Below are 173,763 nucleotides of genomic sequence, written 5' to 3' on the forward strand. Positions count from 1 at the left end.
CGGAGCTTTCCGTGGTCGTGAGCTACAACATCGAGATCATCTCGTCAAATCTACCCAGCGAGGCATGAAGGTCCTAAATTTACGGGCATTCCTCATAGAGCGGTGCCATATCGAGGTCGCCCTCGACCAGCGGTGGGATCGGCTCACCTTCTTCGAGCAGGGCCTCCCGCTCCGGGGTGTCCGCGGGTGAGCGCGGACGGTACCAGGCGCACGCCGGCCGTCGGGAGGTTTCCCGGCCGGGATCCTGCCGGTGGCGTGCTCACGCACCTCGCAGCCGAAATCGTCCAGGGTGGCCGATACCCGCTTGCTCGATTTTCCCCCCCGGCGGTGGCCCGTATGCCGTGGGGCTCGCTTTCGAGGAACGGCGCCGGTCCGGTGTCCTTCTCCGGCGACGGGATCTGCCGCGAGACCGCCGAAGCGGTGCAACCGAGCTCGCGAGCGGCGATCGCGAACGACCGCCTCCGCACACCTTCCGGAGAGTTACGAGGTGCGATGGTTTCAGCGTCCCGGCTCCGTGCCGTCATGAGTGCGCCGGCAGCATAAGAATCGCTGGCTCTGAGAGCCCAAATGTTTCGGTCTTCTGGGGCTTGGTTTCGGTCCGGGTCAACCTTCATCGTGGACAGGGTGACCCGGCCCAACCGTGACCGGTGAGCGAGAAGGAGCGTTCGCGGTGAGATTTCCCCGGCACCGGCAGCACGTGGTCGACATGGTCGCGGCGTGCCGCCGCCTGGGTGCCCCGACCACCTCGCGAGGGACCGGCACCGGCACCTCCGGACAGGCCGTGGGCTCCGGGGTGGTGCCGGACTTCTCCCGCCGGCCGGGAGCCGGTCGAGGAACGTGCCCGCGCCGCCGTGTTCGGCGGGGGCCGGATCCCGCGGGTCACTCGGTCCTCGCGGTGGCCACCCCCGACTCGGAAGGCAGCGCATGACAACGATCCCCCAATGGCGGCTGCGCGCGGCGTTCGCGCAGCGACTGTCGGAGATGTACGGGCGGGAGGTTCCCGCCTACACCACGCTCGTGGAGGTATCCCGCGAGGTCAATCAGGACGTCCTGCGGCAGGCGGGACCGGAGGCGGAGCGGCTGGGATCCATCGGCCGGGTCACCGCCGAGCGGCACGGCGCCATCCGGGTCGGCACCCCCGCCGAGCTGCACCAGGTCGCCCGCATCTTCGGGGCGCTGGGTATGCGCCCGGTCGGGTTCTACGACCTCCGGGAAGCCGCCTCCAGCGCCGTGCCCGTGGTCTCGACGGCTTTCCGTCCCATCGAGGCCGGGGAACTGGCCCGCAATCCGTTCCGGGTCTTCACCTCCATGCTCACCCCGGCCGATCCCCGTTTCTTCACGCCGGACCTGCGGGAACGACTGGAGAGGTTCCTCGCGGCGCGGCAGCTCTTCCCGCCTGAGCTGCTGGAGCTCGCCGATCAAGCCGAACGGCACGGGGAGTTGCCGGAGGCCGCGGCCGAACGCTTCCTCCACCTTGCCGTTCAGGCGTTCGAGCTGTCCACCGAGCCGGTCGACCAGGCCTGGTATGAGGAGCTGGCCCGGGTCTCCGGAGTCGCCGCCGACATCGGCGGCGTGACCAGCACGCACGTCAATCACCTGACACCCCGGGTGCTCGACATCGACGAGCTCTACCGGAGGATGACCGGCCGCGGCATCGCGATGATCGACGCGATTCAGGGGCCGCCACGCTGGTCGGGTCCGGACGTGCTGCTGCGCCAGACGTCGTTTCGGGCGCTCGCCGAACCGCGCGCCCTGCGCCGGCCGGACGGCAGCGTCACCACGGGATCGCTGCGCGTGCGGTTCGGTGAGGTGGAGGCTCGTGGGATCGCGCTCACTCCCGCCGGCCGGGCCGGCTACGACACCCTGCTGGCCAAGACCGACGCCCATCTGGCCGCTCATCCCGACGCCGACCGCGGCGAGGTCGCCCGATCGATCTGGGAACAGGGGTTCCCCGCCACGGAGCGGGATCTCGCGGTCGAGCGGCAGGCGTTCTTCACCTATGAGCCGGTACTCGACCGCCCCCGCGACGGGCGGAAACCGGCGGCCGACCTCGCCACTCTCATCGACCAGGGCTGGGTGCGCGCCGTACCCGTCGTCTACGAGGACTTCCTGCCCCGTTCGGCGGCCGGGATCTTCCAGTCCAACCTGAGCGGGAAGGGTTCGAGGAACGACACTCAAGCAGCGGTCGGCTACGACGCCGACCGGCTTTCCGACGCGATCGGACGCCCGGTGCTCGACCCGTTCGCCCTCTATGCGGAGCAGCAGGGGACATCCCTCGAACACGTCGCCCAGGCGCTCGAACTGACCGAAGCCATCCGGTAGCCGTCCCGCCCCGCCCGCCCGACACCCGACTTCGACGGAGAGACACCGATGAGCCAGCAGGCAACCACGCTTCCCACCACCGAATCCCTGCGCGAGCGCGCGCTCGGCAGCCTGACCCGCCTGGGCGCCGTGTTCGAGGAGGGCGACGGCCTGCGGGCGCGGACGCCGATCACCGGCGAGGACCTGCTGGGTCTTGGCGCCGCGACTCCCACGGACGCCGACAGGGCGATCACCGCCGCGCACGAGGCGTTCCTGTCCTGGCGGACCGTGCCCGCGCCCCGCCGCGGAGAACTGGTCCGCAGGCTCGGGGAGCTTTTGCGCGAGCACAAAGGCACGCTGGCCGATCTCATCACCGTCGAAGTGGGCAAGATCCGCTCCGAGGCGCTCGGCGAGGTGCAGGAGATGATCGACATCTGCGAGTTCGCGGTCGGCCTGTCCCGTCAGCTCTACGGGCGCACCATCGCCTCGGAACGGCCGGGACACCGGTTGACGGAGACCTGGCACCCGCTCGGCGTCGTCGGCGTGATCTCCGCCTTCAACTTCCCGGCGGCCGTATGGGCGTGGAATACCGCCGTTGCGCTGGTCTGCGGCGACACCGTCGTCTGGAAGCCCTCGGAGTTGACCCCGCTGACCGCCTTGGCCTGCGATCGCCTCCTGGCGACGGCGGCCGACGAGGCCGGGGTCCCACGCGACGTGCATCGACTGGTGCTCGGCGATCGCGCCCTCGGCGAGCAACTGGTCGACGACCGGCGGATCGCGCTGGTCAGCGCCACCGGTTCGGTGCGTATGGGCCGTGAGGTCGGCCCGCGCGTCGCGGCCCGCTTCGGTCGCGCCCTGCTGGAGCTGGGCGGGAACAACGCCACCGTCGTCGCCCCGTCGGCCGACCTCGACTTGGCGATGGCCGGGATCGTGTTCGCGGCGGCCGGTACGGCGGGGCAGCGCTGCACGAGCCTGCGGCGGCTCATCGCGCACACCGACATCGCCGACACCCTGGTCGACCGGCTCGCCACCGCCTATCGCAAACTGCCTGTCGGCGACCCGTTCGAGGAGGGCACCCTGGTCGGACCGCTTATCTCCGGGCAGGCCTACGACGCGATGCAGGCGGCGTTGACGGCCGCGCAGGCCGAAGGCGGCAAGATCATCGCCGGTGGACGGCGGCGGCTCGCCGACTCGGCGGCGAACGCGTTCTACGTCGAGCCCGCGATCGTCCGGGTCACCGAGCAGACCGACATCGTGCGCCAGGAGACCTTCGCGCCGATCCTCTACGTGCAGACCTACCGGACACTGGACGAGGCCATCGCCCTGCACAACGACGTGCCCCAGGGGCTGTCCTCCAGCATTTTCACCCGGGACCAGCAGGAAGCCGAACGCTTTCTCGCCGCCGACGGCTCCGACTGCGGCATCGCCAACGTCAACATCGGCACGTCGGGCGCGGAGATCGGCGGCGCGTTCGGAGGCGAGAAGGAGACAGGCGGGGGACGCGAATCCGGCTCCGACTCCTGGCGTGCGTACATGCGCGCGGCGACCAACACCGTCAACTACTCGGGTCGGCTCGCACTCGCGCAGAACGTGAACTTCCTCTGACACCCCGCGGGCGGCCCCGACCAGGTGGATGCCCGCGACGGCGGGCGAGCGGGGACATCCTGACGCGACCGGGCAGCGGCTGTGAAAACGATCTATCCGATTGAGTATTTGTCCAAACGATCGATAGACTAAGTTCATGGTAGATCTTCCGTCGCGGTCGGTTCGTCGCGTTCGCACCGTGCTCGGCGACATCGAGCCCGCCGAGCTCGGGCATACTCAGCCGCACGAACACGTCCTGTGCGACATGTCGGCGATCATCCAGCCGTGGGGTCTCCAGCCGGTGGCCGGCGCGCCGCCGTCGAGCCCGGGGAACCCGGCCGTCGCCCGGGAGTTCCCCGCGTCGGTACGCGCCAAGGTCGCCGAACCGGTGCGGCCGGACAACTACGACTGGATCCGCCGTACCGTCCTGAACCTCGACAACCTGCGGCTGCTCTCCGAGACGGACGCCGTCGAGGAGCTGTCGCTCTACCGGTCCGCCGGAGGCGGCGCGGTGGTGGACTCGTCCTGTGTGGGGATGGGGCGCGATCCGCTCGGGCTGGCCCGGGTGTCACGCGCCACCGGGGTCCACATCGTGATGGGCAGCGGCTACTACTCGCGCGACTACCACCCCGCGGGCCTGGCCGACGTGCCCGTGGACGCCGTTCGCGACGAGATCACGCGGGATGTGGAGGTCGGCGTGGACGACACCGGCATCCGCGCCGGGGTCATCGGAGAGATCGGCCTGAGCTGGCCCGTGCATCCGGTCGAGGAGAAGGTGCTCCGGGCGGCCTGCCGGGCGCAGGTGGCGACCGGGGCACCGCTGCAGATCCATCCCGGCCGCCATCCGGAAGCGCCTTTGCACGCCGTGCGCACCGTCCTGGATGCGGGCGGACAGCCGGAGCGGACGATCGTATCCCATCTCGACCGTACGCTCTGGCGGTCCGGCGACCTGCTCGAACTCGCCCGGACGGGGTGCTACCTGGAGCTCGACCTGTTCGGCCAGGAGTCCAGCTACTACGCCTTCAACCCCGACGCGCGCCGCCCCAACGACCGCACCCGGATCGAATGGCTCCAGATGTTGATCGAAGCGGGATTCGGCGACCGGTTGCTGGTCGCCCAGGACATCTGCCAGAAGGTGTATCTCCGTCGCTACGGTGGCCCCGGATACACCCACATCCTGGAGAGCGCCCTCCCGTTGATGCGGCACATGGGGATGAGCGACACCGAGATCACGATGGTTACGGTGAACAACCCCGCCGCCATCCTCACTGTGGGATAGTCGAAGCGATGGCCACTACCAACCAGAGCGGCGGCAACCGCAGCGCCAGAGGCGGCCGGATCAAGGCCGGCTCCTCGCGCCGGGCCCAGTCCGAGCAGACAGAGTTGCACCTCCTCCGCACCGCTACCTGGCTCTTCTCCGAGCGGGGGTTCCACGGCACGGGAATCCGCGACATCGCGGAGGCCGCAGGCGTCGCCGTCTCGGCGATGTACTACTACGCCTCATCCAAGGACGAGCTCCTGGAAGGGGTCATGCGCCGGACTCTCGACGTCCTGGTCTTCAGCGGCCAGGAGACCCTCCGCGACGTCGTGGATCCGGCTGAGCGCCTGGCCGCGGTCATCGCCTCCCATGTCGCCTTCCACGCCCGCAACCCCCGGGCCGCCAAAGTGGCCGACTACGAGTTCCATGCCTTGACCGGGCAGGTACGGCAGGACGTCCTGCGGCAACGGGACGCCTACGAAACGGTGTGGTCGTCGATCCTGCAGGCCGGGGTCCACGACGGCACCTTCAAGGACCGCGGCACCGTGGCACGGCTCGCGCTGCTGCAGATGACGACCGGCGTGGCCCACTGGTATCGCCCGAAGGGCGAACTGAGCATCCCGCAGCTGTGCGAGCGTTTCGCCGAGATGGGACTCGCCCTGATGGGGGCGAGTCTTGAGGGCGTGAACCTTCCGGACACCCAGCTGCTGCTGCGACGCGCCGAACTGACGATCGAGCCGCGTGAAAGGCCTTCCGGGCTGTAGCCGCCACCCCCGTGCCCACCGGGGCGATCACCGCCTCCGACTGCCACGCATACCGGATCCGTCAGTGCCGGACCAGGTGCACGGCAGCGGCGTTTCCCTGGAGAGCACCCTTGACATCCTCTCTAATTTGAGCGATCGTTCGATTACATTTCGTCCGTCGAGTGATCGCCGACGACCCTTGAACACGGGTGGAGAGATGCAATGCATGCGACAGAAGGCCATCTCGGCGGCGGTGAGCGCGCTGATGACCGAGCCGTGATTTCTCCGGCCGGCGACGACGAGCTTGATCAGGCCGCTCGGACCGCGTACCTGCTCTACGGCCTGCGGGGGCGCCTGGATCGTCTCCCCGGCGAGACGGACCTGAACTTCCGGTTGCGCACCGCCGACGGCGAGCGCTACGTCTTCAAACTCCACGCTCCGGATACCGATCCGGTGGAGCTCGAGTTCCAGGACGCCGTGCTGCTGCACCTGGCGGAGCGGGACAACCCACCCCCGGCCCCGCGCGTGGTTCGGGCGCGGGACGGCCGCTCCGCCGTACGGACGGTATGGGCCGACGGCGTGCGCACGGCGCGGATGCTGACCTGGGTAAGCGGTCATCCCTGGGCCGAGGTGACGCCGACGGCGGAGCGTCTGCGTGACCTCGGCCGTCACGTGGCGATCGTCGACCGCGCGCTGGGGGAGTTCACCCACCCGGCCATGCGGCGCGAACTGCTGTGGAATCTGACCAGCGCGCCCCAGGTCGCGGCCTTCGCGCCGGCGGTCGCCGACACGCTCCGGCCGCTGGTGCTGGAGGTCTTCGATCGCTACCGCGACCACGTCGCACCGCGGATCGCCGCACTGCCTCACCAGGTCATCCACAACGACGCCAACGAACTCAACATCCTGGTGGACGACGCCGGCGACGTCGCGGGACTCATCGACTTCGGCGACGCGGCGTGGAACCCCCGGGTCTGCGGTCTGGCGGTGGCGGGGGCCTATGCCATGCAGGGCCATGCCGATCCACTGAGAGCGGTGTTGCCCCTGGTCGCGGGGTATGACGAGGTCTCACCGCTTCAGCCGGCCGAACTTGAGGTGCTGTTCGACCTCATGCGCACCCGGCTGGCCATGAGCGTGTGCATGTCCGCATACCAGCACGCCAAGGACCCGGCCAACGAGTACCTGCTCGTCAGCCAGCACGGGGTGACATGGGCACTGCGGGCGCTGGCCGGCACCAGCCCCGACCTCGCCCACTTCCGGCTACGCGACGCGGTCGGTTTCGAGGCCGACCCCCGAGCCCGGGTGGTACGGCGGTCTTTCGAGTCCGGTACGGCCGATCCCGCGTCCGTCCTGGGCGAGGACGTCGGCACCGCGCGCGCGATCACGCTCGGCTGGGACGACGCGCCGTTCGACCTCTCCCGTCCCGCGGATCCCGCGACCGCGTCCGCCTGGATGCGCGATCACGTCACCCGCGCGGGTGCCGCCTTCGCCCTGGGCCGCTACGGCGAGAACCGGCGGACCTCCCAGGCACGGCGGTCGGTTCACCTGGGATGCGATCTCTACGCCGACGCGGGAAGCAGCGTGCGCTGCCCGCTGCCCGGCGTCGTGCACGCCGTGGCGGCCGATCCGGCGGGGACGGTCGTGCTGGAACACCGCACCGAGGACGGCGTGCCGTTCTGGACGCTCTACCGGCACCTGGATCCTGTGTCGATCGCCTGGCTCGTCCCCGGCTCCGAAGTGGCGGCGGGCGAAGTGCTGGGAACCCTCGGCGACGAGCAGCACACCGGCGGCCGGCCGCCCCACCTGCATCTTCAGCTGCTGACGCACCTGCTGGGCCTCGGCGCCGCCTTCCCCGGTACGGGGCCGGCCGAGGAGGCGGATCTGTGGATGAGCGTCAGCGCCGACCCCAACCTGCTCCTCCGCCGCAAGGACGGCGTCGCGACCCGCCCGCGACGCGACGCGGCCGGCATCGCCGCGCGGCGCCGCACGAATTTCAGCAGGGCCATGAGCATCTCCTACCGCGAGCCACTACACATCGTCCGCGGCGAGGGCGCCTACCTCTTCGACGCTTCCGGCAGGTCGTGGCTGGACCTGGTCAACAACGTCTGCCACGTGGGCCACTGTCATCCCCGGGTCGTCGAGGCCGCCCATCGGCAGGCGACCCGCCTCAACACCAACACCCGGTACCTGCACGAGTCGGTCGTCGACTACTCCCGCCGGCTGGTCCAGCTCCTGCCGGACCCGCTGCGGGTCTGCTTCTTCGTGAACTCCGGCTCGGAGGCCAACGACCTGGCGCTGCGGCTGGCCACGGCTCACACCGGCGCGGTCGACACCTTGGTCCTCGACCATGCCTACCACGGGCATCTCAGCTCGCAGGTGGCCCTGAGCCCGTACAAGTTCAACCGCGCCGGCGGGCGCGGGCGACCGGACACCACGCACGTCTGCGAACTGCCGGATCCCTACCGCGGGCGGCTGCGCGCCGGGCGGGACGACGACCTCGGCCCCCGGTACGCGGACTCCGTCGCCGAGCGGCTCCTCGCGCTCAACGCGGCGGGGCGGCGCCCGGCCGCGTTCTTCGCCGAATCCCTGCAGAGCTGCGGCGGCCAGGTCGTCTACCCCGGCGGCTACCTCGGCAGCGCGTTCGAACACGTCAGAAAGGCCGGCGGCCTGTGCGTCGCGGACGAGGTGCAGGTGGGCCTCGGACGCGTGGGCCGGCACGTCTGGGGCTTCGAGCTGCAAGGCGTCGTGCCCGACATCGTCACGATGGGAAAGCCGCTCGGCAACGGCCATCCCCTTGCCGCCGTGGTGACGACCCCCGAGGTCGCGCGGTCGTTCGTGACCGGGATGGAGTGGTTCAACACCTTCGGCGGCAATCCGGTCTCCGCCGAGGTGGGACTGGCCGTACTCGACGTCATGCGTGACGAGGGTCTGCAGGCACACGCCCGCCGGCGCGGCGACCAGCTCCTGAACGGCTTGCGCCGCCTTCAGGAACGCCACCCGCTCATCGGGGACGTCCGCGGCGAGGGACTCTTTCTCGGCGTCGAGCTGAGCCTCGAAGACCGGCGACCGGCCACCGCGCAGGCCGCGGCGGTCAAGGAGGCGGCCAAGGCGCGGGGGGTCCTGCTCTCCACCGACGGGCCGGACGACAACGTCCTCAAGATCAAGCCGCCGCTCGTGCTGACGGCGGCCGACTGCGAGCTGTTCCTCGACGTCCTCGCGGACGCGCTCGCCGAAGTCGAGCAGTCTGCCTGACAGCTGTTACTGCTTTTTCCTGACTGTTTTCCCAGCTCTTGACATCAGCTCTTATTTGAGCGATCGTTCGAATACTTTAGGCCCGCTGAGCAATCAGTGGCACCCCTGGCGCGATTGGCAGATCGAAATGCAACATCTGCGGCGGAACAGCATTGCGACGGCAGCGATCGCATTGGCCCTGATCACGGCCGGCTGCTACCAGAGCAACGACGGCAGCGCGAGCGGTGCGGCCCCGACCGACGCATCGAGGCGAGAACTTCTCCCGACGACCCCGGCCGGGGTCGGGGAGGTCGACAAGGTCACCTGGGCGCTCTATCGCGGAACGACCTCGATCGACCCCATCACCACGGGCGACTACCCCGAGATCACCGTGACGAGCCTCATGTGCGAGTCCCTGTTCCGGCAGGCCCCGGACGGGACGGTTGAGCCGGGTCTCGCGACCCGGATGGACTTCCCGGACGACAAGACCGCGGTGCTCACCCTTCGCGAAGGCGTGACCTTCTGGGACGGCTCCCCGATGACCGCCGAGGACGTGGCCTTCGGCATCGAGCGCAATCGCGATCCGAAGGGCGGAGGCTTCTGGGTGCCCGTCCTGAACCGCGTGACCTCGGTACAGGCCACCGGACCGCTCGAAGTCACCCTCAAGCTCAACAAGCCGGACTACTGGCTACAGAACGTCCTTTCCTACATGCCGGGGATGGTGGTCTCCAAGCGCTACGTCGAGAGCAAGGGCAAGGACTACGGGACGGTCGCCGGCGGCGCCATGTGCACCGGATCCTTCAAGCTCGCCGAGTGGCGCACGGGTGAGGTGCTCTCCGTCGTACGCAACGACAGCTACTGGAACCGCGCGGAGCGACCGCTGGTGCGGCAGATCGACTTCAAGGGCATCCCGGACGAGGCCACGCTGACTGCGGCGCTGCTCACCGGACAGGTGGACGGTGCGTACCTGGAGTTGCCGCTGTCGACGATGGACCAGATTCGCGGCAGCGACGCCGTGAAGACCTACCACGGCCCGTCCTACCTCATCGACGCCCTCATCGTCGCCGACACGGGGAGGGGAGTGCTGTCCGACGCGCGCGTCCGCCGCGCCCTGTCGCTCGCCGTCGACCGCGAGGCCTACATCCGTACCCTGTACAAGGGCAGCGCCCAACCCGCCCGCGCCCTGGGAAGCCCCGGCGCGTGGGGCTACGAGCGGCAGGCCTTCCAGGCGGCCTGGGACGCCCTGCCCGACCGGAAAGTCGATCTGGAGACCGCGCGCAAGCTCGTCCAGGAGGCCGGCGCCGTCGGCAAGACCGTCACCTTCGGCATGACCAACGAGCTCAACAAGGTCGCCACGGAGGCCAACCTCTTCAAGGCCGCGGCCGAGAAGATCGGGCTCAAGGCCACGCTGAAGGCGGTGTCCACGGACGCCTACAGCGGGTTCTTCCTGGATCCGAAGGCACGGGCCGACGTCGACGGCTTCTTCACGACGAACTACCCGAACTGGGCCGACCCGGCGGCGCTCTACGCGACGTTCTCCGTACCGGGCGGCCCTCAGGACTACGGCAAGTACCGCAACCCGAAGGTGGCCGAACTCCTGGAGCGGGCGCGCGGCACGGAGAATCCGCAGGAGCGGGCCGAACTGGCCGTGGAGGCACAGAAGATCATCACCGAGGAACTGCCGTGGATTCCGGTCGTGTCCCCGGACACGGTGCTGGTGCTCAACTCCAAGCTCACCGGAGCGACGGTTTCCTCCCAGCACCTGTTCGCCCCCTGGGCCACGAAGCTCGGAGCGGTGAGGTAGGAACATGACCGCCTACCTGTTGCGGCGGTTGGGAATGCTGGTGGCCACGCTCCTGGTGTCGAGCTTCGTGGTGTTCGCCGGACTGTCGCTCGCCCCGGGCAGCCCCCTGGCGACCCTCTCCGGTGGCCGTTCGCTGCCACCGGAGAGCATCGCGGTCCTCGTCGAGCGCTACCACCTCGACGAGCCGTTCCTCTCGCGGTACGCCTCCTGGATCGGCAACGCCGTCCAAGGGGACCTCGGAGTGTCGATCTCGCTGCGCCAGGACGTGTCGGACCTGATAGCGGCCCGCGCCGGGACGACCGCCGGGCTGATCCTCTACGCGGCCCTGATCATGGTGCTCACCGGCGTCGGGCTCGGGCTGCTGGCGGCGCTGCGGCCGGGGATCGTGGACTCGCTCGTCGTGATGTCCACCGCGGTGGTGATCGCCGTTCCGCCCTTCGCCGCGGCGATCCTTCTCATCGGGGTCTTCGCGGTGAACCTGGAGTGGCTGCCGGCGTTCGGCAACGGCTCCGGATTGTGGGACGGGATCCGGCACCTCACGCTTCCGGCCGTCGCCCTGGCCACCGCGGCCACGGCGGCGATCGCCCGGGTCACCCGGACCACGGTACGAAAGGAGATGGACCACGAGCACGTCCAGACGGCCGTCAGCCGGGGCATCCCCTACATGACGGTCGTGCGACGGCACGCGCTGCGCAACGCGGCCGTCCCGATCGCCACGCTGGCCGGGATGACGACGGCGTCGATGATCGCCCTGGCGGCGGTGGTGGAACGGGCCTTCGGCCTCAACGGCCTGGGCGCCTATCTCGTCAACGCCGCGCTCTCCAAGGACTTCGCCGTCGTCCAGGGCATCTCGCTCGTGCTCGTCACGGCCTTCGTCCTCGTCAACACCCTGGTCGACGTGGTCGCGGCGACGCTCGACCCACGGATCAAGCTTGGGAGGCAGACATGAGCTCGGTCGTGACGTCCCAGCGGCTCCCGGCGCGACCTCGAACACACCGGTGGAGACCCGGTCTCGGACCTCTCGGGACGACCGCCGCCGTCACGATCCTCGCCGCGGTCGCCCTTGCGGTGCTCGGACCCGCGCTGACCTCTGCGGATCCGAACACGAGCGACTTCGCCAAGGCGTACGGGGCGCCGGAGGCGGGGCACCCGCTCGGATACGACGGCCAGGGACGCGATCTCCTCGCGCGACTGCTGACGGGGGCGGGGACCTCGCTGCTCGGCCCGCTCTGGGTCGTCGCGCTGAGCATGACCGCGGGAACGGTCGTCGCCGTCACCGCCGCGTGGGTCGGAGGCCGGCTGGACTCCGTCGTGTCGGCGGCCCTCAACGTGGTGTTCGCCTTCCCGGGCGTCCTGCTCGCCATGCTGGTGGCCGCCGTCTTCGGGGCGGGCCTCGGCGCCGCCGTGCTCGCACTCGCCGTCGCCTACGTCCCCTACATCGCCAGGCTGCTGCGGAGCGCGGCCCTGGCCGAGCGCCGCAAGCCGTACATCCGGGCGCTCGAAGTGCAGGGAGCGGGTGCCTGGGCGATCTGCCTGCGACACCTCGTGCCCAACATCCTGCCGCTCATCGCCGCGCAGGCGACGCTCTTCTTCGGCTACGCCATGGTGGACCTCGCCATCATCTCCTTCTTCGGCCTCGGCGTGCAGCCGCCCGACGCGGACTGGGGCGTCATGGTCGCGAGCGGCCAGTCCGGTGTCCTGCAGGGCTTCCCCGCCGAGTCGCTGATGGCCGGCGGCTGCATCGTCGTCCTGGTCGTCGCCTTCAACGTCCTCGGCGAGCGGTTGTGCGGCCCGGCGCGGCCCGGCGTCCGCAGCTCGCCGCGCCGGTGGCGTTTCCGGTTCGGGGCCGCGTCGTGAACGCGCTGCTCACGGTGACCGGCCTGACGGTACGACTCCCGCTCGACGGCGAGCCGAGGAAGGTTCTCAGCGACGTGTCGCTGGGCATCGGCCACGGAGAGGCGGTCGGCCTCGTCGGCGAGTCGGGATCCGGCAAGTCCATGACGGCTCGCTCGATCGCGCGGTTGCTTCCCCAGGGCGCCCAGGTCGAGGGAGAGATCGGCTACGCCGGGACCGACGTCCGGGCGCTGCGCGGGCAGGGGCTGCGCGACTTTCGATCCAAGGTGTCCATGGTCTTCCAGGACCCGCGTGCCCACATCAACCCGGTGCGCACGATCGGCGACTTCCTGACCGAGGCGCTGCGCGTCAACCGGCGGGTCAGCCGGCGGGTGGCCGACGGCCAGGCCGTGCGAGCCCTGGAGGAAGTCGGCGTGGCCGACAGCCGCCGGCGGCTGCGCCAGTTTCCGCACGAGCTGTCGGGAGGGCTGCTGCAGCGGGTGATGATCGCGTCCGCGCTGCTGACCGAACCGCGGCTGCTGCTGGCCGACGAGCCCACCACGGCCCTCGACGTCACGACGCAGGCCGAGGTCATGGCCATCCTCGACGAGCTGCGGCGCGAGCGGGGGCTGGCGCTGCTGTTCATCACGCATGATCTGGAGCTGGCCGCCGCGGTCTGCGACCGGACCATGGTGATGTACGCCGGGCGCATCATGGAGAGCCGGGCCTCGGCGCTGCTGCACGAACGGCCGCTGCACCCCTACACGGCGGCCCTGACCGCGGCCCGGCCCTCGGTGCTCCGTCGAGTCCATCGCCTCACCACCGTCCCGGGACGCCCGGTGTCGGCCTTCGAGGCACCGGGCGGCTGCCCGTTCGCCGGCCGATGCGCCCACGTCGAGGATCGCTGCCGGGAGCGGCGGCCGGACCTGCGCCCCCTGGCGGGCGGGGAGGTCGCCTGCGTCCGCGCCGAGGAGCTGCACCAAGAACCGGCGGTGACCCGTGACTGAGGCGATTCTCCAGGTCGAAGGACTCCGCAAGGTCTTCGGAGCGGCCGTCGCCGTCGAGGACGTGAGCTTCTCGCTGGCACCCGGCGGGTCACTGGCGATCGTCGGCGAGTCGGGGTCGGGCAAGACGACGGTGGCAAACATGATCGTCGGACTGGAACGGCCGACGGCCGGACGCGTCGTCGCCTGCGGCCGTGATCGGTCGCGCCCGCCCCGCTCCGCACGGGAGCGACGCGAACGCGGCCACGAGGTCCAGATCGTCTTCCAGGACCCCTACTCGAGCCTCGACCCTCGGCAGAGCCCCGCCGCCGCGGTGGACGAGGTCCTGCGCCTGCACACCCGGCTCGGTGCTCCGCAGCGCCGCCGGAGGGTGGAGGAACTCGCCGAGCTCGTCGGTCTCGACAAGCGTCAGCTGGCGGCGCTGCCGTCAAGGCTGTCGGGCGGCCAGCGCCAGCGCGTCGCCATCGCCCGGGCACTCGCGGCCGAGCCGCAGGTCCTCATCCTGGACGAGTCCGTCGCCGCACTGGACGTCTCCATCCAGGCACAGGTGCTCAACGTGCTGGCGGATGTGCGCGAGCACACCGGGGTGGCCTACCTCTTCATCAGCCACGACCTGGCCGTCGTGCGCCAGGTGAGCGATGAGGTCGTCGTCATGCAAGGCGGCTCGATCGTCGAACGCGGACCGACCTCGCGGGTGCTGGACGAACCCGAGCATCCCTATACGCGGCTTCTGCGCGCCAGCGTCCCCACCCTCGGCTGGCGTCCCGCCCGCCGTCTTACTCACTTCTCCACGGAGGCACGATGACCGAGACCCACCCCCGACACGCCCTCGCGGAGCCCGTCGGCACCGGTCCCGAGGGCTGGCCGAGCGCCACCGAGCTCGCCGCACGCATCGCGGCCGGCGAGGTCGGTTCGCGTGAGGTCCTCGAAGGTTACCTGGCGCGCATCGCCGCGCTCGATCCCGCGTTGAACGCCTTCTGCCACGTCGCCTCCGAAGAGGCCCGCAAGGCCGCCGACGAGGCGGACGCCGCGGTCGCCGGCGGCCGGACGCCGCCGCCGTTCCTCGGCGTCCCCATCGCGATCAAAGACCTGCACCCGGTCCGCGGCTGGCCCCTGTGCGGTGCGTCGAACGCCGTCGAGCACCACGTCATGGACGAGGACGCCCCGGCGGTGCGCGCCCTGCGCGAGGCCGGCTTCGTGTTCGTCGGCGCGACGACGTCGCCGGAGTTCGGCACCGTGTCGGTCACCGAGTCCGCCGTCCACGGCGTCACACGCAACCCGTGGAATCCCGACTACAGCCCGGGAGGCTCCAGCGGCGGCGCGGCGGCGGCGGTGGCGGCCGGAATGCTGCCGCTGGCCCACGGGTCCGACGGGGCGGGCTCGATCCGCGAGCCGGCCAGCTACTGCGGGCTGGTCGGGCTGAAGCCGAGCCGAGGCCGCGTCCCGACGAGCGCGCACTATCTTGAGGGCTTCACGACGGAAGGGGTGCTGACCTGGACCGTTGAGGACACCGCGGCGATCCTCGATGTCTTCGCCGCGGCTCCCCCGACCGGATGGTACGGCGCGCCCCCGCCCGACGTGCCGTTCCGACGGCAGGCCCAGCGCGACCCGGAACGGCTGCGCATCGGGCTCAACCTTCAGCCGGCCTTCCCCGCGGAGGTCGACCCGGTGGCCGAGGTCGTCCTCCGCCGTGCGGCCGATCTTCTCTCCGACCTCGGGCACGAGGTGGTCGAGCAGTCCATCCCGGGGCTCGACCAGGACTGGTTCAAGTCCCGCTTCGACCTCCTCTACGCGACCGGGTCGGCCGACTGCGTGGTCGTCGACGAGTCCGCCGTCGAGCCGCTCAACCGCACCCTTCGGCAGGCCGCGCGCGACACCGACTCCCTCACCTACGTGACGACCGTGCTGGAGCTTCAGCTGCGCTCGGCCGAGATGTACAAGGCATGGGACGCCGTCGACGTCCTGCTCACCCCGACCAACCCCGTCCTGCCCCCAAGCGAGGGAGCCCTCTGGCAGGGACAGGACGCGGATCCGTGGCTGCCGTTGCGACGGGCGGAGGAGACCGCCTCGCTCACCGTGCTGTCCAACATGCTGGGCCTGCCGGCGATCTCCATTCCCCTCGTCGAGCCGCAGGCCGGCCTGCCGCTCGGCGTCCAGCTCATCGGCGGCCGGTGGTGCGACGGCACGGTCCTCGCCCTCGCCGGCCAGCTGGAGCGCGCCTACCCGTGGCGCCGCCGCACGCCCGCCGGACTCCCGCTATGACTCTGACAACGGAGGAAGAAAACATGTCCCTGCCCCCCGTGGCACCCTCAACGGTGATCGACTTCCGGGTGCGCGTGCCCAGTGCCGCACGGCCGCAGATCTCCGACGCAGGGGACGTGTACACGCAGTACGAGGCGGTTCTCGACATCGGGAGCGGCTGGCACAAGGGCACGGACGAACTCCTCACGGAGATGGACGCGACCGGTGTGTCGCACGCCGTACTGCACGCCGAGTACGAGCACGGGGACTACGCCGACGCCCTCAACGAGGAGGTCGCCGAGCAGGTCACCCGGCGCCCCGATCGCTTCTCGGGCTTTGGGACCGTGACGCTCGAACCGGTGAACATCATGCGGGCGGTGCGTCAGATCGAACGCGTGGCCGCGCTCGGGTTGCACGGGATCAACGTCCAGCCGTCGTTCTTCGGTCATGCGATCGACGACCGGCAGTTGTACCCGATCTACGCCAAGGCGACCGAGCTGGGGCTGGCGATCGCGGTACACACCGGGGTCAACTACTCGCGCCGCCATCCGATCGAGTCCGAGCGTCCCGTCCGCCTGGACCAGGTCGCGTGCGACTTCCCCGAGGCGACGCTCATCGCCTGTCATGGCGCGTGGCCCTGGGTTCCGGAGATCGTGTCCGTCGCGCGCCGCCACCCGAACGTTCTGATCGACTTCGGCGGCCTGGCCCCCAAGTATCTCGGCGTGCCCGGGTCGGGCTGGGAGATGATGCTGCGTTTCATGGACCGGGTGCTCCGCGACCAGGTGCTGTTCGCCACGGACTGGCCCGTGTTCCCCCATCGGCGGGCGCTGGACGAGTGGCGTGAACTGGGCCTTCGCCCCGAGACGCTCGAAGCGCTGTTCTGCGGGAACGCTTCCAGGCTGCTGTCCGCGGGCCGAGAGGCGATCATGGCATGAGCGTGCCCCGTCTGAGCCGGATCACCGACTACGTCGACCACTGGGCCACCCGTCGCCCGACGTCGGAGGCCCTGGTCGGTGATACCGGCCGGTGGACCTACGAGCGGCTGCGCGACGACGTCGACCGGTGCGCGGCCGCGCTGCTCGCCGCCGGCGTGCGGCGGGGCGACCGGGTGGCGCTGCTGGGCCATCCGCAGCCGGAATGCTATGTGGTCTTCCTCGCCACGGCCGCCATCGGCGGCGTGTGGGTGGGCCTGAACCCGAAGTACACCGTCGCCGAGCTCGCCCACGTCGTCGCCGACAGCGAGCCGAAGCTGCTGTTCGGCATGCTCGACGCCGACGACCCGGCGCAGCCCGAGACACTGAGCCGGTTGCGCGACCTCGGGTCGATGCGGGTGGTCACGCGGGACCGCGAGGTGGCCGGTCTGTCGACCGCCTACCAGACGTTCGTCGACGTCACACCCGAGGATCGAGGCGACCGCCTGGCGAGCGCCCGCGCGCAGGTCCGGCCACTGGATCCGGCGGCCATGATCTACACGTCGGGCAGCACCGGCAAGCCGAAGGGCGCCCTCGTGCCGCACACGGGGCTGGCGTACTGCGGTGTCGTGCAGGCCGGGCGATGGTACGGCGACGCACCTCGCAAGTTGTGCGATCTCCCGCTCAACCACATCGGCGGGCTCGGCGACATCTGCACCTCGGTCCTCACGGCCGGCGGCACCGTGGTCTTCATGGAACGTTTCGACGCCGCCGGAGCGCTGCGCACCGTGGAACGGGAGCGTCTGACCCACCTGTACTGCATTCCGACGCAGCTCCTGGCCGCGGTGCGGACACCTGAGTGGTCGCAGTGCGACCTGAGCTCGCTGGAGTACATCCTGTGGGGCGGAGCCGCCGCGCCGCTGAGCCTGCTGTCCACGCTGGCGAAGACGGGCGCGCGGCTGGGCACCAGCTACAGCCTCACCGAATCGACCGGGTCGGTGACCTACACCGACCCGGGCGACCCGCTCGACGTACTGGCCTGGAGTGTCGGACGGGTGGATCCGCACTACGAGGTTGCGCTGCGGCGCTCCGATGGTGCGACCGCCGTTCCGGGCGAGGCCGGGGAGCTTCTCATCCGGGGCGACTTCATCACGCGCGGGTACTTCCGCAACCCGGGGGCGACACGCGAGGCGATCGACGAGGACGGCTGGCTGCACACCGGCGATCTGGCCCAGGAGGAGCCGGGCGGTCATATCCGTCTCGTCGGCCGGCTCAAGGAGATGTTCAAGTCGGGCGGCTACAACGTCTACCCGCGCGAGATCGAGGCCGCGCTCGAAGAGCATCCGGCCGTCGCGCTCGCGGCCGTCGTCGGCGTGCCCGACGAGCGCTGGGGTGAGGTCGGGCACGCCTTCATCGTGTCGAACTCGTCGGTCACCTCGGACGAACTCCAGCGGTTCGCCCGATCACGGTTGGCCAACTACAAGGTGCCGAAGGTGTTCCGGCTGGAGCGGGACCTGCCGAAGCTGCCGATCGGCAAGATCGACAAGGTCGAGCTGCGCCGGCGCGCCGCCGCGGCCGTCTCCCCCGGCGAATCGGCGAGCGAGCGGACCGGCCGGTGAGGAACGGGACATCGTGCCGGAAGACACCGGGTCAGGCGACCGTGACCATGAGCGCGAGCGACGACCCCACAACGTACATGGCGACCAGGAGACAGAGTTGACTGACAAGCGAGTCCTGCGGAACTTCATCGACGGAGAGTTCACCGATCCGCTCAACGGCGAGTCGGCACCCGTGCTCAATCCCGCGACGGGTGAGACGATCGCGCACGCACCGCTATCGAATGCCGAAGACGTCGACCGGGCGGTGGCCGCGGCCAAGGCCGCGTTCCCCGCCTGGGCCGACACGACGCCCGGAGCACGGTCGCTCGCGCTGCTCAAGCTCGCCGACGCGCTCGAGGAGCACGGTGACGAACTCGCCGAGCTGGAGTCCGCCAACGCCGGCAAACCCCTGCATGTGGTGAAGCGCGATGAGATCGGCGGAATGGTCGACAACCTGCGGTTCTTCGCCGGTGCGGCCCGTAACCTGGAGGGCAAGGCCGCCGGCGAGTACGTGGCGGGCTACACCTCGATGATCCGCCGGGAGCCGGTGGGCGTAGTCGGGCAGATCACACCGTGGAACTATCCGATGATGATGGCCGTCTGGAAGCTCGGCCCGGCGCTGGCCGCGGGGTGCACGACGGTGCTCAAGCCCGCGCCGACGACCCCGGTCACCACGGTCATGATCGCCGAACTCGCCGCGGACATCTTCCCCAAGGGGGTCTTCAACGTCGTCGTCGGCGGAAACGAGCCGGGTGCCCGGCTCGTCGAGCACCCCGACGTCGAACTGGTCTCGCTCACCGGGTCCGTCGACACCGGCAAGTGGGTCGCCGAGCACGCGGCTCGGACGCTCAAGCGGGTTCATCTCGAACTCGGCGGGAAGGCGCCGGTCGTGGTCTTCGACGACGCCGACGTCGACGCCGTGATCGAGACGATCTCCGCCTCCGGCTACTACAACGCCGGCCAGGACTGCACCGCGGCCACCCGCGTGCTCGCCTCCTCCAGGGTCTACGACGACCTCGTCGCCGGCTTGGCCGAGAAGGCGAAAGAGCTGGTGATGGGAGACATGCGCTCGCCGGACACGACGCTCGGCCCGGTCAACAGCCTGCGTCAGCGGGAACGGGTCGACGGCTTCGTCGGGCGACGTCCCGGCCACGCGGAGGTCGTCACGGGCGGCCGTACCGTGGACGGCCCGGGTTTCTTCTACGAACCGACCCTCATCGCCGGCCTCCGGCAGGACGACGAGCTGATCCAGACGGAGGTCTTCGGCCCGGTCATCACCGTGCAGCGCTTCGGCGACGAGGACGAGGCGATCACGTGGGCCAACGACACACCCTACGGCCTGGCCTCCTCGGTCTGGACCCGTGACATCGGCCGCGCCCTGCGCCTGTCGAAGGCGCTGCGCTTCGGCTGCGTGTGGATCAACGACCACTTCCCGCTCGCGTCCGAGATGCCGCACGGCGGGTACAAGCAGTCCGGCTACGGCAAGGACCTCTCGGCCTACTCCCTCGAGGACTACACGCACGTCAAGCACGTGATGGCCAACCTGCGTTAAGCACTTCAGCCCGATAGGCGACCCTGTTCGCACGTCGACCGGCAGGCCGGTACCCCCCAGGCGTCGCGCTCAGCCCCCGAGCGCGACACGCCTAAATGCTTTATCGATCGTTTGAAAACTGGTGATTTTCCGATGATGGGAATCAAGTCCGTCGGGTGCGTCCTGCTGACACTGACCTTGCTCGTCGCAGGCTGCGGCGGCGGCGGTGACAAGGGCGGTGGCAGCGGTTCGGCCGAAGGCGAGGTGTCACGCGACACCGGAACGCCGAAACGCGGTGGGAGTCTCACGATCCTGCGCGCGTCCGACATCGACGGCTGGGATCCGGACAAGGCGATCCAGCTCTCGACGTTCGAGACCCTGCCTCAGGTCATGGAGGGCCTCCTGCGCCCCGGGACGGACGGCAAGTCGATCGAGCCGGGTCTCGCGGAGAGCTGGAAACTGGACGCCAAGGCGAAGACCGTCACCTTCACGCTGCGTCCCGGGCTGACCTTCAGCAACGGACAACCTCTGACGTCGGCGGATGCCGCGTTCTCGGTCGATCTCTGGCGTAAGGGCCTCTCCCTCGGCTCCCTTTACGCGGCCATCACCGGCACCGAGACACCGGACCCGCGAACGCTCGTCGTCAAAATGAACAAGGCGAGCACGTTCACGCTCACCTGGCTCAGCAACGGCTCCTCGATCGTCGTGCCGAAGGACTTCGGCGGGATGGACCGCAAGGAGTTCTTCACCAAGCCGATCGGCGCCGGGCCGTTCACGGTGGCCTCGTACAAGCCGGGCCAGCAGCTCGTGCTCGACCGCAACCCGCGCTACTACGATGCCGAACGGCCCTACCTGGACCGCCTCACCTACGACGTGGTGACCGACCCCAACCAGCAGATGCTCCGCTACCAGAGCCGTCAGGCCGACATGATCGAGGGGGTTCCGCTCGATCTCGCCGGTCAGATCCCCCAGGACGAGCGCGTGCCCGTCCATCCGTCCGCGACGATTCACGGGGTCTTCGTCAACGCCGGCAAGGCTCCTGGGAACGACATCCACTTCCGGCGTGCGGTCAGCCTGGCGATCGACCGCGCCCAGTACATTCAGGCGGTCTTCGGCGGGCTGGCCGTCCCCGCCACCGGCGGGCTCCCGCCGCGCGTCCAGGGCTCGGTCGGTTGTGGCTGCGTCTACGACACCGGTGTGGAGAAGGCGAAGGCGGAGCTCGCGAAGTCCTCCTACAAGCCGGGAACGAAGGTCGAACTGGTCGTCGACGCGACGACGCCGTTCTCCACCCGGGCGGGAGAGGTCGTCGCGTCGCAGCTGCGCGCCGTCGGCATCGACGCCGACCTGCAGAAGCTCGAGGTCCAGGTGCTCGTGGACCGGCAGATGAAGGGGAACTACAACCTCTCGCTGGGTGAGGTCAGCAGCGTGTCGCCGACGGTCGGCGACATCTTCGGCCTCATCGTCGCCACCGGCGGGCTGTACTCCGGACTGCCGATGAAGACCATCTCGGATGCCTTCGAGCGCCTGGAGGTGGCACAGACGGACGACGATCGGGCGGAGGCCGTGCGCGTCGCCGAGACCTGGATCCACGACAATCTGCCCTACATCCCGATCGCCTTCCCCGACCGGCTCTTCGCCGTCTCGTCGAAGGTCAAGGGGCTGCAGGTCACGCCGTTCCTGTCCTACCCGGCCCACCTGCTCTGGGCGGGGTGAGCACGCAGTCATGTCCGCCGGACGACTGCGCTTCGTGGTAGGCAGGCTGGCTCAGGTGCTTCCCGTGCTGGCCGCGCTTCTGCTCATCGTCGTGCTGCTCCAGCAGATGATGCCCGGCGATCCCGCACGGGTCATCGCCGGGCCGCGGGCGACCGCCGAGCAGGTGGTGCAGGTTCGCCATGAGCTCGGTCTCGACCGCCCGGTCTTCGAACAGTTCGGAAGACACGTCTGGAATCTGCTGCAGGGCGACCTGGGAACATCGAACCGCACCGGGATCCCGATCACCGCAATCGTGGGTGACCGGATCGGTGTGACGGTGTGGCTGCTCTTCGGCGGCCTCCTCGTCAGCACGTTGCTGGCAACGCCCGCCGCGCTGCTGATGGCGCTCCGCCCCCGATCGCGGAGCGCGCGGATGTGCTCGCGCGCACTCACGATCATCATCAACTGCCCTCCGTTCTGGGTAGGCCTGATGCTGGCATCGGTGCTGGCACTCGGCACGGGATGGCTGCCCGTGGGAGGTTTCGGGGTCGATTTCGGGGACCGGGTCCGCTCGATGATCCTGCCTTCGCTGACGATCGGCCTGGCGGCGATGCCCCTGTTGGCGCGGAGTGCCGCCGCGAGCCTGAGTCAGGTGCTCACCGCGGATCACGTGACGACCGCCCGTTCGCTGGGCGTCTCCGGATGGCCGTTGGTGCGTCGGCATCTGCTGCGCAACGCCCTGCCGCCGGCCATCACCCTCCTGGCGATCCAGGCCGCCGCGCTGCTGTTCGGAGCCGTCATCGTCGAACAGACGTTCGGCCTGCCGGGGCTGGGAGCGGAGATGATCACCGCCGCAAGCCAGCGTGACTTCCCGGTGGTTCAGGCCCTCACGCTGATCTTCGGGTTGGCCATCATCGCGATCAACCTGCTCGCCGACCTGGCGGTCGCACTGCTCGATCCGAGGACGACATGGCGATGACCGTATCCCCCCCGGCCTCCGGCCCCGACGTCGTCGTGAAGCCGCGTGCCTCGCGTGCGAGGCTCTGGACACGCTCGGCGGCCGCGTGGCTGCTGGCTCTCACGATCCTGGCCGCGGTCTTCGCACCGCTGCTCGCGCCGGCCGACCCGGGGCAACTGACGCTCGACCAGCTTCAGCCCCCTGGCGCCGACCACCTCCTCGGCACCGACGCGCTCGGCAGGGACGTCCTGTCACGCCTGCTGTTCGCGCTCCGCACCGACCTGATGCTGATGGTGTTCGCCGCCGGGCTGCCGATGCTGATCGGAACGCTGATCGGCGCCGTGGCCGCCTACTATGGCGGCGTGCTGGACGCGGCGCTGCGCTGGGTGGCCGACATCTTTCAGGCACTTCCCGTCTATGTGCTGCTGATCGCCCTGGTGTTCGTGCTCGGGCCGGGTACGTCGTCGCTGCTCGTCGCGTTCAGCGTGCTCGGCTGGGTGGTGTACGCGCGGCTCATCCGAACGGAGGTCCGCCGGGTACGGGAGCAGGAGTACGTCTCCGCGGGCTACCTGCTCGGCCTGTCACGTACCGCGGTGCTGTTCAAGCACGTGCTGCCGAACTCACTGCGCCAGTCCTTCGTCTATCTCGCCACCGACATGGGGATGGCGCTCCAGGGCATCGCGGTCCTGTCGTTCTTCGGGCTCGGCGTCAAGGCGGGCACGCCGGAGCTCGGCGCGATGGTTTCCGAGGCTCAGCTGTACCTCCGCAGCCACTGGTGGCTGGCGGCCTTCCCCGGCGTCACGATCGTGATCCTCGGCTCAAGCGTCGCGGCGCTCGGCGACCGGTTGAGCGGTCGCGGAGAGGTGGGCAGATGACATCGCATCCGCTTCTGGAAGTGGACGGGCTGCGTGTGGCGATCCGTCGGCAGGACACGGCGCCGACCGTGCTCGACGGCGTCTCCTTCGCGGTCGGAGCCTCCCAGTGCCTCGGCATCGTCGGCGAGTCGGGGTGCGGGAAGTCGCTCACGCTGCGCGCCGTGATGGGGTTGCTGCCCCCGGGGATCGAACGCACCGGCGGGAGGATCCGGTTGAGTCTCCAGCCGGGGGCCGCGCCGTCCGACGTCCAAGCCGATCAGGTCGCCGGCCGTGGGCTGGCGATGGTCTTCCAGGACTCGCACGCGTCGCTCGACCCGACGATGCGCGTGGGGACCTTCATCGCCGAAACGGTACGTCGTCGCGGTGGAACCTCGCGTTCCGACGCGCGACGGCGGGCCGTGGAGCTGCTGGCGTCGGTCGGAGTCCCCGACCCCAAGCTGCGCTTCAACGCCTACCCGCACGAACTGAGCGGCGGCATGCGCCAGCGGGTGGCGATCGCGCTCGCGCTCGCCACCGACCCGCGCGTCCTGCTGTGCGACGAGCCGACCACGGCTTTGGACGTGACGCTGCAGGCGCAGATCCTGCGCCTGCTCGACACCGCTCGCGCCGAGCGGGGACTGGGCATGGTCTTCGTCAGCCATGACATCGCGGTGATACGCCAGATCGCCGACGTGGTCGCGGTCATGTACGCCGGACAGATCATCGAGATAGGCCCGGTGTCGGACGTGCTCGACCGTCCCCGGCACCCGTACGCCCGCGCGCTGATCGACGCGGTCCCGTCGCTCGACGGGCCGGTCGGCCCTTTCCGATCGGTGCCGGGTTCCCCGCCCGCTCCGATCGACTACGGTTCGGCCTGCCGCTTCCTCGACCGCTGCGGGCATCGGGACACGGCGTGTGAGGGCGTCGTCAACGGCATCGACGGCCGCGGGGCCGGACATCGATCGGCCTGTGTCCACAGCGGCACACTCGCGAGCGGTTTGGAGGCCACATGAGCAGGCGGGTCATCGAGGTGGAGGGGCTCGTCGCGGAGTACCCGGTGCGCGTCGGCTTCTTCCGCCGGCGGCGCGTACGCGCGGTCGACGCGGTCGATCTGCACCTGGGTCGCGGCGAGATTCTGGGCCTGGTCGGCGAGAGCGGGTGCGGCAAGTCGACGCTGGCACGCGTCGTCGTCGGCCTCGCCTCGCCGTCCGCCGGACGGGTCCTGCTCGACGGTGTTCCCGTGCCGTCGCGGCGTCCCCCCGAGATGCGCCGCCGCGTTCAGATGATCTACCAGGATCCGGGCTCCTCGCTCAACCCGCGGCGTACCGTGCTGCAGACGCTGGCGGAGCCGCTGCGCAGGCATCGCCTCGTCCCGGCCGAGGGGATCGAGGGCCGGGCGCTGGAGCTGCTGGAGATGGTGGGGCTGGGGAGGCGGCAGCTGCCCGCGCTGCCGCGCGAGCTGTCCGGCGGTCAACGCCAGCGGGTGGCGATCGCACGCGCGCTGGCCGTCGAGCCGGAGGTGCTGGTCGCCGACGAAGCCGTCGCCGCGCTCGACGCGTCGGTGGCGGGTGCCGTGCTCAACCTGTTGCGCGACCTGCGCGACCGGCTCGGGCTGACGGTGCTCTTCATCTCCCACGACCTCGCGGTCGTCCGGGGGCTCTGCGACCGGGTCGCCGTCATGTACCTGGGATCCGTCGTGGAGGAGGGCCCCGTCTCGGAGGTCTTCGCCCAGCCGGGCCACCCGTACACCCGTGTGCTGCTCGACGCGGTTCCGTCGCGTGGCCGGCGGCACCCCGGCGTCGCGGTGCGCGGTGAGCCGCCCAGCCCGCTCCATATCCCGTCCGGCTGCCGCTTCCACCCACGCTGCCCGGAGGCGACGGCGCTGTGCGGTGAATCGAACCCGCCGGAGGCGCGGCGGAACGCGCAGCGGGTCATGTGCCATTTCGCCTGGCGGCCTGAACATGCCGCGGAACCGCACGGGCAGGTCTCCGCTCGCACCTCGCCGACGCGTACGGCGTGAGCGTGGCGCGAACGGCGCCGTACCGTCCCTCGGCGAGCGAGTCGCTCATCGGCTGAAGGCGGGGCCCTGGCTCGTCCGCCGGACCGGTCCACGACCGGCCCCGGGCGGCAGGGCCCCACGGTCGTCCTCAGGGCCTATGAGAAATCCGCGTCCGAGGCCTGAGACCTCCGCACGGCCCACGAAGGACCGTAGTACTTCTCCATCATCTGCTGCATGGAACGGAACACCTCCGGCGGAGCCTTGTCCACCGAACCCGCGTCGTGCGGGGGCTGCGGGTCGTACTCGATTCCCAGTTGCACCGCCTGCGCGTAAGCGGGGCCCTGCAGCCGGTCGCAGACGAGCAACGCCATGTCGATGCCGGAGGACACCCCCGCCGCCGTGATGATCTTGCCGTCCTCGACCACGCGACGAGACGTCGGCTCGGCGCCGAAGCACCGCACGCTCTCGAGCTCGTACCAGTGGCTCGTGGCCCGGCGCCCTCGGAGCAGGCCCGCGGCGCCGAGCAGCAGCGACCCGGTGCACACCGACGTCGTCCACGTGCTCGTCTCATACACCCGGCGCAGCCAGGCCAGCAGCTCCTCGTCGCGCAGATGGTGCTGCGTGGTGCTCCCGCCCGCGACCACCACGACGTCCGGCCGCTCCATGCTCTCCAGCGGCTCGGCCACGAGCCCGAAGCCCGGCTGGTCCGCGGCGGTGAGTCCCGGGGTTGAGGCGACGAAGCGCACCCGGACGTCGGGCAGCCGGCTCAACACCTCGAACGGCCCGGTGGCGTCAAGCGCGGTGAACCCCTCATAGATCACGATGGCGACGTCCACGTTCTGTACCTGCCCTCTCAATCGGCATCCAGGCATTGAGTTTATCGACCGTTCGATTAAACTCAACCCATGCAGAGCACGCATGACGCGATGAACCCGCGAATCCGCGCCGACGTCGCGATCCTCGGTGGCGGAACCGCGGGTGCGGTCGTCGCCGCCCGCCTGGTCGAGACCACCTCGTTGTCGGTGGTCGTCGTCGAGGCGGGACCTGACTACGGGCCGTTCGACGGCGGACGCTGGCCCCCGGAACTCCTCGACAGCGCCACACTGCCCGACACCCACGACTGGGGTTACCAGGACGCCGGCCTTTCCCTCCGGCGCCCGCTGCCGCTGGAGCGGGCCCGCGTCATCGGCGGTTGCTCGTCTCACAACGGCTGCTCGCAGACGGTCGGATACGGAGCCGACTATCACCGGTGGGGTCTGTCGTGGAGCGACGCACAACTCACGTCGCTGATGGCGGACAGTGCGGCCAGGCTTCGTGTCCGGCGGTACACCGACGACGAGCTCACCCCGTTTCAGGCCGCCGCGATGGAGGCCATGATCCTCTCCGAGATCCCGCGCACGGATGACCTGGACGATCTCCACGGAGGCGTCGGCTGTGGCCCCTCGCCGGTCAACAACCCCGACGGCGTCCGCTGGAACAGCGCCTTCGCCTTCCTCGATCCCGTGCGAAGCGAGCCCCGGCTGCGCGTGGTCGACCACGCGCTGGTCGACCGCCTCGAGCTCGACGGCCCGGTGGTCCGGCGCGCGCGGCTACGGCGCGGCGGCGAGCAGGTCATCCTGGAAGCCGACCGCTTCATCCTGTGCGGCGGCGCCTACGGCAGTCCCGAAATGCTGCTGCGCAGCGGCATCGGTCCAGCCGACGATCTCAAGGCTCTGGGCATAGCACCCCGCCTCGACCTACCCGGGGTCGGGCGCAACCTGCACGATCACCCCACCGTCGAACTGCGGTTCGCCGCAGGCGACCGACTTGTCCGGCAGCTCACCGACTACGGGCGCACCCGGGCCGTCCCGGATGAGCAGGTGATCGGCAAAGCACGCTCGGGCAGCGGCAGCGCACCCTACGACCTGCACCTGCTCCCCTGGACCAGCAGCGAGCCCGACGGCTGGACCTGCGTCTTCCCGGTCGCGTGCCTCACCCCTCGGTCACGGGGCGCTCTGCGGCTGGTGTCGGCCGACCCGCAGGCCAAGCCCGTCATCGACCACCGCTATCTGACGGATCCGGAAGGCGCCGACCTGGCGGCGCTCCGGGACGGCGTCGACATCTACCGGCGACTGGTGGCCTCACCGGCACTGGCCCCGCTGCTCGGCCGGCCTCTGGACGAGTTCAGCGCAGGCCCGAGCACAGACGACGCCGGGCTGCGTGCGGCATCCGCCCACTACTGGCACCCGGTGGGCACCTGTGCGATCGGCCCGGACCCGGCCGCGGGTGCCGTCGTCGACACCACAGGGCGGGTTCACGGAAGTGACAACCTCTGGGTCGTCGACGCCTCCGTCATCCCGGTGATCCCGCGAGCCACCACCAACCTGCCGGTCGTCGCCCTCGCGGAACACCTCGTGCGCGTCCTGACCTGAACCGTCCCTGACAATCAACCACCATGTGGAGGCTCCCCCCATGCTTCGTCTGACCCTCGTCCGCCACGCGACACTGCTCATCGAGATCGCCGGCCGAACCCTGCTGGTCGACCCGATGCTCGACGACCTCGAAGCCCAGCCGCCCGTGCCCGGCACGTTCAACCCGCAGCGTTACCCGCTCGTCCCGCTGCCGGAGGACGCGGCCGGCATCGTGAGCCGGGCCGACGCGGCCGTGATCACCCATCGCCACGTCGATCACCTCGACGGCACCGCCATCGACGCCCTCCTGGCACGGGGTGTCACCGTCTTCTGCCAGCCTCTGGACGAGGCCCCGCTCCGCGATCTCGGTTTCAAAGACGTGCGATCCGTCCACGACACCACGGTGTGGGAAGGGATCGAGCTGACCCGGACCGGCGGACGCCACGGCACGGGAGAGCTCGCCGACCTGATGGCACCGGTCTCCGGGTTCGTCCTGCGTGCTGAGGAACACGGCGTCTACGTCGCCGGCGACACGGTCTGGTGCGACGAGGTCCGCCACGTCCTCAACGATCATGTGCCGACGGTCGTGGTGGTCAACGCGGGTGAGGCGCGGATGCTTGAAGGCGACCCGATCACCATGGACGCCGCCGACGTCATCGCCGTCGCCCGCCACGCTTCCGGACGCGTGGTCGCGGTCCACATGGAAGCGCTCAACCACTGCGTGCTGACGCGCAAGGCGCTGGCCGCCGCGGTACGGAGCGCCGGTGTCGACGTCGACATCCCGGCGGACGGTGAGACGATCGTGTTCGACGCGGGGTGATCGCGACGCCCCCCACCTCGGTCGAGAACGGCCACGACGGCCGGTACGGCCTGCTGCGCCCCGGGCGGTGTCGGCGAAGAGGTGGCAGCGGGGCTATGCGTTCCCGTAGATCGTCGGGAACGAGGTCGGGGGGGCGACACGCCGCCGGTCTTCCTTGAGCGGCCCGGCCATCACGCCGTTCGTCGTGAAACGAGCCGTTGGTCGGCCGCGGGTCTCGAACAGCGCGATACGCCGGTCGGCCTACCGGCACGAGGCGGTTCACCCGTGCGAGGCGGCTTTCCCCTGCGCCGAGTCACGCCGTACCGGAGTCGTTCTCACCCGGGTGGCCGACGGGCCACCTGCCCACCACCCGGACCGCTTCGGCCGCCGGCGACGTGCGATCAGGCGAGCCTGTGGTGGCGGTTGGGCACCCGGTTCTTGGCGCAGCGGTTCTTGGCGGGGGCGGGTTCGAGGGGGATGGATCCCGGCCGTTCCCGCCTGCGGGTCGCGGTGAGCCGGGCGACCAGCACCGCGGAGAGGAGCAGCGCGGCGGTGAGCAGGGTGCCGACCAGGTCGTAGGGCTCGGGTTTCCCGCTTTTGACGACGGGGCCGCCGAATTCGGGCAGGTGGTGCGGGACCGGCCAGAGCAGGGGCAGGCGCGGGTTGTGCGGGTCCGCGCGGTCGCCTTCCCGGGGCTCCTCCGGGATCCGCTGCGTCGACCGTGCCGCGCGGACGGGTGGCCGGGGCCGGACGGCGGCCTCGTCGCCCGGGCCGGGGACGTCGTCCGGGGCGAGGTGCCCGAGGATGTCCAGGTCGGCGACGACCTCCGGCCGGTCGCAACGGTCCAACGTGAGGCAGGGGTCGGCCGGGAGCGTCTGCGGTTCCTCGCGGGACGGGCCGTTCCCCCGGGGCGGCGCCGACGGTTCCGGCGGCGCGGTCAGGTCGGCGGCGGTCTCCTCGGCGGTGTCCCGTCCGCTCTCGACGGTTTCGCCGGCGGTCTCGCCGGGGTCTTTTCCGGCCGGCCCGGTCCGGTTGGGGGTGAGGCCCTCGATCGCCCCGGTCACGGCGCCGGTGACCTCGTCCGTCACCTCGCACAGTCCCGAGGTGAGGTCCTCGAGGACACCGAGGATCCCGCCGAGGCCGGTGCACTCGGCCGCGTGCGCGGCGGTCCCCGGGAGAGCGGGTGCCGCCATGGTGATGACGAGCGCGCCCGCTGAGATCGCCAGAACGCGTCGTGGATTGCCGACCATCACAAACCCCCCTGGCCGTCAGTGGTCATCATCCACTTTTATGGTCGTTCTCAGCTTTCAGGGAGAAAGAAGGGTTTCGGTATGGGAGCGTGATACGCGAGTCGGGCTCTCGATTACTCGTCGTCGGTGGAGACGTCGTCGAGCGCCTCCCGGATCTCGTGGGGGAGGGTGAGCTCCTCCGCGCTGAGCGCGTCGGCGAGTTGCGCGGCCGTGCGGGCACCGACGACGGCCGAGGCCACCCCGGGCTGATCCCGGACCCAGGCCAGGGCCACCGAGAGCGGCGATACGCCGAGCCCGTCGGCGGCCGTGGAGACCGACTCCACGATGCGGCGGCACCGGTCGTCCAGATAAGGGCGGACGAACTCCGCGAAGTGCGGCGCGGCCGCCCGCGAGTCGGCCGGGATCCCGTTCCGGTACTTGCCGGTGAGCACGCCCCGGCCCAGCGGGGACCAGGCGATCAGCCCGACGCCCAGGTGCTCGGCCGCGGGGAGCATGTCCCGCTCCACCCCCCGCGCGAGCAGGGAGTACTCGACCTGGCTGCTCACGATCGGCACCCGGCACGCGTCGCCGCGCTGCCAGGTGGACGCGCACGCGAGCTGCCAGGCGGAGTAGTTGCAGACCCCGGCGTAGAGCGCCCGCCCGGAGGCCACGGCCGCGTCGACCGCGGCCAGGGACTCCTCCAGCGGGACGTCCTCGTCCCAGGCGTGCAGCTGCCACAGGTCCACGTAGTCGAGGCCGAGCCGCTCCAGGGAGGCGTCCAGCGCCGCCAGCAGATGTCGCCGGGAGGCGTCGCGGCTCCGGGGACCGTCCGGGTTGAGCGCCGCCTTGGTGGAGACGACCAGGTCGGAACGGGGGACGATCCCGCGGATGAGCCGGCCCAGGAGCCGCTCGCTGTCGCCCGCGGTGTACACGTCGGCGGTGTCGATCAAGGTCCCACCGGCCTCGGTGAAGGCCGTGAGCTGACTCGCGGCCTCCTCGGCGTCGGTGTCGCGGCCCCACGTCATCGTGCCGAGGCCAAGGCGTGAGACGGACAGCCCGCTCCGTCCGAGAAGTCGCTCATGCATGATCGGACCAGGTTACCCGCCGGGTCGGATCCGGTGGAGACTAGGCTGGCCTTCCGTTCGACCGGTCCGTCCCGCGCCCGGCCACCCCGCCCGGCCTCGGCGCGACCGCCGCACGGCGTCGGCCACCGAAGAGAAAGGCGCCCATGACGACGCTCTTCCTCGTCCGCCACGGGCTCACCCCGATGACCGGGCCGCTCCTCGCCGGCCGGACTCCCGGGGTCCACCTGGACGAGCGCGGCGCGGAGCAGGCGCACGCGCTGTCGGTACGGCTGGCGCAGGTCACCCTGGACGCGATCGTCAGCAGCCCGCTCGACCGCTGCCTGGAGACCGTCCGGCCGGTCGCCGCCGGCCGGGAAGGGCTCGACGTCGTCGTGGACGAGCGGTTCCAGGAGTGCGGGTACGGGGAGTGGACGGGGCGCTCGCTGCGGGACCTCGCCGAGGAGCCGCTGTGGCGGGTCGTGCAGGCCCACCCCAGCGCGGCGGTCTTCCCCGGCGGGGAGTCCCTCGCCGGCGTGCAGCACCGCGCGGTCTCCGCCGTACGGGACTGGAACGCGCGGGTGGGCGAACGGGGCGTCTATCTGGTGTGCAGCCACGGTGACGTGGTCAAGGCGATCGTCGCGGACGCGCTCGGCCTCCATCTCGATCAGTTTCAGCGGATCGCGGTCGACCCCGCCTCGATCACGGTGATCCGCTATACACCACTGCGGCCCTTTCTCCTGCGTCTCAACGACACCGGTAGAGGGTTTCCAGGGCGGCCGGATGAAGAAAACAGCCCCGGCGGCGACGCTCCGGTCGGCGGGGGCGGTGGAACTCCCGGGCCCGGGATATAAGGTCGAGACATGCCGGTCTTCGACTACGACCCACCCGAGCGGTTCGTGGCCGGTGCCGTCGGGCAGCCGGGTTCACGCGCCTTCTTTCTCCAGGCGCGTGCGGAGGGTCGGCTCACCACCGTGTCGCTGGAGAAGTTCCAGGTGGCGGTGCTCGCCGACCGGTTGGACGAGCTCCTGGACGAGGTGCTGAGGCGGAGCGGGGGCATCGCGCCCGTGCCCGCCGTCGCCCCGCCCGACCTGGCCGACGAGGCCCCGCTCGACCAGCCGATCATGGAGGATTTCCGGGTCGGCACGATGGCGCTCGCCTGGGATCCGGACAGCGAACTGGTCATCATCGAAGCGCAGGCGATGGGGGAGGAGGAGGCCGGTGGGCTGCTCGGCGCCGGGGTCGAGGACCCGACGGTGCTGCGGGTGCGGATCACCCCCGCGGCGGCCCGCGCGTTCAGCAAGCGCGCGCTGGACCTGGTCTCCTCGGGGCGGCCGGCCTGCCCGCTGTGCAACCTCCCCATCGACCCGGACGGGCACGTGTGTCCCCGGCAGAACGGCAGCCGGGGGGCGTGAGGTGACTGATGACGGCCGGACGGCCCCGCTCGGGGCGATCAGCCGCCGGGGGCGGAGGTGATGTGAGCACCGGAGACTTCTCCGGATCCGAGTCGTACCTCACGGACGGGGACGCGCTGCGCCTGCTGGGCAACGGGCGCTTGGAGGTCGCCGGGCGGCTGGTCGAGGCGTCCAACCTGACCCTCTACTGCACGGTGACCCTGGAGGGGCGCTCGGCCGCCTGCGTCTACAAACCGGTCCGGGGTGAGCGGCCGCTCTGGGATTTCCCCGACGGCACCCTGGCCGCCCGGGAGGTCGCCGCGTACGAGGTGTCGGCGGCCACCGGCTGGCGGATCGTCCCGCCCACCGTCTACCGCGACGGCCCGTACGGCCCCGGCATGTGCCAGCTGTGGGTGGAACCCAACCGGGAGGTGGACCTCGTCGCGCTGGTGCGCAGCCGCAACGACCCCGCGCTGCGGCGCATGGCGGTGTACGACGCCGTCGTCAACAACGCCGACCGCAAGGGCGGGCATCTGCTGCCCCTGCGGGACGGGCACATCTTCGGGGTGGACCACGGGGTCTGCTTCGCCGCGGAGGACAAACTCCGTACCGTCCTGTGGCAGTGGCGGGGCAAGCCGCTGCTGCGGGAGTCGGTCCGGGTCCTGGCCCGGCTGGAGCGCGACCTGGACGACGGTCCGCTGGGCAGGCGCCTCCGCGAGCTGCTGACCTTGCGCGAGGTCACCGCCACGTGGGAGCGGGTACGGCGGCTGCTCGACACCGGGGTGCACCCCGGTCCCTCGGGGGACTGGCCCGCGGTGCCCTGGCCGGCCATCTGACGCGGCGCCCGCCGTATCCGCCGTACACGTTCCCTGCGGTGTCCGCCCTGCTTGCGCCGCACGCGCGAATCGGGCGTCCGCCCGGCAGTTCCGGGAGCCGGACGCGGGACCGGCCGGGGCGAGCGCTCGCCCCGGCCGGTCGCGTTCCGCCTGACCCGAACAGGCGTGCTCAGCGGTTGACGTACTCCTTGTTGTACTCGATGCTCGGCGCCACCTGTCCGGCGAAGTACCGGTTGACCTCGGCGATCTCGGCGGCGTTGGGGTTGGGGTTGGTGCAGGAGGTACCCGCGCTGGAGCCCGACATCAGCTGGGAGCACAGGCCGGTCCGCCGATCGGGCATACCCAGGATGTGGCCGATCTCGTGCGTTCCGATGCGCAGGGCGTTGTGGCCCTGGCCGGTGGCCTGACGGCCCATCCAGATCCGGCCGCGGCCCAGACTCGTCGGCATCGCCCGCGGCCAGCCGTTGTCCACGTAGAACGTGATGTCGGCCGGGGATCCCGCGACGATCTGGACGTTGGTCACGCTGCTGTTCCAGATCTGCACGGCCTGGGCGATGACCGACCGGAACTCACCGGCCTGGCTGCTGTTGTACTTGAGCACCCGTACGGCGCCGCTGCTCGCCGACGCGGGGGACGCCGCGGCTCCGGTGCCCACCAGGAGGGACAGCCCGAGGGCGGCGGTCGCCGCGGTACGAAGGACGCTGCGTGTTCTCAATGGGGCCTCCTCGGCCTTGTGGTGTCGCACGCGCGGTCACCGAGGTCGACGGTCGCCGCGCGCGGGGGGAACGACATGACGGCGAGGAGCTCGGTCGAGCCGCCTCGGCGTCGTCCGGCGGTCGCGGAGCCGGCCGGGGACGCGGGCCTGCGGGTCGGCCCGTCGTCCCGGTCGTCCGTGCGGTCGACCGCCGGGGTGGTGCGCCCGGATCCGTCGCGCGCGGATCCGGGGTGGAGAACGCCGAGGTCTCCCCGGATCCCGGCCGACGGGGTCGCCGAGGCCGGGCCGTTGATCGGTCGCCGGTCGCCGACCCGCCGCCGTCCGATGGTGTGAGTCATTCGGGCCCTCCGTGGGGGGTGGGGACACGCTAACGGCCACGGGGCGCCCGCGGGGATCTCTCACTTCCCCCCTACCGCGGTGATATGGATGACGTCGGCCCCTGGGGTGGGGCCGGGGCCGAGTGCCGATTGGTATGCGAAAGAATCGGGGGAAATGTCCCGCCGCAACGGGGGTGCCGATGTGTACCGTGATCGTGAGTGTCGAGCCCCATGCGGAGGTTCCGGTGCTGCTCGCCGGGGTCCGGGACGAGTTCCTCGGACGACCCTGGGCCGGTCCCGCGCGGCACTGGCCCCGGTGGCCGGGGCTCGTCGGCGGTCTTGACCGGCGGGCCGGGGGCACCTGGCTGGCCGTGGACCCGGGGCGGGACCGGGTGGCGGCCCTCCTCAACGGGCGCGGCGCCGACGCCCCGGCGCAGGGGCGCCGGTCCCGGGGGGACCTGGCCTTGCGGGCCGCCGCGGAGGGTGTCCTCCCGGACGGGGACCTGTCGGCCTACGACCCGTTCCATCTGCTGCTCGCGGACCGGTCGGGGGTACGGCTGTGCAGCTGGGACGGGGCCGGGCTCGCCGCGGCGGAGCTGCCGCCGGGCACCCACATGGTGGTCAACGGCGGCTGGGAACGCGAACCGGGGAACGAACGGGTGGCCTGGTTCCTGCCCCGTTTCGCCGGCGCCCGCCCGACCCCGGCCGTGCGCGGCGTCCCCGCCGACCAGTGGGGGAGATGGCTGACCCTCACCGGGGGCGACGGCCTGCCGCCGACCGACCCGCGTGCGCTGGTCGTCCGGCATGAGCTCGGCGACGGCTCGGTCTGGGGCACCGGCTCGATCAGCCTGGTCGCCCTCACCCCCGGCGGCGTCCGCTATGACTTCTGCCCCGACCCCGCCGACCCCGCCTCCTGGTACCAGGTCGACACCGCCCCCTGACGGCGGTCCGCCGGTGTTCAGCGGGGGCGGATCGCGGCCACGGGGGTGAGCCGGGCCTGGGTGGTGCGGTCGAAGTCGACGACGGTGCCGGAGAGGAGCTCGGCGCGGCGCAGGCGGGCCCCGTGGTCCACCCAGTAGCGGATCGTGCCCAGGGAGGTGGGGGCCGCCACGTGGTACGGGACGGTGGTGGGGGTGTCCGGGATCCGGCCGGGGGCCGCCGGGCCGCGGAAGACGTCGACCTCCACCGGGCCCACCCGGTCGCTGCGGAGCCAGGCGGCGCCGGCCCGCCGCAGCAGGACCGGGTTCTCCGGCCGATCCGCGGCCAGGGAGAGCAGCACCAGGCCGAGCCGCTCCACCGCCTCGGCGAACTGGCCGGGTGCCGGGCTCAGCCGGTGCACCCGCCACCGGTCCTGGGGGGCAGGCAGCGGGGGTGCCCCTTTGACGGCGCCACGCCGTACCGCCACCAGTCCGGGGACCATCTGCATCAGCCGGGGGTCGGCGCCGTCGACGGCGAGGTAGAGCAGGCGCTGCCGCCAGTCCACCCAGCCCCTGACCTCGTCGACGGAGTCTCCGGCGCGGACCTGTGCGAAGACCGCCGCCACCTGGTCGGTCCGGTTGCCGAGGCGCATCGCGGAGAGCCGGGTGATCTCCGCCTCGGTGAGCGGGCGGGGCCGGTCGGCGGCTGCGCAGGCGGTCAAGGGCAGCGACAGGCTCAGGGCGAGCGCGGTCAGGCGACGGGTCAGGGTCTGCACGGCCCCATGGTCCTTCGCCGTCTCCGGCGGTGTCTCGGCGGACGCCGGACCCGGCCGAAGCCTTGACCTTCGCTTGGGGGTGGGGCCCGCGCCCCGGGTGCGGACATGCCGGGACCCGGGCTTGGTTCAAGCCCGGGTCACCTGGGGTACGGCTCACGCGGGGTGGGGCGTGCGCCGCACCCGGGTCCGGTCAGGCCGCCGCGGGGGCGAGGCGGCGCAGGCCGAGGTACTGCATCTCGGCGATGCCCGCGACGAGCAGGGCCTGGGCGACGATGAAGACGACGCCGAACGGGTTGGGGTCGATCCAGCCGGTGAACAGCAGGACGATGCTGTCCACCGCCCAGAGGGCGTTGATCGCGATGATCGCGAGGACTCCGCCGCGCGGGGGTACCCGCCGGGAGGCCAGGTAACCGAGGAACGCGGCGACGGGCAGCAGCACGACCCCGGCCCAGCGGACCAAGGGCACGGGCAGGTTCATCAGGTCACCCACCAGGCCGGCCGCGGCGATGAGCAGGACGCCGAAGGCGGCGCAGAGAAGCATGTCGATCTTGATGACTTTGGCGAGCATCGTTGTCTCCTTCCGACGCCCTCATCGGACCATCGGACCCACTGCCACCTGCAGACATGTCACTGCCATTCACTGCCAATTTCCTGCTTTTCCCGCGTTCGAAGATCGTCGGCGACGAGCTTGGCGGCGGCGTTCTGCCAGTTATAGAGCGTACGTTCGGGAACTTGGGTGACGAACCAGTCGAAGGCCTGACTTTCCACGGCGGTCAAACCGTGCTTGGTGGCCCCCGTCCGGTACGGCCGCAGGCCCGCCACATAGGGGAAGTAGAGGACGTTGTAGTAGCGCCACTCCTCGGAGGTGCCGAACTCGCCCTCCCGCGGCTTCAACCGGACGATGCTCTCCAGGAGCAGCTGCTTCAGTTCGGCCGCCCGGTCCAGCGGTTGCCCCGGGCCCCGGCCGCGCAGCCTCTCCTCGATCACCGGGAGGTTGACCAGCGGGCTGCTGGTCAGCTTGGCCAGGTCGCCGTAGGCGGCCAGCGCGCGCCGCGTCAGCCGTACGAACTCCCGCTCGTCCGCCGGGACGCCGTCCGCCCGGCGGGGCAGTGCGTCGGCCGACTCGCGGAGTTCGGCCCGTTCCTGGCGGATCGCGGCGTTCCCCGGGAAGGCCAGCCGGTCCAGCAGGCGGTGCAGCGGATCGGCGAGCGTCTGCACCGCGACGGCCGCCGCGACCACCCCGAACACCGCGGGGGCGGCCGAGGGGTTCAGCGCCGCCACCGCCAGCACCTGCCCGCCGAAGAGCACCCCGGCCACCACCGCCCCGAGCAGCGAACGGAACAGATCCCGCCAGAGCCGCTCGCCGGAGTCGAAGGCGCCGGACATCGACATGGCCACCCCGAGCAGCAGGATGTCCGGCGCGACCGACAGGCGGACCAGCCATCCCGGCAGTCCACCCGGCAGCAGGAAGAGCACGCCCCCGAGCCCCGCGAACAGCGTCGCCACGGCGAGCAGCCACCACACCCGGGGCGGGCGGGCCCGGAACAGCAGCACCACGACCCCGATGAGCGGGGCGATCAGCAGCAGCGCCAGCGGGACGTACAACGGGTGGGGCTCGCCGAACAGCCCGCCGCTCGCGGTAACCGCGGCGAGCGCCACGACACCGGCGGGGAGGAGCCCGAACCGCCAGATCCGGTCCAGGGTCTCGGTTCCCGGCACCAGCGCCAGACACGCCCCCGTCCACAGCAGCAGCGGGAGCCCGAGCAGCATCGTCTCGGCGTATCCGAACACCGGGGAGGCCCCGGGGAGGTTCAGCCGCAGCCCTTCGGCGGCCAGCGCCAGCGCGTACAGCAGGATGCCCAGACCGGCCCGCGTCGCCGCCCGCTCACCGGCTCCGCGCAGGAGAACGTACAGCCCGAGCCACCAGGTGAATCCGAACATCACAGCGAACGCAGCCACCCGAAGAGCCTAGACGCTCGCCCGTACCGGTCCGGTCCGAGGTCAGGGGGGAGAAACGCCGAGGGTGAGGAATTCGGTGAGCGCGCGGTGGTAGGGGACGATCGTGGTGAGGTCGGCGTACTCGTCGGGCCCGTGCTGGCCGTCGCCGCCGATGCCGAAGATGACCGCGTCCACCCCCCGCCGGTAGTAGAAACGACCGTCGGCGGAGCCGTGCTTGCGGAGGAAGGCGGGGTCGTAGCCCTGGTTCCGGATGGCCTGCTGCAGCCGCAGGACCTCGGGACGCCCCCGGTCGGCGTGGTGCGGCGGGTCGACGTGGTCCACCACGGGGGTCACCCCCGGCTGGCAGAACCCCGCCAGATGCCCTGCGATCTCCTGGACCGACCGGCCGTTCAGGTCGAGGTCCTCGGCGGGGAACCGGATGTCCAGCCACGCCTGCGCCGACTCCGGCACCTGGTTGCGGGCCTGGTTCGGGGTCTCGACCCGGGCGACGTTGACGGTGGTCCGCCACACCTCCTCGGAGGTGACCGGGTAGGCGGCGAGCAGGTCCGCAAGGCTCCGGCCCAATTTGACCAGGGCGTTGTCGCCGAGCCAGGGGTAGGCGCCGTGGGCGCCCCGCCCGGTCGCCCGCAGCGACGCCACCACCATCCCCTTGGAATCGGTCACCACGCGCAGCCCGCTCTGCTCCCCGATGAGGGCGAAGTCGGCGTCCACGCCCTGCTCCAGCTGATGGAGCGTGCCGTTGCGCCCGCCGACCTCCTCGTCGGTGACGAGCTGCAGCGCGATCGGGTACGGCAGGCGCGCCGCCTGCTCGCGGAAGACCTGCGCCAGCACCAGCGCCGAGACCTTCATGTCCTGCGCGCCCCGCGCGTACAGGCGGTCGCCCTCGCGGCGCGGCCGGAACTGGTGGGGAGGGGCGGGTACGACGTCCAGGTGGGCGTTGAAGATCACGGAGAACCGCGCCGGGCGCTCGCCGGGGTAGACCAGCGCGCTCGGCTTCCCGCCCGAGGAGAACCGTTCGACGGCGAAGCCCGGCCCGGCGAAGTCGAGGACCAGCTCAAGCGCGCGGAGCAGGTCGCCGGGCCGTTCCTCGGTCGACGGCACGGCGAGCAGCTCCTCCGCGGCGGCGAGGAGGGGTTCGATGTCCACCTGACCATCCTCCCCCGCCCGCCCCGCCGGCGCCATCGGATGAGCCGCCGGACGCCCGGGACGGACGGCACCACCGCGACCGGGGGAGGACGTCGGCGATCCCGGCGCCGTCCCTTGAGGCCGTTGTTCGCCCACAGGCGCGGGGTTTTGCCACCACCCGATCCCACTCGATGATTGACGCACCGACCTTGGATCCTGCTTTCCGGGCGACCGGTCGCCCGACCAAGCTCCTGGCCGGATGGCCGGTTTCGGGTGGGCCGGTTGGACAGGGGAGGCGTTTTCCCTCATCGCGGGCGCGGATAGGCTCGGAGGCATGCGATCGTGGCCCACCCCCGTGCTTCCCCGCCTGCCCGGCGTGGGAGAGCAGCTCCGACTGTTCGACACCTCCGCAGGTGAGATCCTCGCCACCGAGCCCCGCGACGGGACCGCCCGGATGTACGTCTGCGGAATCACGCCCTACGACGCCACCCACCTCGGCCACGCCAACACCTACGTCGCCTTCGACCTGGTCAACCGGGTGTGGCGCGACGCCGGGCTGGACGTGCACTACGTACAGAACGTGACGGACGTCGACGACCCCCTGCTGGAGCGCGCCACGCAGACCGGGCAGGACTGGCGGGAACTCGCCGACCGGGAGATCGAGCTGTTCCGCACCGACATGACGGCGCTGCGGGTGCTGCCGCCGCGCGACTACATCGGCGCCGTCGAGTCGATCCCCCTCGTCGTCGAACTGATCGAACGGCTCCGGCGGCGGGGCGCCGCCTACGACGTCGACGGCGACGTCTACTTCCCCGTCCACGCCGACCCCGCGTTCGGCGCGGTCTCCCGGCTGGGGCCGGAGCCGATGCTGGAGCTGTTCGCCGAGCGCGGCGGCGACCCCGATCGCCAGGGAAAGAAGCACAAACTGGACTGCCTGCTCTGGCTGGCGCGGCGCCCCGGGGAGCCCGGCTGGGAGTCGCCGTACGGCCCGGGGCGTCCCGGCTGGCACATCGAATGCACCGCGATCTCGCTGCACCACCTCGGCGCGGACGTCGACCTCCTCGGCGGCGGCTCCGACCTCGCCTTCCCCCACCACGAGATGGGCGCGTCCGAGGCGCACGTCGCCACCGGGTCCGCACCGGCGGCCAGGCACTACGTCCACGCCGGGATGGTCGCCCTGGACGGCGAGAAGATGTCCAAGTCCCGGGGGAACCTGGTGTTCGTCTCCCGGCTCCGGGGGCAGGTCGACCCGATGGCGATCCGGCTGGCGCTGCTCGCCCACCACTACCGGTCCGACTGGGAGTGGTTCGAGGACGACCTGACCCGGGCGAAGGCACGGCTCGCGCGCTGGCGCGAGGCGACCTCCCTCGCGCAGGGCCCCGCCGCGGACGCCGTACTCGCGAAGGTCCGGGCCAGGCTCGCCGACGACCTCGACGCCCCCGGTGCCCTCGCGGCGATCGACGAGTGGGCCGACCGGGCCTTGGAACGTTCAGACGAGGGCGACCCGGCCGCACCGGCCCTCGTCAAGGACATCGCCGACGCCCTCCTCGGGGTCGCCCTGTAGGAGTACCGCGGCCGCGCCGGTGCGTTTCACGTGTCATTCGTTGATCGGTAAGACGATCGACGGCTGCCGGTATGAGGGAAGACGCACCGGTACGGCCCTGCGTGGCGTGGTGTTGCCTGGCGGAGAAATCACGGCGGCGGGTAGCCGGTGTCGCGCTCAGTGCCGGTGGAGGGGCGCTTCGCCGGCGATGCGACCGTCTCCGCCTCCGCCGGTTCGGGTGCTTCCCGAGGGCCGGAACGCGGACTTCGACGAGTTGAGGCGCCGGGACGAAGGCTTCCCTCGGAAAACCCACCTGCAACCTATGGTTGCGCATGGTGTAGTCTGACGTGCAATCAATGGTTGCACGTTGGATGGAGGTGGGAACATGGTTCCCGAACGGATCGAGCGGGAGATTCGGATCGACGCACCGGTGGAGCGGGTGTGGACGGTCGTCACCGAACCCGAGCATCTCAACCGGTGGCTCGGCGACACCGCCGAGATCGACCTGCGGCCGGGCGGTGCCGGGCTTCTCGTGTGGGAGAAGTACGGCGCCTCGCGGCTGCGGGTGGAGAGGGTGGAGCCGCCGCACCTGTTCGCCTTCCGCTGGGCCCGCGGCGAGGACCAGCCCGTCCCGGGGAAGGCCACGCTCGTCGAGATGAGTCTGACCGCGGAAGGCGAGGGCACCCTGCTCCGCGTGGTGGAGAGCGGATTCCCGGAGCTCGACCTGCCCGAGGAGGAGAAGGAGCGCTACGTCGCCGAGAACACGGGCGGCTGGCGGAGCGAGCTGGACGAGCTCCGCGAGTACCTCGCGCGGCCGCACGCCGGATGATCCGGCACGACGACGAGTCCGACGAGCTGTGGGCGGCCGTCGCCGACCCGATCCGCAGGAGGCTGCTCGACCTCCTGCTCACCGACGGGGAGGCGACCGCCACCACGCTCGCCGCCGGACTGCCCGTCACCCGCCAGGCCGTCGCCAAACACCTGGCGGTCCTCGAACGGGTACACCTCGTGGAAGGGCGGCGGCACGGCCGGGAGGTCCGGTACGGCGTGCGCCCGGAACGGCTCGACGCCGCCACCCGATCGATGGCGCTGGTGGCGGCCCGCTGGGACGAGCGGCTGGCGACGATCAAACAGCTCGCCGAGGACGTCTCCGGCGAGGCCGGCGAACCCCGGGGGGATTGACCATGCCGCTGTCCGGCAAGATCGCCGTGATTTCCGGAGGAGGGGGCGCGAGCGGAGGGGCCGTGGCCCGTACCTGCCCCGGAGCAGGGGCTTACGTTCACCCCGCGAGCCGTACCCTCGGCGAACTCCGGCGGGTCGCGGCCGGCATCGCCGCCCGGGGCGGGGACGAAACGGCGGAGGTCGATGCCCTCGACGAGCACGCCGACGCGGTGGCGAAGGCCGGGGGCGGTATCGACACCCGACACGGTCGTCCCCGTCGACTGACCGGCACCGGACACCCTGGCGGCGGGCCTGCGGAGGCGCCCGCCGTCAGGGGCCCGATGGGCCGGGCACGCCGCCGTACAACGCTCAGATCATCGTAAGAAATGATGTGCTGCCAAACACGGAGACAGCGAGCACTATGGCGTCATGAGACGGCGAACCCCGTGGGTGTGGCGTGAACAACCCGGCCAGGCGGCCGTACGCGGCGAGCGCACCGGGTCGGCGGGGCGGTGACCGGGGTGGGAGGGGACGGGATCCATCTGGAGGTGAGCGGGTCCGCCGTGCTCCGGGACCTGATCCAGATCGGCAACGTCGCCAGAGACGTGATCATCAACCAGGCCGGGCCGCAGCCCGAGCCGGAACGGATCGTCGAAGGCGACATCCCCGCCCAGCCCCCGGGGTTCCAACCCCGGGAAGACCTCCTCCGACGGCTCCACGATCAGGTGGCCGCCGGGGGAGCGGCGGTGATCTGCGCGCTCACCGGGACGCCGGGGGTCGGCAAAACCACCCTGGCGGCGTCCTACGCCTGGGCCTGCCGGCACGCCGAATGGCCCCTGGTGGCCTGGATCGCCGCGGAGAACGAGAACCAGATCGTCGCCGGGCTCGGCTCCCTCGCCCACCGGCTGGGGATCCGCCTCCCCGACGACGACGCCCACACCGCGGCGACCAAGGCCAGGAACCGGCTGGCCGGGATGGACACCCCGAGCCTGCTCGTCTTCGACAACGCCGCCGACCCCGACGTGATCCGCCGCTGGTGTCCGTCGACCGGTGCAGTCCGGGTGATCGTCACCTCCCGCAACGCGGCCTTCGGCCGCCTCCACCCGCCGGTCCCCGTCGAAGAGTTCACCGACGAGCAGGCCCTGCGGTTCCTGCGGGAACGTACCGGGCTCTCCGACGACGCCGGAGCGCGGCGCCTGGCGGCCGAACTAGGCCGGCTCCCGCTCGCCCTCTCCCAGGCCGCCTCCGTGATCGCCCGTCGAGGCATCGGCTACCCCGAGTACCTGGAGTTGCTCGCGGGCTTCCCGCTGCCGGAGCACCTGTCCCGCCACGACGGCGACGCCTACCCCGACGGCACCGCTCAGGCGATCCTGCTCTCGGTCGGCCAGCTCGAACCCGACGACGAGGACACGCACGAGGTTCTGGACCTCCTCTCGGTCCTTTCCCCGGCCGGGATACCACGGGCGCTGTTCCACGAGGTGATCGACGATCCCGCCGGCCGGGCGACGCTCGGCGAAACCCTCGCCCGGCTCGCCGACGCCTCGCTGATCACCTTCACCGAGAACGGCGGCACCATCCTCATGCATCGCCTCGTCCAGCGTGTGCTGCGCGAACGTGCCCTGCTCGGCCACGACCCGGCCGAGGCGGTCCGCGGCGCCACCGGCCTGCTGACGGTGTTCGCCGAGCTGATTCCCGACGGCGCCAAGACCTGGGGCGCCCGGGTCGCCGTCGACACGGTCCTCGAGCAGTGCGACGCCCTCTACCCGGTCGCGAAGGCAGCCGGCCTGCTCTCCGACGAGTTGATGCTCCTCCGGTTGTGGGGCGTCTCCGCCCTGCTCGGTCTGGCCGCTCCCGACCGGGCCGTTCCCCTGGCACAGGCGACGCTCAACGACTTCGAGGACATCCTGGAGCACGGCCATCCGGACGCACTCCGCGCCCGCGCATTGCTCGCCTTCGCCTATCAGGACCTGGGACGGCCCGCCGAGGCGATCTCACTTCTGCACGTGGTCCTCACCGCCAGGGAACGCATCGACGGGCCCGACCATCCGGACACCCTGACCACGCGCTACAACCTCGCCCTCGCCTACCAGGACGTGGGACGCTTCACCCAGGCGATCGACCTCCATCACGTCGTCCTCACCGCCAGGGAACGGATTCTGGGATCCGACGACCCTGACACGCTCACCAGCCGGGACAACCTCGCCCGTGCCTACCAGCAGGCCGGGCGACCCACCGAGGCCGTCGCGCTCCATCAGGCCGTACTCGCAGACCGCGAACGGGTACTCGGCCCCGACCATCCGCAGACCCTCGGCACGAGCAACAACCTCGCCTTCGCCCATCAGCACGCCGGACACCTCTCCCAGGCCGTCACGCTCTTCGAGAAGACCCTCGCCGACCTGGAACGCGTCCTCGGCCCAGACCATCCGGACACCCTCAACTGCCGCAACAACCTCGCCCTCGCCTACACGGCGGAGGGCAGGCACGACCAAGCCTTCGAGCTGTACCGTGTCACGCTCGCCGACCGGGCGCGCCTCCTCGGGCCCCACCACCCGGACACGCTCCTCAGCCGCAACAACCTCGCCGTCGCCTACCGGAAAGCCGGACAGGTCCCTCAGGCGATCGCACTCTACGAAGAGATCCTCGCGGACTGCGAGCGCGTCCTCAGCCCCGACCATCCCATGACCCACACGGTCCGGGAGAACCTCGAGTTCGCCCGCCGAAGCGCACAGGAGAGCGGCCCGGGCTGGCTCAGGGCAATTCGCAGGATCATCGGGGGCTGACCGAATCCTCGTCGAAATCCACCGCCGGGCGCAGGTTCGGGAAGGAGTATTGGGGTCATGAGGCGGCGAAGCCCCGCGAATCACGATGGGATGTTCGGCAGGGGTGTCGCATCCGGTGGTTCCAGGATTGCAACGGCCCTTCGACCGGGTCGAGGGATTCCGGTTGCCGACATCGACGGCACCACGAGGGAACGACGATGACCGGGGCCGGCCCGGGGCCGGGCGCCGAAAGGCCGGATCCGCATGTGAGCGGGTCCACCGTGTACCGGGACCTGCTGCAGATCGGCAACGTCCAGGGGAACGTGACCATCGCCCAAGGCGGGCCGCCGACCGCGCCGGAGCAGATCGTCGAGGGGGACATCCCCCAGCAGCCACCCGGGTTCCAGCCCCGCGAGGACCTGCTCCGGCGGCTGCACGAGCAGGTGGCCGCGGAGGGCGCCGCAGTGATCTGCGCTCTCACCGGGCTGCCGGGGGTCGGCAAAACCACTCTGGCGGCGTCTTACGCCTGGGCCTGCCAGCACGCCGGATGGCCCCTGATCGCCTGGATCGCCGCCGAGAACGAGAACCAGATCCTCGCCGGGCTCGCCGCCCTCGCCCACCGCCTGGGAATCTGCGGCGCCGACGACGACTCCCACGCCGCCGCCACCCGCGCGAAGCATCGGCTGGCCGGATCCTGGTCCCCGGCGCTGCTGGTGTTCGACAACGCCGTCGACCCCGACTTGGTCCGCCGCTGGTGCCCCGCCACCGGGATGACCCGTGTGATCATCACCTCCCGCAACACCGCTTTCGGCCGCCTCCACACCCCCGTGCACATCGAGGAGTTCACCCCGGAGGAGGCGCTGCTGTTCCTGCGGCGGCGCACCGGGCTCAGCGACGATTCCGCCGCCGCGAACCTCGCCTCCGAACTGGGCCACCTTCCCCTCGCCCTCTCCCAGGCAGCCTCCGTCATCGCCCGACGGCACGTCGGCTACTCCGAATACCTCCACCTGCTCACGGACTTCCCGCTTGAGGAGCATCTGCCCCACCAGGACGGTGATGTCTACCCCCACGGCACCGCCCAGGCGATCCTGCTGTCGGTGACCCAGGCCGAGGCCGGCGACGAGGACACCTGGGAGGCATTGGGCGTGCTCGCGGTCCTGTCTCCCGCCGGGATACCCCGCGCCCTGTTCCGCGACGTCGTTGACGACCCCGCCGACCGGGCAAGGCTCGACGAGATCCTCGCCGGGCTCGCGGACCACTCGTTGATCACTTTCACCGAGGACGGCACCACGATCCTCATGCACCGCCTCATCCAGCGGGTCCTGCGTGAACGCGCTCGCCATGAGGACAATCTCGCAGGGATCCTGGACACCGCCACCCAATTGCTGTCGGCGTTCAACACTCTGATCCCCGAAGGCGCCGAAACCTGGAATGCCCGCGCCGCCGTGGAGGCGCTCCTGGAACAGACCGACGCCCTGTACGCCATCGCCAGGGCTGAGGGCCGGATCTCCGCGGACCTGCTCACCCTGCGTCACTGGAGCGGCCGGTACCTGATCGACCTGGCCGACCCAGGTCGCGCCATCACCCTGTTGGAGGTGACGGTCACCGACTTCCAGAACGTCCTGGGACGCGACCACCCCGATACCCTCATAAACCGCGCCACCCTCGTGCTCGCCTACCTGGAGGCAGGGCTGGTCGACCTTGCCATCACCCTTAACAGGGAGAGCCTCGCCGACCAAGAACGCATTTTGGGGTCTGACCACCCTGAGACCCTGAGAACGCGCAGCAACCTCGCTCTCGCCTATCAGACGGCCGGGCAACTCGACCTTGCCATCGGCCTCCACCAGTCTCTCCTCGCCGACGAGGAACGCATCTTCGGCCCCCACCGCCTTGAGACCCTGAGAACGCGCAACAACCTCGCCGTCGCCTATCAGACGGCCGGCCAACTCGACCTTGCCATCGGCCTCTACCAGTCTCTCCTCGCGGACCAGGAACGCATCTTCGGCCCCCACCACCCCGAAACCCTCAGAACGCGCAACAACCTCGCTCTCGCCTACAACGAGGCTGGGCAATCCACTCAGACCATCGCCCTCTACCAGTCTCTCCTCGCGGACCAGGAACGCATCCTCGGCCCCCACCACCCCGAAACCCTCAGAACGCGCAACAACTTGGCAGGTGCGTACCGGGAGCTAGGGCAATACGCCCAGGCCGTCACCCTCAATCGGGAAAACCTCTCCGAGTGCGAGCGGATACTCGGACCCGATCACCCCCTCACTCTCACCGCACGCAGCAACCTCGCCAACTCCTATCTGGACTCCGGGCGGTTCGATCTCGCCTTCACCCTCCTTCAAACCCTCCTCGCCGACCAAGAACGGATCCTCGGCCCCCACCATCCCGACATCCTCACCACCCGCAACAACCTCGCCACCGCCTACCTCGAGGCCGGGCAAATCGATCTCGCAATCGTCCTGTACGAATCAACCCTGGCGGACTGCGAACAGGTACTCAGCACGGACCATCCGCTGACCGGACTGTTGCGGGAGAACCTCGACCTCTCCCGTGATCGCGCAACACGGGAGAACTCGTGGTGGCTACGCGTCCTCAAGCGGATCCGGCGGCGAACGCACCCCCGGTGAAGCCCTGAGCCGACACCGGCCTGAGCAGGCGCGACAGACTGCCTCGCCGACCGGCGGTTCACCGAACCATAATTGTGCGATCTTGTAAGGCCATCGATGACCGGCGCCGACGAGACGATCAGGCCGGTTCCGGTCGTGTGGGACGCTGTCGGACCAAGCTCGTGTGTTACGCCGCGTGGGCCTCGAACCAGAGGGAACCGAGATCGTGGCCGGAGGTCAAGCGGACGTCGGCGTCGAGAGCCGCAGCCAGGAGCCGGAGCAGCGCCACCGTGGGCGCGGTGCCGCCTTCCTCGATGCACTCGATCTCGTCGTCGGTCATCCCCGCCCGGTGAGCCAGTTCGGCGACGGTCAGACCGAGTTCGGTGCGCCGGTCGTAGAGGGCCTTGCCGAAGGCCAGCGCCTCGCGAATGGCGATTCTCTCGGGATCGTCCACCTGTGCTGGAGTGCGTACCCACCGAGTGTGATAGCCAGCCATTACACGTGCCTCTCGTACGTCCCCGTCGCCGGTCCATAGTGGTCACGTTCACAGATCTTCTGAGCCCGGACCGCCCGGTCGATCTGTCTCTGATCATGTTGCCTGATTTCAGATGGACATCAGGTCGCGTACGGCCCGGGTGGCGGCGTCGCGTATGAGGGTGTGGATTTCGGCGTTGCGGGTGCGGTCGGTTTGGGCTTCGACGATGCGGATTCCCTCGCCGAGGATGGCCTTGGGCAACTCGGTGAGGGACGTGAGTAGCGTGTACGGCGTGCGCGTGGCGGCGGCTACGGCGGCGAGGTCGACGCCGTGCGGGGTGCCGAAGACGCGTTCGAAGGGGCCGGTGAGGGCGGCTTGGGGGAGCAGGGAGAAGATGCCGCCGCCGTCGTTGTTGACCACGACGAGGCACAGGTCGGGCCGGGGTTCGTTGGGGCCGATGATCAGGCCGTTCTGGTCGTGCAGCAGGGTGAGGTCGCCGAGGAGGGCGTAGGCGGGGCCGTCGTGGGCGAGCGCCGCGCCGACGGCGGTGGAGACCACGCCGTCGATGCCGGAGGCGCCGCGGTTGGCCAGGATGCGCGGCCCGCGCCGGGGCCGCATGACCTGGTCCAGGTCGCGGATCGGCATGCTGGGGCCCACGGTCAGCAGGGAGTCGCCGGGCAGCAGTTCGACGAGGTCGCGAGCGAGCCGGGGTTCGGTGATCTCGTCCGCCCGGTCCAGGACGCGGTCGACGGCGGTGCGGGCGGCGAGGTCGGCCGAGCGCCAGTGGTCGAGCCAGTCGGCGGGGCCGGGGACGGCGGGGATCTCGACGGATTGGGCGACCTGGGTGGCGGTCCTGGTCGGGTCGGGCCAGCGGGCGAGGTCGGGGTCGACGACGATGTGCTCGGCGGCCCGGGCGAGCCAGGAGAGCAGGGGCCGGGAGAGCCCGGGACGGCCGAGGACGACGACGACGTCGGGTTGCGCCCGGTCGGCGAACTCGGGGACGCCGAGCAGGTGGTGGTAGGTGGAGACGGCGTGGTCGCCGTACCGGCCGCAGCCGTGCGGTTCGGACAGGACGGGCCAACCGGCCGCCTCGGCGGCGGCCACGTACCGGGGGACGCCTGTGGCGCCTTCGCCGATGACGAGGACGCCGCGCATGCCCGGCGGGACGCGCACGGCGGTGTGCGGGGAGGGCGCCCCGCCGCGTACCCGCGGGTGGCCGGCCGCGCCGTCCAGCGGCTCGCACCAGGTGGTGTCGCCGTCGGGGACGAGCGGTTCCCGGAAGGGGACGTTGAGGTGGACGGGCCCGGGGTCGGGCGCCAGGCTGCGCCGCCAGACCCGGCAGGCCAAAGACCGCCAGTAGGCGACCTGGCCGGGCCGGTTCTCCGGGACGCCCGTCTCGCCGTACCAGCGGACCGTCGACCCGAACAGTTTCACCTGGTCGATGGTCTGGTTGGCGCCGGTGTCGCGGAGTTCGGGGGGCCGGTCGGCGGTGAGCAGGATCAGCGGGACGCGGGCCTCCCCGGCTTCGATCACGGCGGGGTGCAGGTTGGCGACGGCGCTGCCGGAGGTGCAGACGACGGCGACGGGGCGGCCGCTCGTCTTGGCGAGCCCGAGGGCGAGGTACGCCGCGGACCGCTCGTCGATGCGGACGTGCAGCCGGATCCGTTCCTCGGCGCAGAGGGCGAGGGCGAGCGGCGCCGAGCGGGAGCCGGGGGCCAGGACGACGTCGGTGAGGCCACAGCGCACCAGCTCGTCGACGAGCACGGTGGCGAGCGCGGTCGCCGGATTCACGCTGATCCGCCTTTCCCGGGAACCGCTCCGCCGGTGGACCGAGGGAATGCCGTACGGCCTGCGCAGACGCTCCGGGTTCCACGTCCGGCCCGTGCAGGCCGTACCCGACGCCCGGGCAACGGGAGATCTTTCACGGCCCGCCCTCCGCGTGAACCGGAGGCGGCCCGGCCGTCGTACACAACTGGGAAACCCGTCTCACTCGAACTCTCCCGCGGCGGTGAGCCGGTCGAGCCAGGCCGGCGCGTCGATCTCGTACGCCGCCAGCGACTCCGGGTCCACCTCCGGACGCCGTACGGCGATCGCCCCGTCCACCGGGGTCAGCGGGTCGGCGGTGACGTCCCCGGCGAGCAGCGACATCGTGCCGAGGCCGCAGGCGTAGGGCAGCTCGGGCAGCGCGGCGGCGAGGGCCAGCCCGGCGGCGAGGCCGACGGAGGTCTCGACGGCGCTGGAGACGACCACCGGCAGGCCGCAGGCCTCGGCGACGCGCAGGGCGGCGCGGACCCCGCCGAGCGGCTGCACCTTGAGCACCGCGATGTCGGCGGCTTCCGCGGCCCGCACCTTCAGCGGGTCCTCGGCGCGGCGGATCGACTCGTCGGCGGCGATCGGCACGTCCACGGCGCGGCGTACCGCGGCCAGTTCGCCCAGGGTCGCGCACGGCTGCTCGGCGTACTCCAGGCCGAACCGGCCGAGTTCCCGCAGGTTGCGGACGGCCTGCTCGACCGACCAGGCGCCGTTGACGTCGACCCGGACCGCCCCGCCGGGGCCGAGGGCGTCGCGTACCGCCTCGACCCGGGCGAGGTCGTCCCTGAACGCCTGCCCCTTCTCCGCCACCTTCACTTTGGCGGTACGGCAGCCGGACCGCCGTACCAGCTCGTGGGCGCGTTCGGGGACGACCGCGGGGACGGTGACGTTGACCGGGATCACCTCGCGCAGCGGCGCGGGCCAGCCGTCGAACGCGGCTTCCCGTGCGCAGGCCAGCCAGCGGGCGGCCTCGCGCGGGCCGTACTCGGGGAAGGGCGAGAACTCGCCCCATCCGGCGGGCCCGTGGAGGAGCACGCCCTCGCGCCGGGTCTGGCCGCGGAACGGGATCCGCATGGGGATGGCGAAGGCCCGGAGCGTGCCCACCGGTGACAGGGTCGCCATCAGGGACGCTTGGGGAACTTGCCGAAGTCGGGCTTGCGCTTCTCCTTGAACGCGTCCCGCCCCTCCTGGGCCTCCTCACTCATGTAGTAGAGGAGGGTGGCGTCCCCGGCGAACTGCTGCATGCCGGCGGCGCCGTCGGTGACGGCGTTGAGGGCGCCCTTGAGCATGCGCAGGGCGAGCGGGGACTTCTCCAGCAGCTCACGGCACCACTGGACGGTCTCCTCCTCCAGCCGCTCCAGGGGGACGACCTTGTTGACCAGGCCCCAGTCGTAGGCGGTCTGGGCGTCGTAGAAGCGGCAGAGGTACCAGATCTCCCGGGCCCGCTTGAGCCCGACGGTCTCGGCGAGCAGCCAGGAGCCGTATCCGGCGTCGAATGAGCCCACCTTCGGGCCGGTCTGCCCGAACTGGGCGTTCTCGGCGGCGATGGTGAGGTCGCAGACGACGTGCAGGACGTGCCCGCCGCCGACGGCGTACCCGGCGACCATGGCGATGACGGGCTTGGGCAGGCGGCGGATCTGCACCTGCAGGTCGAGCACGTTGAGCCGGCCGATGCCGTCGGGGCCGATGTAGCCGTCGTCGCCGCGGATCTTCTGGTCGCCGCCGGAGCAGAACGCCTCGGTCCCGGCCCCGGTGAAGATGATCACGCCGACCTCGCCGTCGTCGCGGGCCCGGTCGAACGCGTCGCGCAGCTCGAACAGGGTGGTGGGCCGGAAGGCGTTGCGCCGCTCGGGACGGTTGATCGTGATCTTCGCGATGCCCTCGGCGGTCTCGTAGACGATGTCCTCGTACTCACCGGAGCGCTTCCAGGGCAGCGTGCTCACGATCACGTTCGCTTCGTCGTTCGTCTCTGGCGTCATGCTCGCATTCTCCGACAAACCCACATCTTCCCCCAATCCACTGGACCGCCGCCCGGCATTCGAGGCGTGTCACGTGCGGTCGGCGGACCGCGAAACGCCTCCGGCTAACCTTACGACCGTGCTGATGCGTCCCGTGCACGCGGTCGTGCTGCCCCCCGGACCCGAGCTGCGCCACGCGGTGGCGGAGGCGCTCGACGGCGGCCCCGCGGTCCTCCCCCTCAACCCCGGGTCGCCCGCGCCCGCCCTGCGCGGGCTGCTGACCGCGCTGCGTCCGACGCACCTGCGCGACGAGGACGGGGTACGGCCGCTCCGCGGCGGGGCCGGGGTTCCCGCCGAGATCGCCGTCGTCATCGCCACCTCCGGCTCCACCGGGGTTCCCAAAGGGGTCCAGCTGTCGGCGCACGCCCTGCGCGCCTCGGCCGCCGCCTCCCTCGCCCGGCTCGGCGCGACACCGGGGGAGCGCTGGCTGTGCTGCCTGCCGATCTCCCACGTCGCCGGCCTCCAAGTGCTGGTCCGGGCGCTGCTGAGCGGCTCGGAGCCGATCGTCCACGAGGGCTTCGACCCCGGCGCGGTGGCCGCTTCCGGCGCCGACCGGGTCTCCCTCGTGCCGACCCAGCTCCGGCGGATGATCGACCTCGGGTACGACCTCTCGGGGTTCCGTTCGATCCTGCTCGGCGGCGCCCCCGCGCCACCGGGCCTGCTGGCGGAGGCCGCCGGGCGGGGCGCGCGGGTGGTCACGACGTACGGCATGAGCGAGACGTGCGGCGGCTGCGTCTACGACGGACTGCCCCTGGACGGCGTCGACCTCGACCTCGACCCCCTCGGCCGGATCAGGATCGCCGGTGAGGTCCTGTTCTCCGGATATCGCGACCCCGCGGCGCCGTACGGGGCTCCCGGCGAAAGCCCCGGCAAGTGGTTCACCACCTCCGACCTGGGGGTCTTCGAAGGCGGGCGGCTGCGGGTCCTGGGCCGGGCCGACCACGTGATCAACACCGGCGGGGAGAAGGTCGTCGCGGAGACCGTCGCGGCGGTCCTCGGCACGCACCCGGACGTCCGCGACGTGGTCGTGGTCGGCCGGCCGGACCCCGAGTGGGGGGAGCGGGTCGTCGCCGTCGTGGTTCCCCGGGACCCCGCGGCGCCGCCGGTCCTCGCCGCGCTCCGCGAGCACGTCAAGGAGCGGCTCCCGGGCCACGCCGCGCCGCGCGAACTGCGTCTCGTCGACGCCGTCCCGTCGCTTCCGTCGGGAAAACCCGACCTGGAGGCCCTCCGCCGGGCATAGCTCGCTAATCTCCCGTACCGGATATGTCTCTGACGTCTTTGTTGTCTGGGACATCACTTCGGCGAGCTTCCTGGAAGGGAGATCCAATGCCGGTGACCGGGAGGGCCACCCCCGCCCACGGGCGCACCGACGTCGCGCATCCCGGGCCGTCGTCCCCGGAATCGGGGTGGACCCGATGACGGAGGTACGGGAGATCACCTCGTTCCCGGAGCTGATCGAGGCGGTCGGCGGCGACCCCCTGCCCCTCTGGGTCGGCCAGGGGCTGGCGCCGGGGCATCGGGCCTTCGCCCTCGGCGGGGCGCTCGCCGTGAGCGGCGCCGACGTCGCCCGGGCGAACCGGCTCGCGATCGTCGGGCCTCCCGCCGACGCGGCACGCCTCCTCCCCGAGGCACTCGCCCGCACCGGGCACCGGTTTCAGCCGATCGGGGACGCCGCGCTCATCCGGGAGCTCGCCGCCCGGGTGCCCGGGGTCGGACTCCGCGCCGAGTTCGGCTGGATGCAGACGTCGGCGGCCCCCGGCGCGGCCCGTACCCCGACCTGGCTCGGCTCCGCCGCAGACCCGGAGGTGACCCGGTTCCTCGACGAGGTCTACCCCGCCTCCTACGCCCGGCCGGGTATCCCCGGGGTCCGGCGCTGGGCGGGACTGCGCGAGCCGGACGGGAAGCTGATCGCGATCGCGGCCGACGCGTGGAGCGCCCCCACCCTGGGGTTTCTCGCCGGGGTGGCCGTCGCCCCCGGATCGCGGGGGAGCGGCCACGGCGCCCGGATGTGCGCGGGGGTGCTGGCCGAGCTCGTCGAGGCGTACGGCACGGCGGCGCTCGCCGTCGACGAGTGGAACACCGGTGCGATTCGCATGTACCGGCGGCTCGGCCTGGTTTATCGCCCGGTCGCGGTCGCCGAGGCCAACCCGGCCTGATCCGGGGCGATCCCGGCGGTCCGGTGAAACCCGGCGACCGGTGACTCTCCACAAAACCCTGTCAAGGATCGGCCGTCCGCGCCAGAATGATCGCCCGTATGGAACCTGAACCGATAAATGGTGCGTCCAATACTCGAGGGACAACCCAAGGAAGGACGCCTCGATGAACCCACCACGCAAAGTGTGGATCTCCGCGGCTGTAGTGGCGGCCGTCGTCGTCGGGGGAATATCCGTCGCGGCCGCCGCCTCCGCCGTCCGGCTCGACCAGGCCGGGGAGCCCGCCCCGACGTACGCTCCGGGAGAGGCCCCGGGCACCGTACCCGGCCCGGCGGTCCCCAAGGAGGCGGAGAGCACACGCGACCCCAAGGATTTCGTGGTCCGCAAGGACCTGGGCAACGACAACCCCGTGGAGGTCTTCGAGCACTGGAAGGACCGCCTCGACGAGGCGGAGCCCTTCCCGATGCCCGCCGTCACGGTCGTCCCGAAGAAGACCGGGAACTGATCCCGGAACGCGATGGGGCGGTCTCCGCGAGGAGACCGCCCCATGTGCCGTCCGCGGGATCCGGCCGGTCAGTCGTTCGACGCGGGCGGAGCCTCCCCGTCGGCCACGTCCGTGCACTGCCGGCCGGGGACGAACCCCTTCGCGAAATCGGGAAGCCCGTCGGCCACCTCGACCTTCAACGCCGCCGTCGAGGCGATCAGGCTGCCCACCGGTGACTTGGCCTGGCTCTCGTCGGTCACCACGGCACGCTCGCCGAGGAAGCGATAGGTCAGGCGGTCGAAGAGGAGTTCTTCGCTGACCCCCTGGTGGATCTTGGCCACCGCGATCCCCTCGCGTCCGGCCGCGTCCTCGGCCCGGTCGACGAGCTGCACGCCGGGGATGAGCCCGGCGGCGCGGAACAGCGCCGATCGCTGCGCGGGAGGCAGGTAGGTCTCCATCAGCATCTCCCGGGCGCGGTTCCAGGCGGCGTAGTCCCGGTCCGCCCCCTCCTTGCCGTCCTGCCCGCTGTAGAGGTGCTCGCGCATGGCCTCCGGGTCGGTCGGCAGGGAACGCAGGTACACCGCGTCGGTCCGGCTCCAGTCCGGCCCCTTCCGGCCGCAGTCGTCCAGCGGCAGCCGTTCCACCTGCCCCACGTCGTCCTTCGCGTGCGCGGGCAGCGGCCAGCCCGGGTAGGGCCTCGGCTCAAGGTGCTTGATCATCAGTGCGCCGAGCCGGCTCCGGTCCGCGGACAGCCAGATTCGGCGTTCGGTCCGGTAGAGATAGCGTGACTGCCCTCCCGGTCCGGAGGAGGAGTTCGCCTTGGCGTTCTCATCCACCGTCATGGCGAAACTCCCGTACATCGTCTGGGACTCGGTGTAGACGTACTGCTCCGGGCGAGGGTTCAGCTCCTCCTCCCGGCTCGCCGTCTCCGCGGCCAGGTCCAGCACCTGGGCGGCGGAGAGCCGCACCCGGTCGGGGGTGAAGGTCTCGATCGCGGGATCGCCGCCCGTCATGATCAGGGGGACGGTGACCGCGGCCGCGACCCCCGTGGCCAGGGCGACCTTGAGCCCCAGCCCACGCAGGCCGAATCCGAGCGGGTACGGGCGCCGCGGCGCGGTCCGCGGGGGCGCGGCGGCGATCGCGGCGTGGAGGCGGCCCCGCTCGGGGTCCAGCTCCTCCGGCCGCGGCAGCGGCACTTCCTCGCGCAGCCGTTCGAGCCGGCCGATCTCATCCATGGGTGGTTTCCTCTCTCAACGCCGTGGGGTCGGCCCCGCCGAGGGCCGCCCGCATCTTGGTCCGGGCGCGGCTGATCCGGGAGCGCACCGTGCCGATCGGGACGCCGAGCGCGGCGGCGGTCTCCTCGTAGGTGAGCCCGCCCCAGGCCAGCAGGAGCAGCGCGTTCCGGTGCGCCGCGGGGAGCCTGGCGAGCGCGGCCGCCAGGCTCCGGCGGGCCGCCGTCGCGCTGACCCGGGTGTCGCTGCGTTCGGTGAACGACTCCACGACCGGGTCGGCCCCGGTCCGTTCGACCACCCGCAGCAGCCGGATCTCGGTGCGCCGATGGCGGCCGATCAGGTTGGTGGCGATGCCGTAGAGCCAGGGGCGGGCGTCGGAGCGGGCCGGGTCGTAGGAACCCCGCCGCCGGAACGCGACCAGAAAGGTCTCCGCGACGACGTCCTCGGCGTGGTCCGCGCCCAGCCTCCGGATCACATACCTCTTGATCTCCGCGGCGTGCCGCTCGAAGAGTTCCGCGAACGCCTCGGGCTCATCCCGGGATCGGCCCATGACCGCGGCGTCGTCCTCGGGGACGACGACGGCCGGGTGAGGTGGGTTCATGCTTCAAGGCCTTTCGGCGACCGGGACATGACACCTGTACTTGCCCGGCGGGCCGTCGGCGGTTCCCGGAACGCTCACCGGATTTTTCCGCTTTTTAGAGGAATCCATCTGCTGATATACCGGGATATTTCCGCAAAACAAGGGAACCAGGGAGAAGCGCCGGGCGGGAAAGCCGGGCGGCGGTCGGCCCCGAGGGCCCGGGTTTCCCCTGCACACGACGGGGTCCAGGGCTAAAATAGACAGGGAGAAGGTGTTGTACGGCTGATCCTTGCCGGGGTTCGGTGCGCGGCCGTGTGTCCGAGCCCGAGTCGATCACACACCGTGGCTCCCCAAGCGCGTCGAACGTCACATGAAACCGGTCACGGTGCCCTGAGCGGGAACAATCCACGTCTTCCAGCGTTATTGATACTGGTGCCACCCACCCTGACATTCCTTGCAAAGACGACTCCGCGATGATGGAGGAGGTGTCCTCATGCCCCGAACCGCCGTGGCTACCCCGCCCACGAGCGTGACAACCCCGGCAACCCTCGACGACCTGCTTGACCGAGGGCGAGCCCAGGGGCATCTGTCCCTCCCCGAGCTGCGTGCGGCGTTCAAGGCCGCCCGGGTGACACCCGCCGACGGCCGCGCCATCCTGACCGAGCTCACCGAGGCCGGGGTCCGCCTCGACGCGGGCGACGCCGCGGCGCCCGGGCCGGAGCGTGCCGAGGCCGCCGGCGAGTGGGCCGACGCCGAGGACGACGGCGCCGAGGAGGAGGACCTCGACGACCACTCCTCGACCATGGGCGACTCCGTCCACACCTACCTGAAGTCCATCGGCCGCCGGACGCTGCTCACCGCGGCGGAGGAGGTCGAGCTGGCCAAGCGGATCGAGGCCGGGCTCTACGCCGAGCACAAGCTGGAGACCGAGTCGGGCCTGTCCGCCACCCGCCGCGCCGACCTGGAATGGGTGGCCGAGGACGGCCGCCAGGCCAAGGACCACATGCTCGAGGCCAACCTGCGGCTCGTGGTGTCCGTCGCCAAGAAGTACACCGACCGCGGCATGGCCCTGCTCGACGTCGTCCAGGAGGGCAACCTCGGCCTGATCCGCGCCGTGGAGAAGTTCGACTACGCCAAGGGCTACAAGTTCTCCACCTACGCGATGTGGTGGATCCGGCAGGCCATCCAGCGCGGCTTCGCCGACTCGGCCCGGACGATCCGCCTCCCGGTCCACGTGCTGGAGATGCTCAGCAAGCTGAGCCGGATCGAACGCGACATGCACCAGCGGCTGGGCCGCGAACCCACCCCGGAGGAGCTCGCCGTCGAGCTGGACCGCACCCCCGACCAGATCGAGGAGCTGCTCCGCACCAGCCGGCAGCCGATCAGCCTCGACTCCACCATCGGCGAGGACGGCGAGACCCGGATCGGCGACCTGATCGAGGACGTGGACTCCCCGGAGGCCTCCGAGGTCGTCGACCGTCAGCTCCTGGCCGAGCAGCTCCGCTGCGTCCTCGGCAATCTCACGCCGCGGGAGGCCCGGATCATGTCGCTGCGGTTCGGCCTCGCCGACGGCAAGCCGCACACCCTCGACGAGATCGGCAAGCACCTGGGTCTCACCCGGGAGCGGATCCGCCAGCTGGAGAAGGAGTCCCTTTCCAAGCTGCGCCACCCCAGCAACACCCGCCCGCTGCTCGACTGGGCGAGCTGAGGGCCGCGTCCGCCTGTCCCCGGGACAGGCGGATGATCTCCCCCGGACGGCCCGGGGAGCGCTAGCATGCGGCTACCGGCCGTCGTGGTTGATCTCCAAGGATCCTGGGCATCTCCCTGGTGGCCTCCACACCTCCGGGCGTGAGTGATCCGCGCTCACAGACCGGCGAACCGCTGGGCGAGAAGGAGACAAGAGCGCATGGCGGTCCAGCCCATCAGGCTGTTCGGTGATCCCGTCCTCCGCACCACCGCGGAACCCGTCGTCGCCTTCGACCGCGAGCTGCGGTCCCTGGTCAAGGAGATGCAGGCGATCCTGCGGTCCCGTCCCGGGCGCGCCGGGATCGCGGCCCCCCAGATCGGCGTCCCCATCCGGGTCGTCGCCTTCAACTTCGAGGGCCGCGCCGGGCACCTGGTCAATCCGACCCTGGAGACCTCCGGGCGTCGCATCCAGGCCGACGAGTCCTGCCTCTCGACCCCGGGTGCCTCCGGGAACGGCTTCTGGTGGCCGGTCTCCCGCCCGTACGCGGCCATCGCCCGGGGCAAGGACGCCACCGGGAAGTCGGTGACCGTCCGCGGCCTCGGCATGTTCGCCCGCGTGCTCCAGCACGAGGTCGACCACCTCGACGGGGTGCTCTTCTTCGACCATCTCACCCCCGAGGACCAGGAGCAGGCGCTCGCCGAGCTCACCCAGGTCCACTGACCCTTTTCCGCGCCGTACGGGCTCAGCGGTCGATCTCGACGTCGCCGCCCACGTCGCCGACCTGGTGGACCGAGCCGCCGATCCGGGAGTTCTCCACCGTCTGGCCGCCCGGGTCCGGGGGTGCGGAGCGGCCTGCGGTGGTCGTGGCCGTGTCCTGGGCCGGTGGGGGTGGGGGTGTGCCGCCGATTCGGAGGCTGCCTTTGATCTCGCCGACCTGCAGGACGTCGCCGCCCACCGTGGAGTCCGCCACGGTCTGGGTGAGCGTGGGGACGGGGGGCGGAGTCCGCGGTACGGGGTCCGCGTCCTGATCCGCGGGCCCGCCGGGGGAGCGTCGCGCCGATCTCAGCCCGTACACCGAGACGGCGAGCCCCGCCGCGGCGACGAACATGCCGATCACCCCGGCGAGCTGGTCCGCCCGTTCCAGCCCGAGCACCACGAATGCCGCGCCCAGCGCCCCGAGAACCACTCCCACGCCGAGCATCACGCCCCACATCCAGGGGTTATGCCGCCTCATAACGCCATATTGCTTGTGAAACACCGTTAATGCGGTGGATGAGCCCGAACAGATACCCGAATGGAGTTGCCGGGTTAGGAACACGACCACCGACGTCCGGTACGGCGGCCTCGCCTACGTCGTACGGCATCGTGGTTTCGCGGGTCGGAGACCGCTCAGCCGCGCGGTGCATACATGATCACGGCGACGCCGATCAGGCAGACGATCGCGCCGGCGACGTCCCAGCGGTCGGGGCGGAAGCCGTCCACCACGATTCCCCAGGCCAGGGAGCCGGCGACGAAGACCCCGCCGTAGGCGGCGAGGATCCGGCCGAAGTGCGCGTCGGGCTGCAAGGTCGCGACGAATCCGTACAGACCGAGGGCGATGACCCCGGCGCCGATCCACAGGGCGCCCCGGTGCTCGCGCACCCCTTGCCACACCAGCCAGGCCCCGCCGATTTCGGCGAGTGCCGCCAGGGCGAACAGGACCAGGGACCGCAGGATCGTCACAGCACGCCAGGCTAGCCCACACCCGCGCACCGGCGGATGTCCGGTTCGGTCAACGGATATCCGGAACAGGCCGCCGGAACCCGTCGTGGTGAGCAGGCTTGGGGAAGCGGTGTTCGGAACGGAAAGCACTCAAGCGCTGGCGGCGGCTTCCCAGCGGGCGATGATCGCCGCATCGTCGGCGTCGTCAAGCCCGGACCATATCTGATCTTCAGTCTCGGCGTAGGGGAGCCACTCGTGGTAGTCAGGCGAGTCCGGCGAGAGATCACGTGTGCCGTGGACCTTGACGCCCTCCACATCGACAACCGAGGGGACCCGCAGAACACCACCCGGCAGCATGATCACATTCATGTGCCCAGTCCTTTCCCCAGACTCCCGCCTTATATCAATACCATAGCGGTGTATGGACAAGATGGAGAGAAGGACGCTCAACCAAGCCCGTACCGCTCGACCATCCATTGATAGGTCTGTTGTGCCGCTCGTGGGTCACCCAGAAGCCGAATCAAACGGGATGCGCGACGAGTGAGCACACATGCGAAACTCTCGGCGAACAGCTCGGCGACATCCTGCCGGTAGGGCGGCGCCAACCGTGTGCCGTGAAGAGCATGCAGCACCAGCCACCATTGATCCTGTGACGGCTGGTCGTCGAGATCGTCCACGGCATGACCCAACTCGTGACCGCACACACTGACCGAGGGTGAGGGCACAGTGCCCACAGCGATGCGCCGAAGCTTCGCGTCGTAGGCCCCGGCGCTGCGATCCCAGGAGCCCTGCTGGAGTGGCAGTGGCTGTTTGCGCAGGTCCTCGAACCCAGGAAGGTCGGGTACTGCACCGGAGCCCACCACGATCCCACCGGTCAGATGATCGGCCAGCCGCCGGGCCAGCCTGGTGGGAACGGCGGCGAGTGTCATGATTGCCAGCAAGGATTCGGCCGGGGGAAAAGTGCCTGGCTCCCAGGCCCGAGTCAAGCGCTGTTCAAGCGCGCCTACATGGAGCCATCCCGGCCGCCCCCTGCCGTTGTTCACTCCATCGCCCCTGAAGCACCGCGTTCGGCCGTTGCCGTGGCTGACGCTCAATGATGGCGTGTTTCTTCAGCGAGCATGCCGCGTTTGCTTCATTCGGTTGAGTCGGGCCGGTACGGCTCGCACCGCGCGGGCCGTACCGGGGTGGAATCGATCTACGTTGTAAAGGGGGCGGCCACTGGTCGCTGTGGCATCAGTCCGCGATAGGGGCGTCTTGCGTAATCCACCGCGGTGCCGTACCTGCGGAGGGAGGGAGCCGCGGAGCCCGTACCGAGCGAAAAGAAGGGGGTGCGTCTAGCCTTCCAGGGCGTACTGCATGACGCGGAGTTTGGTCTGGGCCTCGGCGAGCTCGTCGGCGGGGTTCGAACCGGCCATGATGCCGCCCCCGGCGAAGAGCCGGGCCCGGTTCCCGGAGATCTGCCCGCAGCGCAGCGCGATGCCCCACTCGCCGTCGCCGCGGGCGTCGATCCAGCCGACCGGTCCGGCGTAGCCGCCGCGATCCATGCCTTCGAGCTCCCGGATGACCTCCAGCGCGACGGGCGTCGGGCTGCCTCCGACGGCCGCGGTGGGGTGCATCGCGGCGACCACGTCCAAGACCGAGGCGCCGTCGGTGAGCCGTCCGCTGACGGGGGAGGCGAGGTGCTGCAGGTTGGGCAGGACCAGCAGTCGCGGCTCGGCGGGGACGTGCAGCTCGTCGCAGAGCGGGGTGAGCGCCTCGCGCACCGACTCGACGGCGTAGGCGTGCTCCGAGCGGTCCTTGGCCGAGGCGAACAGGCCGGCCCCGCGGGCGACGTCCTCGGTGGCGTCGCCGCCCCGGGTCGTGGTCCCGGCGAGCACCAGGGACTCGATGGCCTTGCCCGTACGGCGGATCAGCAGCTCGGGGGTGGCGCCGACCAGGCCGTCGCAGGAGAAGGTGTAGCACTCGGGGTAGCGGGTGCTCAGCCGGTCCAGGAGTATCCGGATGTCGATCTGACGTTCGGCGAGCGCGGTGAGGTCGCGGGCGAGGACGACCTTGGACAGCCGGTCGGCGCGGATGGCCCGCACCGCCTGGGCGACCGCGTGCTCCCACTGCGGCGCGGTGAGCGAGCCGTCGCTGTATCGGATCCGGCCGGGGACGTCGAGCGGCCGGGGACGCGGGGTGTCCTCGAAGGGGCCGTCGACCCGCCCGCCGAGGCCGTCGCTGATCGTGGTGAGCCAGGCCCGGCCGTCGCGGCGGGCGAGCACGGTGCGCGGGACGACCAGCACCGAGCCGGGGGAGGAGGCGTCGAAGGTGAAGCTGCCGAAGGCGACCGGGCCGGTGCCGGGCAGGTCGAGCTCGTCGTCGACGTGGGCGCGGGCGAAGGTGCCCGCCAGCCATTGGCGGGCCCAGCCAAATCGGTCGGGTCCGGCGGGGACCTGGACCCGGGCGGCCTCTCCCCAGCCGACGAGGCCCTCACCGTGATGGATCCACGCGTACGGGGTGGGGGTCGGCAGCGCGGTGATCAAATCGCCCGGGTCGTCGACGGCGACGGTGCGAACCACCAGTGGCCGAGACAGTCCAAGAGCGACACCCACCCGCCAAACTCTATTGGCTCGTCTGACCGTGTTCGACCTGCGGGGGGTCAAAGTGATCGACGTCACGGCCGTCGTCCGATCCGCCCTGGTCGGCGTAGCGGCGGAGCATTTCCCGCGCGGTACGGAGCATGTGCGCGCGGAGGGAGGGCGGGTGGAGCACCTCGGCGTCGTCGCCGAGTCTGCGGAACAGGTCCACGGCGACGTTTTCATGGATCTCCAGGGGGATCACGACCTCGCGCCGGCCCTCCTCGTCGGGCGGACCGGCCGAGGCGGCCACCACCGAGGCGATCTCGGGCCCGATCAGGTGGGGCAGGCGCTCCAGGCCGACGGGGGAGATCCGGGCGACCGCCTCATGGCTGTAGAGCCGGTTGAGGAACTCCCGGGAGTACGTGCGCCACTCGGCCTGGAGGTCGAAGTCGGCGGGGCGCTCGAAGCGTTCGGGCACGGTGTGGAGTCCGAGGACGCGCGAGATCCGGTAGGTCCGGACGCTCTCTCCGCTCCGCGCCATCATGTACCAGTTGCCGGCTTTGAGGACGAGCCCGAGGGGGTCCAGGACGCGTTCGAACTCCTGGCGTCCCCAGCGGCGGTAGCGGACCCGGATCCGCTGCTCCTTCCAGACGGCGTCGGCGATCTGGGCGAGGAACGGGGTCTGCTCGGTCCGGTTGAACCAGCCCGGGGCGTCGAGGTGGAACCGTTCCCGGATCCGGCCGGCCCGCGAGCGCAGCTCCGGGGGGAGGGCAGCGAGGATCTTCAGCTCGGCGGCGGCGACCACGGTGCCCAGCCCGAGCTCGGAGGCGGGTCCGGGGAGCCCGGCGAGGAAGAGGGAGTCCGCCTCCTCGCCGGTGAGCCCGGTGAGGCGGGTCCGGTAGCCGTCGAGGAGCCGGTAGCCGCCCGCCGGACCGCGGTCGGCGTAGACCGGGACCCCCGCCGCGCTCAGCGACTCGACGTCGCGGTAGACCGTGCGAAGGGACACCTCCAGCTCGTCGGCGATCTCCCTGGCGGTGAGCCGCCCGCGCGTCTGTAGCAGGAGCAGGACGGAGAGCAGGCGGGATGCGCGCATGCTGTCCAGTTTGCTCCATAAAACTGACAAGAGATGACAGGATTCGGGGGAAGGATGAGCCCATGACCGTCGACATCGATCGTGCCCAGGTGGTCGCGTACCGGGTGCATGCTCAAGAACTCTCCAGGGCGACGGCGGACGCCGCGGCCTTGGCCGTACACGACCTGGGGGTTCAGGACAGCCCGGCGGGGTCGGCCGCGCTCGCGCTCACCGCGCGGCTGCCCGAACCGCACCGGGGGGAGGGGTTCGCCCGCGCGTGGTCCTTCCGCGGGGCGCCGCACCTGTATCGGAGGGCGGACCTGCCGTTCTTCGCCGCGGCGCAGTGGCCGCTCACCGGCGCGGACGCGACCGCCAGGATGGTGGGGGCCGGGACCGCGCTGCGCAAGGCGGGGATCGGGGGGCTCGAAGCCTTCGGTACGGCCGCCGCGGCGCTGCACGAGGTGGTGACGGGTCCGTGTACCAAGGGTGAGGCGAGCGGCGCGCTCACCCGCGCGCTGCCCGAGGCGTTCGCCTACGACTGCCGTCCCTGCAAGACGCGGCACGTCTACGACTACGTGATCACCCTTCCGTCCCTGCCCGCGGGGATCGAACTGGAGCCAGGGACCAGCCCGCCCACGCTGCTCCCCATGGCCGACTGGCCCGAGCTGCGGCCGGGTCCCGAGGTCGTCGGCGCGCTGATCACGGCGTACCTGCGGCTGCTCGGCCCGGCGGGGCCGGGTGAGGTGGCGGGTTTCATCGGGACCAAGACCGCCGAGGTCAAGAAGTGGTGGCCGGACGGGCTCGCCCGGGTCCGGGTGGAGGGCCGGGCCGCCTGGATCCCGGAGGACCGCCTCGCGGCGCTGCGTCACGCCGAGCCGGTCAGCCTGATCCGGCTTCTTCCGGTGTCCGACCCCTACCTGCAGGCCAGGGACCGTGAGCTGCTCGTCCCGGAGGAGGCCCGGCGCAAGGAGCTGTGGAAGATCATCGGGTCGCCGAACGCGCTGCTCGTCGACGGGGAGGTCGCCGGGGTCTGGCGGGCCCGCAAGGCGGGGCGGGATCGCCTCGACGTCGCGGTCACCGCGTTCGAGAGCCTGGCGCCCGGCCGGCTCGCCGCGATCGAGGAGGAGGCGTCCCGCGTGGGTGTGACCCGAGACCTGCCGGAGGTACGGGTGACTTACACCTGATTTGTCCTACAGCTTGGGCTGGAAGCCAGACATTTATTCGAGTAATAGTTCGATAGTGGAAAAGGTTGGTGGAGACGCGGAAATCTCAAGGTCAAGAAGGGCTAATGATCTTCGCGCCGGGCAAAGAAGTCTCATAGCTTGAGTTTCAGGGAGGCGCTGTATGGCCTTGTCGCAGCGTGAGCAGCGAATCCTGGCTGAGATGGCACATCGCCTGGCCTATGAGGATCCGCGGTTCGCGGGCCGGTTGCACGCGTTCAACGCGCGGATCGACCGACAGGAACGCGGTCGCGCGCCGAGGCGCAAGCGCGCGAGCAGGCCCCGGCGCCGGATCACCCGCGCCACGGTCTTCCTCACGGCGAGCTGGCTGATCGTGGCCACCTTGATCGTCACACTGCTCGTGCTCGCCCTCCGGCACGACGCCGCGGCCGCCGCGCTCACGCTGTAGGCGATCGGCCGCCGACGGGGATCTCCCTCCCGCGGCAGGGGAATATGGCCGCAGGCACTCCCTCAGAGCGTTTGGTTGACTACAGTCAGCTAGATATGCAGAGACGACCGCTCTCCTCGCGCCTCCCCTCCTGGCTGCACCGGGGTCTCAAACGCGTCCCGGGGATCGTCCCCCTCTACCGGGCCGCGCGGATCGTGCACGTGCGGGAGCGGATGGCCCTCCTGCTGCTCGCCGCGTCGGCCGTCCTCATCGGCTTCGCGAGCGTCAGGTTCTCCACCTTCTGGATCTCCCCCAGCATGCTCATCCTCGTCCTGCTGGTCGGCGGCCTCCAGCTCCGGCTGCGCAGCCTCGCCGTGCTGCTCACCCTGGTCGCGGTGGTCCTGGTCGTGCTGTTCGCCGCCGGTGCCGCCGAGCCGGGGCTGATCGTCGCCACCGTGCTCATCGCGGTGATGTCGGTGCTGCTGGCGCGCACCCGCACCAAGACCGGGGTGCGCGGACTCCGCGGCGACGGCATGCTCGTGGAGCTCCGCGACGTGCTGAAGGCGCGGGGCCGCCTCCCTCCACTCCCCAAGGGGTGGGACCAGACCGCCGTGCTCAAGTACGCCGGCGGCTCCACCTTCGGCGGGGACTTCCTCGTCGCGGCCAGGACCGGGGAGACCTGCTACCAGATGACCCTGGTCGACGTCAGCGGGAAGGGCGTCGATGCGGGGACCAGGGCGCTGATGCTCTCCGGGGCGTTCGGCGGGCTGCTCGGCTCGGTGGATTCCGGGGACTTCCTCACCAAATGCAACAACTACCTCAACCGGCAGCACGACCAGGTGGGTCTGGTGACCGCCGCGCATCTCAGCCTCAACTTGGAGAGCGGGGAGTACACGATCACCTCGGCGGGCCATCCGCCGCCGGTCAAGTTCGACTCGGCCACCGGGGTGTGGCAGGTGAGCGCGGCGCGGGGGATCGCGCTCGGGGTCACCGCCGATCTGCGCTGCGAACCCGACACCGGGGTGCTGCGCCGCGGCGACGCCCTCATGCTGTACACCGACGGGATGGTGGAGCGACCCGGCCGGGACATCGACGCCGGCATCGACCGGCTGCTGGGGGAGGCCGAGGGCCTGGTGACCACGACCGGCTTCGCCCAGGGCGCGGCCCGCCTCACCCGCAAGCTGGCCCTCGGCCGTACCGACGACTGCGCCCTCGTGGTGATCTGGCGGGCCTGATCGGAGGCGAAGGCGCCGACGTGCGTTCCGGGGCCGGTGTGCCGAACCGGACGTGCGATGTCGCCTCGCCGTCTCTTCCGACCTGGCGATCCGGTTTCCGGTTCCGGGCGGTATTCGAAAGGCCTGGGGGACCCGGTTTCGGTAGGCTCGCTCTTTGGGTTGTTCGGCGGAACCGGTAGGGCTATAGCCCTTCTCTTCCGTCTTTCGGCATTCGGAGGTCATTCGCGCGATCGGGTGTTGTTCAGGCGTCCAGACTCCCCAGCAGCCAGCTGCCCGCCGAGTCCGGATTGTCGTTGAAATAGTACTCGCGAATGGCTTCCAGAAGATCCTCCGTGGTGATGAATCCATCCCCGTCGACGTCCAGCCGCCGGAAAACCTCCTTGGCGTCCGCCTCGGCCAGATCCATGAGCGCGCCGGTCCACCGCACCTGCTGGTCCTCGGTGATCCGGCCGTCGCCGTCCTCGTCCACCAGGGCCATGATCGCCGTGAGGAACGGCCGGTAGCCGGCGTCGAACGACTCGGACGTCACCAGCAGCCCGGCCGCGAAGGCGGATTTGTACTCCTGCTCGGTGATCCGCCCGTCGGCGTCGGCGTCGGCCACCGACGCCAGGTGCGCCCAGAGGCCCAGGGAGAGCTCGGTCAGGCGCGCCAGCTCCGGGGAGCCGGACCCGTGCCCGAACGCCGCCCCCATCCGGGTGACGGAGAGCTCGAAGTCGTTCCGCGCGATGAATCCGTCGTTGTCGCTGTCGAAGGTCCGGAAACGGCGCGCCAGCTTGCGCTCAAGAAAATGCGTCATTTCCATGAATCCTCCGATTTATCCATTTCTATTGAGGCAGAGACGCTGTGAGCGTAACGCAACTTCGCCCTCCTGCCTAGGCGGATAAACACGGAAAACGTGGCGAAACGCATAGGGAAGAAGTAATTGGTCGGCCGATTCGGGCGGTCATTGCAGCCCATGGAAGTGCTATCGGATCGTTTCCGTCGAGACCGCGGAAATCCGGCCCCGTTTCCCGGGTGGTGTGCTTTCCGGGTCGGATGGGTTCAGGCGCGCAGGTAGGCGAGGACCCGGCGGCGGTCGTCCTCGGCGGGGGCAGGTCGAGTTCGGTGAGGATGGCCGTGATGCGAGACCGCGGCCTCGGTCACGATGGAGCCGTTGAAGCGACCCTTGGGCGATGAGGCCGCCTCAGTCGTACGGATGCATCAGGCCGGCCTCGAAGGCGAGGATCGCCGCCTGGACCCGGTTTCCCACCGCCAGGCGCAGCAGAATCGCGCTGACGTGAGCCTTCACGGTGCCCTCCGAGAGGAACAGCTCACGCGCGATGTCCTGGTTGGTCAGTCCGCGGCCGACGAGCGCGAGGACTTCGCGTTCGCGCGGGGTCAGCGTCTCGATCCGGGCACGCGCCGTGGCGGCGCGGGACAGGTGGCCGCCGGCGAGCCGGGCGATGACCTTCCGGGCGATTCTCGGCGACAGGTAGGCCGCGCCGCCGGCGACCGATCGCAGGCCGAAGATCAGCTCACGCGGGTCCGCGGCCTTCAGCAGAAAACCGCCGACTCCGGCCTCCAGGGCCTTGGCGACGTAGTCGTCCTCGTCGAAGGTGGTCAGCATCACCACCGCGACCTCCGGCATCGCGGCGCGCAGCTCGGCGGCGGCCGACAGGCCGTCGAGGCGCGGCATGCGGATGTCGAGGAGCGCGATGTCGGGCCGGTGGGCGCGCACGAGCTCGACGGCCTCGCGCCCGTCGGCGGCCTCGGCGATCACTTCGATGCCGGGATCGGCGGCGAGGACCGCCTTGATCCCGGCGCGGATCATGGCCTCGTCGTCGGCCAGCACCACGCGGATCACAGTTCCCCCCGTGGAAGCCGGGCCGTCACCGTGAAGTCGCCGCGGTCGGCCCCGGCCTCGAATGTGCCGCCGAGCAGTCGCACCCGTTCCCGTAGCCCGTTCAACCCGTTCCCGTCCGGGGAGATGGGATCACCCGCTCCGAGGGGGTTGCCCACCGTGACGGTCACCGTGTCGCCGCTCTGCTCCACCTCCACCTCCACCTCCGCCCCGGGCGCGTGGCGCGCCGCGTTGGTCAGCGACTCCTGGACCACCCGGTGTACCGCCCGCTCCACCAGCGCCCCCAGGGGGCGGGTGGCGCCCCCATGCCGGAAGGCGATCGCCAGCCCGGCGTTCCGTGCCCGCTCCACCAGGGCCTCGACCGTCTCGTCGGCGGGTTCGACCGGCGCCGCCGAGCCGGGGCGCAGCACGGCTAGGGTACGGCGGAGCCGGTCCGTCGCGGTGACCGCGGAAGCCCGCAGGTCGGCCGCGGCCTCCCGGTTGCGCTCGTTCATGTCGGCCGCGAGTTCCAGGGCCCCGGCGCGCAGCGCGATGAGCGCGAGCTCGTGGCCGAGCGAGTCGTGCATGTCGGAGGCGATGCGGGCGCGTTCCTGGAGTCTGACCCGTTCGGCGAGGAGTTCCTGCTCGCGCTCCATCTGGCGCAGCCGCGCCCGGCCCGACACGACCAGCTCGGCCTGTTGCCGCCGGAACCGGCCCGCGAGCCAGGGCAGCACCGTGAACACGCCGAGGCTCATCACGGCGCCGACGCCGGTGGCGAAGTCGAACACCATGGAGATCACCACGGGAGCGGCGGTGGCCGCGAGGAGCGGCCAGGCCCGTCGCACCGGCAGGTGGCGGCCGTGCAGGTAGCCGGCGACGGCGAGCAGTCCGAAGAGGAACTGCCGCCACAGCGGGATGGCGTCGAGGTGCAACCCGTTGACCAGCGCACCCGTCGCGACCACCACCAGGATCGCACCGTTTCTCACCCGGCCGACCTTACCGACCGCAGCCGGATCAGCCGACTCGCGATCGTTGCGGCGCCCGCCACGGCCGCGATCACCAGGGTGATCGTCAGCGGCGCGGGGAAGTAGGTGAGCTGTGCCCAGGTCACCCTGCGGCCGTTCATCAGGATCGAGATCAGGTCCGGGTAGGCCGCCAGGACGAGCACCGGCACCAGCGCCGGGGCCAGACGCGATGCGATCCGCCAGGCGGGCTTCGCGCCGTGCTTTCCCGACCAGCGGCGTGACCGCAGGACCGCCGCCGTGCCCAGCCCCGCCGCCACCACCGCGATCAAGCCGAGGACCAGCTCGAATCGCTGCCTGCCGCCACCCGGCGAATCGGGTGTCTCCCCGCGGGTCAGAGCGACGAGGCCGCCGAGCACCTCGTAGGTGTCGTCCTGCAGACCGGCACCGTTGGTCATCACCGCGAAGCCGTACCCGGTGCCGGGGGCGATCGCCTGGACGGCGGAGTAGGTGAACAGGTTGCCGCTGTGGGTGAGGAGGGGAGTGCCGCCGAGGTTCTCCTCGCTCCAGCCCATGGCGTAGTCGCGCACGGGGGAGGGGGTGTGCATGGTGCGCAGGCCTTCCCGCGACACGAGGTGCGCGCCGCCTGCCCCGTTCTGACTGATCAGCCATTTGCCCAGGTCCGCCGCCGTGGTGACGACACCGCCGCTGCCGCCGAGGTTGAGGAAGCCGGGCAGTTCGGGCCGCGACCGCCAGACGCCGAACAGCGAGTTGAAGCCGTCGGCGGGTTTGACCTCTCGGTCTCCGATGAAGCTGTCCGTCATACCGAGAGGGCCGAACACGTGCTGCCGCATGTAGTCGTGGAACCGTTGGCCGCTCGCGACCTCGACCAGCCGGGCGGCGAGGTCGAAGTTCACGTTGCAGTACTCGTAGCGGGTGCCGGGCTCGGTGGTGAGGGTGCCGGTGGAGAGCCGCGCCACGTATTCGGTGAGTGAGCCCGCCGTCTGGGTGGCGTCGATGTCGACGGTGGTGTCCGACAGGCCCGAGGTCTGGTTGAGCAGATGCCGCACGGTGATGCGCCGGGCCCGCCCGTCGGCCATCCGGAATCCGGGCAGCTGCTCCGCCACCGGCCGGTCGAGTGCGATCCTGCCGTCTTCGACCAGTGTCATCACCGCCGCGGCGGTGAACGACTTGCTGAGGGACGCGACCCGCATCGGCGTGCGTTCGGTCACCGCCGCCCCGGTGGAATCACGCCCGTGACCCGAAGCGTGGACGACTCTGTCTCCCTGGGTGACGACGACCGAAACCCCGGGTAACCCCGTGGATTCCAGAGCCTTGTCCAGATAGGCGGTGAACTGCGCCGCAGTGGGGGCCGAGTTCGGTACGGCGTGTGCGGGCGTCGCCGAGACGAGGATCGCGGCCTGGCCGATCGCCACGGCCAGGATGAGGAGCAGGCGTTTCATGGGGCGAATCTAGAAACCGGGGCACCTGCCGCGGATCCGACGAGCAGCCACGATCACCCCTGACGAAAGTCGGGGTGCCGAAGACACCGCTGACGGGGCGAAGGAGGAGAGCCCAGGCTGTGTCGATCGGGGGTTTCAGGCGCGCAGGTAGGCGAGGACGGCGAGGACTCTGCGGTGGTCGTCCTCGGCGGGCGGCAGGTCGAGTTTGGTGAGGATGGCGGCGATGTGCTTGGAGACCGCGGCCTCGGTCACCGTGAGCCTGCGGGCGATGGCGGCGTTGGAGCGACCCTCGGCGATGAGGCCGAGCACTTCGCGTTCCCGGGGGGTGAGGCGGGAGATCGGGTCCCGTCGGCGGCTGAGCAGCTGCCGGACCACCTCCGGGTCGATGACCGTGTGCCCGGCGGCGACCCGCTCCAGCGCCTCCACGAAGTCCTTGACGTCGCCGATCCGATCCTTGAGCAGGTAGCCGACACCGGCGCCCGCCCCTTCGTCCAGCAGTTCGGCGGCGTAGGTCTGCTCGACGTACTGGCTGAGCACGAGGACGGGGAAGCCTGGGCGGCGGGCGCGCAGGGTGAGGGCGGCACGGAGACCCTCGTCGGTGAAGCCGGGGGGCATCCGGACGTCCGCCACCACGATGTCGGGCTCGTGTTCGGCGACCGCGGCCAGCAGCGCGTCGGCGTCCCCGACGGCGGCGGCGACCTCGTGCCCGAAACGCTCGAGGAGTCCGACGAGGCCTTCGCGGAGCAGGACCACGTCCTCGGCGAGGACTACGCGGAGACCGGACACGGGATCTCCACCTGAAGCGAGGTCGGGCCGCCCTGGGGACTGGACAGTTTCATGACGCCGTCGACCACGGAGACCCGGTCGGCGAGACCGGCCAGGCCGGTGCCGGGGACGGCACCGCCTCTGCCGTCGTCGTCGATCTCCAGGTGGAGAGCGCCGTCCCGATGCCGGGCGCGGACCGAGCTCCGGCAGGCTCCGCTGTGCCGGGCGACGTTGGTCAGCGCCTCGCAGACCACGTAGTAGGCGACCACCTCGACGGTGACCGGCAGACGCGCGGCCAGATCGATGTCCACCCGGACCGGGACCGGGGACCGCCCGGCCACATCCTGCACCGCTGCGGCCAGGCCCCGGTTGGTCAGCACCTGCGGATGCACGCCGCGGATCAGCTCTCGGAGCTCGGCCAGCGCCTGTTTGGCCTCCTCGTGCGCCTCGGCGATCTGCGCCTCGGCGGGGGAGCCGGGCGCCAGGTCGAGCCGGGCCAGGCCGAGCTTCATGGTCAGGGAGACGAGCCGCTGCTGGGCGCCGTCGTGCAGATCGCGCTCGATCCTGCGGCGTTCGTTCTCGAACGCGTCGACGAGCCGGGCCCGGGAACGGATGATCTCGGCTTCCCCGGGGGCGAACACGGCGCGTGCGATCATGGCTCGTGCTCCCGCCCAGGCGGTCGTCGGGTAGGCGGCCAGCGGAAGCAGGGCGACCCCGAGCAGGGCCAAGGGCAGGCCGCTCCTCGGATCCACGCCGGGCTGGAACGGCCCGGACATCAGGATCAGCGGCACCCAGGCCGAGGTGAGGACCAGGGCCAGGTCCAGGATCCAGAGCGTGAGCATGGAGATGAGGATGAAGCCGTACTCCCGCCAGGTCACCGGATCCCGCAGGCGCGTGGTGAGCGGAGGCCGCGGCCCGGGGCTCGGAACGGGGACCCGGTCGACCAGCCGCAGCCGGGTCCGTTCGAACCTGGCCACCAGCGGGCCTAGGAGCATCGCGGCGACGATCCCGGCCGTCAGGCCGACGACCACGCCGTACCGGTAGGCCGCGGCGAACACACCCAGCGGTATCGCGCCGAGCGGTGCGCCGACGAGCAGGTAGGCCAGAGACCGCCACGGCCACGACGACCGCAGGAAGGCCCACGGCCGTTGCATGAGCGCTTCCAGCGCGGTCCGAGGAGGCACGTCTCGACGTTATCCGACCGGCCCGGTCAGGTCGGTGGAGACAGCTATACCTTCGGTCCTCCACGTGGCGCCAATGTGTTCCGGCGAGTCCGGGACTTGGCTGGAGGGCATGGAATCGAAACAGAGCGTGGAGCTGTGGTCGGTGCGCCGGACGTACCGCGCCGCGGCCCGGGAGATGCGCGCGCTGGACGGGGTGACGACCGGGTTCGAGGCCGGCACGTTCACCGCCGTCATGGGGCCTTCGGGGTCCGGCAAGTCCACCCTGCTGCACTGCGCGGCGGGGCTCGACCGGCCGACCGAAGGGAAGGTGGTGATCGACGGCACGGATCTGGGCACGCTGGACGAGACGGGCCTGACCCTGCTCCGCAGGGAGCGGGTGGGGTTCGTCTTCCAGGCGTTCAACCTGGTCTCGGCGCTCACCGCGGAGCAGAACGTCTTCCTCCCGCTCCGCCTCGCGGGCAAGCCGGTGGCACCTGAGGAGATCCGTACGGCGCTGGCCGAGGTGGGGCTGGCGGACCGGGGTGGACACCGGCCGAGCCGGCTCTCCGGCGGGGAGCAGCAGCGGGTCGCGATCGCCCGGGCGCTGATCACCCGTCCGGCGGTGCTCTTCGCCGACGAGCCGACCGGGGCACTGGACACCAAGACCTCCCGCCATGTCCTCCGGTTGCTGCGCGACCTGGTCGACCGGCGCAGGCAGACAGTGATCATGGTCACCCACGACCCGGTGGCCGCCTCCTACGCCGACCGGGTGCTGTTCCTGGCGGACGGCCGGATCGTGGACGAGCTGGTGGGACGGGCCGGGGCGGAGGAGGTCTCCGCTCGGATGACGAGCCTGGAGGCACGGGCATGCTGAGGGGAGGCGTCGGGCTCTCCTTGGGCCTGGCCACCGTACGGGAACGCTGGACGGCCTTCGCCGGCTCGTTCGCGGCGCTCTTTCTCGGGGCGATCCTGGTGTCGGCGACCTCGACGGCGCTGCTCTCGGCGGGACCCCGGCTGCCGGACCGGCTCGCGGGCGCGCAGGTCCTGGTGACGGTGCCCGCCGTCGAGCGGCCCGAGGGGAACTTCAGCCCGGACCGGCCCTGGTCGCCCGAGCAGGTCGTGGCCCTCCAGGACCGCCTGGCCGCCATCCCCGGTGTGGAGCGGGCCGTCCCCGACCGGTCCCTCTACGCCCAGCCGGTCGTCGACGGCGTACCGGTGGAAGATCACCGGGGGCACGCGTGGTCGTCCGCCGCGCTGGCGCCGTACCGGCTGGTGTCCGGGACCGAACCCCGGCAGGCCGGACAGGTCGCGCTGGACCGGAGCCTGGGGCGGAAGCCCGGGACGCGGGTCACCGTGCTGACCGCCCGCGGCCCCGCCGAGTACACCGTGTCGGGCACGGTCGACGGGCCCGGGGTCTACCTGAGCGACGGGGAGGCCGCCCGGCTCGCCGGCGGAGTGCGCCTCATCGGGCTCCTCCTCGCGCCGGGAACCGACGTCGCCGCGGTCGACTCCGCCGCGCGAACCGCGATCGGTCACGACGGGCGGGTTTTCTCCGGCCGGGCGCGGGTCGCGGCGGAGCCCCTGGAGGACGCGCGGATCCGCTGGGTCGGCATGCAGGCCCTGACCGCCATGTCCATCCTCGCCGCCTCCTCCGCGGTCTTCGTGACGGCCTCGGCGTTCGCGTTCGGGGTGGCCTGGCGGCGGCAGGAGTTCGGGCTGCTGCGGGCCGTCGGTGCCACCCCACGCCAGGTGCGCGCGAGTGTGTACGGCGAAGCGCTGGCGGTCGGGGTGGTGGCCTCCGCGGCGGGGACGGCGCTCGGCGCGGTGCTCGCACCGGTTCTCGGCGACCTGCTGGTGGCGCTGGGGTTCCAGCCGTCCGGCTTCACCGTCCGGGTCCGGGCGTGGTCGCTCGCCGGGTGCTTCCTTGTCGGGATCGCGGTCGCCCTGCTCGGCGCCTGGTCGGCCTCCCGGCGGGCCGGGCGGGTCAGCCCGCTGGAGGCGCTGCGCGAGGCCGCCGCCGACGAACGGCCGATCCCGCTCTCCCGAAAGATCGCCGGAGGGCTGCTCTGCGTCCTCGGTCTGGCCGGTGCCGCGGTCACCGCCACCGCGGGCGGCAACGAGCTGGTCAGCTTCGGCCTGTTCACCGCGGCGGCGCTCATCTGCGGGCTGGCGCTGCTCGCCCCGCTGATCGCGCCGCCGGTCGTCCGGCTGGCCACCTGGCCGCTCGGGCGGCTGCGCGGTGCGACCGGGATGATCGTGCGGGAGAGCGCGCTCGCCTCGGTCCGGCGGACCGCCTCGACCGCGGCCCCGGTCCTGATCACCGTGGGCTTCGCCGTGCTGGTCACCGGGATGACCGCGACCACGGCGGCCTCGTTCGACGCCGCGCGGGCAAGCGTGATCCGGGCCGAGTCCGTGGTCCTCCCGGACGGGGTTGCCGGCCTGTCCGACGCGGCGGCCGGTGTCGGCGGGGCCTGGTCCACGCTGCCCACGGCGCTGTACCGGGTGAACGGCGAAGCCGTCCCAGCCCTGGGGGCTGAACGGGACCACCTGCTCGCCGCCGGATTGAAGCCGTCCCAAGGGTCGTTGGAGGACTTCGGCGGGAACAACATCGTGGTCAAGCCCTGGGTCGCCCAGCAGGGCTGGGGGCTTGGCCAGGTGGTTCCGGTGGGGTTCGAAGACGGGTGCACCGTGTCGCTGAAGGTCGCCGCCGTGGTCGACGACCTGCCGAACTCCGTGCTGGTCCCGCGTGACCTGGTCCGGGCGCACGACCCGTCGGCACTGGCCGAGGAGGCATTCATCCTCGGTAAGGCCCCGGACGCCGTACCGGGCGGACTCGGCACCAGGATCGTCGCCGCCGAGGACTACGCGCGGGTGATGTCCGACGAGGACGACCGGCTGACGTGGATCTTCACGGTGCTGCTCGTGGCGGTGTCGGCCGGGTACACCGGGGTCGCGATCGCCACCACCCTGATGACCGCGGCGGCCGGCCGGGCCCGTGACCTGGTGGTGCTGCGCCTGTCCGGGGCGACCGCCGGGCAGGCGCTCCGGACGGTCGCCGTGGAGTCGGTGCTCGTCGTGGTGCTGGGGACCCTCCTCGGCCTGGCGGTGGCGATCCCCACGCTGCTTGGGATGCGCGCAGGTCTGGCCGAGCAGCTGAGCGCCCCGGTTCCGCTGGTCCTGCCGGTTCCCCTCATCCTGGTGGTGATCGGGTTCTGCCTGCTGCTCGCCGCGGGCGCCGCGGTGTTCACCGCCCGGCGGGCCGTACGATCCCAGACGGATCGGTCCGGGGATTGAGCGGCCTGCAGGACGAACCGGTGATCGCTACCCGTCCACCGTTCGCGAACGAACGCGGCTCCTTTGCCGGCCCCACACCGCCCCCGCAGATCCTGGAGGGTTGGGTCGCTTCTCCACTCTTACACCGACGAGTGCGGTGACAAGGACCAGGTCGGCGAACTCGACGGCGCGTGAGAGGACGCGGTGATCTTGCCACCCCCACGCGCCGGGGATCCGGCCTCCTGGCTCGCGATCATCCGATTCCCGCTTGGAGCCGGGCGACTTCGGTTGCAGGACGCCTGTGGCCGTGGAGCCCTGCGGCTGTTTGAGCGTGTCCGGCGGCGGACGGGTCCGTCCGGCTACTGAGAAGTTCCGAGTGCCTTGAGGAAGCGGGCGGCGATGGGGGCGGCGATCTTGCCTCCGCCGCCTCCGCCCTCGACGATCACCGCGAAGGCCAGGTCGCCCCGGTAGCCGTGGAACCAGGCGTGGGATTCCAGCTTCTCCCCGGTGCCGTACTCGGCGGTTCCGGTCTTGCCCAGGGTGCCCTGCGGGAGCCCCGCCGCCTTGGCGGTCCCCGAGGCCACCACGGCCCGCATCATGGCGCGCAGGCCCGTCGCGACCTCGTCCGGGAGCTCACGCGGCTTGGTCTTCTGCGGGAGGTCGGGGACGAGCGTCGGCGGACGCCAGCTTCCGTCGGCGACGGCCGCCGCCACGCTCGCCATGACGAGCGGGCTGGCGGTGAGCCTGGCCTGCCCGAAGGAGGAGGCGGCGAGCTCGGCGGGACTGGTGGGCTTGGGGAAGCTCGCGGCGGTGGCCGGGATTCCGATCTCGAGCTTGCCGTTGAACCCGAGGAGTTCGGCGGCCTCACGGAGGGCGTCACCCTTCAGATGCTCCTCGGCGAGCGGGGCGAAGGTGGTGTTGCAGGACTGGGCGAAGGAGTTGAGGAAGGAGAGCGAACCGAACTCCGCGTGCTCCGAGTTACGGATCTTCAATCCGCCGACGGTGACGTATTTGGGGCAGGTGACCTGCTGTCCCGGCTCGATCCCGGCCTGCAGGAGGGCGGCCGCGGTCACCGTCTTGAAGGTGGAGCCGGGTGCGTAGCGCCCGTCGAGCGCCCGGTTGAAGCCGGGCCGGTTGTTGACCACCGCGAGGATTTCCCCGGTGGAGGGGCGCAGCGCGACCAGGGAGGCCGGTTCTTTCACGGTCTTTACCACGTTGGCCGCCGCCTGCTGGACCCGCAGGTCGATGCTGGTGCGGACGGACTCGCCCTCGGCCCCTTCGATCGTGCTCAGGGTCTTGACGGCTTTCTTGCCGGAACCCATCAGTTCGATCTTGGTGGTGGGGGTTCCGGCGAGGTGCTTCTCGAACCTCTCCTGCAGGCCGCCCCGGCCGATCGTCTGCCCGGCCCGGTAGGCGGGGCCGAGCTTGGCCACGTCTTTGGCGTTCGCCTTGTCGAGGTACCCGGTGAGCTGGTCAACCGACCCGCCCGCGCCGGTGCCGTCGATCCGCTCGCCTCCGGCGGCCTCCAGCGCCCCCCGGGCCGGCCAGGTGGTGGCGAGCCGGACCGAGCGTCCGGCGGTGAGGTCGGGGTGGACGGCTTGGGGCGTCCAGTCGACCCGCCAGCGCCGGTCGGCGACCGTGAGGGGGATGCTGCCCTGGTAGGTCCACTCCCCGATGTCTTTGAGCGTGAGCACGGCGGTGTAGGAGGCGGTGGCCTTGTCGTCACCCTGTTCCCGGATCCCGGTGAGCCGGACCGTGGTCTTCTCCACGTTCAGCGCCTTGTCCAGCCCGGTGTAGACACCGTCGAACTCGGCGGCGCTCGCCGGCGGGCCACTCGGCTCGGGGGAGTGGCGGGCGGTCTCGGCCCGCATGGCGGCCAGGTCGCCGCGGTTCCACGCGGCGGTGAACCGCTCCGCGCTCTCCTGCGGCGAGCCCTCGGTCCTTAGCAGGTAGAAGGCCCCCCCGGTGGCGGCACCCGCTGTGAGGACGACGGCGGTCGAAACGATCACGATGGTACGGCGGCGCGGCACTCTTTACCCCCTGGTAGACGGTCGCCTTGCCGACCTTACTCGCCGGTGAAGGGGGATATTAACGAAATGCCCCGTGAGCGGTGCTCGCTCACGGGGCGGTAAGTCAAGGCCGATGTGGCAGGTCGCCTCCTCGGCGAGAGGCACAACACGGCTCCAGCCGAACGGTATTCCGTGAAGGCGGTAATTGCGGCCCGGGGGACACTGGCCACATCGGCCTTGAAACTCTAACCGACTCTCCGCACTACTTATTCCATGCGGGGCGGGCGATTCTCCGTCTCGGCCCCGAAAAATTTCTGATCTACGATGTAAAGGCGACGGCTTGGTGCGATCAGGTGCGGCCCGCACGACACCTCGGCCGGGAAAACGGCTCCCGGCCGAGGTCGCGATCGCTCAGGCCCGCTCGCGTCCGCCGCCCCGGATCGTTCGGCCGAGCCGGGCCAGGATGCGCTCCGCCTCGGTGCCGAACGGGTTCTCCTTCACCAGATAGGTCCAGGTCGCGGTGGGCCGGCGTATCCCGCTCGCCTCCAGGTCGACCCCGTTCTCGGTGAACTTGGCCAGGGTGAACGTCTCCGCCGACCGGGTGCGGGTGTCGTTCTCGATCCGCTTGAACGCGGTGACCGCGGCCGCGTTGAACTCGTCCAGCGGATTCTGCCGGCCGAGCACCCGCAGGTGGATTCCCTCGCGAAGGTCGCCGAGATAGGCGAGATGGCCGCTCCAGCACTCGTCCAGATGGTGCAGCATGATCAGCCGGGCCGCTCGGTTCGCCACCTTTTCGCCGACCTCCGTCCGTACCCGCTTGAAGTCCTCGGGGGACTCTCCCGCGATGATCTCCGGGGCGAGGTCTTCGCGCAGCAGCCGGTCGCGATGGGTGAGCACCAGGGAGCGCTGGTACTCGATCAGCTTGTTGTAGCCCCAGGTGCCGCGGTGGATCTCCAGGTTGAGGCCCTCCGCCACCCGCTGGGCGTGGCCGACCGTCCACGTGGAGATCGAGGTGGACTCCGGCACGTGCGCGGTGATCAGGTGGTCCTCCAGGCTGACGAAGAACACCGACGCGCCGGGATCGCCCTGACGCCCCGCCCGTCCCCGGAGCTGGTCGTCCAGCCGGCTCGCCGGGTACCGCCCCGTACCGATCACATAGAGCCCACCGGCCTCGGCGGCGCCCTTGCCCAGCCGGATATCCGTGCCGCGTCCCGCCATCTGCGTCGAGACCGTGATCGCGCCGCACTCCCCGGCCCGGGCGATCACCGCCGCCTCCTCGGCGTCGTTGGCCGCGTTGAGCACCTTGCAGGCGAGGCCCTCCAGCCGCAGCTTCATGGCGAGCCGCTCCGACTCGGCGACGTCGAGCGTGCCGATCAGGATCGGACGGCCCTTCCGATGGGATTCGACGATCTGCGCGACGATCGCGTCCTGCTTCTCCTGCGCCGTGGCGAACAGCCGATCCGGCTCGTCCACCCGGACGCATTCCCGGTTCGGCGGGATCACCGCGACGTCGAGCCGGTAGAACTCGCGCAGCTGACCGGCGACGGCGAGCGCGGTGCCGGTCATCCCGCAGACCGTCGGGTACCGTCCCACCAGGGACTGGATCGTGAGGGAGTCCAGCACCTCGCCGCTCTCGCTGGCGGGCAGGCTCTCCTTGGCCTCCACCGCCGCCTGCAGACCGTCCGGCCAGCGCTGGAGCTTGGCGACCCTGCCCCGGGAACCGTCGATCAGGCCGACCTTGCCGTCCCGGACCAGGTAGTCGACGTCGCGGCGGAGCAGCGCGTGGGCGTGCAGCGCGGTGTTGACCGCGGCGAGCGCCTCGACGTGGCCCTCCCCGTACAGGTTGGTCAGGCCGAGCACCCGCTCCATCGTCGCGGTGCCGCGTTCGGTCAGATGGGCGCTGCGCCGTTCGTCGTCCACCTCGAAGTGGACCCCGGGCAGGAACGTCCGCATCGTCTGGGCGATCACCGGGGCGGCGTGCTCCCCCTGGGCGGCGCCGGCCAGCACCAGGGGCACCCGCGCCTCGTCGACCAGGACCGAGTCCGCCTCGTCGATCAACGCCACCTGCGGCTCCGGCACGATCACCTCGGCCGGGTCGGTCACCAGGCGGTCCCGCAGGACGTCGAATCCGATCTCGCTGACCGGGGCGTACATCACCTTCGCGGCGTAGGCGGCGCGGCGGTCCTCCGACGTGGAGGACTGCCCGATCGAGGCGACCGAGACGCCGAACCGCTCGTAGACGGGCGCCATCCAGGTGGCGTCCCGGCGGGCCAGGTAGTCGTTGACCGACATCACGTGCACCCGCCGCCCCTGCAGGGCGAACCCGGCGGCCGCGATCGCGCCGGCCAGGGTCTTGCCCTCGCCCGTGCCGCTCTCGGAGACATGCCCCGACAGCAGGGCGAGAACCGCCAGGAGCTGGACGTCGTACGGGCGTTCGCCGAGGGCCCGTACGGCCGCCTCCCGGGCCAGGGCGCAGAACTCGATCAGTTCGGCGTCGCGGAACGGGGTGGGCAGCGCCGTCACCGCCGCGCGCAACGCCTCGTCGTCAAGGGCGGCCACCGCCGCCTCGCGTTCACCTGCGGCGCGAACGATCCGCCGGAAGGGCGCCAGGTCGACCGTGCCGGGGCGCTGGAGGAGCCGCCGGACACGCTCGCGCAGCCGATTCACGCGCCACCCAGGAGAAATGAGATCACATCCCGGTCAACGGCCCACACCGCCGCGATGTTCCCCGGGGGAACGGGGAGATCCCTTCAGTCTTTTCAGCGAATTGACAGCTGCTCCCACAGTCGTCACCGGCCCAGGTTGAGGGGTATATCAGATCTCCTGGGGGAATTGTCACGTTCGACGGGCGGCAGCCGCAGGCCGTACCGGAATCGGAGGAACCGCCGACGGGCCGCCGGGGGAAGCGGGACGGCGGACGGGGGTTGCGAGGATGGGGACATGGCGTCGTGGAGAGAGATAGCCGAGCAGGTCCCGGAGCTGGCCGGGACCGTACGGAGGCTGCTCGAAGTCCGGGTCCACCAGACCCTGGCGACCCTGCGTGCCGACGGATCCCCGCGCATCAGCGGGATCGAGACGACCTTCAAGGGCGGCGAGGTGTGGATCGGCACGATGCCGGGCACCCGGATCGCCGCGGACCTGCGCCGGGACCCTCGCCTGGCGATCCACGGCCCCACCGAGAACCCCGACGAGGGTGACTTCGCGGCCTGGCCCGGCGACGCCAAACTCGCCGGTCGCGCCGTCGAGGTGGACGATCCCCGGGTGGCCGCCGGATTCGCCCCGAAGCCGGGACAACCGCTCCGCCTGTTCCGCATCGACGTCGCCGAGATCGTGCACACCAAGGTAGGGGATCCGGTCGACCACCTCGTGGTGGAGAGCTGGCACGAGGGCAGGGGCGCCGAGCGGGTCCTCCGCTACATCTGAGCCGTGCCGTCCAGGCGGGTCATGGCCTGCGTGCGCCGGGACAGCAGGAAGTCCCGGTCCACCCCGGCCTCCACCAGCTCCAGCGCCTTGGTGTATTCCGAGACCGCCTCGGCGTCCCGGCCGAGCCCCCGGAGCAGATCCGCCCGCGCCGCCGGCAGCAGGTGGTGACGAGGCAGCAACCGGTCCAGGCCCTCCAGCAGGGAGAGCGCCGCCTCCGGACCCTCGATCTGGGCGACCGCCACCGCGCGGTTCAGCCGGACCACCGGGGAGCGGGTCAGCTCCTCCAGTTCGGCGTACCGGCGGGCGATCGCCGGCCAGTCGGTGCGGTCGGCCCGGTCCGCCCGGGCGTGTTCGGCGGCGATGGCCGACTGCAGGCCGTACGGGCCCGCCGGCCGCTCGGGGAGGAGGGCGAGACCCTCCTCGATCTCGGCCCGGCGCCACAGCGTGCGGTCCTGATCGGGGAGGAGCACCAGCTTCCCTTCCCGGGTCCGGGCGTTCCGGCGGGAGTTGTGGAGCAGCATGAGGGAGAGCAGCCCGCGCGCCTCCGACTCCCCGGGCATCAGCTCCACCAGGAGCCTCCCCAGCCGGATCGCCTCCCCGGCTAGGCCGCCGGAGTCCGCGTCGGCCTGGGCGTAGCCCTCGGTGAAGATCAGATAGACCACGGCGAGGACGCCGGCCAGGCGTTCGGGCAGCTCCTCCGCCGACGGCACCCGATAGGGGATGCCCGCGGCGGCGATCCGCTTCTTCGCCCGGGTGATCCGCGCGGCCATCGTCGCCTCCGCGACCAGCAGCCGCCGGGCGATCCGCGGGACGGTCATCCCCGCCACACAGCGCAGCGTCAGCCCGATGCGGGCCTGCGGGGAGAGCGCGGGGTGGCAGCAGGTGAACACCAGGCGCAGCCGTTCGTCCGGGATCGCCGGGCTCTCCTCGGGCCCGTCGATCCAGTCGTCGGCGATCAACAGGGGCAGCTTGCGCCGGAGCGTCTCCTCCCGGCGCCGATGGTCGACCGCGCGGCGGCGGGCCGCGGTCAGCAGCCAGGCCGCGGGATTGGCCGGGGGGCAGGCCCGCCACTGCACGACCGCGGCGGCGAACGCCTCCTGCAGGCACTCCTCGGCCAGGTCCAGGTCGCGCAACTCCCCGGTGAGCAGCGCGAGCAGGCGCGCCCAGTGCTCTTGGTGCGCCTGCTCGGCCCCGGTGTGCCGCGTCATTGCGCGGAGGGGTCCACCAACGGGCGTATCTCCACATCGCCCGGGACGGCCTTGGCGAACTCGATCGCCTCGTCCAGGTCCCGCGCTTCGACGATGTAGAAGCCCCCGAGCTGCTCGGAGGTCTCCGCGAACGGGCCGTCGGTGATGACGAAGTCGTCCCCGACCTTGCGGACAGTGGTCGCCGAGGAGGAGTGGGCGAGTTCGCCCCCGCCGCGCTCCGCGCCGCGCTCCTCCAGCAGTTTGCCGAAAGCCTCATGCCGGGCGTACATCTCCTGCCGCTCGGCCTCGTCCGCCTTCGCCCACTGCTCTTCGTCCCCGATCAAAAGCAGCGTGTAGAGCATGGTTGTACTCCTTGGTAGATGAACATCTCATCTGTATGTCGAACGAAGTCCCCGGGAATCGACAGACGGCGAAAAATCCTTCGATGAGGGTTTACAGTCCAGGATATGGCTGAGCGGATGATCTACCATCTTGCCCTCGAACGGGACTGGGAGTCGGCCCGGCAGGCCGGTGAGTACAGCGTCTCCACCCTCGGGCGGACCTTGGAGCAAGTGGGGTTCGTGCACGCCTCGGCCGACCCTCAGCAGCTCCTCCGGGTCGCCAACACGTTCTATCGCGGTGTGGCCGAGCCCCTCGTCGTCCTGACGATCGCCGTGGGGCTGCTGGGACATCCGGTGGCGGATGAGGTGCCGGCAGACTCGGATGAGGCGTTTCCGCACGTCTACGGGCCGATCCCGGTGGCCGCCGTCACCGCGGTGACCCCCTTGCCCATGAATCCCGAGGGCGGTTTCACCGACTTCCGGACCGGATAAGCGGTCCGACCGGGCTCACCGGTTCCGGGTGGGAAACCCGATGTCCCGGGCGAGCCGGCGGAGGTCGGCGCCGAGCCGCCGCATGATCGAGACCGAGGGGTTCGAGCCGTCGGCGAGCAGGCCCCAGAGGAGGCCTTCACCGGTGGCCGGGGCGCCCCGGTCGTACCAGACGGCGACCTCGACCGCCTTTCTCGCCTGACCGGTGAGGCGCAGCGCGGTCCCCGGACCGGTCAGGGTCACCCGGAGGGGGAGCAGCCGCCGGCGACGGAGCCGCCACGGCGCCGTCACGGGCCTTGGGGCCAGGGCCGCCATGCGCAGCCGCACCTCGTCCAGGTCGATCCCGAGCCCGGACAGGAGCACCCGGTCCCGGGCCCGGTGGTCGATCTCGGTTCGTACGGCGTCCGCCTGGACGGTGAAGCTCGGCAGGGGCCGCTCGAACGGCCGGAGCTCCGCGAGCGCGAGGAGGAGCAGTTCGTCGTCGAGAGCGGGGTGTCCGGTCTCCCTGGCGAGCAGGCCGGCGTGGATCACCGCGTGGCGTGCCCGGGGGGTGAACCCGTCGAGCGCGGTCATCGTCGGCCCTCCGCCAGGCGACGGGCGTGCTTGCGATGGGTCGTCTGCTTGGTGACGCCGAGGGCTTCGGCGACCGCCTCCCAGGACCATCCTTGGGCACGGGCGTTCCCGACGTGCAGCTCCTCCAGCTCCTCCAGCAGTCGGCGGAGTGCCGCGACGGTGGCGAGCCCGGTCGCCGGGTCCTGGCGGCAGGCCTCCTCCGCGAGTTCCCTCACTGAGTTCATAGGCGTCAGCATATGCTGACATCCTTGAGATGTCAGCATATGCTGACGAAGAATCGGGGGGTTGTACGGCTTACACGGTCTTGCTTGGCCGTGTAAGCCGTACACCGCTCGGGGCGGTCAGCCGCCCCCGCCCTGCCAGTAGATGTCGACGACGCGGACGATCTTCCCGTTCACCGTGGTGATCAGGGCGGGGCGGACGCCGGTGTCCCCGGCCGCGGCGAGCTTGGCCGCCTCGTTGGCACTGTCGATCAGAAACTGGCGGGGGCAGCTCGCGGTGCCGAGATTGGTGTTCTTGTCGTAGGTGGTGTCGTTGCCGTCGCAGCCGAAGGCGCTGAGGAACTTGACGTTCGCGGCGATCGGCGCGGCGAAACGGGTGACGTCCCCCTCCTCGGGGCCTTCGAAGTGGCCGTCGTTGCCGTCGCTCTGGGTGAACCGGACGGGCTTGTACTCGGCCGTTCCGTCCTGGGCCACCGAGGTGATCCACCCGCGCAGCACGCCCTCGAACGGCTGTGGCTGCCCCTTGCTCCAATCCCGGTCCGGGCCGGTCTGGAAGGCGGTCCCGAACACCTTGGGGGTCGCCGCCGCCTGCGGCTTCTTCGGCGCGCTGGGAGCGTCGCCGTCGGCACGCTTCTCGGATTTGCTGGATTTAGGGGAGTCTGCCGGTTCGTCGAGGGACGCTTCCACGGTCACGGAGCACGCGGTCACGGTCACCAGAGCCAGCGCGGCCACGAGCAGGCCGGGTTGCCGAAGGCGGTTTGCGGATTTCACGGTATGCAGAATAGATCGGGAATGCCGGGAAATCTGGGTTCTTGGCTGTTTACCGAAGGTAGGGAAGCCCAGGTCGGCACGTTCCCGGTCCGGACACCCTCTCGATGGGTGAGCGACCGTCGCGGCCTTGGGGTGACGGTGAATCGGCCCGGTCACACTGCCACGGCTTTCTGGTGAGGACGTCGTTCATCCGGATCGGATCATAGTTTGCCCAGGTCAGAGCGGTTGAGTTATCGCTCCGCGAGCCTGGGGCGGGGGTGCCTGTCGCGTCGGCGCGCGGTTGTTGACGGTTTTTTGGTCGAATCCACTCCGAGGGCCCGGTAGAGTAGAGACACACAACGACGCGGGGTGGAGCAGTTCGGTAGCTCGTCGGGCTCATAATCCGAAGGTCGCAGGTTCAAATCCTGTCCCCGCCACTAATAAGACGTTCCCAGGTTCGCTTGGGAACGGGTATACGGGATCCCGCTGGACCATAAGGCCGAGCGGGATCTCGTCATTTCCGCGCCGGTTCACTTTAATGGCAAGGCCTGCGGCTCACGCGGGCTGGGCCTCGGTGTCCTGCTTGGCGCTCGCCGGAGGTTTGCGGGAGGTGCTCCAGCGGCGCATGATCGGCACCTCCACCGTGCGGTGCAGCACCCAGGCGGCCAGCGTGCCCAGCACGTAGAGACCCACGATGAAGGCGATGGCCACCGGGGTGGAGAACTGGGTGCGCGGATAGTCGAAGGCGTACCCCACCCAGCTCCCCGACAGCAGCGCGTGGACGCCGAAGACCATGGGGATCTGCAGAATGTAGAACGCGTAGGAGAGGTCGCCGAGTTTGACCAGCACGCGGTTGTTGAAGAACGTCCTGCGGCCGTTCCGGTCCGCGGTGACGGCCGCGCCGACCAGCAGCGCCAGGGGGGCGGTGTAGAGCGCGGAGAGGGAGAACGTGGACGGCAGGACGAACACCAGGGCGTAGGCCACGCCGACCAGCGCCAGGGCGGGCAGGATGTGCAGGCGGATCCAGTCACCGTTCTGGACGATGCGTGCCACCAGCATGCCGACGGTGAATTCGATGAGCCGGGTGGGCGGGAAGTAGTACAGGAGCCACATCTGCTCCCACGAGGAGCCCACGAACATCGGGCTGGTGGGCCTCCCGGCGAACAGCGCCGCGCTGATCAGGGGCATCGACAGCGAGAGCAGGCAGAGGCCGCCCAGCCAGTACCACAGGCGCGACGCTTTGATCTTGCGCACCACCACGAAGAGCGCGGGGAAGGCCGCGTAGCAGAACACGTCGCCGGCGAGCGACCAGGTCGGGGCGTTGACCTGGTAGTAGATGAAGGTGGGGTCCGGTATCCAGGTCTGCACCAGGAAGAGGTTGGCCAGCGCCTGGGGCAGGTGGATGGTCTCCCCGGCGATGAGGATGATGGCCGCCATCAGGATGAAGACGGCGATGTGGTTGGGGAAGATGCGGAAGAACCGCCGCCGCCACATGACCGTGGGGCGCTCGCCCACGCGGGCCGTCCAGGTGAGCAGGAACCCGCTCAGGATGAAGAAGTACGACACGCCGAGAAAGGCGGTGGCACCACCGGAGGTGATCCGGAAGTACCCCTCCTGGATGCCCTTGTCGGCGAAGATCCCTAACGCCGTGGTGTGTCCGATGAAGACGCCGAGGATGCCAAGCGCGCGCAACCCGGCCAATGATGGTAGACGCATGGGAATCGCCTCTTCTTGTGTGTCGGAACGGCTTCCGCGAGGGCAGATCAGTGGAATCCGGTGAATCGGTTCGACGAATCGTCGAACCGCGCGACTGCGGCCGTGGAACAGCGCGGGCACGGCCTTGGACACCCACCCGCGCGGTTTTCGCGGGTGGGTCGCGTCGAGCGGGTCAGCGGCGGGGAAGGACGGGCACGCGGCGCAGGCGCCAGTAGGCTAGGGCCAGGTTCACGATCCAGCCCAGCCAGAACCCGCCGAAGACGCCGAGGGAGCCCACCATGTTCTCCCCGCCGGGCACGACGGCCAGCAGGACGAAGAACATCAGGCGTCCGGTGATGGGCGCCATCACGGCGGCGAAGCTGTAGATCATCCACTGCCGGTGGCGTTCCCGCCGGCCGCGCTTGATGGCCAGGGCGCCGAGCAGGGCGGCACCCAGCCCCACGACGGCCCAGAGCGTGGTGCCGATCATGCCGAGCACGTTCAGCGCGCCCATCGGCATGATGATCAAGGCTGCGACGGCCGCGGGGCCGACCCCGCCGAAGATGTAAATCCGTCCCGTCGCGCGGTGGACCGCGCGGTGGCGTCGGCGCAGCCACGGCCAGAGCTGCAGAGCACCGGCGATCATGGCCACGGATCCGAACGCGATGTGCAGGACCAGTAGTGGATACTGGATCCGATAGAGGTCGGGATCGATGGGGATGTTCGCCGTGGCGGGGTCGAAGGTCAGATAGCTCGGCCAGGTGAACAGGAGGAACGCGACGACCAGCAGGGCCAGCAGCCCCACCCACGGTCTGCGTCGGCGAGTGGTCCTGGGTTCCGTCTGAGCAACCTGTTCGACATGGTTGGACACGCGGTTCCTCCTCTGGCCGGTTCAGACGGTGGCCGTGGGTGACCGAGGGGACGCTCTGCCGGCGCCTCCCGGCCGTTCGGGGACGCGCACGCCGACCGACGAGAGCGCGTACGGCGCCCTCGCGACCTCGTCACGCTTCCGCAAAAATGGGGTGTTAGCGAGGAGAGTGATCGTCCGCGTGGTTCATCCGCATCTTCCTAATTGCGCTGACTGTCCGTATCGAACCCTTCGCGGCCTGCATCGATGCGCGAACGAGTGAACGGCGACCGACTTCCTCGTTCCGGTGGAGCGCCTTCTTGACATTCCGGGCAGGCCGTCGGGGCCTGCGTCCCGCCGGTCGGGCCGCATCGATCGTTCGGGGACACCGACCGTGGGCGGCGCTCCCGGGGGTCCGAGACACCCTGAGGGGCATGGTTCGGGGCCGGTCCGGAAACGCCGGTGGCACCTATGCTGGAGATCATGACGGTTGGAGTCCTGTTCTGCGCCGATCCGCTTCGACCACGCCGGGTCGACGGCCATTTCGCGGATCAGGCCCAGGCCGTACGGGATCTGGACGGCGCGGTGGCGTTGATCGATCACGACGCGCTCACCGCGGGCCGGGCCGAGGAGGCGGTGGCACGGGTCCCGGCCGGATTCGGCCCGGCCTGGTACCGGGGCTGGATGGTGGGCGTCGAGCGTTACCGCGCGCTGGAGGAGGCCCTCGGCCGGCGCGGCTGCCGGTTGCTGACCGACGGCGACGCCTACCGGTCGGGCCATGAGCTGCCCGGGTGGATCGACCGCTTCCGCACGCTGACCCCGGAGACGGTCGTGCTGCCGCTGGCGCCGGGGGAGGAACCGTCCGTGGCCGATGCGGTGGCCGAGTTGGGCGAGGGCGGGTACGTGGTGAAGGACTACGTCAAGTCGCGCAAGCACGAATGGCTGGAGGCGTGCCACGCTCCGGATTCCACCGCGTTGCCGCGGGTGGTGGCGAGGTTTGTCGAGCTGGCCGGCGGGGATCTTACGGGCGGCGTGGTCGTCCGCCGGTTCGAGGATTTCGCCGGTGGTGAGACCCGGGTTTGGTGGCTGGACGGGGATGTGGTCTTCGCCGGGCCGCATCCGGACACCCCCGGTGATCCGGCCGCGGTCCCCGACGATCTCATCGAAATACGGGACGCCGTTCGAGCCTTGGATGCCCGGTTCGTCACGACCGACGTGGCCCGGCGATCGGACGGTGTGTGGCGGGTGATCGAGGTCGGGGACGGCCAGGTCAGCGACTGGCCCGCCGGTGCCGACCCGGCGGTGCTGATGAAGGCGCTGCTGGCCGTCCGGGCCTGAGGACGGGCCCGGCCGGGGGCGGCTCAGGAGGCCATGGCGAGGGCGGCGTAGAGGGCGACGCCGCCGGTGAGCGCGGATTCGTCGAGGCGCATCAGCGGGGAGTGGTTGGGGGCGGGCGCGTCGACCCCGGGCGGGCGGGTGCCGAGCTGGAGGAGCGCGCCGGGGACCTTGGCGAGGATGTGGCCGAAGTCCTCGGCGGCGAACGCGGGGCGTTCCAGCGTGTGCACCCGGTCGGCGCCGAACAGCGCGCTCGCGGTCCGGAGCGCGTAGACGGTCTGGCCGGGGTCGTTGTCGGTGGGCGGGGCGGCCTCCGACCAGGTTAGGTCGAGGGTGCAGCCGTGGACCTCCGCGATCCCGGCGGCGACCCGCCGGATTAGGGCCTGGGCGCGTTCGCGGCCGGTCGCGTCCAGGGCCCGGACGCCGCCGGTCAGCACCGCCCGCTCGGCGACGACGTTGGACGCGGTTCCCGCGTGCAGGGTGTTGACCGCGATCTGCCAGGGGTGGGCGGGATCGGCGGCGCGGGTGACGCGGGCGTGCAGGGTCTGGACGAGCGCGGTGGCGGCGCCCAGGACGTCGTCGGTTTCGTGGGGGCGGGAGGCGTGGCCGCCCCGGCCGCCGAGGGTGAGGGTGAAGCCGTCGCTGGAGGCGAGGAGCCGCCCCGGTCGGCTGGCCACGTGGCCGGAGGTCAGGGTCGGCGACTGGTGGAGCGCGAACGCCCGGTCGGGTGCGTCGTCGAGGAGCCCTTCCTCGATCATGGCGAGGCAGCCGCCGTGGCCTTCCTCACCGGGCTGGAAGACGAGGATCGCGGTGCCGGCGAGCAGCTCCCGGTAGCGGACGAGCACGTGGGCCGCGCCGGCCAGCATCGCGGTGTGCGCGTCGTGGCCGCATGCGTGCATGGCACCGGGCACGGCGCTGGCGAAGGACTCGCCGGAGCGTTCGTCGATCGGCAGGGCGTCCATGTCGGCGCGCAGGAGTGTGGTGGGCCCGGGCCGGGCCCCGTCGACCCGGACGACGATCGAGCTGCAGGTGCGCCCGGTGATGGTCGGCAGGTCGAGGGGCGCGAGGGAGCGCAGGACGGCGGCCTGGGTGCGGGGGAGGTGGAGGCCGAGTTCCGGGTCGCGATGGAGGGTACGGCGCAGGCCGACGACGAGTGGGTGGATGTCAGCAACTGCTCCGGTAAGTTTCACTTGGAGCTCATCTATGGACAAAATTCGCCCCTCATGTGTATCTGTATGCATAATCTGATGCATCAGAAGCTTAGATGCATGTATCGAAGTTCCCATCCCCTGATGGCAGTTCGTTAGGAGATGCCCGTGAGGCGTCGACTGTTCCTCACCGGCGTTGTCGGCCTGGCCGCAGCCACCGTTCTCGCTGCCTGCGGATCCGGGGCCGAGTCGGCGGCCCCCGAAGGCGCGGCCGAGAGCCCCGAGATCACGTTCCTCTACTCACCGTACGCCGACTACGGAGCGTTCTTCCTCGCCAAGGAGAAGGGCTACTTCGACAAGCACGGTGTCAAGGTCAAACTGGAGCCCAAGGGCGGCTCCTCCGGCGAGACCTTCCAGCTGGTCAGCGCGGGCAACATCGTCGCGGGCGGGGCGTCCTGGGGCGCCGGCCTGTTCAACGCGGTGAAGACGGGTGCCTCGCTCTCGGTCCTGGGCAGCGTCTCCAAGGTCCCGGCCGAGGGCCGCGACCCCTCGCCGTTCATGGTCTCGGCCACCTCCGGCATCACCAAGGTCGCCGACCTGAAGGGCAAGAAGGTCGGCGTGCCCGGTCCAGGCGGGTTCGGCGCCTACTCGGTCGCCCTGGCCCTGGCCACCGGCGGCCTCACCCTGAAGGACGTCGAGCTCGCCAACGTCAGCCCGCCCGACGTCGGCCCGGCGCTGGCCAACGGGGCCATCGACGCGGCCTGGACGATCGAGCCGCTCTCCACCGGCCTGGAGGACAAGAAGATCGCCACCCGGCTGGTGGAGCACCACGCCGCGGGCACCGAACTCGGCGCGGTCGTCTTCAACACCGACTTCGTCAAGGCGAACGAGGACGCGGTGGTCAAGTTCATGGCCGCCTACCTCCAGGCCGCCGACGAGCTGGCCAAGGGCGGCTGGAAGGACGCGGGGAACAAGGCGATCATCGCCAAGTACACCGACCTGCCCGTCGAGACGCTCGACCGGATCGGCCTCACCGAGAACGACCCGACCGGCGCGATCGACTGGGACTCCGTCGCCAAGCAGGAGGCGTTCTTCCAGCAGCAGGGCGACCTTGAGTACGAGGGCACCGCGGACATCAAGTCCGTCTTCCGCAAGGACCTGCTGGACCGTGCCGCCGCGCTGGCGAAGAGCTGAGTGGCGTGGGCACGTCGGCCATCGAGCTGACCGGGCTGTGGAAGGGGTTCCACGACGCCCGGCGCGATCAGACCGTGATCGCGGTCGAGGACGTCTCCTTCTCCGTCGCCCGGGGTGAGTTCGTCTGCCTTCTCGGCCCTTCGGGGTGCGGGAAGAGCACGCTGCTGCGGATCCTGGCCGGACTGGACGAGCACGACCTCGGCGAGGTCCGGGTGGACGGGCACGCCTCGGTCGTCTTCCAGGAGCACGGGGTGTTCCCGTGGCTGAGTGTGGAGGACAACGTCGCCTACCCGCTGAAGGTACGGGGCGCGGGCCGGGCCGAGCGCAGGCGGCGGGTCGCCCCGCTGCTTGAGCTCACCGGGCTCACCGACTTCCGCGGCGCCTATCCGCATCAGCTCTCCGGCGGGATGCGGCAGCGCACCTCGGTGGCGCGGGCGCTCGCCGACGACGGTGAGGTGTTGCTGATGGACGAGCCGTTCGGCGCGCTGGACGAGCAGACCCGGCTCGTCCTGCAGCAGGAGCTGCTCCGCATCTGGCCGGACAGCGACAAGACGGTCGTTTTCATCACGCACAGCGTCGACGAGGCGCTGACCTTGGCGGACCGGGTGCTGGTCATGTCGGCCAGGCCGGGCCGGATCCTGGCGGACGTCCCCATCCCGTTCGGCCGCCCGCGCGACATCCTGGAGTTGCGCCGGGATCCCCGCTACGGCGAGATCACCTACGAGCTGTGGCGGCTCCTGCGCAAGGAGCCCGCGGAGACGAGGCCGTCGTGACCACCGACGTCAAGCAGGGGAGCGCCGCGGTTCACGAGCAGCTGGTGCAGCGGCTGCGTACCCACCGCTCCGGGCGGATCCCCAAGATCATCGGCCCGTTCACGCCGCTGCTGCTGCTGGTGATCTGGGAGGTGGCGAGCCGGTCGGGCATGCTCGACGCCAGGTTCTTCCCCCCGCCCACCTCGATCGTCGGCACCTTCGCCGATCTCGTGATGGCGGGAACGCTCCAATCCCATGTGCTGGCCACGCTCAGCCGGGTGGGGGTGGGCCTGATCCTCGGCGCGGTGCCCGGGCTGGTCCTCGGGATCGCCCTGGGCGCCGTCCCCTGGCTGCGGGCCCTGTTCGGCCCGGTCTTCGCCAGCCTGCTGCCCATCCCGAAGATCGCGATTCTCCCCCTCCTGCTGCTCATCTTCGGCCTCGGCGAGGCGAGCAAGTGGGTGATCGTCGCGATCGGCGTCTTCTTCTACGTCTTCTACAACACGATGGGCGGCGTGCTGCAGACGCAGCCGATCTACTTCGACGTCGCCCGGAGCAGCGGCGCGAGCCGGTGGCGGACCTGGACCACGGTGGCCCTGCCCGCCGCGCTTCCGAGCATCTTCACCGGACTCAAGCTCGCCGTGGGCGGCGCCTTCGTGATCATCGCGGCCTCGGAGTTCCTCGGCTCCCGTACCGGCATCGGATACCTGATCTGGAGCGCCTGGGGCACCTTCTCCGTGGCCAAGATGTTCGTCGGCATCGTGACGATCTCCCTGCTCGGCTATCTGGCCGGCCTGCTCGTCGCCCGGCTCGAACGCCGCCTGGTCCCGTGGTCCCGTCAGTGAGCCCGGCCGTCACCCCGATCTAAGGAGGGTTTCCCCCCATGTATGCGCGTTACAGCACCCTTGAGTTCGACGCCGACAAGCGCGGCGAGGTGGTCGGCTACTTCGGCGCCGAGGGGACGGCGGGGCCGTCGGGACGGCCCGGCTGGCGTGGCTCCGTCGTGCTGGAGTCCGAGGTCCCCGGCCGGCTGCGCACGGTCACCTTTTGGGACACCGCCCAGCATTTCACCGACTTCCACTCCGGCCAGGCGCACTCCGGGATCAACAACAGCTTCGCCGAACTCGGCGTCCGGGTGACCGAGCGGGAGGGTGCCGACACCGTGCTGCCCCCGGTGATCGCCGGTGGGCACATCCGGGCGGTCACCGTACGGATCGCCGAGGAGCGCACGGACGAGGTGGAGGCGTTCTGGCGGAGCCGCGGCCGGGCGCTGATCCTCGGTCAGCCGGGCGCGGTGCGCGCCGAGGCGTTCTGGACCGGTACGGAGTTCACGCTCCTGATGGAGTGGGTCGACGAGGACGCCGCGCTCACGTTCGTGGCCTCGCAGGACCACGTGGAGTTCGCGAACGGCATGGGCACCGGCCCCGACGACGTGGTGTCGCGTCGGGGGATGAACCGGATCAAGGCTTGACCCGGTGTCCACGGCGCACCCGGGAGGTCCCCGGCCCCGGCGGGCCGGGCCTTCCCCGTGCACGCCGGGCCGCCGGCCTCGGGCGGCGGCGGGGAAACGATCCTCGAACCCCGGCGACGGGGACATCGCGGGACGGCGTGCGGTACCGTGCCCCGTTTCCGCCCCAGGGTCAGAGCCCGGGGTCTCCCCGTTGAAGGAGATTCGATGATCGGTGCCGACAACACGCGCGCTGCGGGGCTTCGCGAGAGCGTTTACGCGAACCTGCGCCGTCGTATCCTCGTCTGCGAACTGCTGCCGGGCCACCCGCTGGACATCGGTGAGCTGGCCGAGGAGTTCGGTACGTCCCGGACCCCCGTCCGGGACGCGCTGCACCGGCTCTCCCACGAGAACCTGGTGGAGATCTCCCCCCGCAGCCAGTCCCGGGTCGCGGCGGTCACCCTGCAGGACTTGATCGATCTGCTCAACCTGCGTGAGGCGATCGGGGCCACGGCTGCCCGGCTGGCGGCGCAGGCGCCCCCGGCCGAGCTGGAGCGGCTCTCCGGCGAGACCGAGCTGGGCTACGGGCTCGCCAACGACTCCTCCTCGGTGCTGTCGGCCTCCCACCTGTTTCACTGCACGATCGCGAAGCTGTCGGGCAACGCCCGGCTGTACCGCATCACCGAGAACCTGTTCGAAGACCTGGAACGGATTCTGCGGCTCTGCTCGGCGCGCCCGCTGGAGCCGGGGGAGCCGCTCAACGACCACCGCCGCCTCATCGACGCCCTCCGCGCCCGGGACGGGAAGCGTGCCGCGGAGATCGAACAGCGCCACATCAAGAAGACGCGCGAGGTGGTCATCCGCCTCGCCCTCGACTCCGGAGTGTTCGCCAACCAGCGGATGCACTCCTGACATCCCATATGTGAAAGGCAAGTAGATGTCCAAGATCGGTGTTGGCCTCCTCGGAGTGGCCGGAAAGACCCCCTTCGCCTACATCGGCCAGCGTGGCCTGGGCCTGTTCGGTGACCACCCGTGGTTCGACGTACGGGCGATCATCGCCGACGACCCCGCCGACGTCGGCCGTACCCTGGGCGAGGCGGTCGCCGACCGCTGGCTGCTCGACGAGCCGCTCCCCGCGGAGTGGGCCGACGTCCGGCTGGTGGGCATCGACGGTCCGGCCCTGCGGGAGGCCGGGGTCAGCCTGGTGCTCTCCGGGCTGCCCGGCCCGCACGCCCGCGAGCTCGACCCGCAGCTCGCGGCGCTCGGCTTCGGTGTGATCAGCGAGTCGGCCGGGCTCCGCCTGGAGGACGACGTCCCGCTGATCGTCCCCGAGATCAACCCGGGCCACCTCGCGCTCGTCGCCCAGCAGAAGATCACCCGCGGCTACGACACGGGCTTCCTGGTCGCCAGCCCGCTCTGCACCGCCGTCATCGTCGGCCTCGCCGCCAAGCCGCTCCTGGACGCGTACGGCATCGACTCCCTGGTGACCACCACGATGCAGGCGCTCTCCGGCGCGGGCAAGAGCGGGGTGGCCGCCCTCCAGGTGATCGACAATCTCCTGCCGTTCATCGGCGACGAGGAGGAGAAGCTCGACTCCGAGCTCGCCAAGATCTTCGGAACCCTTGAGGGTGACCGGATCGTTCCCTGGTCGGCCCCGATGGCCTCGACCTGCACCCGTGTCCCGGTTCGCGACGGACACACCGCCTCCCTCAGCGTCGGCCTCGGCGCCGCGGCCTCGCCCGCGGAGGTCGCCGAGGTGCTCGCGAACTTCGCCGGGCACGCCGCGGAGCACAAGCTGCCCTCCGCCCCCGAGTCGCTGATCGTGGTCCGGAGCGAGCAGGACCGGCCGCAGCCGTTCCTGGACCGGGACGCGGGCGACGGCCGGAGCGTCAGCGTCGGCCGGATCCGCGCCAACAAGGCCTTCGAGTCGGGTGTCTCGCTGGTCGCCGTCGGCCACAATCACGATCGCGGCACGGTCGGCAACGCCCTCCTGCTGACCGAGCTGGTCGCCGCGGCGGGGTTGGTCAACCCCGCGTGACCATGGTCACCGCCGGGCAGGCGCGAGCGCTCCTTGAGCGGGTGCTCGCGCCGTACCCCGACGACCGCACGCAGGTCGCCGCGGCACTGGTCGAGGCGCATCTGCGCGGAAGGCCCGAGTTCGGGCTGCCGTTGCTGGACCGGGAGCTCTCCGGTCCGGGTCACCCGTGCGCCCCGGTGACCGCCGGAGGCGAGGGAGCGGTACGGACGATCGACGCCGCCGGCGTGCCCGGACCGGTGGCGATGGCGGCGGCCGTACGGCATGCGGGCGCGGTCGCCCGCGATCTCGGGCTCGGGCTGTGCGCGGCCCGCTCGGTCACCGGGACCGGCCGGCTGGCCCCGTACGTCGCCGCTCAGGCCACGCGGGGCCGGGTGGCCCTGCTGTTCGCCCATGCGCCGCGGGTGGTCGCGCCGCACGGCGGCCGTACCCCGGTGCTCGGCACCGATCCGGTGGCCTACGCCCTGCCCAGGGCCGGGGGAGTGCTCGCCGCCGACTTCACGACGGCAGCGATCACCCAGGCCGATTTGGCCGCCCACCGCGCGAAGGGGGAGGAGCTGCCCCCGGCCACGGCGATTGACGACGCGGGACGTGCGGTCGTCGACCCGGGTTCCGTCCATGCGCTGCTTCCGGCCGGCGGGCTGCTCGGTACCCTCGTGGGCCTCTTCGTGGAGGCGGTCGCCGGCGCCCTTCTCGACCAGCGCGACAATCCGCGCGGGCGCGGTGTGGTGGCACTCGTCCTGGATCCCGCCTCCCTCGGCGCCGATCAGGGATTGGCCGTGCGGGTGGAGGCGCTCTGCGCCGAGCTTACGGCGGCGGGTGGCCGGGCCCCGGGCGCGGCCGTGCCGGACGAGGGTCTGGTGGAGGTCGACGACGCGGTCTGGCACCGACTTGAGGATCGGCTGCGGGCCGGGTCCTGACGGTGGGGTTCGGCCCGGAACACCTCGCGGAGATCTCCCGAAGAAGCTTCCGGAATGAGGTCTAACTTGGATATTGACGGGCCGTCACCATAACCCTATGTTCCTGATAGGAAAGTTTCCTAAAGGTATGACGTGCTTGGTCGTCCGCGGCGACTGTGCCGAACTTCTCGTACAGCGCGACCTTTCCCGTTCGTTCAGCGCAGTTCCTCCTCCTTACGGCGTGACCAATGGACGTTCCCGCCGCATGACCTCGGTGGCTGTCGGCCGCAACCCCATGTGGACCACCGCGCCTCCGCTTCCACGCTGACAGTGCGTTCTCCCCCGTCGGGCCTCACGTCAGGAGTCATGGATGAGAGCGAGAAGAATCGCGGCCTCGGTTCTGCTGAGCGCCGGTTTGGTGGTCGTTTCGGCCGACGCGGCGTCCGCCGCCCCGACCAACTGCACCGTTCACACCAGCGGGAACCAGGCTTCCAGCCTCTGCACCGCAGGAACGGGGGAGCACCGGATCTATGTGCTCCAGCGGCATTTCATGCCCGGGGTGGGTCCCGTCGGACCGTTCATCGGTCCGTGGCAGCCGGTGGGAACCGCTTCGGTCACCCAGATGGGATACCACGAGATCGTCCGCCTCGAAGTCGAAACGCGCGGCTGATCGCTCCAGCCGCTGCCCCGGACGTGATCAGGCTCCGGTCCAGGGCTCCCGAAGCGATGCCGTCCTTTCAGATTCCTCTGGGCAGGAGCGTGTGATGAGAGTGAGAAAGCTGGCGGCGTCGTTGTCCGCCTCGGTTCTGCTGAGCGCCGGTCTGGTGGCCGTTACGGCCGACGCCGCGTTCGCCACGCCCACCGGGTGCAGCAGCCGGCTCTTCAACGACTCGGAAGGTCGTCCCTACGCCGCGAGCCTGTGTACCGGTGGTTACGGGTATCACCGCGTCTTCGTCTTGCAGCGCCATTTCGACCCCGCCATGGCATTCATGCGGTTTGTCAGCGAATGGGCGCCTGTCGGGACCGAGTCGGTGACCCCGATCGGCTACCTCCAGACCCTCTACCACTACCCGCAGACCTGGAGTGGGTGACGCTTCACCCGCTGATCGGCATCGAGGCCGCCGTCACGTCAGGGCAGCCGTTCGGCTCCGTTCGATCGAGCGGATTCCCGGCTACCGGATTCCCGACCTCCGGCAGATCGTGGAGTAGCGGTCGCCGAGGTCGCTCGATTTCCTGCTCAACCGCTCAGATCAGGAGAATTGATGAAGGTAAGAAGGTGGGCGGCGGTGGTGTCCGCCTCCGTGGTGCTTGCGACGGGGCTGGGGAGCGGGGCCACGGCGGCCACGGCCGCTCTCGCCGACTACTGCTTCCCCACGCAGGTCTACTTCGTAGCCGGCAACAAGACGGTGGCGAGCCTGTGTGTCCACAACGGCGGCTCGGGCACCAGGCACCGAGCGGTGATAACCCTGCAGCACCCCAATCCGGTGATCGGAACGGAGGTCTGGCACAGTCCGTGGCAGCCCATGGGCATCCACTCGATCCAGCGGATCACCAACTTCCCCATCCTCAACATCGGGCAGCAGATCGAGTAGCGCGGCCCTTGTTCTCCCCTTTCAGGAGTGATCATGAAAGTGAGAAAGCTGGCGGCGTCGTTGTCCGCCTCGGTTCTGCTCGGTTCCGGTTTGGTGGCCGCCACGGCTGACGCGGCGCATGCGGTGCCCACCGGATGCACCTACTGGACCTACTATCAGGGCACCTTCCGGTACGCGGCGAGCAACTGCACAGGCGGGACCGGAGAGCACCAGATCTTTGTCGTCCAGCGCGACATCAGTCCGCCCTATGGCCTCATCTGGGCCAATGGGCCGTGGCGTCCGCCCGGTACCCCTTCGACACTTCGGATCGGTTCGCTCCCGATCAAGAAGATCGAGGTCAGGACCCGGTAGGCGCCTGCTGAGGAATCCGGTACGCGTAGGTCTTCGTTCCGCGACGTCGACTCGTACGAGCCGACCTCCCGATCTGCCCGTGAAGTCTCCCTTCTCACCCCTTCGAAGGAGTAGCGGATGAAGACGAGAAGACCGATGGCGTCGTTGTCCGCGTCCGTGCTGCTGGCAGCGGGCCTGGTGGCCGGTACGGCCGGCCCGGCGTTCGCAGTACCGACCGGTTGCAGCCACCGAACCTACTACCAGGGCGTGGACAGGTACGCCGAGAGCACATGCAGCGGCGGGACGGGACAGCACAGGATCCAGGTGATCCAGCAACACCATCTTGCCGGTCCCATCCCATCGCAGGGACCGTGGCAGCCGGTCGGGACGCCGTCGACAACCTGGATTCCCGGGTATCCGATCGTCACCGTCTACGTCGCCACGCAGTAGGTACACCGCGCGGTTCGGCAGCCGGAGTGAACGCCGGATCACGCGCACAGCCGTCTCCCTCAAGTGACGGGTCGCCTATCGCACGTCGCCGGGGGAGGGACAAGCCTCCTCCCCCGGCCGTAGCCCGTATATCCATTCCAGGAGTGAGGAGCCACCGTGAAGGTGAGGAGATGGGCGTCGTTGTCTGCGTCCGTGCTGCTGGCAGCGGGCCTGGTGGTCGGTACGGCCGGCCCCGCGCTGGCCGTACCCACCGGCTGTAGCGTCGGCGGCGGTCCCGACAGGTACTACAGCATTTGTACCGGCGGTACCGGCCTGCACAGTGTCTATGTCATCCAGGCGCATCGGCAGCCGGGCATGACCGAAGCTTTCTCCGGTCCCTGGCAGCCCGTAGGCACGCGCTCCGAAGTGGTGAGGTGGCCTTACCACGGGGTCGTCGTGCACGTGGGTTACGCGACCAACTGACGGGACCCGGGATTCAGCACACGGTTCAGCACCGCATCGGTGGGGGAGAGACGTGCCGTCCTCCCCCGGGCGGTTGCCCGTACACCCACTTCCAGCGGGAGGAACAACTGTGAGAGTGAAGAGATGGGCGGCGTCGTTGTCGGCGTCGGCGCTGCTGGCCGCGGGCCTGGTGGCCGGTACGGCGGGGGCGGCGCACGCCGTGCCGACGGGTTGCGGACCGGGCCTTCACCCCGACGGCTACTACTACAGCAGCTGCAGCGGCGGAACCGGCGAGCATCGGATTGTGATCATCGAGCGTCACCACCTGCCCGGGGTCGGCCCCATCGATCGCTACGGTCCGTGGCAGCCCGTCGGCACGCTGTCGACGATCTCGCCGCGATACAGCGGCGTCACCAACGCCTTCGTGCTGACGCGCTGACGGCGGGTCCCGAATCCAAGGTTCACCCGGGGGTCAGTACCACACCGCCGAGGGAAGGACGAGTCCCCTTCCCTGGGCCGGTGATCCGTACAACCACTTCTGGAAGGAGAAACCACGGTGAGAGTAAGAAGACAGGTGGCGTCGTTGTCGGCGTCCGTGTTGCTGGCCGCAGGGCTTGTGGCCGGTACGGCCGGCCCGGCGCTCGCCGTGCCCACCGGCTGCAGCACCTGGTACTCCGCGGGTACGTACTACAGCGGCTGCACCGGCGGTACCGGTGAGCACCGCATCGCGATCATGGAGCGGCACTGGGCACCTGGGGTAGGCCCGATCCCCAGCTATGGCGCGTGGCAGCCGCCCGGCGCGGTCTCCCAGGTGTGGCCACGATACGGCGAAGTCACCGGCAGCTGGATGGAAAGGCGCTGACGGCCGGTCGGCGAATCCAGGGTTTGTTCCAGGGGGTCAGAACCACGGCACCGGGAGAGGGCGAGACTCTCCCCCGGCCGGTTACCCGTACATCCACTTCCAGCGGGAGGAACAACTGTGAGAGTGAAAAGATGGGCGTCGTTGTCGGCGTCGGTGTTGCTCGCCGTCGGTCTGGTGGCCGGTACGGCAGGGGCGGCGCACGCCGTACCCACCGGCTGCAGTCGCGGAATCAGCGGCAGCCTTTACTACACCAACTGCACCGGCGGTACCGGTGAGCACCGAATTTTCCTCATCGAGGCGCATTGGCTGCCGGGCTCGTCCATGATCACCACTGGACCCTGGCAGCCCCCAGGCACGATCTCCTCGGTGTTGCCGCTAGGCAGGTACGTCGAGAGCGCGTGGATCGACAAGCGCTGACGGCATGTCACACCCCGGCTCGGTTGTCCGGGCGTTTGGTGATCAGGTCCGTTCCGGCCGGGATGAGGGAGCCGGCGAGCAGCCGGCTCCCGCCCGGTAGGGCGGCCAGTCGCATGAGCAGGTCGCGGGCGACGATACGCCGCCGGGTGGACGGCGCCATCCATTCGATGAAGCTCCGTCCGAACCGCTGGGTGTCGGCGACGGCCTTGGCCATTCGCGCGTGATAGCGGAGCAGCGCGCCGGTCGGGTCGTCGCCGGCCCGGCGGAGTTCGTCGGCGAGCACCCAGGCCCCGGCCATGGCGAGGGAGGCGCCATGGCCGGCGAACAGCGACACCGCCTGGCAGGCGTCGCCGACGAGGACCACCCGGCCCCGGCTCCATTCGGTCATCTCGACCTGGTTCACCTGGTCGTGGTAGAGCTGGTCGGCGGGCGGGCAACGCGGGAGCACTTCGGGCAGGATCCAGCCGAGGTGCCCGTATTGCCGGGTCAGTTCGGCGGCGATGTCGGCCGGTGGGCGCGGGTCGGATGCGCGTCGCAGGAACAGCATCGCGAGGCTGTCGTCACGGAGGGCGTAGGCACCGGTCATCAGCCCGGGGACGGTCAGGGTCCGGTACCGGGTGCCGATCTCCCGGCTGAGCCGCTCGTCTCTGAGGGTGTAGACGGTGATCTGGCGTCCCAGGTAGCGCAGGTACCTCTCCTTGGGTCCGAAGGCGAGTTCCCTGACCCGGGAATGGGTGCCGTCCGCGCCGACGAGCAGGTCGACGGTTTCCACGGTGCCGTCGGTGAGCTGTACGGTGACCCCGCTCGCGTTCTGCTCGATCCCGGCGACGCTGGTCTCGTAGACGATGGGGGAGCGGAGGTCGTCGTGGACGGCTTGGGCGAGGTCCTCCCGCATCAGGCTGAAGACCTGCTCGGCGAGTTCGCCGGTGATGCGCACGCCGCTCGTCTTGCGACCGGCGTGGTCGACGTACTCGATCTCGGTGATGGGGTAGCGCATCCGGACGATGCGGGGGCGGAGCCCCATCCGGTCGGCGACCTCCATCCCGGGCCCGTAGAAGTCGATCATGTAGCCGCCCTTCCGGAACCGGGGCGCGCGTTCCACGATCTTCACCTCCCAGCCGTCGCGCTCCAGGTGCCAGGCGAGGGTGAGCCCCGCGATACCGGCCCCGCAGATCAACGCTTTCATTGGATACCTCTCTCGGTCTTGACAAGAAGGCCATGCCGGCAGATCGATATGGCTTGTTCGCCCCAGCGGGCCGGTCCCTCGGCCGACGGCGGGTCGACCCCGGTGGCGTCGGCGAAGTGGTCGCGCGGCAGGACCGCACCACGGCACCGAGGGAGGGGAGGGCCTCCCTCCCTCGGAGGGTTACCCGGACAAGGGGCTACGCTCGGCCGGTCTGATCGATGAGGGGTGCCGAGTGGGGTTTGATCAGGCCCTTCCCCGCCGTGGCCAGCGGGGCGACCATCAGCCGGTTGGCTCCCGGCAGGTTCATCAGGCGCATGAACATGTCCCGGGCCACGATGCGCCCCCTGGTGCCGGGGGCGACCCATTCGAGGGACTGCCGTCCGAAGCGCTGGATCTCCGCGACCGGTCCGGCCATACGCGCGTGGTACCGGGTGAGCGCCCCGGGCACGTGGCGCCCGGCTCCGCGGAGTTCGTCGGCGAGGACCCAGGCCCCGGCCATGGCGAGGGAGGCGCCATAGCCGGCGAACAGCGACACCGCCTGGCAGGCGTCGCCGATGAGGACCACCCGGCCCTTGCTCCACTCGTCCATTTCGACCTGGTTGACCTGGTCGTAGTAGATCTCTGAGGCGGGTGGCCGGAGGGATAGCACCTTGGGCAGGATCCAGCCGAGATGGCCGTAATGCCGGGTGAGTTCGGCGACGATGTCGTCGGGCAGCCGCGGATCGGGTTCCTGCCGGAGGAACAGCACCGCCAGGCCGTCGTCCCGCTGGGAGTAGGCCGCGACCATCAGGCCGGGCACGGTCAGGGACCGGAAACGCATGCCGATCTCCCGGTGCAGCTCCTCGTCCTTGAGGGTGTAGGCCGCGGTCTGCCGCCCGAGGTAGCGAACGAAGTGCTCCTCGGGGCCGAAGGTGAGTTCCCTGACCCGTGAGTGCGCCCCGTCCGCGCCGACGAGCAGGTCGACCTCCTCTCGGGTGCCGTCGGTGAGCCGGACGGCGACGCTGTCGGCGTGCCGCCGGATGCTCTCGATACTGGTGCTGTAGACGATGGGGGAGCGGACCTCGTCGTGAAGGGCCTGCGCCAGGTCTTCCCGCATGACGTTGAGGCCATCGCCGAGAACCCCGGTGAAGGTGACTCCGCTGGTCCTTCTGCCCTCTCCGTTGACATAGTCGACTTCGTCGATCGGGTATTGCGTCGCGAGCAGGCGGGGGCGGATGCCCATCTGCTTGGCGACCTCCATCCCGGGGCCGTAGAAGTCGATCATGTAGCCGCCGTGCCGGAACCGGGGCGCGCGTTCCACGATCTTCACATCCCAGCCGTCGCGCTCCAGGTGCCAGGCGAGGGTGAGTCCCGCGATACCCGCACCGCAGATCAACGCTCTCATTCCGTGCCCTCCTCGTTGTCGACAAGAAAGCCGTGCCGGCAGATCGACAAGGCCTGTTCGCCCCAGCGGGCCAGTCCTTCGGCCGACAGCGGGTCGACCCCGGTGACGTCGGCGAAGTGGTCGCGCAGCAGGATCGTCGCCAGGTCGTCGGCCATGAGGAACACGGTCAGCGCGACCGGGTCGGTGCCCGGGCGGAGCACCCCCGCCTCGTGCATGGCGACGGTGAACCCCAGGCTGAGCTCGTACCACCGCCGGAACAGCCGGTACCCCTCGGGTGCTCCCGAGAGCAGCAGCCGCCGCAGGTAGGCGGGCACCGGGGAGTCCGGCGGGAGGTGGCGGGTGAGGAGCTCGGCGAGGGAGGCGCCGCCCGCCGGTGCGGCCAGCAGCTCCGGGTGTTCGGAGAATTCGGCGAACAGGTCGTCGAAGACCCGGCCGACGTGGTCGTCGACCACCTGTTTCAGCCCGTCCTTGGAGCCGAAGTGGTGGACGACCAGGGGCGCCGACACCCCGGCGGCGTCGGCGATCTGTTTGAGCGTGACACGTTCCGGGCCGTGCTCGGCGAACAGCCGTGTCGCGGCGTCCCTGATCGCCGCGCGGCGCGTCAAATCCACTGAATCCACATTCAGGATACTAAATGCCCGTTCAGTCTTCTGTCCAGAGGCGTGCGGGAACCTTGATCGATGCGATGGGGGGCGTCGGGGACCCCGATGTCGTACGGCCTGCGGTCGCCACAGCGTGAGGTGTCGGTGACCGCCTCGTGGCCGGTGAGCCGGCGCAGCCCGTACCGGACGTCTGTGACCTGGGTGAATCCGCTGTGGTGAAGGAAACACAGGGGTCGGTCTTCCGGGATTGGGAAGGTTAGCCTAACCTAATAGCCGTGACCGAGAAGATCACCCCGATTGCTCCGTCTATGTATGGAGATGGCCTGTTTCTCAGCTATGCCGGAAACACTGTGGTCGAGAACGCCGCCATCACGCTCCACACCGGCCGGGTGACCGCGCTCGTCGGCCCGAACGGCAGTGGGAAGTCCACGGTGCTCCGGACGATGGCGCGGCTGCACCGCCCCGACCGCGGCTCGGTCAGGTTCGGTGACGACTCGTCGGCCCTGGCCCTGTCCGCCAGGGATTTCGCCCGCCGGGTCACCCTGCTCGCGCAGAGCCGCCCCACCCCCGGCGGCGTCCGGGTGAAGGACGTGGTCGGCTACGGCCGGCACCCCCATCGTGGCCGCTGGCGCGGCGACGACGCGGGCGGCCCGGCCGTCGTCGCCCGGGCGATGGACGTGACCGGCGTGGCGGCCATGGCCGACCGCCCCGTCGACGAACTCTCCGGGGGTGAACTTCAGCGGGTCTGGCTGGCCACCTGCCTCGCCCAGGACACCGAGGTGCTGCTGCTGGACGAGCCCACCACCTTTCTCGACCTGCGCTACCAGGTGGAACTGCTGGAACTCGTCCGGGATCTCGCCGAGACCCACGGCGTCGCGATCGGCATCGTCCTGCACGACCTCAACCAGGCCGCCGAGATCGCCGATCGCGTCGTGCTGCTGGAGAAGGGCCGCGTCCGCGCCGACGGCCCGCCCGCCGAGGTGTTCACCGAAGACCTGCTGAGCCGGGTGTACGGCATTCGCATCGAGGTCACCCACGACCCGCTGACGGGGACGGCGCGAACCCGCCCGGTGGGCCGGCACATCCAGAACGTCCGTGTACCACAGTGACAGGAACCGTCATGTCCCCCTTGCGCAGCGCCCTCGTGGTCCTCGCCGCCGTCCTCACCCTCGGTGCCTGCGGCACCACCGAGACCGCGTCCGCACCCGCCGACCCCTCGGCGGGCCCCGGAACCGCCGCGGCCGGTCCGATCACCGTCACCGACGGCCGCGGCAAGCAGATCGCCCTCGACAAGCCGGCCGTCAAGGTCGTCGGGCTCGAATGGGGTGAGGTCGAGATGCTGGCCACCCTCGGCGTCATGCCGGTCGGCGTCGCCGACGTGAAGGGGTACGGCACCTGGGTCACCTCGGTGAAACTCGACCCGTCCGTCAAGGACGTGGGCACCCGCGCCGAGCCGAGCGTGGACTCCATCGTCGCGCTCCAGCCCGACCTCGTGGTCATGACGGCCAAGCGGGACGCCACCCTCGTGAACCAGCTGGAGAAGTTCGTCCCGGTCATCGTGACCGACAACGGCAAGTCGGGCGCCAACATCGACGGGATGCGGACCGACTTCAAGATGATCGCCACTGCGGTGGGCAAGAGCGCCGAGGCCGACCGGGTCCTGGCCGAGTTCGACGCCGCGCTGGCCGACGGGGCGGCCAAACTCGCCGCCGCGGGCAAGGCCGGCAAGCCGTTCGCCATGGCCGACGGCTGGAAGGAAGGCAGCACGATCTCGATCCGGATGTTCGGACAGGGCGCGCTCGTCTCCGAGGTCGTCATCAAACTGGGCCTGCGCAACGTGTGGAACGGCAAGGTCGACGAGGAGTACGGCCTCGGCACCACCGACGTCGAAGGGCTGACCCCGCTGAAGGACCCGGACATCCGCTTCTTCTACAACGCCTCCGACGGGGACGACGTGTTTACCGACGGGCTCGCGGGCAACGCCATCTGGAAGTCGCTGCCGTTCGTGACCAAAGGCCAGGTGACCAAGCTGCCGGACGGGATCTGGACCTTCGGCGGGCCGCTCTCCTGCAAGCAGTACGCCGACGCGATCGTGAAGGCCTACCTCGCTTGAGCACACCCGTGCTGACGCCGGCCGTCCCGGCGACACCGCTGCGGCGGGCCGGGACGGCCGGGGTCTTCGTCCTCGCCCTGGCGGTGACCGTGCTGGTCTCGGCGGTCCACCTCACCCAGGGCACCTCCTCGGTGGGCGCGCTGGACCTGCTCCGGCTCCCCTTCGGCGGGCAGGACGCACGCGCCGAGGAGGCGATCCGCGTCGTGCTCGCCTCCCGGCTGCCCCGGCTGCTCGCCGGAATCGCGGTCGGCGTCGCCCTCGGGGTGGCCGGCGCCCTGCTCCAGTCGCTGGCCCGCAACCCGCTCGCCTCACCGGACACCCTGGCGGTCAACGCGGGCGCCTACCTCGCCGTGGTCGCCGCCGCGGCGTTCGGCCTGAGCCTGCCGGTGCTGCCCGCCGGCGGACTCGCCTTCCTGGGCGGGCTCGCCGCGGCCGGGCTGGTCATGGCGCTCTCCGCGGGCGGCAGGTCGGGCACCACCCGGCTGATCCTCGCCGGGTCGGCCACCGCCCTCGCCCTCGGCGGGCTCACGATCCTCCTGCTCATCCTGCAGGAGCAGCGGACCGTCGGCCTGTTCGCCTGGGGCAGCGGCACCCTCGTGCAGAGCGACCTGCACGCGGTCGGCCAGATGGGCCCGGTGATCCTTATCGCCGTGGCCTGCGCCGTGGCGCTCGGCCCCCGGCTGGACATCCTCGGCCTGGGCGACGACACCGCCACCGTGCTGGGCGTCGGCGTCCGGCGGCTGCGGCTGACGATCACCGTGCTCGCCGTCCTGCTCTCCGCCGCCGCGGTGACCGTCGCCGGTCCGATCGGCTTCGTCGGCCTGTGCGCCCCGGTGATCGTCCGGCTGCTCGCCCGCCGCCTCCCCGAGCTGCACCGGCATCGGATCCTGCTCCCGCTCGCCGCGTTCTCCGGCGTGCTCGTCATCCTCGTCGCCGACATCGCGCTCCGCGCGGTCCTCGGCGGGCAGGGCGGCATCGACGTGCCGACCGGCGTGGTGACGACGCTGTTCGGCGCGGTGGTGCTGGTCTGGCTGGCCCGGCGCCACCGCGACGCCGGGCCGACCCGGCAGCCCCCGGCGGTCCGCGCCGCCGCCCGCCGGTCCCGGGCCGCGGTCGCGGGCCTGATCGGCGGCTGCACGGCCCTGCTGCTCGGCGCGGCGCTGGCGGGGATGCTGCTCGGCGACACCTGGCTGCTCACCGGGGACCTGGTCAACTGGGTGCAGGGGAAGACCGGCCGGGCCCTCACCTTCGTGCTCGACCAGCGGTACCCCCGGGTGCTCGCCGCGATCCTGGCCGGCGCGGCCCTGGCGCTCGCCGGCACCGCGATCCAGGCGGTGTCCCGCAACCCGCTGGCCGAACCCGGGATCCTCGGCGTCACCCAGGGCGCCGGGGTCGGCGCGGTGGCCCTTTTGACCTTCGTGCCGCTCGCCGGGATCTGGCCGATGTCTGCCGTGGCCGGCGGCGGCGCGCTGCTCGCCTTCGCCGTCGTGTACGGGTTGTCCTGGCGTGGCGGGCTGAACTCGGACCGGCTGGTGCTCATCGGCGTCGGCGTCGCCGCCGGATGCGGCGCGCTCACCACGTTCATCATCGTCTCCTCCGACCCGTGGAACACCGCCAAGGCCCTCACCTGGCTGTCGGGGTCCACCTACGGCCGGACCCCGGCCCAGCTCATCCCGGTGGCGATCGCCCTGGTGCTGTTCACCCCGCTCCTGGTGGCGGCCCGCCGGGAGCTGGACCTGCTCACCCTGGACGAGGACACCCCGCGCATCCTGGGGGTCCCGCTGGAACGCGCCCGGCTCGTCCTGCTCGGCGGCGCAGTCCTGCTCACCTCCACCGCGGTCTCGGCCGTCGGGGTCATCGGCTTCGTCGGACTGGTCGCGCCGCACGCGGCCCGGGTCCTGGTCGGCGGCCGCCACGCGCTGGTGCTCCCCGTGGCGGCCCTGCTCGGCGCGATCCTGGTCAGCCTCGCGGACACCCTGGGCCGGACCGTCATCGCCCCGGCGCAGATCCCGGCCGGTCTGGTCACCGCCATGATCGGCACACCGTACTTCATCTGGCTGCTCTGGCGGTCACGCGTGGGAAAGGACTGAACAATGATCGCTCCCTGGCGGGTCTTCCCTGTCGAGGTACGGGCGGCGCGGCGGCTCAGCCCGTCGTTCCTCCGGGTCACCTTCACCGGCGAGGATCTCGACAGCTTCGCCGACAACGGCTTCGACCAGCGGTTCAAGCTGATCCTGCCGTTACCGGGCCGGGGGACGGCGGACTTCCCCACCGGGCCCGACTGGTACGCGCGATGGCGCGAGCTTCCCCCCGAGCGGACCAACCCGATCCGCACCTACACGGTCCGCGCGGTCCGGCACGAGCCGCGCGAGGTCGACGTCGACTTCGTCGTTCACGGGGACGACGGCCCGGGACCCCATCCGGAGGTGCCCCACCACGAGCCGGGACCCGCGCTCAGCTGGGCGGTCGCCGCGCAACCCGGGGAGCGCGCCGCGTTCTTCGGCCCGGACGCGCGGCACGAGGGGTCCCAGGGCGGGCTGGAGTTCCGGCCGCCGGAGGACGCGGGGAGCGTTCTGCTCGCCGGTGACGAGACCGCGGTTCCGGCGATCGTCTCGATTCTCGAACGGCTTCCGGCCGACGTCTTCGGCGCGGCGCTGATGGAGGTCCCCTGCGCGGGCGACGTCCTGCCGGTCAAGGCGCCTGCGGGCGTGCGGGTGCGCTGGCTGCCCCGGGACGGGGCCGAGCACGGGTCACGCCTGATCCCCGCCGTCCAGGCCGAGGTCGCCGGGCTCGCCCCGGCCTCCCCCGCACCCGGGGCGCAGGCCCTCGCGGAGCCGGACGTGGAGGAGGACGGGAAGGCCCTCTGGGAGGTGCCCGACATCGTGGCGTCGCCGTCCCGCTCGCCTTACGTCTGGCTGGCAGGGGAGGCCGGTGTGATCAAGACACTCCGCCGCCTTCTGGTGGGGGAGGTCGGCCTGGACCGGCGTTCGGTGGCCTTCATGGGCTACTGGCGGCTGGGCCGCGGCGCCGACCCCGACTAGCCCGCCGGGCGTGTCGGCGTTCGATACCGAACCCGGGGCGATATGCGTAGAGTGCCGGGATGTACGGGGAACACGGTGGAAACACGCTGAAGGCGGTGGGGCTGCACCCCCAGGAGGAACTCGTCTACCGCACGCTGCTGCGGCTGGCCGAAGCCCGGGCGGAGGAGGTGGCCGAATCCGCGGGGCTCGGGACGCAGGAGGCGGCGCGGCACCTGGCCACCCTGCGGGTGAAGGGGGTGGCGACCGTCGACGTCGCGGACCGGGTCACGTTCCGGCCGGTCTCCCCCGACATCGCGCTGGGGACGGCGCTCGTCCGTGAGCAGGAGTCCCTGGAGTCGGCCCGCCGCGCGGTCGCCACGCTGACCGAGGAGTACCGGGCGAGCGCCCGCCGGCACGACGCGGATCGGCTGGTGGAGGTGATCACCGGGGCCTCGGTGCTCCGGGAAACCCTCCGCGACCTGCAGAACTCGGTCGCCTCGGAGATGATGTGGTTCTGCCGGGCCAACCCCGTGGCGATGTCCAGCGAGGACAACCTCGAGGAGTTCGACGCGCTCGGCCGCGGGGTGCGCTACCGGGTGATCTACGAGCGTGCGCTCCTGGAAGAGCCCGGGATGATGGAGAACGTCGCCGCGGGGATCCGGCTGGGCGAGGAGGCGCGCACCCTGCCCAGCCTGCCGATCCGGCTCGGGATCGTCGACCACGCGATCGCCGTGTGCCCGCTCGTCCCCGGCGCGGGGGCGGGGCTCGGGGAGCCGACCGCCGCGCTGGTCGGCCGGAGCCAGCTCCTGGAGGCGCTCATCGCCCTGTTCGAGAGCTACTGGGCGCAGGCCACGCCCGTACGGCTGCACGGGGAGATCCCCGGCCCCGAGCCCGGCGGCGGGCCGGGGGAGGAGGAGCGCTTCCTGCTCTCCCTCTTCGTCGCCGGGGTACCGGACAAGTCCATCGCCTCACAGCTGGGTGTGAGCCGGAGGACGGTGCAGCGGCGCCTGGGCGAGCTGATGGCCCTGGCCGGGGTCGACACCCGCCCGGGCCTGGCGTTCCAGGCCGCCCGTCTCGGCTGGATCTGACCTCGGGCCGGGTTGGGCGCCCGGGCCGCCTGCCGCCGTACCGCCGCCGCGCCTGTCCTCCGGCCCCGTCGCGACCCGCCGTCCGGTGAGCACGGTCGCCGGGTCGCGGTCACGTCGCCGCCGGCGGGGTCGGTACGGGCCGCGCCTGCTTGCCCAGGCGCAGCCCGTACCGGATTCCTCACGCCGGGGGCGTGGGTCAGCGCAGGCCGTAGGCCCGGACGACCGTCTGGGTGATCTCGTTGTCCCGTGAGTCCTCGGCGTTGATCCGCAGCGACACGCTTTCCGCACCCTCTGCGCGCGGGACGGTCACCCGGTAGCGGGTGCCGTGGCCGCGTACGGTCGTCTCGGTCCAGGTCCGGCCCTCGTCGAACGAGACCTCGACCTCCACCTCGGTGTCCCGGGGGACGTTGAGCCCGGTCTGATGGCGCAGCGTCAGCTCCACGGTGTGCGCGTGCCGCCCGGAGACCCGGCCGTACCGGTCCACGGGGACGTCGTAGTCCACCTGGAGCAGGGGGAGGGGTTCCCTTCGGTCACCCGCGGGCCGGGCGGAACGGAAGCCCCAGGTGGTCTCGGTACGGGTCGCCCAGATCCACTCCGGGTCGTTCCGCTCGGTGGTCAGGGTCAGCCGGTATGCGGCCGGGTCCGGTGTGGTGTCGATGTTCCGCCAGGCGTCGGGCCGCTCGGCTATCGGCGTGCCGTCCCGCCAGAGCCGTAGTTTCGATTCCCCTTCGTCGCCGAAGGCGTAGTGTCCCCGGGCGTCGGTGAACTCCGGGATCCGGACGGCGAGGACGTCCCCGGAACGGGAGGAGACGATTCCCGGCACGTCGGCGGGGATCGCGGGCCGGACCACCGGGGTGATCCAGTCCATCGTGTCCGACCCCTGGGCGTAGGTTCGCGGCGACTCGCGGAAGCCGCCCGAAAGCGGGTTCATCTCATCCCAGGTGTACAGATGGTGGACGCGGTGCTGCCAGAGCGAGTCCCCGGCACTGATCCACTCCTCTCGGGTCGACGGTGTCGCGACGATGCGCTGGAAGTCGTTCCAGGAATACGACTGCCACGGCCGCCAGCCGAACCGCTGCTCCTTGGCCCAGCCGAACCCGCCGTAGTCGGCGTAGCGGGTGGTCCGCCGCATGCTGTTGGCCCGGGTCACCCGATGTGTGATCTCATCGGGCACCCGGTCCCGCTCGACGTGGAAGACGTCGTAGAGGTAGGGGCTGGAGACGGTCAGCGTGAGTTCCAGTCTGGCCCGGCCCGGACGGGCGGCCTCGATCAGCCGCAGGCCGTCGTCGTGCGCGACGACCAGCGCGGGGATCGGCTCCCGGTCGCCCACAGGCCGCCACACGGTCCACGGGGATTCGCTCCTGTCCCGCACGATGAGCGCCGCCGAGGCGCCCGCGGCGGCAGCGGCGGTGACCTGTTCCCGCTCGGTGATCTCGGGGGAGGCGGTCATCACCACCGCGGCGCCGCGGGGTTTCGCCGCGGCGAGTTCGGCGGGCTTTCCGGTTCCCGCGTAGACGAGCCGGAACTCCCGGCGCCCGTCGTAGACCGGTGATTGGTGCAGCAGGTTCGTCCACAACGGGCCGCCGAGGCCGCGGACCTGGGCGACGACCATGGGGGCGACCAGTTGCCAGCGGGAGGAGAACTCGAACTCGCCGCGCCGTACCCGCTCGGTGGGGGTGACGTTGAGCCGTCTTATGTTGCTGAAGTGCATCACCCCGTGGCTGACCGTGCGCTTGTTTCCCATCACGCGGTGCAGGTAGTAGCTGAAGATCTCCCGCTGCTCGGCGGGCTGAGGGGTCAGGATCCGCACGGGGGCGCCTTCCCGCGCGTCCAGGACGATCTCGGTGTCCTTGGTGATCTCGATTTCGGGGTCGGTGATCAGGGTCGCCTGCTCGTCCAGCCGGTCGCCGTCCTCGATGACGCCGTGCAGGATGTAGTCGCCCTCCTCCACCTCGACGGTGCGCGGCTGTCCCGGGCGGAGCCAGGTGCGCACATCCGAGCCGCGGCGCTCGCCGAACAGGGTGACCACGTACGCCCACGTCGGCTCCCCCTTCCGGTCCAGCGCGCGCAGGGTCACCTTCCGGATCGGGCCGGTGAAGGTGGTCCCGACCGAGGTCCGTACGGAGATCCCGTCCGGTCCGGTCGCGGTGATCCAGCCCCCGTGCAGGCCTCGGGCGAGCTTGGCCGCATCCAGGGTCACCCCGACCTCCGCCGACGAGCCGGGAGGTACCGTGACCTGGGCGGACTCCAGCGTGAGCGCATCCGTCCCCGCAGGGCCGCCGTCCAGGTTCCGCAGGTCGGCCTTGAGATCGAGCCGCACCTCCGCAGCGGAGTCGTTGTGGTAGACCAGGCGTTTGACGACCGGTTTGAGGCCGGGGGCGTCGGCGTGCATGCCGAAGTCGATCGCACCGGTGCCCCGCACCCGCTGGGAGACGGCACGGGCCACGTCCACCCGGCCGGAGCCCTGTTCGAAGACGGTCAGCCCGGGGTTGATCCGGGCCGTGCCGGTCAGCGCGTCCTTGAGCCGTGCCGCGCGCCATTGCGGGTTGGCCTGGGCCAGGAGTGCCGCGGCGCCCGCCACGTGCGGGGTCGCCATCGAGGTCCCCGAGGCCGCCGTGTACCGCGCGTCGACCGGGTCACCCATGGCGGTGCCGGCGGCGCGGGCCGCCACGATGCCCACTCCCGGCGCGGTGATCTCCGGTTTGAGCCCGTTGTCGCCGAGCCGCGGCCCCCGGCTGGAGAAGCCGGCGAGCCGCTCGTCCCGTTCGACCGCGCCCACGGTGAGCGCGGCGTCGGCGGCGCCCGGCGAGCCGATGGTGTGCATTCCGCCGACGTTGCCCGCGGCCACGACGAAGAGCGTCCCGGATTGGGCGGTCAGTGTGTTCACCGCCTCGCTCAGCGGGTCCTTCCCGTCGGTGGCTCCGGCGCCGAGGCTCATGTTGACCACCTCGGCGCCCTGCCGGACCGCCCACTCCATCCCCGCGATGACCCAGGAGAACTGTCCGGAGCCGTCGTCGTCGAGGACCTTGCCGATCAGCAGGTTCGCGCCGGGGGCGACGCCCTTGTGCGTGGGGCCGTTCCCGGCCACCGTCGACGCCACGTGGGTGCCGTGCCCGTGCCCGTCGGTGACCGCGGGGTCGTCGGTGAAGTTCTCCGCGGACGTCACCTTGCCGGTGAGGTCGGGGTGGGCGGCGTCGACCCCGGTGTCCAGGACGGCCACGTCGACGCCGGTTCCGTCGTAGCCCGCCCGCCAGGCGTCGGGGGCGCCGATCTGGGCGACGCTGCGGTCCAGTGTGGTCCGGACCCGGGCGTCCAGCCAGATTCGGTCCAGGCCGGCGGCGAGCCGGGGCGACGCGGTGGCCGTGGCGGGGGAGCCGCTGATCGACTTCCAGAAGCCGCTCAGCCCGCCCTTGCCCGCGGACAGGGCGGCGCCGCCGATGCTGGGTAGCGCTGTCGTGGTCGTGGCCCCGGTGAACGTCTGCGCCTGCCCCCGCTTAGGGTCTTGAAATTTCACGATAAGAGGGAGATTTGGGGCGGACCGGTCGTCGTAGCCGTCCGCGATCAGCTGCTTCACGTCGAAAAGCCCGGGGTCGAGGAGGCCGGAGGAGAGGTACGGCACCACGTCCGCCGGGATCACCTGCAGGCCGTCCTCGGTCTCGGTGGTGTGGAAGGTGACCCGCTCCCGGCCGGGCGCGGGGCGTACCGACGCGGCGTACCTGCCCGGGGCGGCTTGAACGAGCTGGACGACGTCACCGGTGATCAGGGTGACCTGATGGCCGGTGGGGTCCACCGGATCCGTCTGAGTTATCAGGCTTTTCGGGGTATGGCCTGTGGCGGGCAGGGCGACGGCGACGGTGATCGCGGTCGCGATCCCGGCGGCCGTGGCGGTCCAGCGTACGAACCGGCCCATCGATGTGCTCCTTCAGGTTGCGCAGGAGATCGCCTGCGTGGCGGGGATGGATCGCAGTCTGAAGCGAACACTTGGGGCCGGTCACCGTCTCCGGGCCGCCGCAGTGGCGACATGTCGCAAGGTGGACACTCGGCGGCGGCCTGCTGCGGCTGGCACGGCCGGCGCCGGACGGATCGGAGGACTCTCGGAAAACCGCTCTCCGATAAATCCGGATTTATGCAACTAATTTCCGTTGCGGCAATACCCGTTTATTGCTTTTTGTTGACACAATTCATTGGCTGAATGAGTCTCGTCTCCATCGGAGTCAGGATCGTCGCATTCCGCGAAGTGAGAAACATGTCTGTTCAATCATGGAGACGTAGATTCACGCTGCTCGTCGCGGCGATGGCGGTCACGTTTCCGCCCGCCCCGGCAAGTACCGCCTCGGCGGCGACCCCGTCGCCTTCGCCTGCCGTGAAACCGGCACCCGAGGGAGACGCCGGGTACATTTCGGAGGCCGACCGGGCCCGTGCCGTGGCGCAGGCGCCGCTGCTCCGGGCGGCGGACCGGATCCGTAAGCTGGTCGAGGCAGGCCAGGACGCCGGTTTCGCCGGGACCGGGATCGGCGCGGACCGGGTCGTGGTCTGGTGGAAGGGTTCGCCGCCGAAGGCCGTTCAGGACGCGATCGTCAAGGCCCGCCGGATCGCCCCGGTCGAGGTGCGGAAAGCCGCCCACTCCCGCGACGAACTGAAGGCCGCCGCCGCGAAGGTGTGGGCGGCGGCCGGGGTGACCTCCGGGGGGCCGGTGCACGCGATCCGGATTCCGTTCGACGGCAGCAAGGTGTCCGCGGCGGTGGAGGAAGGGGCCAAGGCGGCCAAGACCCAGGCCGAGTCCAGAATCCCTCGTGGCCTCGGGGTCCCGGTGGAGGTGCACGCGCGTAACCCGCTCACGGTGACGACCCGGTGCGACGACTACGCCCCGTGGTACGGCGGCGTGGCGATCCGGAACACCGCGTTCACCTTCCCCACCCTCTGCGGCGGAACCGCCGGTCGACAATTCAACTGCACCGCGGGCTTCGCCGTCCGGCTGGGCGGGCTCGCCTACCTGCTCACCGCAGGACACTGCGGCGCCCCCGGCAATGCGTTCTCCGACTCCACCGGCGAGGCCATCGGGAGCGTGACGCATGAACACGTGACGCACGACATCGCCCTCATCCGCACCCCCGGCAACTCCCTCGGCCGCATCTGGGACGGGAAACCCGGGGTCAGCGACTTCACCAAGCCGGTGATCGGCTGGCGCTGGGCCTCCTACGGCCAGCGGCTGTGCGCGTCCGGAACGACCAGCGGCGCCAAGTGCGGCTACCAGGTGGACAGCACCTACACCACGATCTGCGGCCGGGACGTCTACGGCGGCTACGAGTGCTACAACGACCTGCTCTCGGCGCGGAGCCACAGCGGCGTCTCCTCCATCGCCGGAGACAGCGGCGGCCCCGTGTACGAACTGGACGCCGACGTCAACCGGGTCTGGGCCGTCGGCACGGTGACCGGCCGGAACTGGAACACCGCCGGTGACTGGCTCGTCTTCCAGGACTTCGGTACCGCCACCCGCGACTGGCCCGGCCTCACCCTGCCGTAGAGCGGCTCGCGACAAGCACGAGTCCGGTACGGGCTGCGCCTGGTACAAGCCGGGCGCAGCCCGTACCAGACGATCTCAAGGTCGGGAGGCCAGGACCTCAAGTGTTCGATGAAGGTTCGGGCGCGACAAAGATATGCCGAAGGACAGACGCGGGGGCATGACCGATCTCGGCAGCCTGGGTCCATGAAGAAGATCGTCCAACAGGTGGCCGGTGCGGCCACGGTCGTGCTTGTGCTGGGCGGGATGGCGAGCCCGGCTTCGGCCCGTATGGAGCCGAGGGTCCAGGCCGGCTCGGGCCAGCCTCTTTCCTGGCGGGACTGCGGGGACGGGTTGAAATGCGCCGAACTCACGGTGCCCGCCGATTGGGCCCGGCCGAAAGCGGCTCAGATCACCCTCGCCCTCGCGATGCGGCCCGCGCGTAATCAGGCGGGCAAGCAGGGCGCACTCGTCTTCGACATGGGTGGGCCCGGTCCCCAGATTTCCGGATTCCGCTATCTCGGGGACATGGTCGCGGACCTGACCGAATGGTTTGACCTGGTGACTTTTGATCCGCGAGGGTTCGACGGAAGCAGCGGTATCAAATGCCCGATTCCTGCACCGATTCCTGCGGATAAACGGACCTGGGTTTTCGCGGACCGCACCGCTTTCACCCAGCATGTCACGAAAAATCGTGATTTTGGGGAGAGGTGCGGCAAGGCGGCAGGTGTACTGTCCGGGAATCTCACCACCTGGCAGCACGTCCGCGACCTGGAGGCGGTCCGGGTGGCGCTGGGGCAGGAGAAACTCAACTATTACGGCAACTCCTACGGCACCGTCTACGGCACGGCGTACGCGGAATACTTCCCGCACAAAATCGGCAGAATGTACCTGGACAGCGTGTTCGACCACACCACGCGCTCCATCAAAGAGTGGCTGAAGCCGCGGGTGAAGACCGACGAACGGAACCTGCACCGGTTCGCCGAATGGTGTGCGAAGACGGCAAGCTGTGCGCTGCACGGGCGTGACCTGCTCACCGTCTGGAAAGAGGTGATCGCCCGAGCCGGGCGCACGCCGATCCCGGCGCCCCGCGCGGGGGCGGGCGCCACCGTCGGCGCGGCGACCATCGTCTCCATCGCGGCCGTGGGGTTCGAGCCGCTCTGGGCGGATCTGGCGAAGGCACTCAAAGAGGCCCACGCGGGCGACGCCTCGCTCCTCCTGGAGGCTCCGCCCGGTGCCCCCGACCCCGACCTGTCCCGGATCAGGCTCTGCGCCGACTACCGTTACCCCTCCGACTACCGGCGTCTGAAGAGTCTTGAGTCGGACATGCGGAAAGTCGCGCCTCTCCTCGGTTGGCGGAGTGTGTGGGTCATGGCCAACCACTGCGCCGGGCTCCCATCGACCCAGACATTCCTGCCGCATCCCATCAAGCCGCTGGGAGTGCCGCCTATTCTGATCGCCAACGGTGCCTACGACCATGCCACCCCACCGGAGGACGGCCGTCGGCTGGCCGCGCAACTTCCCGGATCCCGGTACCTCCCTGCGCTCGGCGGCCACGCCCTCTACCTGAGCGGCCACCCGTGCGTACGGGAACACGTCAACCGGTACCTGTCCACCGGTGCGCTGCCGCCCGCGGGCGCAAGCTGTGGCCAGGCTCCGCCCCGTACCGAAAACCCGTAGCCCGGCGGGAAACGATGGCAGCCTTGACCGGCATGAGATGGCTGAAAGACCTGCTGCTCGTGTCGGCCGTCGTGACGCTGCTGGTCGGAGTCGCGATCTGGGAGGGGCGGTCGCCGACACCGGGCCTCGCCGCCCTGATCGGGCTGAGCATCCTGGCCTGCCTGCCGATGCTGCTGTGGCGGAGGCTACCACTGGCCGCCGCGCTTCTGTCGGCGGCCGTGGCCTCCTCCATCGGGACCACCGACACCGTCGTCTCCGGCTGGCACGGGCGGCTGGTGGCGATGACACTGTTCTGTCTCGCCGTGTACCGCCGTCCGCACCGGCCCTGGCTGGTGTCGATCGTCTCGGTCGGCTGGGTGTTCGTGTACGGGGTGCTGATTCCCGAGGAGGCGGTGTCGACCACCGTGCTCGCCGATCTGCTCCTCGTCGGGGTGACCCCCACCGCCGTCGGATACGCGTTGCGGCTGCATCGGCAGCAGGTGGAGCAGTCGGTACGGCTGCGCCACGCCGAGCAGCGGCGGGACGCGGCTGAAGATCGGGAGCGGCTCGCCAGAGACGTCCACGACAGCGTCGGCCACCACCTCACCGCCATCCGGATGCAGGCCACCGCCGCCCGCAGAGCCCTCGGCGGCGCCCCACCCACCGCCGACCGGGCCCTCGGTACCATCGCCGACCTGTCCGCGTCGGCGTTGACGGAGGTACGGGCGCTGCTGAGCACCCTGCGCGAGGAGCCCGCCGACGGCATGCCGGGCCTTGCCGAGGTCGGCTCCCTCACCGAGCGGCTGTCCGGTCCCGACAGAGTGATCAGCTTGGCCCGCTCGGGGAGTACGGCGCGGCTGCCGTACCAGATCGACCAGACGGCCTACCGGGTGATCCAGGAGGCGCTCACCAACGCGGTCCGCCACTCCGACGCGACCGCGGTGGACGTGCGTCTCATCCGGAAACGGGACAGGCTGCGTCTTTCGATCGTGGACAACGGTTCGCCGCGGCCCCCCTCGGAGCTGCCCGCGGAGGGACAGGGTATCCGGGGGATGCGTGAGCGGGTGCGGCTGCGCGGCGGCACCCTGGCGATCGGGCCGCGTGAGCCGTACGGCTGGCAGGTGGATGTCGAATTGCCGATCGTGAAGGAGTACAAACGGTGATCCGGGTGCTCGTCGCCGACGACCAGGAGCCGGTACGGCAGGCGCTGCGTCTTACTCTGGACGGAGAGCCGGACATCGAGGTGGTCGACGAAGCGGCGAACGGTGAGGAAGCCGTACACAAGGCGCTCTGGCGGCGGCCCGACGTTGTGGTGATGGACCTGCGGATGCCGTACCTGGACGGAATCGCCGCGATCCGCCTGCTCACCGACACTCCGTCACCACCGGCGATACTCGCCCTGACGACGTTCGACCTCGACGAGTACCTTTTCGGCGCCCTGCAGGCCGGCGCGGCCGGCTTCCTGCTGAAGGACAGCGATCCCGAACTCCTGCTCGACGCCGTACGGGCGCTGCACCGCGGGCACGGCCTCATCGACCCCCAGCTGACACGTCGGCTGATCGGCCGATTCGCCGTCCTGTCCCCTCGGCCGGCCACACGCCCGCTCGACCGGCTGACCCCACGCGAACATCAAGTGCTCCGGGAACTGGCCAGAGGATTGAGCAACGCCGAGATCGCTACCGCACTGACGATTGAAGAAGGGACCGTGAAAACGCACGTCGCCCGGATACTCGGCAAACTCGGACTACGCACCCGGGTCCACGCCGTCATCTACGCCTACGAACACGGCCTCACCCCCCGATGAGCCTCGGAGTTTGTCGCCGCGAGGTCACCGGTGCGCATCCAGCGGGCCGCGTCGACGGCCTCGGCAGGTGTGCTCCGGTTACTCGTGTAGTGGTTAACGCCTTGTGGACAGCTCGTGTCGGCGCAGGAACAGGATGCCTGCCGCCGGGACGGCGTAGGCGAGGGGAACAAGAGGACTGTCGCCCAGGATGGCCAGGCTGACGACAACGGCGCCAAGCAGCAGGAGCAGCAGACACAGTGCTGCCAACGCCCGCAGTCGCGGGATCATCAGACCTGCCGCGCCGGCGACTTCCAACGTGCCGATCACCAGTCGCAGCCACTGACCCATACCGATGTCGTCGAACATCTCGACGGCGCCGGCTTCGCCGAAGAGCTTGGACGCCCCAGCTGCCAGGATGGCCAGGCCGAGCAGGATCTGCAGCACCCACGCCGTGATTCCGGCGGCCTTGCCGGACGGCGAGGAGGTTGTGGACCGTTCGTCGGCGGTCATCGTGGTCGGCTGGTCCCGGTCAGCAGGTCGGCGAGGCGGTCGAACTGCTCAAGCGCGCCCTTCGACATGCCCTGTGCCAGCGCGGCGTCGATCGCCTCCTGCGCGGGGAAGCGGGTGTGGTAGGTGACCTTTGTTCCGCCCTCGACCTCGTCGAAGGTAGCGGTTTCGATCGCGCCCGGCCCGGTGTTGAACGGCTCGATGTCGAAGATCGACGTTCGGACGAACCGCTGAGGCGGCACGACCTCCAAGTACTCTCCGGTGAATGGGGCTCGCCCGCCGTCGAAGAGGTTGACCCAGCGCCACCTGCCGCCGGGGCGGACGTCCATCTCCACCACATCGGTGGTGGTGCCGTGCGGCCCCCACCACTGAGGGATGTGTTCGGGTGAGGTCATCACGGCCCAGACCTGTTCGCGGGGGGCGTCGAAGGTGCGCTCGATGACCAACTCGGCGCCTTCGGCGTACATGGTCGTCGTCGCGTTGCCTAGATCCTGCCTGGTCACTGTGCTTCTCCTTGGGGTGTGTCGTGGTCGCCCGGCTGCTGCGTCCGCAGCGCGCGCAGGTAGTCGTCGAGGCGATCGAAGCTCTGGCCCAGGAATCGCCGGTACTGCGTCATCCATATCGCCACCTCTCGCAGCGGCTCGGGCCGGAGCCGGCAGGGGCGCCACTGCGCCTGCCGGCCCTGCTCGATCAGCCCCGCCTGCTGCAGCACCTTGAGGTGCTTGGAGATGGCGGGCGGGCTCAGGTTGAACGGTTCGGCCAGTTCGCCGACCGTGGCCTCACCGGTTGCCAGCCGTGCCAGGATCGCCCGCCGGGTCGGGTCGGCGAGCGCGGCGAACGTAGCGCTCAGCTGATCATCGTCCATAGTAGTTTTCTATTTGGTTAATTAGCCAACTAGAAAACTAGCCTCGTCGGAGGGTGATGTCAATGGCGGAGTCTGCGGGGTGGGCTGTACTCCCGTCGCATGAACAGTCCGCCGCCTTCGAAACCTGAGCTGCGTGCCGTACGGCAGGCCGATTGCCCACCTACGACTGGCCGGGCCTCGTTCTGCGGTAGAAACCGCCCGATTCCGTGTCGAGAATGCCTTGATCCCGGTACGGGCTGCGCCTGCCACAGGCCACGGCGCAGCCCGTACCGTATGTCGTGCCGACGGGTGACGGGGCGTCCGGAGTTAAGGGTCAGGCCTCTTCGGTGTGGAGTCGGGTGCGGGCGGCTTCGGCCTGGTCGGTGATGGCGGCGAGGACGGGGGCGGGGACGTTCCTGGCGCGGAAGGTGTCGACCAGCTCGTCCAGGACGGTGTCGGCATGGTCGAGGTCGCCGGCACGGGCGTGGGCGCGGGCGAGGCGGCGCATGGTCTGGTTGAGGGTGATGTTGTCGACGCCGGCGTCGACGGCCGGGTCGACGGTGGTCCGGACGACCGCGGTGAGCTGGGCGATGCTCTCGGCGGTGTCGGCGGGCCGGACTTCGACGGCGCCGTCGGCGAGGGTGAGGAAGTGGCGGCCGGCGTTGGTGCCCTTGACCATCCGCGCGTAGAGGGTGAGCGGGTGGTCCGGGTAGCGGTCGATCAGCTCGGCCAGGGCGTCGTTGCCGTCCCGCAGCTGGGGGGCGTCGGAGCCGAGCAGCGCCAGCAGGGTGCCCTGCTGGTCGTCGAGGAGGAGCTCCCCGGCGTGCTGGTCGGCGTGCTCCACCGGGTGGCGGACGCGGATTGCCTGGTCGGCGGAGACCACGCGGGCTCCACCGGGGGCCAGGTAGACGGCGCGCAACCGGTACCGTCCGGGCGTGTCGAAGGTCAGCCCGTCCGCGCCGTAGCCGAGGTAGACGCTGTCGTAGACGGCGGGGTCGTCGTCGGTGAGGGTGCGTCGGCCGAGGTGCCGGCAGGCGCGGAGCAGCGGGCGGTACAGGCGGGTCACCCCGGCGGGGTCGGTGACGGCCAGGGTGAGGTGTTCGCCGGAGGGGTCGAGGTCGGGGACGACGTCGACGGACGGCCGGGTGCCGTCGAGGGAGAGCCTCAGTTCGGCGGCCACCGGCTCCCCGTAGCCGAACACCCGCTTGCCGGAGAGTTCCAGCCGGAGCCCGGACTCGTCGGTGAGCGGGGTGGCGAGCGCGGCGAGCGTCCTGTCGGCGTCGGGGGTCCGGGAGCCGGATCCGCTGCCGAAGTTCTTGCCGCCCATGATGACGTGGTCGAGGTAGCCGTGCCGTAGGTGCCGGAGTTCGCTGTCGGTGAAGATGAACGGGAACGCCGACCAGTACGCGGCGTCACCGCTTCCGGCGTCGCCTTCGTACTTCCAGTCGTAGTTCATCCAGGACAGGTCCCCGTACCCGAAGGACGGGCCGAGCGGCTGCGGCGGGTTGGCCAGGTACTTCTGCCAGGAGTGCAGCAAGTTGAAGGCGTGGCCGAGTTCGTGCACGTAGGTGTGGAGTTCGTTCCGGCCCCCGGCCAGGTTGTAGTTGATCAGTTCGTTGTACAGCACGGCCGCCCCCTGCCGGTGCAGGCCGGACTGGTCGAACATGATGCCGAGCGTCCCGGCGTCGGCGTGCCGGGTGGCAACCAGCGTCCACACCTTCCACTGGGGTACTTCGCGGTAGCCGCTGAAGTTGGCGACCATCGCCGCGTGGAGTTCGGCGTTGGACCACCTGAGGTCGGCTCCTGCCGAGTCGACCGCGACCTGGTTGGCCGTGCCCGCCGTACGGATCTCGATCCCGGCGTCGGCGTAGCAGGCCGCCACGGTCAGCGCCCGGGTGGTCACCCCGGCGGGACGGGGGTGGTCGGCCGTGTTGTACTGCCCGAAGACCCGGGTGCCGGTCACCGTGTCGATCTCCCAGTCCACGCTGCGCAGGTACGGCGAGGTGTAGACGAGGTTGTAGGGGGTGACCTCGGCGCCGTCGTCGCTGGTGATGGTGAACCGGCCGGTGCCGTCGGTGGCTCCGGCCGGTTTCCGGTCGAGCGACAGCGTCGCGGTGGCGGGCAGGATGCCCTGCTGGAAACTCAGCCGGCCGCTGGCGGTGACCGTGGTCGGGGTGACGGTGACCTGCGGGTTGTCGATGGTGAAGCTGCTGTAAAGGGTCCGGGTGGGGCCGAGTTCGAACTCTTCGCCGCTCACCAGCCCAAGTGGCCGGGCGCCGTCCAGGTCCACCCGGAAGTCGAGTTCGTAGCCGCCCGCGTAGGGCCCGCTGGTGACGGTGCCGGTGTAGCGGCCGGTGACCGGGCGCATCAGGGTGGAGTACTCGGTCGGCAGCGACGCCAGTCCGCCGGAGATGCCCGACAGGAGGCCGGATTTCTCCGGGCCCTGTTCCCAGTGGAACACCAGGCCCCGGTCGCCTTTGATGAACAGGGTCCGCAGTGTCGAGCCGTCCTGGTTCAGGTGGATCGCGTGGTCGAAGTCGGAGTTGAACTCCTCGGGTAGCTTGCTCCATCCCGCACCGGTCATCCCCGAGATCGGCCCCTGGTACTGGATCCCGGCATCCCAATGGATCAGGACGCATCGGTCCCGCTTGAACAGCAGCGTTCGCCACGACCCGTTCACGTTGGGCAGCTCCAGGGCCACGTCCACCCCGGTACGGAAGTCCGCCGGGATCAGCGGCCCGAACTTCTGGTGGGTGACGACGGTGCCCCGGCCGACCTCGCCCACTCCCCAATCCCAGGTCAGGTAGTTGTCGCCATGGAAGAACACGGTCCGCTGCCGACCGTGGTCCGGCAGCAGCTGCAGGACTCCTTCGGCGGAGGTCGCGAAGGGCTCGGGAATGCCCGCGAGCTGGGTTCCGTACGCCCCGGAGATCGGTCCTTCGTAGTCCCGGCCGCCCCAGTGGATCTTCGTGACCCGGTTGCCCCGCAGGAACATCGCCTTCCACGGTACGTCCGTCGTCGGGATGATCGCGCTGTATCCGGTCGTCTTGCGCCGCATGAACCCCACGCTTGCACCTCCCAGACCGGGACCCGATCGGGCCCCACCTCTTGGGACGGTAAGTCGCATTATGTAGCGATACAACCACTTAGAATGACCGGAAGTGGACACTGATCGGTGGGTACGGCGGCCGGTGCCGGTTTCCCGGGAAGGCCAGGGCTCCGGGGCAGGGCGCAGGCCCGGCCCCAATTGCGCATCTCGAGCGGGGATTTGCCGCTGGCGGGTCATGGGGAAGGTCGGACGGCGAGCAAGCTATGGGGGTCTCGACCTCGTGCTCGCCGTTGACTCCGGAGAGGCCTTCGAATATATCGCCGATATATTCACCCCCTTGAATTGGGCTACCGGTCGAAATGAATCGATGTCGCTCTGCTGTCCGAGGTGACCAGGGGTGATGTATATTTTTATATGTATGTTTCAGGTTCGTTTCTGTTGTTGACATGAATAATGTATCGCCGGAAGCTCGGGGAATCCGTTCAGGACTCACAGTGAGAAATATGGGAGCCATGAAAGCCGGATTCTTGAGAAGAAAGCTGATACTCACGCTCACCTCGCTGACGATCGCGTTTCCCCTATCCGTGACATCGGCGGCGTTCGCAGACCCGGACCCGGCCGACCGGAAGGCCGCCGCGCAGAGCGCCGTCAGGGCCGACTATCTCACCGATCGGGATCGAGACCGTGCCGTCCGGCAGGGGCCGCTGATCCGGGCCGCCGAGAAGATTCGCCACCTGGTCGAGGCGGGGGAAGACGCCGGGTACGCCGGAATCGAGCTGGCCGAGGACCGGGTGCTGGTGTGGTGGAAGGGGCCGGTGCCCAAGACGATCGAAGACGCGGTCGGCAAGGCCCGCCAAATCGCCGCCGTCGAGGTCAAGCAGGCCGCCTATACCCGCAAGGAGCTGAAGGCGGCTGGTGCGAAGGCCTTCGCCGCGACCGGGGTCAAGAACGGCGGGCCCGTTCACGCCGTACGGATCCCCTTCGACGGCAGCGGCATCGGCCTGGCGGTCGACCCGAAGAACTCCTCCGCGAAGGCGCGGACCCAGTCGTTGATCCCGGAGAACCTCGGTGTGCCGGTGGAGGTCTTCGACCGTACGCCGGTCGGGTTGGCCGGCCGGTGCGACGACAGCCGCCCTTGGTACGGCGGGATGGCCATCCGCAACACCAAGTTCGGCGGCCTGGGCTGCCGGGGGACCGCGGGGAGCCAGTACAACTGCACCGCCGGTTTCGGTGTCCTCTACCAGAGCAGGCGTTACCTGCTCACCGCGGGCCATTGCGGGGCCTACGGCGACACCTTTACCGATGGTGTGGGCGAGAGCGTCGGATTCATGGAGTACGAGCACGCGGCGTACGACCTCGCCTTGATCCGGACACGCGGGAGCGCGGGGCGGATCTGGGACGGGACCCCCGGGGTGAACGACTTCAGCAAGCAGGTCATCGGCTGGCTGTGGACCTACGGCGGCCAGTGGCTGTGCTCGTCCGGGACCACGGCCGGTGCCCGGTGCGGCTTCCAGGTGGACGGCTCCTACACCGAACTCTGCGGGCCGGACATCTACGGCAACCATGAGTGCTACAACGACCTGATCTCCGCGGTGAGCCACTCCGGCCAGGGGTGTTACGGCGGGGACAGCGGCGGTCCGGTGTTCCAGCTCGACTCCGCGAACGTCGACCAGGTCTGGGCGACCGGCACGATAACCGGCTGGTGGCGGAACTGGCTCGGCACCGACTGGCTGCTCTTCCAGGACTACGGCACGGCCGCGCACCACTGGGGAGGGATGAACATCTTGAACTCCTGACCAAGGCGGCGTCTTCGGCACGGGTGGGCGGCCGGGGGCGCCGCGCGCCCGTGCCTGACGAATCGACTACACGCGGTTCAGCGCAGGACCGGCCGACGTTCCAGGACTTCGCCGCCGCCTACGACTGGCCGGGCCTCGCCGTACTGTGGAGGCCGGCCGAATTCCCTGTTGAGACCGCCATGACTCCGGTACGGGCTGCGCCTGCCACAGGCTCCGGCGCAGCCCGTACCGCTATGGGTCCAGGGCCGTCAGCCCCATTCGATCAATTCAGTGCGAAGAACCCGGTCACGGCTGAGACCCTCGCCGGCCTGTTCGGGGACCGTCCCAAGTTCTCACTCCCAGTCGTCGCTTGTGCGCCCGGACCTGGTCCCGTCACGCCGTCTCAGGCGCGGAACCCGCGGGTGAGGATAGGAATCGGCACTTGTAGACGACTTGACGATCATGGGGTCGCCCCGCGCCAATCGACCACGATCCGGCACGGAAGCGCGTGATCCAATCCAATCGATTCCGGGGGTGTTTGGGGGAATTTCAACGGATTCAGTGGTCGACAAGGGGATATACCAACGGATACCGTCCCAGCATGCGCATTCTGCTGATTGGTGCCGGTGGTGTCGGGTCGGCTGTCGCGGCGATCGCCGCACGGCGTGGGTTCTTCGAGAAGCTGGTCGTCGCCGACTACGACGAGAACCGGGCGATCAGAGCCGTGGAGGGAGTCCGGGACCCGCGGATGACCGCGATCCGGCTCGACGCCTCCGACGAGCACGCGATCGTAGGGGCGTTGCGCGACCACAGCTGCGACGTGCTGTTCAACGCGGTCGACCCGAGGTTCACCATGCCGCTGTTCCGCGCCGCGCTGGCCGCCGGGGCGAACTACCTGGACATGGCGATGTCGCTTTCCCGGCCGCACCCGCAGGAGCCGTACAGAATCCCCGGGGTGAAACTCGGCGACGAGCAGTTCGCCCTCGCCGCCGAATGGGAAGCCGCCGACAGGCTCGCCCTGGTCGGCATGGGTGTCGAACCCGGGCTCGCCGACGTGTTCGCCCGGTACGCCGCCGACCACCTGTTCTCGTCCATCGACGAGATCGGGGTCCGGGACGGCGCCAACCTCCAGGTCGACGGGTACGACTTCGCCCCGACCTTCTCGATCTGGACCACCATCGAGGAATGCCTCAACCCCCCGGTCGTCTGGGAAAACGGGGAATGGCACACCACCGAGCCGTTCAGCGAACCCGAGGTGTTCGACTTCCCCGACGGAATCGGCCCCGTCGAATGCGTCAACGTCGAACACGAAGAAGTCCTCCTCGTCCCCCGCTGGGTCGACGCCCGGCGGGTGACGTTCAAATACGGCCTGGGGGAGGAGTTCATCGGCGTCCTGAAGACGCTGCACAGACTCGGCCTGGACCGCACCGAGAAAGTCCGGGTCGGCGGCGTCCACGTGTCCCCCCGGGACGTCGTCGCCGCGGTACTGCCCGATCCGGCCGCCCTCGGCGATCGGATGCGCGGGAAAACCTGCGCCGGCACCTGGGTCCGCGGCACCGGCAAAGACGGCAACCCTCGCGAGGTCTACCTGTATCACGTGGTCGACAACGAATGGTCCATGGCCGAGTACGGCCATCAGGCCGTCGTCTGGCAGACCGCCGTCCACCCCGTCGTCGCCCTCGAACTCCTGGCCCGCGGTACCTGGAAAGGCGCCGGCGTCCTCGGCCCCGAAGCCTTCGACGCCGTTCCCTTCCTCGACCTCCTCACCGAATACGGCTCCCCCTGGGGCCTCCGCGAACAGTGACCCGGCACCCGGGGCGTTGCGGTATCAGCCGGACAACCAGTCCGGGGGCTCCCCACCCGTGACCCGTCGCCACGATTCCAGAGTCTTCGACGGCCACCGCCGATACGCCTCTTGAAGCATTTCGACGCCCGCATTCACGAGGTTTTGAAGCTGCCTGTCCTCAGCGGCAAGCAATCCTCGCAGGAGAGACGAGACCGCTTCATCGGGAACCCCGGCGTCGATCAGCAGTACACCGTTGAAGAGGGAACTCCGGGCGAAGTCGGCGAGGTAGACGTCGGGGTAGGTTCCGGCGAGTCGCTGGTATGCCTTCGTTGCCCGTTTGACGGCGATCAGGGCTTCGTCCCGGCGTCCCAGCCCCTCCAGCTCGGCTGCGAGGTTGTCGAGGGACATGGCGAGGCCGGGAAGGTGCGCATCGGGGTTGCTGCGGGCGAGTTGCTCGCGGATGTGGCACACCACATCACGGTTGCTCTATGTAGCGGTATCGTCACGGGAAATCTGCAAAGTGCTGCGGATCCCTACGTCGTACAGTGAGAATATGACTGTGCTGACCATCGAACTAGACGCGCAGACAGAGGCGGCGCTGGATGAGTTGACCGAGGATGGTGGCTCTCCTGAGCAGGTAATCCGCGACGCCATCCTCGACGCGCAGCGACGCCGTCGGAACGATCGTCTTCGTGCCCAGGCTGAAGCCGTGGGCAGGGACCCGACCGACCGGGCGGAGGCTCAGGCGATCATGAGAGATATGGACGACCTGCGTGCGTGGTGATGTGTATCGCTACCGCGACCCTCGAAACGCCATGAGCCACGAGCAGAAGGGCGAGCGGTTCGCGGTGGTGATTCAATCGGACCTTTTCGAGGCCCTTTCGACCTTGTTGGTTGCACCTACGTCGACCAGTGCTCGTTCGACCTGGTTCCGCCCTGAGATCGAGCTGCAGGGCAAGTCCACTCGCGTGATGGTGGAGCAGACCGTCTGTATTGCTCCTGAACGTCTGGGAGAGTTTGCCGGCCGTCTTTCGACCTATGAGCTTGCCGCAGTAGATCAAGCCTTGTTTGATCTACTCGACCTCCGTCGATAGTGACTCGCCGAGGTTGTTCAGGGAATCGGCGGGTTTCGGGCGGTGGGCGTTGGGGTGCTTGTCGGCCAGCCGGTCGTAGATTCGGACGGCGCGATCGATCACGATCAAGGCTTCGTCACGGCGGGGAATAGCGCCGCATCCGTTCCCGGCCGGCCGGTCCAGATCACCTCGCACGACCATGGCCGGCCGTCGTTCAGGAACCGGGCTCTCAGGTCCTCGAACGGATTCCCTGCTCGTCGGTGACCACGTGCCGGGCGGTAAGCACCAGCCCCGGACCGATCGCATAGCCGGATCCGAACGACCGGCCGCCCTCGTGGGTACCTCCGGAGACGTCGACGACCCGCCTGGGATCCATGTCGTGCCTACCTGGGGCCAGGTCGGGGAGGGAGAGCGTCGAGGGTGTCGCTCACCAGAGGGGAGCGGTCGGTCGTGCTGTCCACCGGGTTGAGGGTGACCTTCAACGTGTGCCCGGAGGTGTGTGAGACAGCACCGGAGCCCCCGGCTTCGACGACCCAGATCTTCACCCCGGTCCTGGCCTCGGCATCGCGGCGTAGTTCGACTTTGAACTCCAGCTCGACCGGTCCAACCTCAAACTTCAGCCGTTCGCCCTTCCCGGCGTCCATCGCCTCCGCCAGCTCGGCCCGGATCCCCTTGACCGCGTCGGCCAGGCCGACCCACGAGTCCTCACTCATCAACCGGACGCACCTTTCCTTGGAGAGTGCTCACTCCAAAATGCCGCGAGACATCATCGCCTTCTGCTGAGAACCCCTATCACAGCTGTGATTCGCAAAGAAGGCACTTCAATCACCTGATCCAGGCACAAAGATCAGAGACCGACCCCGGAGATTTGGGCCGTTTAGCGGCATTTGTCGCGAAGATATGCCTATCTCGATGGCCATTGCTCGTCCATTCCCGTTCCCACCTAACCAGCGGCGTCCTTCGTACGCACAGCGCTGCGCCGGTTCGACGCGGTGGAAGGCGCGGCCTCCTCACCGAACCGAGTCTGGCTTTCCCCGGGACCGCCGCGGCCAGTGCCAGGCGCCCCTGGAGCCACCGGGGTATCGGCTGGTCAAGCGGCCCTAAGCCGCTCATCCACAAGCCGCCGCCGAGGTCATCGATCGCCGCCGCCGCGAGGCGTCTTGAGGCCGGTCTCCGTGGTTGAGTTTGCGGAGCCATGTGGTTTACAGTACAAACTACATGGAAGTGCAAACCAAGGTGGAACGACTCGTGGTGAAGGATGAGGACGGCCCGCTGGGGCCGGCGGAGACGCTGCTGCTGATCGAGCAGCAGCGGGCCAAGACGATCTGGTGGCTTGGCGGAGATCCGCTGCTTATGTACACGACGTGGGGGGTGACCTGGCTACTCGGGTTTGGCGCGCTCTTCTTGTACCTGGGGTACGGCGCACTCACCCAGGCGACGGCGCTGCTGGTGCTGTTCGGCTTCATGAGCGCGGCAATGGCCATCCTCGTGATCACCCGATGGCGGATCGGCGGTAGCGTCCGGGGGGACTCCGCGGACCGGAGCAGGATGTACGGCTTCGCCTGGGGGCTCGGCCTGGCTTGCACGATCGCGCTGAGCATCCGGCTCTCCCGGCTCCTGCCCCCGCCTGAGGTGAGCTTGGTGTGGGCGGCGACGTCGATGACCGTTGTGGCGATCCTTTACATCATGGGCGGGTTGCTCTACCAGGACCAGCCGATGATGAGACTTGGGCTGTGGGTCGCCGTATTGAACGTGATCGGCACCGTGTCCGGACCGGCACCGCACGCGCTGATCATGTCCTTCGGTGCGGGCGGCGGATTCATCGTGGCCGGGATCGTGCTGCACCGACGGCGGCGGCTGAGTGGATGACGGCCGGGCCCGAACTCGATCCGGTCATCCACGCCCAGGCCCGGCTTCGGGTCGTGGCCACCCTCAACACGCTCGGTGAAGGGGATCAGGTCGCCTTCCCGGCGCTGAAGGACCTGCTCGGCATGACGGCGGGGAACCTGTCGGTGCACCTTACCAAGCTGGAAGAAGCCGGCTACGTGGAGATCGTCAAAACGCATCGGGGTCGTACTCCGGCGACCTATGTCGCCTTGACCCGGCAAGGTCGCCGCGCCTTCGAGGACTACACCGCCGCGATTCGCAAACTCCTTGAACTTTCCTAGGGGGAACATATGGCTGAGATCTTGGCGAGGACCGTCGAGGTCACTCGTAAATATGGTGATGTAACCGCCTTAGACCAGGTAAGCCTGGACATCCGCGCCGGGGAGGTGGTCGGCCTGCTCGGCCCGAACGGCGCGGGCAAATCCACCCTGGTCAACCTGTTCGCCGGCCTGCGCAAGCCCACCTCGGGCCGGGTCGAACTGCTCGGCGGCTCCCCGACGGATCCCGCCCGGCGGCGCGGCATCGGGGTGACACCCCAGGAGACCGGCCTGCCGCCGACACTACGGGTCGGCGAGTGCGCCGATTTCGTCGCCGCGCACTTCCCGGACCCGGTGGGCCGAGGGGAGCTGCTCGACCGCTTCGGCCTTGGCGACCTGGCAAAGCGTCAGATCGGCGGGCTTTCCGGCGGGCAGAAGCGGCGGCTGGCGGTGGCGCTCGCCTTCATCGGGCGGCCTCGGCTGGTGTTCCTGGACGAGCCGACCACCGGCCTGGACGTCGAAGCCCGGCGGACCCTTTGGGACGGCATCCGGCGGTTCCACGCCGAGGGCGGGACGGTCGTCCTCACCAGCCACTATCTGGAGGAGATCGAGGCGCTGGCCGAGCGGGTGGTGGTGATCGGCGGCGGGCGGGTGCTCACCGACGACACCATGGACGCGGTCCGCGGCCTGGTCGGCATCCGCCGGGTCACCCTCACCGCTTCCGGCCTGCCCGAGCTGACGGGTGTCCTCGGCGTCGAGCAGGAGGGCACCCGCACGCATCTGCTCACCGCCGACTCCGACGCACTGGTCCGGGAGCTGGTTCTCTCGGGCGCGCCCTTCGCCGATCTGGAGATCAGGCCGACCTCCCTCGAAGAGGCGTTCCTCACCATCACCGGCCGCGAATCCCAGGCCGCCTGACCCCCGGAGCCATGAGATGTCACTCGTATTGACCCACGCCCGATATCAGTTCCTGGAGACGGTCCGTGTCCCCATCGCGGTGATCGGCAGCGCGTTCTTCCCGGCGATGGCGATGCTCTTCTTCGTGGTCCCGTTCGCCGGGGACAACGCGGTCGCCTCGACGTACGCGACCGGTTCCATGGTGATCTTCGCGGTCATGTCGGCCTGCCTCTTCACCTACGGGATCGGGGTGGCCGAGGATCGGGCCCAGCCGTGGGACCCCTACCTGCGCACCCTCCCGGCGGGGCCGGTGCCCAGGTTCACCGGCCGGATCATCACCGTCATGGGCCTCACCCTGATCGCGATCATCCCGGTTCTGGTCATCGCGGCGGTCCTCACCGAGGCCACGGTGACCGTGCCCCAACTGCTGCTCGGGCTCGGCGCGATCCTGGTGGGCTCGCTGCCGTTCACCCTGATGGGCCTGTCCATCGGCTACACGTTCAGCTCCAAGGCGGCCATCGTCATCGCCCAGGTGGTCTTCTTCCCGACCGCGGTCGGCGGCGGCCTGCTCACCGGCGACCCGGCCTACGCCCCCGAGTTCATCAAGATTGTCTCCCCTTACCTGCCGACCCGCGGCGCGGTGGAACTGGTCTGGGCCGCCACCACCGACTTCACCCCGAACCCACTCGCCCTGATCATGCTCGCCGTCTGGGTCGTGGTCTTCGCCGCCCTCGCCGTCTGGGCCTACCGCCGCGACGAAGGCCGCCGCTTCACCTGAAACCCCCGGACAACCCCGGTCCGGTACGGCCTGCGGCCGCTCAGGCACCGTGGTCCTCAGTAGCGCAGTGGGTACGGCCTTCGGCGGCTCGCGGTGAAGGTTCCCCACTCGAGCTGCCTGTGGCTGTAGGTGGATTCGAGAAGAACGCGCACCTCGGCCGTCCTGATGCGTCGGCTCGGGCCGACCCGGTGCCGTCCGCGGTGATCACAAGGGGCGGACCGTCACCGCCGAGTCACAGCTGGGAGGCCTCAAGCGGGATCCCTAGCGGATCCCCGACTGTCGTCGGCGGAGCCGCCGGAACGCCATGGAGGCCACACATGGCTTGCCTGATTACCTTTGATCATGCACTCTGAACGTGCCGTACCCCTGGTGGGTGCCGGAAGTGAGGCCGGGCCTCCCGATGGAATCGGGCGTCCGGCCTTCGCGCTTCCGGACGGCTTTCGTGCGGGTCAGTCCATGGCGAGGATGGCGCGGACCCGGTCGGCGCCGCCCTGCTTGAGCCAGGTGGGGAAGTCGAGCAAGCCGGGGTGGCGTCGGCGGAGGGCGGGGATGTCGGCCTGCCAGACGCCGTACTTCTCAAATGAGGCGACGGCTTCCGGGCCGACTCCCAGGAGGTCGGCGGAGACCCGCCGATAGGTGATCGCATGGCCGACGGCCTGGCTGACGAGGTCCACCGCCTGGAGCGGGGTCAGTTCGTCCCCGGCGAGCTCGATCGACTGGCCGAGGTACTCCTGCGGGTGGGTGAAGGCGAGAGCGGCGAAAGCGCCGATGTCGGTGACGGCGATGAGTTGGACCGGGGATTCGGGGGGAAAGAAGTGGAGGAGTTCGCCGTCGACTATCCCTCCGACGGGTCCGGCGTAGGCGTGGTTCTCCATGAACCGGACGGGCCGCAGGACCGTGGCGGGCAGGCCGAGCGAGTGGATGTACTGCTCGATCTCCCATTTGCTTTCCCAGAAGGGGACTTTGGTGTCGCGTTCGGCGCCGCCGACCGAGGTGAACACCAGGTGGGCGACACCTGCCGCCTTGGCGGTGTCGGCCAGGGCCCGGCCTCTGCGGACCTCGCGTTCGACGTCGAGATCGTTGGTGGTGACGGCGAAGATCCCGTGGGCGCCGTCGGCGGCCTTGACGAGGGATTCGACGTCGTCGAAGTCGCCGATGCGCAGGTCGGCGCCTTGGGCTTGCAGGGCCTGGGCGGCGGGGGAGTCCGGGTCGCGGACGAGGGCGCGGACCGGCCATCCGGCGGCGAGCAGGTGGGCGGCGGCGGCTCCACCCTGCTGTCCGGTCGCGCCGGTGACGAGGATCGGCTTCATGTGGGCCCTTTCCTTGGGGACACGATAAACTTGAGGCTGTCTCAAGAATTATATTGAGACAGCCTCAAGTTTGGCAACCGGGAGTGCCCATGACGACCTCTCCGCCGCGCCGGATGCGGGCCGACGCGCGCCGCAACTACGAGCGGCTGCTCACCGAAGCGGCGGCGGTGTTCGCCGAGCGCGGCGTCGACGCCTCGCTGGAGGACGTCGCCCGCCGGGCCGGGGTGGCGAACGGCACGCTTTACAGCCATTTCCCCACCCGGCAGGCTCTGCTGGAGGCGCTGCTCCGGAGCAGCATGGAGAACCTGGCCGCCACCGCCCGCGAACTCCGCGACCATCCCTCCGCCTACGAGGCGCTGGTCACCTGGCTACGGGCGGCGATCGTGCACACGACGGCCTATCGAGGGCTCGCCGCCCCGATGATGCGCAGCCTCAAGGACGAGACCTCGGAGTTGTACGCCGCCTGCCAGGCGGTGCTCGCCGGCGGCGAGGCGCTCCTCTCCCGCGCCCACGCCGCGGGTGCGATCCGCGCCGACGCCACCCCCGAGGACCTGTACGCCCTGGTCAACGCGGTTGCCTGGGCGGGGGAGCAGACCTCTCCGGAACAGGGCGAACGCCTGCTGACCTTCAGCCTCGACGGGTTGCGCCCGACTTGAGCCCGGTACGGGCTGCGCCCGGCCGCGCGGCGGGGAGACCCTGCCGTCCAGGGTGACAGGGTCTTTGCCGCATGTCTGCGGCTCCGGCTTCGTTGTCTCCGGGTCCGGCGTGGTTTTGGATGGGGATCATGGCCCTCGACGAGCTTCGTGAACTCCTCAACCGCCATGCCCGTCCCGATCTCGCCACCCCCATGGAAGGTGTCCTGATCTTCAAGGCGGAGCGGCCCCAGCCACCGACGCCGACGACCTACGGCAAGGTGCTGGCCGTCGTCGCCCAGGGGACGAAGCGCTTCGCGCTGGGTGAGCAGGTGCACGAGTACCGCGAGGGGCAGTACCTCGTCGCCTCGGTCGACCTCCCGGTGACCGCCCACTTCGCCAGGGCCAGTGCGGAGCTGCCGGGGCTGGGGGTCGGGCTGACCCTGCACCCGGCGGCCGTGGCGGAGGTGCTGTTGCAGGCGGCGCCGGGTGACCTGCCGGAGCTCGGCGAGGGCGTGCCGCCCGGCCTGGCCGTCAGCACCGCCTCCGCCGAGCTCCTCGACGCCGTCGTCCGCCTGGTACGCCTGTTCGACCACCCCCGGGACATCACCGTCCTCGCGCCGCTCGTCAAACGCGAGATCCTCTGGCGGCTGATCACCGGCGACCAGGGCGCGATCGTCCGGCAGTTCGGGCTGCCCGACAGCAGTCTCAGCCACATCGCCCGCGCCATTCAGTGGATCCGAGACCACTACACCCAGCCGTTCCGCGTCAAGGACGCGGCCGCGGTGGCCGGCATGAGCGTCTCCACGTTCCACCGGAACTTCCACGCCGTCACCGCGATGAGCCCCATCCAGTTCCAGAAACGGATCCGGCTCCAGCAGGCCCGGCTCCAGCTCGCCGCGGCCCCGGCCGCCGTCGCCGCCGTCAGCCGCCGCGTGGGCTACGACAGCCCGTCGCAGTTCAGCCGCGAGTACCGCCGCCAGTTCGGCGTGTCACCCAGCCAGGACGCCATGCGCCTGGGCACGGGGGCGGCGCGCTGAGACCCGCTCACGCCTCCAGCACCCGGTCGAGCCGGATCGGCAAGGACCGCTGCCTGACCCCCGTCGCATGCCAGACGGCGTTCGCGATCGCGGCGGCCGTACCCACATTGCCGATCTCACCGGCGCCCTTGATACCCAGCGGAATGCCGGGTTCGTAGTCGGGCACGAAGTCGGCCTCGATGTCGGGCACGTCGGCATGCGAGGCGATGTGGTAGCCGGCGAAGTCCGCGTTGACGTGCCGGCCCGAGACCGGATCGCGAACGCCTTCCTCGTGCAGGGCCATGGACAGCCCGCCGATCATCCCTCCGACGACCTGGCTGCGGGCCGTGAGCGGGTTGACCACCCGGCCCACGGCGAACATCCCGAGCAGCCGGCGTACCCGTACCTCGCCGGTCGCCGGGTCGACACCCACCTCGGCGAACACGGCGCTGTAGGCGTGCCGTTCCAGGGAGGGCAGGTCGCCGAGCGATTGGCCGGTGTCGACCGTGACCGTCCCGCGACGGTCCTGCTCACGCAGCTTCGCCGCGGCTTCGGCGATCGCCCAGGCCCAGGACGTGGTTCCCCGGGAGCCGCCCGCGGGCCAGGCGGGTCCGAGGGCGCTGTCGGAGATCTTGAGGCGGATCAGGTCGATGCCGACGGCCAGTGCGTCGGCGGCGATCGCGGTCAGCGCGGTGCGTGCGCCGGTGCCGAGGTCGGTGGCGCCGATGGCGACGGTGAAGGTCCCGTCCGGCTCCGCGGTCATCGACGCCGACGAGGGGAACGCGCCCACGCTGAAGGACGTGGCGGCCAGCCCCGTACCGATCAGCAGGGCTCCGTCACGCCGCAGCCGCGGCCGACGATCTCGGGTGTCCCAGCCGAACCTGCGCGCCCCTTCCCGCAGGCAGGCGACGAGGTTCCGGCTGCTGAACGGCAGGCCGGACACGGGGCCGACCGGCGGCTCGTTGCGCAGCCGCAGTTCCAGGGGATCGAGGTCCAGCCGCTCCGCCAGCTCGTCCATGGCGGATTCGAGGGCGAACGACCCGGGGACGGCGCCGGGTCCGCGCATCGAGCCCGGCGGCAGGATGTCGAGGGGGACCGCGGTGAGGTTCGTCCGGATGGCCGGTGCCGCGTAGAGGGTCTTGGTGAGCTCGGTGCAGCCCTCGATGTACTCCGCCAGCGGAGAGATCTCGAAGGCGGGTTCGTGCCAGATCGCCCGCAGGCGGCCGTCGGCGTCGGCGCCGATCCGGATGAGCTGGTCGGTGGCCGGCCGCATCGCCGTGGCGAGGAACACCTGGGCGCGGGTCAGCGTGACCCGCACGGGCCGCCGAAACCGCAGCGCGGCCATCGCGGCCAGGATCAGCTGAGGGCCGCACAACCCCTTCGAGCCGAACCCGCCGCCGACCTGCTCGGTGCGGACGCGCACTCGATCAAGGCTGAGGGAGAACAGCGCGGCCAGGGTGGCGGCTATGGTGAACGGCCCCTGATTGGAGTCGATCGCCTCCAGGCGTTCCCCCTCCCACCACACGGTCGCCGAGTGCGGCTCCATCGCGCTGCAGTGCTCCTCGGGCGTGCGATAGCGCTCCTGCACCACCACGGCGGACGCGGCCAGCCCGGCCTCGACGTCACCGACGTCCACCGGCTCATCGAAGATCGTCAATGCCGGGCGGCCCGCCGGATGATCGGCGGTGAAGGCCGTGTCGTGCGGCTCCTCGTCATAGGTCACCGGCAGTGCGTCGGCTGCCGCCCGCGCCTGCTCCGGCGTCTCGGCCACCACGAGCGCGACCGGCCATCCGGCGAAGGGGACCACCGCGTCCTGCAGCAGCCGCAACTGGCCGTCCGGGCCGAAGAAGCCACCTGCTTTCGGATTGAGGCGGGGCGCATTGGTGTGGTCGATCACGCCCACCACGCCGGGCATGTCCCGGACGGCCGAGACGTCGACGCCGCGGATGCGCCCACGGGACACGGTGGACAGCACGACCGAGCCGGCGAGCAGGTCCGGCATCGGCACGTCGGCGGCGTAGCGCGCGGCTCCGGTGACCTTGGCCTTTCCCTCGATCCTGGGCCGCGCGGTCCCGACGGCTCCGTTCGCGGTGTTCATGCGTGGACCTCCTCCAGGACCGCCACGATCAGGTTGCGGGCGAGCGTGACCTTGTAGCCGTTGCCGGGCAGCGGCCTGGCCGCCGACAGCTCGGCATCGGCTGCGGCTCGGAATCCGTCGGCGGTGGGCGGACCCGCCAGGAGGGAGGACTCGGCGGTCCGGGCACGCCACGGCCGCGAAGCGACACCGCCGAGGGCGATCCGTGCCGAACCCCCGTCACCGTCCAGGCCGACGGCGACGGAGACGGTGGCGAAGGCGTACGACGCCCGCTCGCGCACCTTCCGGTAGCGCGACCGCGGGGAGACCGCGGATCCCGGGAGGACGACCGCGGTGATCAGGGCTCCGGGCGGCAGTGCCGTCTCCCGCTGCGGTGTGTCGCCGACGGGCGGGTAGAACTCCTCCAGTGGGATCTCGCCCCCGCCATCCAGGGTCTCGTAGCGGACGATTGCGTCGAACGCGACCAGCGCCACCGCCATGTCCGAGGGATGGGTGGCGGCACAGTGCGGCGACCAGCCGAGGACGGCGTGATTGTGATGCTGTCCGGCGATCGCGGGACAGCCGCTTCCGGGCAGGCGCTTGTTGCAGGCGTACGAGGGGTCGGCGAAGTAGCCGCACCGGGTCCGCTGCAGGAGGTTGCCGCCCACCGTGGCCATGTTGCGCAGCTGTCCGGACGCGCCGGCCAGCACCGCCTGGCTCAGCGCCGGGTAGCGCCGCCGTACCCCGGGATGGGCCGCCAGGTCGCTGTTGGTGGTCGTGGCGCCGATGAGCAGTCCGCCGTCCGGTGTCTCGCGGATCCCGGCCAAGGGCAGCCACCGTACGTCGACCAGCCGGTCGGGCGCCTCGACTCCGCTCTTCATCAGGTCGACGAGGTTCGTGCCACCGCCCAGGTAGCGTGCGCCCGTGCTCCCCGCGATCAGCGCGTCACGCAGATCCGTCGCGCGCCGGTAGGCGAACTCCTTCATCCCGCCACCTCGATGACGGCACGCACGATCGCCGGGTACGCCCCGCAGCGGCACAGGTTGCCGCTCAGCCGCTCACGCACCTCCGCCGCGTCCAAGGTCGGCGGTGGGGTATCGGGGGAGACGTCGGCGGTCACCGCGCTGGGCCAGCCCGCCGCATGCTCGGCCAGCATCCCGACGGCCGAGCAGATCTGCCCGGACGTGCAGAAACCGCATTGGAAGCCGTCATGCGCGACGAAGGCCGCCTGGAGCGGGTGCTCGACGCCCTCGATCGTGGTGACCTCGGCCCCTTCGGCGGCGACCGCCAGCGTCAGGCAGGACACCACACGTCTGCCGTCGAGCAGCACGGTGCACGCCCCGCACTGCCCGTGATCGCATCCCTTCTTCGGCCCGGTGCGGCCGAGATCCTCACGCAACGCGTCGAGCAGCGTCGTGCGGTTGTCGACGGTCAACCGGTGTGTCACCCCGTTGACGCGCAGAGAGATCCCGCTGCGGTGGTCGTCGGTCATCGTCGGTCCCTTCTCAAGCAGGCATGGACCACGCAATCAGCCGGCCATGGGGAGTACGAGCCTCAGAACTCTTGTGTCCTTGCACATTCCTGCTCGCCGCACGCGCACGGTACGGGCTGCGCCTGGTCGGTCCGATCGGCCCCGCGGTTCCCGGAAACCCATGTCGGCTTTCGCGTGCCGGGCGGCTCGCGGCTCCATCCGCGGGAACCGGATTGAGACGCGGAGCCACCGGCGAGTGCGAGAGGCGAAGACCCACGTCTAGCGCACGAGGCGGAAGAACTCCCGGATGTCGCCGACGAGCAGGTCGGGTGCCTCCATCGCGGCGAAGTGCCCGCCGCGGTCGAACTCCGTCCAGTGCACGACCTTGTGGTCGCGCTCGGCCACCCGGCGGATCGCGTAGTCCGTGGGGAACGCCGCCATTCCGTGGGGCAGGGCGGAGTACTCCTGGGGCTGTCCCCACACGGCCGCGCTCTCCTTGTAGAGGCGCGCCGAGGAGGCCGCGGTGCCGGTGAGCCAGTAGACGCTGACGTTGGTGAGGAGCTGGTCGAGGTCGACCGCGTCCTCGGGCAGGTCGCGGGCGGGGTCGGTCCACTCCTGGAACTTCTCCGTGATCCAGGCGAGCTGCCCGGCGGGCGAGTCGTGCAGCCCGTACGCCACCGTCTGCGGCCGGGTGGACTGGATGATCGCGTAGCCCAGGCCGTCCTCGCTGTGCCGGGCCATCCGGGTCTGCTCGGCTTCGGACAGGTTCTCGAACTCGGCGGGGTCTCCCGAGGGGAATCCGAGTCCGCCGTTGACGTGCACGCCGACGACGCGCTCCGGTGCCACCCGGCCGAGTTCGGGGGCGATGAAGGATCCCGAGTCGCCGCCCTGGGCGCCGTACCGCTCGTATCCAAGGCGGTCCATCAGCTCCGCCCAGGCCCGCGCCACGCGCGGCATGTCCCACCCGGTCTCCGCGGTCGGGCCGGAGAAGCCGAAGCCGGGGATGGAGGGGGCGACGACGTGGAAGGCGTCCCCGGGGTCGCCGCCGTGCGAGCGGGGGTCGGTGAGCGGGCCGATGATCTTCATGAACTCGACCACGGAGCCCGGCCACCCGTGCGTGACGATCAGCGGCAGCGCGTCCGGCTCGGGGGAGCGCACATGCAGGAAGTGGATGTTCTGCCGGTCGATCTCGGTGGTGAACTGCGGGAACCGGTTTAGCTCCGCTTCGTGGCGTCGCCAGTCGTAGTCGGTGCCCCAGTACTCGGCCAGTTTCCTGGCGTAGGACACGGGCACGCCGTAGGACCACGCGACGCCGTCCAGCTCGTCCGGCCAGCGGGTGCGAGCGAGCCGGTTACGCAGATCGTCCAGGTCGGCCGGGGGGATGTCGATGCGGAAGGGGTGGATTTCAGGCTTGTTCGGCGTCATGTGGGCAACGCTAGATCAGGGTTAGGACAGGTTCAGTCCTAGGTGTATGGCACAGTGAGAAAATGCTGGAAACATCGGCTCGCTTGCTCAGACTGCTCTCACTCCTGCAGACCCACCGCGATTGGTCGGGCGCGGAGCTCGCCGAACGTCTCGGCGTGTCCGGCCGTACCGTCCGCCGTGACGTGGACAGGCTCCGCGAACTCGGATATCCCGTCCATGCCACGGCCGGCATGTCCGGCTACCGGCTCGGCGCCGGCACCGCGCTGCCGCCGCTGCTGCTGGACGACGACGAGGCGGTCGCCGTCGCGATCGGCCTGCGCACCGCCGCAGCGCGCGGCGTCACCGGTATCGAGGAGACCTCCGTACGGGCCCTCATGAAGCTGGAGCAGGTGCTGCCGTCCCGGCTGCGCGCCCGGGTCGGTGCGCTGCAGGCGATGACCGTGCCCATGACCGCGGGCGGCCCCACCGTCGACCCGGAGCTCCTCACCGCCGTGGCCGCCGCCTGCCGCGACCGGATGGGGCTCAGATTCGACTATCGGTCTTACGACGGCACCGAGACCGTCCGCCTGGTCGAACCGCACCGTCTGGTCGCCTCGGACCGCCGGTGGTATCTCGTCGCCTTCGACACCGGACGCGACGACTGGCGCACCTTCCGCCTGGACCGGGTGCGGCTGCGCACCCCGGGCGGTCCCCGCTTCGCCCCGCGCGACCCGCCGGAAGGCGACCTGGCCGGCTACACCTCGCGCATGATCTCCAGCGCCCCCTACCGCTACCGATGCCGCTTCACCGTGCACGCGCCCGCGGCCGAGGTCACCGCGCGGTTCCCCCCGACCGTCGCCGTCGTCGAACCGCTCGACGAACACACCTGCACGCTGGAGAGCGGGTCGAACAGCCTGGACGAGATGCTCTTCTACATCACCTCGCTCGGCCTGCCGTTCGAAGCGCACGAGCCGCCCGAACTCCTCACCCACATGCGGGCACTCGCCGACCGGCTCACGGCCGCTATCGCGTCGCAGGTTCCCTCCGCGCGGACGGGCGCTTGAGCCAATCCGGGTACGGGCTGCGCCGGGTGCTCGGTGACGGCAGTCCGCCCCGATCGGGGGACGACCGCTGCGCGAACCGACCTCGACCGGCTGCATTCGCGCCGAGGCCGGTACGGCTGCGCCGGGTGCGCGGTGCGATGAGCAGTCACCGCACCGCGCACATGACGCAGAAGCGTGCGGGGGCCGTGACACCCCCGGGCCTTCCCCTGCGGGAACCGGCTCAGCCACCAGCGGCGTTCAGGAGTGTGGGTTGTCCACATAGATCACCCGCGTGAACCTGTTGTTGACGTACTGAGCCACCATGACGATCTGGATTGTGGCTTGCCTGCAGTTCGTGCTGCCGGTGAACGATCGGGTGACGTTGTAGGTGCTGTCGTTGTGTCGGCTCGTCCATCCGCAGGGGATGCGCGTGTTGCCCTCGAATACCTCCAACTCGGTCCGCGTCACCCGGGGCAAAGTAACTCTGGGTGGCGACAGAGACGGGGGTGCTCTGCTGACCGTGGCACACTGATCTTGTGGGCGAGGTGGACCAGCAGTTCCACCAGACCGTCGGTGATCTCGGTCTGCCGTACATGGCACAACGAAGAGTTAGACCCATCCGACTCCGTACGACCAGATGGTGTCGAAGGGGTAGCAAAAGGCGGTGGATTCGCGTCTTCCGGCGTACCCGTATGTCCCTTGGTTGGTGTAGAAGTGGCTTGAGTTGGTGTGATCTCTGCACCGCACCCAGGCCAGGAATGGCTCACCATCACCGTTGCACCGGCCATTGACGTACCTGCTGTTCCAGCTCGTTCCCGTCGATACCGAGCAGCTGCCCCGCTTGGCGTAGGCCGGCTCCGAGACTGTGAGAAGAGTCCCCGCGGCAAGAGCCACAGAGCAAATGCCTAACAAGAGGTTGCGCACTCTTCTTTCCCTTCCAGCGATTTGCGCCAGATCCGTAACCCTGGATCGGAGGGCTTCCCTCCCGAACCTGACGATCCCATTAGCCGCAAGACAGCTCAATGTGATTCGACTTCAACCGAAAATCCCTGGTCAAGTCGTGTACAGCTTGGCGCACGCAACGATTGCTCTGGCCGGGAACACGAGGCTCGGTTAGTCGGATACTTCCTCCGTGCGCCTTGAGGTCAGCGTGCGTTCCAGGCTCCCGGCTGGCGCTCGCTGGTGGAGGGCTCGGCGTGGCACAGCACACAGACGGGGGGCGCCGAGACCGCCGCACCCGTCGTGTCCGGTCATCGCAAGGTGCAGGGGGTGCCGCGGCACCCCCTGCACCTTGCGATGACCACTGATCGTCCAACTTGTCACTGGCCGTACCAGCACTGATCACTTGAGCAGATGGGCCAAGTACGGGCGACGGCCGACTGGCTGGAGACCCCCCGCCAGACCCGACGACGAGAAAGACAAGAAGTGAAGAAGTGACCGTGACCGACACCACCGACGTGATCGAGGCCCACCTGGACCGGCTCCGGCCCATCGTGTGTGATGTCGCGACAACCGTGCCGCGCCGGGCGGTGACGACTGTCCGGGGCAGTGCGACCGCCGTGTCTTGACACTGACCTGCCGTGATCGCGGCTGTTCGCCGCCAAGAGCGGGCGCTCGGCGCGAACCGGTTCACCGCCTCTTCGTAGCCGGCGACGGCCTTGGGGATCGCTTCCGGCGCCGGATCCGGCAGGTTCGGCAGAACACGATGCGGTCTGACGAGCATCGCGGCCGCGTCCGAGACGGCTTGAGGTGGAGCGAGGGGTCCGCGCGGACGATCCGGTCGTGCAGAACGTGGAGTTCCCCGGCCGGCTCGACGCCGAGTTCCCGGCTCAAGTCCCCGCAGACCCTGCGGTACGCCGCCAGGGCGTCGGGCCGGCGGCCGTCGCGATACAGGGCAAGCATGTACGCGTGTGTCAGTCTTTCCCTGAGAGGATGCCGCCCCACCAGATCGGCGAGCTCCGGGAGAAGCTCACGGTGCCGGCCGCACTCCAGTTCGGCGTCGACGCAGGACTCGATCGCCGACAATCGCAGCTCCTCGAGACCGACCCCCAGCCGGTCCCGCACCCGATCCGTGGCGACGTCCGCGAGCAACGGCCCCCGCCAGTACGACAGCGCATCCCTGAACAGGCGGGACCGGCCGCCCGGATCGGCCGACCGGCGGGCCCGCCCGACCAGGTCCCGGAACCGGTGCACGTCCACCGCCTGGGAGTCGGTCTCGGCCAGGTATCCGTCGCCACGGAGCAGCAGCCGGAACCCCCGGGAACCGGTGCGGTCCGGATCCAGGGTCCCGCGCAGCCTGGCCACATGGCTGTGGAGGATGCTCCGGGCGTTGTCCGGCGGGTCGTCCCACAGCAGCTCCAGCAACCGGTTCACCGGGACGACCCGCCCCGTGTCCAGCAGCAGCAGGCCCAGCAGGCAGCGCTGAGCGCGTCGGCCGAGCATGATTCGACTGTCGCCGCGCCACACCTCGACCGGACCGAGCAACCGGAACTCCCAATCCCCGTTGCGCATGATCACCCCCGTTCTCTCGGTTCGTCAACGCCGTCTTGACTCGGTGATGCAAGGCTGTGTCTCACCGTGCCGGCTCCCGCTCCCGCTGAGCCCCCGGGGCTCTGACTCGTGCGTTTACACATCTAGCCGCTTCCGGGTTGTGCGGCATCGGGGCAGACAATGCACAATCAACACTGCACAAACCGTCGCAGTGCTCACGGAGGTGGAAATGCCGCGTCCTGAGCGGCCAGTGGATCCAGGGGAAGGCGCTGTTCAGCGGTTCGCGTGGGAACTCCGCCGGTTGCGCGAGAGCGCGGGCAACCCCGGCTATCGGAACCTGGCGGGTCGCGTGCACTACTCCGCGAGCACCCTGGCGCAGGCCGCCCGAGGGGAGAAGCTGCCGAGCCTGGTGGTGACATTGGCCTACGTACAGGCGTGCGGCGGTGACAGCACGGAATGGGAGGCGCGCTGGCGCCAGGCCGCAGAGGCTGTGGAAGATGCGCGCCTGCTTTCCCCGGGCGCCGGCGACGACGCGGACGGAAGAGGTCCATATCTGGGATTGGCCGCGTTTCAGGCTGAGGACGCCGAGTCCTTTCACGGCCGGGAACGTATGGTCGACGAGCTCGTCGCGCGACTGGCTCGACAGCGTTTTCTCGCGGTGTTCGGCACATCCGGGGTGGGAAAGTCGTCGTTGCTGCGGGCCGGCCTGATCCCCAGGGCACGCGCCTGCGACCCGGAAGGCGGCGGGGGGTGGCGGACGGTGCTGATGACCCCCGGAGCGCACCCGCTGCGCGAGTACGCCGCCCAGGTCGCCGCCGCGAGCGGCCGGTCACCGGACGAGACGCACGACGCGCTCCTCACCGACCCGTCCGGCCTCCCCGACCTGACCGAGCAGCCGTCGCCGTACCGGTCGCAACCCGCGCCGCTCCTCATCGTCGTCGATCAGTTCGAAGAGGTCTTCACCCTCTGTCACGACGCGCACGAACGCGGCCGGTTCATCGCCGCCCTGCTGGCCGGGGCCCAGACGACCGGAGGCCGGACACACGTGGTGCTCGGCGTACGCGCCGACTTCTACGCGCACTGCGCCGATCACCTCGATCTCGCGGCGGCGCTCACGGACGCGCAGATCCTGCTGGCTCCCATGACGACCGAGGAACTGCGGCAGGCTGTCACGCAACCCGCCCGCTCCGCCGGCTGCAGTGTCGAAGGCGCCTTGCTCGCCGCGATCGTCGCCGACGCGGTCGGGCAGCCCGGCGCCCTGCCCCTGGTCTCGCACGCCTTGGTGGAGACGTGGCGCCGCCGCCGCGGCCACACGCTCACTCTCGCCGGGTACCAGGAGGCGGGCGGCATTCAAGGTGCCCTGGTGAAGACCGCCGAGACGCTGTACGCCGATCTTTCCCCCGCCCGGCAATCGCGTGCCAAGGACATGTTCATCCGGCTGACCGCCCTGGGGGAGGGCACCGACGACACCGCCCGACGCATCGCCCAGGACGAACTGGAGGTGGAGGAGCCCGATACCCGCGCCCTACTCGGCATGTTCGCCGGTGCCCGGCTCATCACCCTCGGCGACAACACGGTGGAGGTCGCCCATGAGGCGTTGATCCGGGGCTGGCCCCGGCTGCACCGATGGCTGACGGCCGACCGGGAGGCCCTGCGCGTGCGCCGCCGGCTCACCGAGGCCGCACAGGCGTGGGCGGCGCTCGGACACGATCCCGGCGCGTTGTACCGGGGCGCCCGACTGGCCGTCGTCCGTGAGTGGGCAGACGAAGGCCGCCGCGACGCACTGAACAGGCTGGAGCGCGACTTCCTGGACGCTTCCATCCGGCGGGAAAAGGCCGGACGCGCCAGAGTCGTCCGCCGAAGCCGCCAACTGCGCTACCTGGCGCTCGGTCTCACGCTACTGCTGCTCGTCACCGCGGGTACCGCCCTGGTGGCCGTACAGCAGTGGCGCGAGGCGGAAGGCGCCCACCGGATCGCGCTGTCACGCCAGCTCGCCGCCCAGACGCTCACCGTCGCCGACTCCGAGCCCGGCACCGCCATGCTGCTGGCCGCGCACGCCTTCGCCGTCGCACCGACCGTCGAGGCACGCGGCGCCCTGCTGAGCGTCTCCACCCTGCAAGCGCACCAGGGTACGCTCACCGGCCACATCGGTGCCGTCTCCCAGGTGCTCTTCAGTCCCGACGGCCGCACACTGTTCAGTGTCGGCAGGGACAGGGCGGTGGCGGTGTGGGATGTCCGGCGCCGGACTCGGCTGGCCGTGCTTCACGGGCACGACACGTGGCTGAAGGCCGCCGCCCTCAGCCCGGACGGGGGATTGCTGGCCACCGGCGGCGAGGACGGTCACCTCGTGCTCTGGGACACGGCGGGGCAGGCACGTGTCGCCACCCTCGCCGGGCACACACAGCAGATCAGGGAGATCACTTTCAGTCCCGACGGCCGCACTTTGGCCACCGCCGGTGACGACCGGGCCGTCATCCTGTGGGATGCGCTCCGGCATACCCGCCTGGCGACGCTCAACGGGCACACGGGGAAGGTTCGCGGCGTGGCTTTCAGTCCCGACGGCCGTACCCTCGCCACGGCAGGAGACGACAAGCGGGTGGTCCTCTGGGACCTCACGCGGCGTGTCCGAACAGCGGTCCTGACCGGGCATGCCCACACCGCCGGCGCCGTGGCCTTCAGCCCAGACGGCCGTACCCTGGCCAGCGCGGGCGGGAATACCACGGTGATCCTCTGGGATGTCGGCCGGCGCGCCCGCCTGACGACCTTCAGCCATCGGAGGCCGGGGGAGGTCATCACCCTCAAGTTCAGCCCGGACGGCCGTACCCTCGCCACCTCGGGACACGACCCGGCGATCCTGCTGTGGGACGTTGAGCGGCGTGCCCTGCGCGGACGTCTCAGCGGACACAAAATCAACGTCTACACGCTGGACTTCGACCCCCGCACGTCCATGCTGGCCTCAGCGGGAGAAGACGGAGCCGTCCTGTTGTGGAACACCGCTCAGGCCTCGCCGGCCGGTCACGCCACCCGGGTCAACGATGTCGCCTTCAGTCCCGACGGCGGGCTGCTGGCCGCAGCCGACGCACATCGGACATCGGTGTGGGAGACGCGGAGTCGAACCCTGCACGCCATCCGCACCGACCCGGCAAAGGACGTCTACGCCCTCGCCTTCAGTCCCGACGGCCGCACCCTCGCCATGGCGATGGGCGAGTCCGGATCGTCCCCGGAAACCTCGGCCGGCACCGTCACCTTGTGGGATCTCGGGACGGGGACCTCCTCGGAACTCATCGGGCACACCGGAGCGGTACTCGACGTCGCCTTCAGTCCCGACGGCCGTACCCTGGCCACCGGCAGCGTGGACTCGACGGTGATCTTGTGGGATGTGGCCCGCCGCACCCGCCTGGCTGACCTCACCGGCCACAGCCGGCCCGTCAACGGTGTCGCCTTCAGTCCCGACGGCCACACCCTGGCCACGGGCGGCCACGACCACATCGTGATGCTCTGGGACGTGGCGACCCGCAGACCGCTGGCCGCGCCCCTGGCCGCCCACACCGCGTGGGTGAGAACGGTGGCCTTCAGTCCCGACGGCCGCACTCTGGCCACCGCCGACGCCGACAAGACGGTGATCTTGTGGGATGTGGCCCGGCGCACTCGCCTCGCCGTGGTGACCGGTCACGCCGACGCCCTTACCACCGGCGTCGCCTTCCACCCCGGCGGCCGTACCCTCGCCTTCACCAGTGGCGACCACACCGTCACCTTGTGGGACGTCCGCCAGGGGAGACACACGGCTCGCCTCGTCGGTCACACGGAACCCGTGCAGGCGATCGCCTTCAGTCCCGGTGGGCACACGCTGGCCACCGCCGGAGCCGACGGCGGCGTACTGCTGTGGAACACCGACCCCCATGAGACGGCAAGCCGCATCTGCGGGGCTCTTGGTCGCGACCTAACCCCAGAGGAATGGCGACGCTACACCGAGCGGACGCCATATCGGACGACATGCGGCGCTCGGTGGTGAATGGCAAGGCTGTGTCAAGCCGGCCCGGCCATGCTGCCGGGAAACGTACTCGTGGTGCCGTGAGTTGTCGCGTGGCCCTCGGGAGGGGAAAATCATGCAATTCTCCATCCTCGGCCCGGTCAGAGTGCAGGGAAACGGCAGGACAAGCGCTCTTGGCCGGTCTCAGCGGCGTGGATTGCTGGGCTTCCTGCTGCTCAACGCCGAACGGGTGGTCACATTGGATGCGGTGATCGACGCCCTGTGGGGCGGTGCACCCCCGCCTTCGGCCCGCTCCCAGGTCTACTCGGCCATATATGCGATCCGCAGCGAGCTGGGAAACCTCGGCATCGAGGGAGTGACATCGGTTCGGGGCGGCTACATGCTGAAGGCCGGGCTCGAGGATTTGGACCTGGCCAGGTTCGAGGCCTGCGAGAGGCAGGCGCGGTCGCAGCAGGATCCGGAGAACGTCGTCCGGTTGCTCCGCCGGGGTCTTGGACTGTGGAACGGCCCCGCGCTGAGCGATGCCTCGGGGGCATACGTTGAGTCGGTCCGGACCCACCTGGAGGAGAAGCGACTCGCCGGCGTGGAGACGCTGATCGACGCCGAGCTCGCCTTGGGTCGGCACGCCCTGGTGGTCAGTGAGTTTCAGGGGCTGGTGAGCAGCCATCCGCTGCGGGAACGGTTGCACACGCAACTCATGGTGGCGCTCTACCGGAGCGGACGCCAGGTCGACGCCCTCGACCTGGCTCGTGACATGCGCCATCGGCTTGTCGAAGAGCACGGCCTGGACCCCGGTCACACGGTGGTCGCGCTGGAGCAGGCCATCCTGCGAGGCGAGCCGTCCCTGAACCTCTCGGCGCCCCGGTACGTGGCGGCCACCGGGAGAGCGCCTCTGCGCGATGCCCCGGCTCAGCTTCCGGGGAACTTCGCCGATTTCACCGGCCGTGATGAGGAACTCGCGGCCGCGGTGCGGACCTTGACCGGCGAGCCGAAGGCGGCACCACCGATCTGCGTGGTCGCCGGCCCTCCGGGGGTTGGGAAGACCGCCCTGGCCGTCCACATCGGGCACCGGCTCGTCGAGAGCTACCCGGACTGCCAGCTCTTCGTCGACCTGTGTGGCGTGGACAGCCGGTCGGCGAACCCCGCGGACGTGCTCGCCGGGTTCCTGCGCGCGCTGGGCGTGGACCCCGGCGCCATCCCGGAGAGTTCCGACGAGCGCTCCGCGCTCTACCGGACCCTGCTCGCCGACCGGCGCTCGCTGGTGGTGCTCGACAACGCGATGGACGAGAACCAGGTGCGGCCTCTGCTGCCTGGCGCCGCCACCTGCGCCGTACTGGTGACCAGCCGCAGGCGGCTCACCGGTCTCGGCGCCCAGGCGCTGCTCGTGCTGCGGCCGTTCGACGGCGAGGAGTCGGTCACGTTGCTGAGCCGGATCGTCGGAGCGGAGCGCGTCGCGGCGGAGGACACCGGAACCCACGAGGTGGCACGGCTCTGCGGCGGGATGCCGCTCGCGCTGCGCATCGCCGGGGCACGTCTCGTCGCGCGGCCACACCGCGGAATCGGGGAACTGGCCGAGCGGCTCGCCGACGAGCACCGCCGCCTCGACGAGCTCTCCTATTCCGGTCTCGCCGTCCGGGCCAGCCTTGACCTGAGCTACCACGGTTTGAGCGGGCCGGAGCGGCGGCTGCTCCGGCGGCTCGCCGTACTCGACGTCACCCAGGCCGCATCGTGGCTGGCCGTCGCGGTCAGCGGTGAGAAGCGGGCCGATGCCGAGGAGATGCTGGAGAGCCTTGCGGACATCCACCTCGTGCAGGTCTCCGGCGTCGATCGCACCGGCCAGGTCCGGTACGGCATGCACGATCTCGTGCGGGCCTACTGCCGGGAGCGGATGGCCGAGGAGGAGACCGCCGCCGACACGGTGTCCGCGGTCGTATCGGCCGCCCGGCATCTGCTCCGGCTGGCCGGTGAGGCGCGAGTCGCCAGCCGGGGCCGCGATTACGCGGTCCGTCTCGCCGAGGAGCCGGAAGCCGAGGTGGACCAGGAGAGCGTCGGCCACGCCACGCGTCACGCGGTGACCTGGCTGGAGGTCGAGCGGGAGACCCTTTCCGGCATCGTCGGGCAGGCATCGGCGTTGGGGCTTTTCGGGGAGTGCTGGCGGGTCGCCTTGATGGCGAGCTGGCTTTATGACGTCCAGAGCTACAGGGGGGAGTACCAGGCGATGCTCTCGATCGCCCGGGCGGCGGCTCTGCAGGCGGGTGACCGGCGTGCCGAGGCATTCGTCATGGTGCTCTGCAGTGAGGTGAGCGCCTTTCGCCTGGGCTCCCTGGACGAGGCCGAGCCCATGCTCAGGCAAGCTGAGAAGATCTTCCTGGAGCTGGGTGACGACTACGGTGCGGCCGACACCGGGCGGGTCCTAGGAAGGCTCGAGCGCATACGAGGCGAGCACGCCAACGCCCTGCGGCGCTATCGATGGATGCGCGACGTCTTCCATGCGGTGGGGGATCATGTCAGCGAGAGTCTGGCCCTGCGCTTCATCGGCCAGATCCATCTGGCCGAGCGTCGCCCCGGGGAGGCTCTGCCGTACATGGAGGAGGCTCTCCTGCTGGCGGCGAAAGGCCCAGGCGACTGGCATCGGCTGATGGTGCTGGTCTGGCTCGCCGAGACCTACCGCAAGCTCGGGAGACCGGACGAGGCGCGAACGGGTTTCCTTGCGGTCGCCCAAACGGTCGAGCAGGTGAACGATCTTTCGGGAGCGGCCTATGCCCGGCTTGGCCTGGCACAGGTGGCGATCGATGTCGGCGACCGCCAAGAGGCCCGCTCTCAGCTCGCCCTCGCGGCCGGCCACGCCGTCGACTGCGGAATCATGTACGCGACCTGTGACGTCGGTGTGGCCGTCGCCAGAGCGCGCCTGCGCCTCGGAGATTTCGCCGAAACAGCCGAGATGATCGAACGTGTCCTGCCGTTGATCGCCCAGATGCCCTCTTTCCCTGCGCCGGCCGAGGCCATGGAGCTGCTGGCGACAGCCCGTGAGCGGCTGGGCGATGCCGATGGCGCCGCCGAGGTTCGTGCCGAGATTGCGCGGTCCTGCCGGTAACGCAGCCACGGCGTGTAGATCGCGTATAGCCCGCGTATCAACCCAAGCTGGCAGAAATTAGGAAGTCACGGTACGACCCAGCAGGTGACGGATGATCAAGTGCTGCACCACCCCAGATCCACGTCGCCCCGATCCACGTCCTGTACCTGCCCACCCAACGGGGAGACATGACATGGCACTATGCGCCACAGGCACTCTGACGATCGTCTTCACCTCCGAAGACCTCGCGCTTACCCGGCTCGCCACACGGACCGATCTGCTGTGGGAGATGGTCGGCAGCCTGCATCGCCTGCAAACCCGCGACGGCGACAGACCCACCGCCACCTGGCGCAGGCAAGCCCATACCCGCCTCACCGAAGACGGCCTGCTGACCTCCGTGCGCACGTTGCTTCTGCCACTCGTTCCCCGGGGCCCGTACTTCCCTGATTTCCTCACCCCGATCGAAGCCCAACTCGGCAACGAGCACGCCCTCCAGGCGCTTGCCGACACACCCGGCAAGCGTGTCCGGGATGACGTGGAGCGCCTGCGCCGCAGCACCGGCCTCCCCTCCACCGCCCTGGACGATCTCGCACGCGGCACCCCGCACACCATCCGGGGACTTGGACAGCTCGCGGACGCCTACTGCCAGGCCGTGCTCACCCCCCACTGGGCGACGATCGACCGTGTCCTCTCCGAAGAGCGCACCCTGCGACTCCGTCATCTCCTCACCGGCGGCGCCGAGCACATGCTCGCCCATCTGCCACCGCCGATGCGCTGGATACCACCCGTCCTCGAGGTCGGCTACCCGGCGGGAATCACCCGTGAGATCCGGCTCCGCGGGCGCGGCCTGACACTGATCCCGTCCTACTTCTGCCGGGCCAACCCGGTCGCCCTGGTGGACCCGGCCCTCCCTCCTGTACTGACCTACCCCGTCCCCCGCCGGGCCGCGCAGAACGCCACCGGAGGCAATGCTCTGATCGCGCTGCTGGGCCGGACCCGAGCCGAGGTCCTCGGCTCCATCGACCGGGCACCAGGCTGCACCACCACCGAACTGGCCGGCAGTATCGGCGTCTCGTTGCCCACCGCCAGCGAGCACACGCACGTACTCCGCCAAGCCAACCTGATCGCCAGCGTCCGCCAAGCCAACCTGATGCTCCACTACACGACCCGATTGGGTGCCGAGCTTCTCATCGGCTCACCTCGTGCGGCAGAGACGCGTTCGCAGGGGCGGGCGCCGGTCTCACGGCTCAGGTGACATTCCGAGTGCCGTCCTGGTTGCTGGGCCCGTGGTGACGCCGGCCATGGCCGTCGCCGATTGCGCGCTGTGCACGCCTTACCGACCGTCATGCGCCTAATCCCGAGCAGGCACCGTTGCACGAGCCAAGCCGGCGGCACGCTGCCACACAGGAGCAGCCGGGTGGGTCACGGGTCGCCGGACCATTCCGGGCTTGAACGGGTGAGCAGGGAGGTTGGGGGACTCGGGGCTTTCCGTGGCCGGTCGAGGGGGAGGAAGAGCCGGGGGAGTCCGTCGGGTCTGGTGCTCACCTCGGCGTCCACCCGGTAGGCGGTCCGGAGCAGCTCACCGGTGATCACATCGGTGACCGGCCCGCCGGGGTGGGCCCGGCCTTCGTGCTGCTTGGCCTGCTTGTGGCGATCCCCGGCGGTTTGTGGCTGTGTCTTCCCCTGGCGGGATCACGGCGGGACCGATGAGTCGGCCGCCGACGCAGGGGGCCTCCCCGGTGTTCCCGCGAGTGGTCTCACGATCGGTGGGCCCGGCGGGTTCGCCGGGCCCGCCGGGCCGCCGTTCGACGGGCGGGTTCAGGAGCCGGCGGAGCGCTGCCGCCGGATGGTCAGCGCGATGAGGATCGCGCCCGCCGCGAAGATCATGCCGGTGGTGAAGGCCTGTGCCAGCCCCTCCGCCATGATGTGGACGCCTTGCATCGGGCCCGCCGGGGCGGTGGCGGCGGCGTTCTGGCTGCCCGTCGTGAAGACCGTCACCAGGATCGCCAGGCCGAGCGAGGCGCCCACGTTCTGCAGGACCTGCAGGGTGCCCGAGGTCACCCCCGAGTCCTGCGGCGGGACGCTCGTCATGATGGCGATGTTGAGCGCGAGGAACGCGGCCCCGGAACCGATGCCGATCAGTGCCATCGGCCCGGCCAGGTCGGGGAAGTAGGTACTGTCGGCGGAGATGCGGGTGAGCCAGCCGACGCCCCCGGCGACCAGGAGCGTCCCCGCCAGGGTGACCGGCCTGGCGCCCAGCCCCACGGTGAGCCTCGGCGTCACCGTCGAGGCCGCGATGAACCCCAGGGCGAACGGCAGGAAGGCGAAGCCCGTGGCGATCGGGCTGAACTTCAGCGCGGTCTGCAGGAACTGGGTGAGGAAGAAGAACATGCTGCCCATCGTGGCGGGGATCAGCAGCATGCCGAGGAATCCCGCCGCTCGGCCCCGGTCGGTGAACAGCCGCAACGGCATGATGGGCTGCTTCGTCCGGGCCTCGATGACGACGAACAGCACCAGCAGGAGCACCGCGCAGGTGAAGGCCGTCAGGGTGAGCGGGTCGTCCCACCCGCTGCCCGACGTGCGGATCACCGCGTAGACCAGGGAGGCGACGCCCAGCGTCGAGGTGAGCGCGCCCGCGACGTCCAGCCGGCCGGGCCGTGCGGGGGAGGCGGGGACGAATCGCGGCGTCAGCAGGACGGTGAAGATCCCCAGCGGCACGTTGATGAACAGGACCCAGCGCCAGGAGAGCAGGTCGGTCAGCACCCCGCCGAGGATGAGGCCGATGGCGATGCCGGAGCCGGAGACGGCGGAGAAGAGGCTGAGCGCGCGGTTGCGCTCGGGGCCTTCCCGGAAGCCGGTCACGATGAGGGCGAGGACGCTGGGGGCGGCGAAGGCCGCGCCGACGGCCTGCAGCACCCGGGCCGTGATCAGCCATCCGGCCGAGAGCGCGAATCCGGCCGCCAGGGAGGCGACCGCGAAGAGCAGGACACCGGCGGTGAACACCCGGCGCCGTCCGAACACGTCGCCGGCGCGCCCGCCGAGCAGCAGCAGGCCGCCGAACGCGAGGGCGTAGGCGCTCGGCACCCAGGACAGCCCTTCGGGCGTGAAGTTGAGATCACGGCCGATGTCGGGCAGTGCGATGGTGACGAACATGGAGTCGAGGACGAACATCAGCTGGGCGGTGAGGATGAGGCCGAGGGCGAGGCCGGGACGACGGCGCCGGGCCGGGCCGGGAGACTCCGCGGTGGATAGGGGGTCGGTGCTGGAGGCGATCTGTTCTGTCATGGCGAACCCTTAGGCGGCTGCGTGTCGATCTCCGATGGCGGGCGATCGCCCCGGCGCGTGCCGGGGCGATCGCCGGGGGTTCCCAGGCTGGTCAGGCGGAAGGGCGGCGGGCGACGGCGACGACGTAGCCCGTCTCCTCCATCGCGCCGAAGGCCAGGGCCGACCGGGCCATCAGCTCGGTGCGCTGCGGGGAGAGACCGACACTGCTTTCAAGATCGTCGGCGGCGTCCCGGAATCCCTTGGCCACCGCGGCCATCGTCCTGCTGAAGACGTGCTCACCGATCTCCATGAGCTCCACGACCTCCAGACCCGCCTGGCCGATCAGCTCCGGCAAGCTCTCGATCGGCGGATAGGAGGCGTTGAAGGTCCGGTAGTAGTTGTCGAGGAACTCCCGCTTCTCCCCGGTGGTCGGCACAAGCTCGACGCAGATCGTGAAGACCAGGCGCGCGCCGGGCCGCAGCACCCGGGCGATCTCGCGCAGCACCTGGGCGCGGTCGGGGACGTGCGGCAGCGACTCGACCGCCCACACGCCGTCGAACGACTCCTCCGGATAGTCCAGCTCCATCGCGTCCGCGTGCCGGATGACGATGCTGTCGTCCAAGCCCTCCTCGCGGACCCGGGCGACGGCCTTCTCGACCTGGTGGATGCCGAGGTCGATGCCTTCGATCTCCACCTGCCTGACCCGCGCGAGCCGTACGGCGGGACGCCCGGTGCCGCAGCCGACGTCGAGCACCCGCCCGCCGGGCCGTACGTCGAGCTTGGCGATGAGCAGGTCGGTCAGCCGGTCCGTGGCGGCCTGCATCGAGTCGTCGTCGCCCGCGCCGGCCCAGTAGCCGACGTGCAGGTTGTCGCCGAGGATGACCTCGGAGACGTCGGTGAGCTGCTCGTACTGCCTGATGATGGCCTCGTAGTCGGCGGACTGCTCCTGAACGGACATGGATTCTCCCCGTGGTGGAAGGTGTGTCGTGGTCGGTGGTGCGGGACGGTCCGGCTGAAGGGTGGGCTTCATCCGGGGTCAGATCGGTTCGTAGAACGAGATGTGCGCGCGGCTGTCGGCGACGTACGGCGCGGTGCGCGCCCAGTTTCCCCAGCGTTCGCGCAGGCGCAGGCCCGCCTGATTCGCCATCAGGTCGAACTCGGCGGGCGAGGTGAGGCGCAACGCCACCGGGTTGAGCCGGACGCCGTCGTTGCGCAGGATCACGTGCTGGGCCCGGTAGTGCTGGCCGACGGGGTCGTACTCGGAGGCGACGAGGTGCAGCTCGTCGGTGCTGATGTGCGCCACCTGGAGTCCGCCTCCGGTGAAGACGGCGGGGTTGGCCTCCTCGATGGCCAGGACGCCGCCCGGTTCGAGGTGCTCGCGGACTTTGATCAGGCAGCGGAGCTGGTCGCCCGGGTCGGAGAGCTGTAGCAGCGAGTTGACCGCGAACACCACCGAGAACCGCCCTTGCACCGGCAGTTCGCTGAAGTCGCCTCGGACCGCCTCGACGAGGCCGCCCGGATCCTTCTCCCGGAGTCTGGCGAGCATGGCGGGGGAGACGTCGACCCCGGTCACCTTGAGCCCGGCCTTGGCCAGCGGCAGGGCGACCCGCCCGGTGCCGACCCCGAGTTCCAGGACCGCCCCGCCCATGGCGAGGCCCTCCACGGCGTCGATGGTCTCCCGGGGCTCCCAGGCGCTGTGCATCCAGTCGTACATGTCGGCGATGCGCTCGCCGTACGTCGACTTCTCGTAGTTCAGCATCGGGAACCCTCTCTCAGCCGGCCAGGCGGCGGGCGACGGCGATGATGTGGGTGCCGCCGTCGACGGCGCCGGGGGCGCGGCAGGCCTCCAGCTCCCAGCGGACGAACGCCTCCATCACCTCGGGGTCGGCCAGCAGCGCGGGGTCGAGGTCGGCGGACTCGGCCGACAGGAAGTTCGAGGCGGACACCGCGGCGATCTCGCAGCCCGCGGCGGTCAAGGCGTCCCTCAGCTCCGCCCAGGTGAAGAAGTGGGTGGTGAGTAGCTCGGTGCCGGCGTTGATTCCCACGATGTCGCCGCTGGTCACCGCGCTGTCGATGGCGGCGAGCTGCCCGGCGCCGGCGAGCCGCAGGATCGGGGCGAGCCCCGCGCGCAGGTAGCCGTGGCGTGAGGTCACGCTGACGATGACGACCCCGCCGGGCCTGGTCACCCGGACGATCTCGGCGAGCGCCTCGGGGACCCGGTCCAGGACACAGCTCAGCACACTCCCGACGCAGACCACCGCGTCGTAGGCGCCGGAGGGGAAGCGGGACAGGTCGACGATGTCGGCCTGGTGCCAGCCGGTGACCCGGTCGGTCAGCCCGGCCTCGGCGACCTTCTCGCGGTTGATGCCGAGCTGGACGTCGGACAGGTCGCAGACGGTGACCTGCGCCCCGGCCCGGGCCAGTTCGATGGTGAAGCGGCCGGGGCCCGCGCCGGCTTCGAGCACGGCGTCGCCGGGGCCGACGAACTCGGCGAGCATCGCCTTGTGGATGCGGTAGTTGATCTGGTTCTCCAGGGAGCTCTCCAGCCGGTCCCACTCGTTGGCGCCCCAGGTGTTGTAGAAGGACTTGGTGGTGGCGGAGTCGTAGGCGGCGGTCATGGTCGTTGTCTCCTCAGGTCTGCCCGACGATGGTCTTAACGGCGGTTGAGCGCGTGGTAGACGAACTCCCGGCCGCCGACGCGGATGCGCGTGCCCGACTGCATGGCGAACGTCTCGTGCGGGGTGAGCCGGATCCAGCTGGTGCTGTCCTGTTCGCGAAGGAAGGTGCCGGTCGCGTGACCCCGGTCGGTGACCACGACGTCCCACTGGTCGAGCTCGACGTCGGCGTGGGCGTCGGCGACCGTGGGATCGCCCTCGGCGGTGATGAGGGCGCGGGCCTGCCCGCCGCGGACCTTGTGGTCGGCGTGCGGCGCCCGCCCGACCACGTAGTCGCCGTCGAGCACGTGGGCGGCCCCGTCGTCGGAGACCAGGTATCCGAGCACCGGCCTGGGGGCTTGGAAGGGTTCCCGGGTCAGCCCGTGCATCGCGGTCCCGCAGGAGCCGCAGTAGCGGGCGTCGGGTCGGTTGAAGTGCCCCTGCTGGCAGTTGACCCCCCAGATCAGCGGGGCGTTCGACGGGTTGTCGGAGGCGACCGACGTCGCGGAGGCGGCCGGGGGGAGCGCCGTCGCCGCGGCCTGCTCCGGCCCGGGGCCGCGGACGCCGTACCGGAGCAGGCCCCGGCGGGTGACGGGGATGAACTTCAGGCAGTACAGCCCCAGTCCGAGCACCACGCTCGTCGTCGCGAGGTAGATGATCAGGGTGGGCTGGCTGACCGTGAAGTCGTCCAGCAGCAGGCTGAGGACCCCGTAGGCGAGCAGTCCCTCCGGGACGGCCTGCAGGGGCAGGAACGCGACCGGCCAGTCCCGGTCCCGCCGCGACCGCTGCGCGAAGGTGTAGACCGGGTCCCAGATCGCGGCGCCGAGGACGACGAGGACCCCGAGCGAGACGAGCACCATGGTGTAGATCTCGCTGAGCGGGGCGAATCCGGCGGGGAGCAGCGGGGCCAGGCCGGCCGTCCACGCCGCGCCGGGCAGGATCGCCACCAGGAGCCTGGCGAGCAGCCGGCCGGCGTAGGAGGGCCGTGCGCCGCCGGTCCCCGCGGCCTCCTCCGCCATGGCGGCGGGCTGAGCGGCGGGCCGCGGCGCGGGGACCGCGGGAGGCCGGGCGGCGGGTGCGGTGACCAGGGCGGGCAGTTCGAACGTCTGCGTCGCCGCGGGCGCCGTCACCGGGGGCGGCGGGGCGATGTACGGCTTGCGGGGGCGGCTCGGGGTCTGCAGGCGTGGCCGGGCCGGGGCGTTCCGCGCGGCGACGCCGTTCGGGTCCGCGGTCCCGCCCGTCATCGGCTCGGCCGCCATGGTGTGGGCGGTCATGGGTTGGGTGGTCGTGGCCGGGGCGACGGCGGGTTCCCGCATCACGATCCTGGGTGTCGTCCTGCGGGCCGCGGTCCCGGCCATCGGGTCGTCGTTCGCGGCCGGGTTCGCGGGCTGCGGGGACGGGGTGAGCACGAAGCCGCCGCCGGGTACGGCGCCGCCGCGCAGGTCCAGGGCCGCCGGGGCCCGGCCGTCGTCGCCGCCCTCGGTGTAGCGGATCGACAGCGCCCCCGAGGTGTCCAGCACCTCGTAGCGGAGCAGGGGGGTCTCCTCCGGGCCGAAGGCACGCAGGTCCGCGCCGGGGTCGTCCGCACTGACCTCGACGGCCCCGTGCAGGTAGAGCGCGGTGCGGTCGCCGGTCTCGACCAGGGCGGCGAAGGCGGCGATCGTGTCGGCTCTGGCGAACAGCTCGCCGAGCCGCTCGTCGAGGTCGTCCGGGGGCCCCGAGGGATGGTCGAAGAGGCCCATGAGGCCGGTGTCGCCGATGTCCTCGTCGCTCACCAGCAGCATGACCGCGGATGGGAAGCGGCCGACGACCCCTTCCCCCGGCTGGACGGACAGTTTGTACTCGTCGATTCTCATATCAGTCTCCCACCACGGAAGCGCCAGCGGATGAAGGGGACGCGCAGGGGGCCGTGCAGGCAGGCGAACACCACGAGCCAGGTGGTCGCGAAGTGGATGACGAAGGGGAGGACGCCGACGGGGAGGTCGACGACGTCCCGCATCACCACGTAGACCAGCCAGCCCTCGGGTACGCCTTGGAGCAGGATGAGGATGGCCGGCCAGTCCTTCTCCCAGCGGAACTGCTGGAGGAGGTGGTACAGCGGTTCCCAGAGCACGGTGCCGAGCACCGCGACGAGAACCAGGGCGATGAGGGTCGTCCGGTAGGACTGGGTCAGGGGGGCGAAGCCCGCCGGCAGCAGCGGGGTGATCAACAGGGTCCAGACCAGCCCGGCGGTGAAGAGCAGGAAGAGCCGGGACTGGATGCGGCCCGCCAGAGTAGGGGTCACGGCGTCACGTTCCTCATCCACTTCCACCATTGGGAGATCGATCGGATCGGGCCGATCCGGCGGCAGAAACCGAGCCGGGCCAGGTCGTCGCAGATCGTCAAGGCCGCGTACTGCAGCCCGAGCAGCGAATCGACGGGCGCGTAGTAGGAGCCCTCCGTCGTCGCCCCGGCCGCGTACAGCCGGCTGTCCCCGTGGCGCGCCCCGGGCACCTCGAACGTGGGGGAGACCTGCAGCCGCCCGAGCCCGTTGCGCTCGGCACCGGTGTACTCCAGCAGGTCGGCCAGGACGCGGTGCTCCGTGATGTCGCCGACCAGACCGGTCGCGTCGATCACGAAGTTGACGTCGATCCGGCGGGTCCCGGTGGAGTCGCGCTCCCGGATGAAGGTGGCCAGGGTTCCGTCGGGGCCGGGGTCCACGTGGTCGATCTGCCCGGCCAGGGTTCGGTAGCAGCCGTCGGCCCGCGCCTTCCGGAGTTGCTTCTGCCAGCCTTTGCGGTACGGGGTCGTGGTGCCCTTGATGGTCTGCCACATCCGCAGCCGCTCTTCGTCGCCGAGCTTCTCCATCCGCACCTTGAGCTGCCCGCCCCAGCTGGCCTTGGGCCAGTTGAACCCCTGGTAGGCCCAGCCGTCCCCGCCCCGCCTGCGCATGAAGACGTGCGGGCCGTGGGAGGAGTCGACGTGGGTGCGCATCAGGTGCAGCACCTGGGTCTGCGCGCCGAGCCGCTCCCGGTCGTTGAACAGCCGGTGCAGGATCGCCGAGGCCGTGATGCCGCCGCCCCGCACCAGGACGGTGCCCGGCTGTTTCACCAGGTCGTCGTAGACGTGCTCGTGGGGCTCGTAGGCGTTGACGAAGCGGTAGCCGTCGTTGTACCGGCGGCGGTAGGCCTGCAGGTCGGGCAGGAACCGGACGCTGGGGTAGCCGACGGCCAGATGGACGAAGCTACTCCGGTAGGCGATCCTGCGGGTGCTGCCCTCCTCCACCGTCAGGATGGAGAAGTAGCCGCCCTCGGCGCGGCGGCGCACCATCCGCGCCTGCCCCTTGGCGAGGGTCTGCCAGTAGCCGATCCGGTCGGCCTCCCGCGACATGCCCTGGAACACCTGGCCCGCGAGCGGGGTCCAGTAGTCGGTGAGGAGGTTCTCGGTGAGCACGTTCCAGATCGGTGCGATGAACCCCCGGACGGATCGGGCGCCGAAGGCCGCGCGGACCGCGTAGCTGGGAAAGCCCCAGATGTTGTCCGGGGTCGACGCGGAGTCGGAGCGGATCCGGTAGCCGGGGGGCAGCTGGCCGACGCCGGTCAGGTACTCGTAGTTCTCCCACGGGTAGTCCGAGGTGGTCAGGACCTTGATGTTCTCCAACGGGAAGCCCGAGATCCGCAGGAGGTCGACCATGACGAAGGACCCCATGCCCCCGCCGATGCTCACGAACGGGGCGTCCACCACGGGGATGCCGGCGCGTGCCAGCTGCGCGTCGGTCCACACCGGCGAGGAGAGCAGCTCGGCCGAGAGATCGCCGGCGGCGTCGCCTTCGGGCATCGCGGATATTCGCCCGGCCGGTGATAGTTGATTGTTGACGGACGGCAAATCGCCACCTCCGCGGATTCACACTCTTTCCGGTATTAGCGAGGCTGTCTGTGGCGCCAGTGTAAGCATGGAAATTGTGAATTGCATAGCCTTTGGATTTGGTAGCGTGTGATATAGGTGTGCACCCGAAAAGGAGGTCGCCAAATTGCCCTCGACGGATGACGGCGTTTTCGCTCTTCCTGGATATCGCGTCAAAGGTGAACTGCATCGATCGATGGCGAGCATCGTCTACCTGGCAGAAGACCTGAGCTTGGGCAGGAGGGTGGCCGTAAAGGTGCTGCGCCCCGCGTATTCCCGGGACGAGATATTCCGGCGGCGTTTTCTACGTGAGTGGCGAACGACGGCCGGTCTTGATCATCCTCATGTGATGCCGGTCTACGGTTTGGGGGAGAGTAATGGAATTCTCTATGCGATCATGCCGTATGTTCACGGCGGGGATTTGCGGGCTTTATTGGATTCGAACGGTCCTCTCGCGTTGGAGACCGCGGTGTCGATCGTGGTGCGGATCGGGGGCGCCCTGGACCATCTCCACGCCCGGGGCCTGGTCCACCGGGACGTGAAGCCGGCCAACATCCTGGTCGACCCGCGCCCGGACGGGCACTGCTATCTGTGTGACTTCGGGATCGCCACGGGTGAGGTGACCGCCTCCGGGACGGGTGCGGGCCCGTCCGGCCACTTCGTCGGATCGCTGGGCTACATGGCTCCGGAGCAGATCGCCGCGCAGACGGTCGACCGCCGTTCCGACGTCTACGCCCTCGGCTGCGTGCTCTACGCCTGTCTCACCGCGGTCGCCCCCTTCCAGGAACACGAGCCCTCCTTCGGTTCCGCGGGGCGAGCACGGAATCCTCCGCCTGCCGTGCTCCGCCCCGGGCTCCACCCCGCCGTGGATCGTCTCGTCGCCAAGGCGACGGCGGCGGATCCGCGAGCCCGCCACAGCAGCTGTGGCGAGCTCACGGAGGAACTGCGCCGGATCCTCACTCCCTGACGTTGTCCACCCGGTCCTCCTTCCCGTCCCCCGTCCCCCCGTCGGGGGTCGCCGCCTCCGCCGACGCGTTGTGCCGGCGGAGCACCCCCGGCAGGGTCAGCGCGACGGCCACGGTGGCCAGGGTGCCCCCGGCCCCGGCGACGATGAGCGTGGTCGGCGCGGAGGTCGCGTCGAGGAAGAAGCCGCCGGCGATGTAGGAGACCGCGGCGGCCACCCCGATCGCCCCGTAGAGGTTGCCGAAGACCCGGCCGAGCATTCCCGCCGGGACGAGCCGCTGCAGCATGGTGTTGGTGGCCACGTCCATCGCGGCGATCCCGAAGCCGCGGATGAACTGGGTGGTGAAGGCCGCCGCGACGGCCCAGGCCAGACCGGTGAGCAGGTTGCCGATGCTGCTCACCGCGAAACCGATGACGAGCAGCGTCACCAGGGAGACCCGGGTGCTGTAGCGGGCCGTCAGGGCGTAGCCGACGAGCAGGCCGATGCCGACGGCGGAGAGGAGCAGGGCGGCCCCGGAGTCGCCCGCCGCGAAGTCCTCCTTGGCCAGGACCAGCAGGGCCACGTCGTCCACGCCGTTGAACGCGACGATGGCGCAGAAGCCCAAGGCGATGACCCGGACCACCTTGGCGGACCAGATGTATCCGAGGCCCGACTTGGCGTCCTGGAGAAGCGAGACCTTCTCGCCGCCCTCGGCCGGGACCGGGGGAATGGACTTGAGGGTGAACAGCAGGGCCCCGGCGATCAGGAAGGACGCGGCATCGACGAAGAGCACGCCGCGGATGCCGATGAAGGGGAACAGCGCCGCGGCCACCAGCGGCCCGAGGGCCTCGGCGGCGTTGGTGCCGAACCCGAGCGTGGAGTTCGCCGTCTCCAGGTCCTTGTCGCGGACCAGGGCGGGGATCGCCGCGCGGGAGGCGGGCAGGAAGATCTGACCGCCGATCGCGCGCAGGCCGACGAGCACCAGCAGGAGGGGGAGGGGCGGGAGCGAGAACGCGATGAGCGCAATGATCACGCCCTGCCCGATCTCACAGAAGATCATCACCCGCTTCAGGTCGAAACGGTCGCTGATCGCACCGGCGATCGGGCTGAGCAGGGAAGGGACGAAGTCCCCGACGAGCAACAACAAGGAGACCGCGATCGCCTGCCCCACCGTATTGGACACGTGCAGCATCAGCGCCACGAGGCTGAGTGCGTCACCGCCGACGGACAGGACCCGTGAGGACCACAGCGATCGGAAGCCCGGGTTTCCGAGCAGCACGCGAAACGCGGTCTCCCGCGGTTCGGTGTCCGTGCCTTCAGCAGAGGCTGACATGCTCTCGTCACTCCTTGGTCAGGGGGTTGCCGGCCGGGGGCGCGTCCTTCAAGGTCACTTAGCGGCGGCCCGCTCGGCCGATTCTTGGAAGCGGCGCAGGCTCAGGGGGCGCATGTCCGTCCAGTGCTCGTCGATCCAGCTGAGACATTCGCCTTTGGTTCCTTCCTTTCCTGCGTCATGCCATCCGGGTGGGTTTTCCCGGGCCTGCGGCCAGATCGAATACTGTTCTTCGTGGTTGACAACGACCTTACAGGGATCTTCGTTTTCGATAAGCATGGTGGCTCCGGGTTTGTCCGATCAGCTGCTATCTGTTGCTGATTGGTCCTTTATTGGCGAGCAGCGATACGTCGTTTGAGTTATGATTCGCGGTGGCCAGATCCAGCGCTCCGTCGCCGTTGAGGTCGAGCGCCGCGATACCGCCCCGCGGATCCTTGCCGGTGATGGGGAATGTCGTTCCCTGGCTGAAATGCCCGTTTCCATCGCCGCGCAGCACGCTCACGTCGTTCGACGCGGAGTTTGCGGTCGCGAGATCGATGATCTCGTCCCCGTTCAAATCGGCCGCGACGATCGCCGCGGGCGCCTTCCCCAGGGTCGGATACTGCGAGGGATTGGCGAACGCGCCGTCGCCCTCACCCAGATAGACCCAGACGTCGTGGTCGTCGAAGCTGCCGCTCACCAGATCGAGGATCTTGTCCCCGTTGACGTCGACGGTGAGAAGCGCGGACGGGTCACCCCCGGTCGGCAGGCTGTCACCCGCCTTGAACCCGCCGCTGCCGTCCCCGAGCAGCAGCCCGATCTCGTCCGAGCCGAAGTTCGCCGTCAGCAGGTCCTGATCGCCGTCCTGGTCGATGTCGGCGGCGCTGATCCGGATCGGGTCGAACACCACCGGGAACTCGGTCGCCTTGCCCAGGCCGCCCTTCCCGTCGCCCAGCAGGACCGAGACGTTGTCGGTGTGGAAGTTGGTCGTCGCGACATCGGGGTTCATGTCCCCGTTCAGGTCCACCACGATGATCCGGTTGGGGTCCCCGCCCCCCGTCGGGTAGGCCTTGGGCGCGCCGAACGCCCCCTTGCCGTCGCCGAGCAGGATCGACACCGAGTCCGGGCCGAAGTCGGAGGTGGCCACGTCCAGTTTGCCGTCACGGTTGAAGTCGCCCACCCCGAGGTCGGAGGGGATCATGCCCGCGTCGAACTTGGCGCGCTTGCCCGTCCCGCCGCTGCCGTCCGAAAGCATCACCGAGATGGCGTTGGCGCCGAAGTCGGCGGTGATGAGGTCGGCCCGGTTGTCGCCGTTGACGTCGGCGCTCACCAGCCCGGCCGGGCCCACTCCCGCGGCGATCGAGGTCGACGGGCCGAACTCGGTCTCGGGCGGCAGGGACGCGCAGGCCGTGAGGGTCAGCGTGACGGCCGCGCCGGCGACGAGCAGGCGCCTGGCTCCGCCGGTGGAGCCCACGGCGCGGATCACGACTCGTCCAAGAGGCTCTGCGCACGGTGGTAGAGATCCAGCATCATGGGATCCTTAATCCTTTCCTGCAGGTATTCGTTTCCGAACCTGTGCCGGTATTCGGCAAACCATTCCCGGTCGTTGTGGAGAAAGAGAATGTCGTGCGGTGCCATATGGCGAATGGCGAAGCACGGCAAAGGTGCGATGGAGACGCGGAACCCGGGATTGCGGGCGGCGGTGTCGGGACACCGCAGGTGAAACTGGCCGATCATCACACCGTGTCGCACCATGGCGCTCTTGACTTGGCCTTGTGCCAGATCGAGTACGTGGAGAAACTCCTCTCTGATGTTCGGGACGACGACCATGAGGCTTCGCCGTCGAAGTTCATGCGGTGATTCCGGTGCCGTCGCCGCGAAATCCGCCAGGTGGGCGAGCAGGAGATCCGTGAGCAGCTGGGGGTGCCGCCCGTCGATCTCGTCGTGTACCGCGAAGACGAGCGCGTCGCTCTTCAGCGAGATGGGGACGAAGGGGCAGACGGGCCCGCCCCGCCCCAGTTCGGGGTGCGGCTCGGAGACGTACGCGTGCAACCAGGCCAGAACCCGGTTCGCGTGCACGACGTCGCTCGCGCTCATGAGGCCGCGGCGCGGCGGTTCGATGGTCTTCATGAGATGGGGATCACCTCCAGGTGCGGGCCCGGTACGGGCGCCAGCGCGATGGTCGGGCGGGCGCGGACCGGGGAGCGGCCGAAGGGCGCCATCCGGAAGCGCTGAGCCAGGCGCGTGATGATCAACTCCCCTTCGAGCAGCGCGAACATGTTGCCCATGCACTGGTGGGCGCCCGCGCCGAAGGGGAAGTAGGAGAATCGGGGGCGCTCGGCGGCGCCGGCCGGGAGCCAGCGCACCGGGTCGAAGCGTTCCGGCTCGGACCACACCTGCGGGTGCCGGTGGGTGACGTAGGCCGACACGATCAGCCGGGAACCCGCGGGCAGCCGTACCCCGCCGATCTCCACGGGGTCGTCGGTCACCCGCCGCAGCGCCCACGCGGGCGGATAGAGTCGGACGGCCTCCTGCACGATCGCCTTCGGCCAGGTGAGCCTGGCGAGCACGGCCGGGGTGAGGGTGTCCCCGGGGAGCTCGGACGCCATCTCCTTCAGTAGGCCCTCCCCGGCCGCCGGGTGGGTGGCGAGCAGGTGCAGAGCCCAGGTCAGCGCGGTTCCGGTGGTCTCGGTCCCGGCGATGAAGATCGAGAGCACCTCGTCCACGAGCTCCTCGTCGGAGAACCGGACTTCAGGGTCCGATCCCCGGCTCGCCAGCAGGCCGTTCAGGAACGTCGGCTCGTCGCCGCCGCGCCGCCGCCCGTCCCGTACGGCGTCCGCGATGATCGCGCGGATCGTGCGGATGGACCGGCGGTAGCGGCGGTTGTCCGGGGTCGGCCAGCTCCGCGGGGGCTGGACGAAGGTGAAGAGGCGGTCGTCCACGTAGCGCAGGAGGAAACTCAGCTCCTCCCGCGCGACCGCCCGGTCGACGTCGCCGTGCCGGCCGAAGGTGGCGTCGACCATCATGGCGACGGTCGCCCGCTTCATCTCCGCGGCGAGGTCGACGGTGCCGGCGTTGAGCCAGTGCCGCTCCAGCACCTCGTCGAGGGAGCGCAGCAGCAGCGGCGTCAGCTCCGCCAGCCGGTCCTCGTGGAAGAGCGGCTGGATCAGGCGCCGCCGCCGGAGCCAGTCGTCCCCGCTGGGGGAGGTGAACAGGCCTTTGCCGAGGAGCTCCCGCAGGAGCGCCCGGTGCACCCGCCGCCCCCGCAGCAGCGTCTGCTTGACGCCGTCGGGGTGGAAGGCGGCGTAGACCGACCCGGAGATCCCCAGGTCGAGCTCGACCAGGTCGCCGTACCGGCGGTGCGCCTCCATGAACATCCCCACCGGGTCCCGGAGAAACCGGTGGTTGAGCCCGAGGAGGGGAGGTCCGGAAAACCGGGGGACGCGGTTCACCGGACGGCCTCCGGGACGCAGCGCAGCAGCGACCAGTGGGCGCCGGGCAGGACCTCCCGGACCTCGGCGAGGTGGAAGCCGCCCTCGGCGAGCAGCCGCTCGAACCGGCTCCGGGTGCGCACCGCCCCGCCGAAGTGGGCGAGGGCGTTGAGGTCGCCGTCGACGGCGAACGCCCCTTCCGCGACGCGTTCGGGCATGAGGAGTTCGAACACGAGGAGGGTCGCGTCGTTCCCCATCGCGTCCCTGCAGTTGGAGAGGATCTTCACCGCGTTCTCGTCGGACCAGTTGGCGAGGACCCGGGACAGGAGGTAGACGTCGCCGCCCGGCGGAACCGCGATCCGGAAGTCGCCGCTGACCACGTCGCACCGGTCGCCCATCCCCCGGTCGGCCACCGTCTTGCGGCCGGCGTCGGCGGCGAGCGGCAGGTCGAACACGATCCCCCGCGCGGCCGGGCTCAGCGTGAGGATCTCCGTCAGCAGCGATCCGTTTCCGCCGCCCACGTCGACGATCGTCCGGTACGGACGGAAGTCGAACAGCCCGTCGATCAGCTGGGCCATCCCCGGCGCGAGCGCGATCATCTTGTGGTAGTGGCCGGCCAGCTCCGGATGCCGGTCCAGGTGCTCGTAGTAGCCGATGCCGAAGACGTGGTCGAAGGCGACGCCCCCGCCGGTCAGGCTCTCGTGCAGCCCGCCGTAGGCCCGGTAGCTGAGGCCGCCGAAGTAGATCGCCTGCCCGTACAGCGACTCCGGGTGATCGGTGCGGAGCAGATCCCCCGTCTCGGTGAGGAAGAAGCGCCCGCCCGGGTCCTGGCCGAGGATGCCGAGCGCGGTCAGCGCCCGCAGGACCTGCCGCAGTCGCTCCTCCCCGACCCCGGTCAGGGAGGCGAGTTCGAGGCCGGAGCGCGGCCCGTCGATCAGCAGGTCGGGGATCCCCAGCGCGGCGGCGAGGTACACCGCCGCGGTACGGCGATACCCGCCGAGCATCTCCGTCAGCCGGCTTCGCGGCGCGGTCATCGGCCGTCCCCCCGCCTGACGTGCGCGATCGCGTCGCCCAGGACCGTCCGTAACCCGGTGAACAGGTCGGCCATCGGCTCGGCGCCGTAGATCTCCGGATCATGCAGCATGGTCAGCTCCAGCGTGTCGTCGGTGTGGTGGTGCGCGTGCAGTGCCAGACCGAAATCCGCCCGGTACTCGTCCGGGGGACGGATCACGATGTCCAGGCCGCCGATTCGGGGTGGGGCGGCCGGGCGATCGGCGAAGTCGAACATCATGGGGAAGGCGGGAACCCGGCCGCTCCCGCGGAGCCCGGCCGCCCGTTCCAGCGCGGCGAAGGGCAGCAGACGCTGGCGCCGGTAGGCGTCGACCTCGGCCTCCCGGACCCGCCGGATCCGCTCGGCCAGCCCGAACGCGCCGTCGAAGGAGACCACCAGGGCCGCCAGGTTCACAAAACGCCCGATCACCTGCTGGAACACCGGCTGATCCCGTCCGCTCACCGGGACGCAGACCACGGGGCGGGGAGCCAGCAGCCGATCGCAGGCGATCGTCCAGGCGGTGAGCAGGATCGTGCGCAGCCCGCACCGGAGTTCTCTGGCCAGGGCGGTGAGCGCCCGGGTCGTCTCGGCGTCCAGCGTCACCCGTTGCGGCAGCCGCCGCAGTCCGGCGGAGTGCGGACCCGGGCGGGGGAGGTCCGGTGCCGTCCGCAGCCAGGCCGCCGCGGCTTCGTCCACCACCTCGCCGGTGAGCCAGGAACGCTCCCAGGCCGCGTGGTCCGGGTGCTGGAGGCCGAGCCGAGGGAGGTCGGGCGCCTTCCCCGCGCGCAGCGCCGCGTACGCGACCGCGAGCTCGTGCGCGAGGATCCGCGTCGACGCGCCGTCCACCGCGATGCGGTGCAACGCCAGGGTGAGCTCGTGTTCACCCGGGCCCGGGCGTGCGAGCCCCGCCGTCATCAGCTCACCGGCCTCCGGGCGCAGCGCGGGCACCGACCCCTGCCCGACCCGGACCTCGTACGGCCGCCGCACGATCTGCTCCGGCGGCAGCCCCGGAGCCCGCGCCGGCACGACGCGGACACGCAGCGCCTCATGCCGGGCCACCACCGTGTTCAGCGCCCGCCCGAGCACCTCCGGATCCAGGTCGCCCACGAGCCGCACCGCCAGCGAGACCTCCAGCTCCTGCGCCCCGGCACCCGCCTCCGCCAGGTCGTGGACCCGCTCCTGCGCGTGGGACAGCGGAACCCGGTCGCCCGTCCGCCTGCGCAGTGGGGGCGTCCGCCGGACACCCCCGGTGCCCGCCCGGCGGGACCGGATGAGCCCGGCCAGCTCCCCGATCGTCGGCGCCGCGAAGAACTCGTGCATCGCCAGCTCCACCCCGAAACGCCGGCGCACCGTCGCGACGAGCCGCATGGCGAGCAGCGAGTCCCCACCGGCCTGGAAGAAGTCGGCGTCGCCCGCGACCTCGTCCACCCCGAGGGCGCGGGCCCACAGGTCCGCCAGGACCCGCTCGGCCGTCCCCCGCGCCGCGGCGTGCCCCGGCTCGGGCGCGGCGGGCTCCGGCGGATCGGGCAGCCGCGCGGCGTCGACCTTGCCGGTGTGGCCGAGCGGGATCCGCTCCACCGGCAGCAGATGGGCGGGCACGAACGCGGGCGGCACCCGCTCCCGCAGGTGGGCGCGGAGCGAGGCCTCGTCGAACCCCGTGGTCACCACGTAGCCGACCAGGGCCGGGCGCCCGCGCACCCGCCGGAGGAGGACCACCGCCTCGTCCACCGCCGGATGCCCGCGCAGGGCCTGCGCCACCTCCGCGGGCTCGATCCGCACCCCGTTCAGCTTCACCTGGTCGTCCAGACGCCCGAGGAACTCCAGGCTCCCGTCGTGCCGGTGCCGCGCCCGGTCGCCGCTGCGGTACATCCGGGCGCCGGGCGGGCCGTACGGGTCCGGGCGGAACCGGTCCGCGGTGGCGGCCGGGGAGCCGACGTACCCGTAGGCGAGCCCCATCCCGCCGATCCACAGCTCGCCGGGCACCCGTACCGGCACCGGTTCGAGGTCGGGGCCGAGGACGTACACCCGCTTGTTCGCGATGGGCCGCCCGATGCCCGTCTCGCGAGGGGACTCCGCCGAGACCGGGACGACCTCGGCGGAGGTGGTGTCGACGGTCGCCTCGGTCGGGCCGTACTGGTTGAACAGCCTCGCCCGCAGCCGCCGGTGGAACCGGGCCGCCAGATCCCCCGGGAGCCGTTCCCCGCCGCAGAACACATGGGTGAGCGAGTCCAGGTCGCCCGGCTCGGCCGCCTCCAGCAGCCGGGCGAGCGTGGACGGCACGAAGTCGGCGACGGTCACCCGGTGCTCCCGGACCAGCGCGGCGACCGACTCGGGGTCGGCGGCCTCCTCCGCCGTGGCGAGCACCACCTCCGCGCCCGCGGCGAGCGGCCCGAACAGCTGCCACACCGAGGGGTCGAAGGAGAAGGAGACGGTGTGCAGCAGGACGTCCCCCGGGCCGAGGCCGGTGACCCGGCGCCGCCACTCCAGGTCGTTGCAGATCCCCTCGTGCGGGACCGTCACGCCCTTCGGCGTCCCGGTCGAGCCGGAGGTGTACATCACGTACGCGACGTCCGCCCCGGTCGTCCCCGGCGGATCGGGTACGGGTGACCCGGCGGCCTCCGCCCGGTCCGGCCCGGCGTCGGCGGCCGTCAGATCGAGCACCCGCCCCCCCGGGACGCCCGGCCGGCACCGGGGGTGCGGGTCCACGAGCAGGTGGCGCGACCCGGCGTCCAGGAGCGCCCGCCGGTTCCGTTCGGCGGGATGGGACGGATCGAGCGGCAGGTAGGCGGCTCCGGCCGTCAGCACCGCGAGCAGCGCCACCACCAGCTCGGGCGACCGCTCCGCGCACACCCCGACCACGTCGCCCCGGCGGACCCCGAGCCCGGCGAGCCGCCCCGCCTCCGCCCGGACCCGCTCCGCCAGCCCGGCGTACGTCAGCCGTACCCGCCCGCAGGTGAGCGCCGGGGCGTCCGGGGTCAGCCGTACCTGCCGCAGGAACGCCTCATGCACCGTCGCGGGCGTGGTGACCGGCGCGGTCGTCCGGTTCCAGCCGTCGAGCACCCGCTCCCGCTCGGCCTCGTCCAGCAGCCCGACCGCGCCGACGGGCAGGTCCGGGGCGGCGGCGAGGGTCCGCAGCAGTTCGCCGTGGTGACGCGCGAGCTGCCCGGCGGTTTCGGGGTCGAGGATCGCCCGGTCGTAGTCCACGGTCACCCGGAGGCCGCCCCCCTCCGGGGCGACGGACAGCGTCAGCGGGCATTGGGCCGTGCCCTGCCCCAGTTCGATCCGCTCGACCGTGAGCCCCGCCGCCGTCACCCGGGGAGGCGGGGCGTCCTGCAGGGCGAACAGCACGTCGTACGGCGCCGAGCGCTCCCCCTCCCGGGCCGCGGGGCCGCCGGGGAGCCGTCCGGAGAAGGAGTCAGCGTTCGCGAAGGCGCCGGACACGCTCGTCCGCACCCGGAGCGCCAGCTCGCGGAACGACATCCCGGCGGTCAGGTCCGCGCGGATCGGGATCGTGGTGAAGAGCGGGCCGACCACCCGGGTGAGCTCGGCGCGGCTCCGGCCGCTGAACGGCACGCCGACGAGGAACCCGGACTCCCCGGTGTACCGGTACAGCAGTACCTGGAGGGCCGCCGTGAGCCCGGCGAAGAGCGGTACCCGCAGGGAGCCGCACAGCCGGGTGAACTCCTGTGTCGTCTCGGGGGGGACCACGGCGACCAGCCGCCCGGACCGGATCGGGGTACCGGCGGACCGGGGACGGTCCAGCGGCAGGTCCAGAACCGGGGAGGCGCCGGAGAGGACCGCGTCCCAGTGGCCGCCGGCCCCGGTGCGCGGCTCCCGGCCACGCCACCGCGCGTAGTCGGCGAACTGGAGCTCGGGCGCCGGCAGGCGCCGCCCCGGATTCTCCCGCGCCAGGGTGTAGCCCGCGGCGAGCTCCTCCAGCAGGACCGTGTTCGACCACCCGTCCGTGGCGATGTGGTGAAGGGTGAGCAGCAGCACGTGGTGGTCGGCGCCGAGCGCGGCGAGCTTCACCCGGCACGGCGGCTCGGCGGCGAGGTCGAACGGCCTGCCCGCCTCCTCCTCGGCCAGGCGCTCCAACGCCGCCTCCGGCCGGGGTTCGGCGGTGAGGTCGGCACGGGGAAGCTCAAGCGGCGCCGGGTGCGTCCGGAGCTGACGGGGCACCCCGTCGACCTCGGCGAAAACGGACCGGAGCACCTCGTGCCGGCGGAGCAGCTCCGCGCAGGAGTGCCGCAGCGCCGCCGTGTCGAGCGGGCCGCGCAGCCGTACGGCGATGAAGACGTTGACGGAGGCGTCCCCGGGGAACAGGCGCTGGTGCAGCCAGAACCGCTCCTGGGTCGGTGAGAGCGGGCTGTCCGGCCCGTCGTGGCGAGGGATCGGCTCGGCGCGCGGGGCCTCGTGACCGGCCGCGGCGGGCCGCGGGTGCGCGGCGCCGCGGAGCCGGGCCGTCAGCTCGGCCCGCGCCTCGGCCGACAGCGCCTGCCTGCGGCGGGCCGCCTCGGTACGACTGCGCTCGGTGCTCACGCGTCTCCCCCGTCCCGGGTCGTGGCCGAGCCGGCCGGGGCCTGTCCGGGCGGCTCCAGCGACGAGATGATCGCGTCCTCCACGAGCAGCGCGAGCTCGGCGATCGTGGGGTTCTCGTAGAAGGCCGCGAGCGGCAGCTCCACCTGGAACAGCCGGGAGAGCTCGTCCAGCGCCTGCATGCCGAGCAGGGAATGGCCGCCGAGGTCGAAGAACGACTCCTCCCTCCCGATCTCGGGGATGCCGAGCAGCCGGGTCCACACGCCCGCGATGACCTGCTCGGTCACGTCCGGCCCCGCCTCGTCCGCCGTGTCGTCCGCGGTTTCGCCTCCGGCGGCGCCGACCGGGGCCGGCGGGGGTACGGGCTGCGCCGGGCCGCTCGCCCCGCCCGGCGTGACGCCGTACCGCCGCCGTTCGAACGGGTAGGTGGGCAGCGGCACCCGGCGGCGCGGCGCCGGATGGAGCCGCTCCCAGCGGACGGGGACCCCGTGCGCCCACAGCCGGCCGAGCGCGCCGAGCAGGACCTCAAGGTCGTCCCGGGGGTCGCCGGAACCCGGCAGCGAGGGCGTCGTCGCGGTGAGGCCGAGGTCCGGGTCGCCCACCGGGACCAGGTCGCAGAGGGTACGGCCGGGACCCACCTCGACCAGCAGGCCCGCGCCCTCGGCGGCCACGGCGTCGAGCCCTTGCGCGAACCGCACGGTCTCACGCACCTGACGCCCCCAATAGCCGGGGTCGGTCGCCTCCTGGGCGGTGAGCGCCCGGCCGGTCACGTTGGAGATCACCGTGCGTCCGGGCGGGGCGAGGGTGAGCCCGGCGGCGGCCTTCGCGACCTCCTCGGACGCCCGGTCCATCGCGGCCGAGTGGAAGGCGTGCGGTGTCCGCAGCCGCCGGTGGCGGACGCCGTACCCGGTCAGGCGCGTCTCGGCCGCCTCGACCGCCTCCACCGGTCCGGCGATCACGGTCTGCGCGGCGGAGTTGACCGCCGCGATCTCCACCGGGGCGGGGCACAGCTCCCGCACGCGGTCCGGCGGGAGCGCGACCGCGGTCATCGCCCCGGCGGGGCTCGCCGCCATCGCCTCCCCGCGGGCGACGATCAGCCGTGCCGCGTCCTGCGGGGACATCACCCCCGCGACGCAGGCCGCGACCAGCTCGCCGACACTGTGGCCGATCAGCACCGCCGGCTCGACCCCCCACGAGATCCAGAGCCGGGCCAGTGCGTACTCCACCGCGAACAGCGCCGGCTGCGTCGACGAGGTGCGCCGCAGCGCCCGGTCCGCCTCCGGCCCGGGGGAGCGGAGCGCCGCGGCCAGGCCGGGGTCCGCCCCGTTCGCGGCGAGCAGGTCGAGGCAGGCGTCGAACTCCCGCCGGAACACCGGCTCGTCCCGGTGGAGCCCGGCCGCCATGCCCGCGTACTGGGCCCCCTGACCGGGGAACATGAACGCCACCCGCGGCGACCCCGTCGTCGCGCCGCGCAGGACCTCGCCGAGATGGGCGCGCGCCCCGGCCCGGGCCACGATCACCCCTCGGTGCCCGAACTCCGCGCGTCCCGTCTGCATCGTGTAGGCGGCGTCGGCGAGTCCCGCCGCGTCCAGGTCCCCGATCGCCTTGGCCAGGGTCTTCGCCGCCAGGTCGCGGGCCGAGGCCGTCCGCGCGCTCACCGGCAGGACCTGCCACGGACCGCTCTGGCCCGGCGGCGCCGGCTCGGGGGCCTCCTCCAGCACCACGTGTGCGTTCGTGCCCCCGATCCCGAACGAGCTCACCCCGGCGCGCCGTACCCCCGCGATCGGCCGCCACGGCCTGGCCACGGTGTTCACGAAGAACGGTGTGGCGTCCAGCGCGAGTTCGGGATTGGGGCGCTCGAAGTGCAGCGTCGGCGGGATCGTCCGGTGCCGGAGCGACAGGACCACCTTGATGAACGAGGCGACACCCGCGGCCGCGTCCAGGTGCCCGATGTTCGTCTTCACCGAGCCGAGGGCGCAGCGGTCACCGGGCTCCGCGTCGCCCGCGGCCTGGGCGAGGGCCGCCACCTCGATCGGGTCGCCCAGCCGGGTCCCCGTCCCGTGCGCCTCGACGTAGCCGATCGTGGCCGGGTCCACCCCGGCGGCGGCCCGGGCGGCCCTGATCACCCGGGCCTGCCCGGCGATCCCCGGCGCCGTGAACCCGGTCTTGTACGAGCCGTCGTTGTTGATCGCGGAGCCGCGGACGACCGCGTGGACCGAGTCGCCGTCCCGCAGCGCGTCGTCCAGACGGCGCAGCACCACCAGGCCGAGCCCGTCGCCGTTGACCATCCCGGCGGCGTCCGCGTCGAACGCCCGGCATCGTCCGTCCGGTGAGACCATGCCGTCGCGCCGGCCGGAACCCCCCTCGAGTCCCGGTCCGCGACCCGGTCCCGCCGACTCGCGGACCGCGACCCCGCCCGCCAGCGCCAGGTCGCACTCCCCGGCGAGCAGCGCCTGGCAGGCCAGATGGATCGCCACCAGCGAGGTGGAGCACGCGGTCTGCACCGCCAGGCTCGGCCCCAGCAGGTTCAGCTTGTGCGAGATCCGCGTCGTCAGATAGTCCTTGTCGCAGCCGATGAGCAGCTGGCTGTCGTCGAGCAGATCCCGGTGCCGCGGACTGGACAGCACGTCCAGCAGGTACCCGCTGGTCGAGGAGCCGGCGTAGACCCCGGTCACCGGCCGGTTCGCCGCGTTGCCGTACCCGGCGTGCTCCAGCGCCTCCCAGGCGCACTCCAGGAGGAGGCGTTGCTGCGGATCGGTCCGCTCGGCCTCCTTCGGGCTGAAGCCGAAGAACTCCGCGTCGAAGAGGTCGTGGTCCGCCAGGACGCCTTTCGGGCCGGACCACGGCGCGGGCGCGGCGGCGACGGAGTCGACGCCGGAGAGCAGGTTCTCCCAGTAGACGGGTACGTCGGGGGCGCCGGGAAATCTCCCCGCCATCCCGATGACCGCGATGAAATCCTCGGTCCGGTCGTGGTCGGCGTTCAACGCGCGTCTCCCTTCGGCTCGTCGTGCAGGCGCCGGCGGCGCAGCTTCAGCCGGGACCGTCCCGCGCGGAGCCCGTCGGGCTCCGTCTCCTCCCGCGGGGTGTGGTCGGCGGTCTCGCCCGCCAGGTGTTCCGCGAGCGCGCGCAGCGTCGGATAGCGGAACAGGTCGACGATCCGCAGGTCCTCCCGGAGCCGTCGCAGCCGCGCGTGCGCCTGGACCAGGAGCAGTGAGTGGCCGCCGAGGTCGAAGAAGTTGTCGTCGAGCCCTGGGGCGGGGTGGCCGAGGAGTTCGCGCCAGATGTGGGCGACGGTCTGCTGGGCGGGGGTGGTGGGCGGCAGGTGGGTGCCGGCGGCGGTGCGGGTGGGGGGCGGGGGCAGTTTGG

General features: G+C 70.6%; 158 protein-coding genes and 1 tRNA gene. 88 read left to right on the top strand and 71 right to left on the bottom strand.

From position 1 onward, the window contains the following. The first annotated feature begins 64 nt into the window (after positions 1–64). The 21 genes from RUR_RS08405 to RUR_RS08505 all read left to right on the top strand — a co-directional run bounded on the left by RUR_RS08405 (position 65) and on the right by RUR_RS08505 (position 25,560). Entirely contained in the window at positions 65–190 is a 126-nt protein-coding gene (locus RUR_RS08405) for a hypothetical protein (protein WP_283134369.1), read from the top strand. Positions 191–670: 480 nt separating this feature from the next. Then, entirely contained in the window at positions 671–928 is a 258-nt protein-coding gene (locus RUR_RS08410) for a hypothetical protein (protein ID WP_283134370.1), read from the top strand. After that, positions 925–2,322 carry a 2-oxoadipate dioxygenase/decarboxylase gene (gene hglS, locus RUR_RS08415; protein ID WP_283134371.1) on the top strand — a complete coding sequence of 466 codons (1,398 nt, stop codon included), beginning with the start codon at positions 925–927 and terminating at the stop codon, positions 2,320–2,322. Before RUR_RS08410 ends, hglS begins: the two co-directional genes overlap by 4 nt. 48 nt (positions 2,323–2,370) lie before the next feature. Further along, entirely contained in the window at positions 2,371–3,906 is a 1,536-nt protein-coding gene (amaB, locus tag RUR_RS08420; RefSeq protein ID WP_283134372.1) for an L-piperidine-6-carboxylate dehydrogenase, read from the top strand. Between the two features lie 136 nt (positions 3,907–4,042). Beyond that, entirely contained in the window at positions 4,043–5,164 is a 1,122-nt protein-coding gene (locus tag RUR_RS08425) for a phosphotriesterase family protein (protein ID WP_283134373.1), read from the top strand. 8 nt (positions 5,165–5,172) lie between these two features. Continuing rightward, on the top strand, positions 5,173–5,907 hold the full coding sequence (locus RUR_RS08430; protein ID WP_283134374.1) for a TetR/AcrR family transcriptional regulator: 735 nt from the start codon (positions 5,173–5,175) through the stop codon (positions 5,905–5,907). Between the two features lie 201 nt (positions 5,908–6,108). Beyond that, on the top strand, positions 6,109–9,135 hold the full coding sequence (locus RUR_RS08435; RefSeq protein WP_283134375.1) for an aminotransferase class III-fold pyridoxal phosphate-dependent enzyme: 3,027 nt from the start codon (positions 6,109–6,111) through the stop codon (positions 9,133–9,135). 127 nt (positions 9,136–9,262) lie between these two features. Further along, positions 9,263–10,918 carry an ABC transporter substrate-binding protein gene (locus tag RUR_RS08440; protein ID WP_283134376.1) on the top strand — a complete coding sequence of 552 codons (1,656 nt, stop codon included), beginning with the start codon at positions 9,263–9,265 and terminating at the stop codon, positions 10,916–10,918. A 4-nt stretch (positions 10,919–10,922) separates the two neighbouring features. Further along, the gene (locus RUR_RS08445; protein ID WP_283134377.1) at positions 10,923–11,867 is read left to right on the top strand and encodes an ABC transporter permease; all 945 of its coding nucleotides are present in this window, start codon (positions 10,923–10,925) and stop codon (positions 11,865–11,867) included. After that, positions 11,864–12,775, top strand: coding sequence for an ABC transporter permease (locus RUR_RS08450; protein ID WP_283134378.1), 912 nt, complete (start codon positions 11,864–11,866; stop codon positions 12,773–12,775). The genes RUR_RS08445 and RUR_RS08450 overlap by 4 nt, the downstream gene beginning before the upstream one ends. Beyond that, a complete protein-coding gene (locus RUR_RS08455; protein WP_283134379.1) occupies positions 12,772–13,758 on the top strand; it encodes an ABC transporter ATP-binding protein in 987 nt (328 codons plus the stop codon). The genes RUR_RS08450 and RUR_RS08455 overlap by 4 nt, the downstream gene beginning before the upstream one ends. Then, a complete protein-coding gene (locus tag RUR_RS08460; RefSeq protein WP_283134380.1) occupies positions 13,751–14,560 on the top strand; it encodes an ABC transporter ATP-binding protein in 810 nt (269 codons plus the stop codon). The genes RUR_RS08455 and RUR_RS08460 overlap by 8 nt, the downstream gene beginning before the upstream one ends. Then, positions 14,557–16,017 (top strand): amidase, encoded by a 1,461-nt coding sequence (locus RUR_RS08465; RefSeq protein ID WP_283134381.1) that lies wholly within the window; start codon positions 14,557–14,559, stop codon positions 16,015–16,017. Before RUR_RS08460 ends, RUR_RS08465 begins: the two co-directional genes overlap by 4 nt. Positions 16,018–16,040: 23 nt before the next feature. Further along, positions 16,041–16,931 (top strand): amidohydrolase family protein, encoded by an 891-nt coding sequence (locus RUR_RS08470; protein WP_283134382.1) that lies wholly within the window; start codon positions 16,041–16,043, stop codon positions 16,929–16,931. Continuing rightward, entirely contained in the window at positions 16,928–18,526 is a 1,599-nt protein-coding gene (locus RUR_RS08475) for a class I adenylate-forming enzyme family protein (RefSeq protein ID WP_283134383.1), read from the top strand. Before RUR_RS08470 ends, RUR_RS08475 begins: the two co-directional genes overlap by 4 nt. A gap of 97 nt (positions 18,527–18,623) precedes the next feature. Beyond that, the gene (locus RUR_RS08480) at positions 18,624–20,057 is read left to right on the top strand and encodes a gamma-aminobutyraldehyde dehydrogenase (RefSeq protein WP_283134384.1); all 1,434 of its coding nucleotides are present in this window, start codon (positions 18,624–18,626) and stop codon (positions 20,055–20,057) included. 135 nt (positions 20,058–20,192) lie between these two features. After that, on the top strand, positions 20,193–21,749 hold the full coding sequence (locus RUR_RS08485) for an ABC transporter substrate-binding protein (RefSeq protein ID WP_283134385.1): 1,557 nt from the start codon (positions 20,193–20,195) through the stop codon (positions 21,747–21,749). A 10-nt stretch (positions 21,750–21,759) separates the two neighbouring features. Then, on the top strand, positions 21,760–22,707 hold the full coding sequence (locus tag RUR_RS08490) for an ABC transporter permease (RefSeq protein ID WP_283134386.1): 948 nt from the start codon (positions 21,760–21,762) through the stop codon (positions 22,705–22,707). Beyond that, complete coding sequence (locus tag RUR_RS08495) at positions 22,704–23,561, top strand: ABC transporter permease (protein ID WP_283134387.1); 858 nt, start codon at positions 22,704–22,706, stop codon at positions 23,559–23,561. Before RUR_RS08490 ends, RUR_RS08495 begins: the two co-directional genes overlap by 4 nt. Continuing rightward, positions 23,558–24,553 (top strand): ABC transporter ATP-binding protein, encoded by a 996-nt coding sequence (locus RUR_RS08500; RefSeq protein ID WP_283134388.1) that lies wholly within the window; start codon positions 23,558–23,560, stop codon positions 24,551–24,553. Before RUR_RS08495 ends, RUR_RS08500 begins: the two co-directional genes overlap by 4 nt. Further along, on the top strand, positions 24,550–25,560 hold the full coding sequence (locus RUR_RS08505; protein ID WP_283134389.1) for an oligopeptide/dipeptide ABC transporter ATP-binding protein: 1,011 nt from the start codon (positions 24,550–24,552) through the stop codon (positions 25,558–25,560). Before RUR_RS08500 ends, RUR_RS08505 begins: the two co-directional genes overlap by 4 nt. Positions 25,561–25,694: 134 nt before the next feature. Here RUR_RS08505 and RUR_RS08510 read toward each other — a convergent pair whose 3' ends face one another. Beyond that, positions 25,695–26,375: a DJ-1/PfpI family protein gene (locus tag RUR_RS08510; RefSeq protein WP_283134390.1), complete on the bottom strand. Its 681-nt coding sequence runs from the start codon at positions 26,373–26,375 to the stop codon at positions 25,695–25,697. Between the two features lie 69 nt (positions 26,376–26,444). On the opposite strand from RUR_RS08510, the gene RUR_RS08515 reads away from it, so the two are divergent. Both RUR_RS08515 and RUR_RS08520 read left to right on the top strand, forming a co-directional pair. Then, positions 26,445–27,950 carry a GMC family oxidoreductase gene (locus tag RUR_RS08515; RefSeq protein WP_283134391.1) on the top strand — a complete coding sequence of 502 codons (1,506 nt, stop codon included), beginning with the start codon at positions 26,445–26,447 and terminating at the stop codon, positions 27,948–27,950. 40 nt (positions 27,951–27,990) lie between these two features. Beyond that, positions 27,991–28,749: an MBL fold metallo-hydrolase gene (locus RUR_RS08520; protein ID WP_283134392.1), complete on the top strand. Its 759-nt coding sequence runs from the start codon at positions 27,991–27,993 to the stop codon at positions 28,747–28,749. Between the two features lie 380 nt (positions 28,750–29,129). Here RUR_RS08520 and RUR_RS08525 read toward each other — a convergent pair whose 3' ends face one another. Together RUR_RS08525 and RUR_RS08530 are read right to left on the bottom strand one after the other, a co-directional pair. Further along, a complete protein-coding gene (locus RUR_RS08525) occupies positions 29,130–29,978 on the bottom strand; it encodes a hypothetical protein (protein ID WP_283134393.1) in 849 nt (282 codons plus the stop codon). A gap of 113 nt (positions 29,979–30,091) precedes the next feature. Further along, positions 30,092–31,042: an aldo/keto reductase gene (locus RUR_RS08530; protein ID WP_283134394.1), complete on the bottom strand. Its 951-nt coding sequence runs from the start codon at positions 31,040–31,042 to the stop codon at positions 30,092–30,094. 143 nt (positions 31,043–31,185) lie between these two features. On the opposite strand from RUR_RS08530, the gene RUR_RS08535 reads away from it, so the two are divergent. From RUR_RS08535 to RUR_RS08545, 3 genes are read left to right on the top strand one after another with little or no spacing between them, the layout of a single operon-like run. Beyond that, positions 31,186–31,872 (top strand): histidine phosphatase family protein, encoded by a 687-nt coding sequence (locus tag RUR_RS08535; protein ID WP_283134395.1) that lies wholly within the window; start codon positions 31,186–31,188, stop codon positions 31,870–31,872. A gap of 9 nt (positions 31,873–31,881) precedes the next feature. Then, positions 31,882–32,433 (top strand): DUF3090 domain-containing protein, encoded by a 552-nt coding sequence (locus tag RUR_RS08540; protein WP_283134396.1) that lies wholly within the window; start codon positions 31,882–31,884, stop codon positions 32,431–32,433. Positions 32,434–32,441: 8 nt separating this feature from the next. Further along, positions 32,442–33,248: an SCO1664 family protein gene (locus tag RUR_RS08545; RefSeq protein ID WP_428846983.1), complete on the top strand. Its 807-nt coding sequence runs from the start codon at positions 32,442–32,444 to the stop codon at positions 33,246–33,248. 169 nt (positions 33,249–33,417) lie between these two features. Here the strand turns inward: RUR_RS08545 and RUR_RS08550 are convergent, their stop codons facing one another. Both RUR_RS08550 and RUR_RS08555 read right to left on the bottom strand, forming a co-directional pair. Then, on the bottom strand, positions 33,418–33,963 hold the full coding sequence (locus RUR_RS08550; protein WP_283134398.1) for a snapalysin family zinc-dependent metalloprotease: 546 nt from the start codon (positions 33,961–33,963) through the stop codon (positions 33,418–33,420). After that, on the bottom strand, positions 33,960–34,301 hold the full coding sequence (locus RUR_RS08555; RefSeq protein WP_283134399.1) for a hypothetical protein: 342 nt from the start codon (positions 34,299–34,301) through the stop codon (positions 33,960–33,962). The genes RUR_RS08550 and RUR_RS08555 overlap by 4 nt, the downstream gene beginning before the upstream one ends. A 179-nt stretch (positions 34,302–34,480) precedes the next feature. On the opposite strand from RUR_RS08555, the gene RUR_RS08560 reads away from it, so the two are divergent. Next, positions 34,481–35,221: an NRDE family protein gene (locus RUR_RS08560; RefSeq protein ID WP_283134400.1), complete on the top strand. Its 741-nt coding sequence runs from the start codon at positions 34,481–34,483 to the stop codon at positions 35,219–35,221. 17 nt (positions 35,222–35,238) lie between these two features. Here RUR_RS08560 and RUR_RS08565 read toward each other — a convergent pair whose 3' ends face one another. The 4 genes from RUR_RS08565 to RUR_RS08580 all read right to left on the bottom strand — a co-directional run bounded on the left by RUR_RS08565 (position 35,239) and on the right by RUR_RS08580 (position 39,078). Next, positions 35,239–35,973: a hypothetical protein gene (locus RUR_RS08565; protein WP_283134401.1), complete on the bottom strand. Its 735-nt coding sequence runs from the start codon at positions 35,971–35,973 to the stop codon at positions 35,239–35,241. 190 nt (positions 35,974–36,163) lie between these two features. Further along, the gene (locus RUR_RS08570; RefSeq protein ID WP_283134402.1) at positions 36,164–36,541 is read right to left on the bottom strand and encodes a hypothetical protein; all 378 of its coding nucleotides are present in this window, start codon (positions 36,539–36,541) and stop codon (positions 36,164–36,166) included. A 59-nt stretch (positions 36,542–36,600) separates the two neighbouring features. After that, complete coding sequence (locus tag RUR_RS08575; protein ID WP_283134403.1) at positions 36,601–37,932, bottom strand: hypothetical protein; 1,332 nt, start codon at positions 37,930–37,932, stop codon at positions 36,601–36,603. A gap of 42 nt (positions 37,933–37,974) precedes the next feature. Beyond that, complete coding sequence (locus RUR_RS08580) at positions 37,975–39,078, bottom strand: M20 family metallopeptidase (protein WP_283134404.1); 1,104 nt, start codon at positions 39,076–39,078, stop codon at positions 37,975–37,977. A 313-nt stretch (positions 39,079–39,391) separates the two neighbouring features. Here RUR_RS08580 and mshC point away from each other — a divergent pair, with 313 nt between their 5' ends. The 5 genes from mshC to fxsT all read left to right on the top strand — a co-directional run bounded on the left by mshC (position 39,392) and on the right by fxsT (position 47,156). Next, entirely contained in the window at positions 39,392–40,621 is a 1,230-nt protein-coding gene (mshC, locus tag RUR_RS08585; protein WP_283134405.1) for a cysteine--1-D-myo-inosityl 2-amino-2-deoxy-alpha-D-glucopyranoside ligase, read from the top strand. A 364-nt stretch (positions 40,622–40,985) separates the two neighbouring features. Then, positions 40,986–41,429: an SRPBCC domain-containing protein gene (locus tag RUR_RS08590; protein WP_283134406.1), complete on the top strand. Its 444-nt coding sequence runs from the start codon at positions 40,986–40,988 to the stop codon at positions 41,427–41,429. Further along, positions 41,426–41,782 carry an ArsR/SmtB family transcription factor gene (locus RUR_RS08595; RefSeq protein ID WP_283134407.1) on the top strand — a complete coding sequence of 119 codons (357 nt, stop codon included), beginning with the start codon at positions 41,426–41,428 and terminating at the stop codon, positions 41,780–41,782. Before RUR_RS08590 ends, RUR_RS08595 begins: the two co-directional genes overlap by 4 nt. A 491-nt stretch (positions 41,783–42,273) precedes the next feature. Then, on the top strand, positions 42,274–44,541 hold the full coding sequence (locus RUR_RS08600) for a tetratricopeptide repeat protein (protein ID WP_283134408.1): 2,268 nt from the start codon (positions 42,274–42,276) through the stop codon (positions 44,539–44,541). A gap of 197 nt (positions 44,542–44,738) precedes the next feature. Continuing rightward, complete coding sequence (gene fxsT, locus RUR_RS08605) at positions 44,739–47,156, top strand: FxSxx-COOH system tetratricopeptide repeat protein (protein ID WP_283134409.1); 2,418 nt, start codon at positions 44,739–44,741, stop codon at positions 47,154–47,156. A gap of 166 nt (positions 47,157–47,322) precedes the next feature. On the opposite strand, the gene RUR_RS08610 is transcribed toward fxsT, so the two are convergent. The 4 genes from RUR_RS08610 to menB form a co-directional block, all read right to left on the bottom strand. Next, entirely contained in the window at positions 47,323–47,589 is a 267-nt protein-coding gene (locus RUR_RS08610; protein ID WP_283134410.1) for a helix-turn-helix domain-containing protein, read from the bottom strand. A gap of 150 nt (positions 47,590–47,739) precedes the next feature. Then, positions 47,740–49,401: a 2-succinyl-5-enolpyruvyl-6-hydroxy-3-cyclohexene-1-carboxylic-acid synthase gene (gene menD / locus RUR_RS08615; protein ID WP_283134411.1), complete on the bottom strand. Its 1,662-nt coding sequence runs from the start codon at positions 49,399–49,401 to the stop codon at positions 47,740–47,742. 195 nt (positions 49,402–49,596) lie between these two features. Then, positions 49,597–50,544 carry an o-succinylbenzoate synthase gene (locus RUR_RS08620; RefSeq protein ID WP_283134412.1) on the bottom strand — a complete coding sequence of 316 codons (948 nt, stop codon included), beginning with the start codon at positions 50,542–50,544 and terminating at the stop codon, positions 49,597–49,599. Next, positions 50,544–51,401 (bottom strand): 1,4-dihydroxy-2-naphthoyl-CoA synthase, encoded by an 858-nt coding sequence (gene menB / locus RUR_RS08625; RefSeq protein ID WP_283134413.1) that lies wholly within the window; start codon positions 51,399–51,401, stop codon positions 50,544–50,546. The genes RUR_RS08620 and menB overlap by 1 nt, the downstream gene beginning before the upstream one ends. Positions 51,402–51,525: 124 nt before the next feature. Here menB and RUR_RS08630 point away from each other — a divergent pair, with 124 nt between their 5' ends. The 3 genes from RUR_RS08630 (at position 51,526) to RUR_RS08640 (ending at position 54,098) form a co-directional block, all read left to right on the top strand. Then, positions 51,526–52,680, top strand: coding sequence for an AMP-binding protein (locus RUR_RS08630; protein ID WP_283134728.1), 1,155 nt, complete (start codon positions 51,526–51,528; stop codon positions 52,678–52,680). A 175-nt stretch (positions 52,681–52,855) separates the two neighbouring features. Next, positions 52,856–53,596, top strand: a complete 741-nt coding sequence (locus tag RUR_RS08635; protein ID WP_283134414.1) for a GNAT family N-acetyltransferase — start codon at positions 52,856–52,858, stop codon at positions 53,594–53,596. 163 nt (positions 53,597–53,759) lie between these two features. After that, on the top strand, positions 53,760–54,098 hold the full coding sequence (locus tag RUR_RS08640) for a hypothetical protein (protein WP_283134415.1): 339 nt from the start codon (positions 53,760–53,762) through the stop codon (positions 54,096–54,098). A gap of 68 nt (positions 54,099–54,166) precedes the next feature. Here the strand turns inward: RUR_RS08640 and RUR_RS08645 are convergent, their stop codons facing one another. Together RUR_RS08645 and RUR_RS08650 are read right to left on the bottom strand one after the other, a co-directional pair. Next, positions 54,167–55,312, bottom strand: a complete 1,146-nt coding sequence (locus RUR_RS08645) for a CU044_5270 family protein (protein ID WP_283134416.1) — start codon at positions 55,310–55,312, stop codon at positions 54,167–54,169. Continuing rightward, the gene (locus RUR_RS08650; protein WP_283134417.1) at positions 55,305–55,910 is read right to left on the bottom strand and encodes an RNA polymerase sigma factor; all 606 of its coding nucleotides are present in this window, start codon (positions 55,908–55,910) and stop codon (positions 55,305–55,307) included. Before RUR_RS08650 ends, RUR_RS08645 begins: the two co-directional genes overlap by 8 nt. Before the next feature lie 472 nt (positions 55,911–56,382). On the opposite strand from RUR_RS08650, the gene RUR_RS08655 reads away from it, so the two are divergent. Together RUR_RS08655 and RUR_RS08660 are read left to right on the top strand one after the other, a co-directional pair. Further along, positions 56,383–57,597, top strand: a complete 1,215-nt coding sequence (locus RUR_RS08655; protein ID WP_283134418.1) for an RNA polymerase sigma factor — start codon at positions 56,383–56,385, stop codon at positions 57,595–57,597. A 198-nt stretch (positions 57,598–57,795) separates the two neighbouring features. Continuing rightward, positions 57,796–58,296: a peptide deformylase gene (locus RUR_RS08660; RefSeq protein WP_283134419.1), complete on the top strand. Its 501-nt coding sequence runs from the start codon at positions 57,796–57,798 to the stop codon at positions 58,294–58,296. A 22-nt stretch (positions 58,297–58,318) separates the two neighbouring features. Here the strand turns inward: RUR_RS08660 and RUR_RS08665 are convergent, their stop codons facing one another. From RUR_RS08665 to RUR_RS08690, 6 genes are all read right to left on the bottom strand, one after another. Beyond that, positions 58,319–58,810: a hypothetical protein gene (locus tag RUR_RS08665; RefSeq protein ID WP_283134420.1), complete on the bottom strand. Its 492-nt coding sequence runs from the start codon at positions 58,808–58,810 to the stop codon at positions 58,319–58,321. Between the two features lie 155 nt (positions 58,811–58,965). Further along, on the bottom strand, positions 58,966–59,298 hold the full coding sequence (locus RUR_RS08670) for a YnfA family protein (protein ID WP_283134421.1): 333 nt from the start codon (positions 59,296–59,298) through the stop codon (positions 58,966–58,968). 129 nt (positions 59,299–59,427) lie between these two features. After that, positions 59,428–59,646, bottom strand: a complete 219-nt coding sequence (locus tag RUR_RS08675; protein WP_283134422.1) for a hypothetical protein — start codon at positions 59,644–59,646, stop codon at positions 59,428–59,430. Positions 59,647–59,723: 77 nt separating this feature from the next. Continuing rightward, positions 59,724–60,206 carry a hypothetical protein gene (locus tag RUR_RS08680; RefSeq protein ID WP_283134423.1) on the bottom strand — a complete coding sequence of 161 codons (483 nt, stop codon included), beginning with the start codon at positions 60,204–60,206 and terminating at the stop codon, positions 59,724–59,726. Positions 60,207–60,611: 405 nt separating this feature from the next. Beyond that, the gene (locus RUR_RS08685) at positions 60,612–61,871 is read right to left on the bottom strand and encodes an isochorismate synthase (RefSeq protein ID WP_283134424.1); all 1,260 of its coding nucleotides are present in this window, start codon (positions 61,869–61,871) and stop codon (positions 60,612–60,614) included. A gap of 10 nt (positions 61,872–61,881) precedes the next feature. Next, the gene (locus tag RUR_RS08690) at positions 61,882–62,931 is read right to left on the bottom strand and encodes a helix-turn-helix transcriptional regulator (protein ID WP_283134425.1); all 1,050 of its coding nucleotides are present in this window, start codon (positions 62,929–62,931) and stop codon (positions 61,882–61,884) included. 62 nt (positions 62,932–62,993) lie between these two features. On the opposite strand from RUR_RS08690, the gene RUR_RS08695 reads away from it, so the two are divergent. The 3 genes from RUR_RS08695 (at position 62,994) to RUR_RS08705 (ending at position 65,753) form a co-directional block, all read left to right on the top strand. Further along, positions 62,994–64,094 carry a DNA glycosylase AlkZ-like family protein gene (locus RUR_RS08695; protein ID WP_283134426.1) on the top strand — a complete coding sequence of 367 codons (1,101 nt, stop codon included), beginning with the start codon at positions 62,994–62,996 and terminating at the stop codon, positions 64,092–64,094. 160 nt (positions 64,095–64,254) lie between these two features. Continuing rightward, a complete protein-coding gene (locus tag RUR_RS08700) occupies positions 64,255–64,539 on the top strand; it encodes a DUF3040 domain-containing protein (RefSeq protein WP_283134427.1) in 285 nt (94 codons plus the stop codon). Positions 64,540–64,634: 95 nt separating this feature from the next. Then, on the top strand, positions 64,635–65,753 hold the full coding sequence (locus tag RUR_RS08705) for a PP2C family protein-serine/threonine phosphatase (RefSeq protein WP_283134428.1): 1,119 nt from the start codon (positions 64,635–64,637) through the stop codon (positions 65,751–65,753). Between the two features lie 241 nt (positions 65,754–65,994). Here the strand turns inward: RUR_RS08705 and RUR_RS08710 are convergent, their stop codons facing one another. The 6 genes from RUR_RS08710 to RUR_RS08735 form a co-directional block, all read right to left on the bottom strand. Continuing rightward, a complete protein-coding gene (locus RUR_RS08710; RefSeq protein WP_283134429.1) occupies positions 65,995–66,549 on the bottom strand; it encodes an EF-hand domain-containing protein in 555 nt (184 codons plus the stop codon). Between the two features lie 387 nt (positions 66,550–66,936). Beyond that, the gene (locus RUR_RS08715) at positions 66,937–67,596 is read right to left on the bottom strand and encodes a response regulator (protein ID WP_283134430.1); all 660 of its coding nucleotides are present in this window, start codon (positions 67,594–67,596) and stop codon (positions 66,937–66,939) included. Next, complete coding sequence (locus RUR_RS08720; RefSeq protein WP_283134431.1) at positions 67,593–68,558, bottom strand: sensor histidine kinase; 966 nt, start codon at positions 68,556–68,558, stop codon at positions 67,593–67,595. Before RUR_RS08720 ends, RUR_RS08715 begins: the two co-directional genes overlap by 4 nt. Then, positions 68,555–69,997, bottom strand: a complete 1,443-nt coding sequence (locus RUR_RS08725) for a serine hydrolase domain-containing protein (RefSeq protein ID WP_283134432.1) — start codon at positions 69,995–69,997, stop codon at positions 68,555–68,557. The genes RUR_RS08720 and RUR_RS08725 overlap by 4 nt, the downstream gene beginning before the upstream one ends. A gap of 135 nt (positions 69,998–70,132) precedes the next feature. Beyond that, the gene (locus tag RUR_RS08730) at positions 70,133–70,783 is read right to left on the bottom strand and encodes a response regulator (RefSeq protein ID WP_283134433.1); all 651 of its coding nucleotides are present in this window, start codon (positions 70,781–70,783) and stop codon (positions 70,133–70,135) included. Further along, on the bottom strand, positions 70,765–71,946 hold the full coding sequence (locus RUR_RS08735; protein WP_283134434.1) for a sensor histidine kinase: 1,182 nt from the start codon (positions 71,944–71,946) through the stop codon (positions 70,765–70,767). Before RUR_RS08735 ends, RUR_RS08730 begins: the two co-directional genes overlap by 19 nt. A gap of 109 nt (positions 71,947–72,055) precedes the next feature. On the opposite strand from RUR_RS08735, the gene RUR_RS08740 reads away from it, so the two are divergent. Next, the gene (locus RUR_RS08740; RefSeq protein ID WP_283134435.1) at positions 72,056–72,799 is read left to right on the top strand and encodes an ABC transporter ATP-binding protein; all 744 of its coding nucleotides are present in this window, start codon (positions 72,056–72,058) and stop codon (positions 72,797–72,799) included. After that, a complete protein-coding gene (locus tag RUR_RS08745) occupies positions 72,793–75,219 on the top strand; it encodes an ABC transporter permease (protein ID WP_283134436.1) in 2,427 nt (808 codons plus the stop codon). Before RUR_RS08740 ends, RUR_RS08745 begins: the two co-directional genes overlap by 7 nt. Positions 75,220–75,557: 338 nt before the next feature. On the opposite strand, the gene RUR_RS08750 is transcribed toward RUR_RS08745, so the two are convergent. Together RUR_RS08750 and secA2 are read right to left on the bottom strand one after the other, a co-directional pair. Beyond that, positions 75,558–77,207: a penicillin-binding transpeptidase domain-containing protein gene (locus tag RUR_RS08750; protein WP_283134437.1), complete on the bottom strand. Its 1,650-nt coding sequence runs from the start codon at positions 77,205–77,207 to the stop codon at positions 75,558–75,560. A 411-nt stretch (positions 77,208–77,618) separates the two neighbouring features. Further along, positions 77,619–79,865, bottom strand: coding sequence for an accessory Sec system translocase SecA2 (gene secA2, locus RUR_RS08755; RefSeq protein ID WP_283134729.1), 2,247 nt, complete (start codon positions 79,863–79,865; stop codon positions 77,619–77,621). Between the two features lie 282 nt (positions 79,866–80,147). Here secA2 and RUR_RS08760 point away from each other — a divergent pair, with 282 nt between their 5' ends. Continuing rightward, entirely contained in the window at positions 80,148–80,630 is a 483-nt protein-coding gene (locus RUR_RS08760; RefSeq protein ID WP_283134438.1) for a pyridoxamine 5'-phosphate oxidase family protein, read from the top strand. On the opposite strand, the gene RUR_RS08765 is transcribed toward RUR_RS08760, so the two are convergent. Beyond that, positions 80,621–81,838, bottom strand: coding sequence for an RNA polymerase sigma factor (locus tag RUR_RS08765; protein WP_283134439.1), 1,218 nt, complete (start codon positions 81,836–81,838; stop codon positions 80,621–80,623). The genes RUR_RS08760 and RUR_RS08765 overlap by 10 nt on opposite strands. Next, a complete protein-coding gene (locus RUR_RS08770; protein ID WP_283134440.1) occupies positions 81,835–82,179 on the bottom strand; it encodes a YciI family protein in 345 nt (114 codons plus the stop codon). Before RUR_RS08770 ends, RUR_RS08765 begins: the two co-directional genes overlap by 4 nt. Positions 82,180–82,284: 105 nt before the next feature. Between RUR_RS08770 and RUR_RS08775 the strand changes: the two genes are divergently transcribed. Further along, positions 82,285–82,650: a DUF952 domain-containing protein gene (locus tag RUR_RS08775; RefSeq protein ID WP_283134441.1), complete on the top strand. Its 366-nt coding sequence runs from the start codon at positions 82,285–82,287 to the stop codon at positions 82,648–82,650. A 15-nt stretch (positions 82,651–82,665) separates the two neighbouring features. Here RUR_RS08775 and RUR_RS08780 read toward each other — a convergent pair whose 3' ends face one another. The 3 genes from RUR_RS08780 to RUR_RS08790 all read right to left on the bottom strand — a co-directional run bounded on the left by RUR_RS08780 (position 82,666) and on the right by RUR_RS08790 (position 84,212). Continuing rightward, on the bottom strand, positions 82,666–83,220 hold the full coding sequence (locus RUR_RS08780; RefSeq protein WP_283134442.1) for a Clp protease N-terminal domain-containing protein: 555 nt from the start codon (positions 83,218–83,220) through the stop codon (positions 82,666–82,668). Further along, positions 83,217–83,444: a helix-turn-helix domain-containing protein gene (locus RUR_RS08785; RefSeq protein WP_283134443.1), complete on the bottom strand. Its 228-nt coding sequence runs from the start codon at positions 83,442–83,444 to the stop codon at positions 83,217–83,219. Before RUR_RS08785 ends, RUR_RS08780 begins: the two co-directional genes overlap by 4 nt. A 117-nt stretch (positions 83,445–83,561) precedes the next feature. Further along, positions 83,562–84,212, bottom strand: coding sequence for a hypothetical protein (locus RUR_RS08790; protein WP_283134444.1), 651 nt, complete (start codon positions 84,210–84,212; stop codon positions 83,562–83,564). A 342-nt stretch (positions 84,213–84,554) separates the two neighbouring features. Between RUR_RS08790 and RUR_RS08795 the strand changes: the two genes are divergently transcribed. Beyond that, positions 84,555–84,628, top strand: a tRNA-Met gene (locus tag RUR_RS08795). A 118-nt stretch (positions 84,629–84,746) separates the two neighbouring features. Here RUR_RS08795 and RUR_RS08800 read toward each other — a convergent pair. After that, a complete protein-coding gene (locus RUR_RS08800; protein ID WP_283134445.1) occupies positions 84,747–85,907 on the bottom strand; it encodes an acyltransferase family protein in 1,161 nt (386 codons plus the stop codon). A gap of 172 nt (positions 85,908–86,079) precedes the next feature. Next, entirely contained in the window at positions 86,080–86,757 is a 678-nt protein-coding gene (locus RUR_RS08805; protein ID WP_283134446.1) for a DUF2306 domain-containing protein, read from the bottom strand. Between the two features lie 459 nt (positions 86,758–87,216). Between RUR_RS08805 and RUR_RS08810 the strand changes: the two genes are divergently transcribed. Continuing rightward, complete coding sequence (locus RUR_RS08810) at positions 87,217–88,071, top strand: ATP-grasp domain-containing protein (RefSeq protein WP_283134447.1); 855 nt, start codon at positions 87,217–87,219, stop codon at positions 88,069–88,071. A gap of 23 nt (positions 88,072–88,094) precedes the next feature. Here RUR_RS08810 and RUR_RS08815 read toward each other — a convergent pair whose 3' ends face one another. Then, a complete protein-coding gene (locus RUR_RS08815; RefSeq protein ID WP_283134448.1) occupies positions 88,095–89,258 on the bottom strand; it encodes a M20 metallopeptidase family protein in 1,164 nt (387 codons plus the stop codon). Positions 89,259–89,384: 126 nt separating this feature from the next. Here RUR_RS08815 and RUR_RS08820 point away from each other — a divergent pair, with 126 nt between their 5' ends. The 16 genes from RUR_RS08820 to RUR_RS08895 all read left to right on the top strand — a co-directional run bounded on the left by RUR_RS08820 (position 89,385) and on the right by RUR_RS08895 (position 99,632). Beyond that, on the top strand, positions 89,385–90,410 hold the full coding sequence (locus RUR_RS08820) for an ABC transporter substrate-binding protein (RefSeq protein WP_283134449.1): 1,026 nt from the start codon (positions 89,385–89,387) through the stop codon (positions 90,408–90,410). 5 nt (positions 90,411–90,415) lie between these two features. Next, entirely contained in the window at positions 90,416–91,183 is a 768-nt protein-coding gene (locus RUR_RS08825) for an ABC transporter ATP-binding protein (protein WP_283134450.1), read from the top strand. After that, positions 91,180–92,004 carry an ABC transporter permease gene (locus RUR_RS08830; RefSeq protein WP_283134451.1) on the top strand — a complete coding sequence of 275 codons (825 nt, stop codon included), beginning with the start codon at positions 91,180–91,182 and terminating at the stop codon, positions 92,002–92,004. Before RUR_RS08825 ends, RUR_RS08830 begins: the two co-directional genes overlap by 4 nt. A 38-nt stretch (positions 92,005–92,042) precedes the next feature. Beyond that, positions 92,043–92,630, top strand: coding sequence for an antibiotic biosynthesis monooxygenase (locus tag RUR_RS08835; protein ID WP_283134452.1), 588 nt, complete (start codon positions 92,043–92,045; stop codon positions 92,628–92,630). A gap of 204 nt (positions 92,631–92,834) precedes the next feature. Continuing rightward, positions 92,835–93,518: a GntR family transcriptional regulator gene (locus RUR_RS08840; protein ID WP_283134453.1), complete on the top strand. Its 684-nt coding sequence runs from the start codon at positions 92,835–92,837 to the stop codon at positions 93,516–93,518. A gap of 25 nt (positions 93,519–93,543) precedes the next feature. Continuing rightward, entirely contained in the window at positions 93,544–94,644 is a 1,101-nt protein-coding gene (locus RUR_RS08845; RefSeq protein ID WP_283134454.1) for an aspartate-semialdehyde dehydrogenase, read from the top strand. Positions 94,645–94,646: 2 nt separating this feature from the next. Then, the gene (locus tag RUR_RS08850) at positions 94,647–95,561 is read left to right on the top strand and encodes an Ldh family oxidoreductase (RefSeq protein WP_283134730.1); all 915 of its coding nucleotides are present in this window, start codon (positions 94,647–94,649) and stop codon (positions 95,559–95,561) included. 349 nt (positions 95,562–95,910) lie between these two features. Continuing rightward, on the top strand, positions 95,911–96,210 hold the full coding sequence (locus RUR_RS08855; protein WP_283134455.1) for a hypothetical protein: 300 nt from the start codon (positions 95,911–95,913) through the stop codon (positions 96,208–96,210). Between the two features lie 94 nt (positions 96,211–96,304). Next, a complete protein-coding gene (locus RUR_RS08860) occupies positions 96,305–96,631 on the top strand; it encodes a hypothetical protein (protein WP_283134456.1) in 327 nt (108 codons plus the stop codon). 171 nt (positions 96,632–96,802) lie between these two features. Next, positions 96,803–97,132, top strand: coding sequence for a hypothetical protein (locus RUR_RS08865; RefSeq protein WP_283134457.1), 330 nt, complete (start codon positions 96,803–96,805; stop codon positions 97,130–97,132). Between the two features lie 33 nt (positions 97,133–97,165). Beyond that, entirely contained in the window at positions 97,166–97,483 is a 318-nt protein-coding gene (locus RUR_RS08870; RefSeq protein ID WP_283134458.1) for a hypothetical protein, read from the top strand. Between the two features lie 117 nt (positions 97,484–97,600). Next, a complete protein-coding gene (locus tag RUR_RS08875) occupies positions 97,601–97,912 on the top strand; it encodes a hypothetical protein (protein WP_283134459.1) in 312 nt (103 codons plus the stop codon). Positions 97,913–98,092: 180 nt separating this feature from the next. After that, positions 98,093–98,374 carry a hypothetical protein gene (locus RUR_RS08880; RefSeq protein ID WP_283134460.1) on the top strand — a complete coding sequence of 94 codons (282 nt, stop codon included), beginning with the start codon at positions 98,093–98,095 and terminating at the stop codon, positions 98,372–98,374. Positions 98,375–98,483: 109 nt separating this feature from the next. Further along, positions 98,484–98,792, top strand: a complete 309-nt coding sequence (locus RUR_RS08885; RefSeq protein WP_283134461.1) for a hypothetical protein — start codon at positions 98,484–98,486, stop codon at positions 98,790–98,792. Positions 98,793–98,909: 117 nt separating this feature from the next. After that, a complete protein-coding gene (locus RUR_RS08890) occupies positions 98,910–99,215 on the top strand; it encodes a hypothetical protein (protein WP_283134462.1) in 306 nt (101 codons plus the stop codon). Positions 99,216–99,332: 117 nt separating this feature from the next. Continuing rightward, the gene (locus tag RUR_RS08895) at positions 99,333–99,632 is read left to right on the top strand and encodes a hypothetical protein (RefSeq protein WP_283134463.1); all 300 of its coding nucleotides are present in this window, start codon (positions 99,333–99,335) and stop codon (positions 99,630–99,632) included. A gap of 7 nt (positions 99,633–99,639) precedes the next feature. On the opposite strand, the gene RUR_RS08900 is transcribed toward RUR_RS08895, so the two are convergent. The 3 genes from RUR_RS08900 to RUR_RS08910 all read right to left on the bottom strand — a co-directional run bounded on the left by RUR_RS08900 (position 99,640) and on the right by RUR_RS08910 (position 102,822). Beyond that, positions 99,640–100,818 (bottom strand): FAD-dependent oxidoreductase, encoded by a 1,179-nt coding sequence (locus RUR_RS08900; RefSeq protein WP_283134464.1) that lies wholly within the window; start codon positions 100,816–100,818, stop codon positions 99,640–99,642. Between the two features lie 196 nt (positions 100,819–101,014). Then, positions 101,015–102,202, bottom strand: coding sequence for an FAD-dependent oxidoreductase (locus tag RUR_RS08905; RefSeq protein ID WP_283134465.1), 1,188 nt, complete (start codon positions 102,200–102,202; stop codon positions 101,015–101,017). Then, the gene (locus RUR_RS08910; RefSeq protein ID WP_283134466.1) at positions 102,199–102,822 is read right to left on the bottom strand and encodes a TetR/AcrR family transcriptional regulator; all 624 of its coding nucleotides are present in this window, start codon (positions 102,820–102,822) and stop codon (positions 102,199–102,201) included. The genes RUR_RS08905 and RUR_RS08910 overlap by 4 nt, the downstream gene beginning before the upstream one ends. Before the next feature lie 332 nt (positions 102,823–103,154). On the opposite strand from RUR_RS08910, the gene RUR_RS08915 reads away from it, so the two are divergent. The 5 genes from RUR_RS08915 to RUR_RS08935 are packed head-to-tail and all read left to right on the top strand — an operon-like array spanning position 103,155 to position 109,025. Then, the gene (locus RUR_RS08915) at positions 103,155–103,913 is read left to right on the top strand and encodes an ABC transporter ATP-binding protein (RefSeq protein ID WP_283134467.1); all 759 of its coding nucleotides are present in this window, start codon (positions 103,155–103,157) and stop codon (positions 103,911–103,913) included. 11 nt (positions 103,914–103,924) lie between these two features. After that, positions 103,925–104,917 (top strand): ABC transporter substrate-binding protein, encoded by a 993-nt coding sequence (locus tag RUR_RS08920; RefSeq protein ID WP_283134468.1) that lies wholly within the window; start codon positions 103,925–103,927, stop codon positions 104,915–104,917. Continuing rightward, a complete protein-coding gene (locus RUR_RS08925) occupies positions 104,914–107,007 on the top strand; it encodes an iron ABC transporter permease (protein WP_283134469.1) in 2,094 nt (697 codons plus the stop codon). The genes RUR_RS08920 and RUR_RS08925 overlap by 4 nt, the downstream gene beginning before the upstream one ends. A gap of 3 nt (positions 107,008–107,010) precedes the next feature. Continuing rightward, positions 107,011–107,958 carry a siderophore-interacting protein gene (locus RUR_RS08930; protein WP_283134470.1) on the top strand — a complete coding sequence of 316 codons (948 nt, stop codon included), beginning with the start codon at positions 107,011–107,013 and terminating at the stop codon, positions 107,956–107,958. 59 nt (positions 107,959–108,017) lie between these two features. After that, positions 108,018–109,025 (top strand): helix-turn-helix domain-containing protein, encoded by a 1,008-nt coding sequence (locus RUR_RS08935; RefSeq protein WP_283134471.1) that lies wholly within the window; start codon positions 108,018–108,020, stop codon positions 109,023–109,025. A gap of 196 nt (positions 109,026–109,221) precedes the next feature. Here RUR_RS08935 and RUR_RS08940 read toward each other — a convergent pair whose 3' ends face one another. Then, entirely contained in the window at positions 109,222–112,935 is a 3,714-nt protein-coding gene (locus RUR_RS08940; RefSeq protein WP_283134472.1) for a S8 family serine peptidase, read from the bottom strand. A gap of 336 nt (positions 112,936–113,271) precedes the next feature. On the opposite strand from RUR_RS08940, the gene RUR_RS08945 reads away from it, so the two are divergent. The 4 genes from RUR_RS08945 (at position 113,272) to RUR_RS08960 (ending at position 117,988) form a co-directional block, all read left to right on the top strand. Then, the gene (locus RUR_RS08945) at positions 113,272–114,549 is read left to right on the top strand and encodes a trypsin-like serine protease (RefSeq protein ID WP_283134473.1); all 1,278 of its coding nucleotides are present in this window, start codon (positions 113,272–113,274) and stop codon (positions 114,547–114,549) included. Positions 114,550–114,732: 183 nt separating this feature from the next. Continuing rightward, on the top strand, positions 114,733–116,205 hold the full coding sequence (locus RUR_RS08950) for an alpha/beta hydrolase (RefSeq protein WP_283134474.1): 1,473 nt from the start codon (positions 114,733–114,735) through the stop codon (positions 116,203–116,205). A gap of 32 nt (positions 116,206–116,237) precedes the next feature. Next, positions 116,238–117,347, top strand: a complete 1,110-nt coding sequence (locus tag RUR_RS08955; protein ID WP_283134475.1) for a sensor histidine kinase — start codon at positions 116,238–116,240, stop codon at positions 117,345–117,347. After that, positions 117,344–117,988, top strand: coding sequence for a response regulator (locus tag RUR_RS08960; RefSeq protein ID WP_283134476.1), 645 nt, complete (start codon positions 117,344–117,346; stop codon positions 117,986–117,988). The genes RUR_RS08955 and RUR_RS08960 overlap by 4 nt, the downstream gene beginning before the upstream one ends. 93 nt (positions 117,989–118,081) lie before the next feature. Here the strand turns inward: RUR_RS08960 and RUR_RS08965 are convergent, their stop codons facing one another. The 4 genes from RUR_RS08965 to RUR_RS08980 form a co-directional block, all read right to left on the bottom strand. Next, complete coding sequence (locus tag RUR_RS08965) at positions 118,082–118,477, bottom strand: DoxX family protein (RefSeq protein WP_283134477.1); 396 nt, start codon at positions 118,475–118,477, stop codon at positions 118,082–118,084. Further along, complete coding sequence (locus RUR_RS08970) at positions 118,474–118,977, bottom strand: SRPBCC domain-containing protein (RefSeq protein ID WP_283134478.1); 504 nt, start codon at positions 118,975–118,977, stop codon at positions 118,474–118,476. Before RUR_RS08970 ends, RUR_RS08965 begins: the two co-directional genes overlap by 4 nt. Next, a complete protein-coding gene (locus tag RUR_RS08975; protein WP_283134479.1) occupies positions 118,974–119,339 on the bottom strand; it encodes an ArsR/SmtB family transcription factor in 366 nt (121 codons plus the stop codon). Before RUR_RS08975 ends, RUR_RS08970 begins: the two co-directional genes overlap by 4 nt. A gap of 313 nt (positions 119,340–119,652) precedes the next feature. Continuing rightward, a complete protein-coding gene (locus RUR_RS08980; RefSeq protein ID WP_283134480.1) occupies positions 119,653–122,385 on the bottom strand; it encodes a hypothetical protein in 2,733 nt (910 codons plus the stop codon). Between the two features lie 494 nt (positions 122,386–122,879). On the opposite strand from RUR_RS08980, the gene RUR_RS08985 reads away from it, so the two are divergent. The 5 genes from RUR_RS08985 to RUR_RS09005 all read left to right on the top strand — a co-directional run bounded on the left by RUR_RS08985 (position 122,880) and on the right by RUR_RS09005 (position 127,022). Continuing rightward, complete coding sequence (locus RUR_RS08985) at positions 122,880–124,163, top strand: chymotrypsin family serine protease (RefSeq protein WP_283134481.1); 1,284 nt, start codon at positions 122,880–122,882, stop codon at positions 124,161–124,163. A 580-nt stretch (positions 124,164–124,743) separates the two neighbouring features. Beyond that, on the top strand, positions 124,744–125,946 hold the full coding sequence (locus RUR_RS08990; protein ID WP_283134482.1) for a saccharopine dehydrogenase family protein: 1,203 nt from the start codon (positions 124,744–124,746) through the stop codon (positions 125,944–125,946). A gap of 111 nt (positions 125,947–126,057) precedes the next feature. Then, positions 126,058–126,477, top strand: coding sequence for a hypothetical protein (locus RUR_RS08995; protein WP_283134483.1), 420 nt, complete (start codon positions 126,058–126,060; stop codon positions 126,475–126,477). A gap of 4 nt (positions 126,478–126,481) precedes the next feature. Continuing rightward, on the top strand, positions 126,482–126,712 hold the full coding sequence (locus tag RUR_RS09000) for a hypothetical protein (protein ID WP_283134484.1): 231 nt from the start codon (positions 126,482–126,484) through the stop codon (positions 126,710–126,712). Continuing rightward, positions 126,702–127,022 carry a type II toxin-antitoxin system PemK/MazF family toxin gene (locus RUR_RS09005; protein ID WP_283134485.1) on the top strand — a complete coding sequence of 107 codons (321 nt, stop codon included), beginning with the start codon at positions 126,702–126,704 and terminating at the stop codon, positions 127,020–127,022. The genes RUR_RS09000 and RUR_RS09005 overlap by 11 nt, the downstream gene beginning before the upstream one ends. A 208-nt stretch (positions 127,023–127,230) precedes the next feature. Here the strand turns inward: RUR_RS09005 and RUR_RS09010 are convergent, their stop codons facing one another. Together RUR_RS09010 and RUR_RS09015 are read right to left on the bottom strand one after the other, a co-directional pair. After that, positions 127,231–127,377: a hypothetical protein gene (locus RUR_RS09010; protein ID WP_283134486.1), complete on the bottom strand. Its 147-nt coding sequence runs from the start codon at positions 127,375–127,377 to the stop codon at positions 127,231–127,233. Positions 127,378–127,384: 7 nt separating this feature from the next. Next, positions 127,385–127,714, bottom strand: a complete 330-nt coding sequence (locus tag RUR_RS09015) for a trypco2 family protein (protein WP_283134487.1) — start codon at positions 127,712–127,714, stop codon at positions 127,385–127,387. A 505-nt stretch (positions 127,715–128,219) separates the two neighbouring features. Between RUR_RS09015 and RUR_RS09020 the strand changes: the two genes are divergently transcribed. From RUR_RS09020 to RUR_RS09035, 4 genes are read left to right on the top strand one after another with little or no spacing between them, the layout of a single operon-like run. Beyond that, a complete protein-coding gene (locus RUR_RS09020) occupies positions 128,220–128,870 on the top strand; it encodes a hypothetical protein (RefSeq protein WP_283134488.1) in 651 nt (216 codons plus the stop codon). Continuing rightward, complete coding sequence (locus tag RUR_RS09025) at positions 128,867–129,169, top strand: winged helix-turn-helix domain-containing protein (protein ID WP_283134489.1); 303 nt, start codon at positions 128,867–128,869, stop codon at positions 129,167–129,169. The genes RUR_RS09020 and RUR_RS09025 overlap by 4 nt, the downstream gene beginning before the upstream one ends. A 9-nt stretch (positions 129,170–129,178) precedes the next feature. Then, positions 129,179–130,063: an ABC transporter ATP-binding protein gene (locus RUR_RS09030; protein ID WP_283134490.1), complete on the top strand. Its 885-nt coding sequence runs from the start codon at positions 129,179–129,181 to the stop codon at positions 130,061–130,063. 16 nt (positions 130,064–130,079) lie between these two features. Beyond that, on the top strand, positions 130,080–130,820 hold the full coding sequence (locus tag RUR_RS09035; protein WP_283134491.1) for an ABC transporter permease: 741 nt from the start codon (positions 130,080–130,082) through the stop codon (positions 130,818–130,820). Between the two features lie 449 nt (positions 130,821–131,269). On the opposite strand, the gene RUR_RS09040 is transcribed toward RUR_RS09035, so the two are convergent. Further along, positions 131,270–132,130, bottom strand: a complete 861-nt coding sequence (locus RUR_RS09040) for an NmrA/HSCARG family protein (RefSeq protein ID WP_283134492.1) — start codon at positions 132,128–132,130, stop codon at positions 131,270–131,272. An 89-nt stretch (positions 132,131–132,219) separates the two neighbouring features. On the opposite strand from RUR_RS09040, the gene RUR_RS09045 reads away from it, so the two are divergent. Both RUR_RS09045 and RUR_RS09050 read left to right on the top strand, forming a co-directional pair. Continuing rightward, complete coding sequence (locus tag RUR_RS09045) at positions 132,220–132,786, top strand: TetR/AcrR family transcriptional regulator (protein ID WP_283134493.1); 567 nt, start codon at positions 132,220–132,222, stop codon at positions 132,784–132,786. Between the two features lie 119 nt (positions 132,787–132,905). Beyond that, a complete protein-coding gene (locus tag RUR_RS09050) occupies positions 132,906–133,802 on the top strand; it encodes an AraC family transcriptional regulator (RefSeq protein WP_283134494.1) in 897 nt (298 codons plus the stop codon). A gap of 7 nt (positions 133,803–133,809) precedes the next feature. Here RUR_RS09050 and RUR_RS09055 read toward each other — a convergent pair whose 3' ends face one another. From RUR_RS09055 to RUR_RS09070, 4 genes are all read right to left on the bottom strand, one after another. After that, positions 133,810–135,879, bottom strand: coding sequence for a xanthine dehydrogenase family protein molybdopterin-binding subunit (locus RUR_RS09055; RefSeq protein WP_283134495.1), 2,070 nt, complete (start codon positions 135,877–135,879; stop codon positions 133,810–133,812). After that, the gene (locus tag RUR_RS09060) at positions 135,876–136,841 is read right to left on the bottom strand and encodes an FAD binding domain-containing protein (protein ID WP_283134496.1); all 966 of its coding nucleotides are present in this window, start codon (positions 136,839–136,841) and stop codon (positions 135,876–135,878) included. The genes RUR_RS09055 and RUR_RS09060 overlap by 4 nt, the downstream gene beginning before the upstream one ends. Further along, on the bottom strand, positions 136,838–137,347 hold the full coding sequence (locus RUR_RS09065) for a 2Fe-2S iron-sulfur cluster-binding protein (protein ID WP_283134497.1): 510 nt from the start codon (positions 137,345–137,347) through the stop codon (positions 136,838–136,840). Before RUR_RS09065 ends, RUR_RS09060 begins: the two co-directional genes overlap by 4 nt. Positions 137,348–137,605: 258 nt before the next feature. Next, positions 137,606–138,751, bottom strand: coding sequence for an epoxide hydrolase family protein (locus RUR_RS09070; RefSeq protein ID WP_283134498.1), 1,146 nt, complete (start codon positions 138,749–138,751; stop codon positions 137,606–137,608). A gap of 62 nt (positions 138,752–138,813) precedes the next feature. Here RUR_RS09070 and RUR_RS09075 point away from each other — a divergent pair, with 62 nt between their 5' ends. Beyond that, on the top strand, positions 138,814–139,794 hold the full coding sequence (locus RUR_RS09075) for a helix-turn-helix transcriptional regulator (RefSeq protein WP_283134499.1): 981 nt from the start codon (positions 138,814–138,816) through the stop codon (positions 139,792–139,794). 237 nt (positions 139,795–140,031) lie between these two features. Here the strand turns inward: RUR_RS09075 and RUR_RS09080 are convergent, their stop codons facing one another. Further along, positions 140,032–140,241: a hypothetical protein gene (locus tag RUR_RS09080; protein WP_283134500.1), complete on the bottom strand. Its 210-nt coding sequence runs from the start codon at positions 140,239–140,241 to the stop codon at positions 140,032–140,034. Positions 140,242–141,212: 971 nt separating this feature from the next. On the opposite strand from RUR_RS09080, the gene RUR_RS09085 reads away from it, so the two are divergent. Then, on the top strand, positions 141,213–141,341 hold the full coding sequence (locus RUR_RS09085; RefSeq protein WP_283134501.1) for a hypothetical protein: 129 nt from the start codon (positions 141,213–141,215) through the stop codon (positions 141,339–141,341). A gap of 61 nt (positions 141,342–141,402) precedes the next feature. Here RUR_RS09085 and RUR_RS09090 read toward each other — a convergent pair whose 3' ends face one another. Then, positions 141,403–142,284: an AfsR/SARP family transcriptional regulator gene (locus tag RUR_RS09090; RefSeq protein WP_283134502.1), complete on the bottom strand. Its 882-nt coding sequence runs from the start codon at positions 142,282–142,284 to the stop codon at positions 141,403–141,405. 229 nt (positions 142,285–142,513) lie between these two features. On the opposite strand from RUR_RS09090, the gene RUR_RS09095 reads away from it, so the two are divergent. The 3 genes from RUR_RS09095 (at position 142,514) to RUR_RS09105 (ending at position 150,582) form a co-directional block, all read left to right on the top strand. Then, on the top strand, positions 142,514–146,275 hold the full coding sequence (locus tag RUR_RS09095) for a WD40 repeat domain-containing protein (protein ID WP_283134503.1): 3,762 nt from the start codon (positions 142,514–142,516) through the stop codon (positions 146,273–146,275). A gap of 94 nt (positions 146,276–146,369) precedes the next feature. Continuing rightward, the gene (locus RUR_RS09100; protein WP_283134504.1) at positions 146,370–149,348 is read left to right on the top strand and encodes an AfsR/SARP family transcriptional regulator; all 2,979 of its coding nucleotides are present in this window, start codon (positions 146,370–146,372) and stop codon (positions 149,346–149,348) included. Positions 149,349–149,520: 172 nt separating this feature from the next. Beyond that, positions 149,521–150,582 carry a winged helix-turn-helix domain-containing protein gene (locus tag RUR_RS09105; RefSeq protein ID WP_283134505.1) on the top strand — a complete coding sequence of 354 codons (1,062 nt, stop codon included), beginning with the start codon at positions 149,521–149,523 and terminating at the stop codon, positions 150,580–150,582. Positions 150,583–150,749: 167 nt separating this feature from the next. Here RUR_RS09105 and RUR_RS09110 read toward each other — a convergent pair whose 3' ends face one another. The 8 genes from RUR_RS09110 to RUR_RS09145 all read right to left on the bottom strand — a co-directional run bounded on the left by RUR_RS09110 (position 150,750) and on the right by RUR_RS09145 (position 159,061). Then, positions 150,750–150,920, bottom strand: coding sequence for a hypothetical protein (locus RUR_RS09110; RefSeq protein ID WP_283134506.1), 171 nt, complete (start codon positions 150,918–150,920; stop codon positions 150,750–150,752). Between the two features lie 225 nt (positions 150,921–151,145). After that, positions 151,146–152,612, bottom strand: a complete 1,467-nt coding sequence (locus RUR_RS09115; RefSeq protein ID WP_283134507.1) for an MFS transporter — start codon at positions 152,610–152,612, stop codon at positions 151,146–151,148. A gap of 91 nt (positions 152,613–152,703) precedes the next feature. Beyond that, positions 152,704–153,549 (bottom strand): methyltransferase domain-containing protein, encoded by an 846-nt coding sequence (locus RUR_RS09120; RefSeq protein WP_283134508.1) that lies wholly within the window; start codon positions 153,547–153,549, stop codon positions 152,704–152,706. A gap of 78 nt (positions 153,550–153,627) precedes the next feature. Next, positions 153,628–154,350, bottom strand: coding sequence for a class I SAM-dependent methyltransferase (locus tag RUR_RS09125; protein ID WP_283134509.1), 723 nt, complete (start codon positions 154,348–154,350; stop codon positions 153,628–153,630). Between the two features lie 13 nt (positions 154,351–154,363). Further along, complete coding sequence (locus RUR_RS09130; RefSeq protein WP_283134510.1) at positions 154,364–155,209, bottom strand: class I SAM-dependent methyltransferase; 846 nt, start codon at positions 155,207–155,209, stop codon at positions 154,364–154,366. Positions 155,210–155,244: 35 nt separating this feature from the next. Next, positions 155,245–157,101 (bottom strand): FHA domain-containing protein, encoded by a 1,857-nt coding sequence (locus tag RUR_RS09135; protein WP_283134511.1) that lies wholly within the window; start codon positions 157,099–157,101, stop codon positions 155,245–155,247. Further along, on the bottom strand, positions 157,098–157,529 hold the full coding sequence (locus tag RUR_RS09140) for a hypothetical protein (protein WP_283134512.1): 432 nt from the start codon (positions 157,527–157,529) through the stop codon (positions 157,098–157,100). Before RUR_RS09140 ends, RUR_RS09135 begins: the two co-directional genes overlap by 4 nt. Beyond that, a complete protein-coding gene (locus RUR_RS09145) occupies positions 157,526–159,061 on the bottom strand; it encodes an FAD/NAD(P)-binding protein (protein WP_283134513.1) in 1,536 nt (511 codons plus the stop codon). The genes RUR_RS09140 and RUR_RS09145 overlap by 4 nt, the downstream gene beginning before the upstream one ends. 262 nt (positions 159,062–159,323) lie before the next feature. Here RUR_RS09145 and RUR_RS09150 point away from each other — a divergent pair, with 262 nt between their 5' ends. After that, entirely contained in the window at positions 159,324–160,094 is a 771-nt protein-coding gene (locus RUR_RS09150; RefSeq protein ID WP_283134514.1) for a serine/threonine-protein kinase, read from the top strand. Here RUR_RS09150 and RUR_RS09155 read toward each other — a convergent pair. From RUR_RS09155 to RUR_RS09195, 9 genes are all read right to left on the bottom strand, one after another. Next, complete coding sequence (locus RUR_RS09155; protein ID WP_283134515.1) at positions 160,084–161,403, bottom strand: MFS transporter; 1,320 nt, start codon at positions 161,401–161,403, stop codon at positions 160,084–160,086. The genes RUR_RS09150 and RUR_RS09155 overlap by 11 nt on opposite strands. Before the next feature lie 54 nt (positions 161,404–161,457). After that, positions 161,458–161,679, bottom strand: coding sequence for an MbtH family protein (locus RUR_RS09160; protein WP_283134516.1), 222 nt, complete (start codon positions 161,677–161,679; stop codon positions 161,458–161,460). Between the two features lie 28 nt (positions 161,680–161,707). Further along, a complete protein-coding gene (locus RUR_RS09165) occupies positions 161,708–162,865 on the bottom strand; it encodes an FG-GAP repeat domain-containing protein (protein WP_283134517.1) in 1,158 nt (385 codons plus the stop codon). Beyond that, positions 162,862–163,509, bottom strand: coding sequence for a DUF6875 domain-containing protein (locus tag RUR_RS09170; RefSeq protein ID WP_283134518.1), 648 nt, complete (start codon positions 163,507–163,509; stop codon positions 162,862–162,864). The genes RUR_RS09165 and RUR_RS09170 overlap by 4 nt, the downstream gene beginning before the upstream one ends. Next, complete coding sequence (locus RUR_RS09175; protein ID WP_283134519.1) at positions 163,506–164,831, bottom strand: cytochrome P450; 1,326 nt, start codon at positions 164,829–164,831, stop codon at positions 163,506–163,508. The genes RUR_RS09170 and RUR_RS09175 overlap by 4 nt, the downstream gene beginning before the upstream one ends. Next, positions 164,828–165,844 (bottom strand): methyltransferase, encoded by a 1,017-nt coding sequence (locus RUR_RS09180; RefSeq protein ID WP_283134520.1) that lies wholly within the window; start codon positions 165,842–165,844, stop codon positions 164,828–164,830. Before RUR_RS09180 ends, RUR_RS09175 begins: the two co-directional genes overlap by 4 nt. After that, positions 165,841–170,400: a non-ribosomal peptide synthetase gene (locus RUR_RS09185; RefSeq protein WP_283134521.1), complete on the bottom strand. Its 4,560-nt coding sequence runs from the start codon at positions 170,398–170,400 to the stop codon at positions 165,841–165,843. Before RUR_RS09185 ends, RUR_RS09180 begins: the two co-directional genes overlap by 4 nt. Beyond that, the gene (locus RUR_RS09190) at positions 170,397–173,381 is read right to left on the bottom strand and encodes a type I polyketide synthase (protein ID WP_283134522.1); all 2,985 of its coding nucleotides are present in this window, start codon (positions 173,379–173,381) and stop codon (positions 170,397–170,399) included. The genes RUR_RS09185 and RUR_RS09190 overlap by 4 nt, the downstream gene beginning before the upstream one ends. After that, positions 173,378–173,763: phosphopantetheine-binding protein (locus tag RUR_RS09195; protein ID WP_283134523.1), on the bottom strand; the 386-nt coding region annotated here is incomplete at its 5' end. The genes RUR_RS09190 and RUR_RS09195, both read right to left, overlap by 4 nt.

Source organism: Rhizohabitans arisaemae (genome assembly GCF_025996515.1).
Taxonomy (GTDB): domain Bacteria; phylum Actinomycetota; class Actinomycetes; order Streptosporangiales; family Streptosporangiaceae; genus Rhizohabitans; species Rhizohabitans arisaemae.

Excerpts from the sequence above, each read along its gene's own strand:
- RUR_RS08405 (WP_283134369.1), top strand. The coding sequence starts at position 65 with ATGAAGGTCCTAAATTTACGGGCATTCCTCATAGAGCGGTGCCATATC.
- hglS (WP_283134371.1), top strand. The coding sequence starts at position 925 with ATGACAACGATCCCCCAATGGCGGCTGCGCGCGGCGTTCGCGCAGCGA.
- amaB (WP_283134372.1), top strand. The coding sequence starts at position 2,371 with ATGAGCCAGCAGGCAACCACGCTTCCCACCACCGAATCCCTGCGCGAG.
- RUR_RS08425 (WP_283134373.1), top strand. The coding sequence starts at position 4,043 with ATGGTAGATCTTCCGTCGCGGTCGGTTCGTCGCGTTCGCACCGTGCTC.
- RUR_RS08430 (WP_283134374.1), top strand. The coding sequence starts at position 5,173 with ATGGCCACTACCAACCAGAGCGGCGGCAACCGCAGCGCCAGAGGCGGC.
- RUR_RS08435 (WP_283134375.1), top strand. The coding sequence starts at position 6,109 with ATGCATGCGACAGAAGGCCATCTCGGCGGCGGTGAGCGCGCTGATGAC.
- RUR_RS08440 (WP_283134376.1), top strand. The coding sequence starts at position 9,263 with ATGCAACATCTGCGGCGGAACAGCATTGCGACGGCAGCGATCGCATTG.
- RUR_RS08445 (WP_283134377.1), top strand. The coding sequence starts at position 10,923 with ATGACCGCCTACCTGTTGCGGCGGTTGGGAATGCTGGTGGCCACGCTC.
- RUR_RS08450 (WP_283134378.1), top strand. The coding sequence starts at position 11,864 with ATGAGCTCGGTCGTGACGTCCCAGCGGCTCCCGGCGCGACCTCGAACA.
- RUR_RS08465 (WP_283134381.1), top strand. The coding sequence starts at position 14,557 with ATGACCGAGACCCACCCCCGACACGCCCTCGCGGAGCCCGTCGGCACC.
- RUR_RS08470 (WP_283134382.1), top strand. The coding sequence starts at position 16,041 with ATGTCCCTGCCCCCCGTGGCACCCTCAACGGTGATCGACTTCCGGGTG.
- RUR_RS08475 (WP_283134383.1), top strand. The coding sequence starts at position 16,928 with ATGAGCGTGCCCCGTCTGAGCCGGATCACCGACTACGTCGACCACTGG.
- RUR_RS08485 (WP_283134385.1), top strand. The coding sequence starts at position 20,193 with ATGGGAATCAAGTCCGTCGGGTGCGTCCTGCTGACACTGACCTTGCTC.
- RUR_RS08490 (WP_283134386.1), top strand. The coding sequence starts at position 21,760 with ATGTCCGCCGGACGACTGCGCTTCGTGGTAGGCAGGCTGGCTCAGGTG.
- RUR_RS08495 (WP_283134387.1), top strand. The coding sequence starts at position 22,704 with ATGACCGTATCCCCCCCGGCCTCCGGCCCCGACGTCGTCGTGAAGCCG.
- RUR_RS08500 (WP_283134388.1), top strand. The coding sequence starts at position 23,558 with ATGACATCGCATCCGCTTCTGGAAGTGGACGGGCTGCGTGTGGCGATC.
- RUR_RS08505 (WP_283134389.1), top strand. The coding sequence starts at position 24,550 with ATGAGCAGGCGGGTCATCGAGGTGGAGGGGCTCGTCGCGGAGTACCCG.
- RUR_RS08515 (WP_283134391.1), top strand. The coding sequence starts at position 26,445 with ATGCAGAGCACGCATGACGCGATGAACCCGCGAATCCGCGCCGACGTC.
- RUR_RS08520 (WP_283134392.1), top strand. The coding sequence starts at position 27,991 with ATGCTTCGTCTGACCCTCGTCCGCCACGCGACACTGCTCATCGAGATC.
- RUR_RS08525 (WP_283134393.1), bottom strand. The coding sequence starts at position 29,978 with ATGGTCGGCAATCCACGACGCGTTCTGGCGATCTCAGCGGGCGCGCTC.
- RUR_RS08530 (WP_283134394.1), bottom strand. The coding sequence starts at position 31,042 with ATGCATGAGCGACTTCTCGGACGGAGCGGGCTGTCCGTCTCACGCCTT.
- RUR_RS08535 (WP_283134395.1), top strand. The coding sequence starts at position 31,186 with ATGACGACGCTCTTCCTCGTCCGCCACGGGCTCACCCCGATGACCGGG.
- RUR_RS08540 (WP_283134396.1), top strand. The coding sequence starts at position 31,882 with ATGCCGGTCTTCGACTACGACCCACCCGAGCGGTTCGTGGCCGGTGCC.
- RUR_RS08545 (WP_428846983.1), top strand. The coding sequence starts at position 32,442 with ATGACGGCCGGACGGCCCCGCTCGGGGCGATCAGCCGCCGGGGGCGGA.
- RUR_RS08555 (WP_283134399.1), bottom strand. The coding sequence starts at position 34,301 with ATGACTCACACCATCGGACGGCGGCGGGTCGGCGACCGGCGACCGATC.
- RUR_RS08560 (WP_283134400.1), top strand. The coding sequence starts at position 34,481 with ATGTGTACCGTGATCGTGAGTGTCGAGCCCCATGCGGAGGTTCCGGTG.
- RUR_RS08570 (WP_283134402.1), bottom strand. The coding sequence starts at position 36,541 with ATGCTCGCCAAAGTCATCAAGATCGACATGCTTCTCTGCGCCGCCTTC.
- mshC (WP_283134405.1), top strand. The coding sequence starts at position 39,392 with ATGCGATCGTGGCCCACCCCCGTGCTTCCCCGCCTGCCCGGCGTGGGA.
- RUR_RS08590 (WP_283134406.1), top strand. The coding sequence starts at position 40,986 with ATGGTTCCCGAACGGATCGAGCGGGAGATTCGGATCGACGCACCGGTG.
- RUR_RS08595 (WP_283134407.1), top strand. The coding sequence starts at position 41,426 with ATGATCCGGCACGACGACGAGTCCGACGAGCTGTGGGCGGCCGTCGCC.
- fxsT (WP_283134409.1), top strand. The coding sequence starts at position 44,739 with ATGACCGGGGCCGGCCCGGGGCCGGGCGCCGAAAGGCCGGATCCGCAT.
- RUR_RS08620 (WP_283134412.1), bottom strand. The coding sequence starts at position 50,544 with ATGGCGACCCTGTCACCGGTGGGCACGCTCCGGGCCTTCGCCATCCCC.
- menB (WP_283134413.1), bottom strand. The coding sequence starts at position 51,401 with ATGACGCCAGAGACGAACGACGAAGCGAACGTGATCGTGAGCACGCTG.
- RUR_RS08630 (WP_283134728.1), top strand. The coding sequence starts at position 51,526 with ATGCGTCCCGTGCACGCGGTCGTGCTGCCCCCCGGACCCGAGCTGCGC.
- RUR_RS08635 (WP_283134414.1), top strand. The coding sequence starts at position 52,856 with ATGACGGAGGTACGGGAGATCACCTCGTTCCCGGAGCTGATCGAGGCG.
- RUR_RS08640 (WP_283134415.1), top strand. The coding sequence starts at position 53,760 with ATGAACCCACCACGCAAAGTGTGGATCTCCGCGGCTGTAGTGGCGGCC.
- RUR_RS08645 (WP_283134416.1), bottom strand. The coding sequence starts at position 55,312 with ATGGATGAGATCGGCCGGCTCGAACGGCTGCGCGAGGAAGTGCCGCTG.
- RUR_RS08650 (WP_283134417.1), bottom strand. The coding sequence starts at position 55,910 with ATGAACCCACCTCACCCGGCCGTCGTCGTCCCCGAGGACGACGCCGCG.
- RUR_RS08655 (WP_283134418.1), top strand. The coding sequence starts at position 56,383 with ATGCCCCGAACCGCCGTGGCTACCCCGCCCACGAGCGTGACAACCCCG.
- RUR_RS08660 (WP_283134419.1), top strand. The coding sequence starts at position 57,796 with ATGGCGGTCCAGCCCATCAGGCTGTTCGGTGATCCCGTCCTCCGCACC.
- RUR_RS08665 (WP_283134420.1), bottom strand. The coding sequence starts at position 58,810 with ATGAGGCGGCATAACCCCTGGATGTGGGGCGTGATGCTCGGCGTGGGA.
- RUR_RS08675 (WP_283134422.1), bottom strand. The coding sequence starts at position 59,646 with ATGAATGTGATCATGCTGCCGGGTGGTGTTCTGCGGGTCCCCTCGGTT.
- RUR_RS08680 (WP_283134423.1), bottom strand. The coding sequence starts at position 60,206 with ATGACACTCGCCGCCGTTCCCACCAGGCTGGCCCGGCGGCTGGCCGAT.
- RUR_RS08690 (WP_283134425.1), bottom strand. The coding sequence starts at position 62,931 with ATGCGCGCATCCCGCCTGCTCTCCGTCCTGCTCCTGCTACAGACGCGC.
- RUR_RS08695 (WP_283134426.1), top strand. The coding sequence starts at position 62,994 with ATGACCGTCGACATCGATCGTGCCCAGGTGGTCGCGTACCGGGTGCAT.
- RUR_RS08700 (WP_283134427.1), top strand. The coding sequence starts at position 64,255 with ATGGCCTTGTCGCAGCGTGAGCAGCGAATCCTGGCTGAGATGGCACAT.
- RUR_RS08705 (WP_283134428.1), top strand. The coding sequence starts at position 64,635 with ATGCAGAGACGACCGCTCTCCTCGCGCCTCCCCTCCTGGCTGCACCGG.
- RUR_RS08710 (WP_283134429.1), bottom strand. The coding sequence starts at position 66,549 with ATGACGCATTTTCTTGAGCGCAAGCTGGCGCGCCGTTTCCGGACCTTC.
- RUR_RS08725 (WP_283134432.1), bottom strand. The coding sequence starts at position 69,997 with ATGAAACGCCTGCTCCTCATCCTGGCCGTGGCGATCGGCCAGGCCGCG.
- RUR_RS08740 (WP_283134435.1), top strand. The coding sequence starts at position 72,056 with ATGGAATCGAAACAGAGCGTGGAGCTGTGGTCGGTGCGCCGGACGTAC.
- RUR_RS08745 (WP_283134436.1), top strand. The coding sequence starts at position 72,793 with ATGCTGAGGGGAGGCGTCGGGCTCTCCTTGGGCCTGGCCACCGTACGG.
- RUR_RS08760 (WP_283134438.1), top strand. The coding sequence starts at position 80,148 with ATGGCGTCGTGGAGAGAGATAGCCGAGCAGGTCCCGGAGCTGGCCGGG.
- RUR_RS08765 (WP_283134439.1), bottom strand. The coding sequence starts at position 81,838 with ATGACGCGGCACACCGGGGCCGAGCAGGCGCACCAAGAGCACTGGGCG.
- RUR_RS08770 (WP_283134440.1), bottom strand. The coding sequence starts at position 82,179 with ATGCTCTACACGCTGCTTTTGATCGGGGACGAAGAGCAGTGGGCGAAG.
- RUR_RS08775 (WP_283134441.1), top strand. The coding sequence starts at position 82,285 with ATGGCTGAGCGGATGATCTACCATCTTGCCCTCGAACGGGACTGGGAG.
- RUR_RS08780 (WP_283134442.1), bottom strand. The coding sequence starts at position 83,220 with ATGACCGCGCTCGACGGGTTCACCCCCCGGGCACGCCACGCGGTGATC.
- RUR_RS08785 (WP_283134443.1), bottom strand. The coding sequence starts at position 83,444 with ATGAACTCAGTGAGGGAACTCGCGGAGGAGGCCTGCCGCCAGGACCCG.
- RUR_RS08800 (WP_283134445.1), bottom strand. The coding sequence starts at position 85,907 with ATGCGTCTACCATCATTGGCCGGGTTGCGCGCGCTTGGCATCCTCGGC.
- RUR_RS08810 (WP_283134447.1), top strand. The coding sequence starts at position 87,217 with ATGACGGTTGGAGTCCTGTTCTGCGCCGATCCGCTTCGACCACGCCGG.
- RUR_RS08835 (WP_283134452.1), top strand. The coding sequence starts at position 92,043 with ATGTATGCGCGTTACAGCACCCTTGAGTTCGACGCCGACAAGCGCGGC.
- RUR_RS08840 (WP_283134453.1), top strand. The coding sequence starts at position 92,835 with ATGATCGGTGCCGACAACACGCGCGCTGCGGGGCTTCGCGAGAGCGTT.
- RUR_RS08845 (WP_283134454.1), top strand. The coding sequence starts at position 93,544 with ATGTCCAAGATCGGTGTTGGCCTCCTCGGAGTGGCCGGAAAGACCCCC.
- RUR_RS08850 (WP_283134730.1), top strand. The coding sequence starts at position 94,647 with ATGGTCACCGCCGGGCAGGCGCGAGCGCTCCTTGAGCGGGTGCTCGCG.
- RUR_RS08855 (WP_283134455.1), top strand. The coding sequence starts at position 95,911 with ATGAGAGCGAGAAGAATCGCGGCCTCGGTTCTGCTGAGCGCCGGTTTG.
- RUR_RS08860 (WP_283134456.1), top strand. The coding sequence starts at position 96,305 with ATGAGAGTGAGAAAGCTGGCGGCGTCGTTGTCCGCCTCGGTTCTGCTG.
- RUR_RS08865 (WP_283134457.1), top strand. The coding sequence starts at position 96,803 with ATGAAGGTAAGAAGGTGGGCGGCGGTGGTGTCCGCCTCCGTGGTGCTT.
- RUR_RS08870 (WP_283134458.1), top strand. The coding sequence starts at position 97,166 with ATGAAAGTGAGAAAGCTGGCGGCGTCGTTGTCCGCCTCGGTTCTGCTC.
- RUR_RS08875 (WP_283134459.1), top strand. The coding sequence starts at position 97,601 with ATGAAGACGAGAAGACCGATGGCGTCGTTGTCCGCGTCCGTGCTGCTG.
- RUR_RS08900 (WP_283134464.1), bottom strand. The coding sequence starts at position 100,818 with ATGAAAGCGTTGATCTGCGGGGCCGGTATCGCGGGGCTCACCCTCGCC.
- RUR_RS08905 (WP_283134465.1), bottom strand. The coding sequence starts at position 102,202 with ATGAGAGCGTTGATCTGCGGTGCGGGTATCGCGGGACTCACCCTCGCC.
- RUR_RS08920 (WP_283134468.1), top strand. The coding sequence starts at position 103,925 with ATGTCCCCCTTGCGCAGCGCCCTCGTGGTCCTCGCCGCCGTCCTCACC.
- RUR_RS08930 (WP_283134470.1), top strand. The coding sequence starts at position 107,011 with ATGATCGCTCCCTGGCGGGTCTTCCCTGTCGAGGTACGGGCGGCGCGG.
- RUR_RS08935 (WP_283134471.1), top strand. The coding sequence starts at position 108,018 with ATGTACGGGGAACACGGTGGAAACACGCTGAAGGCGGTGGGGCTGCAC.
- RUR_RS08940 (WP_283134472.1), bottom strand. The coding sequence starts at position 112,935 with ATGGGCCGGTTCGTACGCTGGACCGCCACGGCCGCCGGGATCGCGACC.
- RUR_RS08945 (WP_283134473.1), top strand. The coding sequence starts at position 113,272 with ATGTCTGTTCAATCATGGAGACGTAGATTCACGCTGCTCGTCGCGGCG.
- RUR_RS08950 (WP_283134474.1), top strand. The coding sequence starts at position 114,733 with ATGAAGAAGATCGTCCAACAGGTGGCCGGTGCGGCCACGGTCGTGCTT.
- RUR_RS08955 (WP_283134475.1), top strand. The coding sequence starts at position 116,238 with ATGAGATGGCTGAAAGACCTGCTGCTCGTGTCGGCCGTCGTGACGCTG.
- RUR_RS08965 (WP_283134477.1), bottom strand. The coding sequence starts at position 118,477 with ATGACCGCCGACGAACGGTCCACAACCTCCTCGCCGTCCGGCAAGGCC.
- RUR_RS08975 (WP_283134479.1), bottom strand. The coding sequence starts at position 119,339 with ATGGACGATGATCAGCTGAGCGCTACGTTCGCCGCGCTCGCCGACCCG.
- RUR_RS08985 (WP_283134481.1), top strand. The coding sequence starts at position 122,880 with ATGAAAGCCGGATTCTTGAGAAGAAAGCTGATACTCACGCTCACCTCG.
- RUR_RS08990 (WP_283134482.1), top strand. The coding sequence starts at position 124,744 with ATGCGCATTCTGCTGATTGGTGCCGGTGGTGTCGGGTCGGCTGTCGCG.
- RUR_RS09000 (WP_283134484.1), top strand. The coding sequence starts at position 126,482 with ATGACTGTGCTGACCATCGAACTAGACGCGCAGACAGAGGCGGCGCTG.
- RUR_RS09010 (WP_283134486.1), bottom strand. The coding sequence starts at position 127,377 with ATGGATCCCAGGCGGGTCGTCGACGTCTCCGGAGGTACCCACGAGGGC.
- RUR_RS09015 (WP_283134487.1), bottom strand. The coding sequence starts at position 127,714 with ATGAGTGAGGACTCGTGGGTCGGCCTGGCCGACGCGGTCAAGGGGATC.
- RUR_RS09020 (WP_283134488.1), top strand. The coding sequence starts at position 128,220 with ATGGAAGTGCAAACCAAGGTGGAACGACTCGTGGTGAAGGATGAGGAC.
- RUR_RS09025 (WP_283134489.1), top strand. The coding sequence starts at position 128,867 with ATGACGGCCGGGCCCGAACTCGATCCGGTCATCCACGCCCAGGCCCGG.
- RUR_RS09030 (WP_283134490.1), top strand. The coding sequence starts at position 129,179 with ATGGCTGAGATCTTGGCGAGGACCGTCGAGGTCACTCGTAAATATGGT.
- RUR_RS09035 (WP_283134491.1), top strand. The coding sequence starts at position 130,080 with ATGTCACTCGTATTGACCCACGCCCGATATCAGTTCCTGGAGACGGTC.
- RUR_RS09040 (WP_283134492.1), bottom strand. The coding sequence starts at position 132,130 with ATGAAGCCGATCCTCGTCACCGGCGCGACCGGACAGCAGGGTGGAGCC.
- RUR_RS09045 (WP_283134493.1), top strand. The coding sequence starts at position 132,220 with ATGACGACCTCTCCGCCGCGCCGGATGCGGGCCGACGCGCGCCGCAAC.
- RUR_RS09050 (WP_283134494.1), top strand. The coding sequence starts at position 132,906 with ATGGGGATCATGGCCCTCGACGAGCTTCGTGAACTCCTCAACCGCCAT.
- RUR_RS09055 (WP_283134495.1), bottom strand. The coding sequence starts at position 135,879 with ATGAACACCGCGAACGGAGCCGTCGGGACCGCGCGGCCCAGGATCGAG.
- RUR_RS09060 (WP_283134496.1), bottom strand. The coding sequence starts at position 136,841 with ATGAAGGAGTTCGCCTACCGGCGCGCGACGGATCTGCGTGACGCGCTG.
- RUR_RS09065 (WP_283134497.1), bottom strand. The coding sequence starts at position 137,347 with ATGACCGACGACCACCGCAGCGGGATCTCTCTGCGCGTCAACGGGGTG.
- RUR_RS09070 (WP_283134498.1), bottom strand. The coding sequence starts at position 138,751 with ATGACGCCGAACAAGCCTGAAATCCACCCCTTCCGCATCGACATCCCC.
- RUR_RS09075 (WP_283134499.1), top strand. The coding sequence starts at position 138,814 with ATGCTGGAAACATCGGCTCGCTTGCTCAGACTGCTCTCACTCCTGCAG.
- RUR_RS09090 (WP_283134502.1), bottom strand. The coding sequence starts at position 142,284 with ATGCGCAACGGGGATTGGGAGTTCCGGTTGCTCGGTCCGGTCGAGGTG.
- RUR_RS09100 (WP_283134504.1), top strand. The coding sequence starts at position 146,370 with ATGCAATTCTCCATCCTCGGCCCGGTCAGAGTGCAGGGAAACGGCAGG.
- RUR_RS09105 (WP_283134505.1), top strand. The coding sequence starts at position 149,521 with ATGGCACTATGCGCCACAGGCACTCTGACGATCGTCTTCACCTCCGAA.
- RUR_RS09115 (WP_283134507.1), bottom strand. The coding sequence starts at position 152,612 with ATGACAGAACAGATCGCCTCCAGCACCGACCCCCTATCCACCGCGGAG.
- RUR_RS09120 (WP_283134508.1), bottom strand. The coding sequence starts at position 153,549 with ATGTCCGTTCAGGAGCAGTCCGCCGACTACGAGGCCATCATCAGGCAG.
- RUR_RS09125 (WP_283134509.1), bottom strand. The coding sequence starts at position 154,350 with ATGCTGAACTACGAGAAGTCGACGTACGGCGAGCGCATCGCCGACATG.
- RUR_RS09130 (WP_283134510.1), bottom strand. The coding sequence starts at position 155,209 with ATGACCGCCGCCTACGACTCCGCCACCACCAAGTCCTTCTACAACACC.
- RUR_RS09135 (WP_283134511.1), bottom strand. The coding sequence starts at position 157,101 with ATGAGAATCGACGAGTACAAACTGTCCGTCCAGCCGGGGGAAGGGGTC.
- RUR_RS09145 (WP_283134513.1), bottom strand. The coding sequence starts at position 159,061 with ATGCCCGAAGGCGACGCCGCCGGCGATCTCTCGGCCGAGCTGCTCTCC.
- RUR_RS09150 (WP_283134514.1), top strand. The coding sequence starts at position 159,324 with ATGGCGAGCATCGTCTACCTGGCAGAAGACCTGAGCTTGGGCAGGAGG.
- RUR_RS09155 (WP_283134515.1), bottom strand. The coding sequence starts at position 161,403 with ATGTCAGCCTCTGCTGAAGGCACGGACACCGAACCGCGGGAGACCGCG.
- RUR_RS09160 (WP_283134516.1), bottom strand. The coding sequence starts at position 161,679 with ATGCTTATCGAAAACGAAGATCCCTGTAAGGTCGTTGTCAACCACGAA.
- RUR_RS09170 (WP_283134518.1), bottom strand. The coding sequence starts at position 163,509 with ATGAAGACCATCGAACCGCCGCGCCGCGGCCTCATGAGCGCGAGCGAC.
- RUR_RS09180 (WP_283134520.1), bottom strand. The coding sequence starts at position 165,844 with ATGACCGCGCCGCGAAGCCGGCTGACGGAGATGCTCGGCGGGTATCGC.